The organism is Natranaeroarchaeum sulfidigenes, from assembly GCF_017094485.1.
GTDB lineage: Archaea > Halobacteriota > Halobacteria > Halobacteriales > Natronoarchaeaceae > Natranaeroarchaeum > Natranaeroarchaeum sulfidigenes.
In genome coordinates this window covers 2853138-3041127 of record NZ_CP064786.1, presented here as the reverse complement: position 1 = coordinate 3041127, position 187990 = coordinate 2853138, and the positions used below count along the sequence as shown (strand labels likewise).

The window sequence follows — 187990 nt, the reverse complement described above, 5'->3', positions numbered from 1 at the left end:
CAGGGAATCGAACCGATTCCACAACCCAGCAAGCACGGGAGAAGACTCCACTCGAAAGGAAGGGGTTCAGTGACACGGCGTCCGGACCCCCCCCCCACCCCTTCGTTTCAGGTGGAACCCGTTTATTAGGTGGGTGGGGTGAGAGATCAGGCGAAGTCTAGTGCTACGCAAAGTTTTATTACACACTGTGTTAAACAGTATCCGCACTGCAGTAGAAGGCGTATAGAACTGGAGTATTGTCTAGAGTATTTCTAGTACAGTCTAGAAGACAACGTCACACGGAGACATCTATCGCCAACTTACTCCCTCCCCCACCACGGGGGTGGGGTCTCTGAGGGGGGTTCCACTCGAAACGAAGGGGTGGGGGTGGTGGACAATACCACCAACAGCATCAACGACGTGCCGACTCCTGCAACGCGAGCTCACCGAGAACTCTCTACGTTCGTGTATCTTATACACTGAAGCCCGGCACCGCTTTTTCTCCACTAATATTGATCCTATAAATATTGATCCTATAAAATTCGGCTGTCCAACCGGTTTCTAACGCGTAATTTTCAACACATTAAAATTATGTAACTACAACTATGCTAATACTCGTCTGACCAAGGCTTAAGTATATACAGTGACGTTGTAGCGCCATACACCATAACCCACGCGTAAGCCCGCGACGAAAACGCATGGGTGCGGGGTGAACAACATGGGACTATTTACAGAACTCAGGGATAGCGTATCCCGCGTAACAGGCCGCCTCTTCTCCGAGGACGAACAGAAACGGATAGGTATCTATGGACCGCCGAACGCTGGCAAAACCACACTAGCCAATCGAATCGCACGGGACTGGACGGGCGATGCCATCGGCCCCGAAAGCCACGTTCCACACGAAACACGTCGAGCAAGACGCAAGGAAAACGTCGAGATAGAGCGTAACGGGAAGTCCGTATCGATCGATATCGTCGATACACCCGGCGTGACGACGAAGGTCGACTACGAGGAGTTCCTCGACTACGACATCGACGAGGACGACGCCGTCCGGCGCTCCCGTGAGGCAACCGAGGGGGTCGCCGAGGCGATGCACTGGCTGCGCGAGGACGTCGATGGCGTCATCTACGTTCTCGACTCCACGGAGGATCCGTTCACGCAGGTCAATACGATGCTCGTCGGGATTATCGAGAGCCAGAACCTCCCCGTACTGATCTTTGCGAACAAGATCGACCTCGAGGGATCGAACGTCCAGCAGATTGCGAACGCCTTCCCCCAACACGAGACGGTCGAACTCTCTGCGCTGGAAGGAGACAACATGGACGAAGTGTACGACAAAATCGCGGAGTACTTCGGATAATGCCAGAAGTAAAAGATCCCTCCGACGGCGTTCAGATCGACCTGATCAGCGGCGATCGGATGGACGGGATGACGGGCATGGAGAAGATCCGGATGATCCTCGATGGAGTCAGGGATGGCAATATCGTCATCCTCGAACAGGGGCTGACCCCCGACGAGGAGTCGAAACTGATCGAGGTGACGATGACCGAGATCACACCCGCCGACCCGGAGGACTTCAACGGGATCGAGATCGAGACGTATCCCCGCGGTGAGACGGATAGTGGGCTCTTCTCACGACTCATGGGGAAAGAGGAGACGTCGAAACTGACGGTAATCGGACCGGCGAATCAGATCGAGACGCTTCACAAGGACGAGACGCTCATCAGCGCTCTGGTCTCACGGAAATAATGCCACATCAGTGTACGAACTGTGGTCGGACGTTTCCGGACGGCTCCAAGGAGATGCTCTCTGGCTGTCCGGACTGTGGCGGCAACAAGTTCCAGTTCGAGCCTGCTGGTCGTTCTGATGAGTCTACTTCGAACATCCCGGACGACCACGAACCCCCGGATTCGTCATCAAGCGTTGCTAATACCGTATCACAGGCCACCCGAACGGTGCGTGACTGGGTGAGCAGTGACGAGTCGCCGACCTCTTCTGACCGAGCGGATAAAACAGGTACTCGTTCTAACGCTCCGGCGTCGAATACGTCCGAATCGTCTGATGCATCCGATCCTGAACCGGAACAGGCGGCCGATACCCGCCGCACCGACGCGCAACCCCCCACGTCGGCCAGTCGTGAAGCCGCTTCAAATACATCGACGGCGAACGATAGCCGCCCGGACCTCGGGCAAGAGAGTTCGACAGAATGGCCGGATCACGGCTTCGAAGATCCCTACAGGGACCGATCATCACCGGACCCCCCCGAATCAAAAGAGTGGCCGGATGTTGGCCAGCGACCCGACCACAATCAACCCGATAGATCCGATCGTGACGACGCGGCCGGCAAGACTCCCGTCGATACCGAAGACACGGCACAGGCGAGCGCGCGCTCGGATGTCGTCTCTCCTGATGAACTGCCCGACGATCCGCCCACACAGTCGGTCGAGGACAACCAGCAGCCTCAACACGACACCCCTGCCGGGCAGGGCGCGCCGGATGCGTCGGAGGGCAGAATCGCGGGCACCCCTGACAACGACAGCGACAACCCCGACCTCGAAGCACTTCGGGCCGAACTCAACCAGCAGTTCGAGAGCATCAAAATCGTCCGTCCGGGCGAGTACGAACTCAACCTGATGGAGCTGTACGACCGCGAGGAGTACATCGTCTCGCTGATGGAGGACGGCCGCTACGCGATCGAGGTACCCGATGCGTGGCGTGGGGACGAGGACCGGTAGTATCACCGTACACCAGGATTTTCGGCGTCCCGCGTCCGGATTTTGACTCTACTACGCTTCCACAGCCTCGATCAACAACTCTGCAAGGTCCACGATTTCTATATCCTCCTCGAAATCCCCCGTTTTCCGCCCGTCCTCGAACATCGTCGTACACATCGGGCAGGCGACGACAAACTTCTCGACCGCGTCACCGGCGTCGGTATCCTCTAACGCCTCCCGCAGCCGCTCCTCGCTCGGCTTCGGTTCCTCGTCGAACTCCATCCAGAGGCCCCCGCCCCCGCCGCCACAGCAGAATGAATCCTTGCGACTTCGGGGCATCTCGTAGAGATCCGCACCGGTGGCACGGATCAACTCTCGCGGCGCTTCGTACTCGTCGTTGTACCGACCGAGGTGACAGGGATCGTGGTAGGTAACAGTGTAGTCGAGTTCGTCGCCCGAAAGACCGAGCCGACCCGCCTCCACAAGTTCCTCAACGACCTGCGTCCAGTGTTTCACGTCGATTTCGCCATCCGAGTTCCACTGCTCGTCGTACTCGAAAGGCATCATCGGATCGTCGGCGAATTCCGCGAAATCCACCTCCGGATACTCGTTTTTGAACGTATTGTAGCTATGCGGATCGGTACAGACGATCTGCTCGAACTCGCAGTCCTCGAACGTCTCGACGTGATGTCCGGCCAGTTCGAGGTAGAGGAACTCCTCGCCGATCCGGCGGATGTCGTTACCATCGTACTTCTCGTCGTCGAAGAGGATCCCCCACTCGACGTCGGCTTCCTCAAAGATGCGGGCGAGTGATCTGGCGACTTTCTTGTTGCGCTCGTCGAAGCTCGGGTAATCGCCGACGTACCAGAGGTATTCGACGTCCTGCTCGCGCGCGTCCGTGGGATCGAACTCCAGGTCGTCGGCCCAGTCCGCACGATCACGCTGGGCTTCCCCGAACGTGTTGCCTTTCTGCATCACGTCCTGGAAGACGTCCTGCAAGTTCGAGTCGACCGCGCCCTCGTCGACGAGCTGACGGTTCATCCGGGTGAACGAGTTCAGATGCTCGATATCGACGGGACAGGCGTCCATACAGGCCATACAGGACATACACGACTCCATCGTCGAGCTGTCTATCACCGATGTCCCACCATCGGCGATAATCGGTTTCTCCCCCTCACCGCCATCACCCTCCAGGGATTCGCGGTACGCTTTCAGGTCGAGGATCACGTCGCGCGGATCGAGCGGTCGACCCGACGCCTTCGCCGGACAGACCGACGAACAGCGACCACACTTCGTGCAGGCGTCCTGGTCGAGAATCTCTTTCCAGCTGAAGTCCTCGATCGACTCGGCGTTGGTTGCATCGAGGTCGGCGGGGACGCCGGGAAGTCGTGTGCCCGCCTTCTCATCGCGGGTCACGACGTTTGCAAACGAGGAGAGCATATGGAACGGCTTTGTGTATGGGATTGCGGCGACGAAGGCAAGCGCGTGGATCGCGTGAAGCCACCAGACCACTGGATAGGCGGCCTGTGCCCCCTCGGGCGTCATCCCACCCGCACCGAGCACGACGGCGATGAAGTAGCCGACGAAGCTCACGGTCTCGTGACTGGGGAACCCACGTCCAAGAATACCGAGGGCCTCGAGCAGGAATCCACCGACCCCGAGGATAAAGAGCGTCCAGATGAACAGGTCGTCTTCGAGGCTCGTATGTTTCCCCCAGAGGCGAGCCTTTCGGACATCATACCGGCTGTACATCGCCATCCCGACGCCGACGACGAACAACAGTCCCATTGCGTCCATCATGAACTGGTAGGAGAGATAGAAGTCGCCGACCCAGAACGACTCGCCGGTCAGCGGGCGGTAGATATCCATGTCGATGGCGAGGATCGTCGTCCCCATCAGGAGCGTCAGGAATCCCCAGAGAATGAACGTGTGCATCACGCCGGCATACAGATCACGGTCGAACAGCGGTCGGTTCGATCCGACCAACTTTACTGCCGTAATAATCCGGCCGACAATGCCATCCAGTCTATCGAACCAGTCCTCGTCGCCGCGCGTGTACCGTTGTACACGACCGTACGCACCGTACAGGAAAATGATGATCGCGACGGCGGCGAGATAGTAGAAGATTACCTCGCCGACGAGGTCGATCTGGTAGAACGTCGGCCGGGTCGGTTCCCCACCGCTTTGCGCGATAAATGTCATGTATTATCACGCGCACACCGGACAGATAAATCTTCCCACGAACACCCGTCGTCCCGCTCTCGTCAATGGGTAATCTACAACTAATTCCTAGTTTATTCTCGTCGGAGTATCGGGGAGAACCACTCAACCAGGTGGTGACAAAAATAATCCGGCGGTGACAACAAAACCCAGCCTCAGAGCAGCGGTGATAACAAAAGTACACCACTCACCGCAACTACTGGGACGTCCAGCCGGGTTGCCGAAAGCGGCGGCAGGGTCGGGTTCCACGAGAAACATCGGGCCTGCATCGCGAGTGCCAGCCGATTTGCTCGCCGGAACGTCCGCGAGACGCCATGCACGCCGATCAGTTCGGCACGCCGCCGCAGACTCGCGTTCTCGCCACCGCGCGCGGCGATGGCGTCGCGGATGTTGCGCAGATCCGACTGTAACACCGGCAGGAATCGGAAGATCAGTGAGACGCCGATCCCGAGAACGACGCCCGGGCGTCCGGGCACCGCCCACTGGATTGCCGCCCGTGACTCTCTCGGTGCGGTCGTCACCACGTATGCGGTACTGACCAGTAGTATCAGGACGACCCGATAGCTCGCGAGGGCAGTCACGAGGCCGTCCCCGATGTCGACCCACGGCGGGCCGAGGGTGGCGGCGGCCAGCAGCGGTGCAAACGCCAGCAGTACGAGTGGCAGCCGGATCGACCACAGTGCCCGAAGCGGCGACACGCGGGCGGTAACCAGAACGGCAAGCGCCAGAACGGTCAGTACGACCATCCCCGACATGGTAGTGTGGGCGAACGCAGCGACGGCAAACGCGATCTGAAAGCCGAGCTTCGCACGCGGGTCCAGCCGGTGAGCGAGCGTCGTGCCCGGTGCGTAGGTCAACATCGTCGAGGACTCACCGCCTGTTTGACCCCGCTGGTATCCGAACACCGATGCCGTCGAGCGCTGCCTCCACCGAGTCAGGGGTGGTATCGACCGCGACCCGACCATCGACCAGCGCGATCACACGGTCGGCGAGGTCGAGAACGTCCCGCAAGTCGTGGGTGACCACGACGATGCCGGTTCCGCTCTCACCCAGCGCCGCTAGCTTCTCCAGTACGGACTGGCGCGCTGGCTCGTCGAGGCCGGTAAAGGGTTCGTCGAGCACCAGATGGTCGGGCTCCATTGCGAGCGCACCCGCGATGGCAACCCGCTCCTGTTCGCCACCGGAGAGCTGGTCGATCCGTTCGTCACCTCGACCAGTCATTCCGACCGCATCGAGCGCCTCGCTCACCCGGCGATCGATCTCGTCGCGATCTAGCCCGAGGTTCTCCGGGCCGAATGCGACGTCTGTCCCGACCGTCGTGGCCACGAACTGGTCGCGGGGCGACTGAAACACCATCCCGACGTGCTGGCGGGCACCGAGCAAATCGTCTTCGACGGGCGTTCCGTCCACTGTTACCTCACCCTGGTCCGGCGTCAACAGTCCGTTGAACTGACGAACCAGCGTCGTCTTCCCGGAACCGTTCGCCCCCGCCAGCACGACGAACTCGCCGTCGCCGATCCGGAGCGAAACCCGGTCGAGTACCCGAACGTCCCCGTACTCGAAGACGAGATCAGTAGTTTCTATCATTTACTTACTGCCCGACGCCCTGTGGCGGCCAGTCAAGGACGTGCCCGCTCCGGGCGATCGCGACCGCGGCGGCGATTTTGGCAGCCTCACCGGGGAAGAAGACGACGGCACCGCCGATTACGGCTTCGGCAAGGCTCAACTCCAGCACGATCATCAGCCCAGCGATTCCCATTGGGTAGATAATCGCCAGCCCGGCGATTAGTCCCAGAACCAGCCGTGGGACGCTAACATCGGCCGGTGAGTGGAGCCCGCTATCCCCGTACAGTACGTAGCCGATCGCAACGACGGCAACCGGGAACGAGAACAGGTAGCCTGCAGAATCGGAGAAGAGGTGGCCGATCCCTGCCTGTCCGTGTGCGAACACCGGTGCCCCGACTGCTCCGGCGACGAGATACAACACCATCGAGAGCCCGCCCCACTTCGCCCCGAGGAACAGTCCCACGAGGAAGACGCCGAGGATCTGCAGGGTGATCGGTGCAGGCGACCAGGGATACGGCAGCGCCAGATACGCCAGCACGCCAGTCAACGCCGCCATCAGTGCTGCACCGGCGATGCCAACGACGGTTTCGCCGTCGACGAGCTTAACCCGTTGCCCAGTATCGTTCATGTCCGAGCGGTTGTCGTCAACCGCCTTGAATATATTGGTTTACAAAACTCCAGCCGAACAAGCTTTTATACCTTCTCCTGTTGATACACTGCGTACTGATGGACGAGAAGACCGAAGAGCTCCGTGATATCTTCATCGACGTGACCGACGAGGAGACCGTCACGGAGTCACAGGAAGACACCCGCGGATCGATCACCGATGTCGATAACGAGGCCGTCCGTGAACGTATCGAAGCCGTCATCGAGAGCATGCAGGAGCGCTACGAGTTCGAGACGGACCTCTCCGACGAGCAGTACTGCGAGATCGTCGACGGCTTCTACGCCGACGAGTCGGACGCCAAAATCGCACGCGACATCGACGAATCGCGTACAACTGTGGTTCGCGCTCGACTCGATCTCCATCTGATCCACGAGCGCGATCTGGATGCGCCGTTCGACCTCGACGAATTCCGCCGCCACCTCACCGACGATCCGGCGACGGCGGACCTCGCTGAGGAGTTCGATGTCAGTGAATCCACAGTCCGACGGTATCGTCGAATCATCGCCGCACAGAACGAATCCCGGCATGCCAACGATCGGTACCGGGATGAATTTGACAGTATAATCGGCGAGGCCGATCTCTCGACACACATGACCGGTGACGTTCAGGAAGACGGCCTTGACGATGCCACGGAGGGAATGGAAACAGACGTCTCGTTCTAACGTCCCGCGGTCTTCTCGTATCGACCCCTGAACTCCGCGCCTCCAGTACCCGCCGCTGCAGATCAATACACCACGACAGTCCGACAGTTTATATTTGATTACGAGCCACCGCCGGTATGGCTCTGCACGCCTTCAGTGACCTCCGCTCTGCTGCGTTCTGCCCGCGACAGCTCTATTATGCCTGGCGGGAGGAGGACCGTTCGCCGCCGCCCGACGTGGAGCGTCGCCGCGCTCTCGCGTATCGCTACGACGAGCTGATCGGGGCCGACGATGGGACACTATCCGACCTCCCCATCGACATCTCGCCCCTCACCTTTCGCCGAAACCTCCAGCGAACCCGCGAGCGGATCGACCGCTTCGACGATCTCGTCGATCCTCCTTGCCGGGACGTCCTGCTGACCGGGCGGGAGTCCCGTGGGGTCGTCCACAAGTGCCTTGAGGACCCGCCAGTCCCCTCCCTCGTCGCCACGGGAACGCCACCGGAACAGGGTGTCTGGGAGCCACAGTCGGTCCACGCCGTCGCGGCCGCCAAAGCCCTCGCGTGGGAACGGGAACGCCCGGTCGAGCGCGCGTACGTCGAGTATCCGACACACGGCATCGTCCGATCGGTTTCGATCGACGGTCGCCGGAGGGCACAGTATCGTGATACGATCCGAACAGTTGAATCACTGGGTACTCCACCGCCCCGCTTGCAGAACGATACGAAGTGTTCCGCCTGCGAGTACAGCGAGCAGTGCGGCGTCGAGACGCGCACGCTCCGGTCGCTACTGGGATTCGGATAATACCAGAGAATCGTGCTCAGGCGGGATACGGGCGTCCGACTCAGTGCTCGGCCAGCCAATCCTCGATCTCGTCGCCCAGCGCGCCGCGGCGATGGATCTCTCCGCCTTCGACGTCGACGACAGTGCTTTCGACGCCACCCGTCTTCCCCCCGTCGAGGACGACGCTCGCGGCCTCGATGATCTCCGTGTCGACTTCCGAGACGCGGCAGGCGCTCGGTCGACCGCTCACGTTCGCGCTCGTCGCGGTGATCGGCCCGGTTCGCTCCAGTAGGGCCAGTGCCAGATCGTGATCCGGCACTCGAACGCCGACACGATCACTCCCTGCAGTGAGTACGTCCGGAACCATCTCACGACGCTCGCACAGGACCGTGACCGGACCGGGAAGAAACTCGTGCATGAACGCCCGTTCGCGCTCTGTCGCATCCACGTACTCCGCAACGGTGTCGACGTCCGGGACGCCCAGTGAGACCGGATTCGAGCGCTCGCGGCCTTTCGTTTCGAACACTCGCTCGACGGCGTTTGCATCCAGTGCGTCTGCAGCCAGGCCGTACACCGTCTCTGTGGGGTAGACGACGAGGTCCCCGTCCCGGATCGCCGTTGCTGCGCGGTCGAGATCGGTCATCAGCGTTCCTTGGATGGTCCGTCGAAAAAACGTACCGCCTCGCCGAGCTACTCGGCGGATTCGATGGTGCTTGCGATTTCCTGGTAGAAGTCCTCGCCTTGCTGCGGCGTCAGCAGTTCGTCGTTGACCACAACTGTCGGTGTCGAGCTAACCCCACGATCCTGCCCTGCGTCACTACTTGCTTCGATCACTGGCAGGTAGGTCAGGTCTTCCGCGGCGTCACGGATGGCATCACCGTCGGCACCGACTTCCTCGGCGACCGATTCAACGGTATCGAACGAGTACTCGTCCTGGTACGGATAGATCGCTTCTGCGAACGCGAAGAACGCCTCGTCGTCTTCGGTATCCTGCACCGCTCTGGCAGCGCTCGGGATCTGATACGACCAGGTTTCGTTAACCACCGGCAGATCATGGTGTTCGTATCTGATCCGGTCGGACTCGATGAATTCCGTTTTGATCTCCGGATAGACGGACAGTTTATACGTCTGGCAGCCAGGACAACTGAAGTCCTCGTAGACTGCTACTGTTACGTCCGAGTCCGGATCACCCTGTACCGGCGTCGGTAACTCGTCGACTGTTTCCCCATCCGCAGCCGGGCCGTCCTCCTCGCCCAGACAGCCCGCAACTGCACCGGCGACTCCTGTCGCTGTCAGTGCCATAAACCGTCGCCTCGACTGTTTCGTGCTCATATCCGGTGATTAGTAACCTGCGTTCATCAACCATTCGGGTTCAGGGGCACGCAACGCTGACGCTGTATCGCTATCGCGGTGCGGAACGGCTTTGAGTATTGCCCACGCACGTCCGGATGTATGGAAGTATTCGGGTCGAGCGGAACGCGGGGGATCGTCAACGAGTCGTTGACGCCTTCGTTTGCGATGGAGGTCGCACAGGCCGCCGGATCGGTCTGGGACGATGACCGGGTCGGAATTGCCCGCGATACACGGGTTACCGGCGAGATGATCGCCGACGCGGTCGCCAGCGGACTGGCAAGTGTCGGGACCGATATCGACCGACTCGGCGTCACGCCCACACCGGCGGCACAGGCCTACGCCGAGCGAGCCGGTATCCCGGTCGTCATCGTCACCGCGTCGCACAACCCGCCGGAGTTCAATGGTATCAAACTCGTCGGCTCCGACGGTGTTGGCCTCTCGGTCGACGAACTCGAACGTATCGAGGAGGTGTTCTTGGCGGACGCCTCGGACACGAGGGCATGGAACGAGGTCGGACGATCTAGACGTGTCGAGACCGCAAACGACGACTATCTCGACGAACTGCTCGATGTCGTCGATGTCGACCGGATCGCCGGGGCCAATCTAACTGTGGCGCTCGACCCTGGGCATGGTGCAGCCTCCCTCACGAGCCCCCAGTTCTTCCGTGCGCTCGGGTGTGACGTCGTGACAGTCAACGCCCAGCCAGATGGGCATTTCCCGGGCCGTGATGCCGAACCGATCCCCGAGAACCTCGACGATCTCGGGCGGCTGGTTCAGGCGACCGACGCCGACCTGGGGATTGCCCACGACGGCGATGGCGACCGCGCCGTCTTCTTCGACGAGACCGGCGAGTACATGGAGGGGGACGCCACGCTGGCCGCGCTCGTCGCTGCGGAGCTCGACCCGGGTGAGACGACGGTCTCCGCAGTTAACGTCTCCCAGCGGCTCGTCGATGCGGTCTCTGCGGCCGACGCCGAACTCGAACTGACGCCGATCGGCAGTACATATATTGTCAGCCGGATCCGCGAACTCCAGAAACAGGGCATCTCCGTTCCGATCGCGGGAGAGGGTAATGGTGGGCTCTTTTTCCCGCGATATCGGCTCGCCCGTGACGGCGCGTTCACCGCCGCGCGGTTTCTCGAACTCGTCGCCAGCCGCAACGCCAGCGAGATCGTCGCGCCGTATTCGGGCTATCACAACATCCGCGTCAACCTCACGTACGAGGACAGAACTGAGCGGGACGCGATGCTCGACGCCGCAGCCGAGTGGGCCAGAGATGTGGACGTCGAGCTTTCGACGCAGGACGGCATCAGACTCGATTACGGGGACGCATGGGTTCTCACCAGGCCAAGCGGAACGGAACCGTTAATCCGACTGTATGCGGAAGCAGGCAGCGAGCAACGAGCACAGGAGCTGGTCGACCACGTCCGGGAGGCCCTCGAACGCGGGCGGCAGTAAGGGATCGTCGGTCCGGATCAGCTCTCCGGTAGTGCGTCGAGTCGCTCCTGCAATGTCTCTTTTTCCGTCCGGAGCTGTTCGAGCTCTCGCTTGATTTCCCCCGATGCGAGTTGCTCACGGGTCCGCTCGTCGAGTTCGTGGACCGCGATCGCTGCGTTGCGCAGGCGCTCGAACTCCGCCTCCTCCCGCGTCAGTCGCTGAACCTCGCGGAGCGCAGCGATCGTCGACTCGGATGCGAACCGTCCGACAACACGGCGCAACTCGTCGACTCGCCAGCGAACGGTCCTGGCTGCCTCAGGCGGCCACGCCAGCGTCAACGGCTCGGCTTCGAGTCGATCCAGGTAGGTTCGCTGTGTGGCAATCTTCCGCTTGAGGGCGTCGGCATCGTCGGCGTAGTGGACGAGTTTAGAGTGTGAGTACTCGGCGTACTCCAGCAGCGTCGGTACCGATTCGATCCCGTCGGGACTGTTTCTGACATACTCCAGCAACTCCTCGGGCGGGCGCGGCAGCGGAACGAGCGGGAACTGCTTCGTTCGCTCGATAAACTCCAGGAACTCGCGGGCACTCGTCTCGCTTCGGTACTCCCGGAACGCCTCACGAACACCTTTGTTGTACTGCTCGATCGGCTCGCGGAGACGCTCGATCGGCGCGTCCAGATCCGCCTCCCCCAGTTCCAGTGTTCGCTCAACCTCTACGATCTCCTCCTCGATCTCCTCGATCCGATCGATTGCATCGAGACGTGCCTCGTGATACTCCTCTTTGGCTTCGTCCCGGTTCTCGAGCAACTCCACGAGATCGGCGACGCCGTCCAGCCGTTCCCGTGCACGGGTAAAATCTCCCTCGTTGAGCCGCCGCTTGTCGACGATATCGAGGGAGTCCTCGAATACGTCCCGACGCGGAAGCCACTCCGGAAGGCCCTCGACGAACGTGGAGTACTGCCCCCGGAACTGGACGTAGGAACCGAAGTCACCGGTACCGGTCGCGTCGTCGGCGTACCGATCGAGGATTCGATGGGCCTGATTGTACGCCTCGACTGCGCGTTCGACTTCCTGTTCTCCGATGTGGTCTAGCTCCTCGCTGACCTGGTTCAGCTCCTCGTATGCATCGTGGAGGGCTGTAATCGACTCGAATTCGTCGGTAGTGTCCTGGCTCATCTGTTCACCGGTCACTCGTAGACGCTCTCGGGATCGAACACCTTTTCGCCGATGATCTCGCCGTCGATGGTTCGGTGAAAACAGGAGTCAAAACCGGTGTGACACGCTCCACCCTCCTGTTCGATCCGGTAGACGATGGCGTCGCCATCGCAATCGACGAGGATCTCTTCGACGTGCTGGACGTGGCCACTCGACGCGCCTTTCTCCCAGAGTTCGTCGCGACTCCGCGAGTAGTAGTGTGCGCGGTCGGTCTCGCGGGTCCGATCGACGGCCTCGCGGGTTGCATAGGCGAGCATCAGGATCTCGCCGGTGTCGGCGTCCTGTGCCACCGCCGGGATCAGCCCGTCGTCGCCGAAATCCAGCTCGACGTCCGCACGTGTCTCGCTCATACCCGGGAGAAAGCGGCTCCCGGAAGTAGGCTTTTTGGTCGGCGGGACGTCGCCTGTGGGGTTCTCCGCTACCGGCTACACGAGTCCGAGCAGCTCCAGCACCCGGAAGAGTAGATCACCGTACACCAGTGCGACGAGAAGCCCGAGGAAGATGGGGACGATGAACGGAACGCCGGGCGACACCCATACCTGTTCGCGCTCGACCAGCGTGTCCAGCCCGTCGCGGAGCTTTCCGGGTGTGGTCCCGTACGCCGATCCCTCGATGCTGTCGAGGAATGCGGCCGCACCCCACGGGTCGTCGTAGGTCGTCGATTCTGCGTCCTCATCATCGGCAGCCCCCTCGGTCTCCGTAATCCGCTCGGCAGCTGCCGATTCGCCGGCAACAGGAACGGCTTCTCCATCCGCGGTTACCGCCCCATCGGTCGGCGGGTTTGGCTCCTCGGGGAGCGTTTCGGGATCCCGATACCGATCGGGATCCTCGCGCAGGTCCGCGAGCGTCAGTCCGCGCCAGCGCAGGTACATCCGCAAGACGTCGAGATCGAGCCCACTCCGGGTGAACCCCTCCTGGTTTTCCATCACCCGACCGTGAGCGGTCGACAGATCGGACCAGTGGCGGACTCGCCCGACGAGCATCGCCGGAGCGAATCGCCCCCGTACGGCGTTGTACGCGGCCAGGGCAACTGGGAACGCGACCGCGACGAGCACGGCGTTGGTGAGGATGGTAAACGAGAAGACGCCTACATCGGTCTGGACCGCCGGATAGACGCTCGTTTCGACGTAGTAGGTGGGAAAGGCCGGAAACAGGATCGCAATCGTCATCAGCGCCTTTGCGTCGGCCCCGCCGAACCCACCCATCCACCAGAACGCGTAGGACAGTGGGACGACGATACCGAGGCTGATCGCCGTGGTGACGAGGAACAACTGCCAGTCGTAGCCGCCGATTCCGACCGCGTGCCAGCCGTCCCAGACCAGCAACAACAGGCCGAGCGCGGCAAGCGGGAGCCACGTGACGTTCGGGACCCGTCGCGTCCGAATGTCGCGCCACGCGGCCCACGCGAACACGGGAACGGCGACGAGCCGCAGGAGATCGGTCGTCCCGGCAAAGACCGGACCGAGTTCGAGCATGTCCCGAACGGTGTGGGGCACCGAGTTATAAATTCCGGCTCCTGCTGCTCGGCCACTCCTGTGCGTCACCCGTCCCCACTCGGACCGCTCCGATAGACTGCGTAGAGAATAAGGATCGCAATCAGGAAGTCGAAGCCGTGTTCGACGAGGTGGTGTGCTGTCATCGGGACGATGCCGAGGACCGTGCCCAGCCCGACGACCGAGCGTGCGACGAGCAGACCGAGCACGACCGTGATGAGCAGATACCTCGGCGTCCCCCGACGCGAATAGGCGACGACACCTGCGAGAAAGAGCGCAGTCGTCCCTAACACTGCGAGAATAATGACGCCGACGAGCACCGGCGCGAGCTGTGGATCCACCCACGTGTCCCCTAACGATGCTGTCGCGGCAAGCCGGACCCACGATGCGGACCAACACCCTGAAACCATCTTTTTCTCTAGCTACCTCGCCACCCCGGTATGCTCTTCGGTCACTGTTCCCAGCCGCTGGGAAGAAACGAAACACCTTGTATTGGTGGGTCATTAAGAACGGTCGAATACCCTCGACAACAGATGACCCAGACACGACCCACGATCCGGGCGCACGTCCACGACGACGCCGGGGTCCATTTCAACGAACTCGTCCGCGATTCCGAGTACGCCCCTGGACAGGTTCAGTACCACATCCGGCGACTGATCGACGCTGGCGAGGTGGTTCGTGGCGAGTTCTATGGCCGAACACACTACTATCCGCCGTCGTATGACGAGTGGGAGCGAGGTGCGCTTGCACTCTTTCGCCGCGAGACGGCCAGATCGATCGTCATCCACTTGATCGAACACGAACCTGCGGCCCCGGCCGATGTCGCCGAGGCGCTGGGTATCGCCCGCAGTACGCTCGAACATCACGTCGGACATCTCGTCGAGCAAGATGTCGTCGAGAAGCACTACGACGAGCACAACCGGGTAACGCTGACACTGTCGAATCCTGGACGGACTGCGACGATGCTCTCGGACGTGACCCCGCGCGTTTCGGACCGGTTCGTCGACCGGTTCACCCGTCTCGTCGACGACCTACTGGAGCGCGCTACTGAAGAGTCGATCGACACCCAGGAGTGCTAAGCAGACCGAGTGTCTCCGGATCGATCTCGACGTCTTTCATGAAAGACAGGTACTTTTTCACGCCGCGGTACCGTGTGCAGAGATCAGATCGTCAGTCTGCAAAAATGGAGTCCGTTCGGCCGCCTGTCCCGGTTTAGATGACGCGGTTCTGCAGGTAATCGAGGTGTTTCGCGTTGTAGACGATCTTGACCTCGTCGGCGTCGGGACTACCGATGCAGGTCAGCCGGACGCCCTTCTCTTCGACTTCCTCGTCGCTGAGGATCTGCTGCATATCCATGTCGATGTCGCCCTCGTAGACGATGGCTGCGCAGTTCGCACAGGCACCGGCACGGCACGAGAAGGGCCAGTCGTAGCCCTGCGCCTCGGCTGCTTCGAGGATATACTCCCCTTCGTTAACTTCGAGGGAGCCGTAGTCCTCTTCGTCGAGACCAGCGTCGGCGGCCTGCTCGAAGAGGTCGTCGTCGTCCATGTCCCAGCCCTGATCGTCCAGCACTTCGTAATTGAGGTATTCTACAGTGGGCATCAACCTGATGTTCGCGGTCCTAACGGTTAGAAGTTATTGTTTTCCTCCGCTGTCTGAACGTCCGGAATTGGCGGCAAAGAAGCCTTTAACACCCTACATTCGATCCAGGGATTTTAAAAACCAAACACCGGGACGAACTGGAAGACGAGGTACGCGCCGATCGTCGATATTGCGGGAACGAGATTCTGCAGCAGGATCACTCGACCGGTGGTGGCTGGATCGAACAGATCGCCCGCGCTCGGAATGTCTTCGGGCTCTTCTTCGCCGATATCGGGCAGTTCTTCTCCCTCCTCATCCGCCGACAGCGCGCCAACGGAGACGGTCGCCTCTTTTTCGCCGCGCATTCCTTCCCGGACACCGACTGTCCGGGTTGCCCGTCCCCAGCCGAGGCCCACAATACCCATCGTCGCGATGACGACGAAGCTAGCAGGAATTCCAAGAGCCGATAGCGCCACGACGATGAAGGAACTGACAGTAGCGATGACGATCGCGGCGGTCAGTGGCAGGTGTGTAATATCGTTGCCAAGCGTTTCCATCGTGCGACGACCGATCGTAAACGCACCGATCCCGACGGCGACGCTCCCGATAATAATCCCTGCGTTCATCTCAAGATCACCGCTGCCGACCAGCGGTGCGATCGCGTTGGCGATGTTACTCGTCCCGGAGCTAAATGCCATCAGACAGCCGATCAGAATGACTATTATCGCCCCAACTAGTTCGCGCCGGGTCGCTTCGTCGCTGATTCCCACCCGCGGTATCCGCCCCGAGGTGTCGATGATAAATAGCTCGTTGTCGCTACGCTGGATGTTGATCCACGCGTTGATACGGGGGTAAAAGTACCGGCCGATCACGCCACAGACCCAGAAGCCGATCAACGGTGCGACCAGCCACCAGGTCACGATCTCGCCGAGCTGTGCCCAGTTCAGCGTCCCGCTCGCGTAGCCCAGCCCGCCGATCGCCCCGACGGTCGTCATCGACGTCGACGCGGGTACACCAAAGAAGTTCCCGATGAACAGCGCGAACCCGATAAAGAACAGCACGGTAATACTGGTTTCGAGGGTGAACACGCCCGGATCGATCAACCCCTCGCTCAGCGTGTCGACGACCTCGCGACCGATCGTGAACGCGCCGACGAAGAAGAATACGGACATAAAGGCCGCTGCCGCCGTCTTGGTAATGACGTCGGCACCGACTGCCGGTCCGAACGCCGGGCCGGTCGTCGCGCCACCGATGTTGTAGCCGACGAAGATCGCTACGATGAGTCCGATCAGTAGTAGCGGTTCGATCACGAATAGATAGAGAGTAACTGTTGACTTAATGCGTTGGATATCGACACGATCCACCGATAGTTCATCTGACCAGTACCACGGGAACCGTCGCCCGCTTTGACACCGTCTCGGCGATGTTCCCGACGAGGAACCGATGTGATACGCGGCTCCAGTCCGAGCCGTGCGCACCGAGCACGATCGTATCGTAGTTCTCGGCCCGATCGAGGATGTTCCGGGCGGGGTGACCGACTCCGACGACCGTGTCGATGTCGCGGTCCCGATCGGCGGCAATCCCCCTGGCCCGCTCGAAAACAGGTTCCGAGCGCTCCCCAGCGGCGGATTCGAGATTGTCTTCGAGTGACAGCGCCGTCGCCTCCCCCATCATCATCGACGGTACGCCAACGACGTGGAGCACGGTGATTTCGGCGTCGGGATAGTTATCGAACGCGTATTCGAGTGCGTCCTCTGCGTGCTCGGAGTCATCCATCGGAACGAGAACTCGTGAAACCATATGACGGAGTACGATGCCCATCTACCTAAGCGTCCGGATCACACGACTCCCGGGAAAAGCACAAAGAAACCATATGCCAGCCCGGTCGACATCGTCGGGCCGATGATCCACATCGAGATGTACTTGATAATCGCCCGGGGGTTGAACAGATTCTCGGCGTTGAGGACCTCGCTCGGTTCGGGTTCACCGATCGGTGCGGCTTCGTTGCTGTCTGTTGTCTCCGCGGTGATGGCACCGGTGACGATCTCGTGGCCGTTCGCATCGCGGGTCACTGCTTCACGGACGGTGATCGGTCGAGTTGCACGCCCCCAGCCGATACCGACGATCGTCATGACTGTCGACATCACGAGACTGATCGGGATCCCGATCCAGGAAAGCAATGTCGTGATCGTCGAGGCGGTCACCATCACGAACAATGCGGCAAGGAGTGGGATGTCGCTTAGCTCGCTTCCGACCGATTCCATCGTCCGTCGGGCGATCGTGAACCCTCCGAGACCGATCGCCAGTGTGGCGAGGATAATCGCGGTGTTTTCGGGGAGCCCGCCCGCAGCACTCACGAGTGGCGCAGCAGCGTTCGGAACGTTGCTCGCCCCCGCGCTAAATGCCATGTAACAGCCGATGACGAACACGATCGTCGTACTCACGACTTCCGACCACGTCGTGTTCGGCCCGAACGACGGCTTCGGCACACCCGAGGCCCGATCGATGACGAAAAGTGGCCCGTCGGTCTTTTTGATCTCCACACGTCGGTTGACTTCCGGATAAACGTATCGCCCGATGACGCCGCCGATCCAGAACCCGATGATCGGCGTCACGAACCACCACGAGATGATCTCGGCGATCATCGGATAGTTGAGCGTATCCGTCGCGAGACCCAGTCCGGCGATCGCGCCGACGGTCGTCATCGAGGTCGGGACGGGGACGCCAAAGACGTTCGCGACGAGAATCCCGAGGCCGATGAAAAAGAGGATTGCGACCCCGCCTGCGAGCGGAATGCCTCCCTCTAGGGTAATGATCCCCTCGCTCAGCGTCCCCATGACGTTTCGGCCGACTGTCCAGCCGCCGAGGAAGACAAATACCGTCATAAGCGCTGCGGCGGTCGTTTTCGTCACGACGCCAGCCCCGACCGGCGGTCCCCACGCGATGCCTGTCGAGGAGCCGCCGATGTTGAAGCCGACGAAGATCGACGCGACGACGCCGATAGCGAGCAGCGTTTCCATTGGGCAACAGTACGACAAATCCGATAAAATAAGTGACGTACTCGTCTCGACAGCTCCCTCCCTCGCCGCCCTGACGCCAGCGCCCGACCGGTTCGGTGGGTTTAGGCGCTCCCCGGTCTACCCCCCACGTATGAGTGCATTCCCCGAGTTCGAGATCGTGCCCGCGGTCGATCTGCAAGACGGTGAGGTCGTCCAGCTGGTACAGGGCGAGCGCGGTACTGAGAAACGCTACGGCGATCCGGTCGAGGCTGCCGAACGCTGGATCGATCAGGGCGCGGCGACGCTCCACCTCGTCGATCTGGACGGCGCGTTCGAGGGCGAGCGCGCGAACGCCGACGCTGTCGAGCGGATCGTCGAGGCCACGGACGTCTCGCTTCAGCTGGGCGGCGGGATCCGCACCGCTGCGGACGCCGCGGACTTACTCGAACGCGGCCTCGACCGGGTCATTATGGGCACTGCGGCGGTGAACGATCCCGATCTCGTCGCCGAGATCAGCGCGGAGTATCCCGAAAGCGTCGTCGTGAGCCTCGACGCGAAAGACGGCGAGGTCGTCGTCGAGGGGTGGACCGAGGGAACGGGGATCGATCCGGCGGAGGCCGCCACACGCTACGAGGAACTCGGTGCGGGCGCAATCCTCTTTACCGACGTCGATGTCGAGGGACAACTCGACGGCGTCCAGACCGATCCCGTCCGGCGGGTCGTCGAGGCGGTCGATATTCCAGTCATCGCCAGCGGCGGCGTCGCATCGATCGACGATATCCGTGATCTGCGCGCAGCGGGCGCGAGCGCGGTGGTCGTCGGGAGCGCGCTGTACGAGGGCGAGTTCACGCTCGAAGAGGCGCGGGCGGCGCTGCGGTAACGATACATCTGCTGCGCTCGCCACGACGCGAGACGCAGGAACCATAGTGCTCGGGTGCGTTGACGCCGATATGACCGACCGCGCCGCGGCAGTCTCCCGCGAGACCGCAGAGACCGATATCGACGTCACCGTCGAAATCGACGGGGACGGCGACGCCGCCGTCGACACCGGGATCGGCTTCTTCGACCACATGCTTGAATCGTTCGCCAAACACGGCCTGTTCGACCTCACGGTCGAGTGTGACGGCGATCTGGAGATCGACGACCACCACACGGTCGAGGACGTCGCGATCGTGCTGGGCGACGCCTTCGCGGAGGCGCTGGGCGACAAGCGCGGGATCGTCCGCTATGCTGACCGGAAGGTTCCCCTCGACGAGGCTGTCGCCGGTGTCGTCGTCGACGTGAGTGGCCGCCCCCTCTTCCGGTTCGACGGCGAGTTCTCACAGGCCGCAGTGGGTGGGATGACCAGCCACATGGCCAAACACTTCCTGCGCTCGCTGGCGATGAACGCCGGGCTCACCCTCCACGCGGAGGTCACGGGCGAGAACGCCCACCACGAAATCGAGGCGCTGTTCAAGGCCACGGCCCGCGCGCTCGACGACGCGACGCGGATCGACGAGCGACGAAGCGACACGCCGAGCACGAAAGGAGAGCTATAGCGGAACTACACATCAGATCGGGACTCGCCCGCACTCTCGCCGGAATCGAGCAGCGCAGTCTGCCGGTGTGGGACGGTCAGTGTGACGATACTCCCTCCATCCGGACGCTCGCCGAACTCCACCTCGCCGCCGACGGTCTGTGCCACCCAGACAACTAGCCACAGTCCGAGCCCGCTCCCGTGGCTGAGTGGCGTGATCTCCTGTTCGCCCGAGAGCACCGAGCGTTCCGTCTTCGGGATGCCCGTCCCGTCGTCTTCGACGCTGATCCGGAGGCGACCCTCCTCGTCGACCGCGGTCCTGAGCGTCACGGAGACCGGGCCGTCGTTGTGCTCGATCGCATTCTCGACGAGGTTATCGACGGCAATCCGTACACGACGATCGATCTCGAACGGCTCTTCGTGTCCGAACTCCGTGGTTATTGACAGCCCGTCGTACCCTTCGCCGTACTCACGGACGAGCCCGTCGAACAGCGACCGCGCTTGCTCGGCGTACACTTCCGTCTCGGGATCCAGAACTCGCTCGGTCTGTCTGGCCTTGTCCCCGAGATCGACGAGCGACCGGGCCTGTGAGACTAGCTCGTTCGCCTGCTCGACGCTTTCCGGATCGTCACTGTCGGCCGCGAGATGTTCGGCCAGCCCGATGACGACGTTGAGATCGTTCCGGAGATTGTGCCTGAGGATCCGGTTGAGAACCTGTAGCTGTTGTTCGTGGCGCTTTTGCTCGCTGATGTCGGTGTAGATACCGAAGCCCCACACGCCCTCCTCGCCAGTGTCGTAGGGGAGGCCACGAAAGAGGAACTCTCGGGGGCCATCGACTGTGAGTCGGCGAAGCTCCGCACGCTGTACGTTCCCCTCGATCGCTTCCTCGTCAAGCTCAGTCGCAGCCGTTTGCTGGCCCGGTAGAAGGATCAGCTCATTGAGCGAGCGCCCCTCGATGGCAGACTGCTCGTGGCCGAAGACATCGGTGAAGGCGCTGTTTGTCGACCGAACGATCGGCTCGCCGTCGGTGAACTCGACCTCGACGACTGGATCCGGTATATACTCGAAGAGGTACTGGAAGCGATCGCGCTGGTCCGCTAGCTCCTCTCTGGTGTCGGCTAATTCGGAGATATCCCGCACCGCACAGAGCGTCTGGTAGCCCCCTGCCTCGGTTTCGAGGACCGAAAACTCCAGCTCGACCGGTAGTACACCCCCGTCGGCGTCGATGATCTCAGTTTCCCATCGGCGCGTGGATCCGTGCGGCTCGTCGACCAGCTCCCGGCCGAGTTCGTAGCTCTCCTCGATGGTCGTGTCACCGGTGACAGCCGAGACGTGTGTGCCGATGAGCTCGTCGCGGTCGTAACCGAGCTTCTCCGCGAGCGATGGGGTCACGAGTGCGAACTCGTCGTTCTCGTCGAGCACGGCGATCATATCACTGACGTTCTCGAACACCCGCTCGTAGCGTTCGAGCTCCTGCTCGCGTTCTTTGCGCTCGGTAACGTCCTCGAAATAGACGGAGAGCCCGGTGTCGCCCGGATACGCACGAACCTGAAACCAGATCCCCAGCGGGGGGAAGTACTCCTCGAAATCGACCGGCTCCTGTGTCTCCATCGCGCGGTGATAGCGCTCGTAGAACGCCCGTGTAATCGCCTCGGGGAACTCCTCCCAGACGTTCCGTCCGATCAGTTCCTCGGCCTCGCGCTGCAGCAGCGATTCCGCGCGGGCGTTGAGATACGTGAACTGCCACTCGTCGTCGATCCCGAAAAAGCCGTCGTCGACACGCTCGAAGACCTCCCTGAGCTCGGAGTCTACGGTGTCACGCTCTTGCTCCCGCCGCTCGCGTTCGAGCTCGCGGCTGACCCAGGTCGCCAGCAGTTCGATGAAGGTCACTTCCCATTCGTCGAAGCCCGAGCGAGGCTCCCGATCAAACAGACAGAGGGTACCGTACGGCTCGCCGTCGACGACGACGGGCGTCCCCACGTAACACTCGATACCGAACTCCTCGGCAACCGGTCGCTCGGACAGATCGTATGGTGCATCGGCCAACTGGCCGAACTGGAGCGCGGCTTTGCCGGCGATCGTCCGCTCACAGAACGTCGCCGAGAGCGGTAGCGTCTCGCCTGCCTCGACGGCTCCGTCGAACCCCTGAACGTGTTCGATCGTGTACTCGCCGTTCTCGATTCGCGATAGTACGGCTCCACCCGTCTCGAATACGTCCATTGCGAGTGAGAGCAAATCGTCGATGGTCTCCGCTACCGACTCGTTCGGGGCAACTGTCGAGTACAGTCGTTCGAGCGCATCCTCTCGGGTTGCTATGGCGTCGGGGACGGTGTCCGCGTTCGTGTTCCCGGACACGACGGCACGCGCACGGTCAAGGAGCGTTTGCTCGTCCAGCGCTGCTTCGTACACGTACTCCGTGATCCCAACCTGACTGGCTCTGGCTGCGACTTCAGCGTCCGGCTGGGCAGTGTAGTAAACGATCGGGAGCTCCGGCCAGCGTTCGGTCACAGCACCCAGGACGTCGAGTCCCGTGCCGCCTGGGAGGTCGTGCTCGACTACTAGCACGTCGGGGCGGCGTGACTCGACTGCGCTCAGGGTTTGATCTACTGTGCCGACGGCGCGGACGGCGTGGGGATCACGCTGGTGAGTCTCTGTGACTGGTGGGTCCGTGGTCCCCACGTCGTCCTGGTGTCGTCCGACGTGGACCACATCGATCGTGGGTCCCATTGGCTGCTCAATACCGAGGTCCTCTGCTAACATAAATCTCATTGAAACATGTAGTCCAGTCGCACGCTCCGCCTGGCCGGTGGGCGACACATTCTATAAATACGGGCCGACCGTTCGCCCGGACAAGGATGTTCGACGAGATCATGGAAAAGTTCGAGGGCAGCCCGTCACAGCAGGCGGTCATCCGCCTGTTGCTGGAACGCGGCTTCTCCGTCAACGACGAGGGGCGGGTCGTCTCGGGCGGGATCGAGATCCCGAACACCGGCATTGCACGCGAGATCGATGTCGACCGGCGAGTAGTTGACTCGACGACCGACGCGATCCTCGACGACGAGGAGCTCACCCGCATCTTCCAGAATATCTCACAGGTCCCCAGCCTGATGGATCTCGCTCCCGTCCTCGATCTCACCGTCCTGTCGATCGAGGTTACTGACGCCGAACAGGAGGGAATCGTCGCAAGGGTCACGGGACTGCTCGCCGAGGAGGGCGTCTCGATCCGTCAGACGATCAGCGAGGATCCCGAATTCACCGATGAACCGCGCCTCTACATCGTCACCGATCAGGAGTTGCCGGGATCGCTGATCAACGAGCTATCCGATCTCTCCTTTGTCCGCTCGATCGAACTGAAGTGAGCGTCCGAGAAACCGACGGCCTATTGACGATCCCGAGACGAGTACGCATATGGACGACAGCGTACGGGGAACACTCGAGTTCGCTGCGGTACAGCTAGCAGCGGTCGTCGCCGGACTCCACCTGTACTGGGCCATTCCTCGGCTCATTACGGCGGCCCAGACCGACCAGCCGATCTACTGGGATCCCCGTCCACTGCTGTTTATCGTGTCCGGCGTTGCGATCATCGTTGCGCTTCTACTGGTCCGTCAGCAGCTCCTTTCACGGCTTCGCGCATACGTTCTCGGAATCGGTTTGATGCTGACCTACATCCTCGGGTGGGCCTACTGGCACCTCGGCGGCCACATGGCCGTGCTCCCGTGGGTCGAGGATACCCACGGCCACAGCCACGAGGGTAACCCGATCGTGATTCTCGCCGAGCACCTGGTGGGCTCTCCCATCGATGGCATCTCCAAGACTGCCGAGACCCTGTTACTCCTCACTCTCGTCCTCCTTGTGTACGCCGAGTACGCCCACAGTTCGGACGACGCCCCTTCCGTATCGTCAACCGATTCGTCAGACCCAGAGGACGGCTGATCGATGTCGGACGACGCCTATCTAACCGTCGCCGAGCGCGCCAGCGCGGCCTTCGAGGTACTGGGATCCGAGTTTATCGGCCATATCGCCCCGGTCGAGACGACCGGACAGGCAGAGGAATTCGTCGCGGCGATCGGGACCGAGTACGACGACGCGACGCACAACGTCCCTGCCTATCGAGTCCGGGCCGATCCGTTCCGCGAGTGGTCGAGCGACGACGGAGAACCGGCAGGGTCGGCGGGCAAGCCCGCTCTGAACGTGCTCCAGCAGGAAGCTGTAGAGAACGTCGCCGTCGTCGTGACGCGGTACTACGGCGGAACTAACCTCGGCGTCGGTGGACTCGCACGGGCGTACTCCCGTGCCGTCAAGGAAGCGCTCGACGAGGCTGGCGTCGTCGAGGAGCGCCCGCACGAGCGTGTCTCGGTTACCGTCGAGTACGATGACTCCGGGACGGTTCGGAGTGTCCTCGACAGCGCCAGCGTCGAGTTCGAGGCAGACTACGGGGAACGCGTTGCCTTCGACGTTCGCGTCCCAGTCGAGGATGCTGCTGGACTTCGTGATCGGCTTCGGAGCGCGACCAGCGGACGAGCCCATATCGAATAGCTCCGTTTCGTTAGCGGCGATCGGCAGTGCTACAGGTTCTCCCTCTCTCGGTTTCGATCCGAAGTGAAGGGGTTGGTGTTGTGGGTCTGTGGTGGTCAGCTGGGGGCGGTAGTGGTCAGTCGACAATAATCTCGTCGTCGGAGAGCGGGTCGTCGTCAGTTTCCATCTCCGCGCGGTAGCGACCGATCCAGTCGGCAAAACAGGGCGGGCAGAGCCGCTGGGTATCGACCTGCGATCGGTCGACTGTGAGTCGGACTGTCCGCGCGAGCGGATCGGAGACTGGTTCGCTACAGGAGTCACACGGAGCTGACATCTACTCGGATGTGAGTGCCTCTCCCACAAAATTCTAGTGGTCGTCTCTCCCTACCTCACTGCGTACGGAACGCCCGATCCCCGGCGTCGCCGAGGCCGGGAACGATGAAGCCGTCATCGTCGAGATGGTCGTCGATGGCGACGGTCAGCAGGTCGACCTCGTCGAACTCCTCGCCGACGCGCAGGAGGCCATCCGGGGCGCTCACAGCCGAGAGGACGATAAAGCGCTCGGGCTCGGGGGCATTCTCGAGGACGTGATCCAGCACAGTACACATCGTCGAACCGGTCGCGAGCATCGGGTCGGCGACGATGACGGTGTCATCCTCTGTGATCTCGGGTAGTTTCACGTAGTCGACGGTGATCGGGAACGAGCCGTCTTCCTTGCGGGCGCTCTCGTCCCGACTTGCGCTGATGACGCCCTGTCGCGCCCGCGGGAACGCCTTCAGGAGTCCCTCGACAAAAGGCGTCGCCGCGCGCAAAACGTTAATTATGACGACGTCGTCGAGTCCTTTCACGCGCTCGCCCATCGTCTCTTCGAGGGGCGTATCGATCGAGACGTACTCGGTCTCCATTCGACCGTCGATGATCTCGTACCCACAGATTCGGCCGAGTTTGACGAGCCCCTTCCGGAAGGCGACCTGCTCGGTTTCTACATCCCGAAGTCTGGAGAGCGTGTCCTTCGCGAGCGCGTGCGTGACGACGTGTGCTTCATCCCGGTCTTCGATGGTCATGCTCGCCAATCGAGCGTCCGACGAGTATAAGCTATCGATCCTCGCGTACCGCGCGAGCGTTCCGGCCCGCATACTGGGGGTGTGTGCGCCCGAACTACCGGAAACGCCATCGCTGATCACCGCGGCTTTGTGCCCGCGGTGAGTAGGGGCAACGATGACAGACGATCTGTTCTCCCCGCTCGAACTGCGTGGAACGGAGATCCCGAACCGCGTGATGGTTTCGCCGATGTGTCAGTACTCCTGTGAGGATCGGGATGGCCTCGCAACCGAGTGGCATCGGACACATCTGGGTGCGCGAGCGACCGGCCGCGCGGGAGTGGTGATGACCGAGGCGACTGCAGTCGAACCGCGGGGACGTATCTCGCCCGAAGATCTGGGTATCTGGAGTGGCGAGCACGCCGACGCGCTCGCGCCCATCACCGAGTTCATCCGATCGCAGGGGAGCGTTCCGGCGATCCAGCTGGCGCACGCCGGGCGAAAAGCGAGCACGCGCCGACCGTGGGAGGGTCGGGGACCGCTTCAGCCCGACGAGGGTGGCTGGAACGTCGTCGCGCCGAGCGCGATTCCCTATCCCGGCCACGAGTCACCGGTCGAGGTTGCCGCCCTGTCCCGCGAGGAAATCGCGCGACTTGTCGAGACGTTCGCCGACGCCGCCGGGTACGCCCTCGACGCCGGGTTCGAGATCGCTGAGATCCACGCGGCCCACGGCTACCTGCTCCACGAGTTCCTCTCGCCCGTCGCCAACGACCGTGACGACGAGTACGGCGGGAGCTTCGAGAACCGGATCCGGTTTCCCCTGGAGGTCACAGCAGCGGTCCGGGATATCTGGCCGGACGACCGTCCCCTGTTCGTTCGGCTCTCGGGCACTGACTGGCTCCCCGACCGGGAGTCCTGGACCGTCGAGCAGTCGGCCCGGCTCGCGGATCGGCTCGCTGACGCTGGCGTCGATCTGATCGACGTCTCCAGTGGGGGTATCCATCCCGACCAGCAACTCCCGCCCTCGGGCCCGAACTACCAGGTGCCACTCGCAGAGCACGTTCGTGAGCACACGAGCGAAGACGTCGGCATCGGTGCAGTCGGCGGGATCACGACGCCCGAGGGGGCGGACGCGCTGATCCGCAACGATCGGGCCGACCTCGCGATCGTTGGCCGTGAATTCCTGCGTGATCCGCAGTTCCCGCTCCGGGCCGCCCGCGAACTCGATGCGCTGGATCGGATCGACGTCCCACCGCAGTACGAACGGGCGTTCTGAATCCGCTTCCGAATAACGCCAGTGTGCGTGTGGATACGTGCCAGTCCGTTCCCGAACCGAACTACCTATGTCGGCGCTCTGCCTCGTATCCCGCATGGGTTTTGGTAGTTACGACGAGTCCGAACAACAGGATCAGAACGTCGAAACAGACGACGATGGAGCTGTCAACGTCCATGAGAACGATCACGACGGCGCGATTACCTTCGATACCGAGGAGTCAACCGAGGATCTGGTCGGACGACTCCAGCAGATGCGAGAGGACGACGAGGAGTAGACGGCGTCGGATTGTGGGTGCCGTACCATCGAACGCAGGGATAAAGCGTATATAGACGCCTGTTTTAGCGGATACCCACACGGCCATGGAAGAGAGCATCTCGGGATTCAAGATCCGGGGGACGTGGGGGGACATCGTGGAACACGGCGAGCGGATCTCGCGTGCGCTCCGTGACGTACAGGTCCATCGTGGCGACGAGTACGCTCGAGCGTTCGAAGAGTGGGATGAGTGGCGACCCAAATCACACGAGCGAATCGAGGAAGACGTCAGCGAGAAGACCGCTGAACAGGCAAGCGTCGCGGAGGGGAAGGGCGAACAGGCAGGTAAAAATCCCGACGAGGACATCAAAACGGCCGGCGAGAAACTCAGCGAGTCCTACGAGAAACTCGACGCTGACGATGCTGAGGGGGCGGTCGGCAAGTGGGGTGAGTCAATCGATTACGTCGCACGGGCAGCCGACTCGGCCGGTCGGAAAGCGCTTCGCAAGGTTGAAGACACCGTTTACCAGCGGGTGATGACACAGCTTGCACCCTACTATTTCGATAATCCACTGATCAGTGCGAACCTCCAGCAATCGACCAACGGGGACGAGGAGGAGTTCATTTTTGAGGTTAATGTCAACGACGATGGCCTGAAAGAGGAGGTGTCCGAACGGCTCGCGGAGTACGAGGATACGATCGACCGCTGGCATATCGACACCGAGAAAGACACGGAGATCGCCGAGGCGGTCGAGGGCGTCGAGCCGCCGGAAGACGATGTCGATGGGCGCTCCAAGTCGACGAAAAACTGAGCGCGCGCAAGCGTAACCAGTTCGTCTCGCACCGTACCTGAATTCTACAGAACTGTCTAAAGAGCCGTCTAACGCTCGATATTGGCATATTATGCGTTTCGACGTGTCCTCGCAGTGGTCGTCGGCCTGTGGCTGGGCAGTCGGGTCTGCTTTGAGTTGTGGTTTCCGTTCGTCCAGAAGTTATACAGCGTGTGCTGACTCCCGTGTGTTTCACAACCTTATATAGATATAACCAAACGAGATTTTTTCACTATTACAATTAGGGGCAGTGTATTTGCCAGTCTGTCAACGCCAATCCTTATATTGGGTTGATTCAATACGAACAACCGCAATGGCGCTCATAAACGTGCGGGATACACTGGAACCGTTGGACGAACATTCACTGAATTTCCGTAAACCCTCGATGGGCTCGAAGGTGGTCGTATGGTAGACCCGGTTATCATGGAGATCAGTGCGGCGGATCTAGACGAGCTCGCGACCGGTATCAACATGGTCTGGGCACTCACCGTCACCTTCCTGATCTTCTTCATGCACGCCGGCTTCGCGATGCTCGAATCCGGTCAGGTGCGCTCGAAGAACGTCGCGAATCAGCTGACCAAGAACATGCTCACCTGGGCGATCGGGATTGCGGTGTTTTTCGTCGTCGGTCTCGGGATATCGAATAATATCGGTTCGTTACTCGTCGGAGGTGGTACCGGGGAGCTGACGATGTTCGGTGCCGACCCCAGCGAGGGACTGATGAACGTCCTGTTTAGCGCGGTGTTCGCGATGACTGCCGCGACGATCGTCTCGGGCGCGGTCGCAGGACGAGCGAAACTCCGTGCGTACTTGGCGTACACCTTCGTTCTGGCGGCGTTCATCTACCCCGTTGCCGCCGGTCTGGTCTGGTACGCACCACACGCCGCCGATGGTGTCGCGCCGCTCCTTGCTGGCCTTGGGTTCGAGGACTTCGCGGGTGGGATGGTCGTCCACGGTCTCGGCGGCGTCGCCGGGCTCACCGCGGCATGGGTGCTCGGTAGCCGGATGGACAAGTACAACGAGGACGGCAGTGTCAACATCATCCCCGGTCACTCGATGACCTTCGCCGTCCTGGGGACGCTGATCCTTTGTTTCGGCTGGTTCGGCTTCAACGTCGGCACTGCCGCGACGCCGATCAACCCTGAACCCGGTGTGTTCGAGCTCGGTGCCTTCGAAGTCGTGGGCCGTGTTGCGATCGTGACGGCACTCGGTATGGGCGTTGGCGGGATCGGTGCGGCCGCCGCCGCGTTGTACATGACCGGAAAGGTCGATACGCTGTACGTCGCAAACGGCATGCTCGCTGGTCTGGTTGGTGTCACGGGCCCGACGAACCTGATCACGCCGATGGGTGCGATCGCGATCGGCTTCCTCGCCGGCGCACAGCTCCCCCTGGTGTTCAAGTTCGTCGAGCAGACGCTCAAGATCGACGATGTCTGTGCAGTCTTTCCGGTCCACGGGAGCGCCGGGATGCTCGGTCTGATCGTCTACCCGCTGTGGTCCGTCGAGGGCACGGCAATCGGCGGCGGGCTCATCGCTGGCGGAATTCTCTCGATCGAAGCGGGCGCGTTCGGTCCACAGATCATCGGTGTCGCAGTGTTGACGATCTGGACCGTCGTCACGACGGCCGCAGTCTGGGGCGCACTCAAGGCGATGGGTCAGGCCCGCGTCACCCCTGAACACGAGCGTGACGGCCTCGACGTCTCCGAACACGGCGTCGACACCTACCCCGAGTTCGGCGGTCCCGACGTCGCCACGGACGGCGGCGTCCCTGTGGAACATCACGAGATTCGCACTGACGGTGGCGAGGTCGGCGAGCGAGCCTCGTCGGAGCTACGGTCCGACGGTGGTGAGGACATCGAAAAGCCGATTAAGATGGTCACGGCGATCGTTCGTCCCGACCGACTCGGCGCGATCAAACAACAGCTCGCGGAAGTCGGTGCGCCGTCGCTGACGGTCACCAACGTCTCCGGCCGCGGTAGCCAGCCCGCAAAGAAGGGCCAGTGGCGTGGCGAAGAGTACACGGTCGACCTCCACCAGAAAGTAAAGATCGAAACGGTCGTCGCGGACGTGCCCGCCGGGGACGTCGTCGAGGCGATCCGGGAGGGTGCCAACACCGGCGAGCCCGGTGACGGCAAGATCTTCGTGATGGACGTCGAGGAGGCGGTACAGGTACGAACTGGTAAAACCGGACCCGACGCGGTGTAGGGGCAACTGCGGAGTACGGGACTACTGTGTGCATATCCATGGCGGACGCGGGTGGTTGACGCGTCGGCCCTCGGACGAGTGATCGTCCACCCCTCCGGGGTTCGCTGGCAGGTGGCTCCTGCCGCGGGCCCCTCTTTGCTTTCGAAGGAATATACGGCGCGTTTGCGCGGTTTACCTGCACTGTCCCGCGACTTCGAGGACTGTAGCTATACGCTTCGATTATTATAGCCATAAACTTCGAAAACTGTAGTACAATCAGACGGACAGGGCGACCGCTGGCAGTACGAACAGGGCACCGATCACGAGCACACCGAGGCCCACAGCGACCCGCCACAGCCCGCCTCGTGCGAATCGCCACGCAGTGGCGCGCTCGTCGGTGTCGGAGACGACGAACGTCGGAATGGCGTCTCCGTTGCCGATCACCGCATCGACGACCGTACTCCCCCAGCCCGCCGAGGGGCCGCGGGTAGCCTGACCGTAGACGTAGACCGTTTCGCCGACGTCGAGCCGACGCTCCGTAAAGCGCTGTTTGTTTCCCGTGTTCACCTCGGTAACGAGCAGGTTCACCGTTCCGTCCTGTTTGTCGACGCCCTCGGTCGCCTCGACGTATCGTTCCAGTCTATCAGGCAACTCCTTGCCGGGTTTGACGGTGATCGAGTCACCGTCGAGGCGGATATCCGCACCCTGCGGATCGACGCGTACGCGCCCTGTTCCATCGTCGACGAGGAAGTCGACGCCACCCTGTCCCTCGTCGAGGGTGTGCCAGCTGGAGTTCTTGCCCGAGGAACGTAGTTCCTCGACCTCGTAGGTGTAGGCGAGACATTCTGTCCCGGTAAAGGGGGCCGTGACAGTTCCGTGCTCGTCGTCCGGCACGGCCTGTCCCTCGACCTCGACCGGACCTCGATGGCCGTTGACCGACCGAACGTCGAGCGGGTCGTTCTGGAGAATGTGATACGTCGTCCGAAGTCTGCGGCCACCGCCGATCAGGAAGTACCCTGCAACGCCGGCGACCCCGAGCAGGAGGGCAAGTTCGACGAACATGATCGACTGTTCTCGGATCGGCGTCAAATTCTTTCCGCTGCGCGTGTATCTGCCGTCGTACGACGCGCTCGAGCGGGACGGCTCGACGCCGCGATGCCGGTACTAACTTTACCCGCGCGTTCCAACTCGCGGGCATGAATCACGATAGCTCCCGCGAACTCTACGACCGTGCACTGTCGTCGATCCCGGGCGGTGTCAACTCCTCGGTGCGCGCGATCCGACCGTATCCCTTTTTCATCGAGCGCGGCGACGGCGGCCACGTCATCGACGCCGACGGCAACCGGTATCTCGACTTCGTCAACGGCTACGGCCCGCTGCTGTACGGACACGACCTGCCACAGCCGGTCCAGAGCGCAGTCCAGTCGACGGTCAGCGAGGGGCCGATGTACGGCGCACCCACGGAGATCGAGGTCGACCTCGCCGAGTTCGTTTCCCGCCACGTCCCGAGCGTCGAGATGATCCGATTCGTAAACTCCGGCACCGAGGCGACCGTCTCCGCGATCCGGCTCGCCCGCGGCTACACCGGTCGGGACAAGATCGTCGTCATGCAGGGCGGCTACCACGGTGCACAGGAGTCGACGCTGGTCGAGGGCGAGGACGGCCACGTCCACCCGAGCAGCCCGGGGATCCCCGAGGAGTTCGCCCAGCACACGATCCCGGTGCCGTTCAACGATGTCGACGCCGTTCAGGACGTTTTCGCGGCCCACGGCGACGAGATCGCCGCGGTGCTCACCGAGCCGATCCTCGGCAACACGGGGATCGTCCACCCGGTCGAGGGCTACCACGAGACGCTCCGGGATCTCACGGAGGACCACGACGCCCTCCTGATCTTCGACGAGGTCATCACCGGCTTCCGCGTCGGCGGGCTCCAGTGCGCGCAGGGCAAGTTCGGCGTCACGCCCGACGTGACGACCTTCGGCAAGATCGTCGGCGGCGGCTTCCCGGTCGGCGCGATCGGCGGCAAGGCCGAGATCATCGAGCAGTTCACGCCCGCGGGCGAGGTGTTCCAGTCGGGCACCTTCTCGGGTCACCCCGTCACGATGGCGGCGGGCTACGAGTCCCTGAAATACGCCGCCGAGAACGACGTCTACGAGCACGTCAACGCGCTGGGCGAACAGCTCCGCGAGGGGCTGACCGAGATCGTCGCCGACCGCGCGCCCAGTTACACCGTCGCGGGCACGGACAGCATGTTCAAAGTCCTGTTCACCCGCGAGGGTCCCGACTCCACCGAGGGCCAGTGCGAGGCCGGCTGTCGCCAGCGTCCCGACTGCCCGCGCTACGATCACTGCCCGAAAAACGGCGCGGATGTCGCCGACTGCGAGGACGAGCGCTGGGAGCGACTGTTCTGGCCCGCGATGAAAGAGCAGGGTATCTTCCTCACGGTCAACCAGTACGAGTCCCAGTTCGTCAGCTACGCACATACCGAGGAGGACGTCGAGACGCTGCTTTCGGCGTACGAGGAGGCGCTCTGAGACGCCGAGGGACGATCGAACCGGCGTAGCCTATATTTTTGCGAAGACCCTCTCTCCGCTATGGGTCTGTTCAAACACGTCGCGAACGGCATCATCTCGGTCATCATCAGCGTCGGAATCACGGTCGCGCTCGCGGACGAAGAGGACGGACCGTGGGGGCTCGGCGAAGTCGCGCTGTCGGTCGCGATCACTGCCTTCCTCTCGGGCTTTTTCACGAGCTACTTCGCGAAGTAGCCCGTCCGACTCGATCCGGAGTGTCGTTTATACTCCTGTAGCACCTGATACGCCTGATGAGTAGCTCCGTCCTGATCTTCGACGGCGAGTGCCCGTACTGTTCGATCGCCGCGGTGGCGCTGAAACGGCTCGACGACGTCGTCGCCGTCTCGTGGTACGACGACGCGGTCGGCCCGTTCCTCGACGCGCAGTTCGGCGAGCGTCCGTTCGCGATGGTGCTGGTAGACCCCGACGAGCAACGGGTGTACGCGGGACGCTCGGCGGCCCAGGAGCTCGCGGATCGGGCGGGGACGCCCGGCATCGTCGGCTCGCTCGTCCGCGAGAACTACGAGCGGATCGCGGGCGTGGTCGGCGCGCTGTCGGGCCGTGGACGCGACCCCGACGACTACCACGAGACGTACCGCCTGCGTGGGGATGCCGCGGACGAACTCCCGGCGCTCCGGGCGGCCGGCGACGCCGACGCCGCGGACCTGGTCGGCGATGCGGCCGACGGACCGGGTGACGCCGACCCCAGTGCTGGCGCTTGACGGACACGCACAGCGGCAGAGCCAAAGAACGTGCTTTTCACCGTGGCAGATAGAGAGCAGGGTATGAGCAACCGCGATACGATTCGGCTGGCGACACGGAGCTCCGATCTCGCCCGCCGCCAGGCGGCGACGGTGAAGGAGGCCCTCGAAAGCCGTCGACAGGACGTCGAACTGGTCGAGGTGGAGACGACGGGCGATCGGATCCGCGACGAGCTGATCCATCGGCTCGGCAAGACCGGCGCGTTCGTCCGCAGCCTCGACGAGAAGGTTATCGATGGCGAGGTCGACGCCGCGGTCCACTCGATGAAGGACATGCCGACAGATCAGCCCGAGGAACTGATCGTCTCGGGCATCCCCGAGCGCGGCCCGCCGGGCGACGTGCTCGTTACGCCCGACGGGACGAGTCTGGACGACCTGCCCGAGGGCGCGACCGTGGGGACGTCGAGTCTGCGCCGACAGGCCCAGTTGCTCGACGCCCGCCCGGACCTCACCGTCGAGCCGCTCCGGGGCAACGTCGACACCCGGGTCGAGAAACTGCTCGCGCCGGGGCTGCAGGCCGAACACGAAGCCCGCACGGAAGCCGAGAAAGAGCGCAAGGGGAACGCGGGCAACGACGAGTACGAACACCCCTACGATCGGGACGTCGAGGAGTGGTTCTCGGATCTCGCCGAAATAGAGCGCCGCGCGATGGAGCGAGAGGTAGAAACGGAATACGATGCAATCGTCCTCGCGGAAGCCGGACTCGAACGGAGCGGCCTGCTCCACCGCATCGAGTACGAGCGCCTGCCGACGACTGACTTCGTCCCCTCGCCGGGCCAGGGCGCGCTCGCGGTGACGAGTCTGGACGACGCGGTCGGCGAACGGATCCATACCGCGCTCGACAACCCCCGCACCCGGGTCGAGACGACGGTCGAACGGACGATCCTCGCCGAACTGGGTGGGGGCTGTGTCGCGCCGATCGGCGTCTACGCCGTCGTGCAGGGCGAGCACGTCAACGCGGTCGTCCGGGTGTACAGCCGCGACGGCGGGGAGACCGTCGCGACGAGCCGCGATCTGTCGGTCGAACGCCACGTCCGCGACGCGCGGGCGTTCGCGCAGGATCTGGCCGAACAGGGTGCGGCCGAGCTGATCGAGGAAGCGAAGCGGGAGGAAGGGGAGGGCGAAGCCAAACGGGGGGAAGAATGAGTGGGGACGAGACGGTCGGTAAAGTCTACCTCGTCGGGAGCGGCCCCGGCGATCCGGACCTGCTCACCGTGAAAGCGAAGCGTCTGCTCGAGGAGGCGGACGTCGTCCTCCACGACAAGCTGCCGGGGCCGGACATCATCGACTCGATCCCCGAGGCGAAACGCGAGGACGTCGGAAAGCGTGCGGGCGGAGAGTGGACGCCACAGGAGTACACGAACCGCCGGCTGGTCGAGACCGCGGAGGCGGGCAACACCGTCGTGCGCCTGAAAGGCGGCGACCCGTTCGTCTTCGGCCGTGGCGGCGAGGAGATGGAACACCTCGCCGAGCACGGCATCCCCTTCGAGGTCGTCCCCGGCATCACGTCGGCGCTCGCGGGCGGCGCAGTCGCCGGGATCCCGGCGACACACCGCGAGTACACGTCCAGCGTCTCCTTCGTCACGGGCCACGAGGACCCAACCAAGGAGGAGTCGGCGATCGATTGGCAGGCGCTGGCCGACACCGGAGGCACGCTCGTCGTCCTGATGGGCGTTGGAAAACTACCGCTGTACACCGACGCGCTGCTGGAAGCGGGCAAAGCCCCGGACACGCCGGTCGCGCTGATCGAGCGCGCGACGTGGCCCGACCAGCGCGTCGTGACTGGCACTCTCTCGACCATCGTCGATGTCCGAGACGAACACGAGATCGAGCCGCCTGCGATCACCGTCATCGGCGAGGTCGCTGCGACACGCGAGCGGGTGATCGAGCATCTCGAAAACGAACCGGACCGCGAACGAGCGGTGGAGGGCAGCAACAATGGCGCGTGACACCACCGTTGCCGTCTTCCGGCCCGACGATGAGCGCCTCGACGAGGCCGTCGAACTGATCGAATCGCTCGGTGCGACGCCGATCCCCGACGCGATGCTGGCCGTTAACTCGACCGGCGCAACGCCACGGACCGACGCCGACCTCGTCGTCCTGACGAGCAAGACGGGCGTCGAGCTCGCCGCCGCGGCCGGCTGGGAGCCCGGTGACGCGACCGTCGCGGCGATCGGCGAGAGCACGGCCGATGCCATGCGCGCCACTGAGTACCCGGTCGATATCGTCCCCGAAGAGTACACCTCAACAGGACTGGTCGACGCGCTGACCGGGGACGTTGACGGCAAACGCGTCGAGGTCGCCCGGAGCGATCACGGCAGCGACGTGCTCACCGACGGACTCGAGGACGCCGGAGCCTACGTCCACGAGACGATTCTGTACCGGCTTGTGCGACCGGATGGCGCGGGCGAGTCGGCCGACCTCGCCGCCGAGGGCGACCTCGACGCGGCGGCGTTTACCTCCTCGCTGACGGTGGCTCACTTCGTTGAGGCCGCAGAAGAGCGCGGCATCAGGGAGGCGGCGATCGAGGGGCTGAACGACGCCGTCGTCGGCGTGATCGGCCCGCCGACTCGCAAGACTGCCGAGGAGTACGGGATCGACGTCGATGTCGTCCCCGACACTGCCGACTTCGAGGAACTGGCGTGTGACGTAGTCGAGGCTGCCGCCCCGACCTACCACGAGTAGTTACGAACCGTCGCTCTCGATCGATTCCACCACTTTGGCGATCTGTCGCTCGGTCACGAACGGTTCCAGCGCGGTTTCGACATCGACGGCGAGCCGGTAGGCAGGGTTCCCCTTGCCGACTGGCGACTGGTCGTCGATGCGGGTCTGGTCGACGTATTCGGTGTCGGCGAGCCGTTTGAGCCGCCGGACAACTGCTTTGTCGGTCGGATCTACCGAAGCGTCTACGAGTTGCGTTCGGCAGGTTGCAGAGACTTTTTCGGCGTGTGCGGGTGTCTCTCCCTGGTCGGCGAGACATACCAGCGCAAGCAGCGTGAGTCGCTCGGTTACGTCCGACATTGGCGCGGTTTCCCTGCCACGTTCGTGCATATTCCTACATGTTTATTCAGCAGAGATATAGCTGTCGGCGCGACGGACACGGTGAGGCTGTCATCGTGGGTCGGTGCGAGTGTGAACTGCTCCGGGGTCAAGCCCCGAGGCACTCGGCCTGCTCCGCCTGTAGACCCGCAACTTTAACCCTTATTCCGCACAACTCCCGTTCGACCAGATGGACGCTCCGATTCCTGACCTCGCCGAGCGCGCTGCTGAGTGTGCCGAGCGACTGCACGACGCCGACGGCGTGGTTCTCGCCTCGCACATCGACGCGGACGGCCTGACGAGTGCCGCGATCGCGGCGAGCGCGCTCGAACGCGGCAGAATTCCTTTCGAGACGGTATTCAGCAAACAGCTCGGCGAGGACGAGATTGCTGAGATCGCGAACATGGACCGGGACGTCGTCCTCTTCACCGACTTCGGGAGCGGACAGCTCGATATCATCACAGAGTACGAGCAGTCGGGAGATATCACCCCGGTCATCGCCGATCATCACCAACCGGCAGACGCCGAAACCGAGTATCACCTGAACCCGCTGTTGTTCGGGATCAACGGCGCGTCCGAGCTTTCGGGTGCCGGTGCGAGCTACGCACTTGCGAGAGCGCTCGAACCTGAAGACGGCGACAATCGGGATCTCGCGGCGCTCGCCATTGTCGGTGCGGTCGGCGATATGCAGGCAAGCGGCGGCGAACTCGTCGGCGCGAACCGGCGGATCGTCGAGGAAGGGGTTTCGGCAGGCGTCCTCGAAGAGGCTACCGATCTCTCCCTGTACGGCAAGCAGACCCGCCCCCTGCCGAAACTCCTCGAATACTCGACCGACGTCTACATCCCCGGCATCAGCAACGACGAGCGCGGCGCGATGGGTTTTCTCGACGACCTCGATCTGGATCTCAAAGCCGACGGCGACTGGCGGCGCTGGGTCGACCTGACCGACGACGAGCGACAGACGGTCGCCAGCGCGCTCGTCCAGCGCGCGGTATCGAGAGGCGTCCCGGCAGAGAAGATCGACGGTCTCGTGGGAACGACGTACTCGCTCACCGCCGAACCGGAAGGGACCGAACTGCGGGATGCAAGCGAGTTTTCGACATTACTGAACGCGACTGCACGCTATGAACGTGCGGATGTGGGCCTTGCGGTCTGTCTCGGGGACCGCGGAGACGCGCTCGACCGGGCCCGGCAACTCCTCCGGGACCACCGTCGAAACCTTTCTGATGGTATCGAGTGGGTCACCTCCGAAGGCGTCACACGTGAAGAGCACGTCCAGTGGTTCCACGCCGAGGATCGGATCAGAGAGACGATCGTCGGCATCGTCGCCGGAATGGCGGTCGGGGCCGACGGCGTCGACCGCGGGACGCCGATCATCGCCTTCGCGAACAAGACCGACGAGGAGGTGAAAGTCTCCTCTCGCGGAACGCACACGCTGGTCAGGGAGGGACTGGATCTCTCGGCGGTGATGGGCGAGGCCTCACGCGCAGTCGGCGGTGATGGGGGCGGTCACGACGTGGCAGCCGGAGCGACCGTCCCCGCAGGGACCGAGGCGGAGTTCATCGAGTTGGCAGACGAAATCGTCGCCGAACAGCTCTCCTGACCACTCCTGGTGGCGCTACTCCGCTGGACAGGTGTCGATTCCGAGCAGTTTGTTTACCGTGCACCGCTGTGTGAGCGCGCTCGCAAGGAGCCCTGCGCCGACGACCAGGGCGCCAAGTCCGTTCCGTTTCGATCTTCGGCCGAGTGTCACAACACCGACGAGTAACAGCGCGGCTCCGCCGACAAACCGGAGCGTACGATCGGTTCCACCGACGTTCTTTTCGAACATATCTGTCGTTAGGAGCGGGTCGGCTTGAGCATGACGACAAGCCTCCCAGCTTTTATATACGATAGGGCGGCCATGATCGCCATGCGATGACCTGCTGACACGGCGCTGGCCGGGGCTGGTGTGCGACACGCCGCGTCGTGGCGGATTCCGTCGCCTGTTCGCTACTGGCCTGCCTCTCGGGGTCAGCCGTAGAGTTGAAACTCAACGCTCACCTAGCCGGTCCCGATGGACGCGAGAGCGGTCCGTGATCGGGCGAGCGACCTCCCGACCGAGCCTGGCGTCTACCAGTTCCTCGCCGACGAGCAGGTGCTCTATGTCGGGAAGGCGGTCGACATCCGTGACCGGGTACGCTCGTACGCTGATCCGCGCAGTCGCCGGATCGAGCGGATGGTCGACCGTGCCGATGCCATCGACGTTGCGGTGACGGACACGGAGACGCAGGCGCTGTTGCTGGAGGCGAACATGATCAAGCGCCACCAGCCCCGGTACAACGTCCGACTGAAAGACGACAAGTCCTACCCGCTGGTCCAGCTAACTGACCACCCAGTTCCACGGATCGAGATCACCCGCGATCCGGACGAGGGTGCAACGGTGTACGGCCCGTATACCAGTCGGTCTCGCCTCGAAACGGTCGTCAAGGGGCTCCGGGAAATCTACGGAGTGCGGGGCTGCTCGGATCACAAGTACGCGAACCGGGATCGTCCCTGTCTCGACTACGAGGTCGGTATCTGTACCGCTCCCTGTACTGGCGAAATAAGCGAAGCGGCGTACGCGGAAGACGTCACGGCTACGCAGCGATTCTTCGAGGGTGAGATCGGTGTCCTCGCCACTCCCCTGCGTCGATCGATGGAGCAAGCAGCCGAGAGTCGGGAGTTCGAGCGTGCTGCCAACCTGCGCGATCGACTGCAGACCGTCGAGGCGTTCCACGGTGACAGCGGTGCCGCCGTCGCCAGCGAAGAATCCGGCGGCGAACGGCTACTGGACGTACTTGGTGTCGCCATCGAGGGCGAGGAGGCGACCGTCGCCCGGCTACACAGTGATGGCGGCCAGCTCGTCGACCGGGACCGGCATACGCTCGCTGCACCCGACAGCGGACCGGATCAGATCGCGCGCGTTCTGTCGGCGTTCGTCCCACAGTACTACGCCGAGCGGGAGCTTCCGGACGCGCTCGTACTCCCGGAGCATCTCGACGACCAGGAGCTTGCTGCATGGCTCGACGCGGAAGACGTCGCGGTTCGTGTTCCAGGTGCCGGTCGGGAGGCGACGCTCGTCGATCTGGCGCTCAAAAACGCCCGCCGCGGCACCGACGGCCGTGACGAGGTCGGTGCCCTCGCAGCGGCCCTGGATATCGATCGGCCGACGCGAATCGAGGGATTCGATGTCAGTCATGCTCAGGGAAACGAGGCGGTCGGAAGCAACGTTACGTTCGTCGATGGGTCCCGCGAGAGCAGCGACTACCGCCGCAAGCGGCTGAATGGCGGAAACGATGACTACGCGAACATGCGTTCGCTAGTCGAGTGGCGAGCCAGTCGTGCCGTGGAGGGGTGTGATGACCGACCTGATCCGGACCTGCTGGTAATCGACGGAGGTGAAGGACAGCTTTCGGCGGCGCGGGCGGCGCTCGATGCGATAGACTGGGACATCCCGACGATCGCCATCGCGAAAGACGAAGAGCTCGTGATCACGCCGGAGAGGACGCACGACTGGCCGGATGATGCGCCCCAGTTACATCTCGTACAGCGGGTTCGCGACGAGGCCCATCGCTTTGCCCTGCAGTACCATCAGACTCTGCGTGATGAGGTGTCGACGGCGCTCGACGGGATCGATGGCATCGGTCCAGAAACACGTAAGCGGCTGCTGGGTCGGTTCGGTAGCGTGAAGGGGGTCCGTGGTGCGTCTCGTGACGAACTCCTGTCGGTCGAGGGGGTTGGTGAGGGAACGGTTACGTTACTCGAAGAGCAGCTGTAAGCACGTAGTGTCGGTCCTTCTCCGGTGCGAACCGTTAACCCGCGTCAGTCCTACTAGTCGAACATGTCCCAATCAGGGGGAGACAGGATCCAGAGCGTGCATCGAACGCACGGACTCAGGCCACAGACGGTGCTGATCGGTGCTCTTGCACTGGCAGCGAGTGCCGTGCTTCTGACGAATTTCCTCGAGTTGACGCCGCTCTCTATCGTCGGCGCTCTCTTGCTGACGCTCGCAGTCGTGACGGTGGCGAGCGCGGTCGAGATCGTCAACGCCTACGAGAAACGCGCACTGACGGTGTTCGGCGAGTACCGACAACTGCTACAGCCCGGTATCAACTTCGTTCCACCGTTCGTCTCGAAGACGTACCTTTTCGATATGCGAACACAGACGATCGATGTCCCGCGCCAAGAGGCCATCACGCGTGATAACTCGCCGGTGACCGCCGACGCCGTCATCTACATCCGTGTCATGGACGCGAAGAAGGCGTTTCTGGAGGTTGATGACTACAAACGGGCTGTCTCGAACCTGGCTCAGACCACGCTTCGTGCCGTACTCGGCGATATGGAACTGGACGAGACGCTGAACAAACGCGAAAAGATCAACAGAAGGATCCACGATGAGGTCGATGAAGCGACCGATCGCTGGGGGATCCGGGTCGAAGCGGTGGAGGTCCGGGAGGTCAACCCGAGCAAAGATGTGCAGCGGGCGATGGAACAGCAGACGTCCGCCGAGCGCCGCCGTCGTGCCATGATTCTCGAAGCACAGGGTGAGCGGCGGAGTGCCGTCGAGAAGGCCGAAGGTGACAAGCAATCGAATATCATCCGGGCGCAGGGTGAAAAACAGAGTCAGATCCTCGAAGCACAGGGTGACTCGATATCGACAGTGCTTCGCGCGAAATCCGCGGAGTCGATGGGTGAGCGGGCGGTAATCGACAAGGGCATGGAGACGCTCGAAGAGATCGGGAAAGGCGAGTCGACGACATTCGTTATGCCCCAGGAGCTCACCTCCATGATCGGCCGCTACGGAAAACACCTCTCTGGAAGCGACGTGCAGGTGGGTGACGGCGCACTGGAAAGCCTCGACTTCGACGACGAGACGGCCGAACTGCTCGGACTGAACAACATCGAGGAACTGATCAGCGAATTCAACGACGAGACAGCTCCCGCCGAGCAGACAGAGGATATCGGTCGAGACTCGCGGGCCGAAATCGACGACGCCGAACTGATCGACGAGCTAGAAAAGTAACCTGTACTATGAGCTTACGTCGGAATATTTACCACTTGTAGGTCTGTAGTCCAACATATGATTACGTCGATCAGTTGGCAGGGTGAGTAACGGTATGCACGGGATCGTTCATAAGGCGTTCAAGGAGTTCGTCGAAACGGAGGTCGATGGGATCAACTGGGAAGCGGTCGTTGACGAAGCAGGTCTCGAGCCGACGCTCTATCTTCCCGTCACTGACTACCCTGACGAGGAGTTCACACGGGCGGCAACGGCGCTCTCCGAACTGAGTGGGCGGCCCGACGCCTCGCTCCACAAGTCGTTCGGCCGGTCGCTGGCACCGTCGTTACTCGATACGTTCAAAGCACACATTCGTGACGACTGGGACGCTCGGGAAGTATTACTCGCGCTAGATTCGATCTATGAGCAACTCGACTCCGATGATGAGCACAGTACGTCGTCGACCGTTTCGACGCGGACTGATGGGAACGAAGTCGTGCTGACGTATCGTTCAGACCGCCAGCTCTGCACGGTACTGCGTGGCATCGTGATCGGTATCGCTGACGAGTACGAACGGACGGCAGAAATCGTGGAACCAGCCTGTCTGCAGGCGGGTGCCGATCGGTGTGAGCTACACGTTACACTCGACTGACTGGCCCTGTATTCGACCTGTACCACAGCTCGTTCAGAGTGGTAACTACACACTGCAGAAATAACATTCATTATATACTTGATTACGAGATCATAGACTAGGGGCAAATACTAGTTGTAAATGTGGTATTATACATGATGAACTATTACCTCACTGTGTGTTGATGAGTCGCAGCCAAACCAGTCGCGGACGTGGGCAGCGGTTCGAACCGCAACACGGCTGTCCACGAACTGTCCGCGACCGTTATCCGTTTGCTACCACAGCGGTTTCGGATAACGTCGTTGGAGGAGGCGGTTTCCCGATGGTCTCCTGGTTCGCAGACACACGTTATTTAACAATATCATGAGTAACAACAACTCCCTCAACCCAGATATCAGACGCAGAACAGTACTCGGCGGAATGGCGGGTGCGGGTGCACTCTGGTTCACCCCGTTCTCTGCCGGCGCCGATTCGGTCGACAACTACGAACAGCGTCACGCTGACGGTCCCGACTCATATCACCCCGGACATCCGCGGTTCGTCGAAGTCGGCGAGATGATTTCGAACCCCGAAGATATTGGTGAGTGGTCGTTTGGCTCCCGTGACAACATTGCACCGCGTATTCCGGACTTCGAGGCGGATCCGGACAATTACGACAGCGACGACTTCGAGTGGTCGCTCGTCGAACAACCGGACGGTAGCGACGCCGAGTTGTTGTTCGAGCACACACACGACGAAGCGCCAGTGCCGCGCCACTCGACGGAGAAAGAACACGCCGTAGAGTTCGTCGCCGACGAACCTGGGCGATACGTGCTGGAACTGGACGCCCCGGACGGGACACATGAAATGACTATCCACGCGTTCCCGGAGGGCGACGGCCCACGTCCGACGGTCGAACTTGAGGGCGAGCACGACGGCGGCGAGTTCACCCTCAACGCGAATCCGGAACTCAACCCGGCGAGCAATGCATTGACGGACGATCTGGAGGTCGTCTTCCTCGCGGACGACCGTGACGCACTCGATACCGACGACATCGATACCGACGGATTCGAGGCAACCGTCCCCGAGAGCGCGCTGGACGGCGAGCGCGGACGCGTCCACGTCGCGGCGTACGACGGGAGCGCACGCAGTATGATCGACACTATCGAGCTCCACCCCGATGGGGAAACCCACCTTCCCAACCGCGCGCCCGAGTGGATGGAAGAGGGGATCATGTACCAGATCTTCCCACGCTCGTGGGCGGGTGAACGCGGCGCGACCACGTTCGACACGCTCATCAACGGCGACGACGAGACAGGCGCGCGTGGACTCGATTATCTCGAAGAGCTGGGCGTCGACGCGGTCTGGCTGACACCGGTCGTACCAGCCGAGAGCGTCGACAAGATGTTCCAAGAACAGAACCTCTCGAACTGGCCGGGCGACCAGCCAGCTGGCGGCGGTCCCCACGGCTACGATACGAACGACTACTTCGGAATCGCGGAGGATCTGGCTCCCGAAGGCAAAGAGCCGATCGAAGCCTACAAAGAGTTCGTCGACGAGTGTCACGAGCGAGATATCAAGGTCTGTTTCGACCTCGTCATCAATCACGCGGGACGTGGCCATCCGTACTTTCAGGACACGATCGCCGACCAGGATGAAGAGCGATCGCAGGCGCTGATCGACGCCGAGTTCGAGTATCCCTCGGTCAACGAGTGGGACGAGGACTCGAAGTACTTCGACTGGTGGGATCGCGTCGAGGCTGCCTCGACGGTCGACGGTCTACAGGAAGACCCAACCGCCGAAATCGCGGATCCCGCGCCGGCGAACACCGGTTTCTTCGGTCTGCGTGTGATGCCGAACTTCAACTTCGACAACGTCGCCGTCCGCGAGCATATGCTCGCGTTCGCTGACTTCTGGTCCGGCGAGGTCGGCGTCGACGGGTTCCGCTGTGATATCGCCTGGGGCGTTCCGATCAGTATGTGGAAAGACATCCGCGAGATCGTCCGCGAGAACGATGAGGAGTTCCTCATGCTCGACGAGACGATCCCGAAAGAGCCGGAGATGGCCGAGAACGCCTTCGATATGCATCTCGATACGGACGGGTTCACCGGCACCGCTGCGTCGGTTGCCGCCGGCGATACGGGCGCACAGTCGCTGATCGACTCGATCGAGGCCCGCACCGAGGATGGGTTCCCGGACCACTCGCTGATCCTCAACTACGTCGAGAACCACGACGAGGAACGGCTCCTCAACAGCATCGTTCGGAACCTCAACGACCCTGAAGACCGCGACGAGGTTCCCGACGAGGAGTGGGAAGCGGGCGCACGACGTGAGCGCGCCGCGTGGGCGGCCTGTATCGGTCTGCCCGGCGTTCCGAAGTTCTACTACGGACAGGAACGACAGATCAGTCGCTACGGGGAGAACCGCTGGCCGGCGACCGATATGGATGCGTTCGACGAGGATAACCGTGGCATCACCGATGGCGAACTCGATATCGGGGCTGACGTTCGTGAAGGCGGCAAACAACGCGCCTTCATGAACTGGGACGAGTACGACGAAGACCACCTCGAGTTCTTCAAGGAGGTCAACCAGGCCTACCAAGAACTGGACGCGCTCAAACCGAAAGCAGAGCTCCGTGGTGCGTACGCGTTCCCACTCGACGACCCCGACTTCGACAACCCGAACATGATCGTGTTCGGCCGTGATGCCTCGGAACTGGACGACATCGACGGGCCCGAGACCGTTATCTGTATCGTGAACTTCGAGGACGATCCCGTCGAACCGATCCTGCGCCCGGAAGTCGATACGGTCAATCTGGTCACCGGCGAAGATATTGCGACCGATGTCAGTGACACGGGAGTCACCGTCGAGGTCGACACGTTCGCCGTGCTGGAGACGCCGTCGCTGTTCTCGATCGGCGACATGATTATCGAGCTCTCGGCCGAAAGCGGCACCGACGCCGGACCGGGGACCTACGAGTATCCGACCGGCGACGACTTCGACGAGGGGGCCTTCGATCTAACCCGCTTTGACGTCCATCAGTCGAGAAACGACTACCAGTTCGCCGTCGAAGTGGACGGCGACCTGACCAATCCGTGGGACTACGAGCACGGATTCTCCCATCAACATCTGCAAGTATATATCCGCCATCCCGATGTCGACGGCGGCACAACTGATGCCCGGGAGGGAGTTAACGCGACGTTCGAGGAACCGTACCACTATCGATTCATCGCCGACGGTGAACACGGTGCCCGTCTCGAAAACTACGAGGGCGAGGAGCTCGCCTCGGGCGAGATCACGGTCAACAACGCGAACGAGGCCATGCTGTTCGAGTTCCCACAGAGTGCGATCGACGGCGGACTCGATCAGATGGAGATCGCCGCACTGATGCTCGGTTACGACAGTGACGCGCCCGGCAACGTCCGCCCGGTTGAGGCAGACGCCGGCGAGGACGTCTTCGGCGGTGCCGAAAACGAGTATGCGCCGAACGTAATCGACCGCGCCGGTGTGGAGAGCAACGAGGACGCCCTCGCGTACTCCGAAGGAGAACTCGCAGAGATCCCTTATGACTCGCTGATCGCCGAGTTCGAGGAGGTCGAACACTTCGAGACCGGCACCGACGGCGAACCGTACGGTCCCGATCAGTTCACCTACCCGACCGGCGACGACTACTACGAGGGTGCCTGGGATGTCGAGTCCGTGACCATCCACGAGTCGCCCGCCCGCGTCAAGTTCGAGTTCACCATGAACGAGGAGATCCAGAACCCGTGGGGACTGGATCCGGTCTCCCACCAGTTCGTCCAGATCTACATCAACTCGCCGGAGGCCGACGGCCCCGAGAGCACCGAGGGTCGTGCCGGAACGAACTTCGGCTTCGCGACGCCCCATCAAACGCGTGTGCTCGCACACGGTGAAGGAACGACGGATATTGAGGACGCCGAGGGCGAGCCCGTCTCCGGCGATGTAGAGTACCAGCAGGTCGACGATCACACGGTCGCTGTCGACTTCCCGAAGAGCGCGGTCGACTGGACCGACGATGTCTCCTTTGCCGCGATCATGACGCCGTTCGATGGCTTCGGCGATGGGGACATCCGGCCGATCAACCCCGATCCGGGCGAGCACGCGATCGGCGGTGGCGATCCGGATGCGGACGACCCGGCCGCGATGGACCTGCTCCTGCCAGAGGGCGAGAGCCGCGCGGACGTGCTCGCGTACGACGAGGATACGACCCCCGAGATCCCGTTCGTCGCGCTCGGAGACGAAGAGCCCGAGCCGGCAAACGGTGAGGAAGATGAGGAAGAAGACGACGACGAAGACGATGGCCTCCCCGGCTTCGGCGTCGCAGCGGGTGCGGCCGGCGTCGGTGCCGGTGCGCTCGCAGCCAAGCGCCTCTCCGAGAACGCCGACGAAGACACGGAAGAATAGACTACAGATCAGCTACTCCGGTTTTTCTCGACTCAACCGCGGAGTACCGGCTTTTGACTGGTACAATAACGCGAAGAGTACCCTGTGCTACTCGGCGGCTTCGGTCGTCGCGACAGGAGCGATCGTGATCTCCATCTCGACACCCTCGACGTCCCATGTCTTCTCGTATCCGTCCTCGACGTCTCCGATCTCGTCAGCACGCACTTCCTCAGCGATCAGCTCATCGTGCTCTCTGACGAGTTCCGCAATACGATCGTCAGCGATCTCGACGTCGAGGCGGATCCGCTCTTCGATGTCCAGATCCATTTCCTTGCGCATCTCCTGGACTCGCCGGATCACCTCGCGGGCGTAGCCCTCGCTTTCGATGTCCTCGGTGAGGGTGGTGTCGACGTAGACGACGCCGAGGTCGTCGCCGTTGCGGCTGAACGCGGTCCCCGTGACGCCCTCGGGCGTCTCGGTGACGAACTCGACCATCGCGTCAGTCAGTGACTCGCCCTCCAGGACGTCCGCGACGGCGGCTTCGAGTACATCGAGACTTGGCTCGTCGACGCGAGACTCGTTGAGGGCGTTCATAACCTCGCCCGCGCGGCCGCCGAAGGCCGGGCCGAGTTCGCTCATGTCCGCTTCGGCGCTGTAGGCGAGCTCGCCCCAGTCCTCGCCGACTCCGACGAGTTCGATCTCACGGGCGTTGAGCCGGTCGGCGAGCAGATCGCGGTGACGTTTGATGGCCTCCACGGCGCGGTCGTCATCCGCTGCGACGACCACACGGGTGACCGGCCAGCGGAGCTTTCGTTCCGCCTGTTGGCGGGCGTTCGACCCCGCCTCTTCGACGGCCCGCAGGAGCGCCACGTCGGTTTCTAACTGCTCGTCGGCCCAGTACTCGTCGGCCTCGGGCCAGTCGAGCGCGTGAACGGTGTCCTTGCCGGTGTCGCCGGTGAGGGTCCGGTAGATCTCTTCACTGACCAGCGGGGCGGCGGGCGCGAGCAGACGCACGACCGTCTCCAGAACCTCGTAAAACGTTGCGTAAGCGGCCTGCTTGCTCGCCGATCCCTGCTCGTCCCACATTCGCTCGCGGACGACCTGGATGTAAAAGCGCGAGACGTCCTCGACGACGAACTCCAGCAGTGCGTCGATCGCTCGGTCCTGTCGGTACTCGTCCCACGATTCGGTCATCTCCGTGACGACGCTCTGTAGCCGGGCGAGCACCCACTCGTCGACGAGATCGAGATCGTCATCGACGTCTTCGAGGGTCGTTTCTGCTGGATCGAACCCATCGAGACGCATATACTCCAGCGGGAACCGGAACACGTTCCAGAGGATGTTCAGGTTGCGCTGCATGCTCTCGGTCTCGTCCCACGAGAAGCGCATGTCCTCGCCCTGCGGGTTGACCGACAGGAGGAACAGGCGCATCGGGTCCGCGCCGTACTCCTCGATTACCTCGTCGGGCTCGACGGTGATGCCTTTGGACTTGGACATCCCGCGCCCGTCGGGCATGTTGGCGTAGCCGTGCATCACGACGTCGTTGTACGGAATCTCGCCCATCGCCGCGGTGGCCATGCCGAGCTGTGACCAGAACCAGCCACGGGTCTGGTCGTGGGCCTCGATGATGAGGTCGGCGGGCCAGAGCCGGTCGAAGTCAGTATCGTTGCTCGGGTAATCGAGGGTCCCCCACGTCGCGACCGAGGAGTCGAGCCAGACGTCGAAGACGTCGGGGACACGGCGATACGTCTCGCCGTCCTCCGTGATCGTCAACTCGTCGACGGTGCCCTTGTGCAAGTCGACGCTCTCGGGATCGATCTCCTGATCGACACGCTCGGCCAGTTCTTCCCGGTCGCCGATCACGATGGCGTCGTCCATGTCGCCGCTCCAGTTCTCCGGAAGCCAGATCGGCACCGGAATACCCCAGTAGCGCTGGCGCGAGACGTTCCAGTCCGGTGCGTCCTCGACGAAGTCACGGAAGCGGTTGTCCCGTGCCCACCCGGGATACCACTCGCTGTCCTCGATGTTGTCGAGCAGCTCGTCTTTGATGTCGGTGACTGTGATGAACCACTGGTCAGTGACGATCTGGATGATGCCGGTATCACAGCGCCAGCAGTGGCCGTAGCTGTGGTGGGTCTCACCGGAGTGCAACATTGCACCGCTGTCCTGAAGGTCGTCTATGATCTCCTCGTCGGCGTCCTTGACGAACTCGCCCGCGTATTTTCCTGCCGCAGCGGTGTAGACGCCATCTCCGCCGACTGGGCAGAAGATGTCGAGGCCGAGTTCGCGCCCGCGCTCGAAGTCCTCCTCACCGTGGCCGGGTGCGGAGTGGACGAGTCCCGTCCGGTCGGCCTCGACGTACTCAGCAGTGTACACCTGAAAAGCGCCATCGCCGCCGGGATGGTCGACGTTCTCGGCCAGTGGATGCTCGTACTCCCACCCGACCATCTCCTCGCCGGTGACCTCGTCGACGACCTCGTAATCCTCGTAGCCACCTTCCCGAAGGACGTCCTCCACGCAGGCCTCGGCGATGTAGAGTGTCTCTTCCTTTCCATCTCTCTCGGCGCGGACGCCCTGATAGGTCAGCTTCTCGTCGACCGCGACGAAGGTGTTCGCCGGGATCGTCCACGGCGTCGTCGTCCAGATGACGAGCTGGCCATCGCGATCTACGAGATCGAACTTCACGTAGAGCGAGGGATCGGTGACGTCCTCGTACTCGACCTCGTTGTTGGCGATCGCAGTTTCACACCGGGGACACTGTGAGATCGAGCGCTGGCCCTGCTCGACGAGCCCCTTCTGGTGGGCCTGCTCGAAGCCCCACCATGCCGCTTCCATGTACTCCGGGTTCACCGTCTTGTAGGGGTCGTCCCAGTCCATCCAGACGCCGAAGGACTTGAAGTCGGATTCGAGCCCCTCCAGCTGTTCGTCGGCGAACTCCTTGCACTCCTCGATGAAGGCTTCCTCGCCGAACTCCTGGATGTCCTTTTTGTTCTCGAAGCCCAGACGCTCCTCGACTTTCGTCTCGATCGGCAGGCCGTGCATATCGTAGCCCGGCCGGTCGGTGACGTCGTAGCCGGACATCCGGAGATAGCGAATGTAGGCGTCTTTCAGCGTCTTGTTCCACGTCGTGCCCATGTGGGCCGCACCGGAGGTGTACGGTGGCCCATCGACGAAAAAGAACTCTTCGGCCCCTTCACGCTCGGCTTTCGCTTTCTCGTAGGCGTCGACGTCCTCCCAGTACTCGAACGCGCGGTCTTCTACCGCGTCCGGATCGTACTGGTCGTCGACTTCCCGAAATCTATCCATACACGGCCTATCTCACTCCGAAAACAAAGGGCAATCGGTACGACCGGCGACGCTCGGGCCCTTCTCTCAGAGCTGTCGAACCGCGGGCATCAGCTTTCCGTAACCGAGCATGTACACGCCCGCGTACAGAAAGAGGATTCCCATTCCGGCGAGCCAGAGTGCTGCCATCGTCTCACCGCTCAGCAGATAGGAGAGGCTCTGTAGCTCCGCCAGCAGACCGAGGCCTGTGATCACGACCGCAAGCAGCAGGTACGCGACCAGTTCGACGAGTACATCCAATTGCATACCGCATCAAACTCCCCGATCCGATATGGGTCTTTCTGTCGGTGATGCTTTGTCCGATCGCTCCTTCCCGAACCATTATGCTCGAGTTCCCGGACTCCTGTAACGTCCTCGAACCGAACTGTCAGCGGTGTCCTGCCCTCGCCGACTCCCGGGAGTGCATCTCGTGGGGAACCGGCCCGCTCGACGCCAGCATCGTTGTCGTCGGCGAAGCGCCCGGCGCGGGGCTGTCGCCCGGAGAGGCCCCAACGAGCGATGGCGCGGCGGCAACTGGACGGGCAAGGCGTTCACGACGCGTCATTCCGGCCAGCGAATCAGACGACTGCTCGCCGATGCGGGCTACGGCAACGACGCCTATTACACCAACGCGGTCAAGTGCTTCCCGGAAGGCGATGACGGTTCGAACCGCGAACCGACAGACGAGGAGCGGGCGACCTGTCGCACTCATCTCGAAACCGAACTCGACGAGATCGATCCCGGCGTGATCGTGCCCGCCGGCAAACACGCCACGGCGTCGGTCTTTGCCCTCGCTGATCGGTCGCTCGATGGGTTTTTAGACTGTGTCCTCGACCCAGTCGACCCAGCGAGCATCGACCCCGCTGTCCTGCCGGTTCTGCATCCCTCATATCAGGACGTCTGGATCGCCCGGCTCGGTTACGAATCCGACGAGTACGTCACGACGGTCGCCGAGCGTCTGGACGAGTTCGTCGGGTGAGATCGAACACCTCGAAAGTTTTCGTCTTTAGCTACAAAAACTGTAGTGTAACGCTACATAATCAGTAGTTCCATACTTCGAAATCTGTAGCATACGGATACCGGAACTATTTCCACGTCGATGCTGGCCCCGTGGTTGTCGGATCGACAGGCAGCCCGCAGCCGGCTGGACAACGTTTTTGCTACCGGCCGCCGACATGTGGGATATGAGCGAGGACTGTATCTTCTGTGCGATCATCGACGGCGAGATCCCGAGCAGAACGGTCTACGAGGACGATGAGACGCTGGCGTTTCTGGACGCCAACCCGCTTTCGCCCGGCCATACGCTCGTGATCCCGAAAGCACACCACGAGACGCTGAACGACCTGCCAGAGGATCTGGGTGCGGAGGTGTTCGACACGCTTCATTACCTCGTCCCGGCCGTCGAGGACGCCGTCGGGGCCGACGCCTCCAATGTCGCCTTTAATAATGGCGCGGAAGCCGGACAGGAAGTCCCACACGTTCACGGTCACATCATCCCCCGGTTCGAGGATGACGGCGGCGCGCCGGTTCACGCTATCGCGGGACAGCGCCCTGATCTTTCAGAGGAGGACCTCGACGATATCGTCGAAGATATCAAAGCCCGCGCCTGATCCGCGGGCGGTCGCTGCCCCGAACGAAAACGCGTTTAACGTCGGCCGGAGTTCAATCGGGTATGATCCTCAGCGGACGCCACTCCCAGTCGCTCGCGGCCGAACTGGCCGAGCTACTCGACGAGCTGCTCGCCCCGGTCGCGTTCGACCGGTTTCCGGACGGCGAGGTGATGGCGAGCATCGGCGACGTGACACCGACCAGTACCGACCGCGCGATCGTCGTGGCCTCGACGCCGACCAGCGACGCACACCTCGAACTCCTCCAGTTGCAGGACGCCGCCCGTGAAGCCGGGTTCGACGACGTCGTTACTGTCCTCCCGTACATGGGCTACGCACGGCAGGATCGAGCGTTCAATCCGGGCGAACCTGTCTCCGCCCGCGCTGTCGCCCGCGCGATCAGCACTGGTGCCGACCGAGTGCTGACGATCGACCCACACGAGGAAGACGTCTGTGACTTCTTCGAGCCGACTGCTACCTCGGTCAGCGCGGCAGGACGACTGGCCGAACCGCTCCCCGATGATCTCGCTGATCCGCTCTTTCTCTCGCCCGACGCCGGTGCGATCGACCTCGCCGAGACGGTACAGGAGACCGCCGGAACGGGGGCAATCGATTACTTCGAGAAGACCCGGCATTCGGGGACCGAGGTCGAAATCTCGCCGAGCGATGCGAGTGTCGAGGGGCGGGACGTGGTGGTCGTCGACGATATAATTGCCACCGGTTCCACGATGAGCGAAGCCGTTGAGATCCTTCACGAGCGTGGCGCGAACCGGGTGTTCGTCACCTGCGTCCACCCTCTGCTCGCCGAAAACGCCGTGACGAAGCTCTCGCGTGCCGGGGTCGACGCGATCTACGGCACTGATACGATCGAGCGCCCCCATAGCGCGGTCAGCGCCGCCCCAGCGATCGCCGACGCGCTCGAAGAGCAGTTCTGAGGGCCGAGCGTTTATATGTGATCGGGCGGCCAGAGTCGCTGTGCTCTAGCTACGACAACACGACGGCGGTCTGCGCGGCTGTGCGACACGCCGCGTCGTGTCCTCGACGTGTCGCCTGTTTGCCCGCAACTCGCGACGCAACTCTCTACAGCTCGCCGAGCGCCGATTCGACCTCGTCGTAGTCGGGGAACTCGGGCCACTTCCCGGCGACCCACGCGTACTCGACAACCCGCTCCTCGTCGAGCAGAAAGACCGCAGGGCGAGGCTCGGAGACACCTGTCATCCCGTCCAGATCGTGCGGGACGCCGTACTCGACGGCGACGGTATTGTTCGGATCGCTGAACAGCTCGTAGTCGATCCCACGCTCCTCGATCAGCCGCCTGTGGGCGTACGGGTCGGAGATCGAACAGCCGACGATCCGCACGTCGTAAGTCTCGTCCCACGCCCGGTCTCGAAGCTCTTTCCAGATGTAGGTCGCGGGGAACGCGCCGTCCATCGGGTAGAAGACGAGGAGGACCGGTCCCCCGTCAGTCAGCTCCGAGAGCGACCGGTCCTCCCAGAACTCGTCGTTCACGAGCGGGCGCGTGAAATCCGGTGCGGTCTCACCCGTTTCGACGTGCTCGCGGTCTGGCAACTGGACGACGTCGAAATCGAGATCGACCATCAGGTATCACCCCCGTACATTCCTTCGAGATACTCGACGATGTTGGCGCTCTCGGACATCGTGACGCCCGTTCGCTCGTCGACGAGTGCAGGAACCGACCGCTTCCCGCTCACCCGTTTGACCACGTTCCGGTCGGAGTGCATCGGCTCGACGAACCGGGAGCGGTAGTCGAGGTCAAGGTCGTCAAGCGTCCGGATCACCCGCTCGCAGAACGGACAGGCCTGTAATCGATACACGGTAATCGAGGGGTCGCTCATACTGGGCGGTTCGGTCGCGGCAGGCAAAACGCTGGCGTCGGCATCACCGTGGTCAGCGCACAAGAGTTAATTCACCCGACAGTCAACGTATCCGAACATGGTGTTCCCTCTTTCGTCGATTCTCCAGTCATCTGTGCTCGCGTTCTCCCTGTTCGGTGTCGAGTTCACGGACTCGACGGTCACCCTCGTCGGTATCACGACGCTGGTCATACTGATGGGTCTGTCTGCCTTCTTCTCATCTTCGGAGATCGCAATGTTCGCTCTTCCGGAGTATCGGACCGACGTGTTGGTCGATGAGGGTCGACGTGGTGCCTCGACGCTCAAACAGCTCAAGGAGGACCCCCACCGGCTACTCGTAACCATTCTGGTCGGGAACAATCTAGTCAACATCGCGATGTCCTCGATCGCGACCGCCCTGCTGGCCCTGTATCTCAGTCAGGGGGCGGCGGTCGCGGCCGCGACGTTCGGGATCACTGCCGTCGTCTTGCTGTTCGGCGAGAGCGCCCCGAAGTCATACGCGGTCGAGAACACCGAGTCGTGGGCGTTACGGATCGCACGGCCGCTCAAATTCTCCGGTTATCTCCTCTTGCCCCTGGTGGTCACGTTCGACGTGCTCACGCGGCAGGTGAACAGGCTCACCGGCGGGCAGGCAGCCATCGAGTCCGGCTACGTTACTCGTTCGGAGATTCAGGAGATGATCGAGACCGGGGAACGGGAGGGGGTCATCAAGGAGGAAGAACACGAGATGCTCCAGCGGATCTTCCGGTTCAACAAGTCGATCGCCAAGGAAGTAATGACGCCGCGACTCGATATGACAGCGGTACCGGTCGACGCGGATGTCGACGAGGCGATCCAGACCGCCGTCCAGAGCGGCCACGCACGCGTACCGGTGTACGAGGGGAGCCTCGACAATGTCGTCGGTGTCGTCCACATCCGTGATCTCGTCCGCGACGTCAACTACGGCGAGGCAGACCTGAACGATCTCGACCTCGAAGATCTGATCAGCCCGACCCTGCACGTTCCTGAATCGAAAAACGTCGATGAGTTGCTGACCGAGATGCGCGAGGAACGAATGCACATGGTGATCGTGATCGACGAGTTCGGGACGACGGAAGGCCTGATCACGATGGAGGATATGGTCGAAGAGATCGTCGGTGAGATTCTCGAAGGCGGTGAAGACGAACCGATCGAGTACGTCGAGAGGGGCGCAGTCGTTCAGGGCGAGGTCAATATCCACGAGGTCAACGAAGCGCTGGAGATCGATCTACCTGAAGGGGAGGAGTTCGAGACCGTCGCCGGCTTCGTGTTCAACCGTGCGGGGCGACTCGTCGAGGAAGGAGAGCAGATCGAGTACGATGGGATCCGAATCACGGTCGAGGAAGTCGAGAACACACGAATCAAACAGGCTCGTCTGGAGGAGTTAAAAGCCGAGACCCACAATGACGATGGGGACAAAGACAACGACGAGTAGCTCACAGTAGGAGATCGACCACCGAGAACGCGCCAAAACCGATGACGATCGCTCCAACCAGCGAAGCAACCCAGGCGAACACCGTGTAGGCCATCTTGGACCGACTGACGCCGCCATCGCCGGCAGCGTAGCCGCTCCCGATGATCGAACTGACGATGATCTCGTTGAACGAGACTGGAATACCGAAGAGCACGGCGGTCTGTGCGATCGCAAAGGAGGGGATCAGCGCAGCGATCGATCGACGTGGTCCGAGCGAGGAGTAGTCCTGGGCGATCGCCTTGATCATCCGTGGTGCGCCGGTCCACGAGCCGATAAGAAGCCCGACTCCGCCGCCGACGAGGATTGCTGTGATCGAGATGCCCTGTGGCTCCAGTAGTGGGAGCAGTGGACCGATTGCCAGTCCCACCTGACTGCCGCCGGCCGAGAAGGCAACCAACCCACCCATGACCAGCAAGAACCGTCGCTCGCCCCGTTCGGCGCTTTCCTCCATCTCGCGGAACAACAGCCCGGCGGCGAGAAGGGCCAGCACGAACGAGACGAGGATCGACCCGGCAAGCGCTGGTCCGGGGACGTATTCGCCAAGCGTCGCAGCAAGCGTCGCACCCTCGCCGGATGGGCCAAGCACGACGAACTCGATGTTCGCGAGAATCAGTCCGACCAGTCCGGCGAGTGTGGAGACGGCGTATCGCTCCGATATCGACTCGTTCCGGAGGAGTTTCGCGGTTCCGTAGGCGATTCCCCCGCCCACAAAGGGTGTGAGTACCCACAGCGTGGTAATTTCTACGTACTTCGCCCACGCCGGATCGCCGCCCATCGCCAGTCCGACGCCGACGACCGCCCCAGTGACGGTAAACGCCGTCGCTATGGGGTAGCCGGTGAAAACCCCGATTGCCACGAGCGTCGCGGCGATGATCAGCGCGAGTGTCGCCGCAGTCGCGGACAGCGTCACGTCGCCGGCGATCAGCTCCCGACCGACCGCCTCGGAGACGTTTGCTCCCTGCAAGACAGCACCCGCAAACCCGAGCAAGCCGACGAAAAAGCCCGCCCGCATCACGGATACCGCGTTGGCACCGACTGCGGGTGCGAACGGGGTCGAACCACTCGAGCCGGCACCGATCGCCCAGGCCATAAAGAGGCTCGCCAGACACGCAATAACCAGCGTTGCCAGCGTCGCGGCGTCGACCATCTACTCCGGGCTTACCGGTGGGTGATATAAGTGTCTACCGTCATACGTACTGTGCTTCGACCAGCCACGGCAGAACCGTGTCTCGATGACACGCGCCTCGATCCAGGGCACGAGGACTTCTGCGAGTCTATCGTGAGCTTCATCATACGATAGTGGAGACATCGAATCGCCGCGCTGGCCGCGGTACGAGCCGAACTGCGTGTGGTTGACGTCCGGCAGCCGCTCGCTCGTGGTCGCAGGTGGCAGATCCGCGTTACTGGCACGATAGTCCTCCCAGTCGAGCACGGTATCCGCGCTTCCGGTGACACTGAGGACGGCGATATCACGATCGCTGATGTCGTCGTTGCAGTAGGAGGCAAACATGAGCAGCCCGTCGACGTCCGTCTCGGCGGCGTAGCTGCAAGCCGCGACACCCCCAAGCGAGTGGCCGCCGACGATCCACGTCTCGATCTGGGCTTCGTCTGCGCGAATATCGTCCGCGGCGTCGGCATCGAGCAGCGCGACGTTCAGCGGCATCTCGGCGATGTAGACCGTGGCGTTTGCCTCGGTAACGAGCGGTGCGAGCGATCGGTAGTACGCGTTCGGCGCAACCCGTGCGCCCGGATAAAAAACGACGCCGATCTCGGAGTCACCGTCGGCGGGGGAGAGCACGCTGACTCCATCGGCCGTCTCGACGTCGACGCGCGGGTCGTCCTGCACGGACTGGATAGACGCCTCCGACCCCTCGTATGGCGTCGAGAAGTAGAGGACGACACCGCCACCGACGAGCGCGACGACCAGCACGAGGATGACTGCGATCCGTTTCCACATACCGGATACGCGAGCGGTAGGAGTAAAAAGATCGCTGTCAGGTCAGTTCCGTAGTGCTGACGCGCCGAGTTTCACGAGCCGATAGCCGGCGTAGACGACCGAGGCAAAGACGGCGACGAACACGAGCAGTCCAGCCGCGATAACTGGACCGCTGGCTGGCTCTCCGTAGTCGGGATCGGAGTTACAGTCCCCACAGCCCCCTGACTCACACGATCCATGCGAGTGATCCTCGTCGTCGAGGAGGTCGATCGCCTCGCTGAGCTCCTGGCTGCCTTCGAGGGTGGCCTGCTCGTCGGGCTGGATGGGGCTCAGATCGACAGCCGCACCGTTCGCCCCTGGTTCTCCGGTATCCTCTTCGGTCGCCCTCCCATCGGGGCCGCCGATGTCGATGGTGACGCCGTCCCCCTCGAAGATCTCGGGTGCCTGCTCCCGAAGACTCTCCAGCCCCGCCTCGATCTGTGCCTGATCCTGATGGCCTTCGGCGTACTTGGCGAGTTCGTCGGCCAGCTCCTGTGCACGGTCCGCGCGGGCGGTCTCGACGTAGGCTCTCACCGCATCGAACATCCCCCGGCCGAGCCAGTGTTCGAAGATCGGGTTATCGTGTGCCGATTCCAGCGCTCTGAGCCGGTCGAGCTTGTCTTCGCCCGCCTCGATGTCGGCATCGAAAAACGACGCCCGGGCGGAATAAAACGTCGCGACGGCTGCCCAGGTTGCGCTCGTCGGTGTCTCCAGTCGATCGTGGTACTCCAGGGTCTTGCGGCCCCAGTGTTCGATCCGGCTGTAGTCGGCCTGTTCGAAGCTCGCACGGGTCGCGTTGGCTGCCGCGATCGGGAGCCAGCGAGCGATCTCCGCCTCGACCGCCGGATACTGTTCGGCGAGGGCTTCGATCCGCGCGATTCGGCGTTCGATCGCCTCGACGTCCTCGCTGGCGGCATCGACGTTGGTGTGCCCGGCAAGCACGCCCGCGAGACCGACCGCGACGTCCCGGTCGGGATGCGCACTGTAGAGATTCTCCGCCCGGGAGAGGTACTCGGCGTCGCCGAGATACCGCTCTGCGTGGGCGTAGCCGTGCATGACCGCGGCTGCGACCTCGGTCACCTCGTGGCGGTCGTAGATCGCTTCGAGTCGGTCGAGCAACGGCCCGATCCGTCCGGACTCCTCGGCTTTGCCGTACGCGTGGATCGTCTCCGCGGTCGCCTGCGCGAGCGGTCCGGCGATCGTCGGTTCCGACCGTGTCGCGTACAGTTCCTCGATGGCCTCCCGGTGGCTCTCGATTCGTTCCGGGTCGATTCCAGTCTCGTAGATGTCATCGCGTGCGTCCACCGCGGTCGCGTTTGCCCGTGCCGCCGCGAGGTGAATGTCGATGTCGGCGTTGGGGTGTTCTTCGTGGAGCCGTTCCAGTCGATCTAGCATCTTCGTTTCCTCGTCGAACTCGCCCCGACTGCCGTACGCGTCGGCCAGTGCGACGAGCGCGTCGACCAGCCGGCCACGTTCGTCCTCGTCCAGTGCCTCGGTTGGCGTCCCCTCGAAGGACCCCACCTCCGATTCGAGCTCGCCGACAGTCCGGGTGTCGCTGTCAAACATCGGTCTCTCCGGTCGAATTCGCGTCCCTCGCACCTAAATACACGTTTCTCGGTTCGTTCAGCCGGCACCCAATACTTTTTACTGGTAGTGGCAGTGGTTGCAGTCAAAAACTGCACGGTAGACTGAGATCGGTGGCGAAAACGCCCGAACCGCCGATAGTTCTTTTCCACGCTCGTCCGTAGGCCACCCGTATGGAGAAGGTGCGCATTGACGACGTCGAGAACGAGCTGAGTCCGCTGGGCGTCCACAGCGTCCGCAAACCCGTTTCCGACACGCTCGGGACGACCGATTTCGCGATGAACTACTTCGAGCTCGAATCCGGTGAGTCGTTCTCGGGCGGCCTGCACGCCCACCACGATCAGGAGGAGGTGTTCTACATCGAGGCGGGGGTCGCGACGTTCGACGTCGGTCTCGACCGCGAGCCAGTCGAGGTCGGGGCGGGCGAGTTGATCCGGTTCCCGCCGGGCGAGTTTCAGGAGGGGTACAACGACGGCGACGAGCGCGTGATCGGCTGGGCGCTTGGTGCGCCGGGTGCGACCCACGACTGGGATGCCCTGCAGTCCCGGCTTTACTGTCCAGCGTGTGAGGCCGAGACCACCCAGGAGACGCGGCTGGTCGACGACGAGTTTCAGTTCACCTGCACCGAGTGTGGGGCCGAGCTGCCCTAGAGGTGCTCCGCGATGTCCTCGGCGAAGTAGGTGAGGATCAGGTCCGCGCCGGCGCGTTTGATCGAGATCAGCGACTCCAGTGCGGTGGCTTCCAGATCGAGCCAGCCCCGGTCGGCGGCGGCCTGTAGCATAGCGTACTCGCCGCTGACATTATAGGCGGCGACGGGCCGGTCGAACTTCCGGTCGATATCCCGCACGATATCGAGATAGGGCAGTGCGGGCTTGACCATCAGGACGTCCGCGCCCTGCTCGACGTCTAAGGCGACCTCGCGGATCGCTTCCTCGGCGTTGGCCGGATCCATCTGGTAGTGTCGCCGGTTCCCGAACGCGGGTGCGCCGTCGGCGGCGTCCCGGAAGGGACCGTAGAAACTGGACTCGTATTTGGCCGCGTAGCTCATGATCGGCACGTCCTGGAAGTCTTCCCGATCCAACCCCTCGCGGATCGTTCCGACCATTCCGTCCATCATGCCACTCGGGGCGATCATATCCGCACCGGCCTCGGCCTGTGAGACGGCGATTTGCGAGAGCAGCTCCAGGGTCTCGTCGTTGTCGACGGTCAGCCGTGGCTCCTCGGCGGCGGCGTCTTCGAGCACGCCACAGTGGCCGTGGTCGGTGTACTCACACAGACAGAGGTCGGTGATGACGTAGGCGTCGGTTTCGGCCGTGATCCGCCGGGTCGCTTCCTGAATCACGCCGTCCTCGGCCCACGCCCGAGTGCCGCGGGCGTCTTTCGATTCCGGGATTCCAAAGAGAATGACGGCGCTGACACCCGTTTCGAGCACCTCCTCGACCCGGTCGACGGCTTCCTCAAGCGGGACGCGCTCGTGGCCCGGCATCGTCTCGATGGGGACGCGCTCGTCGGTCGTCGCGTCGACGAACACCGGCGCGATCAGATCGGCCGCCGCAAGCTCCGTTTCCCGAACGAGTTCGCGGATCCCGTCGCGGCGAAGTCGACGGGGGCGGTCTGTGAGGTCCATACCCGGGCTTGGTTCGGCGAGCGCAAAATCCCATCGGCTCCTGGCTGCAGGAGAGCCGAGATCAGCCCCGAGGGCCGGAACCTCACCCGCGGAACAGCCGGACGATCTCCGTTTCGACGTCCGACTCGGTTGCGACGACGTAGGACTGGCCGGGGTCGAGTCTCGTCCCGGCACCGGCAGTCGCGTTGCCGTCGGCCCCGGAGACGATGATACTTCCCTCCGGGAGCGTGATCTCGCCGAGCGTCCGGCCGGCGACGGGCGCCGATTCGGTCACTTCGATCACCAGGATTTCCAGGTCGCCGACCATGTCTTCGAGCGCCCGGACGCCGGAGTCAACGGCGTTCGCTGCGATCCGTGCCCCGGCCTGTTCGGGAAACACTGTCGAATCGACGAGATCCCCGTACTCGTCGCTATCGTCTTCCAGCCGTCGCATCACGGTCCGTATTGGCGAACCGTACTGCCTGGCGGTCAGACAGACGGCGAGGTTCGTCCCGAGGTCAGCGGTCAGGGCCGCAAGCACGTCCGCACTCTCCAGGTCCGCCTGCCTGAGTATCGAGGGACGCGTCGCATCACCGTTGATCACCGTGGCGATATACTCGTCGGCGATGCGATCGCTCCGTTCCGGGTCCTGCTCGATGACGGTGATATCGTGCCCGCGGTTGTCGAGTGTCTGTGCGGTGCGGAGGCCAACCCGGCCGCCGCCAACGATCACAACGTCGAGGTCTCGTGTGCTCATGGATTGTACTGTGTCTCAGTCATCGAGTGTCTGTGGGTCGGTCTGGGGCTCATCCGAGGTGATCTTTCCGCCGCCGAACCCGGTGCGTTTCAGCAGGAAGAACGCCCCGACACCGAGCGTGAGCCATCCCGCCGCAAGTACTCCGGTCACGGGATCCCTGACGACCAGGAACCCGGCGATGCCGATGTTGAAGACGATGCCGAGAATCGGCGGCACTGGATACAGCGGCATCTCGTAGGGCCGGTTCATGTTCGGGCGCTCGCGGCGGAGTTTGATCACCGCCGCGTTCACCGCGACGAACGCCAGCAGGAAGAACAGACTCGACAGGTTGCCGACCATCTGAATCGGGAGGAACACCACCGATAACAACATCACGGCGGCACTGATGACGACACCGAGTGCAGGGGTTCCGAACCGGTGGTGAATCTGTCCGACGCGGGACGGGAACAGCCGATCACGCCCCATCGCGAAGGCGACACGGCTGGAGGCGATCACGACCGCATTCAGTGCGGTAAGCGTCGAGAAGACCGCACCGAACCAGATGAGCGTCGAACCCGGTCCGAGAACCGGAATTTCGGGCATGAACTCCCCGGCGGCGCTGGCGATAGCCGTCTCCCCCTGCGCCCCGAGTCGATCGGCACTGAGGGTTCCGACCGCGACCACGACGACCGCGAGGTAGACGATAATGGTGCCTGCGAGTGCCAGAAAGATCGCCTTCGGGATGTTCTCGCGTGGGTTTTCGACTTCCTCGGTCACGGTCGAAATGAGATCGTATCCCTGGAACGCGATGAACGTCAGCCCCATGGCGGGGATAATCGCACCGACGCCCTCGGGGAACACCGGGGTGTACTCGCCGGTATCGATTGCGAACGCTCCGAACGCGGAGAACACGAGGAGAATACCGACCTTGATGATCGTCCCGACGGTTTCCGCCGCGCCGCTCGCAGCCGTCGAGAGGACGTTCAATACGATCAGCATGGCGACGACGCTGAACGCGTACAGCACGGTCCAGCTCGTAAGCCCGCCGAGTACCGAGCCAGCGGGGAAGCCGCTCCAGTAAATCTGGATCCACTCGATGAGGTTCGCAGCGAACCCAAGCGCGTACAGCGCACCCGCGATCATGTAGCCGAACCAGAGCATCCAGCCCATCTGGAAAGCAGCCACGTCGGAAAAGATCTCCTCGACGAAGGCGTATCCGCCCCCGCTCTTCGGGATCGCACTCGACAGTTCGGCGTAGGCCAACCCAGTGAACCCGGTGACGATTCCATTGAGGAAGAACACGAGGATCACCGCCGGACCGGTGATCTCCGCCGCGAGGCCGGTGAGCACGAACACTCCCGCACCGATCATCGCCCCCATCCCGATCATCGTCGCATCCAGCAGCCCCAGTTCGGCCTGCGGCTCCCGTGTCTGTTGCTCGGACATCGATTATAACACACTCGGAGCCATCGAGCGTAATCTATTGATATAATTGATCAAGCATAATAGTTTCCCCCATAGAATACGAAATAAATACCATACAAAGACGTATAAGGACGATACCTGCCACGTGCGTACTTTCTTTTGAATTGGCAAGAAAAGATAGGGCATGAGCTCCTTTCAACCTTCCAACGGGCCACTCCGTGTCGTCCTCGTGGGGAGTGGACGCACGGGACTCAGGACAGCCCGGATACTGGCCGAACACGACCACGATGTCGTCGTCGTCGAGCGCCGGGACGATCGAGTACAACTGCTCGAAAACGAGTACATCGCCACGGTGATCCACGGTGATGCGACGCGTCCCTCGGTACTCAGACAGGCGGATCTGGAGAGCGCGGACGTCATCGCGGGGCTGACTGATACCGAAGGGACGAATCTGGCCGCCTGTACGATAGCGAGGGAGACGAACCCGTCCATTCGAACGGTCATGCGGACCACTCACGACGGCTCGGAATACGGCGAGTTCGTGGATGCCACGTTCACCCCCGAAGAATCCGGAGCCGGTGCCGCGGCCAGCGCGATCGAGACGGGCGTCCGAACGCTCAAGGCGACGGTCGGTGACGTTCGGATCCTCGAAATAACGGCGGGATCGGCCGCACCTGTTGCCGGTCGAACACTGAGTGAGGTGTCGCTTCCGAGGGGGAGCCTCGTGATCTCGGAGAACGACTCCGACTCGATCGCGGGTCCCGACACGGAACTCGTTGCCGGGCGTCAGTACATTCTCGCTACCGAGCCGGCTGTCGCCGACGAGGTAGTCAACCTGTTCCGTGGGTGACGAGCGACGGCATCGTAGAGCGGGACGCGCTCGTCGGTCGTCGCGTCGACGAACACCGGCGCGATCAGATCGGCTGCCGAAAGCTCCGTCTCACGGACGAGTTCGCGGATCCCGTCGCGGCGAAGCCGACGGGGGCGGTCTGTGAGGTTCATACCCGGGCCTGGTTCGGCGGGCGCAAAATCCCATCGTTCGCTCGGCAACGGATTTATTGACTGAGAGAGGACGTATCTGAAAGCCTTTAAGCGACCGGCCCACCTCCCATCGAATATGAGTCAGGCTACCAAAATCGTCGTCGGAACGATCGGTGTCACGGGCGTGCTCGCTGTCGCATTGATCCTGCAGAACCTGCTCGCCTGATGTTCCAGGTACGTGATCTCCCAGACGATCTCGATGCTGTCCGCGACGCGCACGCCCCGGCGGCCATCGTCGTCGACGCCGCGTCGGATTTCAAGACGGTCCCGTCCGCACAGGCCGAGGATCTGGGCCTGATCGTCGACGCGCTCGACCCCTACACCGCTCCCGCCGAGTGGCTTCCCGAGGACGTGCCGACGGTGCTTCGCCGGTATGCCGGGTCGGACTTCACGATCGGGCTGCCCGGCGACGGGAGCGTCGCATGGACTCACCAGACCGACCCACCTGTCGTCATCGTCAAGCCCCGGGTACAGGGCTCTCCCGAGGACTTCATTGATTTCCTGATCGCTGAAGCGCTCGTCGAGGTTGGCCTCGACGCCCCCGAGGGTTTTCTGGGGTTCTTCGGTGAGGAGTATCGCGCGCTCGACGATGCTGTCGACCTCGGCCCGAACAGTACGTATCAGATCGCCGCCGCGCTGTACGACGGCTGGCTCGGACTGCAGACACGGGACGTCTTCGCGGAGTGGCTCGACGTCCACCCACGGCTGGGCGAGGCGTGGCAGGACGCCGGCGAGCGGATCGAGGGGCGGCTTTCTGGGCTCCCGAGTGCGATGGCCCACGGCGATACCGACTTCGCCGATGCGACCGAGCTCGCCTGCAGTTCGATCAAACACGCGCTGGAACTTCCAGCGCCGTACACGGCACTCGATACCGACGTGTACCGGGATCGGGGAGCCGAGTACGCGGTTGCGTGGGCAGAAAAGACGTTCGAGCAGCGCTGACTCCGCTCAGAACTCGACTGTCGTCTCGCCGTCCTCGTTCAGATCGATCACGCCAGCGAACTGCTCGCGGTAGCTCTCGAGCACTTTTTGCGGGTGGACCTCCTTGGAGAGGTGGAACAGGCCGACAGCGTCGTGATCGTCAAGTAATCCGAGGAGCCGCTCCACTGCTTCCTGTGCCGGTTCCTCACCTGCGTAGTATGCCAACTCGGTAATCGAGTCGAGCGTGATCCGGAGCTTGCCGTCGTGGGAGTCGAGGAACTCCTCGGCCTTCTCGATGATCCCGTCCAGATCGTCCGGTGCGCCGACGTAGTGGACCGACTCGCCGGTTCGGCGGGAGTAGCCTCGTTCGACACTGAGTGTGTCGAGGATTTCGGCACGCGTCTCGTCGACGTCGTAGTACTCCAGTTTCTGTTTGACCTCACGGGCAGTGGTTCGGGTGGAGATAACGAGGAAGTGATCGGTATCGGTCTTCAGAAAGTCGGTGTCGATCCGATCCGTTTCACCGGTGCTGGGATGAAGCAACAGTACGCCGGTGCCGCCGGGGATCGTCTCCGGCGCACCGTCAACTGCGAGCGCGTAATCCATGTATGTCGAAAACTGGTGAATCGTCTTAAGGTTGCGGGTAACGGCGGTTCGGTTGTCGTGTCCTTGTGGGATCTCGGCAGGTACTGTCCGTCCCGCTCACTGCTCTCTCGGCAGGACCTCCTCGTCTTCGAGGACGGTCTGTAGCTCCGCGAAGCTCTCCACGACGACCTCGCAGGACGGCTCGACGGCCGCTTTCGGCTCGAAGCCGACAGACAATCCGGCGACTTCGAGCATCGGGAGGTCGTTCGCGCCGTCGCCGACCGCGATCGTATCGTCCATCTCGACGTCCTGTCGCTCTGCAAGGGTTGCCAGCGCGTCATCCTTGGTTCCCTCGATCAGCGGCCCCTCGGCCGCGCCGGTGAGGACGTCGTCCTCGACCGGAAGCCGGTTGGCGACGATCTCGTCGACTGCGACGCCCTCCCGGGAAAGCGCTGCGGCGACACCGCGCTCGAAGCCGCCAGTGAGGATGGCGGTATAGATGCCCGCCTCGTTGAGTCGGCGGATCGTCTCGGCGGCGTCCTCGCGGAGACGAACCTCGTCGAAGGCGGCCTTGACCTTCTCGTCGGGGAGGTCTTCGAGTAGTGCGGCCCGGCTCCGGAGACTCTCTGCGTACTCGATCTCGTCGTTCATCGCCCGTTCGGTGATCTCGTCCATCTCGTCGGCGACGCCATATTGGTCCCCAAGCAATACCGTCATCTCCGAATCCGACAGGGTTCCATCGAAGTCGAACGCGACAATTGTCATTGATGGTCGTTCGCGTACCGGGACTGAAAAGGGACCGATTTCGATCGCGGCGATGAAGAAAGCGTTATCCCTACTCCGAGCAATCCCTCGGGCATGAAGGTACTCGTAACAGACCCCATCGCGGATGCCGGACTCGACCGGATCCGTGAATCGGGCCACGAGGTCGAAACGGCCTACGATGTCGAGGGTGAGGCCCTGCTCGAAGCGGTTGCCGACGCGAACGGGCTAATCGTCCGCTCGGGCACCGATGTCACCGAGGAGGTCTTCGCCGCAGCCGAGGACCTCGTCATCGTCGGTCGCGCCGGGATCGGCGTCGACAACATCGATATCGACGCGGCCACGGATCACGGCGTGATCGTCGCCAACGCCCCCGAGGGTAACGTCCGGGCGGCCTCTGAACACTCGGTCGCGATGGCATTTGCGACGGCTCGCTCGATCCCGCAGGCACACCAGCGCCTCAAGAACGGCGAGTGGGCCAAGGGTGACTACCTCGGCACCGAGGTCAACGGCAAGACGCTCGGCGTCGTCGGACTCGGCCGTGTCGGTCAGGAAGTCGCGAAGAAGCTCTCCTCGCTGGGGATGGATCTCGTCGCGTACGACCCGTATATCAGTCAGGAACGGGCCGAGCAGATCGGGGCGGAGTTGGCCGAACTCGAGGACTGTCTCGAACGCGCTGATCTATTGACGGTCCACGTCCCGTTGACCGACGAGACCGAAAACCTGTTAAGCGACGACGAACTCGCCAAACTCGAAGACGGCTACCTGATCAACTGTGCCCGTGGCGGCGTCGTCGACGAGGCCGCACTCGCCCGTGCAGTCGACGAGGGCGTCATGGCCGGGGCGGCAGTCGATGTCTTCGCGGAGGAGCCCGTCACTGCCGATAACCCGCTGCTCGACGTCGAGGACGTCATCGTGACGCCACATCTGGGTGCGAGCACCGAGGCTGCTCAGGAGAACGTCGCCGTCTCGACTGCGGATCAGGTCGTCGCCGCGTTCCACGGGGAACCCGTAATCAACGCGCTGAACGCACCGTCGATCGACGAGAGCGCCTTCCCGCGCGTCGAGCCGTATCTCGATCTGGCCGACACGGCTGGAAAGGTCGCCGCACAACTGCTCGGCGACCGAATTTCAGCGATCGAAGTCGCCTACGAAGGTGAGATCGCCGAGGAGGACGTCGATCTCGTGACCGCAAGCGCACTGAAAGGCGTCTTCGCGCCGCTGGAGTGGCGCGTCAACGCGGTCAATGCCCCCTCGATCGCCGAGGAGCGTGGCATCGACGTAACCGAATCCAAGAGCCGACAGACAGAGGACTTCCAGAGTCTCGTCGCGGTGACCGTCCGCGATGGTGACGAGGAGATCACTGTCGAGGGGACGCTGTTCGCAGGCGAGGACCCCCGAATCGTCCGGATCGACGGCTACCGCGTCGACGCAATCCCCTTCGGTCACATGCTGGTCGCCCGCAACGAGGATGCACCCGGCGTGATCGGCTACATCGGTAGCGTACTCGGCGATCACGACGTCAACATCGCCGGAATGTTCAACGCCCGCGAGACGATCGGCGGCGAGGCACTGTCGGTGTACAACCTTGATCAGGGAATCCCCGAGGAACTCCGACAGGAGCTCGAAGACGACCCACGCATCATCGAGATCCGCCAGATCACACTCGACGGCCGGGACGACTGAGCTCTGTCGTTTATTCCTCTCTTAATCCCGATTAATAAGGTCCGTCACTGTTTTTATGCTGGGCTATAAATCGGAAGGAGACGACACCTATGGCCCACGCCTTCGAGCCGATGACTGTGCTGCTCGTCGATCCGATCGACGAGCTTGGGCCGCTTTCGCGTGCACTCAGTGAGACTGATGAAACGATCACCGTCGAGACCGTTTCGTCCGTCGATGAACTCGACACGACCACCATCGAGCCCGACTGTCTGGTTGTTATCGATTATCGGACCAGGGGTGTCGACGGAATCGATCTCATGCATGCGGTTCACGAGGAACTTCCCTCGGTCCCAGTTGTTATCCACTCCATCGATCCAACTGCGTACTACGTCACCAACGCGCTGGCAGCAGGTGCGACCGACGTGATCTGTACTGGACCGGAAAACAGGATCGATACGGACCGTCCCGTCGTGACCGTGCGTCGGATTCGCCACGCAGCGGGCAAAGGAGAGTCGTTCCAGACCGACACCGAACTGCTCGATTCCGTGATGCAGCATCTCCCACATCAGGTGTTCATCAAGGACGATGTCGGCCGGATCGCCGCGATCAGCGATGTCTCCGTTCGTGAACACAAGCCCGATCGCGAGCAGCTAATCGGGATGACGGATTACGATCTGTTCGATCCGGAGACCGCACGTGCCCTGCGCGAGCAGGAAGACGAGATTATGGCGACCGAGGAGCCGATGATCAACAACGTCGAGCAGTTCGTCGACGACGAGGGGAGAGAGCGGTGGGTCAACACAACCAAGGCTCCACGATACGGCCCCAACGGAGAGGAAGTCGTCGGCATCATCGGCACTGCACGGGATATCACCGAACAGAAACGTAACGAGGAGATGATGAACGCCCTCCACGTTGCGAGCCGCGAACTCGTTTCCGCGACGACCGAGAACGGTGTCGCCACGACTGCCGTCGAGATCGCCAGAGACATCCCTGATCTTCCCGTTCTCGACGTGTTGTTCGCCGATTCGACCGATGGTTCCCTGCGGATCGCCGCGACCAGTCGCGCCGACGATACGCCGTCGATTTACGATCGTTACACCCAGTGGTTCGATCGCGCCTACGAGACCGACGAACTGCAGTTTATCGTTCAACTCTCCGGGGGGAGCGCCTCATCGGTCGTCGGGTACGCGGAATCGGAGGCGGCCAGGGGGGTCGACCCGATCGCCGTTACGCTTCCACTCGGTAATCACGGCGTCCTCGGATTCGGGTCGACGAATGACACCCTCAGCGAGTTTAGTATCGATCTCATGGAAGTGCTCGCGGCAAACGCCGAAGCCGCGCTGGACCGTATTGCTCGCGAAGACGCCATCCGACGGCGTGAGCGCGAGTTGGCCAGACAGAACGAGCGGCTACAGGAGTTCGCCAGCATCGTCAGCCACGACCTCCGCAACCCGCTGTCGGTCGCACAGGGGTACGCGGAGATGTTCGACACCACTGATGAGAGCGCCGAACAGGTCCAGTGGGCGCTCGGCCGCATGGAACAACTCACGGACGAACTGCTGACGCTCGCTCGCCAGGGCCAGATCATCGGTAATACGGAGCAGGTTTCGCTCCGGGCGGTTATCGAGGACGCATGGCAAAGCGTCGACACTGACGGCGCTGTACTCGACGTTCGCGAGAGTGTCAGCTTCGAGTCCGATCCCGCGAGAACGGCCGAACTGTTCGAGAACCTGATCAGAAACGCGATCGAGCACAACTCCACGACTTCCGACTCGTCCGTCCGGATCTCCGTCGGCGTGCTCGAAGACGGGTTTTATCTCGAAGATGATGGCGTTGGCATTCCGGACGAAAACAAACCCAGTGTTTTCGATCAGGGGTTTTCCGACGGTGGCGGTACCGGGCTTGGCCTGTATATCGTCGAGACGCTTGCCGAGGCCCACGGATGGACTGTCGAAGTGACCGACGCGAAACACGCCGAAACCGGTGCTCGGTTCGAGTTCGTGGGGATAACGGATGACTGATCGACCCCCACTCGACGTGCTCCTCGTGGGGGCCTCCGAGACACTCGACCAGGTCGAGCGTGCGTTAGACGGCGTCGACGATGCAGCGACTGTCCAATCTGTCCCGGCCCCCGACGGGATCGCGGATCACGATCCCGACATCGCTGTGGTGTGTCACGATGCTGACGCCGGTATCGAGGGCACGAGCCAGCTATCGATGGTCAGGCTGCGACTTCCCGATGTTCCGGTCGTCGTCATAGCCAACGATCCCGGAACCGACTTCGTTTCCGAAGCGTTCGATACCGGTGCCGCCGATGTCATGTCGCTCCCGCCGGAGGTCAGGATCGACGAGGACATGCCGGTTGCGGCCGACCGGCGGCTTCGCTATGCTGCTGGCAAAGGTGGCGAGTTCGCCAGCGACAGCGAGCTGCTCGACTCACTGATGGAGTATCTACCACATCAGGTCTTTATCAAGGACGACCGCGGCCGGATCGCAGAAGCCAGTTCCATTGCGGCCGAAGAGTACGGACTTACCCGCGAACAGATGATCGGTCTCACCGATCAGGAGCTGTTCTCACCGGAGTACGCCCGTGATCTCTGGGCCGAAGAATCGGAGATCATGGAGACGGAAGACCCGGTTATCAATCGGACGGAACATTATACCGACGAGGCCGGATCCGATCGCTGGATCAACGTCACCAAAGCGCCGCGCTACGACAGCGACGATACAGTCGTCGGAATTATCGGAACGGCGGTCGACGTGTCGGATCAGAAGCGCCAGGAGCAGATGGTCAATGCCCTCCACGCGGCGAGTCGCGATCTGATGAGTGCCCAGTCCCGCGAGGAGATCGCTGAGATCGTCGTCGATATCGCGGACGACATCCCTGACCTCCCCGTCGTACAGGTATTACTCGTCGCCGATGACGGTGTCGAACCGGTCTGCACCGGGGAGACCGCGAACAGCTCTGCGGTATTCGATGCACAGAGATCGTGGTGCCAGCACGCGTTCGAGACCGGGGACTCGCAGTTTATCCATCTCCCATCCAACGATGCTGCCCCCGTCGTTCGAACGGAAACTGAGATCGAGGACGTCTCCGAGTTTGAACCGCACGTGGTCACTATCCCGCTGGGGGACCATGGCGTCCTCGGCTTTGGTGCGACCGGCGACTCGCTTGATGAGTTCGGAATCGATCTGGCCGACGTGCTGGCGGCCAACGTCGAGACAGCACTCTCACGCATGACCCACGAGGAAGCACTGCGCGCCCGCGAGCAGGAACTCGCCAGACAGAACGAACGACTCGAAGAGTTCGCCGGGATCGTCTCCCACGACATCCGCAACCCCCTCTCGATAGCAAAGGGGTATCTTCCGCAGACCGAGGTCGACGACGAGAGTAAAGATGAGATCCGTCACTCGCTCGACCGGATGGAGCGACTCACTGACGAACTGCTGACACTCGCCAAGAAGGGACAGGTTGTCGGCGAAACGACCCCCGTCTCGCTCGATGCGGTGGCTCGTTCAGCCTGGCAGGAGGTTTCGACACCAGGGGTCTCACTCGAAGTCGTTTCGGGGGACGCTCAGATCGAGGCCGACCGTGATCGTCTCGTCGAGCTGCTGGCAAACCTGTTCACGAACAGTGTCGAGCACGGCTCAGGGCCCACGGACTCGCCCGTCGTCATAACTGTCGGGACGACGCCAACCGGCTTCTTTGTCGAGGATGACGGACCGGGAATCCCCGAGACGGAGCGAGCGAAAGTGTTCGAGCAAGGGTATACAAACAGTGATACTGGAACCGGCTTCGGCCTCTATATTGTTCGGACGCTTGCGGAGGCGCACGGCTGGTCGGTATCGGTCGACGACGCCGCACTCTCGGACACAGGTGCTCGGTTCGAGATTGACACGACCGATAGGTAGTTCCCGACTCCCATGGAGGATAGTAACACGACAGTTTTTTATCATTGAATTATAGACATTAACCAGATCACTGGGGGTGATACGATTTCAGCAACCGTCCTTGTAGCCGATCCAGCGGGGGTACTCACACAGGTCGATCATGCGCTTGAGGGGCTGAGCGATGACGTGACAATCCGGCACGTCGACTCGATATCCGTGCCGGAGTCGGCCGATCCGGACTGTATCGTCGTTCCGGACTGTTCGGACGTCGACGGCATCGAGGCAGTTCGTCGGGTCAGTGACAACGTTGGGTCGGCTACGGTGGTTGCGGTTGCAGTCGACGCCTCGGATGGGTTCGCCCGCACGGCAAAACGTTCCGGTGCGGACGATGTCATCTGTCTCCCATCGAAGGACTGGACTGATGACACCTTTGTCGATCTCGTCGCGGAACGCCTCCTCCATGCGGCCGGGGAGATCGAGCCCTTTGCCGATGAAGCGGTGCTGCTCGATGACCTCCTCGATAATATCCCGCATCGCGTATTTGTCAAAAACGAATACGGCCAGTTCGCGGCGGTAAGCGAGGCGAAATCGGATCACTACGGTCTTTCACGCGAGGAACTGATCGGGCTCACGGACTTCGAACTCGCTCCTGACATCGGGATGGACCTCCGCCAGGAGGAAGTGGCGATCATGGAAACGGGCGAGCCGATCGTCAACAAGGTTGAGGAGTACACCGATGACGATGGTCGAAGACGGTGGGTCAGTACGACGAAAGCGCCGCGCCGCGACGATGGCGGTGAGGTCGTCGGTATAGTGGGCTCGACGCGCGACGTAACCGAACAACGTCGCCACGAGAAGATGCTCAATACCGTTCATACTGCCAGTCGTCGGCTCGTTGCGTCGGAGAGCCGGGACGAAATCGTCGACGTGGCGACCGAGATCCCGACCGCTGTCCCCGATATGCCCACTGTCGTCCTTGCTATTTCGGATGCTGGTGGGGAACTTTCGTTCGAGACAGCTCCTGGGGCTGGAATCGACTCTTTCGCGCAGTGTACGTCGACGCTAGAGGCCTCCTCTGAGCTCCGAGAGGCGGTCGCCGTGGAAGCCACCGAGGAACCCCGTCCATACGACACAGTCGACGAGCTCGATACGCCGGCCTGCGTCGCGTTCCCGCTTGGCCACCACGGTGCGCTCGGCGTTGTCGATACTGGGGAGGGTATCGACGAATCCGCGGTAGAGCTGGCCGAAGTGTTCGCTGCAAACGTCCGAACAGCCCTCGATAGTGCTGCGCGGAAAGAACGGCTGTCGAACCAGAACGAGCGTCTAGAGGAGTTCGCTGGAATCGTCTCTCATGACCTCCGAAACCCGCTTTCGGTCGCACAGGGCTATCTCGAACTGCTGGATGCCGATCCCGAGATTGTCGGGGAAATCGAAGCGGCGCTCGACCGGATCGACCGGATGAGCGATGACCTGCTGACGCTCGCGCGGGACGGCGAGATCGTCGGTGAGGTCGGTCCGGAGTCGATTGCGGACGCTGCTGCACTCGCGTGGGACACACTCGACACTGCGGAGGCGACTCTCGTCGTCGAAGACGATGTCGGAAGCATCAACGCCGATCGTGACCGGCTGCTCGAACTCCTGGAGAACCTGTTTTCTAATGCCGTAGAGCACGGCTCTACGAACCCTGCTTCGCAAGCTCAGCAGGATGCCGTGGAGCACAGCTACGCGAACCCTGCTTCGCACGCTCAGCAGGACGCCGTGGAGCATGGCTCCACGAGCCCTGACTCGTACACACCTCAGGAGGCCGAAGCACGAGACGCTTCGAGTCCAGCTTCGCAAGCTCAGCAAGACGCCACTCAACACAACCTGGGCGATACCGAGCACGTCCGGATCACCGTCGGCGGTCTCGAGGACGGTTTTTACGTCGCTGACGATGGGATCGGCATCCCGGACGACGAGAAAGAGGACGTATTCGATCGTGGCTACACGACCCACGAAGACGGTACCGGGTTCGGACTTCGAATCGTTGAAGTGATAGCGAGCGCCCACGGGTGGGAGGTTGATCTCGTCGACAGCGAGTCCGGTGGTGCGCGTTTCGAGATCAGAACCCGGTAGGCTGCTGTCTTCGGTTCTATACGACATCTCTCTCCGAACCGATAACAGAGTTACCTACTGGCCGAAACCCGACCGAGTGGCGAGGACTGTTCTGACAGTCAGGAGCTCTCCCTGCGGGGAAAACGGTTCACGCGTGCTGCCGTTGGCAGCATGCTCCTGTGATGGGTTCACGACGTATGGTCCGATGTGATGGTGGCTTTCGTTCCGATGACAGGGACGGGACTACGGCGGACAACTCGCTCCGTGACGGATCCGAGAACCAGGCGTTCGACGCCTGTCAGCCCACGCGTTCCCATTGCGATGGTATCGATACCGTGCTGGTTGGCGTACTCACAGATCGACCGTCCGGGCGCACCCGTCAACACGGTCGATTCGATCGACGAGACGCCTGCGTCTTCCGCGCGCTCGACTGCCGTCCCGAGTGCCTCGTTGCTGCCTTCTCTTAATTTGTCGGCGACACCCTCGACGTTGTAGCTTCCCGCAACGGCACCGACATCAACGACGCTGATTATGTGGAGCGTTGCGCCGGTGGTAAGCGCGAGTTCGATACCGTGGTCCAGAGCGGATTCGGCGGCATCGCTGCCATCAGTTGGGACGAGCAGAGAGTCGAAATCGCCCGAGAATGCGGTATTCTCGTGGAGCGCCATCACGGGGACTGGCGACTCACGCAGCGTCTGTTCTGTGACACTTCCGAGCACGATTCTGCCGACACCAGTCCGACCGTGTGTCCCCATGACGATGAGATCAGTATCGCTGGAGTCGGCGTAATCGAGAATCGTTCGATAGATCGGATCAGACCCGTTTGCCTCGACGAGCGCGGTCGTACTCTCGACGGCAGCGTCGGCTGCTCGTTTCTCGATCTTCGCCAGGGCGTCCTGTCCCCGTCGATTCCGGGCCTCTGATTGAGCGTCAGGTGACGGTTCGGGCGAACCGTCCGTGGAGACGTACAGCGCCTCGATGGTCGCATCGAACCGAGCTGCCACGGCTATCGCCACCTCTCCGGCGATGGACGCGATGTCGCTGCCATCGGTCGGAACCAAGACGGTATCGTACATAGTCCGTTGTTGGTACTCTCTCCGGGTACGTCCTAAATCATTTTATCAGCCGACGGGAACGCAGACGGTCGCGAGCGTGGGTGGCCCAACCGCCGCGGGTAGTCACCATCCTCCCAGCGTATGATTCGTCTTCCAAATATGTTTATGTTCGGTCGACAACCACGGTAGCAATGACGGATCCGACGGATGGGGACTTGGAAAACTACGATATCCCTGACGAGATATCCGTTCGGGGGTCCCCACGCAGGGGACTCGTCGGTGCGACGTTCGGTTTCTTTATCGGCTTCGCTGGCGTCGTGATGTACGGTCCAGCCGCCGAACAGTTCGAACAGGCACTGGGTCTGTCGGGGGTACTCCTCGGCCTACTGGTCGGTGCGCCAAACCTGATCGGCTCTCTCATCCGAATTCCGGCCGGAGCGTGGGCCGACGATGTCGGTCCACGGAAGCCGTTTCTTACGTTGCTCGGTCTGTCCGCGATCGGGATGATCGGCTTTTCGGCGATGCTGCATTTCGTCGGGATCGAGGGGCTTAGTGCGCGTCACTATCCGCTCATATTCGTTCTGGGTGCGTTGAGCGGCTGCGGTATTGGTACCTTTTCGGTGGGGCTTACACAGGCCTCCTACTGGCATCAGAGCGAAGAACAGGGTAGTGCCTTGGCTATCTACGCTGGACTCGGCAACAGCTCGCCGGGAATCTTCACGATACTGTTGCCGATACTCATCGGCGTCCTCGGCCTCACAACCACCTACTTCGTCTGGATCTTCTTCCTTGTCGGTGGGATACTCGTGTATGCGGCGACCGCGGCCGACCCGTACTATTTCCAGCTGAAAAGACAGGGCCTCGATCCACAGAGGGCCCGAGAGGTGAGCAGGGAACTCGGCGAGGAGATATTCCCGAGCGAGGACGCATGGGGATCGATCCGCGAGGCAGCGACCATGTCACGGACGTGGATGCTGGTCACCCTGTATTTTACATCTCTCGGCGGATTTCTCGCCCTGACGGTATGGTACCCGTCCTACTGGGTTTCGTTTCACGGTGTCGATCCTCGTACCGCTGGTGTCCTCACCGCGCTCGGGTTCACACTGCTGGCGACGTTCATACGTATCCCCGGTGGGTTCCTGAGCGACAGAGTCGGTGGCGAACGTGTCTCGGCCGTCAGCTTCTCAGTGATTGGGGCTGCTGGAGTGCTGGTGATGATTGCGGACGGGTTCCGTGTGTCGATAGCAGCCATGCTGTTTCTGGCGACCGGTGTCGGCATCGCGAACGCCGCAGCAACACAGCTGGTACCGATGTACGTCCCCGAAGCAGTCGGGGGTGCCTCAGGCATCGTCGGGGGGATCGGGGCGTTCGGCGGCTTTCTCATCCCACCAGTACTGGGACTGTTCGTCGACTACTACGGCGTTTCGGGGTACGCGACTGGCTTCGTCGTCATCGCGGCTCTGGGGGTGCTGTGCGCCGTCCTCTCTGTCTTCATGTACACGAAATTCAGTTATCACGCGGTCGGTGCCTGACCGATACCGGTCGGTTTCCCGTCCTACTGGCCGTCGCCGTCACTCCAGATGATCGAGGACACCCTCGGTATCGCCCGGGACCGGCTCCGGATCGCTCCCGGCGGCGGCGGCCTCCTCGGGATCTTTCAGCAGATGCCCGGTCGTCAGGCAGACGACGTTTTCGTCGCTCCCGACCACGCCCTGATCGCGGAGTTTGCGGAGGCCAGCAATCGAGGCCGCACTGGCTGGTTCGACGCCGACGCCCTCCTCGGCGAGCGAGCGCTGCGCGTCAGTGATCTCGTCGTCGGAGACGGCGACGGCCGTGCCGCCGGTCTCGCGGATTCCGGGGAGCGCCTTCGGCGCGTTGACCGGGTTACCGATCCGGATCGCCGTCGCACGGGTCTCGACGTGGTCCCAGCGTCGAATCTCGTCGTTGCCCTCCTCGACGGCTTCGACCATCGGGGCGGCTCCCTCGGCTTGCACGCCGGTGAGTTTTGGGACCTCGCTCTCGTCGAGCGCGCCCGACTGGACGAGCTCGCGGAAGGCCTTGTACAGCGCACTCGTATTGCCCGCGTTGCCGACCGGGAGGACGATCCGGTCGGGGTACGCGCCCGTTCGGTCCTGACACTGTTCGAGGATTTCGAGGCCGATGGTCTTCTGACCCTCCAGCCGGAAGGGGTTCAACGAGTTCAGCAGGTAGACGTGTCCGCTCATCGCCAGGTCCTGCACGATGTCCAGACAGGTGTCGAAGTTGCCGTCGACTTCGAGGATGCGCGCGCCGTGGAGGCTGGCCTGGGCGACCTTCCCCGCGGCGACTTTTCCTGCAGGGAGGAGTACGAGCGTCTCCAGTTCGGAGCGCGCACCGTAGGCCGACAGCGCGGCGCTGGTGTTGCCGGTCGACGCGCAAGCGAGCCGGTCGACGCCGAGGCGACTGGCGACCTGCACGCCCACGGTCATCCCACGGTCTTTGAAACTGCCCGTCGGGTTCATCCCCTCGTGTTTCACGTGGAGATGCTCGACGCCGGTTTCGGCTTCCAGTTCAGGTACCTCGTACAGGGGCGTGTTGCCCTCCTGAATCGTCACGCCCATCTCGACTGGCAGGGCGTCGTCGTAGCGCCAGACGCCGGTGCCCTCGAAGTCCTCGAAGGTGGGGAGATCGGCGTAGCGCACTTCGAGAAGCCCGTCGCATTCGGGACAGGTAAAGACGACGTCGTCGAAGGGTGCGAGGGTGTGATCGCAGGCGATGCAGGACAGCCAGACGCCGTCCTCGGCCTCCGGCGGCACGTCCTCTGCCGGCGCGTCGAGTTTCATGCTCATTACCCGTGTGATAGCACCGCAATGGGAAAAACGGCGCGGGTTCACGGCTGTGGCCTCCGGGGATACCCCGGTTGCGTCCTGCTGGACGCCCCGGCCCAGGACGACGAGATCGATCAGATCCCAGAACCGGTTGGTGAGACCGTGACCGATAATGGGACAGAGATGTTTCGGCGGCGAACTCCCCGCGGTGCCCGTCGGCGTCCGCGAGCGCGGCCAGCGGGTCCGCAAACCCCTCGACCGCCGTCTCCAGGTTGTCGACGGTCCGTGTGTCACTCGTAAACATGTCTTTCCCACAGCCCTGGAGAGCGACCCTCCTAATCGCCATGTTTCGGCCGGTATGGTCGTTCCACGACCAACTGAGCACCGCCACCCGAACGTTTATAAAACTGAAATTTCAACTGTATTGTACTTACTGGTGAGCATCACGTGTCCGAATTCGACCGCCGCCGATTCCTCTACTCGACCGGCACAATCGCAACGGTCGGGCTAGCCGGGTGTACGAGCGCTGACGACGATCCCGACAGTTCGAACGAAACAATTCCGAGCGACGATGGCGGCAACACGACCGACCAGTCGCAGGAAGCCGAAAACGAGGATGCAGACGATGATTGGGACGCCGCCGAAGAATTCCTAGAACACTACAAAGAAACCGAAATACCGGGAGAAAACACAAGCCTAGCCGAAAGAGTAGACGGCAGAACAAATAAGAGTAGCATAAATTCCGGACTGGATGGAAATGAAACTACCTACGAAATAGTACGAGAAGCAGTACCTCGTTACGCACAAACCATACAATTCCCACGAGACCAAGACGCAGTCGAGGACGGAATGAACTTTATCGATGCAGCAAGGCACGGAATACACAACCAATACGAAATAGATCCAGAAGAAGTATTCATCCTAGAAAGAGATGCAGTAGGGAACGCAACACTCGGAGAAGCATTCTTAAACACAGGAACAGAAGAACAACCAGAATGGGTAAAAGAGGTATTCTTAAGTCCTCCAAGCGACGCTGAAGATGAAAGTGACTACTACTTAATTCATGGAGAAGTTGATAAAGACAGTACGGAAAACATGGTTAGCGGTAGAAGAAACCTGAAAGGAATGTACAACCCCAGCACCAGCAACAATATCTCCGCACTAGACTGGAGAGTACTAGAACCTGAGTCAGAAATAAGCGACGAAGCATGGGAAAATTTTAGCGAACTAAACGATACGTATCTCCCAGCAGGGATCGATGAAGTCGGGTTCACCCGAGATGCATTAGAACTGATAGCGGAACAAGAAGACTTCTACCGCGAAAACGGACACAACGAGACTGTCGAGGCGATGATGGAGGCGACGGGGTTCTATCTCAACGAGGTCGGGGAGGACCACTACATGGCGCTGGACGTGGAACAGGGCGAGCTGACACCCGTCGAAATCGACGAGGAGGTCCGCGAAGGGTTAATCTACGACCCGGATTACCCACTCACTTGATCTCATCCACTCGCTCGTTTTCGGCGCTGAATACGGCGATGCAGACACGGTGATCGCGTGTATCCCGGCTCTGGCCTGCTGATCGGATGTTCGGGGTCGGCCAGCAGTCTTTCACTGTGTAGGTGCTACAACGTCGATGCTGTATTGTCCTTCTGCGTCGAGCCCAAACAGTGGGGCCGACAGTACGCCGCGCAACTGCGGAACGTATATTTCTCCGGCTGATGTTGGTTGCGTGCCCTGAGGAGTCCGGGCGTTCCCCGGCGGGGCTGGGAACGAGTTGGTAGTGTTTTTACGGGGTCCGGCAAAACGGTACTGTATGACCTACGACCCGCAGACAGTCGAAGCGCGATGGCGGGAGCGCTGGGCCGAGCAGGGCCAGTACGAGTCCGATCCCGCGGCCGACGAGGAAGCGACGTTCATCACCGTCCCCTATCCCTATCCGAGCGGCGGGATGCACGTCGGCCACGTCCGAACCTACACCGTCCCTGACGTCTACGCGCGCTATCGGAGACAGCAGGGCGACAACGTGCTCTTCCCGATCGCGTGGCACGTCACCGGCACGCCGATCGTCGGCGCTGTCGAACGCCTGAAAAAGGGCGAGGCCGACCAGCTTGACGTCCTGACGAACACGTACAACGTCCCTGAAGACGAACTGCAGAACCTGGAGACGCCGATGGGCTTTGCCCGGTACTTCATCGACAACTTCTACAAGTCGAACATGAAGGAGCTCGGGCTCTCGATCGACTGGCGACGGGAGTTTACCACCAACGATGAGCGCTACTCGAAGTTCATCACCTGGCAGTACGAGACGCTAAAGGAGCGCGGGCTGCTGGAGAAGGGTTTGCACCCGGTCAAGTACTGCACCGAACAGGAGAACCCGGTGACGACTCACGACCTGCTCGAAGGCGAGGACGTCGAGTATCAGGAGTATACACTGGTGAACTTCACCGCGACCGACGACGGAACGACGATTCCGATGGCGACGCTCCGGCCCGAGACCGTTCGGGGCGTCACCAACGCCTTCGTCAACCCCGCCGAAACGTACGCCACTGCGACCGTCGACGGCGAGGAGTGGATCGTCTCCGTCGAGGCGACAGAGAAGCTCGCCCTGCAGGACCGCGAGGTCGAAGTTCACGAGGAGTTCACGGGTGATGAGCTGGTGGGCCGCACCGTCGAGAACCCCGTGACTGGCGATGATCTGCTCATTCTGCCAGCCGACTTCGTCGATCCCGACAGCGCGAGCGGCGTCGTGATGTCCGTTCCGGCCCACAGCCCGGACGACTACGTTGCGCTGCAGGAAGTCAAAGCGCGGGCCGACGAGCTCGGCGAGTACGGGATCGATCCCGACGCGGTCCGGGGGATCGAACCGGTCCCAATCCTCGATGTGGAGGGGTACGGTGAGATCCCGGCAAAGGACGCCGTCGAATCGGCGGGGATCGAGTCCAGTGACGATCCCGGACTGTCCGAGGTCACCAAAGAGCTGTACAACAGGGAGTTCCACACCGGTGAGCTCCACGAGGAGTACGGCGAGTTTGCGGGCCGTGTCATCGAGGACGTCCGCGAGGAGCTGGCGGCGGCGTTCCGCGAGCGTGGCGCGTTCGGACAGCTCTATGACTTCCCCGAGCCGGTCGTCTCCCGTGCTGGCGGGAAAGTCGTCGTCGCGTATCAGGACACCTGGTTCCTGCGGTACAACGATGCCGACTGGAAGGCCAAAGCCCACGAGGCGATTGCCGGGCTGGACGCCATCCCCGAGAACACTCGCGAGCAGTACGACCACACGGTCGACTGGCTGAACGAGTGGCCCTGCATCAGAAACTACGGGCTGGGGACGAAACTCCCGTGGGACGACGACTTCGTTATCGAGCCGCTCTCGGACTCGACGATCTACATGGCCTACTACACTATCGCTCACCGGCTCGACGACGTCCCGCCGGAGGAGATGGACCGGGAGTTCTTCGATACGCTGTTTTACGGTGCCGACGCGGTTGACAGCCCCAACGACACCGCGCTCGACCTGCGCGAGGAGTGGGACTACTGGTATCCAGTCGATTACCGCTGCTCGGGCAACGATCTGATCTCGAACCACCTGAGCTTCTATCTGTTCCACCACGCCGAGCTATTCGACGAGCCGGAGTGGCCTCAGGGGATTACCTCGATGGGGATGGGCCTGCTTGAGGGCAAAAAGATGTCCTCCTCGAGCGGCCACGTCGTTCTGCCCTCGAACGCAATCGAAAAATACGGCGCGGATACCGTGCGCTTTTTCCTGCTCAACTCCGCCGAGCCGTGGCAGGACTACGACTGGCGTGCCGAACAGGTCGAGAGCACGCGCGACCAGCTCGATCGGTTCTGGCAGCGCGCTCAGGAGCTGATCGATGCCGACGCCCCTGCGGATGAGCCAGACCTCGAACACATTGACCGCTGGCTACTGGCCCGGCTCCAGGAGACGGTCGAAACGACGACCGACGCGATGGAACGTTTCGAGACCAGAACGGCGAGCCAGACCGCGTTCTACGGCTTCGAGGAACATCTCAAGTGGTACCGCCGCCGGACTGACCTCGACCGACCGGGGGCACAGTGGACGCTCCAGCACGTCCTCGAAACGCGGCTGCGACTGCTCGCACCGTTCACGCCCTTCCTGGCGAACGAACTCCACGAACAGCTCACCGGGACGCCTGCCGAGGAGGCCCCGTGGCCGCAGGTCGACGAGGACTACCGGAACGAGCGCACCCTCGCGGAGGAGCGACTGATCGAGACGCTGTACGACGACGTCGCCGACATCGTCGACGTCACCGGCACCGATCCCGATCGGATCCGCGTCTACGCCCCCGCCGACTGGAAACGCGACGTCCTTGAACAGGTCATCGAGACCGGTCCGGATGTCGGAGCGGTGATGGGCGAGGTTATGCAAGAGCCCGAACTCCGTGAGAAGGGCAACGACGTCAACGACCTCGTCGGCGATCTGGTCGAGTTCGTCCGCGAGCGCGACGAGGAGACGCTGGCCGCCCTCCGTGAGATCGACGAACTGGCGGTCTATGGGGAAGCCGCCCCGTTCCTCGCCGATGAGTTCGACGCCGACGTGACGGTCTACGCCGAGAACGGCGACGATATCGAGGACCCCGACGACAAGGCCTCGGCTGCGGTGCCCTTCCGACCGGCGATCCATCTCGAATAGCGCGACACGGATCCGATCCGCCCGTCCCGTTTATCAGCGCTCGAACGGATACTATCCTATGAGTACCGACGACCCAGAGGACGAACTGTCAGTCCCCGAAAAAGCGATCCGAACCGTCACGCCCGGCGTGAAGGGCAAACGCGACCCCGACATGGACGTGATCGGCTGGGGGTTGTTGCTCGGCATGCTCGTACTACTAGTGCCACTGTTGCCTTTCATCATCATCGTCTGGTTGTTCACCAAACTACTCGATCTGTTCTCCCGGATTCGGGGCGAGTGATCAGACCAGCTCGAACCCGTAGCCATCGCCGCTCTCACGTGCGTTCTCGTAGGTGACGTGAGCCGCCGCAACGTCCTGGATCGCCAGCCCGGTCGAGTCAAAGACCGTCACGCCGTCCCCTGCGTTGCGCCCCTCGTGGTCCCCGATTACGATGTTGCCAAGTTCGGCGTGGATGTCATCGTCCCCGAGCACGCCAGCGCTCCAGGGCACGTTGATCTCGCCAGAGTGGGTACACTGCTCGTAGTCGTCGATGACGAGTTTCGAGGCCAGTAACACCTCATCGTCGATCTCGTGCTTGCCCGCCGCATCCGCCCCGATGGCGTTGACGTGGGTGTGCTCGCCGAGGTCGTCTGGGCCGACTACTGGCTCTTCGACCGGCGTCACCGTCGAGAGCACGTCACAGTGACCGGCCTCGCTGATCGACCCGCCGCGGATGTCGAATCGGCCCTCGAAGGTCTCGACGAGCGCCTCGACGCGTTCGTCGTCGACGTCGCTGACGACGACCTCCTCGATCGGGCGAACCTGTGCGATGGCCTCTAGCTGGGTGTACGACTGGACGCCTGCACCCACGAGGCCGAGACTCGTCGCGTCCTCGATTGCGAGATAATCGGTTGCGACCGCGGCCGCTGCACCGGTGCGCTTTTCGGTGATGACGGTGCCGTCCATGATCGAGAGCGGATACGCGCTCTCGGGGTCCGAGTACACGATGGTCCCGAGTACTGTTGGAAGGCCGTGGTCGTCGGGGTTGTCGGGATGGACGTTGACCCACTTGATCGCGGCGGCGTCCCACTCTCCAGCGTCCATGTAGGCGGGCATCGAGCGGAAGTCACCGTTGTACTGTGGGAGGTCGATGTAGGATTTGGCGGGCATCTGGACGTCGCCACGAGCGTAGGCCGCAAACGCCTCTTCGACGGCGGTGATGACTGCAGCCAGTTCGGCACTGGTCTCCACGTCCTCGCGGTTCAGCAGTAACGTCTCCATGACGAGAGGTTTCGGATGACGGGACTTAGTTGCTGTTGCAGTCGCGGGGATCTATATCGGTCGCGCTCGTCGACTCGGATATGTCGTTCACGTTCGCCGACGAGGACAGACTCGCCCGGACGCCTGCACACGAACTCGCGCTCTCGTGTCTTACCGCAGGTATCGAGGCGGCGACCCCTCGGACGGCGGTCGATCGGACCGTCTCCCTTGAGGGGGGACAGCTGGTCGTTCTGCCGACTGGGCGTTCGCCCGGCCAGCGGTACGATCTGGACGCGTACGACGACGTCTACGTACTCGGCGGCGGCAACGCGGCCGCCCACCTCGCGAGCGCGCTCGAAGACGTCCTTGGCGAGCGGATCTCCGGTGGCGTGGTCGTCACCGACGATCCCACTCCGACCGAGCACGTCGACGTACTCCCCGGCGACCATCCGGTCCCCAGCGAGCGCGGCGTCGAGAGTACGCGACGTCTCCTCGATACTGCCGCGCACGCCGAAGAGAACGATCTCGTGCTCGCCGGGTTCACTGGTGGCGGCAGCGCCCTGCTTCCCGCGCCTGCTGGCGACCTGATGCTCTCGGACCTGCAGGAGACGACCGATGTGTTACTGGCGAGCGGCGCGACGATCGACGAGATCAACGCCGTCAGGAAGCACTGTTCGGCGATCAAGGGCGGTCGGCTCGCCCGCCGTGTTGCTCCCGCTACCGTCGTCGGTCTCGTCATCAGTGACGTGATCGGCGACGACCTCTCGGTTATCGCCAGTGGGCCGCTCGCGCCCGACCCGACGAGCTACGGCGATGCGCTCGCCGTGCTCGATCGATACGATGTCGACGTCCCGGCGGCGGTCCGGAGCCATTTGCAACGCGGCAGGGACGGCGAGTTCGCGGAGACGCCCCGGAGCGACGATCCGGCGTTTGAGCGCGTCGACACGCACGTTCTCGCAAGCGGAACCGATGCGCTGGACGCGGCCCGCGACGTTGCCGAGGAGCGAGGCTACAACGGGGTGATTCTCTCCGCACGTGTCCGTGGGGAAGCAAGCGAAGCCGCCAAGACGCACGTCGCAATCGCCGAGGAGTGTCGGGCGACCGGAAATCCAATCTCGCCGCCTGCTGTGTTCCTTTCGGGCGGCGAGACGACCGTCACGCTGGGCGACGATCACGGCGCGGGCGGCCCCAACCAGGAGTTCGCGCTGAGTGCCGCCTGCGAACTCGATGAGTCGGGCATCGTCGTCGCAAGTGTCGATACCGACGGAATCGATGGGACAACCGACGCCGCGGGGGCGATCGTCGACGCGGAGACAGTCGATCCAGGGAAGGGCTTGGCAGCACTCGACAGGAACGACGCCTCCCCGCTGCTCGACGAAGCTGGCGCGCTGATTCGCACGGGTGCGAGCGGGACGAACGTCAATGATCTTCGAGTGCTCGTGGTCGAGGAGCGCTCGTAGCTGATCGTTGCAATAGTTCGGCCTTCCGGCATCTATCAGTGGTCGCTCCGCTAGCGAGTGGCGTGTCCGAAAGAAAGCGTGGTCGTGTTCTGAAAGACGAGTCGGCGGAGGTAAGGGCTGGGCCCTATTTTACACCGCCTTCGTCGAGCGAAGCTCAGCGGCCAATGTGAAATCAGATACCGCCTGATTTCACATTGCGCCGCCCATGCCACCCATGCCGCCCATGCCACCCATGCCGCCGGGTGCGCCGCCGGGGCCGCCTGCTGGCTCGTCGTCGTCATCGTCCGTGCCGCCGCCCTTGAGGTCGCCTGCGGCGATCACGTCGTCGATACGGAGGATCATCACGGCCGCCTCGGTGGCGGACTCGATGGCCTGGGTCTTGACGCGCAGCGGTTCGACGACGCCTTCGGCTTCCATGTCGATGACGTCACCGGTGTAGGCGTCCAGCCCGGCCGTGCTGTTACCGCTGTCGTGCTCGCTACGGAGATTGACGAGCGAGTCGATGGGGTCGAGACCGGCGTTCTCGGCGAGGGTGCGCGGGCCGACTTCCAGCGCATCGGCGAACGCTTCGACGGCGAGCTGCTCGCGGCCGCCGACGGAGTCGGCGAACTGGCGCAGTTCGAGGGCGAGCTCGGTCTCGGGAGCGCCGCCGCCGGGCAGGACCTTGCCGTCCTCCAGCGTGACGCTCACGACGCCGAGGCTGTCCTCGATGGCGCGCTCGACCTCGTCGACGACGTGTTCGGTGCCCCCGCGCAGCAGCAGCGTGACGGACTTTGCGTCCTCGACGTCCTCGACGAGGATCTGCTGGCTGCCGGCGACCTCCTGCTGGGAGACGCTGCCAGCGAAGCCGAGATCGTCGGCCTCGATGTCGGAGACGTTCGAGATGACGCGGGCTCCCGTCGAGCGGGCGAGCTTCTCGGCGTCGGAGGATTTGACGCGGCGTACGGCCAGAATACCCTCCTGGGCGAGGTAGTGCTGGGCCATGTCGTCGATGCCGTCCTCGACGAACGCGACGTCCGTGCCAGCCTCGACGAGATCGTCGACCATCTCGCGGAGCTGGGCTTCCTCCTGATCGAGGAACTCCTGAAGCTGGTCGGGATCGGTGACGTTGACCTCAGCGTCGATCTCGGTCTCTTTGACCTCCAGCGCGTCGTCGATGACGGCGACGTTGGCGTCCTCGACGAAGTACGGCATGTTCTCGTGGACACGGTCCTTGTCGATGAGGACGCCCTCGATGAGTTCGGACTCGTCGACGGCGCTGCCGACGACTTTCTCGACCTTGATGTTGTCCGTGTCGACCTCGTCGCCGTCTGCGACGGCGCTAACAGCTTGCACAACGAGCTTGGCGAGGTGGTCTTTTGCGTTCTCCGCGCCCTTACCGGTCATCGCCGTCGCGGCGATAGATTCGAGCGTCTCAGTGTCGTCGGCGCTGACGTCGATCGCGATGTCCTTGACGATCTCTTTTGCCTTCTCTGCGGCCTGACGGTATCCCTGTGCGAGCGTGGTCGCGTGGATGTCCTGATCGAGGAGATCCTCGGCCTCCTTGAGCAGTTCGCCGGAGACGACGACCGCGGAGGTGGTGCCGTCACCGACCTCGTCCTCCTGGGTCTCGGCGACCTCGACGATCATGTTCGCCGCCGGATGCTCGATGTCCATCTCCTTGAGGATGGTTACGCCGTCGTTCGTCACGACGACGTTCCCCGTGGAGTCGACGAGCATCTTGTCCATTCCTTTCGGGCCGAGCGTCGTCCGGACGGATTCGGCGACGGCCTTGCCGGCTGTGATGTTCATCGACTGTGCGTCCTTTCCGGAGGTGCGCTGGCTGTCCTCGGAAAGTACAATCATCGGCTGGTTGCCCATCTGCTGTGCCATAATCAACAAAGAGTTGATTGCCATTCTATATAAATGCTTTGCAACAGAGGCAGGGATCCGCAGACAGTGGCGCCCCGGTCCGTGTTAGACCTTATCAATGAAGTGTGTTTATATATTGGGTCTTCTCTCCCTCACGCCCACGTCTCGCCCGAAATTCACTCCCCTTCGGGCGCTGGTTCCTCGGGAGCCTCCAGATCGGCCGCCGAGACGAGTTGCTGGACGGTATCCAGTTCCAGTGCTGCGATCAGCTCCTCGGCGTCGCCGTCGGCACGAACCGCTCCGGTGAAGGGGAACTCCTCGCCGATTTCGATCGAGAACTCACCCTCGATCTCGGTTCGCATTGCGTCGATCTCCCCTTCGATAAACTCGATTATCTCGTCTTCACGCTCCTGGAACCGGACCTGAATCTCCTGCTGTGCGTCTTCTTCGTCGAGTTCACCGTCTTCGACTTCCTGCTCGACCTCTTGTTGAACCTCCTCTTGAATACTGGCTTGAATCTCCTGAAGTTCCTGTTCATCGATGCTGGCGACGATACCGACACCACCCTCGCTGACCGCTTCGTCATCGTCATCCAGCCCTAACTGTTCAGTGCAGCCTGCAAGCAGTGCTGTGCCACCGATACCCGCACCCTGAAGGAACCGTCGACGGCCCGCCTCGATATTGTCCACCATTCACCGAAGCTACTTGCTGGAGAAGATTAACCCCATTGAAAGCGATTTCTTGTGGCCCGAAATCGTTCCGTACGCTCGGGACGACCGTCAGCCGCTGTACTGGTGGTATTCCATCCCCTGACGCTTGAGCTCGTTGTGCTTGCGCTCCAGGAAGGAGTACACCGAGCCGTGTGGTGCACCGTCGATAATCATCTCCGCGGCGTCCCGAACCGTTTCGACCTCTTGTGGGGTACCGATCGTCGCGAGCGTCGACCCGTAGATGACGACTGTCGCACCGGTGAGCTCTTCCATCAGCTCGCGTGTTCGGCCGTTCTCGCCGATCAGGCGACCTTTCTGACGCTTGAGGTCGTTTTTGTTGCGCGTAGCTGCGCCGATATCGATGATATCGAGCATCATCATCTCGTCGTCGAGCAGGGACATCGCATCCTCGGGTGCGAATCCGCGACCGATCGCGCGGACGATCTCCGGTCCCTTGAGTGCGGTCACTGGGTCACCGGTCTTTTCGATGCCCACCGAGCCGTTTTCGGAGTCGACGTCGAGTCGCACCTCCGCCCGCCGCTCGATCTCGCGGAGCGTCTCACCCCCTTCGCCGATCAGCGCACCGATCCGGTCCTGCGGAATCTTCACGTGTTGCATGGGTAGCGGTAGTAGGTCGATCTGTAAAAGCTTTCTCCGGGACGCCGTACCGTGCGTGGTCGAAACGTCCAAATCCGTCTCGGACGAACGTAACAACGTGGAGCTCGATCTCCGACCCGCTCGGTACGATGACGCCCTTGCAGTCCGATCTCTCCTCGATGCCGCCGTACTCGCTGTCGACGGGGTCGAAGACAGGATCAGGGCTGGCGACGTACTCGTCGCAACCGCGGACGACCGGATCGTGGGCGTCGTCGTCCTCGACTCACGAGCTGACCTGACTCGCATCGTTGGAATCGCCGTTCGGCGTCGTCGTCGCGCCAGCGGGATCGGCACGGCGCTGGTCGAGGCGGCGAGCCAGAGGGGTACGCTCACCGCAGAGTTCAACGAGCGCGTCAGGCCGTTCTACGAATCGCTCGGCTTCAAGATCGAACCGGCCGACGATCCCGACCGGTGTCGGGGTGTTCTCGGCCGGACCTGATCGACTGGCGGTGCGGAACTCACAGCGGCGGCTCGAAACGGCTTGCCTTTTACCCCTGACTTCTTCAGATCCAGGTAATGACACAGATCGTCGCTGTCCCCGGCAGTCTCCGTTCGGAGAGCTACACCCGGACCGCACTCCGCTATGCCCTCGACAGCGCCGAACGGGCCGGTGCAGAGACGGAACTCCTCGACCTCCGCGAGTACGATCTCCCGCTCTACAACCCGGACCTCGATTCACCGGGAGATAGTGAACTGGTCAAGCGCCGGATCCGCGAGGCCGACGGCGTCCTGATCGGCTCGCCCAACTACCACGGGAGCTACTCCGCCGCCTTCCGCAATTTTCATGATTACTGCAGCTACGACGACTTCGAGGACACGGTCGTCGGGTTGCTCGCCGTCGCGGGCGGTGACGCGTACGCCAGCACACTGGACCATCTGCGGGTCACGATGCGTGGTGTCCACGCCTGGGTACTCCCAAAACAGGTTGGTATCCCGAACGTCTATGACCAGTTCGAGATGGACGCTGAAGGTATCGACGGACGTACGTTCGTCGATCCAGAGCTCCACCAGCGGGTCGACGAACTCGGGCGGTTAATCGTCGAGCACGCCGAGCGGCTGGGACGGCCTGCAGATCCTCGTATCAACGCCGACGGCTAGCGCTCGGTCAACTGCTCTTTCTCCGCTCTTGTCAGCTGTTTGATCTCGTACTCGCGGGCCATTGCAGCGGACTTGGTGTCGTAAGATTCTGAATGAATCAGATCGACCGGTGTCCTGCCGCGAGTGTACTTCGCGCCCACACCGCTATCGTGCTCGTCAAGGCGACGCTCGACGTCGGTGGTGTAGCCGGTGTAGAGCGTCCCGTCGGCACACTCCAGCATGTATACGTAGTGTGTACCCATTGGTGGTGAGTTGGATAGGGCACAGGTAAAGGCTCCGCGTGGTGATCACCGCGCTGGACTTCCCGGAACGGATTTACGCTTGCTGGGCACGAAGGCGTGCTGCCTCCGCGATACCGGCGTTGGCCGAACAGCTCGGACACGCAAAGATCCGTCCGTATTCGTCAGCGAAGACGCGCTCGAAACGCTCTGAGACGTGCGCGTTACAGTGGTCACACGTGGGCATTGGGCACAACCGGCACAGGTAATGCCGGCACCGAATCTTATGTTCTGTCGCACTATATACTTTTCTAAATCGCCATCGATATCTCCCACAACGGAAAGTTTGTTTTCAGAGTTGTAAAGTCCGATGTCGTGTTGGGCCAGCTCAGAACAACTGATGCCCCCGGTAATCGGAGGGGTATGGGTGCGTCCGTGCAATCGCGCGGACTACTCAGAGTCGAGGATCTAGTAGTGGATCTCTCCTGTTTGTGTTTATATCATGGAATAGTAGGAGTATGTATGGCTGTGACCAGTGCTGGACAACCGTGAGAGGCCCGCTCAGCGGTCGATTTGGGAACGCTTATAAAGTGTGATTTTCAATCTGAGTCCGTATGGCAGATCTAATTGTCAAAGCCGCCGTGAAGGAAGCGCTCGACGACAAGAACGTTGCATCGGACTTCTACGAAGCACTCGACGAGGAAGTCGACGAGCTCCTCGAAGACGCCGCCGCACGCGCCGAGGCCAACGACCGGAAGACGGTCCAGCCTCGCGACCTGTAATTCGGTTCAAACGGTTCCGATTTTTTGTGTCACTCGCGATCGACAGCGTCGGCTACAGCCGCTCGACCGTCACGCCCTCTGCGGTTCCGATATGAATCTCGTCAGCGAGGTTCACGAACAGTCCGTGCTCGACGACGCCCGGCAGCATCGATAGTTGCTCTGCGAGCGTGTCCGGTGTCTCGATCGGTCCGAACTCACAGTCGAGGACGACGTTACCGTTGTCCGTGATGACTGGTCCGTCCTTCCGTTCCGCGCGCCGGAGCGACGGCTCCCCGCCCAGCGCCCGTATCTCGTGTTCCACGACGGGTCGGGCTGCTGGCAGCGTTTCAACCGGAACGGCGCCGTCGAGCGTTTCGGCGCGCTTGCTCGGATCGGCAACCACGAGGAATCGATCGGCTGCGGCGTCTACGACCTTCTCGCGAGCGTGAGCACCTCCACCGCCTTTGATCAACTGTCCGTCAGAAATCTGGTCTGCACCGTCGATCGCGAGGTCGACGCCCGGAACCTCGTCGAGGTCGACGACCGGGATCCCCTCCTCGATCGCTAGCTGTCGGGCCTGGAACGAGGTCGGCACCCCCTCCACATCCAGACCATCTCTGATCTGGTCTCCGATCGCTCTGATCGCGTGGGCTGCGGTGCTTCCGGTCCCGAGCCCGACGACCATCCCGTCCTCGACTGCAGTCGCGGCGTGCTCTCCGGCCCGACGTTTCGCCCCTCTCGATCCGCCTGTGTTTTTCATACCCGTCACTGCACAGGCAGACGGCAAAAACGTTTGAGGTCCTGCCGGTTCGTCTGGCGAACTGGCGACACCGACTACGTCCGGCGGGGTGTGTCGCGCGACGGCCATCCCCGCCGGAGCCACATTCAGCGCATGGTCGGACGTCGCCGCTTTCTCGGATATAAACTCCCGCCAGTGATCAGCGGGCGTCGAGCGCTCCGCGGATGTCCCCAACCAGCTGCTTTGCCTCCTCGACGTGTCCGTCCGCCGACGGGTCGCCCGTCCCGTCGACTTCCGAGAGCAGCCTGTCGACGTGACTGATCCGTTCTTCGAGCACGTCGGGGGAGACGTCGGTTCCAGCGATATCTCCGGCGACAGCGTCGGCTTCGCCGATCCAGCGGCTGGCCTCGCGTTCGACCGGTCGCTCGGCGGTCGCTTCGAGTTCCCGGGCCAGTTCCTCGACAAGCCCGTAAACGTCTTCGTCAGTCATTGAGCCGGTCCAGTACTTCGTCGGACTCGTACGCGAGCGAGAGTGCACGCGAACGTCCACGTCCCTCGATCTCGGCGTACTCGGTCTCGACGATACCGAGCTTTTCCAGTTTGTTGACGATCTCCGAGTATCGGGTGTAGCCCAGATCGGTGCGGTCGTTGAAGACGCTGTAGACCTCGCCTGCCTGCTCGCCGTCGTGCCCGGCAATGACCTCTACGAGCGTCTGTTCGTTGTCGGTGAGATTGTTGAGGTTTCGCGAGAGGTGGATGTATTTGGACTTCTCGTAGGCGTCTTCGGCGTCCTGGACGCTGATGGTCCGACTGGCGCGCATCTCTGCGTTCAGGCCAGCCCGCCGGAGCAGGTCGATTCCCACCCGGAGATCGCCGCTGTTGGCAGTGAGTTCGGCGACACGTTCGAGCACGTTCGTAGTAACGACGCCCTCGTGAAAGCCCCGTTTCGCGCGCTCGCGGAGGATGTCGAGGATCTCGCCCTCCCCGTACCGGTTGAAATACACTTCCTCGGGTCGGAAGACGCTCTGGACCCGGCTATCGAGTTCGTCGATAACCTCCAGATCGGGATCCGAGGAGATGACGATCACACCGATCTTCGCTCCGGTATGTTCCTCGTGGGCACGGAGCAGCGAGTAGAGGGTATCCGACGCCTCGTTCTCGTAGAACAGGTAGTTCACGTCGTCGAGCGCGACGACGAGTACCTCCTCGTCCTCCACGAGCCTATCAGTGATCTGGGTGAACAGTTTCTTGAACGAGATCCCGCTGGTCGGTGGCTCGTAGTCGAACACGCCCTCGAACAGCCGGGAGAACACCGAGTATCGCGTCCCGTTGACCTGACAGTTCACCCGGACCGTCTTGATATCAGTCTGGGCGCGGAGTTCACTGAACAGTTTCTGGACTGCGGTCGTCTTCCCAGTCCCCGGTGGACCACGCACCATCGCGTTGAGCGGGCGCGAGCCACGTACTGCGGGTCGAAGCGCGTACTTGAGGCTCTCCATCTGGCCCCCTCGGTGTTTGAACGTCTCCGGAACGTAGTCGATCTCGAAGACGTGCTCGTCCCGAAAGACAGTCTCGTCCCAGCCGAGCATATCGTCTTCGGGATCGTCACTCATCACTTTCACCACGCTTGCGAATCCACTTAACCCTTCGGCAGTCAGGCGTCAGACGGCGGAGAACGGCTGTCCTGGCGCGGATCGGTCCGGCGCGTCTATTACACTCCACGGGAGCTCCTCGTGTCACTCGAACTTCTCTAGCAGTGCCGTGTAGAACTCGGTATCGTGCTCCCCGGCGAGTTTCTCGACGATCAACTCCGGTGTCGAGCGCGCCAGGTGGTCCTTGACCGGCGAGCGGTTCACCTGCAACTCGCCGTCGACCAGCCCCTCGGCCTCGATACCGTCGACCGCCACGTCGAAGGTGGCCGTCTCGCGGATTTCGCCCGCGAGGTGGGAGACGAAGACGGCTGTCGCGCCGTTCTCGTCGAGCGCTTCGAGGATGCCAGCGATGATCTTCGCGCTCGCGCCCGGTTCGGTGATGCTTTCGAGTTCGTCGACGAGAACGAGACTTCCCGCACCGCCAGTAGCCAGCCCTGCGAACTCCCGGACCGTGCTCTCGAACGCCCCGGCGTCGAGGGTTCCCTGAGTCTTCGCGTGGTAGTGCAGGTCCTCGAAGCGGTCGACGCGGGCCGCGTCGGCGGGCACGGGCAGGCCCATGTGCGCGAGGATCGTCACTGCGGCGACCAGATCGAGTGTCGACGTCTTGCCCCCCGAGTTCACGCCCGACAGGAGGGCGACGCCGCCGATCTCGTAGTCGACGGGATCGACGTCCTCGATCGGGACATCCAGCAGGGGCGAGCGTCCTCCGTCGATGGCGACACGCCCCTCGTCGCCACCGAAGTCGGGCATCGTACAGTCGAAGTCGTCAGCGAAACGGGCAACGGCGAGTTCGACGTCCAGTTCGAGCGCCGCCCGGACCAGTGCCTCGGCATCCGCGCGCTCGTCGGCTAGCTCGCTCGCGAGGTCGCGTTTGAGCCGGGTGGCACGTCGATCCCGTGTGGTCTTCAGCTCCTCGCGCAGTCGTGAGATCGCTTCCTCGTTGCGCTCGACCGGGAAATGCGGATCGTCGCCGAACGTCCGGCGGGCGATGTCTGCCTCACCGCTGTCGAGGTCGAGCGAGCCGATCAGCTCCTCGCGGGCGTCGTCGACCGCCTCCGCGTACTCGTCGGCCAGTTCGCGGGAGAGCAACGAATCGACGCCCGCGCCCTGTTCGACCAGCGAGAGCAGGTCGGCCCCCTCAACCGTGACGTCCTGCTCGCGGATCGACTGGCGGAGGTGATCGTTCGCCACGCTCTCGGCGGTCGAGACAGCGGCGTCCAGATCATCGACGGCGGTCGAGAGTCGGTCGAGTTCGTCGTCGCCCGCGACAGTTCCGTCGGTGTCGAGGCGGTCGAGTGCCGTCTCCAGCGCGTCCAGATCGCAGGGCGGCTCCAGATCGGTCAGTCGGTGGACGCGGATCGCCGCCCGTAACCGGTCGCGGTTCGCTGCGAAGAAGGCCAGCGGACGCTCGGGGACGATGTCGACCGGCTCGTCGAGTGCCGACGGGTTCACCCGCACGTCCCCCTCGACGTCGACGCCGGCGAATGCCTCGTCGATGGCGATAACCGTTGAGTAGCCCCGGGCGAGTTCGGCCAGCCCGCGGGCGTCCTCGACGACCTCGACGCTCAACTCGGGGATCGCCTCCGTGGCTTCCTGATACCGCTCGGCGTCGGTCGTCGCCAGACATCGGTCCCGGACCCGCACGTCGCTTGGCTCGTCGAGCGGCTTGACGGCTTCGAGCGCGTCGAGTGCCTCGGCGTCGGCCTCTCGTTCTATTGCTGCCTCGACGAAGGTCCGGACCTCCTTGACCCGACTCTCCGCACTCGTGGGGAAGAACGTCTCCAGCCGTCGCTCGGCGTAGGTCGTCACCGTTCGCTCCTGGAGCAGCGAAAGCAGCTCGCGATAGATCTCCCCGGCCCGGTTCGTCGCGAGAAACTCCCCGTTTGCGCCGTGTTCCTGCCGGATCGCGCCGCGAGCGATCCGGGCCGCGCGTCCCTGAGTGATTCCCGGTGCCTGCGAGAGCGCCGCGACATCGCCGGTCTCCAGCGCCCGCTCGGGGTCGTCTAGCTCGGCCAGCGCCGTCGCTGTCTTCTTGCCGACGCCCGGGATCGCCTCGAACTCCATCACTCGCCACATTCGATGCGACCGAGAAAAAGGTCCCGGCGTTGGAGGTTCGAGTAGCAGGGTGTTTCGACCCGCTTCGAAAGTTGTAGTGCTTTACTTTGAAATCTGTAGTTTTATACTATAACTCTCGAAGTGTAGCCCGCTCGACGGGATCTGTCCATCGACACGGGGTTTTTGTCGTTCGGACCCCGACGTACCGGTCGTGCCCCCCGAACAGAACGCACTCGGCGGCGATCTGGAACCATGTAGTGAGGATCCGATGACTGGCTACCTGCGGGACGGTTGCTGTCGGGATGTCGACGGCGACCCCGGCCGTCACGAGCTGTGTGCGGTGATGACCGAGGAGTTTCTCACCTACTCGAAGGCGCAGGGCAACGACCTGATCACGCCCCGCCCCGAGTTCGAGTTCCCCGGACTGGAACCGGGCGACCACTGGTGTCTCTGTATCGATCGATGGGTCGAGGCGAAGGAGGCCGGCGTCGCGCCGCCGGCCGTCCTCGAAGCGACAAACGAGTCCGTGCTCGATACGGTACTGTTCTCGACGCTGCTCGAACACGAGTACGAAGAATAGCGAGCCGGTGTCGATGATGTGTACCGAACGCACGACAGCCGCTCACTCATACGTTTTCAGGCGGGCCAACGTATCGATGCGCACTCGGACGGACTGATCACTCACGTCCGGACGCGCTCGACGGTGTAGGTCAACGCGATCTCGTTGGTGTTCTGTTCGTCCGCGTACCGTTTCGCTTCCGTTCGCGTCTCGAAGGGGCCCGCGACCTGATCGCCGTCGAGCGTCACGTAGTACTCGCTCATTGGGTCGACTGGGTGAGGGAGTGGCAAAACAATTGTGGCCCGATCGTGGTGGCAGACTGCCGGTCAGTCCTCCACAAAGCCGATGTCACACTCCCGCCCCAGCGTCACCTCGTCACCGTCGACCTCGATCTCGGTCACCGCGCAGTTCCCGACGTCGATGTCTCTGATCGTCTCGACGATGTCCAGCCCGTGTATCTTGCCGAGGATGACGTGGATCGGGCCGCCGTGGGTCACGACGACAATGGTCTCGTCGCCCACGCTCTTCCGGAGTTCGCCCCAGGCATCGCGCACGCGACCATCGAAGTCCAGCCAGCTCTCGCCGCTCTCGGGCGTCGCGCTGGCTCCTTCATACCCCGATTCGAGCACCGAGAACTCGGGATAGCCCTGAAAGAGTTCGGCGTACCCGAGCCCCTGCAGGACGCCGAAGTCCCGCTCGCGCCACGCCCGGTCGGTCGTCACGTCATCGGTATCGACTGCACGGCGGATCTCTCGGAGGGTTTCGACCGTGCGCCGGAGATCCGAGGCGATGAGTCGGTCGATATCGTACTCGGCTGCCAGATGTCGACCGAGCGTGGTCCCCTGTTCGCGGCCGCGGTCGTTCAGACCGACCGGTGCCCAGCCCTGTACCCGATGCTCGTCGTTCCACGCCGTCTCGCCGTGGCGTACCAGCACGACAGTTCCCATCGCCGCTTCGTTCGGACGCCCCCGGAAAGTACCTTCGCGTCGCGGCGAACTGGTGCCCCGACGCTCTGGACCGGTTCTGTTGAACGATCGATCAGTTCCTCCGCGATATGCCGACCGAATCAGATGTCCGTACGGAACTGCTGGACGTGCGGGCGAATATTGGGTGATTCTATACACTCCTTATCCTCGCTGTGTTTCACTCTACCAATGGAAGACGCGGAGCTACCTGCCGAGTGGCACCGGGACGAGCGGTACGATCGACTTGCACGCCGATCCGGAAACGATCCGAAGTACGTGGGCTACGTTCACGACTCGGGTGACGCACGGGTTCACATTGCCTTCCCCGAGGCCGAAAGCGGCGACGACGGTGCGTACACCGTTTTTGTGACGCTGTTTCCGTACACCAGGCTTTCTGAGGCAGCGACGGTGCGTGCCGTGACGACCAGAAATCGCTCCGAGGAAATCGCCCGCCAGTTCATGAAACTCTTCGACGGCGTCTACGACGGGCCCAGCACCATCGAGGACGCTATCGAGTACGCGCTCGAACGAACGCGCCCGCCGGACATCGCCGACACGTCGTTGTTAAACGACGAGGGACAGCGGTAGCCTACCGGCCGGTCCACTTGACCAGCAGGAGCGTCCCCTCGAACAGGCCGACCATCGTGATCGCGACGATCAGTGGGGCCATCCCGGTCGGATCGGGGCTGAAGAGGAACGCGATGCCGAGGAAGGCCCCCCAGAAGTAGAGCCGGTGCTCGGTAAGCCACTCGCGGGAGGTGATTCCCATCATGATCGCCAGCATGACACAGAGCGGGATCTGGAACACGACGGCCATCAGCCCGAGCATGGTGATGATGAGACCGAAAGTATCCCGCAGCCCGAAGGCGACGTGCATCTCTTCAGCTCCATCCGAGTAGTACAGAAAGTACTCGAAGAGGCCGGGGAGGATCAGGTAGTACGCGAAGGCCATCCCGACGATGGCGAGCACGAGACTCGTGGGTACTGCCGCGAGGTAGTACCGGCGCTCGTGGGGGTAGAGTCCGGGGCGCATGAACAGGTACGTCTGATAGACGGCGATCGGAAGTGCGAGTGCGAGTCCAGCGATACTCGCGAGTTTCAGCTCCGTGAGCTTGTGTTCGAGCGGCCCGTAGACGTGGGGTGCTGCGATATCGGTCTGTGGCAAGATGTCGTACCACATGTGAATGATGACGTCCGATGCAAACGGGAACACCGCCAGTGTCACTATCGCGGCGGCAAAGAGGACGACGGCAAGCCGCTGAACCATCTCCTCGATATGCTCCGTCAGCGGCATCTCCTGGTCGTCCGGTGGCGTTGTGGGCTCGTAGCTCCCCGACTCCTCCGACTCCGGCACAGTCATCTCCGATGTCGCGTGACTACCGTCCGTCCGGGCCTGCCCGGACATGTCGGCGTCCGGATCGTGGGCAGTTGCCGGACTCGTCTCCTCGTCGCTCTCTGGATCCTCGGAGACACTGTTATCGGCGTCTTTCTCGTCGACCTCGATGTCGTCCGGCTCTTCATCGCTTTCGCCGTTCACGTCCTCGTCGTCGTCAGCATCCGCTGGCCCTTCCGAGCCGATTGCCGATTCCGTCTCGGATTTCGCCACTCTGGCACGATCCCGGGCGGGCTTCGATCGATTACCCCAGTTCGTCGCTGCGGCGTTTTCGTCGTCGGGCTCGGAATCCATACGCCCGTCTGTCGATCCTTCGTCGATATCGGGCCCGTCGCCGCCCCAGTCGTCGGCATCCGCGTCGCTGTCCGACGACTCGTCGGGTGCGTCCCGGTGCTCGTCGTCGGGGAGGTCCTCGCCGCCCTCCTCGGTCGGATCCTCACCCATCTGATCGAATGTAGGGCCACGGTCCGTTATAGGCCTTTTTACTGCATCCCCGAGGAAGAAGATTGATAACGGCCAGCGGTTAAGACCCGGTAGTCCATGAGTTCGGCCGTCGACGAAGACACGGCCCAGACGATCGCCGAAGGGCGCGAGACGATCGGTGGGATCCTCACTGGCGCACAGAAGCATCTCCAGAAGGCGTTTATGGCCTTCGTGATCGGGATGATGGCGACGATCTGGGCGATGCGGATCTACGTCTGGGACTTCCTCGAAGCAAACACGACCTCCCGGATGAGCGAGGCGGTCGCCGCTAACACCGACATCGTCGTCAGGACGCCCTTCGACGTCATTCTCCTGCAGATCAAGATCGGGCTGGTCGTCGGCGCACTCTGTACGATTCCGGTGCTCGTCTACTACGGTCGCGACGCGATCCTCGAACGCGCAGAGGAGTCGATCCCGATCAACCAGCGACGCATCGCCGGGTTCGTGATCGCCATCCTCGGGCTGTTCGTCGGCGGGATCGTCTACGCCTACGCCTTCTTTTTCCCCTTCATGTTCGATTTCCTCGCGACCAACGCGACGAACGCGGGGATCAAACCCAGCTACGGGATCGTCAGATACACCGAGTTCATCATCCTGCTAACACTCTCTTTTGGTCTCGCTGCACAGCTTCCGCTCGCGATGGCTGTGCTTTCCTATACTGAAATCGTCTCCTACGAGACGTTCCGCGACAAGTGGAAGTACGCCGTGCTCGGGATCTTCGTCTTCGGGATGATCTTCTCGCCGCCGGACCCGTTCACCCAGATCATGTGGGGTGTCCCGCTGGTGACGCTGTACGCCGCAAGTCTCGGTCTGGCGAAGGTAATCACGAACATCAAACGGGCCGGGCAGGCCCCCGATCCGGTCGAGTCCGGGAAGTTCCGCCGAAAAGCAGGGGTGGTTGGCGTCGCCACGATCAGCGTCTTCGTGTCGACACTAGCGTTCCTCGCGCTGGGCGGTATCGAACTCCTCAACGCCCAGTTGCTTCCGCGGCTTCCCGACTTACTCCATCCCGGCAGCGATATCGCTGTCGGCGGGACACTCGCTCAGACGATCACCGCCCTGCAGGCAGGGATTCTCACGGGGCTGCTCGGGATTGCCTATTACACTCTCGAAATCCTCAAAGCCCCTGTCCAGCCGAAGTACTCCGAGCGTGGGGTCGGCGGCCCGGCTCCGGCGAGCGCGGGCGACCCGGCCGAGATCGACCTGGGTGAGCTCGACGCCGCGGGTATCCGGTCGGCACCCCCAGAAGCGTTCGCCGAGTTAAGTGAAAACGAGGCGCTGGGCCACGCACAGACGGCGATGGAGGCCGACAACCCCGAGAAGGCACAGGCGATCCTCGACCGGTTCGATGAGGCTGAGGAGGCCCGCGAAGCGGCCGAGGACGCCGACGCGGCGACGGCAGATACCGATGGAACGCCTGACGAAGAAGACGACTCGGATATCGTCACCGACACTGCAACCGGAATGCTCAACCCGTTCTTTTCGGAGGAGAAGGACGAGGACGACATCGGCGGCTACTTCTACGATATCCGCTTTATCGTCGAGAGTCTGACCTCGAAGATGTTCCGCATCTTCGGCGTCTTCACCGTCGTCTTCGTCGGTCTGTTCATGTGGCTGTACTCCGGTGGAATCGGCCTCATCCGCGAACAGTTCCTCGCCCGGGTCCCACCGGAGCTTCGGACCGAGGTTCAGGAGGCGACGGGTGAGGGCGTCGCACGTCCGACCTATCTCCCCGGCGTCGAGATCAACGAGACGTTCGCAGCGACCGACGAGGTCATCGCGCTCCATCCCGTAGAGGTGCTGATCTTCGAGGTGCAGGTCAGCGGTATCATCGCTTTCATGGCGGTGCTCCCGATGATCCTCTATTACGCGTGGCCTGCCCTCGAGGAACGAGGACTCGTCAGCGACAACGCCGGATCTCGCAGCGTCTTCTACACCTGGGGGGCGTATCTCTTCGCTAGCCTGATCGGCGGGAGCCTGCTCGGCTTCTTCTTCATCGCCCCCGCGATCATCTCCTGGCTGGTCGCCGACGCGGTCGACGCCGGGATGATCGTCGCCTTCCGGCTCAGGAACTTCTTCTGGATGGTCTTTTTCCTGACCGCCGGGATCGGCCTGCTCGCGAACATCCCGATGACGATGTGGCTCTTTGCCCGGAACAACATCATCTCCTTCGAGGCGATGTACTCTCGCTGGCGGATCGTCACGATCACGATCTTCGCGCTCTCGGCGGCGTTCTCGCCCGGCGGCCTCTTCACAATGCTGTTGCTCGCCATCCCGATCGCGCTCGCCTATCTGATCGGGCTGGCGATCCTGTGGATGCTCACGCTGCCCCGTCGGAAACTCCGGCGAGGTGGCACACCGTCGTAGCGCCGCCGAGCAGTGGCCCGGTTCCTTTGGCTCCGGCGGTCGGCATTCTTAGTATCCCCGGGTCGTATCCTTACGTATGCCAAAGATCAGCGTCGAGATTCCACAGGAACTGCTCGAAGATCTCGATGACCACGTCGGTGATGAGGGAAAGTACGTCAACCGCAGCGACGCGATCCGCGCGTCGATCAGAAAGAACCTGGATATCCTGGACGAGATCGACGCTCGCCACGGTCGCCTCGAATCTGAGAACTGATCGATCCGCTCCGACGAACTAGTCGGTGCGTTCGGCGAAGCCAAACTGCGGCTTGATGTCCTCGATCCGTACGTCGACGGTCTCGCCGATTTCCGTGTCGGGGACGAACAGTCGAAACCCCTCGACGCTGGCGATGCCGTCTCCCTTGCTCCCGATGTCCTCGATGGTGACCGTCACCTCGTCACCCACGCGGACCGGCGCTGTCAGGCGGTCTTTGGCGACGAGATAGATCTCGGAGGACTCATCCCGGGAGGCGTCCGGCGTCATCGTCCGAACGTATTTGAACTCCGCTTCCATGTCCTCTCGGAGCGGGTCGACGTCCTGCCCCTGGAAGATCTTCACGGCGAAGTCGCCGCCGCTGTCGAGCACTTCCAGGGCAGTCTCGAACGCCATCCGTGCGAGGTGTGCCGACCGTGCCGCGTCGAGGTTGTACTCGCCGGTCATGTTCGGAGCCATATCCGAGATGACGACGTCGACATCGCCTGCGACCTCCCGGACCTGTTCGCGGCTGTCCTCGTCGGTCATGTCACCGCGAATCGTCTCGACTGTCGCGTCGGTCTCGATGTCGTCGATTCGCTGGCGGTCGACGCCGATGACGGTGCCATCAGCACCCACTTCTTCGGCCGCGACTTCCATCCATCCGCCCGGGGCTGCCCCGAGGTCGACGACCACGTCGCCCTGTCCGAGGAGGTTCTCCTCGCGGTCTAGCTGTTTGAGCTTGAACGCCGATCGTGACCGATAGCCCTGCTGTTTCGCTCGATTGTAGTATTTGTCTTTCCGTGGCATCTGATTGGGCGTATTTGACCGTCCGAGCGTTTACGCGCTTCGCTTGGTGGCTCTGCGACATCAAGTGGGCCTCACGCGCGAGCGCGAACGCGTGGGTTTTTATGGTGCGGGGGCACAAACTGATGGTATATGTTCAAGGCGATCGTTAGCGCGGAGACGCTCAAAACGGCTCTGGACTCCGTGAGCGTGCTGGTCGACGAGTGCAAGATTCATCTCAACGAGGACGGCATCTCGATTCGAGCGGTCGATCCAGCCAACGTCGGGATGGTCGATCTCTCGCTGGACGCGACTGCATTCGAGTCCTACGAGGCCGATGGCGGGCTCATCGGTGTGAACCTCACCCGGCTCGAAGACATCGCCGGGATGGCCGACTCGGGCCAGCTCATCGAACTCGAACTCGACGAGGAGACGCGGAAGCTTCACATCCAGATCGACGGGCTGGAGTACACCCTCGCACTGATCGACCCGGACTCGATCCGACAGGAACCCGACATTCCGGATCTCGATCTCCCGGCGGAGGTCGTCATCGAGGGGAAAGATATCGACCGCGCAGTGAAAGCCGCCGATATGGTCTCCGATCACATCGCGCTGGGCGTCGATGCCACCGACGATCAGTTCTACGTGCAGGCGGCGGGCGACACCGACGATGTCCACCTCGAACTCGACGATGGCGATCTGATCGATCTCCAGTCCGGCGATGCCGAGTCGCTCTTTAGCCTCGACTATCTCAAGGACATGAACAAGGCAATCGCCAACGACGGCGAAGTAACCATGGAACTCGGTGAGGAGTTCCCAGTGAAGCTTCACTTCGAAATCGCCGAGGGTAGTGGTAACGTGACCTTCATGCTCGCGCCACGGATCCAGTCCGACTGATACGTCCGACAGTTCTCAGCTGTTGAGTAGGAAGGTACCTTTTATTAGTCTTCACCCCTCATACCAGAATGCGTCAAACGGCACAGACGCCGTTCTCACGACGTTAAAACACCATCTTCCGTTAACAATCTATGACCAAAACTATCGCCGTCAGCAACACGCCGTTTATTAAAGAGGACGTAGTCAGCGAACAGCTCTCCGCCATCGATCACGAACTCGTACCGATCGAAACCGGTGACACCGACGCGATCGTCGAGGCAGATCCCAACGCGGTGATTCTCGACGTGAACACCGGCGTTACGGCCGAACTCGTTTCCCAGCTCGATAACCTCGAGATCGTCGCTCGCGCCGGGACGGGCTTTGATAACGTCGACGTCGAAGCCTGCCAGGAGGCGGGTATTCCGGTCGTCAACGTCCCGGGCTACTCGACGAACGAGGTCTCGACCCACGCCTTCTCGCTGCTACTCGCGTGCCGACGGACGCTCGTCGAGTACGACCGAGACGTCAAACAAGAAGAGTGGAACTGGATGCCAAACCGGACGTTCCCCCGGTTTTACGGCTCGACGCTCGGGATCGTCTCCTTTGGGACCATCGCCCGGCGGATCGCCGAGCTCACCGAGGGCTTCGATCTGGATCTGGTCGTCTACGATCCATACGTCGACGAGGAGGTCGCCGACGAGTACGACGCCGAGATCGTCGAGTTCGACGAACTGCTCGAACGCTCGGACGCCGTGACGATCCACGCACCGTTGACCGACGAGACCCATCACATGTTCGATGCCGATGCCTTCGAGAAACTGGCCGACCACGCAATCGTCGTCAACGTCGGCCGCGGTGGGATCATCGACGAGGACGCTCTGTACGACGCGCTTGTCGAGCGCGAGATCTTCGGTGCGGGCCTTGACGTGATGGAAGAAGAGCCACCGATCGGCTCGAAGCTACTGGAGCGTGATGACGTCGTGCTCACGCCCCACGCAGCGTGGTACTCTGCCGACTCCCACCTCGATCTCAACGAGACCGTCTCGCAAGACGTGCTGCGTGCGTTGCAGGGTGAGGAACCCGAGAACACGGTCGAGCCGAAAGGCTGGTAGACAGACTTTCGAGCGGTTTTGGGGCTCAGTGCCCGTCGATCACGCGTTTTGCGGCCACCGCTTTTTCCTTCCAGCCGTAGCCCTCCTCGTGGACGTGTCGCTTCGAGTCGACGAGCTCCTCGGGTGAGGACTCCTCGAACCCGCCCCGGGCCCAGGTGCCGCTCTCGTGGAGCCACTCGATGACGTTTTCCCGGGTTTCTGGCCAGTCTAGCCCCACCATCTCGAACCAGGCGATCAGCGCGAAAACGCTGTTGTCGTGACAGCCCGGCACCGACCCCTCCTCGTAGATCGTCTTGACCGGGTCGTGGGTCGGCGTGCTGACGCGTTCCTTGCGCTCCTCGGGCGTCAGTAGCTCCAGCACGCCGTCGGCCTCGCGCACGCGATGCTCTCGCTGGAGCTGTTCGAGTGCCGCGGCGTGCAGCCCGCTCCAGCGGCCGTCGACGGCCTCCCGGAGCGTCGACTCGGCACATGGCTCGGCCGATAGCACCGACAGAATAGCCGTGTACGCATACTCGATCTCGTGCCATTCGGTTCCCGAGAACCGACAGTCCGGCTCGTGGAGGTTGTTCGTCGTCCGGCAGCCGGGACACGGGTACGCGAAATACGACGTCACACCCGTTCATACGTGGTCGATCCCAAAAACGCCCCGGTTGTCGGATCGGTCGTTTTATCCTGCCGCGAACGCAATTCCGGAGCGATGAAGCGCCTCTATGCCCGGTACCCGTTCCTCGACGACGCCCGCAAAGCCGTCGAAGCGGCGGAGGTCGACCTCGTCGAACTCGTGAACCGCGACGGTGCGGCCGCCGTCGACCGGGCCGTAGAGCGCGTCGACGCCGCGCTGCGAGAGGGTACGATCGGCCAGCCCCATCGACGCACCCGTGTCGAGTTGCTCTCCTATCCGATCGCTCGTGTCCTCGTCTCGCTTGTCGACGAGCACGTTCTGATCCGCAAGTACGCTCACGCCGAGGCGGCCGCCGCCCGCGAGCGGTTCGAGGCGGATCTCTCTTCCGATACCCAACTCAAAAGCACCAGCGACGAGCGGCTTACCGTCGACCACTTGCTCGCCGAGTTCGACCTCACCGGCGACGTTCGCCCAGCGCCCGAAGGCTACCGCATCGCCGTCGGGTCGTATCTTCGGCTCTCTGCGGACCTCGACGGTGAGGAGTGGCGACTGGTCAATCGGGCGCTCTCGAACGGATCAGTGCCCGTTGAGGAGGCGGAGCTCCACGACCTGCTCCAGCAGGCTATCCGGGACCGAATCACGGAGGGGCTTCCGCTCTCGGTTCCCGACCCGATCGCAGCGGGTCTCGACGATGCGGTCGACAGTCTCGACGAGTCGCTTGCCGACCGGCAGCTCAGTACCGACTTTGACGCTGTCCGGCCCGATCTGTTCCCGCCATGCGTCAAGGCACTCCTCGACCGTGTCGAGGCGGGCGACGAGCTCAACCACACCGGCCGGTTCACGCTGACTGCCTTCCTCACGAGCGTGGGCATGTCTCCCGGCGAGGTCGCCGAGCTCTCGGCTGGCGACGAGTTCAACGACGAGACAATCCAGTATCAGGCTGCGCATCTGGGAGAAAACGGGACAGGCGAGTACCCTCCACCGAGCTGTGCAACGATGGATACGTTCGGACTCTGTGTCGACAAGGACGAGCTCTGTTCGGAGATCGATCATCCGCTTACCTATTACGACGAACGGCTGGACGCGTCCGCCGAGTAGCCGACGAAATCAGTCAAAACCGTGGTCTTCGTCCTCGTCGTTGTCTTCCGCACTTACAGTGTACGCCAGCACGACGCCCACCGCGGCCATCAGCAGAATAAAGAAGATCACGCTCCCGACGAGCAGCATCCCGCCATCATCTGTCAGCGCTCCGTCGGTCGCGTAGGTTGATCCGACCCACATCATCGTGGCGATCATGACTACGACAGCGCCGACGGCTGCGACAATTTCGATCACTCGTTCCCGCTCGAGGTCCATACCTGATCGAACCCACGGGCCGATCAAAAGCGCTTCGATGAGAGTGTCTTGGATGCTACAGACGATCGGCACCTTGACCAGCGACCAGTGGATCTGTCTCGAAGTGCAAACCTGATCAGCCAATCGGTTGGTTTTGTTGAAGTTCGGTCCGGGAATTCTCAGGGTTAATACAGGATCTGGAGAAGCCTTAGGCCGATCCAGCACCTACCTGCTAGTATGACGCATTCCGCACACACACCCGCGTCAGCCGCTCCACCTGACCGTTCGCTGGGTGACCTCGACGACCGCTCGCGACGTGCCCTGACCGAGCGGATGGCGGTCACAGCGCTCGGCCGCGGGAGCTACGAGGTCGTCGGGGAGTCCGATGACGCCTATCTCGTAGACCTGCCGGCCGGTCGCTGTACCTGTCCCGACCACCGATTCCGCGACGAGCGATGCAAACACGTCCGACGCGTGGCCATCGAGATCACGGCCGGCCGGGTGCCCGCGCCGGATCAGATTGCCGTCGACTGTGAACGCTGTGGCGAGACGATGTTCACCGAGCACACAGCTTTCGAGCCGTACCTTTGTCCTTCCCACGAGCTATCCGTAGGAGACATGGTCTACGACCGCGAGACAGGCCAGCGACTCCTCGTCGTCGGGCTATCGGACCGCCGCGCTGACGAGGTGTCCATCTCCGCGGCCCGGGGTACCGTCGCCGACCACTACTCGAACCGCGAGTACGATGCCGACGATCCCGTGGTCTCGGTTGTCTATCCGGACTCGTTTGAGTTGACCCAACACGGTCCCGCCCCCGACTCGTTGACCGTCTACTCCTTCCCGCGTCCCCGACTGACAGTGACGCCGTCCTGATCTTTTCTCACCGCCGCTCGATCCGCATCTCCATCCCGTCGGCGGGATGCATTGTCAGCGATCCGCGCAGGTCGAGCGGGCCGTCGTCGACGCGGTCGAGCGAGAACCGCTTTGCGACCGCCGCCAGTACCATTGTCGCCTCGACGAGCGAGAACCGCTTGCCGATACAGCTTCGGGGGCCAGCGCCAAAAGGGAAGTACGAAAACTGCGGGTTCGACGGTGACTCCCAGCGCTCAGGCCGGAACGCTTCTGGATCCTCGAAGTTCGCCGGATCGCGATGGATGGCCCACTGGGGTAACATTACCAGCGCATCTTCGGGGACCGTGTAGCCGCCGAGCTCGACGTCCTCGGTCGCCTGTCGGAACATCGTGTACACTGGCGGATACAGCCGCATCGCCTCGTCTAACACCCAGCGGGTGTAGCTCAGGCGCGGGATATCCGCCATCCCCGGTTTCCCGTCGATCACGTCGTCGATCTCCGCGTGCAGCCGGGCCTCAGCCTCGGGGTTCTCCGAGAGGAGATAGAACGCGTACGTAAGCGTCAGTGCCGTGGTGTCGTGTCCCGCCAGCAGCATCGTCATCGCCTCGTCGCGCACCTGCGTGTCGTCTATTCGCCCCTCATCGCGAGCACGCAGCAGGATCGAGAGCAGGTCGTCGCCGTCGAGTCCCTCGTCCGTCCGCTCTGCCACTACGTCGTCGATGACGCCTTCGAGCGTCTCGATCGCCGCCCGATACTGTCGGTTCTCCTCGGTCGGTAGCCAGTCCGGCACGATAGCCCGACGGGGATCCGGCTCGAACCGGCGCCCCAGCGGCTCCAGGTTCTCCTGAACGATACGGGTTCGATCCGGGCCGATCTCGGTGCCGAACATCGCGTCGACGATGATCTCGACGGTTACGGTCGCCATTTCGACTTCAATATCGCGCACGTCACCATCGTTCCAGTCGTTGACCAGGCTCTCGGCCCGAGTGGCCATCATCTCCGTAAGTTCGTCGATCCGGTCGGGCGCGAACGCCGGCTGGGCGAGCTGGCGCATCTCCCGCCAGAACTCGCCCTCGCTCAACAGGAGCCCGTTACCGAGCAGCTCCTCCATCGCGTCGCTCTGGAACTTCGGTTTGCGAAAGCGCTCGGGATCGCTCACGAGAACCTGCTGGACCAGCTCCGGTGAGGAGATCATGTACGTCTCGTTGGGTCCGAGATCGAACGTCGCCACGTCCCCGTAGGCGTCCCGGACTGCCTCCATGAACCGGAAGGGATCCCGGGAGTAGTACGGAGTGGTCCCGACGATCGGGAAGTTGTTCGGGCCAGGGGGCTTGGGATGCATTTGTCCGGATCTTAGCCCACAGAAGTATGAACCGCACGCAGATAGGTTAGTTGACAGATCAACTATCCACGTCGTCGAGTCGGGCCTGACTGGAGTGGCCGGTCAGTTCGTCGAAATCCGTCCCGTCGGCGAGTGCGGTCTCCTTTTTGACCCGATAGTTGCCGCCGTCAGTCGTGTACAGATCGGCAGGGTGGAAAAAGTACCAGTCCTCCCGATCGAAGCGGACGCCGATCCGTGGCTTTGCCCCGAAGTTCTGGGAGAAATACACCAGCGCCTCGACTTCCTCGCCGGTCAGATAGATCGGGTCACCGGCGCTCGATTTCGCCTCGATCGCGTAGAAAGAGTCGCCGTCCCCCGCGAGCACGTCCGGTAGCTCCCGGTCGGTGGCGCTCCCGCTCGCCGGTGCACGCATCACGGCGAATCCGGCCCCGTCGAGTTCGTTTACGAGTTCTCGCTCTCGCCTGTCGCCCTTCGCGTTCGACATCGGCTAAACGCTGGGTCGGCGCTCCCTTAACGCTCGCGGTCAGCGATTCTCCTCGAACTCTTCGATGACACTGTGAACCTGCTCGGCCCACGCGTCGAGTCCCTCCTTCAGCATCTCCTTTGCCTCTGGTAGCGGGACGGCCATGTACTGGTAGACGTACCCCCCCGAGTCCAGCAATCGTCGCTCACGGGTCGCCAGCCCCAGATCGAGCAGCGTCGTCAGCGCCCGGTTGACGTTACTCCGGTCCCGATCCAGTGCGTCGGCGAGCTCCTCGACGGTGCTTCCGGGCTGGTCGAGGAGCTGGATGTACGTCCGCGTCACGTGCTCGTTGACGCCGAATACACAGGACATCACGACGGTAAAGTCAGGATCCGCAGCTTCCATCAGTTGCCGCATATCCGGGTCGCGGGTATCGCTCATACGATTCCATTGGCCGACAGAAGGATAAAACCGGTCGATCCCGTCAGAACGTGCCGATCCGGAACAGGTTTATCAACGATAGCGGGGCGATTCCGGAGTATTCCGAGAAGACTGCCACGGTGCAGGACGAGGCGGGTGTGCGACACGCCGCACCGTGGTCCGTAGTGTCGCCTGCTTGCCCTTCAGTGAGCCCCACTGCCGATCACTCGCTGCTGTATCCGAACTGCTGGATACACTCGCGCATCTCGGCTTCGTCATCGTGTTTGTGCAGCGTCGTGGGCGTGTCGCAGTAATAGGTGCCGCCGTCGAAGCGTAACGTTACGTTGTGGGTCGAGCCGAGCAGCTCCGTCTCGACGATCACACGTCGACCCTCGTTGAGCGTCGCAACCAGTTCGTCGACACCGAGTTCACCGGACACGACACGGAGCGGTTCGGTCATCACTTGTTCTGTTGGTCCAGCCAGACCATCAATCCTTTCTGGGCGTGCAGGCGGTTCTCCGCCTGATCCCACACCACCGAGGAATCACTCTCGATCACGTCGCCGGTGATCTCCTCGCCGCGGTGGGCGGGCAGACAGTGCATGACGATCGGGTCGTTGCCCGTGGTTAGCAGCTTCTCGTTCACCTGAAACCCCTCGAAGTCGTTCATCCGGACGTCGCGTTCGTCCTCCTGGCCCATGCTGATCCAGACGTCAGTATAGACCACGTCCGCATCCTCGACCGCCGTAGCAGGATCCGTCGTGACCGTGGGCTTACCGCCCAGGTCGGCGGCCCGCTCGACGACATCGTCGTCGATACCGTACCCCTCCGGAGTTGCGACCGTCAGGTCGACATCGGCGAGCGCACAGCCGAGAGCGAACGACTGGGCGACGTTGTTGCCGTCGCCGACCCACGCTGCGGTAACGTCGTCCAGCTCGCCGCGGTGCTCCCGGATCGTCAGCAGGTCCGCGAGCGTCTGACAGGGGTGCGCATCGTCGGTCAGCCCGTTGATCACCGGCACGTCGGCATAGCGGGCCAGCTCCTCGATGTTGGCGTGTTTGAACACACGAGCCATCAGCACGTCGACGTATCGAGAGAGCGCCCGCGAGGTGTCCTTGAGCGGCTCGCCACGACCGAGCTGGATGTCGCTCTCGCCGAGGAAGACCGCGTGGCCGCCGAGCTGGGTCATGCCGGTCTCGAAGGAGACTCGCGTCCGCGTGCTCGGCTTCTGGAACAGCATACCCAGGGTCCGCTGATCGAAGTCGTCGTGGTGGAGGCCATCTTTGTACTCGGCCTTGTACTCGCTGGCGACGTCGAGGACGGTCTCCAGTTCAGTGCGTGTCAGGTCGTCTACGTCGAGGAAGTGTCGTGTACTCATTCGTTCTCACCCGTGAGGCGTTCGGTTACCGATTCGAGGACGTCGATTGAGCGATCGTACTCCGCAAGCGAGAGATGCTCGTTCGGCGCGTGATCGAGATCGGAATCGCCGGGACCGTATGTGACGATTGGACAGTCCCAGTGGTCGGCGAATACGTTCATGTCGCTCGTGCCGGTCTTTCGGAGCAGGCGCGGATCGCCGCCAGCGTTCCGGATCGAAACGCGGAACGCCCGTGCGATCTCCGTCCGTGGACTTTCCATCACCGGCTCGACCTTGTCCTTCCAGTGAACCGAGCCCATCCCGTCGAGATAGCCGTCGGCGATCTCGCGGACCTCTTCGACGGAGAGCTCCGGCGGAATCCGAAGCTGTACGTCCATCGTTGCCTCGACCGAGAGGCCGTCATCGGTCAGTCCGCCGTCCATCTCGGTCGGCTTCGGCGTCACCCGCTCGAACACCGGCTCCCACTCGTCGGCCTCGAACTCGTCTTCGATGTTCGACCACCAGGCGATCGCGTCCTGAATGGCGTTGTTCTCGGGGCGGGAACTGTGGCCTGACTCGCTGGTCGCGACGTAGGTTCCGGCGAGCAGGCCGCGGTAGCCGAGCGTGACGCCGTCCCAGCCGCTTGGCTCGCCGTTGATCACGGCGTCCGGAACGGTGTCCCGATCATCGATCGCGAACCGCGAGCCGCGGGAGTCGACCTCTTCGCCGACGACGCCAAGAAAGCTGACGCCGGTGTCGACTGCAGCGACGGCCATCGCGGCGAGTGCACCGGTGGCGTCGACGCTCCCGCGGCCCCACAGCACCTCGCCATCCTCACCGTCTTCGACTCGTACCGGGATGTCCCCCGGCACGGTGTCGATGTGAGAGGTCAACAGTACGGAGTCGTTGGCAGGTGCGCGGACATTGCCGATCTCGTCGATCCAGACCTTGCGGTCGTGGGCCTCGAAGAAGGCAGCGAGCCGCTCTGCGGCCTCTCGCTCTTCGCCGGTCGGTGATGGGATGCGTACGAGATCGATGAGCAGTTCGCGAGCCTCCTCGCTCGCGCTGGATTCGACGGCTGCAGTCATCCGTCTTCACCCAGGATATCGACCAGCGCGTCGACGACTTCGTCAACATGCTCGCGCTCGATGGTCAGCGGCGGGAGCAGTCGCAGCACCGAGCGCCCGGCGGGAAGCGCGAGGATGCCGTGGTTCAGCGCGAGCTGTTTCAGCAGCCGGTTCGATCCCCGTTTGACCTCGATGCCGATCATCAGTCCTTCGCCACGGACGTCGCGAACTGTGTCACCGAGTTCGGCCTCAATTTCCTCGCGGAGATCGCCCCCGATCTCGTCTGCATGAGCCGGAACTCCCTCGTCGACGATAGTCGAGACGGTCGCCTCGGCGGCGGCACTGATGACGGGGCCGCCGCTGAACGTCGAGGCGTGCGAGCCGTAGTTTTCCGCGATCCAGTCGCGACACAGCGTCGCGCCGATCGGGAGGCCGTTGCCCAGTCCTTTCGCGCTGGTGATCATGTCGGGGACGACGCCCGAGTCGTCGGCCGCCCACAGCGAACCGGTCCGGCCCATCCCCGTCTGGACCTCGTCGAAGATCAGTGCGGCATCCGACTTGGTTGTCGCCTCGCGTGCTGTTTCGAGGAACGAGGTCTCGGCGGGGTTGATACCGCCTTCGCCCTGGATCGGTTCGACGATCACTGCCGCGGTCTCGTCGTCGACCGCCTCGGCGAGCGCGTCGTCGTCGTTGTAGGGGACGAACTCCACGTCGCCGATCAGCGGCTCGTATGGCTTTTTGTACTTGTTCTTCCAGGTCGTCGCCAGCGAGCCCATCGTTCGGCCGTGAAAGCCCTGCATCGTGGCGACGATCTTCGAGCTCTCGGTTGCCGAGCGGGCGAACTTCAGTGCCGCCTCGTTAGCCTCGGTGCCGGAGTTACAGAGCCAGACCTTGTCGATTCCTTCTGGTGCGGTCTCGGCCAGCAGTTCGTACAGGTCCGTCCGGCTCTGGACCGGATAGGATGCCTGCACGTAGGTCAGATCGTCGAACTGCTCTCGGACGGCGGTGTCGACGGCAGGATGGTTGTGACCGAGCGGGACGCAGGCGTAGCTCGCGCCCATGTCCAGATACTCGTTCCCGCTGTCGTCGTAGAGATAGGCCCCCTCGCCACGCTCGATCTGGATTGGCTTTTCGTTGAAGACGAATCCGCTCATACCTCTCCCTCCGGGGCTTCGGTGAGTGCGTCGGCCGTGATATGGGTGCCTCCGCCGTCGACGGCGTCGGTGATCGGCATCTCGGCGTTGGCGTCGGCGACGACGACTGCCGGAGAACCGCCCGAGAGCGCTTCCTTCGCGGCCATGACCTTCTTCATCATGAACCCTTCCGCGGCGTCCTCGATCCGTTCGAGCCCCGAGGGGTCGTCGGCGCGCTCGATCAGGGTTGACTCATCGTCGGGGTCGTCGAGGATGCCCGGCACGTCCGTAAGAACGACCAGGGTCGCGTCGAGCGCTCCCGCGACTGCTGCTGCAGCGCGATCGGCGTCGGCGTTGACCGGGGTCACGTCGCCCGACTTCTCTTCGCCAAGCATCGGCACCGTCACGACGGGGGTGTAGCCGTCGCCGAGTAACGTCTCCAGCAGATCGCCGTTGACGTCGGTGATCTTGCCCGAGTGGTCACCGCGTTTGATCTTCTTTTTGCCGTCCTCGACGACTCGCACGGCCGACTTCCGGCGGCCGGTGATGAGCCCGCCATCGACGCCCGAGAGCCCGATCGCGTCGACACCCTGGTTCTGTAGCCCAGCGGTGAGATCGGTGTTGAGCTTGCCCGGTAGCACCATCTCGAACACCTCCATCGTCCGTTCGTCGGTAAAGCGTCCGACGACGCCGCCCGGCGTCTCGACGTACGTCGGCTCCTCGCCCAGTTCCTCGAGCGTGTCGTCGACGGCGGTCGACCCGCCGTGAACGACGACTACCTGTTCGCCCTGTTCGACCAGTCTTGCCACGTCGGCGAGTGCACCTGCCGGGTCGACGGCACGCGCCCCCCCGATCTTGACGACCGTTGTCATGAGAAGTTCTTGAATGTATGCAGCATCTGTCGGTATCAAAAGTTGACGGTTCCGGGCCGCTACGGCGATCCCACGGGGTGGAGCCCCTGGAACTCGAGCCCGGCGGTCTCCTCCAGGCCGAGCGCGACGTTGGCCGCATGGACGGCCTGCCCCGCCGAGCCTTTCATCATGTTGTCGATCGCCGAGAAGACGACGACCCGCTTGTTCGAGGGATCGAGCTCGAAACCGACTTCGCCGTAGTTCGTCCCGGCGACGGCTTTCGGTTCGGGGTAGCGGTAGACGCCGCTCCCACCCGCTGCCATGCGCATGAACGGTTCGTCCTCGTAGGCGCCACGATACGCCTTCCAGAGGTCTCCCTTCGAGACGGGGCCGTTCGGAAAGACGTGCGCGGTCGCCGACGCCCCGCGGATCATATCGACCGCGTGGCAGGTAAAGGAGACGTCCAGCCCGAGGAACGACTCGATCTCGGCTTCGTGGCGATGACCCGTGGGCGCGTAGGGGCGGACCACACCCGAGCGCTCGGGATGCGAGGAGGCGTCACCGCCACCCGCCCCGCCCTCCGAGGAGCCGACCTTCACGTCGACGACGACCTGCTCGGAGCCGTCGAGGACGCCTGCCTCGATCAGCGGGTGCAGGCCGAGGATCGTCGCGGTGGCGTTACAGCCGCCGGAGGCGATCAGGTCCGCACCCGGCAGTGCCTCGCGGTTGATCTCGGGCAGTGCGTAGACCGACTCGTCGAGCAACTCGGGGCGGCTGTGCCCGTCGTACCACTCCTCGTACTCGGCTTCGGTGTCGAGCCGGAAATCCGCCGAGAGATCGACGACGGTGTCTGCCGCATCCTGAAACCGGTCGATCTGCTCCATCGAAACGCCGTGTGGCGTCGCAGTAAAGAGCACGTCGACGCTCGCCAGTTCTTCTGGATCCGAAAAGCGCAGGTCGGGATGGGTGCCCCGAAGGTTCGGGTGGACCGATCCTACCGACTTGCCGTCGTAGCTCCGGCTGGTCGCCTGCTCGATCTCGAACTCGGGGTGGCCCGCCAGTAGACGTAGCAGTTCGCCGCCGGTGAAACCGCTCGCGCCCACGACGCTCGCGGTCAGATCAGTCATCAGACCGTCACCTCCGCTTCGACCTGCGCTTCGAGCCAGTCGACGACCTCGCCGGTCACGTCGACGTCGGTCGCGTCGTTCAGCGCCTTGAACTCGACGGTGTGGTTGACCTCGTGGACCGTGTATCCCTCGGGATCGCCGTTCTCGTCGACGCCGGTCTCCATCAGATCGACGCCGAGCAATCCGCCGCCCACGGCGTCACTGGCCTGCTCGACGAGCGATGTCGCTTCCTCGTCCAGCTCGAAGGAATCGGTCTCGGCACCTTTCGCGGCGTTGGTCAGCCAGTGGTCCGAGGAACGGACCATCGCGCCGACCGGATCGCCGTCGACCGCAAGTACGCGAATGTCACGGCCCGGCTTCTCGACGAACTCCTGGACGTAGAACACCTTGTGCTCGTAGTGACCGAGCGTCGCCTTGTGTTCGAGGATCGCTTCGGCGGCGCTTTTCGAGTCGATCTTGGCCATCAGCCGTCCCCACGAGCCGATCACCGGCTTGAGGACGCAGGGGTAGCCAAAGGATTCGATGATCTGCATGGCCGCGTCCTTGGTAAAGGCGACTTCGGTGTTGGGAGTGGGGATGCCCGCCTTCTCCAGTGCGAGGCTGTTCTTTACCTTGTCCGCACAGATCTCTGCGGTCTCGGCGCTGTTGACGATCGGGATGTCGTAGGCCTCACAGAACTGCGTGGCGTACCGGCTCCGACTGGTCGCCAGACAGCGATCGAGCACCACGTCGACGCCCTCGAACGCCTCCGGCGGCTCCCGGATGGAGAAGCGCTGTTTGCGAACGTCGATCTTGACAACATCGTGATCGCGCTCGCGAAGCTCTTCGAGCAACAGTTTCTCGTCTTTCCTGATCCGGGAGTAGAGTAGTCCGACTTTCATTGTATCCTCGCGACCGCTCCGATCGTCATTACTCGCCCCAGTCCTCTTCGAGCTCGGGGGCCTTGTCGAGCTCCGGCGGCTCGACGTCGATCACTTCGAGCTCCGCGCCGCAGGTGGTACAGTCGATAATCTCTCCGACTTCGAGGTTGTCGTGCAGCGAGACCTCCGCCCCGCATTCGACACAGTCTGTCATTGTACTCTCCTCTCGTCGCTATATCTACTTAAATCCTGCGAACTTATCAGAGAAAAGAAATACGCACACTGCTAGCTAACGGGACAAAACAAACTGTTTCGCAACTTTCACAGATCCAGTATCAATTTCTATATGTTTGGTCCCCGGACGGGGATCGCCGTCTCCGGGGTGGCTGTGACGCCGGGAGCTCACGCATACGAACTCACCTCGTCGTCGAGCAGGGCCGCCCCGGTCGCGAGCGCGTCGCGGCGGTCGGCGAGAACGTCCTGATCAGCGGCAAGTTGGTCGTTTGCATCCCCGAGGGACGCCTCGACCGCCGCCGGTGCGGGGCCACCAACCGAGTCACGTGAGGCGACGCTCTCGGCGGGGTCGAGTGCCGCCTCTACTGCGTCCGGATCGACGTACTCTGCGAGCGGGGCATCGAGCACCTCGCGTGCCGCGGCGTCGATGGCGTCGAAATCACCTCCGTCCTCAGAAGCGACTGCGACGACCTCGTGGGCGGTCCTGAACGGGAGCCCGTTCGCCGCGAGCAGGTCGGCGACACCGGTCGCCGTCGAGAAGCCCTCGCCCGCCGCATCGGCGAGCGCGTCTTCGGGCCACTCAGCAGTAGCAACTGCCCCGCCGACCACGTCGGTCGCGTCGAGCACGGCGTCGACCGTCTCCCACGCGTACGGCGTCGCGGACTGGAGATCGCGGTTGTACGCACGCGGCAGTCCCTTGAGCGTCGTCAGCAGGCCATTGACTCCCGCTGCCGCCTCGCCCGCCGTCGCGCGAACCAGTTCGAGCGTGTCCGGATTCTTCTTCTGGGGCATGATCGAGGACGTCGAGGCGTAGTCGTCGGACAGCTCGACGAACCCGCGGTTGGCGAAAACGACGATGTCCTCTGCGATCCCGGACAGCGTCGTGGCGTGGGCTGCCAGCGCGCTCACGCTTTCGAGCAGGAAATCGCGGGTCGAGGAGGCGTCCATCGAGTTTTCGACGATCGACTCGAAGCCGAGCAGTTCCGCAGTGCGCTCGCGGTCGATATCAAAGGTAGTTCCGGCAAAGGCCGCCGCACCGAGCGGCGAGCGGTTCACCCGCCCGTAGGCGTCGAGCAGGCGCTCGGTGTCGCGCGCGATGGCCTGCTCGTACGAACAGAGCCAGTGGGCGACGGTCGTCGGCTGGGCGGGCTGGAGATGCGTATAGCCGGGCATCACGGTGTCGGTGTGCTCGCTTGCGGTCTCCAGCAGCTGTTCGCGCAGGGCGATCGTCGCCTCGATGGCGTCGAGCAGGTCCTCGCGCAGCCGGTAGCGAATACAGGTCGCCACCTCGTCGTTGCGCGAGCGCGCGGTGTGCATTTTTCCGCCATCCTCGCCGACGCGCTCGATTACGGCGGTCTCGATCGCCGCGTGGACGTCCTCGCCCTCGGGGAGGGTCTCGTGGCCCGCCGCCTCGATCTCGTCGAGTGCGGCGAGGATTTCGCCAGCCACGTCCTCGCTGACGATCCCCTGCTCGGCCAGCATGACGACGTGGGCGCGATCGACCGCGATATCCGCCGCGAAGATACGCCGGTCGGCGTCCATCGAGGAGAGAAACTCCCGGGCGGGACCGCCAGTAAAGCGATCCCGGCGCACCACGTCGGAACTGGGGGTTTCCTCCTCGGTCATGTTACTCGTCCCCGTCGACCGATTTCGTCACGGCGTTGGCCAGACGACCCTGATAGCCGTGGTACTTGGCAACGCCAGTGGCGTCCTTCTGGGTGATGCCCTGCCCTTCGACTGTCTCGGTGTTGAACGAGGCGGCCTCCTCTGAGTAGGCGGCGTACTCGCTCTCGCGGCCGACCGGGCGGGCGCTCCCGCCTTCGAGTTTAATCGTTGCTACACCGGTGACTCGTTTCTGAGTCTCCTCGATGAAGCCTTCGAGTGCGCCGACGAGCGGGGCATCTATCAGGCCCTGATACGCTTTCTTTGCCCACTGCTGGTCGACCTGGGCCTTGAACTCGCGTTCCTCCTGCGTGAGGACGAGCCCCTCCAGCGCCTCGTGAGCGTTGAGCAGCACAGTTGCGGCGGGGTGCTCGTAGTTTTCACGGACCTTCAGTCCCAGCATACGGTCTTCCATCATGTCCGTGCGGCCGACGCCGTGCGCGCCTGCGCGCTCGTTGAGATGCTCGATCAGTTCGACTGGGCCGTACGCTTCGCCGTCGACGGCAACGGGTTCGCCCTGCTCGAACTCGATCTCGACGAGATCGGTTTCCTGCTTGTTGCCCGGCGCATCCGTCCAGTCGTAGATCTCCTCGGGTGGGACGTAGTTGGGCTGTTCGAGATTTGCACCCTCGACAGAGCGGCTCCAGAGGTTGGTGTCGATCGACCAGTCACCCTCGTTACCGCTCTCGACGGGCAGGCCGCGCTCCTCTGCGTATTCGATCTCCCACTCGCGGGTGAGTTCGAGTTCGCGCACGGGTGCGATGACCTCCAGATCGGAGTCGCGCCAGATGGCCTCGAACCGGAGCTGGTCGTTCCCCTTCCCGGTACAGCCGTGTGCGACCGCATCACAGTCTTCCTCGATTGCAGTTTCGAGGATCGCGTTGGCGATGACGGGACGCGCCAGCGCGGTCCCGAGCGGATAACCCTGGTAGGTCGCGTTCGCCTTCAGCGAATCCAGACAGAGCTGTGCGAACTCTTCTCGGGCGTCGACGACGTGCGTTTCGACGCCGAGCGCCTCTGCAGTCTCCTCGGCCTCCTCGAACTCTTCGGCTGGCTGTCCAACGTCGACCGTGACGCCGATCACTTCGTCGTATCCGTACTCCTCTTCGAGCAGCCCGACACAGACCGTCGTATCGAGCCCGCCCGAAAACGCGAGAGCCACACGTTCCATTTGTACTCGAATCCAGCTTTCGGAAGGTATTAAATCCTTTTCTTTCAATTTTTGAATAAAATGCTCAGAGATGTCTATAGAGGGAACAAACGCTTCTTAGCTGTTCGTTAAGATTCGGATGGTCGAGGATTGGAATAGTAGTGGGCCTAGAAACGGCCCCGCCGCCGCCGACCGGTAGAAACGAGCGGAGACACGTCGCTCTCGGGTGCATCGAACGCCATTCCCGAACGAGTTGTCTCCATGTTGGCTGTAGCTACTCCGCTCGCGGTATTAAAAACTTCTGAGTCACCGCCGGAAACCGGCTTTCAGCGCCGTCGAGCGATCATCGTCGCTCCGATCAACGCCACGAGCGTGACACCAACGCCGAAGCCGGGGAGGCTATCGTCGTCGCTCTCGCCCGCATCGTCCGCGCCTGTCGTCGCCTCGCCATCGCTGGTCAGGACGGCCTCGAAGCCGTCCAGATCAGTTCCGCCGACCCAGGTCGCTGTGCCGTCAGCCTCGTCGTCCGGCGTCGGGGCTGCGTCGCTCACGTGGTGGCCGTCCGGCGCGACGACGGTCAGCGAGTGATCAGTCTCGTAGCCGCTGGCGAACGGCTCGGTGACGACGAGGTCCTCGCCCTCGACGGCGGCGAGGTTCGTCCATTCGACCGTCATCGACAGGACACCAATGTCTCCGTCTCGCTCGGCGGAGACGCTCTCTGCTGTTACTGCCATCGACCGATCCGTTCGGTCACTCGCCGTGTCGGCAACTGACTGCATGTTGCCCTCGTACCGGTCGAGTGCGTCGGTCTGTGCCTCCTCGTCACCCTCTAGCGACTCGAAGGCGTCTGTCTCCTCGTCGCTGTCGAGATCGTAGGTCATCGTCAGCGTGACCATCGCGTCGCCCTCGTCGTCGACTTCGACGATCGTCGACGGTTCAGGTTCACTTTCCTGGGCTCCTGCAACCGGTGCTACGGCGATGCTACACACCACGAGTCCCGCAAGTACCGTCGCTATCGCACGATTGGAAATCATCGATAATTGAACGCGTTGTTAGTAGTCCGCTCCGGCTTCGGTCTCGCTTTCGCCCTCGACGGTCGTTCCGTCGTCGTCGCTGTCTGCCTCTACTTCGGTCTCGGAGTCGGCCTCGGCTTCGCCGTCGTCGGTGTCCGCGTCAGCATCGGCGTCCGCCCCGGCCTCGGCGTCCGAGTCGCTGTCCTCTTCGTCACTCTCACCGTTCAGTCCAGGGATGTCGACGCCGACATTACCGTCGGCTCCGACGCCGATCTCGATGCTGGGTCCGGCGTCGTCAGCGGCTGCGGCACTCCCGCCAGCGATCAGCTGTGCGGCCGCAGCGACTTCGGGCCCGCCGAGTTCGTTCGCGCGGTCCTGCAGCGTCTTGATGGCCTCGACGTCGATCTCGTTGTCCTCGAGGATCTGCTCATCAAGGCCCTCGGTGCTCGCCTCGCTCTGTGCTGCGAGGTTGGCGGCAGTCTGGCGCTCAGAGGCCACTACGGCCATCTCGGCCTGGTACTGGCCTTCGGTGATCTCGCCGTTATCGCGTTTCTCTTCGAGTTCGTCGGCGCGCTCTTCAAGCTCGTCGAGTCGCTGCTCGACGTCGTCCAGCTGTTCGCCGACGACCTCACCCTGTGCCTCGGCGCTCGCGGACTGAGCGACCGAGATGCCGAAGGTCCGCTCGTCCATCTCACCCTCGAACTCCGATTCGTGTACGGCCACGACGCCGGCGAACTGCTCGCCCGGCTCGACGTCGCTGTTGTCGTCCGATTCGTCGTCATCCTCTAGCGCCTGTGCCTGCCCCGCGACGGCCATGGGCGCTGCGGCGACCATGGACACCACGACGGCAAGCGCCACAAGTGCGGTTAGGGTGCGTCTCATTGCAATCATCCGTTGGAGCGGGAGGAGTTTATAAAATAGGGTCCGTGAGCCCGAATCACCGACGATTAAGCCCGATTAAGACGGATTACAAACGGCTGCCGTCCACCGATTATTCTGAACATGTTTGTTCGATAACTGTAAAACGACGAATGATTTATATGGTGTCTTCGCCGTCAACCTCGGGAAGCCTGACCACGTTCTCGCGGCCGATCCGGAACGTCTCGACAGTTCCCTCCTCGCGCAGGTCGCTGATCACCTGGCTCGTCTTCGCGTCAGTCCAGTCCAGCTCCTGCACGACCTGCTGTTGTTTTAGCCGCCCATCATGTTGTTCCAGCAGGCGAACGACGCGTTCCTCGTTGCTGAGGAGCTCCGACGGTGGGCCGCTGTCAGATTCATCAATGGCTTCGCCGCTGAGGTCCGTCGAGGCCTCATCTCCGCCAGTCGACACACCACCTGCGACGGCCGCTGTCTGCGTACCGTCCCTGTCTTGGGCGACAGTATCCCCGTCTTCTGCACCTTCGTCGGAGAGTCCACGGCTGTAGAGCCACCAGAGCATAAAGAGCAGGAAGACCCCGGTAACGCCACCGCCAACCGGTATCAGCGGAATACCACTGCTGTCCTCACCATCAACTGTTCCATCATCGAGGCCGTCAGCGTCGTCCGGTTCGGTACTCACGACAACCCGGGGCTCGTCCCCGACAAACGTGGTCTCCGAACCCCGCCAGAGCACGGAGTCGCTTCGGGTCTCGTTCGGTTCCGGGCGAACGTCGACGAGGCCATACTCGCCCGGCCAGCCGATGACCAGTCGCGTCTGATCGTCGAGGTAGAACCCGGAGATCGCGTCGCCGATCTCCATCCGGTCGCCGTCGACGGCGGCGAAGCCGCTCCACTCGAACTGGTACGTGAGAACGCCGTACTCCTGTGGGATCGACTCAGTTCTCGTGCTCACCGTGTACCCGCTTGCGGACATCTCCCTGTCCGTGTCGTCCGCGGCCGACGCCACCGTATCGTTCATCGACTCGGCGAATCCGTCGACGTACTCCTCGGGATTCTCCTCGACATCGGACTCGATTGATGCGAAGGCCTCTTCACTCTCATCGTCGTCGAGCCGTTTCCAGTACTCGACTGTCCAGGTCGCCGTCCCGTCGCTGTCGACGGTTACGGTTAGCCGTGCGTCGTCGGCGTCGAACGACTCCTGTGCCGTGGGACTCTCTGGACCGGCTTCTTGCAGCGAGTGACTCCCGCCGTCGACCGCACCAGCGACTCCCACCATTGTGAGAACTGCTACGATCCCCACGGCGATACAGAGGGCGAGTCCCAACCGTTCCCTCGAATTCATCGTTGGCAACATTCTCACCCTGATCGCTAAAGCCTTGTTGCTCTCACCTGGTCGGCCGGTGTCTTTTTCACCGCTCCGTGACAACGCTGCCGGTATGATGGACTCCCGTGCAGATGTCGAGGTCGAGACCCTCCTCCGTATCGCGCTCGTGCTGGTAATCGTCGTTCTCGTGCTCGAACTGCTCTCGATGCTAATCAGCGGGCTGGCATCCCTGCTTGGCTTTCTTCAGCCGCTAATCCTGCTTGCTGTTGCGGTCCTGATCGTGCTCTGGTTGTTCGACCGACTGTAGGCCGACAGTCTCATTTCGCTGGCCCGGATAGCCATCGCCAGTGTACAGTCTCAACGCTCCCGTTCCCGGTCGTGTCGCCGCCCTCGCAGGCGATCTATTCCCCGAACTCGTCGGCTTCGAGTCGGTCCGCCAGGAGCACTCGGTGCTGCTCAAACGCCTTGGAGACGACGAATTTTCGCACCTCGCCGAGCAGGTGCGTCAGGAACTGCAGGGTGCACCAGCCGTCGAAGCCCGCGTGACCGGCATCGACTACTTCGCGGAGCCTCCCCGGGGGTCCCAGCCCGTCGTCTACCTCAGTGTCGCGTCGCCGGGACTACAACAGCTCCACGAGCAACTCGTCGACGCCTTCGGCGCGATCGACGGACTCGAAGGGGAGGACTACGTGATGCACGTTACGCTCGCGCGCGGTGGCGGGGATATTGAGGCGGCCCGGGCGCTCGCCGAACGGGAGATTGAGCCGATCACGTGGACGATTACGGAGCTTCGGCTCTGGGATGCGAAACACGGCGAAGCGGCGAGAACGATCCCGCTCCCGGCCTGACTACGCGAGTAGCCGGGGGCCGAAGATGACCAGCAACAGACAGAGCAACATCGTCAGCCCGACCGTTGTCGTAACCGTCTTTGTCAGCTGATACGAGCCCTCGATCGGCAGCCGCGAGACGATGGCCTCTGTGCTGGTTCGCAGGATGTGCCCGCCATCGAGCGGGAACGCGGGAATGCAGTTGAAAAAGCCAAGCTGGATGTTGATCCAGCCGACCCAGAACAGGATGTTCGCCAGCACGAAGGTCCCGGCTCCAAGCGCCGCCAGCGGGCCATCGACGACGTAGAAGTTCATGATTTCGCTCGTGAAGCCGGCGAAGCTCTCGGGGAACGTGTCACCGCCGATGATCCCGGCGAGTGGGAGGAACAACACGAGTAGCGTCTTGCCGATGAACGAATCAGTGACGGCGGGATCGATCGCGGCTTCCTCGTCGTTCTCCCCGCCGAGGATTTCGAGGTACGTGCCTGCGGGGTAGTACTGTAGCCCCCACTCGCTGGTCGTGATACCGTTCACGCCGGGTGCAACCGAAGCCGCCCCGACGAGTGCTCCCCCGTCATCGGCTTCCGCGAACGTCACTTCGTGGGTAGTACGGTCGGTCCCTTCGTACACCACGATCTCGGCGGTTTCACCGGGTGATTGCTCGTCCATCACCTCGCTGAGATCGTCGCCCGTCAGGACCCGTTCCCCGGCGATTTCCGTAATAACGACGCTCGATCCCGGTTCGAGACCTGCATCGGTGGCGAGGGGTCCGTCCTCGGCTACGACGACGAGCGCTCCGGTAGCGAAGGTCTCGTCCACGGCCTCACCGTTCCGATCCATGTCCACAGTGACGACCTCCTCAGCACCAAGCGCAGTCTGCAGTTCGTCCCGTGTATCGACCGTCTCGCCGTCGACAGCGGTGATCCGGTCACCCATCTCGACGTTGTCGGGGCCGCCCTGCGTGACGCCCTGAACGACGAGTCGTTGTTCGATCGTCGTCTCTTCGTCGTCGTTGAGTTCGACGGTCACCGCTTCCTGGTCAGTATCAGCGAGCGCCCCTTCGAGGTCGCTGTTCGTCTCGATCGGCTCGCCATCCAGTGCGGTGATGCGGTCGCCCCGATCGACACCGGCCGCTTCTGCCCCCGAGTTGGGAACGGGCCCGGCGATCGACGCGCCGGGTGCGACGGCGATTGCACCGGCGACCGGGCCAAAGAGCAGCGCGAACACGAGCACCGAGAGCACGAAGTTGTTCGTCACGCCCGCCGCGAACATCCGGCTACTTCCACCACGGCTCGCATTGCGCTGGCTCTCCTGTTCGGGTTCGACGAACGCGCCGATCGGGATGATTGCCAGCATCGCGACGCCCATCGAGTTGATGTCGATGTCCTCGACGCGACAGAGCAGGCCGTGGCCCCCCTCGTGGACGACGAGGCCGACGAGCAGGGCAAACACGATCTCGGGAGCCATCGACAGTGGGAGAAAGTCGTTGACACCGGGGATCGCCAGCACGTTCCGTGGCTGTGTGACCTGACTCGGCTGTGGCGAGGAGAGCGCCAGTGCCGCCGAGAGCACGAGCATCAGGAAGGCCCCGACCATCACGACGAGAGCGATACCGAGCCCCACGTTCGCCCAGGCCCGCCAGAACCGATCCCACTGGGAGAGCCAGTCGAGGAACTCCCGACCGCGTTTCGTGTGGATCGTCGTAATCGGGCCCTGGGTCTTGACGTATTCAGGCAGCCAGCCGCGCTGGTTCGCCGTCCGTACGAGGGCCCAGTAGGCGAGGATCCCGCCCACGACCCAAACCAGCGTACTCATTGGCCTATCCTCGGGGAGGCGGTTTGATATGGGTTTGGTTTGGAAGGACAGCTAGCGCTCACGTCGGAGCCGGGCCAGCACGAACGCCTCATCGAGTTTCGCGAGGAAGGTTCCCAGCTTCGGCCCCTGTTCCTGATCGAAGAAGAGTCGGTAGCCAGCGGCGAAGAAGTCGCCGACCTCGACATCGTGGCGTCGAGCGATCTCGTAGATCTCGCTCTGGATCGCCTCGGGATCGTCGTGGGTCTCGATGAAGTCAGCGAGTTCGTCGAGCGCCGCCTTGGTGTCGGCGTCGAACTCGATGTCGGGTATCGACTCGCGTTTGAGTTCGTAGTTGTAGGCGTTGTCCGTCCGACGTGCCCACCGCCGCGCCCGTTCGACCCGCGCCAGGGCGTTTTCGACTACTTCGTCGCTCGCGTCCTCTGGAATGTGGCCTTCGCGCTTTGCGATCTCCTCGCGGAGTTCGGGATCTTCGGTCATGCCAAGCACCGCGGCAAAGCGGAACGGAATCCGGACCGGTCGCTCGGTCTCCCTCGGATCGGCCCCCGGTTCAAGATCGTCAACGAGGAAGGGGTAAACTCGCTTGGCGAACGCCGTCTCCGACTCCTCGCCGGGATCAATATCCCCGTAGTAGATCGCTTCGAGGCGGTCGAACTCGTCGACGAGCTGGTCGAGGCGTGGAATCGAGAAATCCCGCGAGCGCGTGGGGTCCTTCGCGAAAAAGTACCGGAGCACTTCGGGTTCGATCAGCTCCAGCACTTCGGGCACCATCACGACGTTGCCCGCAGAGGAGGAGAACGGCTCGCCGTCGAGGGTAAACCACTCGTAGACCATCGGTACCGGCGGCTCGACATCGAAGACGGAACGCGCGATATCGACGCCGCTTGGCCAGGACCCCTCGGCGTGGTCCTTGCCGAAAGGCTCGAAGTCGACGCCGAGCTCGCGCCACTGGGTTACCCACTCGAAGCGCCAGGGGAGCTTGCCGTCCCGGAGCGTCGCGGTTCCCTCGTGGCCACAGCCCTCGATCGTCTGGTCGCCCGCCTCCATGTCGGTGCAGCGATAGTCGACGGTGCCAGCGTCGGGGTCAACGCCGGTCACGGTCTCTGTTACCGTCCCGCACTCCCCACAGATCGGGTTGAACGGGACGTACTCCTCGTCGACCTTGTCCTGATAGTCCGCGAGGACGTTCCGCGCAGTTTCCCGGTTCTCCAGCAGGAACTCGGTCGCATCCTCGAACCGACCGTCCTCGTAGCAGGCGGTGTTCGAGACGAGTTCGATCGGGATGTCGAGATCTTCGGCGATTCCGGCGATCAGCGTCGAGAAGTGGTCGCCATAGGAGTCACAGCACCCGAAGGGGTCGGGTATCGCGGTGTAGGGCTTGCCCAGATTTCGGCCGAGGGCACTGGCGTCGACCTCACCGAGCCCGACGATCTCGCCGTCCAGATCAGCGAGTTTGCGTGGGAGCCCGCGCAGGGGATCGCGATCGTCGGTCGTGAAGATCTGTTCGACCTCGTGACCCCGCTCGCGGAGCGATTCGGCGACGAAGTAGCCCAGCACGATCTCGTTTGCGTTGCCAAGATGTGGGATACCCGACGGAGAAATACCGCCCTTGATCACGATCGGTTCGTCTGGCTCGCGTGCCTCGACCTGATCGGCGACGCGATCGGCCCAGAACGCGTGGTGGTCGCCCTCGTTCTCTTCTCGCAAGAGGTACGGGTCGTACTCCGGCGGGACACCGTGATCGGGACGCTCCGGATCGGAGTCCACGCTGGCGTCTGATTCCTCGCTCATCGCTCCTCGTCGGCCCAGTAGGTCGGTTCATCGCCTGCGCCCTCTGGGATCACGTCGGTCCCCTCATGATCGCCGTAGCGGACCGCTCCCGAGATGCGTTCGGGCTTCGTACCGTCCAGAACGATGGTTCGCATCCCGGACCGTTGGATCACCTTCGCGGCGAGCAGGTCGACCGGTGCCGAACTCCCTGCGTTCATCTCGATCCCGGCGATCACGTCGACGAGTTCCGCCGCCGAAAGCCGCTCGTGTTTCGTCGCGTCATCGGTTTCGTTCGGATCGGCGCTGTAGACGCCGGGAACGCTGGTGGCGTAGACCAGCAGGTCGGCGTCGACGTACTCCGCGAGAGCCGCGCTGACGGCATCGGTCGTCTGTGCCGGAGCAACGCCACCCATCACACAGATGTCACCGCGCCGGATCGCTTCGCCCGCCTCCTCGTAGGTTTTGGCGGGCGAGGGTACGGCTTCTTGTCCCAATGCGGAGATCAGGAGACGTGCGTTCAGACGTGTGACATCGATCCCGATCTCGTCGAGTCTCATCTCGTTCGCGCCCAGATCCCGTGCAGTACCGATATACTCGCGCGCGACGGTGCCGCCGCCGACAACTGCACCGACGGTACAGCCGTCCTCGACCAGTCCCTCGATGACGGCGGCGTGCTCGCGGATCCGTTCGGCCCCCAGATCCGGCGCGAGTACGCTCCCGCCGATAGAAACGACCACTTTCATACTACTCCACGATACCCCTGTTGCAGTCTTAAGGGTTGCCAAGTCCGGCGTTCCGTGGGTGTTACTGTTCGTCACTCTCGTCCGGGACTTGCTCCTTCGGAAGCTCGACCCGAACCTCCAGAATTCGGTTGTTCTCCGCGGTCTGGACGACCAGTTTCACCCCGTCGTGTGTAACCGTCTCGCCCTCCTCGACGAGGCGTCCCGCCCGGTCGAACACGAAACCAGCAATCGACTCGAACTCGCCGCCCTCCGGTAGCTCGATATCGAGCGCCTCGTTGACTTCGTGGACGTTCACCTCCCCCCGGACGAGTACGACGTTCTCGGCGAGCCACCGGATCGGCACCTGTTCGGTCTTGCCGAGCACCTCGCCGATGATCTCCTCGACGATATCCTCCATGGTGACGATTCCGGCGGTCGTGCCGAACTCGTCGACGACGATCGCCAGTCTGCGTCGATCCTCCCGGAGCTCGGTCAGGATCTCGTCGACGTCTTTCGATTCCGGGACGATGTAGGGATCGATTGCGACATCACGTGCGGTCAGGTTTTCGCCGTTACCGCTCGCATCGACAAGGTCGTTCACTTCCACGACGCCGACCACGTCGTCGAGCGTCCCCTCGTACACCGGAAGCCGGGAGTAGCCGCTTTCGATTGCGACGTCGACTGCCTCCTCGACACTCGCCTCGGCGGGGACGCCGACGACATCGAGACGGGGCACCATCACCTCCTTGGCGATCCGGTTGCGAAACCGGAGAATCCGCTGGAGCATCTCGTGTTCGTCGGCCTCCAGGACGCCCTCGCGCTCGCCCGTCTCGATCATGTCCTGAATCTCCGAGCGCGTGACGTAGGCGTTCTCGAAGTTCCCCTCGCTTCCCATGAGCCGGTTGATGATCCGCGTCAACCTGTCGAAGATAACGATCAGCGGAAAGAGCAGATATTCGGACAGTTTCAGGGGCCTTGATATCCGCAGGGCCCACGATTCGCTGTTTTCGACGGCATAGGATTTGGGTGCGCTCTCGCCGAACAGCAGGACGATCGACGTGATCCCGAACGTGGCGATGAGGACGGCCTGTCCGCCGTCGAAATACATGCCGAGCAGACCAGTCGCGATCGAGGACATCGCGATATTGGCGATGTTGTTTCCGACCAGAATCGTCACCAGCAGTCGTCTCGGCTTCGATTTCAGGGCTTCGAGTGTCCTCGCTCCGCGAGCACCCTCCTCGACGAGCGCGCTGACGCGGTGGTTCCCGAGAGAGAAGATAGCGATCTCCGAGGAGGCAAAGAAGGCCGAGAGGCCGATCAGTACGACAATTGCGAGGATTCCACCCGCTGTCACTGCTTCACGTGACAACACGTCGACTGCACCGTCGACCGGTGGCGCTCCCCCGGCGAGCACCGTCGACAGTAGATCGAGTACGACCGGATCGGATACGAACGGCATCATTGCGGAAACGTTCCGGTTCCAGCCGTATAGTTTCACTCGATGGTCGGCGCATGCTCCAGAACGTACAAACCCCGGGCAACCGTGGGGTGACGTATGCAACTACTTGGTGTCGTCGGTCCCTCGGACTCGGGAAAGACAACGCTCGTCGAACGGATCGTCGACCGACTGAGCGAGCGTGGTCGGGTCGCGACGATCAAACGCATGACCCACGCCCCAGAGATAGATACTGACGGAAAGGACACACACCGCCACCGGAACGCCGGTGCAGAGACAACCTACGGAGTGACCGATGACGATGGCTGGTTCGCTACCGGCGAAGAACGGACGCTTGACGGGACGCTCGCAGAACTGTCGATAGCCCACGACTACACAGTTGTCGAAGGGTATAGCGAGGCGGATCTCCCGCAAGTGGTACTCGCAGGTCGAGAGCATACGGGCACTGCCATTGCCCGTGGCGAAGACGCCGCCGCTATCGATATCTCCTCCGTTGTCGAGCGGATCGAGGAACTCGAACCGTTCGAGTCGCTCGAATCGCTCGTAGCGAGCGCAAAACGCGCGCCGGAAGCCGAACGCGCGGGCGCGATCGCCACGTTCACCGGGCGCGTCAGAGCGAAAGACGCCGACGATGACGCCCCGACGGAGTACCTGCAGTTCGAGAAGTACGACGGCGTTGCCGACGATCGGATGGCGACGATCCGTGAGGAACTGGAGGCCCGCGAGGGCGTCCAGCGTGTGCTATTGCATCACCGGACCGGCGTCATCGAGTACGGCGAGGACATCGTCTTCGTCGTCGTCCTCGCTGGGCATCGCGAGGAGGCGTTCCGCACCGTCGAAGATGGGATCAACCGCCTCAAGGACGAAGTGCCGCTGTTCAAAAAAGAGGTCACGGTTGACGAGGAGTTCTGGGTCCATCAGCGGGAGTAGGAGTTCGCGGCCGCGGTGCCAGCCCGGGCCAGAAGCTAGCCGGGAGCCTTCGATCTCGTCGTTATCCTCTCGTGTCAGTTAGTAATTGACTATCGCATAGAAATACACTATTACTGACTTAGAGGTGGTTTTAAAACGTCTTAGCTGCTTTGAGGGAGTTATGAAATATCGCGTCGGGCGATAAAACGTCTGCTATTGTTGGCAAAATCGGCAAATCGGGCCGAAACAGGTCGAAGTAACCTTCCTTTATAACATATCCCGGATGGTTAGATGGAATCAGGTGGTATCAATGAGCGCAACTCCACAGCCCTCCACGAACGACGATCCGCAAAATAACCGCACCAAAGAAGAGCGCCTTCGCGAGTACCTTGCGGAGAAAGCTAACGATGGCGAACTCTACTTCAAGGGCAAGTTCATCGCGGACGAGGTCGGCCTCTCGCCTAAGGAGATCGGTGCCCTGATGGTCAAGCTTCGGGATTCCTGTCCAGACCTGGAAGTCGAAAAATGGTCGTACACGAGCGCGACGACGTGGCGTGTCGAACCCGCGTGACCCTGTTGCCCGTCCCCGCGCCGTGGACTCTTTAACCGTGGCGAGCATTATGATCGAATAGATGCACGCGACGGAGTCGCCCGATGCTGGCCCGCCACTATCGGCTCTTACTGGTCGCTTTCACGTCCACGAAGTACGTACCGAGGACGACCGAATCGAGTACTACGGAGTACCGCTTGTATCCTACGAGCATCTGCTTCGCGAACTGTGGCCGGTGTTCAACGACGCCGGATACAGGATTAGCTTCAGTAGACGTGGGCGGACCGACGTCATCGTCGCGGAACCGATCGATACCGGGATGGATGGAATCCCGTGGACGAACGTCGTACTGTTGCTCGCGACGATCATCTCGACGCTGATCGCGGGCGCGCTCTGGTTTCACATCGATCCGTCAGATGGCGTCTTTGCCATACTAGATGCCTGGCCGTTTACCGTCGCGTTGCTCACTGTGCTCGGAATCCACGAACTGGGGCACTACGTAATGAGTCGATACCACGGCGTCAACGCGACCCTGCCGTATTTTATTCCGATTCCTTCGATCATTGGAACGGCAGGAGCAGTTATCAAAATGAGCGGACCGATCCCGGATCGACGTGCTCAGTTCGATATCGGCGTTGCCGGGCCGCTTGCGGGCCTCGTTGCGACCGTGATCGTTACCGCGATCGGACTGACGCTCGACCCGATGACGGTTCCAGCGGAGTTCGCCGAAAGCGACGACGGGATTACAGTCATGCTCGGACACCCGCCACTGCTGGAGCTCCTCGCCAGTGCACTCGGCGAGTCACTATACGCCGACGATCCGATGCGGAGCGTCCATCCGGTCGTCATCGGTGGGTGGGTCGGCATGTTCATCACCTTCCTGAACATGATCCCGGTTGGCCAGCTCGACGGTGGCCACATCTCCCGAGCTATGTTCGGCCGGAAGATGGAAGCGGCGGCCGCTCTGGTACCGTGGGCGCTGTTCGGCCTCGCCGGATACCTCTACTACGGCGCCGGTGTGAGCTTCGCTGGCTCCTTCATCTGGCTGTTCTGGGGGCTGATAGCGCTGTTTTTTGTCGCTGCCGGACCGGCACAACCCCTTTCGGAAGCGTCACTCGGCCCGAAACGCATGGCTGTCGGTATGGTTACGTTCTTCCTTGCAGCGCTGTGTTTCACGCCGGTCCCGTTCGAGGTTATCGGCTGACTGGCGATTCAGCCGTGTGTGTAGCCCCGGTCCGGCAGTGAATCCCCGTCGAGCAGCACGTTCTGCTCTGTCACCCGACCGATCCGACTGATCGGTGCCGGTGATCGCTCGGCGAGACTGTCGATGGCATCCTCGGGCACCGTGAACACGAGCTCGAAGTCCTCGCCAAAAAAGAGGGCTGCTTCGCGGCGCTCGTCCTCACTGTCCACTACCTCCTCAACGGCGTCTGCAACCGGGACGGCGTCGAACTCGATCTCGAACCCACAGTCGCTTTTCTCGGCCATCTGGTGGAGCGAGCGTGCAAGCCCGTCGCTCGAATCCATCATGGCCGTTGCGTCCGGCGCGAGCGCTCTCCCTGCGGCTATCCTGGGAGTGAACTGGAAGAGCTCGTTCCCGCGCTCTACATCTCCCACCCGAAACAGCTCCAGTCCGGCGGCGCTCCGGCCAAACGCTCCTGTCACACAGACTGCATCACCCGGCTCTGCACCGCTCCGCAGTACCGGATCGTCGGTTCGGCCGATCGCGGTCGTCGCAACAGTAAACTCGACGTGGGTGTCGAGATCGCCCCCAACGTAGGCCCCGCCGACCGCCTCGCAGACGTGCCGGGCTCCCTCGACGAACTCGGTGAGTTCAGCCCGATCGAACTCGGGTGTGGCGTAGACGGCGACCGCGGCCGTCGCCGTTGCCCCCATCGCGGCGACGTCCGACAGCGACGCACCGACCGCGCGCCAGCCTGCTGTGTACCGGCTCGTGCCGTCGGGGAAGTCGGACCGCTCGTGGAGCATGTCGGTCGTGATGACCTGCTCGCCGACGACGGCGGCGTCGTCTCCGGCGGCTTCTAGTTCGGTTTCGAGCATCGACAGCGCGGCGCGCTCGTCCATGTCGAGTACTTTCCGGGGCGGTACAAAAAGCGACGCGATCGATGTCGGTTCGCTGCTAGCCGTCCGTCACGCAGACCGAACGTAGCGGCTACCGGTCCGTTCGCTGTCAGGTAGGTCCACCAAAGCGTTTAGCTGACGTAGTCCATACGGGCTCGAAATGTCAGCGGCGGATCAATGGACGATAGAGAACATGCCGAATCAGTCCGGGAGACGGATCGTCATCACTGGCGCGAACAGCGGGCTCGGTTTCGAGGCGACGAAAGCGTTCGCACGCAAGGGCGGCGAGGTCGTGATGGCCTGTCGGGACCGCGGACGTGGAGAACGGGCCCGGGACGAGATCCTGACGGAGGTTCCGGACGCCGACCTGGTCGTCGAACGCTGTGATCTCGCCGATCTCGATTCGATCGAGGCGTTCGCCGATCGCCTCCAGGAAGCCTACAACGAACTCGACGTTCTCTGTAACAACGCCGGCGTGATGGCGATTCCGTACCGCGAAACGGCGGACGGGTTCGAGCGCCAGTTCGGCGTCAACCACCTCGGGCACTTCGCACTCACGGAACAGTTGCTCGATCTGCTCGCCGCCCCTGACGCCGAAAGCCGTGTTGTCACACACGCCAGTGAGATCCACGAACGCGGGGAGATCGATCCGGAGCGTCTCGTCTCCCGTATTGCGGGCGAAGACGCAAAGCACTCGTACGACAAGTGGGACGCGTACGGCCGGAGCAAACTCGCGAACGTCCTCTTCGCGTACGAGCTGAACCGGCGGCTCGACGACGCCGGGATGAACGTGACGAGTCTCACCTGCCATCCCGGCTACGCCGATACGAACCTCCAGCGGCGCGGGCCGAAGCTGTCGGGGTCGGCCATCAGAGAACGGCTCGCCTCGCTGGCAAATCGGCTGTTCGCTCAGCCATCCGAGCGAGGCTCGCTACCACTGTTGTACGCCGCTACCGCCGCCGATATCGAGGGGGGCGAGTACATCGGGCCCGGCGGTCTCCTTAATATGCGTGGGTACCCCGAGCGACAGCGCTCAAGTGAGGCCTCGTACGATCGCGAACTCGCCCGTAAACTCTGGAGGATCTCTGTGGAGCTAACCGGTGTCTCCTACGAGTTCGATTCCCACACCACGAGCGCCTGAACGCCGGCACGACCACGATACGATGGTCTTAAATGGCGCGGCAGGGAAGAAATCCCTATGACAACGCTGTACGACGTACCTGCGGACGCGCTCATCGAGGCGCTCGCCGAGGAGATCGAGATCGAAGAACCCGACTGGGCCGAGTTCGCCACGACCGGCGTCGACGCCGAACTGCCGCCAGAACAGGAGGACTTCTGGGCCACCCGCGCCGCCAGCCTTCTCCGCAAGGTCGCGATCAGCGGCCCCGTCGGTGTCGAGCGTCTTTCCACCGAATACGGTGGTTCGAAGAACGGCTCGAACCGCTACCGCGTCGCCCCCGACAAGCGCGTCGACGGCAGCCAGAACGTTATCCGAACGATCCTCCAGCAGCTCGAAGACGAGGACCTCGTCACCACGGCTGACGGCGAAGGTCGACGCATCACACCCGAGGGCGAGAGCCTCCTCACCGATACCGCCGACGCCGTACTCGAGGATCTCGATCGCCCCGAACTCGAAAAGTACGCGTAAACGTCCCGTAGTTTCGTTCTGTCACCCTCCGCTTTCGCCTAGTCGCTTCACCGTCGAGCGGTCCGCCCGCCCTTTTCCTGACGCGTCCGTAATGATTTTGCCGCCAGCGAAGCATCGTCTAGACAGACATGAGTGGCAACCCCGACGAGGACCGACTCGACGAGATCCGTCAGAAGAAGATGGAACAGCTCAAAGAACAACAACAGAGTGGCGGCGACGCCGCGGAGGCCCAGCAGGCGCGACAGGAGCAGGCCGACGCCCAGAAACAGGCGATGCTTCGTCAGCATCTCACTGATGGCGCACGAAAGCGACTCAACACTGTCAAGATGTCCAAGCCGGACTTCGGCGAGCAGGTCGAACGGCAGGTCGTCGCGCTCGCCCAGAGCGGTCGCGTACAGGGACAGATCGACGAGGACCAGATGAAAGACCTGCTCGAAGAGCTCAAACCTGACTCCCAGAGCTTCAACATCCGGCGGCGGTAGGATGCGACTCGGCCTCCTCTTTAGCGGTGGAAAAGATTCCACGCTCGCCGCCCTGTTGCTCGACGAGTTTTACGACCTGACGCTGGTCACCGCCCATTTCGGCGTCACCGACGACTGGCAACACGCTCGCGACACCGCCGAAACGCTTGCGTATTCCTTCGAGCGCGTCGAACTCGACGAGTCAGTTGCCCACGAGGCTGTCGAGCAGATGCGCGAGGATGGCTATCCACGAAACGCCATTCAGGACGTCCACGTTCACGCCCTCGAATCCGTCGCCGAGATGGATTTTGACGCCGTCGCTGATGGAACACGCCGTGACGACCGTGTCCCTTCGGTGTCGCGTGCACAGGCCCAGAGCCTCGAAGACCGTCATGGGATCGACTACATCGCGCCGCTTTCAGGCTTCGGACGGGGCGCGGTCGACCGCATCGTCGACGCGACGCTCGACGTCACGGTCGGGCCGAGCGAGCAGATTTCCCGTTCGGACTACGAGGCGGAACTGCGTGCGCTACTGGGGGACGAATATGGCTCCGATGCGATCGGCGAGGTATTCCCTGATCACGAGCAGACGCACGTGACCGACGTACGAGCGGCTGGGGACGAGTGAGTCGGTGATTGCGTCGCGGACACACCTGTGTTACACAGCCGTATCGTCGGGTTCCCGAAACTACACGTTCACAATTGACACCTACCGGGATCGCACTGGTCAAAAGGACCTTCCCGTCGGCCGTCGATCCGCACGTATGGTCGAAGAGTTGCTCGCCAAAGAGTTGATCCCCGACGTTACGCCAGCGGCGTCCGCTCGACCACTGTCCCATTCACGGTTGGGTACTGCTCGACTATCTCGCCATCCGACACGTCACCTTCATCAACCATCTCTTCGAGAAGCCACCACGCGATCTCGACGTGGTCGGATTTGACCGTGTAGAACTCCTCGGGAACGCCCAGTTCGTCGAGTCGCTGTTCGGTGACCCACGTCTTTCCGTAGACGATAGTGCCGTCGTCGGTGATCTCGTCGAACTCGCGGCGGATGTTCCGGGCCATCCGCTTCAGGCGGCGACGGTGCTGGGCGGCGTCTTTGAAGACGCTGGTACAGAAGTAGACCTTCTCGTGATCGCCCATGATGTCAAGGATCTCCTCACGGTCCCCGTCGACCGCGCTCATGTGGCCGTCTTTGAGTTCGTAGCCCTGCTCTTGCATCCGGCGGTAGTTGCCGTCGCTCATCTCGAACTCGTTTACGTTACAGAACTCGGCTGCGCCCTCGTCCAGAAAGTCGAGGAACTCGGTCTCGGCGCGGATGCCGGGAATCTCGAAGGCGGGTGTCATCCCCTCCTCGCGAGCGATGTAGAGGATCTCCTCCCACTCGGTACCGTGGAGATCGCCCCACTGATCGTACGGTGGGTGAAACCGGATCTCGTCGAGGCCCGCCTCCGAGAGCCGGTGCATGTTCTCACGGCCGCCCGTGATCCCGGTGTACAGATGCGTATGATGGTCCTCGCCGAACTCCGATTTCAGGAGTTCGAGATAGTGGCAGGTCCGGTCCATCGCCTCCTGGGGCTCCCCGCCGGTAATCGAGGTACCAAGCGCGTCCATCCGGTGGGCTTCCTCCAGGACATCCTCGTCGGACTCGACAAGTCGTTCGTTGGCGTAGACGTCCGTGACGTTCTTTCTGTTCTCGCCGAGCGGGCAGTAAAAGCAGTCGCGCTGGTCACAGTAGCCGTAGACGAACATGACCATCTTCCCCCCTTTTGCGCACTGCTCGCACCCCTTCGAGATCATTCGTTGTTCCCCGTATGTTTCGGGTCCTGAAAAAGCGTCCGGATCAGTGCTCCGGCCCAAACGCGGTGTTTGTGCCCGGTTATCACAGTGCTATCGGGCCACAGAGTATTCATACGTCGGGGACCACCATCCCGCCGATGAACTCGCAACGACGGCGTCTACTTGCTGTCTCCGGTGGGGCGCTCACCGGCGGCCTCGCGGGCTGTCTAGGCTTTATAAACCGCAACGAGGACTTGGAGTTCTCGTCATCGCCGGGAAGCGTCTCGCAGGACGCACTCGATAGCACCGGCTACGGCGAACACGAGATCGAGGAGGCTCCAGTCGAGGAGACGTTCGAGGTCGCCGGACAGAGTCGTACAGTTCGACTCACCAACTGGCACGCCCAGTACGACCGCGCGGTCGATCTCCAACTCCTCGACCGGTTTCAGGGTGCAGTCTTCAGCGTCTTCTCGACGCCGAAGTTCGAGATAGCGGGCCGATCGATCAACCCGATCGATCGCTGGGATACCGACCGGATCGTCGGGATGGTGCAGGACCGCTACGAGGGGCTGGCTGACCTCCGCCGGACCGGGGAGTATACGACACCGATGCTCGGCGCGGAACCGACGATCACCGAGTACGAGGGCCGTGCGGACATCACTGGCACCGGCGTGACGATCGATCTCCAGCTGCACGTCTCCGGGGCTGTCGACCACGGCGACGACTTCCTGCTCGGCCTCGCAGTCTATCCCGATGACCTGCCGGGCGAGGACGATGCCGTTCGGACGCTGTACGACGGCATCGAGCACGAGGGGTGAGGACCAAACACGTAAATCACGGGCCGTTCTACCTCCGATCGGATGCTGCTCGTCCTCTGTGTCGACCTCGACGACGACCTCGGCCGGAAGACCGGCGTCACGACGCCCGTGATCGGTCGAGAGGCCATCCGCGATGCGGCCGTCGAACTCGCGACCGCCGATCCCGAGGACAGCGACGTCAACGTCCTGTTCAAGGGGCTCAATATCGCCCAGTCTATCACTGACGAGACGGTCGAGGTCGCCGCGGTGACGGGGACGAACGGGAGCGACGTCGCGGCGAACCGGAAGGTCGGCGAGGAGGTCGATACCGTCCTCGCGAGCCTCTCGACGCGCGAGGAGGTTCGGGCACTCATCGTCACCGACGGCGCACAGGACGAGAGCGTCGTCCCGGTGATTCGCTCGCGGGTTACCGTCGACGGCGTCTCGCGGGTCGTCGTTCGACAGGCGCAAGACCTCGAATCGATCTACTACACGATCAAGCAGGTCCTGGACGACCCCGAGACACGGGGGACGTTGTTGATGCCGCTTGGTATTCTCCTCCTTATGTATCCGCTGGCGGTGCTTGCGAGCTATTTTGATCTCCCCGGGCTCGTGCTTGGCGTCACTTCGGGTCTGCTCGGTCTCTATCTGCTCTCTCGGGGGCTGGGGCTCGGTGAGCACCTCGATGCCACAGCCGAGCGCGCCCGTCGGAGCCTCTACGCAGGGCGAGTAACGCTGATAACCTATCTCGTCGCTGCCGTGTTGCTCGTTATCGGCGGGGTCAGCGGCGTTGACCAGCTCGAAGCCGTACAGGCCGGTGAGCCGGGTGCTCTCGGCGCGCTGGAGACGTTGTCCGCGCTCGTCTACGGTGCCGTCCAGTGGTTCGCAGCGGCGGGCGTCACAACGAGTCTGGGACAGATTACCGACGAGTATCTGGCGGATGGGCTGGAGTGGCGCTATCTCAACGCCCCGTTTTACGTCCTCGCTATCGCGGTCGTACTCCATGGCGTCAGCGCGTACGTACTCGGGATCGAGGGGCTGTCCTACCTCGCTGCGGCGCTCACGAGTGGAACACTTCTGGGGATCGGCAGTACGCTCGCGTTCGCCATCGCCGAAGACCGGTATCCGACTGCCGACGAATCGGCGTCGTAGCTCCGGACCGCAGCCGCTCAGTGCTCTCGAACGACGACGAACTCCGCGAGGTCGCGGAGGTACTCGCCCGGGTCGGTGTCTGCCGTCCCCGTCCGTTCGAGGGCGTCGATCGCCCTGTCCGCTTCTTTGCGTGCGAGCGCGTTCGCCTCGTCGGGAGTTAGCTCCGTCACCTGTACGACCGAGGGGCGCTCCATCTCGGCGTCCTGATTCGTCGGCTTGCCGAGTTTCTCTGCGTCCGCAGTCGCATCGAGCACGTCGTCACGGATCTGAAAGGCAACCCCCATTCGTTCGGCGTACTCGCCGAAGGCTTCGACGGTGAACGGGTCGGCGTCGGCCGCGATCGCGCCCAGTTCTGCTGCAGCGCGAAACAGTGCGCCGGTTTTTCGGCGGGCGAGTTGCATATACTCGGCTTCGTTTGTCGGCTGAGCGACGAGTTCTGTCGCCTCGCCTTCACCCAGTTCTATCATCGATTCCGTCGCGGCCTGCATCGCTCGTGGTTCGTCGGAAAAGAGTTCGAACGCCTCGCCGAGCAGGCCATCGCTCGCGATGATCGCGGGACCGAAGCCGTGGGCGGTCCAGGCACTTTCGACGCCCCGGCGCATCTCCGACTGATCGATCACGTCGTCGATCACTAGCGAGGCGTTGTGGACCAGTTCGATGCCGACGCCGAAGTCGACGGCGTCCTCGGCATCCCCATCGGCGGCCTCACACGCGAGGATCGTGACGAGCGGTCGGACGCGTTTTCCGCCCGAGAGCGCGACGTGTTCGAGCTCCTCGGACAGCTCCGTGGGTTCGACCTCGTCGAGCACCGCCTCCAGTCGATTTTCGACCAGTCCCCGTCGGCGCTCCAGAAACTTCATCGAAGCAAGGTTAGGGTCCCGTGGGCAAGTAGGTGACGAATCCGTGGACGCCGTGGACAGTTCGGTTGCCAGTATGCTTTGTTTACGCGTCGAGTATGTATATCATACCGACAGGTAAGCTAATCCAACTGGAAGGAAAGGACTCAAGACGTTCAACGCCGTCATAGGGTATATGTCCGAGGCACAGAGCGTCAGTCTCTCTTACGAGGACGGGGCGCGGGCGGTCGAACTGGCACGGGAGGCCGTCGAGGCGTACGTCCAGAACGGACAGCGTGAACAGCCTGGAAGTATGCGTGAGTCGTTTTACGCGCGCACTGGGGCCTATGTTCGGCTGGAATCGACCCGCGGGAGGGGGAGTCTGCGTGGGTGTGCCGGTGCACATCAGGAGAACGACCAGCTGGGCCACGTCATCGTCGACGCCGCCATCCAGGCTGCAAGCGGTGATTCCTGTGGCTCCGAAGTCCGTCCGGCCGAACTATCGAACATCACCGTCTCCGTCTGTGCGGTGACGAACCTGCTTCTCACTGACGATCCGCTCGAAGACATGGAACTCGGCGCACATGGCGTCGTCGTCGATGCCGGGGGATCGAGCGCGTGGCTCTACCCCACTGTTCCGGTCGAGAACGGCTGGTCAGCAGAGGAGTACCTCGGTCGGACCTGCCGCAAGGCCGGTCTGGCACCGGGGGCGTGGCAACGCGAGGACGTGATGGTGACGCTGTTCGAGGGCGAAATCTACCGCGAGCGCGATCCGGGCGGCAGCGTCGAACACCTCTCCTGACCTACTCGAAGCCGACGAGTTTTGCGTCCGCCGCGGCCCGTTCAGCGGCATCGTCCAGATCGAACTCCCGCACGACCTCCCCATCTCGAATCAGCGGTTCAAGCAGTGGCTCACCGTCCTCCGGCCCGTCCCGATGAGCCAGTCCGACGTGGTGGCCGCCGTCGGCTGTCCGGTACACGTCTTTGACGCCCGAGAGTTTCCCGCGTTTCGAGATAGCCTCGCCGTCGATGGAGACAATATCGAGCGCGAAATCCAGCGGATCGGCGTCGGTGACGTAGCTCCCGACACCGAAGCCATCGGCCACGTCTTGTAACTCCCACATCGCGTCGGGAGTGATCCCGCCGCTGACGAACAGGTCCACATCCTCGCGTCCGATGGCGTCCAGTTCCCAGCGCAACTCCTTGAGGATGTGCCGGAAGTCGCCGCGACGTGAACTCGTCGTGTCGATCCGGACGCTGTCGAGGTTCTCGCCGAGCGCCGCGGCGGCCCGGAGCGTCTCATCGACCTCGTCGGTAAAGGTATCGCAGAGTGCGACCCGTGGCACTTCTTCGTCGACTGCTTCATCGAACGCGAGCCACGCGGCCTCCTGATTTCCCGTGCCGAAACACAGCATCAGGGCGTGGGGCATCGTTCCCCCTGCCTCCCGGCCCAGAACGTCCCCGGCGGCGACGTGGGAGATGCCGTCCATCCCCGCGAGCAGCCCGGCACGCTCGACGAGCGGCGTGATCGACGGGTGAACGTGTCGTGCGCCAAAGGAGAGCACCTGCGAGTCGGGGGCGGCCCGACGCGCCCGGAGCGCGTTCGTCGCGTAGCCACTGGCCTGCGAGAGAAAGCCCAGTATCGAGGTCTCGAATCTGGCGAACTCCAGATATGGTCCCTCGATGCGCATCACGGGGCCGCCGTCGAACAGTCGCCCCTCGCGGAGCGCGTCGACGTCGATGTCCCGGCCTTCGAGCAGGCGTGCGACGTCCTCGATCCCGGTAACGAGCTCGAACTGGCCCGTCGGGAACTGGTCCACGGTCACTTCCGCGACGACGTGTGGATTCTTTCCGGCGTGTTTCAGGGTCCGCTCGGTCCGGTCAAAATACGCGTCGGTCGCGGTTCCCTCGATGATAGCCTCGGCGGAAACCGTCCCGAACTGATCGCTCATGCGTGTACCCTTCCGGGAGCGGTGGCAAAAAACGTCCGTTCGCGCGCGGTCAGGATACCGCAGTGGCGGTGACTGCCGAATCACCGGGTACCGTGGCGCTCATCGACGCTGGAACCGGTTCCTCGACAGCGTGAACCTCGCCCAGTTCCTCGACCGTCGGTGCGTGGACGACGGTCACCGTTGCTCCGTCCTGTACGACGCGGTACGCCCCGGCGAACGGCTCGTCCTCGCTGACCTGGTAGGTCCGTTCGTCGACCGACTCCGCGGCGTTTGCGGTCAGCAGCTCCTCGTATGCTGCGGCGAACTCTTCGGCATCGTCCGCGCCCGACCACTCGGACTCGAAGACGTGGGCGTACTCGTCGTCATTCTCGTAGACGACGAGGCTGTCACCGTTCCAGCCGTTCGTTATCGGATGGGCGTAGTTGTAGCGGGCGTACTCGCCGCTTGCCGCGGCGATGTGTTGTTGATCGATCACGCCGTTGTACCAGAGTGCGGCAAAGAGCCCAGCCTCGCCAACAGTTTCGACTCGCGGTTCGTCCTCACCGAGTCGTTCCCAGGACCCGTCGCTGCGATCGTCGATGTCCACGTCTTCACCGGGGTCGTCCGGGTATCTGTCAGGGTCGATCACCTGTGCCGTACTGGCCGGGTACTCCTCGTATGCGTCGTTTACTCCTTCCCACCCTTCGCGCTCGCGCAGTTCGTGGACGAACTGGGGGCCGTCAGAGTACGGGTGGAAAATCGTCAGGAAGAGCCCCTCGTTGAACGACTGCTGACCGCCGCCACCGCCGCTCGTCGCTGAGTCGATACACTCCCATTCCGCCTCACAGCGCTCCTCGTAGATGTCCATCATGTAGTTGGCTTCACCTTCGAGCAGCCCGAGCCAGCCGAGCCGTTCGTCACGGGTCGTCGTGTCCCGCGAGATGCCAAAGTGCTGGTCCTGAAGTGCGTGGGTCAGTTCGTGAACGAGCGTCCCCCGGTCCACTTCGACTGCGTCCGGATCGTCGGCGACGAGGACGACCCGCCCGTCGTCGGCGCTCGTGTAGTAGCCCTGGACTGACGCGCCGTACAGCGCGTCGAACTCCTCGCCGACGCTGCTGTCGTCACCGACGACGAACGTCGAGCGCCAGAGCTGTTCGTCGAACGCACCGTACTCTCCGCTTGCGGTGTCGCTTTGCTGGAACTCCTCGCGGCTGATGACTTCGACCGGGACGGTTCGCTCGAAGTTCAGCCCCCGCTCGTGTTCGATCCGTGCCATCGCCCGTTTCGTGACGGCGTCGAGTTCGTCCTCGCTCAGCCCATCGCTCGTATCGATGTCGAGCGAGTCGTTGTACCAGTAGCCGTCCACGTAGCCGAGTTCGTCGTCATCGAGCGGCTGTGGCCCATCGTCGACGTCGGCCGCTGGGACGGTACAGCCAGCGAGCAACACGAGCACGCCGACGACGAGCGCGGTCACGAACCTTCGATTCACGTCCCTATACAGCAACTATCGACTGTTAAACCGTTCGCTCCGCAGGGGGTGTGCTCTCTGGGTTCGACCACCCCACACGATGTGCGGGTACTGTAGAATGCGTGAACATTGTAGAATGTGTAAGAATTGTAGCGTCTATAGATATCGTAGTATCCGTTTTACTCCCAGCGGAAATTCCGCACCTCGTCATTGGCTTCACGCGGCCCAACGTCGGACGACCAACAGCGTTCCCAGAATGCCGACGACTGCCACTCCGATGCCGAAGCCGGGGATCTCGTCGCCGTCGTCGGCGTCGTTACTGGGAGTCGACTGTGGAAGCTCCCACTCCGTCGTCGATTCGGCGTCCGGTTCAAGCTCGCCGAGCTGCTCGATCGTCGGGGCGTGGACGATCGATACCCGGTCGCCCTCACGGTCGACGTAGTACGCCCCGGCGAATGCGTCGTCGGACTCGTAGGTCCCCGCCTGTCCGTCGACGCGCTCCATCCCCCACACGTTGTCGAGTAGCCGATCGTAGCCGACTCTGAACGTCTGGGCGTCCGCCTCGGTTTCCCACTCTGTCGTCCAGACGTAGCTCGTCTCACCCGCGTCGTTCTCGTAGGGCTGGAGTCGGTCACCGTTCCAGCCGGTCACGTACTCGTGTCGATACTCGAACGTACTGAAGGCTGTCCCGTCGTCCTGAAACTCGCTCTGATCGATTACCGATTCGTCGACGTCCGGCGCGAACGTGGGATACGCGAACATCGCCGATAGTCCGGCTTTGCCCACGGTCTCATAGTCGGGACGGTCCTCGACGGTCAGTTGCTCCCACTCGTCCGTGCTGTTGTCAGAAGCTGTCACGTTCGTGGACTCGTAGTTCGGATACCGATCCGGACTGATGATCTCCGCGGACGTTCCCGGGGGATCATCGTACAGCTCGTCTACCGGTTCCCAGTCTCCTGCCGCGCGCTCGCCCGGCTCGTACTCGTAGATGTCGTCGACGAACGCGGGGCCGTCGCTGTAGGGCTGGAACGATAGCAGATAGAGTCCGATGTTCGCGAGGTCGTCCGGCGTCGGCTGTTCGGGATCAGCCACCTCGACACACGTCCCTTCCCAGGCACCGTCCTCACAGGCGTGCTCGTACAGCTGTTCGACGTAGACGACGTCACCCTCGATCAGTCCCTCGTCGGCGAGGGAGCCGTCGATGGTTTGCTCGTCGAAGCGGCCAAGATCGAAGTGCTGGTCCTGCAGGGCGTGTCCCAGTTCGTGGGCGAGCAGTGTCTCGTCGAACTCCAGGGATTCTTCATCCTCGGCGATTACCACGATCTGTTCTGTCGCCGGATCGTAGTAGCCACCAACTCCCGTCCCGAGATTCTCCTGCTGGACTTCCTGTGGGTCTTCTTCGTCGACGAGCAACATCGCCCGGTAGACAACATCCTCGAAGCGCTGAACGTCTTCGGGGCTATCCCACGCCTCCGTTTCCTCCTCGAACTCTTCGCGCGTAATCACGTCCACGTCGGTTTCGTTCTCGAAGGGGAGACACCGGATCGCCTCGATGCGCGCTTCCGTCCGTGCGACCAGCGCGTCGAGTTCGTCCTCGTCGAGACCGTCGGTCGTGTTGATATCGAGCTGTTCGTCGTACCAGTAGCCGTTCGACCAGCCCAGCACGTCCTCCTCGGGATCCGCGTGGTCTTCGGGCGGCTCCGCGGCGCATTCGTGAATCACGCTCTCGTCAGGTTGAAGCGTGTCAGCGACGCCAGCCGTCGTATCGTCTCCTGGGACTCCGCCGGTGACGGGAACCGCCACCAGTGAGCAAGCAAACAGAAGCACAATGCATACGGCCAGTCGCTGACGCATGGTCACAGTATCGTGACAGGCGCATAAAAACTATTTGTGATGGTTTTTTGTGAAGGTAGTGGGCCATCGCTCACGGGCGGGTGTCTGACGATCGTCTGACTGAATTTTATGGTTCCCGGAAAGATATGTTCTCCCATGCCACGCCAGTACTCCGTGGTCTGTGACGACGAAGTCGGTGAACGCGTGGAGCGACTCGCCAGGGAGTACGAACTGACCGAGCAGGAGGTGCTCCGCCAGTTGATCCAGCAGGGACTCGAAGACTCGGTCTAGGCGTTCGAGGGGTTCTTTCTGGAGAGCGGGCTACCACAGATCGGACAGCGCTCTTTGTTCTCGTCGAACTCGCGCCCACAGCCCTGACACTGGAACTTCCAGTCGCGCTGTTCGGCGATGCCGTCACGGGCGATCACCTCGACGTCAACGTTTAGCTTGTCGGCGACGTTTTGCATTGCGTAGTCGTCGGTCACCAGTCGACCGTCCAGTTCGAAGGTCGCGGCGATCAGTCGGATGTCAGTCTCGGATAGTTCGTCGAGATCTCCGCTCTCTCTGGCGGCGCGTTCGATCTTTTCGACGGTCTCGCCGCCGGGAATGTGGATGTGCATCCCCGAGCCTTCCATCGCATCATACCGGTAGGCGCTCTCGTCTTCGAGCTCTTCCCGGACGAGTGGGATGCTGGCGGTTTTGCTGTTCGTGTGATACTCGTTGATAAACGCTGAGGAGTCGAGAACGTACATTACCGCTTTACGACGATGTAGTCTTTGACTGCCTGAACCGCCTGTACGGGAACGCGATAGCGACCGTTCTCGTCGGTCTGCATGTCGCTGCCGCGGAACGACGTTTCATCGTCCGGTTCGATGACGACGTCGTGGAGCTCGCCGCTTTTGAGGTCCATCGTGATGTTGTACAGCATGCCGAGCTCGGTTCCGTCAGTACCCATGACGGCTTTCCCCGAGAGGTTCTCCGCGAGTATGTCGGACATATGGCTTCGTTTTACCTACTGTAGTATAAACTCCACGGGCAATCGGCGGTCTGCCGACCAGTGTCGCCGGGACGGGCCGTTTTCCGGACCACGACGGGCCAAGCCGGGCGAACACTGAAGGCGTGTGCATGTGTATCATAAGACATGGAGGTGTGGCAGTGGGTCCTCGTGTACGCACTCGTGCTCGTGGTCGTACAGGTGTTCGTCTACCTGTATCTGCGTGGCGACGATGGGGAGCGATCGTTAGACCTGTCCGATGAGGGCGAGCGAGGACGGGGAACCCCGCCGAGCGCCGCCCCCAGCCAGCCGTTCGCGCCCCACTCACAGAACTCGAGCAACACTGACCTGCCCGGCTCTCGACCGGAGCCCCACCACGCCGTATCGCCCGAGGAGGAAGCGATCGTCTGTCGACACTGCGGCGCACGAAACGAACGGGAGGGGATTTACACCTTCTGCCGGAGCTGTACGTCGCAATTGGAGATCTAGTAACCTCTCGTAGTAGCTATTTTGGGTGTCCGTCCCCTCTCACCTGCTGTGCCCCGAGCAGTTGCAATCAACGTCGGCGCGAACACCAATCTCCCGGGCGTCCGCGGACCGATCTATCCCGATGGCAGGTTCGAGTATCTCCCGATTCCGGAGCGTGAACCAGTCAGTGAGCCTGTCCCGACGTACGCCGATCTCGATCTCGATACCGCACTCCCCGAGGACATCCTCGACAAACCGGTTCATCTCGACCCGACGTTCGCGGAGTATTCCTGCTGTGATCGCTATACCTACGGCGACGACTACGGCGTCAAGGCCCGGCCGCTGCTCGACCTTGCGGCTGGCGACTACGTGTTCTTCTATGCGACGCTCTCGACAACCCGCCGAGATGTGGATACGCAGGGTGCTGGAGACGACCCTGCCTCGTGGATCGCCCCCGAGTGGGGCGCGTACGTGATCGGACAGTTTCGGCTCGCCAGTGATCCGCTTTCGGGCGAGGAGTATGGAGCGCTATCGCCCACAGACCGGGCCTGGTTCGATGCGAACGCACACGTCCGCCGCGAGCGCTTCGACGCGGAGGTCATGCTCGCCGGAGATCACGAAGAATCGATGCTGTACGATCAGGCTTTTCCACTGAGTACCGCCGAGGCGGGGAGCGAAGCGAATCGGATCGTAACCGAGCTGTCCAGCGACTCCGGCAAGGGGCCGTGGTGGCGTCGCCCGATGCGATTCGAGCCGTCGGCGGTCGAGGAGCTACTGGAAATCTGGGAAAATGAGGGATTCGAGCGCTGTTTCAGCTGACGGTAGTAGGTGCCTTCCACGAGGTGTTCTCCCCGACGGGTTGTAATGACCAACTTATAATTGTCTGGTGGCTCAACACCGAGGTATGGCCGACAGTACGACGTTCGCATTCAAAAGTGCACTCGGCATCGGTGTTGCACTGGTTGTCCTCGGCGTCGGGTCGTGGACGCTCACCGACTTCGCGCATATGACGGCCCTCATTCCGGCTTTCTTCGGCGTCGTTGCCGTCGGATTGGCATCTATCGGTCGGGAAACAAACCGTGAACAGCTTGCAGTCTACGGGATTGCTGCACTGGGGGCGGTAGGTGTTCTGGGGTCTCTACGTGCGGTACCCGATATAATCGCGCTTGCGACCGGCGAAGCGGTTGACTCCACTGTCGGCGTGGCTTCTCAAGCGATCATGATCGCTCTCGGTCTCGCACTGGTGGTCATCGCCGGTCGTGCAGTGTTGGCAGATCGTTGACAGACGTGGCTGAAACAGCCACTATCGACTGATATTCAGTCCTCGTCGAGGCGCACGACCAGTACCGGTTGTTCGGCCCGCCGGATCACGTTCTCGGTGACACTGCCGAGCAAAAACTTGTTCACTCCCGTGCGGGCGTGCGTTCCCATCACGATGGCATCGATTCCGTTCTCGCTCGCGTAGTCGGTAATCGCCTCGTCCGCACGCCCCTCGCCGACATGGGTAATAGCTTCGACCCCTGCCGCAGTCGCTTCACTTTCGACGCCCGCCAGGACGTCTCGGGCCTCCGAGCGGAGCGCCTCCCGGATGGTCTCCCAGCGGCCATCGGAGAGTCCCTTTCGGGAATCGTCCTCGACGACGTAGAGGATATGCAGTCGGGCACCGGTGAGTTCGGCAAGGTCGATCGCTTCGGCGACGGCGCGCTCGCCACCGGGGCTACCGATCGTCGGAAGCAGGATATCGTCGTACATACTGTGACTCTGTGTTTCTACCGGGGTGCTGAAAATACCAGCGGTAGTTCAGCCCGACAGCGCCTGTTTGACTCCGTCAAGGCTTTCGGTCTCGACGATGACCGCGACCTGATCGCCGACCTCCAGTGTCGTGCCGGGAAGCGGGATCGTTAGTGATTCGTCTTCACGGCCGTGGGCGTAGATCCGTGCGCTTTCGGGAAGGCCGACATCGTGGATTTGCTTGCCGACTGCGCTAGCACCCTCGCCGATCCGGAACACCGATAGCTGAAGCTTTTCAGTCAGATCGGAGACGACGTTAAAGTCGCCACCGAGTAGCGCGGTCTTTGCGCCCGCTGCGCCGAGACGCTCCGGGTAGACCACTTCGTCGACATCGTCGGCGTACTTCCGGTAGATGTCCTGGCGGTAGTCCTCGTCGATCCGGAGAACCGTCCGACAGCCGTGATGTTTGCCGATCATGCAGGCGGCGAAGTTGGCGTTGAGATCGCCTGTCAGGCCGCCGACCGCGTCGACCGTTTCGAGGGCCGCCTGCTCCAGCGTGCTGTCCTCGCTTCCGTCGCCCTCGATCGTCTCGAACCCGTCCGACTGGGCACGACGGATCTTCTCGGGGTCGCTGTCGACGACAATCACTTCGTGGCCCTCCTCGCTGAGGATGCGTGCGGTCCGGATGCCCACACGACCGTAGCCTACGATAACGAACTTCATGCGCGAGAGATACGCAACCGGGGCATAAAAAGGGTGGCGGCGATCAGGCTATCGGCTGGCGATCTCCACGCGCTGAGAGGGCGACCGGAAACGCCAGTACGCCGCTGTCGATCACTGCCGTCCCGAGATACGGCCCCACAGGCGATCCAACGAGTACGCCGAGGCCGACGCCCAGTCCGATGATGCCAGCCAGCCCACAGACGGCAAGTGTGACATCAGCGACGCTACCTGCAAGCGGCGCTGGAGCTTCGATGAGCTGCCAGGCCAGTAGTCCACCGATAGCTGCTCCGGTCGCGTTCGCGGCAGCAGTATCGCCTGTAACGACGACTGCGAGTGCTCCCAGCACCACCGCACTCCCGAGCAGTGGGGTCGCCGGATCGTCGAGGCGTCGACACGCGGGTAGCGCAATGGCGAGGATAGCGACGCCCAGGAGGGCTCCGGCAAGCACGTCGATCGGGTAGTGGACACCGAGGACGATCCGGGATAGTCCCACCAAGACGACTGCCACGCTGGCCATCACGAAGCGGCGCTCGGTGGACCACACATCCAGCAACGCGGCGAGCGCGCCCCACGTCACCGTTGCTCCGAGGGTGTGCCCGCTCGGCAGTCCCGGTAGCCGTGCTGTCGTTTCGTGCTCGTAAAACGGCTGTGCGATCGACGCGACCGCCTCGACGGGGACGGCTGGACCAGTGGCCGGCCGAGGGAGGCCGAACAGCAGCTTCAGAACCAGTCCGGCAGAGAGCGCCGTCAGCACGACGCCGAACAGCGCAGCGATCTCACTGCGCCCAGTGAACCAGTATGCCAGCGTCAGCGCCACGACGAAGACCCAGATATCTCCCAGCAGCGTCACGCCTGCAAACGGGAGCGCGGCCCATTCGGGTGTCGCCCCCTGTACCGTCTCGACTCCCGAAAACCACGGCGTCATCTAGGAGCGCCAGTCGCCGATCGCGTTCCGGAGCCGACCGGGAATCCCGAGCACGTTTAGCGTGGTCGTCACCAGCATCATGAGCACGTAGAGTCCGAGCGTCGACAGCCAGAGGACGAGCATCGCCAGGATCGCCCACCCGCCATCCAGATAGACGAACGCGCCGATCGTCATCGCTGTCCCATAGAGCAAGACGAGATACGGACCCCACCCCCGCGCGTGACCCCGGCGGATCCGCCGCCGAACGTAACGCTTGAGGTCGTTTTCGACCGAGTCCCGGTCGACTGTCCGGTCTTCGATATCGTCTTCGAACTCGTCGAGCTGTTCGCGGAGCTCTGCCAGTTCGCGGTTGAGTCGCTGCACCTCGCTTCTGGGAGCCGTCCCGGTCGTCACGTCCTCGTCGCTATCAGCGTCGATGCCGGCCTCTTCGGGTCCGGGGCCAGCCATTCCGACGCCACGATCCTCCTCGTCATCTTCGGTGGGTTCGTCGTCGGTCATCGCTTCCAATTGTGTGTCACGTCGAACCCCATCACGTTGTAATTGCCGGTCCTGTCCGGTAGCTGTTTCCTCTCGATTGTCGGGCTGGCGCTTGTCCGGTCCGACCAGTTCCTCGACGACGTCCTCCGCCATCACTGCGTTGATGACTGCACCGACCATTACGATCAGTGCGCCGAAGTACAGCCAGGTGAGCAAGAGTAAAACGCCCCCCAGAATACCGTACGCCGCGAAATCGGCGGCGTACGCCGTGTATAGCTGGAACCCCTGCCCCAACAGCATCCAGCCGATTGCAGCGACGACCGTCCCGGGCACCGCCTCCTGGGGTGCGATCGTCATGCCCGGCATGACGAAGTAGAGTGGAAAAAAGACCACCAGCAACGTCACGAGCAGTAGGGCCGTCGCGATCTCGGCCCCGAAGGGTCCGAGTGGAAGTCGGCCGATCGCCGTCCCTACGATAGTCACTGCAGCGACACCGATAACGATCGAGGCGAGTACCGCCGCGCCGGTCAGTAGCTCGCTTACGAGCGAGGAGTAGCTGGTTCCATACACCTGCGAGAACGCCCGGTCGAGTCCGCGGAAGAGTCGCAATGCACTCCAGAACAGTACGAGGGACCCGACGACGGTCGCCCCGCCACGTCCCGCCTGGGCCGTCAGCGCCTCGACCAGCGTCTCCTGGGCCTCCGGTGTCAGGAACTCGCCGACGAACTCGATGATCTGACCCTCGAATACTTCCCCGCCCATCACGGAGCCGATCGCCAGCGTGAGTATCGTTAGCGGGATCAGCGAGACGAACGCGTAGTAGGCGACGCCCGCAGCCAGAAACGTGATTCCGGCCGACTGGGCGGTCTCGACGATCGTTCGGAGTCTGTCGAGTGTAGGTGCTAACTGTCCCACAGATAGACTGTCGGGGGAACCGTACAAAAATTGGTTGCGTGTCGGTAGTCCGAGCCCGTTCCTCGTCGGTCACGTCCGCTGGTCATAGAGTCACCCGTCGTCGAGCGCCGCCGCCCGGATCTCCGCAACGCTCGCCTCTGTCTTGAACGTCGTGCCGCCGAAATGGGTGCGAGAGGCCCCGTAGCCCGCCGCTCGAAGTCGATCGAGGAAGTCGTCCATTCCGATCGCCGTCACGCCCCACTGCCTGCAGAGGCGGTGCTGATCGTAGTGGGTGGGTCGGTCGAGTTCGGCCGCGATCGTTGCGGTCAGTTCGCGGGCCGTCTCGGCGGTTCCCATGTCATCGGTGACGTGGTCGCCGACGCGCACGACGAACGCCGACTCGCTCGTCGCGCCGAGCCAGATCGGGCCCGCCGTCAGGACCCGGTTGCCCTCACAGGCGGGACACGTCTCGGGTGGGTGCGCGATCAGGCCGTGTTCGTGCTCGCGGTGCAGACAGTCCTCACAGTGGTGGATGTGACCGATCTCCTCGATCGTTTCGTTGGCGTCGGTCGCCCGGTGGTCGAGTTCGAGGTAGGTCCGGACGTAGTGGTTCGTCGCGTGGGAAAACAGCGGCGTCACGCCCACGTCGTACCGGGCCGCGGTGCGGGCGAGCGCCGACAGCAGGATCCGCATGCCGATCTCGCCATGGTACTCGGTGTTGCGCGGGATCGCAGAGTACTTCCGGACGCCGCTGTGGAAGTGCGCACCACATAGCGGTGCGGTGTCGGTTGCGGTCACGCAGACCAGATTCCGCACGTTGGCGAAGGCGGCGTCGGCGAAGGGGATCGGCGTCCCGAACGGGTCGATATCGACGACGTCGTACAGCTCCTCGTGTAACAGCGCGTTGACGTCGCGCTGGGCCGTCTCGCCGTCGAGGTCGTTGCGTGCGAGGTTGCGCTTACAGAGCGCAACTGCGTCGGGGTCGGTGTCACAGAGCGTTGCCTCCCAGCCGTCGGCCGCGGCGCGGACCCCGCGGATCCCGCTTGCGGCCATCGCATCCAGATACGAACTCGCACGTGGTTCCCGGTCCCGGTAGGCCCGGAGCGTTGCGACCGTCAGATCCCGGTTCAACTCCTGGACCGGGTTGAAAAAGACCGCGTCGTCGACGCCCTCGGATTCCTGCTCGGGCACCTCGATTTCGACTGCACCCTCCCGAATCTCCATACAGGTTCTCGCCGCCCACGCGCGAAAAGCCCCACGATGCCGCCGCGTAGTCGGAGACACTCCACATATCCGAACCTGTTTTGACAGGCCCGTTCCAATGACAGACCTGTGTCCCGCCCCGCTCCCGCGCCATCGCCGACTGCAGGTGGTCAGTCGTGACCGACGACTGGCAGGCTATCCTCTCGGAAGCGGGCGAGTTGACGCCCGACGCGGTCGAGCGAATCACCGCCGTCCACGGCGACCGTGGCGCGCGCGCCATCGAAGCCGTCGCCGAGGAGCGGGTCAAACAGTACCGTGATTTCACCGTCGTTGTCGGCTACACCGAGGAGTACGTCATCGAGGGACGGGGCTGTACCTGCAAGGACAGCCTCTACAATCTCGACGAGAGCGACCCGACCGATCTCTGCTGGCACGCCCTCGCGGTGATGATCGCGCGCCGGATCGACGCCGTCGACCACCACGATATGTGGTACTCGGACGTCCGGGAGTTCCTGTGACGTCGTACTCGGACGGTCGAGGGGTCTGATAGAGTAGCCACTATCTACTCAGCGATACCAGCGGGTAAGCTCTGTATAGATTCAGTATACAGCTACTTCTATTTCGATATAGTGTGTATACCTTTCACCTACTCCCCTGCCTGTTCAGTTGATGCGACGGAGAACGTTCATCGGCACGTGTGGTATCGCAAGTATGGCCGCCATCGGGGGCTGTCTCGGTGACGACGATGACGAGGAAAACGGCGAAGCAGCCAACGGCGACGAGAACGGTGATGAAAACGGCGACGAGAACGGAGACGAAGACAACGGCGAGGAAGAAAACGGTGATGAAAACGGCGACGAGGAGAACGGAGACGAAGACAACGGCGAGGAAGACGACTCGCCCGCGATAGCGGAGTTCACCGGAACCGGCCCGGAGACCACCGACAGCTTCGAGCTCGAAGACGGCTTTGCCGCGCTCCGGATCGATCCAATCGAGAATATCGGTGTCGACGTCGTCACGATGGACGGCAACGTGCCCCGTTCCGCCGAATGGGACATCCGGAACTACCAGGGATTCCTGCCGCTGAGTATGGGCGCTGGCGAGTACGAACTCGACATCGACGTCGACGAGGACGTCGAGTGGTCCATCACAGTGTACAACGACCCCGCCGACGGCGCAACGGCGCTCGACCTGCCGACGACAGTCGAGGGGTCAGAGCCCGAGTACACCGGCCCGATCGACTTCGAGGAGGGCGTGACAGCCTCGGTCGAGTACGAGGGTGAGGGCGAGTTCTTCCTCAAGCTGTACGCACTCGACGGCGAGTACATCGAAGAGCTTCACCACGAGGACGGAGCGTTCGAGGAGGAACTCGAGATCGACTACGAGGAGTGGGGCTGGGTCCTGATCACGGCCAGTGAGGAGTACGAGATCACGTTCGACGCCAGCGAGGAGTAGTTTAGACGCCGGTCGAGTACCGCAGGATTCCGGCGAATCCGCCGAAGGCGTTGAGAAGCTGGTCGCCCTTCTCGAAATCGGTGGAGACGAATTTCGTTTCGGTCCCGCGTTGCTCTGCGATCTCGATGAGATGGTCGATGGCGTCCTCGCGTTCGCCTTCGTCGGCATCGATCTCTTCGCCACACTCCGTGCAGGTGTGATCTGGCGTCGCGGCCCGGCTGTCGACGACCTCGCGTTCCTCGTGGCCCGCCGAGCACTCGTAGGTAATGACGTCCCGCCGGAGGTCCTCGCTGATCAGGAGCGTCTCGACCGATCCCATGATGAGGTTCTTGCGGGTCTGCTCGAAACCGTAGGTCGCTTTCTCGCCGTCGTGAAGCTCCTTGAAAAAGGTGTCCATGAGATCTTTGCCCTCCATGAGCTCGGCGTCGGCGAGCGCCTCTTGCCCTGCGTCGACGAGGTCATGCAGGCCGGACTCGTCGGTATAAGAGACGTCGAACTTCCCGAGGACTTTGTCCTGAATCTCGTGGTGGAGATAGTCGCCGTCGAGGAACTCGTCTTTGGTCGGCGATGGACCGCCGACGAGCACGCCGTCGAGTTCGTGGCGTTTGGCGACGAACAGGTCGTTTGCCATCTCGGCGACCTCCTGATAGAAGTTGTCGATCGCCTCGAGGCGCAGGCGGGCGAATCGCTGGGCGGACTGGCCACCTTTGCGCTGCTTGCCGGGGACCAGCGAGGAGGCGGACTTGACCGGCTCGACGCGTTTGCCTTTCAGCCACCCGACGTTGGCTTCGCGGCGGTCGAGCACGATGAGGCCGTAGAGGCCTTTGTCCGCCAGCATGTGCTCTAACGGCTCGGTGAGGAAATCCGAGTCGCAGTGATAGCGGAACGACTGGATCGGCTGGGGCGGGTTCTCCAGCGCCTCGGTCACCATTTCGCTGCGTCCGCCGCTGGTGTTGACCGCGCCCGAAAACAGGACGAGCCCATTGTCAGGCGGATAGGTGTCGTAGTATTTCAGACGCGCCTTGATGCTCGAGAGGGCGTCCTGGACGTTCGTTCTGGTCTGTTTTGACTTGATGTTGGCCGCCTCGCTGTGTTCCTGGGTGACGTGGGCGACGACGTCGCTGATCTGCTTGTCCGGGGGCACGTAGATCGTGACGAGCTGGGTCCCCGATCCCTCGTACTCTTTGAGGTCCTCGATGACCTTCCGGAACTCGTATTTTTTCCGGTCGGAGTGGTCCTCTTCCTGCTGGCTCATTGTCTGTACTAACCGCTGGCCCGCCTAAGTATGCTTTGACCTGCAGGGACGTCGAGCCGCGGCGGAGTCGTCCCCCTGCCCGATCATCACTCTCTCGAACCTTCCGATTCCCTTCGCACGATGTTTTATTACGCACGGGTGTTTGCCATATACCAACCAATGTCTTCGACAACAGTCTATGCTATCGCAAGCGGCAAAGGTGGGGTCGGAAAGACCACGACTACGGTCAACCTTGGGACCACGCTGGCGGGGGCGGGCCACCGGGTTGCAATAGTCGACACCGACCTCGGGATGGCCAATCTCGCCGGATTCGTCAACCTCTCGCCCGACGGGCCGACGCTACACGACGTACTCGCCGGTGAGGCGACGATCGCCGAGGCGACGTACGAGGTCGCAGCGGGGATCTGTGCGATTCCCAGCGGAACCGAACTCGCCGGATTCGCAGACACCGAGGCGACCGGACTGCGCGACGTGATCGACCGACTGCGCGAGGAGTTCGACTACGTTTTGCTCGATGTCGGCGCAGGGATCAGCCACGAGTCCGTGTTGCCCCTCGGCATCGCCGACGAGACGATCCTCGTCTCGACGCCCGAACCGGCGTCCGTCCAGGACGTAAAGAAGACGATCGATCTCACCGAACGCTCGGGGGGAGATGTGGCAGGACTGGTACTCACCCGAACCAGAGCCGGGGACAGCGTCTCTTACGACGAAATTGCGGCCCGACTCGATATCCCACTGTTCGGGACGATCCCGGAGGACGATGCGGTCCGGGACAGTGTGTACGCGCGAACGCCGCTGGTCGTCAACACGCCCGAATCACCCGCCGCGACAGCCTACCGTGACCTCGCTGCTGCATTTGCTGGGGATGCTGTCGACTCCGACGCGACCACGGCATCCTCCGAAGGGACGGACGACTCCGGAGACGGGGCCGATGCCGAGCAACCAGCCTCGGCGACCGATGTCTCGGACGCTCTTTCGGACGTCGACGACGCGGCTGATGAGACCGAGACTGACGACGCGGACGACCTGCCCGACGAAGATCTCGACCTCTCGCTGGACGAGGACGACGGAGAGGCGGTGTCAGACCTCGCGGCGGACGACGCGGACGACGACGCCGTTGTCGAGGCTGAAACCGACGCTGTCGAAGCGGCCACCGCGGGAGTCGACGATCCCTCGGAGAGCTTCGACCGTGGCGCGTCGAGCGACGACGAGGGGGTGACGATCCCCGACGCCGAAGACGATGCGGAAGAGACCGACTCATCGGCCGAACTGGACGACGAGGCGATACCGTTCCGGGGCGGCGATTCCGGGGCCGGGGCGGCTGCTGGGGACGACGATGGTACAGACGACGACACCGAGGAGAGTGACGAAGCGGAACTGCCCGAGGATGAGACAAACGACGATGACGCGGATGGGAAAGACGACGAAAAAGAGGGGAAGGGGTTCCTCGGCGGTCTGTTCTAGTTACATCGATTCCGGCGCTTCGACCCCGAGCACGTCCAGTGCGTTGGCGACCGCGTGTTTTGCGGCGGCAACCAGCGCGAGACGGGCGTCGCGCACCTCGGGGTCGACGTCCTCGCCGAGCACCTGACACTCGCGGTAGAAGACGTTGAACCGTTCGGCGATGTCGCGGGTGTACGTTGCGACCACGTGGGGGTGGAGTTCGTCGGCGGATTCTTCGATTACCGCCGGGAAACGGGCGATCGTCCGGAGGAGATCGCGCTCCGCATTGGTCTCAAGCAGATCGGGATCGACGTCAGTGGCCGGTTCAGCAGCTGCCTCGCTGATGATACCACAACAGCGCGCATGGACGTACTGGACGTAGGGAGCGGATTGCGCCTCGAAATCGAGGGCGCGCTCCCACTCGAACGTAATCGATTTGGTCGGCTGCTTGGCGACGATATCGTACCGCACTGCACCGATACCGACCTGACGGGCGATCCGATCGACATCGTTTTCGTCCAGATCGTCGTCGCGGATGCGGTCGTCCAGCCGGTCTTCGACCTCTTCGCGGGCGCGGTCGACCGCCTCGTCGAGCAGGTCGTCGAGGTCGACCCCGGTCCCCTCGCGGGTGCTCATCCCCTCGCCGCCGGGGAGGTTGACCCACGAGTAAAAGAGCTGGTCGAGCTGGTCGGTGTCGTTGCCCAGGAGATCGAGCGCGGCGTCGAGTTGCTCGAAGGCGAGGCGGTGGTCCTCGCCGATCACGGTAACCGCGCGGTCGTAGTTGTCAAACTTCCACTCGTGGTGGGCCAGATCGCGCGTGGGGTAGAGGCTGGTGCCGTCCGAGCGGAGGAATACGAGGTTCTTCTCGATGCCGTACCCGTCGAGCTCCAGCTGCCAGGCCTCCTCGTCGTAGACCGCCTGATCGAGTTGCTTGAGCCGCTCGACGAGGTCGTCGGTCGAGCCGTCGCGCATGAACCGCGTTTCCTTGACGAACTCGTCGAACTCGGCTGGCAGGCGACCGAGCGTTTCCTGCATCCCCGAAAGGACGCTGTCGACGACCTCGCTTACTCGCTCGTAGGTCGCCTCGTCGCCCGCCTCCAGGCCCTGCATGATCGCCTCGATTTCGGCTTCGGCGGCCTCGGTCTCGTCTTCGGGTGCGTCGTCGAGATAGGCGTTGCCCTTGCGGTAGTAGCGGACGAACTCGTAATCGGGCTTTTCACGCTCCGGTTCGGGCAGGTCGGCCTCGTCGAAGCGCTCGTAGGCCCACGTGAAGACGGCGATCTGTCGTCCAGCGTCGTTGACGTAGTAGTGCCGGTCGACGTCGTAGCCCGCATAATCGAGGACGCGACAGAGCGCATCACCGATGATCGGGTTACGCGCCCGGCCGACGTGGACCGGGCCGGTCGGATTGGCACTGGTATGTTCGACCACGACGCTCGTCTCGCGGTCGTCGAGACGGCCGAACTCGTCGGACTGGGCTGCGTCGAGCGTGTCGGCAAAGTACCGATCACTCGGCAGGACGTTGACGTACGGTCCCTGCGTCGTGACGGCGGCGATATACTCGTACTCCTCGGCGTCGATCTCGTCTGCGATGTCGGCGGCCACTTTCGGTGGCGGTGCGCCGACCTCGCCCGCCAGCCGGTAGGCGACGCTCGACGCCAGTACGGCGTCGACGTCCTCGGGCGGCTCCTCGATACCCAGATCGTCGTCGGGCAGGTCGAGTGTGTCGAGCGCGCTCGCCAGCGCGTCGGCCACTTCGTCGCGGATAGAGAGGAACATGTGCCCACCTATTCGAGCGCCGGATATAGGACTGACGAGTTCTCCCGCTCAGACCGGCGTCGGATCGGGCCTGACGCCCGGAACGTCCTCGACCGCCCGTCCGTTTTCGAGTGCCCGCACACACTCCATGACCGGGTGGGTCGTTTCGGCGTCATCACAGGGGTACACCCCGCGCAACCGGTCGCCCTCGCGGAGGACGAGACAGAGTACAGGCAGGAACATCACCGTCCGACCGGCGGCCCCTCGCCGTACTCGAAAGAATCGATCGACGGACTGGTCGGTCCCGTCCATCGCACGCTGTAACTCCCTGTACAGCGCCACCTCTTCGGGGAGCCCCCCACGACTCCCCTGTCGAAAGCAGACTTTCCGGCTCCAGTGGGTGACCGTCACCTCGTCGACGATCCCGGCCTCCTGTAGCCCGTGGAGTCGATCCAGTATCGCCTCCTGCTGGCGCTGTGTGGCGTCCGGCGTGAACCCGCGCATATACACCTCGACTCGAAGCTGTTCGTTGTCCATATTTTCCCCCTGCACATCACTACCACAGGTCCCTGTAAAGTCCTTTCCCGACCTCTATTTTTCTCGACCGGTCGGTGAAACGAACTGTTCGATTATGGACAGTGTCTTGCCTCTCGATAGCTCCGGCTCTCGCGTCACGTTGAAAACGATGGCCCGCTAACGAAGTCGTATGCATTTCAACCAGCGCACACAGGACGCACTGCGCGAGGCCGGTCTCGACGTTGACGACCTCAAGCGGACCTCCGAGGCGGTCGTCGACTCTACCCGCCAGACAGCCGACGAACTGGAGTCTTTCTTCGCCGACGCCGACACCGTCTACTCCGATATGGAGATGGCCCACAGCACCGCCGAGTTCCCCGAACACTCCGTGGAATACCTCGACCTGACGACCCACGCCGCCGAGATGCGCGGCTGGCTCCGCTTCGACACCTGGGGCGCGTACGTCGAGGACGGTCGGATCCTCGACGATGGTCTGGTCGAACTCACGCTCGGTCCGACGGTCCACGACCGCGTTCGCTTCGCTCGCTCGCGAGAGCGGCTATGACGCGGGTTCGGATCCGGGGAATCTACACGACTGGGCTTACGCGGCGACTACTCGACGCGGGACACGAGGTCGTGCAGGCGTCACCGCCGATTCGCGAGCGCTTCGACGTCCCCCTCGACGCGGCCCCGCGGGACGTGTGGATCACGGATACCGACGACCGGCAGGGGATCGGTGTGTCGGGGCCCATCGACGCGGTCGCGACCGTCCTCGACGATCTGCGGCCCGCCCGCGACACGTTCATCTGGGCCGACCCAGCACCCGCTGGCGCGGTTTTTGACGCCTACGTCACTGACGCGCTCGGCAGCGGCGCGGTCGTCGCGCTCGACGAGCCAGCCACCCCCCGACTCGATAGCGTTCCGTTCCACGGTATCAACGCCGAGGGATTTCTCCCATACGACGACGCAGATGGCTACGTCGACGACGGTGATCAGGTTCGCGTACAGGTCCACGAGGCTGCTCCACCGTGGGCCGACCGCCGCCCGCAGGTGAGCACAGCCATCGAGATCGGCGGCGGCCTCGTCTCGCTTGCACGCGACCGCAGCGACGTCCGGGCGGACGTACGCGGCGAGCGCGGCACCGAACTCGTCCGTACCACGGAGATGCTACCGGTCGATCCGCCCGATGGGTGGGGGATCCGCTGGGAGCGCGCCGCCGCTGACGCCGAGATCAGCACGCTCGGCGACGCGCTCGACCGGACCGCCGACCGTGCAAAGCGGCTGGAGGACACGCTCGTCGATGCTCCCGATACGCCGGAGGCCGACACCCGGATCGCGGCGCCGAACGCGACCGCGTGGTGCTGGTTCGGCCGGGAGTCACGCAGCGAACTCGACGTGATTCGCCGGGACGTCACGACGACCATGTCCGGACATCACCGGATCAAGGCGGGCGACCGCTCAGCGAGCGACGCGGTCGATTTCGTCGAGGCCGTCTGCGAGCCGACTGGCGAGTTTCCCTTCACCGCGGTCGCCGACCAGTTCGGTCCACGGGAGGGCGATCGGATCGGTCTCGGTCACGGCAAGCCCGACGGCAGACTCATCCAGCTCGGCCGCGGCGAGGTCACCGCGATCGACGGCGACCGGGTGACCCTCCGCCGGAAGATGCGGAGTCCGGGAACCTACGACGCGCTCGGGACCGAGCGAGTGCGCGGCGATGTCGCCATCACGAAACTCGTCGAGGGACGGTGGTGGTACCCCACGATCTACCGCGGCGAGGACGGCGAGCGAAAGGGAACGTACGTCAACATCTGCACGCCGGTCGAACTGTTTCCGGAGAGTGCACGATATGTCGACCTGCACGTCGACGTGATCAAACGCCCCGACGGATCGGTCGAGCGCGTCGACGAGGACGAACTCGCCGCCGCCGTGGAGGCTGGCCACGTCACCGAAGCGCTCGCTGACAAGGCTCGCAGCGTCGCCGCTGCCGTGGAGAACGCCCTGTAAATGAGTGACAGCTCCGGTCCCACGCCGCCCGAGGACCGCATCGTCGCGCTCGACGCCTTACGCGGCTTCGCCCTGCTCGGCATCCTGCTGATCAACATCTGGGTCTTTTCGATGCCCGAGGACGTCCTGCTTAACCCTACTATCTACGGCGATTTCACCGGCACGAACTACTACGCGTGGCTTCTCACCCACGTCTTCGCGGAGGGGAAGTTCATCGCGCTGTTTACCATGCTCTTTGGCGCAGGGATCGTCCTATTCACCACGAGTAAGGAGCGCAAGGGACAGAACGCCCGGACGCTGTACTACCGTCGGACGTTCTGGCTGATCGTCATCGGGCTGGCCCACGCTTACCTGCTGTGGTTCGGCGACATCCTTGTCGCGTACGGGCTGAGCGCGCTGTGGGTCGTCACGCTGCGGCACTGGGAGGCGACCAAGCAGCTGCTGGCTGGGGTGGCGCTCTTTGCCGTTCCATCCGCTCTCGAACTACTCGTTGCACTCCAGCCCGGGGCCGACATCGCGGCCCAGTGGAACCCCGCAAGGAGCACCATTCAGGCGGAAGTCGAGACGTATCGGAGCGGCTGGCGCGAGCAGCTCGACCACCGCGTTTCCGCCGCCCTCCAGCGACAGACATCCGGGTTTTTCAGCTATTCGTTCTGGCGGGTCAGTGGACTGATGCTCGTCGGGATGGGGCTGTTCCGGCTCGACGTCCTTACCGGCGGGCGATCGACCGGGTTCTATCGGCGACTCGTGGTCGTCGGGGCAGTCGCTGGACTCTCCCTGATCCTCGCGGGTGTCGCATTCATCACCGCAACGGACTGGTCGGCGGACGCGGCGCTGTACTGGCGGCAGTTCAACTACTGGGGCGCACCGCTGCTTGCGTGTGCCTACCTCGGACTCGTGTTCCTCTATGCGGGCTGGCGTCCCGACGGGCCGGTGACGCGGGGGCTCGCCGCGGTCGGTCGCACCGCCTTCTCGAACTACCTGTTCCAGACGGCCGCGGCGACCTTCATTTTCTACGGTCACGGTCTCGGACTCTTCGGCCACGTCGAACGGGTCGAGCTGCTGGGAATCGTCCTGGTCATCTGGACAGTGCAGGTGGTACTCTCCGTGCTCTGGCTCCGCTACTTCCGGTTCGGCCCAGTCGAGTGGGTCTGGCGCACTCTCACCTACCGGACGCGTGAACCACTCAGAAAATAACCACTCACCGGGTGCCGTTGCTCAGGCCTCGAAATCGTGGTCTGGATCGTCCTCGACCTGCCGCTTCATCGACTCCCGGCGGGATTTGGCGTCCCGGCCGGTGGCTTCGAGCAGGAATTCGTTTTTCGCGTCGACGGCGTCGGCGGCCGCGTCGGCGTTGCCCTCCGCGATGACCTCCTCGGCGGGTCGCTCCTCGAAATGGACTGCGAGCTTGTCTTTCTTGCTGCCGTACTCGGCGGTTCCGGCGACGACTCGTTCGAACACGGGATTATCAGGATCACTGACGACATAGAGGTCGTTCCCTTTGAACTCCTCCGTCCCGTCGACCGTACCGAAGTACTCCTCGACGGTGGCTTCCATATCCGGTACACGTTCTTCGAGATACTCGCCGCGGCGCATCTTGTACTCTTTCATGCTTGATGGAATCGGTCGGCGTTGATTTACCCGTTACGTTTATCGCTCCGCGAGGTAGCCGCTGCGACACTCGGGACAGATGTCTCCTGCCCGAAGCGAACTCCCCGAACCCGGTGCTGTAAAGCCACACTCCGGGCAGACGTACTGTGATCCGTCGCCGCTACCGGTTGACTCGACCGGCGTCGGCGCACTGTCGACGCTTGTAAAGGTCGTTTCGGTAGTGCCCTCGGGTCGTTCAACGACGGTTTCGCCCTCCTCCCCCGATCCCCCCGATTCGGGACGCAGCCCGCCCCCGAACTCGACGTCTTCGGGCTCGCCGCTTCCGCCCTCCGCGTCGAACCCCTCGTCTTCGCCGTCGACCGACGGCCAGTCTTCGCCGCCCGGTTCGTCGGCCCGGACGTCGTCCGAGTCGGGCCACTCGCCGTGTCCGCGATCACGCTCCTGCTCGTCGTCGGATTCGTCGTCCGCATCCAGGATCACGGCATCGTCTTCTACCGGATCGATCTCCTCACTCTCGTCGTCCGTCGTGGTTCCGGCCTCCCGCGTCGCGGCCGGCACCTCGCCGGTGTCGTCGGGCCCCTCCTCGACGAACTCGGCGTCGTGGCCGTCTTCCCCGGCCTCGACCGCTTCAGTGGCGGAGTCAGCGATATCTTCAGGTTCGTCCCCGTCGGCGTCGACGGAGACGCCCTTGTCGGCCGTCCCTGCAGCTGACTTTTGATCTTCCGACTCGTCGGCGGGTTCCCTGATCGCCGTTACCTCTTTGTTCTCGCTGACGAGTCTGGTTTTGCCACAGCGGGCACACGTCTGTTCCTCCCGGATCGTTACCACGACCTCGTTCCCCTGTTCCTCGCGCTCACGCTCGACTTCGCTGTCGCCGTAGGCGTGTCCGAGGAGCGAACACCTGAGAGCCATTGTCCACGCTTACCCAACCGGACCGTAAAAAGTTGCCGCCAACGAGTGGTTCTCGCGCCGAGCGCTGAAGGTAAGGATAAAAGCGGGTGGGGTGTATGTATCGGGTATGAAGGCACGGCCGGAGTTCCGCGACAGACCCGCAGTCGAGGTCGCGGTGCTCGATGCGCTGGTCGACCGAAACGAGGATGGGATGACCGTATTCGAGCTACGGTCCCACGCCGAGGTCAGCATCCACGACCTCGAAGACGCGCTCGAATCGCTGAAAGCCGACGGACTCATCGAGGTCGAGGAGTCCGGCAATCGCACGGTGATCAGGGCCGACGAGCGCGTCATTCCGGAGACGACAGCCGACACGGACGAAACGTCGTTTTTCGAGGAGTTACGCGAACGTCTGCCGTTCTGAGCTTCTTCGTACCGTCCCCGTGCCAGAACCGCTGATCTTTTTCGATCACAGGCCCGAGTACGGACAATGACCGTCATCCGTTCCGTTCACGAGGACCACGGCGCTACCTTCGGCGATCGTGGCGGACGCCAGGTCGTCCGTCACTTCGGCCGCCCTGCTCGAACCCACCGCGCGGTCCGCAACGGCGTCGGCCTGATCGAGATGGCATACGGCGTCCTCACGATCGAGGGCGACGATCGTGTGAGCTACGTCGACAACGTCGTCTCGAACACCGTCCCGACCGAGAACGGCGAGGGAACCTACGCGCTCGTACTCGATCCACAGGGCGGCATCGAGACCGATATGTACGTCTATAACGCGGGCGAACGCTTGCTGCTCTTTCTCCCACCGCAGCGCGCCGAACCGCTCGCCGAGGAGTGGCGCGGAAAGACGTTCATCGAGGACGTCGAGATCGACGTGGCGACCGACGAGTTCGCCGTCTTCGGCCTCCACGGCCCGAAATCGACTGAAAAGGTCGCAAGCGTCCTCAACAAGACTGGAGCGCCGGATCAGACCCTCTCCTTTGTCCGGGGTTCGATGGGCGATGCGGGTGTTACGGTGATCCGTACCGACGCGCTGGCCGGTGAGGACGGCTACGAGGTCGTCTGTGCCGCCAGCGAGGCCGAACACGTCTACGATACCCTGCTGAACCACGGGCTCAACGCTGCCCCCTTCGGCTACGACAGCTGGGAGACGCTGACGCTCGAAGCCGGGACGCCGCTGTTCGAAACCGAACTCGCGGGGACCGTTCCGAACGTGCTCGGACTTCGCAACGCCGTCGACTTCGAGAAGGGCTGTTTCGTCGGCCAGGAGGTCGTCTCCCGCGTCGAGAACCGCGGTCGGCCGAGCAAGCGACTCGTCGGCCTGACCTGCGAGGCTCTGCCCGCGACCGGTGCGGCGGTGTTCGACGGTGACGCCTCGGCCGGCGAAGTGACCCGTGCCGCCGAGACCGAGCTGATCGACCAGCCCATCGCGCTCGCGCTGGTCGGGGTCGACGCCGCCGAGGCCGAGGAGTTCACGGTGCGAGTCGATGGCGAGGACGTCTCGGCGACGATCACTGAGCTTCCGTTCGTCGAGGGGAGCGACCGGTCAGCGCGGCTACCGAGCTACGAGTAGTCGGTCCGTAGTCTTCCCTACCGCCCGAGATCCTCGTGCGCGCTCGACAGGTGCCGGGACGCCAGCGCCGCGAGCAAGGAGAGCTCTCCGGCGAGTGCGCCGACCGCGATGATCTCGGCGAGCTCGTCGGCGTTCGAACCGGCGGGATCGCCGCCGCCGCGGACCCCCAGCACGTCCAGCGCCTCGGCCTGCGTGGGGAGTTTCGTTCCCCCGCCCACAGTCCCGACTTCGAGACTGGCGATGCTGACGCTGGCGTAGAGGCTGTCGCCGCGCTCCTCGATCGTCGTGATTGCGTTCGAGCCCTCGACGACCTGTGCGGCGTCCTGGCCGGTCGCGAGGAAGGCGGCGGCGACGACGTTCGCGGCGTGGGCGTTGAAGCCGAGACTGCCCGCCTTGGCGCTGCCGACGAGGTTCTTTCTGGTGTTTGCCTCCTCGATGGCCTCGGGCGTCGTGCCGAGTCGCTCCTCGACGAGCTCACGATCCAGCTCCACGTCGGCGGTGACGCTCCGGCCACGGCCCTGAACTGCGTTGATCGCGGCGGGCTTTTTATCCGAACAGAGGTTGCCCGAGAGCGCAACGAGATCAGCCGGGGTTTCGTCTTCGACGAGTTCGCAGGCCTCGCCCGTGGCGATCGTCGCCATGTTCATCCCCATCGCGTCTTTCGTGTCGTAGGCAAACCGGAGGTAGACCGAATCGCCGACGACGTACGGTTCGACGTCCAGTAGTTCGCCGTGGTTCGTCGTCGACTCGGCGGCCTCGCGCAGGCGGTCGACGTTCTCTTCGACCCACTCGACGACTGCCTTCGCCTCGACGATACCCTGCACACGGAAGACCGGCGCGCGGGTCATCCCGTTTTTCGTGACGCGGGCCTGCGCGCCGCCCGCCGAGCGGATCGCCGAGAGGCCACGGTTGACGCTCGCCAGCAGCGCGCCCTCGGTCGTCGCGAGCGGGAGATAATACTCGCCCGCGGCGGCCCCGCCGTCTACCTCGACCGGGCCGACGACGCCCATCGGGAGCTGTGCGCCGCCGATGGCGTTCTCGATGTTCGCGTCGGCGTCGGCGGCGTCGAAGGCGTACTGGCCGACGGCCGACAGATCGGCTCCGGTCTCGCGCTCGACCAGCAGCCGGCGGGCGGTCGCGGCGGTCTCGTGATCCGCGTGCTCTTCGAGTTCGTACAGGCGCAGGTCGCCGTCCTGAACGCGGTCGGCGAGGTCGGCAGCGTCGGTCATAGTTCGGGAGAGTGTCGCCCGGCCCCTAACAGTTGCTCTTTGTGGGCGGTTATGTCGGCAAGTCCATCCCGTCAAAACAAACTACAGAATTCGAAGTGTATTACTTATAAATTCGAAGTAAAGACGGTCCCACTGTGATCGAACACACCGGTCGCCGGTACGTTCTGTCGCGTCTCGGGCCGGCAGTTAAACCAATCCACCGACCATCGCCTAATATCGTGATCGGTCGGTGTCCTTTTGGCCGCGCCTCGCCTACGCCGATACAATGAAACTGGGGTTTTTCGAGTCGCTGACGATGGTCGGCGCGCTCGCGGTCGCTATCCCGATGGTCTATGCGGGAACCAACATCTATCTCGCAGGAAATACGATTGGACTGTTCTTCGTCGCCCTCGGCGTGGTAATGGTGCTCGCCGAGCGGTTCATCACGACTCCCTTCGATATTCCCTCGATCGTCGCGAAAAAGACCGTCGGGCGCTTCATGAGGGATCCCGAGGAGACCGAGCCGGACGCCGCCGACGGCAAGTAACGCTCAACTCCCCGGCTCCATCGACAGCGGATACTCGACCAGCCTTCGAACGCCGTCTTCCTCGACGACGATAACGTCACCCAGCGCCACGTAGCCCTGCTGGGCGTCGGCGAGTCCGGGCCGAACTGCGAGTATCGTCCCGGCCGAGAGCTCCGTCGTACCGTCCACGGCTGGGGGCTCCCGTGGATCGAGCCCGACGCCGTGGCCGAGGTTCGCGATGACGTCACCAGATTCCGGCGACGGATCGAAGCCGTACGCGCCGAGTTCGGCGACCAGTTCGCGGTGCAGTTCGCCGGTCGTGACGCCCGCCCCGGCGTCGAGCGTCGCCAGCGCTGCGGAACGGGCGTTGGTGACCGCGACGTGGGCGCGCCGCTCCCAACCGCCGTCGCCGTCCACGACCAGCGTCCGGGTGAGATGGCCGTGATAGCCCTCCGGCTCTCGGGGGGCGACCGACACTGCGATAGTTGTCGCTGGTGGGATCGCCACGTCTGTCCGTGTCGATTCTGGCGGCCCACCGACGCCGATCCGCGTCCCGTTACAGGGGACGCCGCCAGCGGTCGCTATTTCGGTGTTGATCGCATCCCGCAAGCGCCCGGTCGTTAACACGTCACCTTCCCACAGCAGTCGGTCGCCGGATCGGTCGGCTGCCGCAAGCACCTCGCGGGCCCGGTCCAGTCCGGTCGCGGCGACGCCCTGTGCGACCGCAATCCGGGTTCGCTCGCTCTCGGCTTTCTCCCGGCGGGCGCGTTCGATGGCGTCCGTCGATGCGAGTTCGTACTCCGCAGACAGATAGAGGGCGGCGTCGTGTGGGATGGTTGGCGGTGTCAGAACGGTCTCGACGCGGGACTCCAGCAGTTCGTCGAGCACGTCGACGGCTACCTGTCCTGGGTGCTTTTGTCGCGCGTCGAACCGCCTGACCCGTTCGGGACTATCGGGAACTGACTCGACGGTCTGCGGGACACAGAGCACTGTCGCATCGGGTGTGTATACGAATACGGTAGTCGCGTGGCCCTCGTAGCCGGTGAGATATCGCAGCATCGACCCACTTCCGACGTGGACGAACGCGGTGGCGTCGCGCTCTCGTAGCTCGGCGTCGAGCCAGTCCGGGTGCGCGGGTGGAATCGATAGCGGGGGGTCGCCGTGCATCCGGTTACTGCGCTTCCATCGGTTCGAGCGCGTCCGTCAGTAACTCGTCGACCGGTCGCTCGTCGGGCTCGTTGTGAAGCAAGACGTCGATCGGCAGCGTCGGCGCGCCGCTGACCAGATTCTCCATGATGACCAGCCGCTCGCGAGCGCGGCTCATCCCGACGTAGAAGACGCGGCGTTCGTTGTCGGTCAGGGTCGGCACGGGGCTGGTCGTTTTTGTGAACTCCTCACAGCCCGGCACGTCGGTCGGGTCCTCGACCGTCGCTGCCATCTGCTCGACGACCTTCTCGGTCAGGTCGGTCGCGACGAAGACGTGATCCGCTTCGCGACCTTTCGCGCTGTGGATCGTCCCCAGCCGGACGCGCTCGGTGTCCATACCGAGATACTCGCCGACCGCGAAGTAGGCGGTGACGCTCTTTTTCTGGAAGCTCGTCACCTTGCGGGACATATCCGCGGCCGACTTCGGACCGGGCATGAACGGGACGTGTTCGCCGATCAGTTCGGGTTCGATCGTCAGGTTCACGATGTCGTCGACACCGGCCTCCTCCTCGCGTTCCTCGATCGCGTCGAACAGTTCATCGCGATCGTTCGAGCCGAACGCGGAGTCGGCGAGCATATCGGCCAGACGTCGGGCTTCGAGCCCGTTAATCGGCTCGTCGGCATCGAGCGCCTCGATCGCACGGACGAACTGGGTGAGCCGATCGGTCCACATCCGCTGGTCGGTGAGGACGCTGAACGGGATCCCCTCGGTGATGAACTCGTCGATGAACTGGAACATCTGATAGCGCGCCCGGAAGAGCAACATCACCGTCTCGTCGTCGGTCTCCTCGACCGTCGCCCGGACCTCACGGACGATATCGAGCATCGACGGACTCTCCTCGGCCTGCACTATCCCGCCTTCCTTGCGTGGGTTGAGATCCTTGTCCTGACGCTGGTCGATGTGGCGGATCTCCCGGTTGACGACGTTCAGGACGTTCGAAGGCAGCCGGTAGGAGTTCGGCAGGATGACGTCCTCGTCGACCTCTTCGTCGAGCAACAGGGCGGGATCGGCCCCCTGCCAGGAGTAGACGACCTGGTCGTCGTCCCCGGCGAGGAGTACTTTCTTCATGTACGGCTTCCACTCCTCGTAGACGTCGTACTGGAGTTTCGTTATGTCCTGAAACTCGTCGATCACCAGATGGTCGACGTTCGGGAGCAGCGAACGTTGCTTGACGCGTTCGAGCATGTCGGCGAAGCCGACGATGCCCTGATCTCCCTTGTAGTTGCGCCACGCCCGGATCACCTCGGGGACGTCAACGCGGTCGTCGTCGCTGGGCCACGTCGGCGTGTACTTGTTACCCTCCTGTGCGTTCGGGTCGACGTCGGGGGGTAGCCGAACTTCCTCTACGTCCCATTGGAAGGGGACGTCGTACCAGTCGGCGACGTCACGGCGGGTGCGCTGGAGCCACTGGCTCGTCGCGATAATCTTGTTGCCAAGCGTCGTCGAGCGGGCGGTGCGGCGGCCCGCGCCACCGTACTCGTCCTCGAACTCGATGCCGTACTCGTCACAGAACTCCTCCTTGTCGGACTCGCCGACGACATCGTTCCGGGAGAGATCGAGCAGCTCGTAGGCTTTCGCGTGCATCGTACAGACGTTGCCCTTGAGCGCCCGCGGGTTCTCATCGAGACGTTCGGCCAGCCGCTCACGGATCTCGGCGGCGGCAGCACGGGTGTAGGAGACGACCAGCACGTCACGCTGGCTCACCGTCCCGTCCTCGAGCAGATCTTCGACCCGGTCGAGAAGCGCCGTCGTCTTCCCGCTTCCGGGACCACCGAACAGACGGGTGACGTGCGTTTCGGCTGCAGTCATTACACAGTTACACGATTCGAACGATTATAAGCCCCGTGGCTTCTATCGGGGTCAGTTCCCCCGTGAGGAGCGCGCTTTACGGACGTCGTTGCCCTCCCGGATCAGATCGTCACACTGGGGACAGACTCGCGGCTCGTCGACACCGCGCGGTGTGAATACTCGGGCATAGTCTACCGTGACAAACGAATCGCAGTTCTGACAGTGTGGCATAGTTCTCCCAGACTAACGTGAGGAACACACCTATATAATTTTGCTGGCGATCTGTTTTTAAGAATTAACGTCACGCCTTACGGATCGAAAGCCCTCTGGGGCGCGTTCCAGACGCTCCAGGGGTCTCGTCAGGTTCGAAAAATATTCTGTTGTATACGTCGCTACCTCCGGCCCGGCGTCCAGTCACAGACGGTGCAACTGGACGCCTCTTGATCGTGGAGACCGCCACATTCGGGGCACTGTAACTTGTTATAGTTCCGCTCCCATCCTACGGGTTCTGTCTCGTGACCGTTTCGCGAAAGGAAGTTGTCGATCAGGTCGTCACCGGCATCGTTGGGTGCGGACGCCATACACGACATGTGTTCACACACCACGCTAATAAAGGTTGGTGGCGCTGCAGGTCTTGCCAACTCTTCTCGCAAATGAAGTCATCAGTGGATGAACGTGCAACTATCCGTATATTGGCGGCGATTTCTCAACCTCTTTCTGTCTTCTATCCGCAGGAAGGCCGGTGGGCAAACCAGATACGGCGATATAGAATAGCGATCAGGCCTCTTCGAGCACTCCATCCCAGTCCCGGTATCCGCCTTCGAGATTGAGTACGCGTGCGTCCTCGTCGACGCCCTCGTAGGATTCGAGCATTCGGGCGGCCTGCTGGGAGCTCTGCCCGATCGGGCAGACGACGACGATCTCGTCGCCCCAGTCGTGCTCGTCGACGCGCTGGGGGAGTTCGGGAAACGGGATGTTCTCCGCGCCGGGGATGTGTCCCTGTGCGAACTGTGGCGGCTGTCGGATGTCGATGACCTGCAGGTCGTCGCCGTTTTCGAGCTTCTCGGAGACCGTTTCGGGCGCGATATCCTCGACCATTGGAAGGGAGTTCGCTGTGATTCGAGTAAAGGGCTTCGACAGGGTCCCAGCTACTGGCTCGACCGTCCCGTTTATTCGGCTCGTTCTCGTACCCTCTGGTATGACCGATCTGAACCTCGATCCGGTCCAGCTGGACCGGTACTCCCGACACGTCATCATGGACGACGTGGGGCCGGGGGGCCAGAAACGCCTGCTCGACGCCTCGGTGCTCGTGATCGGTGCTGGCGGGCTAGGAGCGCCGATTATCCAGTATCTCGCCGCGGCGGGTGTCGGCCGAATCGGTATTGCTGATGACGATGTCGTCGAGCGGTCCAACCTCCAGCGGCAGGTGATTCACGCCGATGCGGACGTCGGACGGCCGAAAGTCGACAGCGCCGCGGAGTTCGTCGAGGCACTGAACCCCGATGTCGATGTCGTCAAACACGATCTCCGTGTCACCGCCGAGAACGTCGACGGGCTGATCGCCGACTACGATCTGGTAGTCGACGGCAGCGACAACTTCCAGACGCGCTATCTGGTTAACGACGCCTGCACGCTCGCGGGCGTCCCCTTCACGCACGGTGCGATCTTCCAGTTCGAGGGACAGATCACCACGTTCCCCGCCGACGAGGAGTCGCCGTGTTACCGCTGTGTGTTCCCCGAAGCGCCGCCCGAGGGGATGGTGCCCAACTGTGCGACTGCGGGCGTACTCGGCGTACTGCCCGGCACCGTCGGCTGCATTCAGGCGACAGAGGCCGTGAAGATGATCCTCGGAGACGGCGATCTGCTGGATGGCCGACTCCTGTTCTACGACGCGATGGCCATGGAGTTTGACGAAATCGAGATCCGGAAGAACCCCGACTGTCCGGTCTGTGGGGAGAACCCCGAGATCGAAACCGTCCACGACGTCGAGTACGTCGAGACGTGCTCGATCGGCGCGGAGTGAGTCGGCAGGGGTCGGTGTACCGGGCCGAAGGTCTATTGTCGCGCTCACAAAGGATCAGGTATGGACGACAGTCCCGGGCACACGACCGAGCGCGTGACGCTGGCCCGGCTTCCCTCGGGCACCGAGATCTCGACAACGGTCCACCGGTACGAGGGCGTCGAGTCGGGGCCGATGGTCTACGTGCAGGCCGCCCAGCACGGCCGCGAGATCAACGGTACCGAGGTACTTCGTCGGGTCCACGACCGACTCACCGCCGACGTACAGGCTGGCACGGTGATCGCAGTCCCGGTCGCGAATCCCCTCACGTTCGATCGGGTGTCCTACACGACGCCCGAGCAACTGGACAGCGTCAACCCGAATATGAACCGGGTCTGGCCGGGTCGCGAAGCAGGGACACTTCATCAGCGGATGGCCGCTCGACTCTGGGCGTACGCGGCGGATGCGGATCTCGTCGTGGACCTGCACACCGGCAGTCCAGAGATGTTACCGCACGTCGTCTACACCGCAGGTGACGAGCGATCCCGGGAGCTGGCCGAAGCATTCGGTACCGACCTTCTACTGGCGGAACCGGCCGGTGAGGACACGCCCGACGAGTGGCAACAGCGCGGCTTTGGTGGGAAGCTACGGGTCGCCGCGGCCGAGGAAGGGATTCCGGCGATCACGCCCGAGCTGGCGCATAACAAACAGTTCGTCGAGTCGGCGATCGACACCGGCGTGACGGGGCTGTTCAACGTCTTCCGTGCGCTCGACATCCTGTCCGGGTCACCGGTCGGAAACGGTGACACGAGAGAGGCGCGGAACCACCTCGGCAACGTCGACGCCACTGCATCGGGGCTGTTTCGCGTGACTTCGGAGTACGAACTCGGGGAGCGGCTCCCGGATGGTGCGACGCTCGGAACGGTGTACGACCCGACGACGTACGAACGGCTCCAGACCGTTCGTACTGACCGTGCAGGTGTACTCTACGCGCTCACACGGGAAGCAACAGTTACCGTCGGGGATCGACTCGCCGGAATCGCCGTCGTCGACTAGAAGATGTTGGCCTGCCGGTAGACGTTGATCCCCTCGCTGGTGATCTCGTACGGTTTGGTTTCTCGCGAATGGTTTGCGTCCCTGATCTTCTGGATCTCGATCGCCATCTGTGTCTCCCGGAAGTCCGAGGGCCGGATATACCGGAGCACGAACACGGCGTCGGTCAGATACTCGACGATACCGTGCCGGGAGGCGTAGGCCGTTTCCTCGCTGGCTTCGCTTGTCATCAGTGTCGTGACGCCGGACTTCTTCAGGCTCTTGGTGAAATTGTAGATCTGGTTCCGTCGCGTCGCCCGTTCGTCGTACATCATCTCCAGGAGAGAGACCGAATCGAGCACGAGCCGGGAGGCACCGAACTCGTCGACCAGCCGTGGGAGTTCGCTCCGGATGCTCCCGAGGCTGTTTGCCATCTCGACGGGGTCGATGTCGACGACGGCGAGGTCGCCCGCGTCGGCATACTCGTCGAAGGCAAACCCCTTCTCGGTCGCGCTCCGGATGACGCGTTGCCGTGATTCCTCCAGCGTGATGTAGACGCCCCGCTCGCCGTTGCGAAGCCCCTCGTCGAGGAACTGCAGGCCGAGCGTGGTCTTGCCGGTTCCGGCGCTCCCGATTGCGACCATTAGCGACTGGGCGGGGACGCCCCCCTGAATCATCGCATCGAGGCCCTCGATGCCGAGCACGATCCGGTCGATATCGGAGTCGGGATCCTCATCGAACCCTCCGCTGTCGAGGGTCTCGAAGTCGTCCGTTCCCATGTCGAACTCCCCGCCGAAGTCGAACTCCTCACCGAGGTCGTCGTCGATGTCGTCGGTCGTGTCAGTCGGCAGGTCGGGAGCGCTCTCGAGGGCTTCGCCAAAGCCCCGATCGAAGAGTCCCTCGCCGGTGTCGTCGCCAGGTGACTCGTCGCTCTCCAGTTCGGGCACCGTCTCTGCGGGCGGTATCAACCCGTACTCCTCGCCGGTATCGTCCTGGTCCGCGATGTCCTCGAATGCCGCATCGAGGTCGGCGGCGGCTTCGTCGAACGGTGTTGAGGCGTCTGATTCGGCGGCTTCGGTGGACTCCGTCGAGGCGTCCGATTCGGCGGTGCCTTCGGCGTCGCTCTCCTCTGTTGTTCCCTCCCCGTCAGCTCCATCCGTGTCGTCCTCGGCTTCGACAGCCCATTCCCCCACGAACAGGTCGTCTGTCTGGTCGTCGGCGTCCTGTTCGAACCAGTCTTCCGCCGGTTCGTCGTCACCCATCGTGATCACCGGCCGGTCCCGACCCGAACAGCATGGCCGTCGCTGCACGACATTCGTCGTGGACGTGGGACGGACGGTCCTGCTCGGGCTTGATCAGGTAACTCATTCTCGGAGACGACGCTGGTAACCGGCACTCGGTGCGGTACTATCCCCATCCAGACACCGATACCTGATTAACTTTGCTCCGATCGACGGGTTGTACGGCGAGTTCCCGGAACGCATCGGCGGGTTTACGGGGGACGGGTGTGTGAACATCACACATGAACTATCTTCTCGGCACGGACTCGGTCCATACCACCGCGAGCGCCTGTGATTATCTGGAGGCGCGTGTTGACGCCGCCGATACCGTGGTCGCGGTTCACGTCCAGTCGGCGGAGGACGACACGCGGGACGGCCGTGAGGCGCTCAACGTCGCGACCGTTCGGCTCGGCGCCATCGCCGATGTCGTGACCGAACAGCGCACTGGCGATCCGGCCGAGGAGTTGCTCGCCAGTGCCACCGATCACGATGTCGACGAACTGATTATCGGTCCCCGGAGCGGCGAACCCGGCAGCGATAGCAGGGCTGGCTCCGTCGCTACCGAACTCCTCTCGCAGTCCTCGATACCGGTCGTCGTGGTTCCGCTGGAGGCACTCTAGACCGATTTCACGCCTGCCCTGCCGACACATCCGGCAGATATGCATACCGCTTCTGTTGCTGCTCGCTTCGGAGACTGTAGCATATGACTTCACATACTGTAGTGTATTACTTCGAATACTGTAGCAGTGGGCTCATGCCCGGAGATACCACGAAATCGCTACCCGACCAACACGTCGGCTTCATCCTGATACCGGCTGCAGGTCTCGGCGACCCACGCCCGCAGCTCCGGCGCGCGACTCACGACCAGTGCGGTCGGCTCGCCTGCCGTGTCGAACTCCACACAGACGGCGGTCTCGTCCAGCAAGACGAGTCCGGCCGGTGAGTCCCCGTCGTGGCTATAGAGGGTGACCGACGTATCTGTCAGGCGGGACTCGACGACCGCGAGCGCTGGGCCGTCGAGGCGTTCGCGGGCCGCGCCCGTGAGGACGACCGAGGCACGCAGGCCGTCGATACCACCCGCGGAATCAAGCAGGGATGTGGGAAGCGTGGGCAGGACGCCGACCGCGGCGTCGGCGTCGACGACGAGCGAGCGCAACTGCTCGGCGGGTGTCGGCTCCGGTCCCGTGATCGTCGTCGTGGCCTCCAGTTTGTCGAGACTGGTGTCGAGCGTGTGTTCGAGAAAACCGACGAGGGCTGTTTTCGGAGGCATCTATCGGGACTAGTACTCCCACACTGTTGAAACCTTGTTGGCGAGTGTGGGCTGCCGGGGTGGGAAATCACTTCGTGAGAGCCTTGCCGAGAAACGAGACGACCGTCTCGGCAATCGTCCCGTGCTGGCCGACGAAAAAGTGGTCGGCGGCGAGGTCGTCGGTGCAGTGGCCCAGTTCCCGGGCGCGCTCGACGACTGGCTCCCACTCGACTGTCGAGTCCCGCGCGCCGTAAACGACCTGTACCGGCGAACCGATCGCTTCGAGTGCAGCGGTGGCGTCCAGTTCCGGGCCGAGTGCAGCGGTCGGGGCGAGCGCCGAGACGGCGTCGACCCGGACCTCGGCGCCCGCGAGCAGCGCTATCGTCGCGCCGAAGCTGTACCCAAAGATCCCGACCCGATCGTACCGGTCGCTGGCCCACGTGACCGCGTTCTCGGCGTCGACGCGCTCGCCGCGCCCTTCATCCCACGGGCCGTAATCGAAGCGCAGACAGTCGACCCCGCTCCCGACGAGCGCGTCCGAGACGGCGGTCAGTCTGGCGTCGTGACGGCTCCCGCCGTGTTCGGGATGGGGTGGACAGGCGACCACAACTGCGTCGCTCGCACCACCGTCCTGATCGAGCGATGCCCGAACGTCGCGCCCGCCGGGCACGAGCACCGATTCCGACATACGTTCCGGTTACGTCGATGATGTTTTTAATCACGCGGTACACACAAGAGGTATGGGAGTACTCTCGCGCGCCAGCTACGTTATCCGGTCGAAGGTAAACGCCCTCCTCAACCGGGCCGAAGACCCGAGTGAGACGCTCGATTACTCGTACGAACAGCTCCGCGACGAGCTCCAGGACGTCAAGAAGGGAATCGCCGACCTGACGACCCAGAAGAAACGTCTGGAGATGCAAAAGCGCAAACTCGAGGACAACGTCGAGAAACACAACGAGCAGGCCCGACAGGCGGTCAAACAGGACCGCGAGGATCTGGCCCGCCGCGCCCTCGAGAAAAAGAAGACGAAGATGACCCAGATCGAGGAGCTGGAGGGGCAGATCGCCGACCTCCAGAACACACAGGACGGGCTCGTCGAACAGAAAGAGACCCTCCAGCAGCGCATCGAGGAGTTCCGCACCAAAAAGGAGACGATCAAGGCCCGCCACGAGGCCGCCGAGGCGAGCGCGCGCGTTTCAGAAGCCGTCACGGGAGCTGGCGACCAGTTCGGCGACGTGAGCCGGGCGATCGAGCGCGCCGAGGAGAACACCGAGGAACTGGAGGCTCGCTCCGCAGCACTTGACGAACTACAGGAGGAAGGCGTCCTCGAAGACCAGCTCTCGGACAAGAGCGACCTCGAACGCGAACTCGAAGACGTCCACACACAGGGGACTGTCGAGGCCGAACTCGATACGCTGAAAGCAGATATGGGAAAAGAGACCGAGAGTGACTCCACGTCCGATGATGCCCAGTCGATCGCGGAGCCGGACCTCGATACGGAACTCGACGACGATGTCGATGTCGAGGCCGAACTCGCCGACCCGGAGATCGACGAGGAGCTCGAAGAGCTCCGGGACGACGAGAATTGATCAACCGGGGTATTTCCGGCTTCGGACCCCAGTAGCCATATGGTTCGACTCTCGACGATACTGATCGGCCTCGGCGTCCTGATCGCGCTCGTGCCAATCCCACTGCCGATTCCCGGAATCGGGCTCATCGGGGGAATCCTGTTGCTCCTGTTCGGAGTGGCCCTTCGGCTGTTCGGTCTCTAGACTGGCTGTTTTTGTGCTGTCAGATCGACAGTATACAGGAGATGGAAGAGCGCGATCCTGGCTCACTCGGTGGGAGTCGCGACGAAAACGGGCTCCGCAGTAGCGTTTTACTGACGACTGATCGGTGGCTCCTGACCGCCTGTGTGCTGGGTGCGGTGTTCGCGACGCTCGTCGCCGCGAGCCTGCTCGAACTCGCGCCGCTGGCCCGGATCGTCGACGAGCAGGGTGGCGTCCAGTTTCTCTTCACCGCCTTTATCGGTGCGATCATCACGGGGACCTCGATCGTCGTCACGATCAGCCAGCTCGTGCTCGCTCAGGAGCTAGGTGCAGTCGGCGACCAGCGCGAACGCATGGAGGAGTCGATGGCGTTCCGCGAGGACGTCGAGCGCGCTGTCGGGGTCGGGATCAGCTCACCCGAGCCAGCCGCGTTTCTCGCCGAGCTGCTGGACGGGATCGAGCGTCAGGCACGGACACTCGACGAGACGACGCCGTCGGGGACCGAGATCGACGAGTACGTCCAGCGGCTGGTCGATCGAACCGGGGCGGTGACCGGGGCTCTCGACGACGCCCAGTTCGGGACGTTCGACGTCATCCGGGCAGCGCTGCGGTTCGACTACTCGCTGCAGCTATACCACGCACGGCGGCTCCGCGAGGCCCACAGGGAGATGCTGGATGAGCACTCCCACGACGCACTCGACGAGTTAATTGAGGACCTGACGCTCTTTGGTCCGGCGCGGGAACACTTCAAGACGCTGTATTTCCAGTGGGAGCTGATCGAGCTGTCCCGCGCGATGCTGTACGTCTCGATCCCCGCGCTGGTCGTGATGGGCGGGTTGATCATGTACGTCGACGCGGCGGCAGTCCCCGGCGCGACGCTCGGCGTCGATCACCTCGTCTGGCTCACGAGCGCGGGTTTTGCCGTCGGAATCGCTCCGTTCGTCGTCTTCATCGTCTACGTCTTGCGAATCCTGAGTGTCGCCAGGCGAACGCTGGCGATGGGACCGTTCGTGCTCCGGGAGACAGATCGGGAGACGACGTAGTCGGATCGTTTTTGCTCGGCCACGCTCTACTGTCGCCCGTGTCACCCACGTATCCGGACGAGCTGGACGACCGACTCGACGACGACGCCCCGTTCGTCCTCGACATTCGGCCCCGAACTGCCTACCAGTCGGGGGCGATCGATGGGAGCCATAACATCCCCGTCTACGACGAACTCCGCGGCGGCGACGAGTCGTCGTTCCGCGCGGCGCTCGAGGAGTTGCCCGATAACGAGGAGATCGTCGTCGTGTGCAAGATGGGCGTCGTCGCGAAGCGAGCAACGCGAATCCTGACCGATGAGGGCTACGACGCGACCACGCTCGCGGGCGGGATGAGCGGCTGGAACGGCTACCAGTCGGGCTCGCTCGGATACAAACTGCGATCCCTGATCTGGAGTTTGCGCCGGTAGCGCCACGCTTTTTTCACCGACCGCCGGAGCTATCGGTATGCGATTGCTCGCCGTTCACGCCGACGCGCTGTCCTGTGAGCCGGTCCACTCACGGGGGGACGTAGAGCCGGAGGAGTATCCCGATCCGGTGTCTGCTGACGGATGTATCGGCGCGTTCGTCGGCGTCGAAACGGGCGACGGCGGCCGACTGGGGCCGGTCGCCACAGCGGCGGCCGCCGAACTCCGCGGGGCGAGCGACCAGCTCAACACCGACACGGTGGTACTCGTTCCGACGCCCCACCTCGTCGACGACCCGGCCGGGCGGGGCGTCGTGACGGACGTGCTCGACGGGATACGCGTCGGGCTCTCCGATCGAGACGTCCGATCGGTTCCGGCGGGCTGGCATCTCGAATGTGAGCTGCGGACGAAGGGCCACCCACACGCGGTTCGCTCCAGACGACTCACCGGCGAGGACCACGTGGACGAAGCGGCGGGCGAGACCAGGTGGTTCCTGGCGGGCGATACGAGTGCAGACGGCCGGGAAACCGACGACCTGCTGGTACCGATCGAGAACGCCACCGCGGTTCCGGCTGTGCTCGACGGGATCGTACGCGGGGAGCGACGCCCCGCCCGACTCGACGAGATCCTCATAGCCCACGGGATCACAACGAGTGACGAAGGGGCGACAGGAGGCGGACTACGATGGACGCCCCGGGGCCTGACGATGCGTGCGTGCATCCGGGCGCTGCTTGACGAGCGGTTTGTGGACGCGACGCCGGTCCGGACGCCGGTGCGACTGGATCCGGCGACTGCGGCGATCCGCAAGCACGTCGCGGCCGCGGGCTGGGCCGTGGAGGGGGCGTCGGTGACCCGTCGGGCACTCTGTCCCGGCCATCTCTCGGCTTTCGCGGACGCCGATCTCGACGCCGACGCGCTTCCGGCGGCGCTGTGGGAGGTCGGCGAGTGTGAGCGACCGGACTCGGTCCCCCAGAAGGTGACGCTCCCGGAGGCTCACACCGCGACGACCGATCTCGACGCCGCGCTGACGGTCGTCGAGGAGCGGCTGGCGCTGCTCGACGACCTCGATTCGACGCTCGGGATCGATCGCGTGCCGGTCGTGCGCGTCACCGACGAGTTCTATGCGGCCCACGAGCAGTGGATCGAGGGGGTCGTTGGGCGCTTCGAGGGGCCGGTCGCCGTCGAGCGCGGCGCGGTCGAGCATCCCTTCTCGGTGACGTTCTTCGCGTCGGTCGGCGACGACATCGTCGAGCTGGGCTGGCTCCGGGTCGATGTCGACGGCCCGGAGCGGTTCGGCGTCGAGTACGCCGATGGAACACGCCGCTCGACGCCGGTCATCGTTCACACCGCCCCTGTCGGGTCCATCGAGGCGCTGGCCGCGACGGTGCTCGACCGGGGGGTTCCGACGTGGATCGCCCCCACGCAGGTCCGACTGCTTCCGATCGATCAGGGCCAGATTGAGCGCTGTCGGTCGGTTGCGGCGACGCTGTCGGGGGCAGGAGTTCGTGTGGATATCGACGACAGAGCGCGGGCAGTCGGGGAGCGCATCGCGGCTGTGGTGGATCGGGTGCCGTACTACGTAGTGGTCAGTGATCGGGGGGATGAAGACACGGTGCGCGTTACCGACAGCGACACCGGAAGGACGGAGGAGGCGACAATCGAGGCGCTCGCCGATCGAATCGGGGCGTCGGTGCCGCTGGATCGCCCCGTGTCGCGCCGCGGGCCGCTGTGTCTGAGCGATCGACTGGTTGTCGGCAGGTCGGAGTAGAACGACTCGGCCTACCAGCGGTGGTGAACGTGCTCGTGGATGGACGCCTCGTAGATGTCCCGGACCGCACCGTGTGTTGCGTGTGAGAGCGAGCCTGCCTCGGAGACGGCGGCGTTCTGGCGGACGTGCTCGGGCGATGTCGAACCGGGTATCACGGTCGAGACGGCCTCGTGGTCGAGGATCCAGCGGAGCGTGAACTGGGCCATCGTGAGCTCCTCGGGGACGAGCGGGCGGAGCTCCTCGGCGGCGTCGAGGCCGGTCTCGTATGGGACGCCCGCGAACGTCTCGCCGACATCGAAGGCGTCGCCGTCGCGGTTGTAGTTGCGGTGGTCGTCCTCGGGGAACTCCGTCTCGCGGTCGAGTTTGCCGGTCAACAGGCCCGACGCGAGGGGGACGCGGACGATGACGCCGACGTTTCGCCGTTTCGCCTCGCGGAAGAACAGTTCGGCGGGACGCTGGCGGAACGGGTTGAAGATGATCTGAACGGTCTCGACGCCGGGGTACTCGATGGCCTTGAGCGCCTCCTCGACGCGCTCGACGCTGACGCCGAAGCTGTCGATTTTCTCCGCGTCGGCGAGGGCGGCCAGCGCGTCCCACGGCTCGGCCCGGTAGTACGCGTCGGTCGGCGGGCAGTGCAGCTGCAGGAGATCAAGCGTGTCCTCGCCGAGGTTCTCCCGGGACCGATCGACGAACGCTTCGAGATGTTCGCGGTCGTAATCCTCCGCGACGTGCGGGTCGAGTCGTCGCCCGGCCTTCGTCGCGACCGTGACCTCGTCGTGAGCGTCGCGCTCGTCGAGCACCTCACGGATCAGGCGTTCGCTGCGCCCGTCGCCGTAGACGTCGGCGGTGTCGATGAAGTCGATCCCGGCGTCGAGGGCGGTCCGGATAGCCTCGCGGCCCTCCGCTTCCGATACCTCGCCCCAGTCCGAACCGATGTTCCAGGTCCCGAGGCCGATTTCCGAGACGTCAAAGCCAGTGTCGCCGAGTCGTCGGTGTTGCATACCCCTCCTTTCGTCGCCAGCCACCTAACGGTTCGTCCGGCGGCAGGCTGTGTACGCGATATCGTCCGGAACACCGGACCACCCGCGGGATAAGATTCACGTACGATAGTGAAGAATATCTCGGGAGAGATGTACGACGACATACTGGTGCCGACCGACGGGAGCGAGGGGACCGCACAGACGCTCGATCACGCGATCGAGATCGCCGGAAACCACGACGCAATTCTGCACGCAGTCTCGGTGATTGACCAGCGTGTCTATCTCGCGGCCGAGGACGATGAGCGCGAGGAGATCGTCGACCGGCTCCGTCGGGACGCAGAGGCGGCGATCGAGGACATCGCCGAGCGAGTCGCCGAGACGGATCTCGACCTCGAAACGTCGGTGGTCGATGGGACGCCGTACAAGGAGATTCTGGGGTACGCCGACGAACACGATATCGATCTGGTCACGATCGGTACCCATGGCCGGACGGGCCGCGATCGACTGGAGAACCTCGGGAGCGTCACCGAACGGGTCGTGCGGGAGGCCGAACGGACCGTGCTGGTCGTGAACATCGGCGACTGATCGGAGAAACGTTTTCTTCGGGGGCGTCCGTAGCGGGACCATGACCGGGACGCTGTACGACCGACTCGGCGGTGAGGAGGCCATTGCCGCTGTCGTCGATGAGTTCTACGACCGTGTGCTCGCAGACGACCAGCTAGCACCGTTTTTCGAGGACGTCGACATGGAGCGCCAGCGAGCTCATCAGACCGCGTTCATCACGAGCGTGACGGGTGGGCCAGACCTGTACGACGGCGTGGACATGCGACGGGCACACGCACATCTCGATCTGCAGGCGGAGGATTTCGCGGCCGTCGCGGACCACCTTGACGACGCGCTCGCCGAGTTCGAGGTCGATGACGAGGACCGCGCAGCGGTAATGAGCGCGGTCGCGGAGCTAGAAGACGATGTCCTGAATCGATAGGTCACTCGTTGGCGGAGCCCAGCGCCGACTGGAGTCCCGTCTCGGCGACGTTCGCGCCGTACTCGGCGATCCGCTCGATGCTGTCGAGGACGCTTGCCAGGAGCTGTGGTTCCGGTACGTCCTCGTCGTACAGCGACCGGTCGAGCGCGCGGACATCCGCAACGACGCTGTCCCGATCGACGAAGACGGTCTGCAGGTCGCTGACCGATCCGTCGTCGAGCCCGGCCTCCAGCGCCGCCCGGAGCACCCCGCGAGCGCGTTCGCCCAGCGTCAGCAGCTCCTCGTGGAACCGTTCGGGCGGAGCCTCGTGCTGGCGGGTCGCCACGGTTGCCGTCTTCTCGGCGTGGTCAGCGACCCGTTCCAGTTGTCGCGCCATCCGATAGTACGCGAAGGCAGTCGGGCGGTCGACATCGAGCTGGGCAATCTCGCGGAACTCCGCGAGGCCGCGGTGGAACTGGCGGCTCACAAGGGCAAACAGCCGGTCGACGTCGTCGTCCTGATCGATCACGCGACGGGCGAGCTCGTCGTCGTTTTCGAGGATCGCACGGATCGCATCCTCGTGCATCGACAGCGCCGTCAGCTGCATCTGGACGACGGTCTGGCGGAGCGATACTTCCGTCCCGTCGAGCAGGCTATGCACCAGCAATGAATCCTCGGTAACGTCCTGTATCTCGACGCCGACGAGGCCGTTGACTGCCGAGCGGGCGGCCCGGCGCTGTTCGGCCGTCAGCCCGGTCGGTGATTCGAGCGTGATCTCGTCGTAGCCGGTGACGTAGGCAGTTTCGAGTGTCTTTTTGAGCGCCTCGGGGTCGACGTCGCGCACGTCAATCGCGATCCAGTTGTCGCTGTTGCGTGCTGACCGCTTGAGCGCCACGAGCCGTTCCTCACTCGGATAGAGGACCAGTGGCGTCCCGGTCTCGACGTCGTTCGTCGTCGCCCACTCCTTGGGCAGCGAGATCGTATACGTCGATCCGCCGGTGAGCTGGACCTTTCGTTCGACCGGTTCGGGGCTCCCGTTCATACGCATCGATCAGTGCCTGTTGTTCCGTCGGGCATGCTCAGTAGATCAACTCGTCGTCGCTTTCGACCATGTACAGCGTCCGGGCGGCGATGTTGACCGCGTGGTCGCCGACGCGTTCGAGGTCCCGGATCGCCAGCAGGTGTATCGAGACCTCGTCGAGGATCGCTTCGGTCGTGTCCGCCGCCGAGCGTTCGAGCAGGTCCCGGACGATCCGTTCGCTGGCTTGCTCGCAGCGCTCGTCGACCGCATCATCTCGATCGGCAACGTCGTAGGTCGTGTCGGCGTCGTCGCGGGCGTACGCGCTCATCGCCGCCTCGACCATCTCGATCGTCGTCTCGCCGATCGATCGAAGCCCCGCGATCGCGTCCGGATCGACGTCGATCCGGCGGGCATACCCTGCAAGGTTGGTCGCCAGATCCGCGATCCGCTCCAGATCCGTGATGATCTTGAACGAGGCGGCGATGAATCGGAGATCTCCGGCGACGGGCTGCTGGAGCGCCAGGATGTCGACGCAGTCCTGTTCGAGATCCAGATACAGCTGGTTGATCTCGTCGTCACCGCTCACAACTCGCTCGATGACCTCCTCGTCGCCGGTCTCCAGCGCGTCAAGCGCCAGTTCGAGCCGCTCGACGACGAGCTCGCTCATGTCGAGGACGTTCCCGCGGAGCCGTTCGAGCTGTCGTTGGTAGTCGTGTCGTGGCATGGTTATCCGAACTTCCCGGTGATGTAATCCTCGACCCGGTCGTGTTCCGGGTTCTCGAAGATCTTGTTCGTGTTGTCGAACTCGACGAGCTCGCCGCCGGTGAGGAACACGGCGGTCTTGTCGGAGATCCGGGCGGCCTGTTGCATGTTGTGGGTGACGATGAGGACGGTGTACTCCTCGACCAGATCGGCGATCAGATCCTCGATCTTCGAGGCGGCGACCGGATCGAGCGCGGAAGTCGGCTCGTCCATCAGGATTACTTCGGGATCGGTTGCGATCGCGCGAGCAATACAGAGGCGCTGTTGCTGCCCGCCGGAGAGGTCCAGCCCCGACGAATCGAGCTGATCCTTCACTTCGTCCCACAGCGCCGCGCCACGGAGCGCCTCCTCGACAGCATCGTCGAGGTCGACATCGTCGGCTTTCCCCTGCACGCGCAGGCCGTAGGCGACGTTGTCGTAGATCGATTTGGGGAAGGGGTTCGGTTTCTGGAACACCATGCCGATCTTCCGCCGGAGCGCGACCGGATCGACGTCGTCGTCGTAGACGTCTTTCCCGTGGAAGCGAAGATCCCCCTCGATCCGACACGCGTCGATCTGGTCGTTCATGCGGTTGACACACCGCAGGAAGGTGGATTTCCCACAGCCCGATGGCCCGATGATCGCGGTGACTTTGTGTTCGGGGATCTCCATCGAGACGTCATCGAGGGCCTGCTCGTCGCCGTAGTAGACATCGAGGTGTCGTGAAGCGACAACTGTCTCGTCCGGCCGCTCGACCCGTCCTGTGCTACTCGTCTGCACGTCGGTCGTGATGAGTTTATCTCCTTCTGTTGCCATGTTAGACCTCCGTCTCGTACCTGTTTCGCAGGTAGATCGCGATTCCGTTCATCGCGAACATAAACGCAAGCAGGACGACGATACCGGTTGCCGCCAGATGGATGAAATGCTGGCTCGGTTCGTTCGCCCAGTTGTAGATCTGGGTCGGCATCGCGCTGAACCGATCGAGCGGGCCAAACGGCATCCGGTTGGTAAACAGCGCGCCGACCATGATCAGCGGGGCCGTCTCGCCGATCGCCCGGGCCAGCGCGAGGATGGTCCCGGTCATGATACCGGGCATCGCAGCGGGCAACACGACCTTCCGAATCGTCTGCCACTTCGTCGCACCGGTCGCGTAGGAACCGTTCCTGACGCCGTCCGGAACGGCCCGGAGCGCCTCCTGGGTCGAGACGATGATGATCGGCATCACGAGCAGGGCGAGCGCGATCGCCCCGGCGAGCAGGATCGGCCCCATACCGATCCCGTTGACGAACGCGGCGAGCGCGAGCAGTCCGTAGACGATCGAGGGGACGCCAGCGAGGTTCGCGAGGTTCGCCTCGATAAGCCGCGTGACCCGGTTGTCCGGCGCGTACTCTTCGAGGTAGATCGCCGACCCGACGCCGACGAAAAACGAAAGGATCGCCGTCAGGACCATCAGCATGATCGAGGCAACGATCGCACCGCGGAACCCGGAGAGCTCCTCGCGGCGGGAGCCGTCCCGCGTAAGGAAGTCACCCATACTGATGTTGAACTCCGTCATCCCGACGTAGAAGTCGGTAATGATGTCAAACAACAGGAGCGCAAGCATGACGACGCCGAACATCGACGCCGCGAAGATGATCCCGAGGAAGATCCGGTTTTTCAGGTGCTCCCAACCGAGATCGATCTCAGTGAACAGCGCTTCGTCGTCGGCCTCCCCACTAGTCTCCGTGTCGAGGCTCATCGGTACTCCTCCTGGAAGCGGCGTTTGAACCGGTCGTTGAGCAGATTCATCGTCAGCGTCATTACGAACAGGAACAGTCCGACCGCGAACAGGCTCTGGTACTCGATAGTCCCGACCGCGGACGTTCCGCGGGCCATCGAGACCATGTAGGCGGTCATCGTCATGATCTCGTCGAACGGATTCGCGGTGATGTTGGCGTTGAACCCGGCCGCCAGTGTCACTGCCATCGTCTCGCCGATCGCGCGCGAGACCGCGAGAATGTAGGATGCGAACACGCCCGAGATCGACGCCGGAAGGACGATTTTCGTCGACACGTCGAACTTCGTCGCGCCGAGGGCGTACGCGCCGTTTCGCAGGTCGTCGGGCACCGCGGACATGGCGTCCTCGCTGATCGAGGAGACCATCGGGATCGTCATGATACCGACCACGAGCATCCCCGAGAGCATGCTGTACCGGCCGATGTTGATGCCGAACAGCGAGTCGGCGATCGGACCGAGCAACACCGGGTTGATGAAGGCGATCGCGAAGTAGCCGTAGACGATCGTCGGGATCCCGGCCAGCACTTCCAGCGTCGGTTTGAGCTTCGCTCGGACGCCGGGCGAGGCGTACTCCGAGAGGTAGATCGCGGTCGCCGTCCCGATCGGGATCGAGACGAACGCCGCGCCGACGGTGATCACGATCGTTCCGAAGACGATCGGCAGGACACCGTGAGCGGGCGTCGCGTGGGTCGGTGCCCACCGCGTACCAGTGAAGAACTCGGTGAACGTGATTACTTGCTCGGTACTCGCGCCGAGCAGCATCTGGGTGAGTCGCGATCCGAAGAAGTAACTCGCAGCATTATCCAGCAACACGAAAAAGATCGCGAGCGTCGTGAGGACCGTGATGGCGGCACAGCCAAAGAGTACACGTCGTGCGCGTCGATTGGCTGCCAGATCGCTCTGGGCGGTGCCACCGGTGATCCCCGGCCCGTGGTCAGTGTCAGTGCTCATCGTGTCCCTCGTGATTACTCACGCTGGACGGTGAGCTCGTCCGGGTCCATGCCGACCTCATCGAGCCAGCTGTCGATCTTGTCGTGGTTCTCCTCGGTGACCTCGTCGGGTGCCGCGAAGAACCCCTCGTCGCGGGCGAACTCCTGGGCGTTGTTCGTGTAGAAACGAGCGAACGAGCCGATGAGGTCCGGTTCTTCTTCGAGACTCGCAAGATTGACAAACGCAAACAGCGGTCGGGCAAGCGGGGAATACAGCCCCTCCTCGATGTTTTCCTCGGTGGGCAGATAGAAATCGCCATCGGCGTCACTCTCGACGGGGACCGCCTCGATCGGCTCATCATCACGAATGTCGACCAGATAGCCGAGTCCGCCCCAGCCAAAGCCGTGTACGTTACCGGCGACGGCGTTCATGATCTCGTTGGTCGCACTGGTCGCGGAGTAGTCGTCTCGAATGTCACCGACCTCGCTGTTGATATTTTCGGTGAAGTAATCGAACGTCCCGGACGCGGTGTCGCGAGCGTGGAGCTGCATCTCTTCGTCGGGCCACTCGTCTCGGACATCGCTCCACTGCGTGATCTCGTCGGTCGCCTCGAACTCCCAGATCAACTGGAGTTCCTCAAGTGTAATGTTGTCGACCCAGTCGTTCTCGGAGTTCTTCACGACCGACAGCCCGTCGAGACCGACCTCGAGGAAGCGGTACTCGACGTCGTTTTCGTTACAGAGGTCGATTTCGTCCTCAGAAATCTGGCGGCTCGCACTCTGGACCGCTGAGTTCCCCTGACAGAACTCCTGGAACCCCGCACCGGTCCCCTCCGGCGCGACATCGACGAGCACGTCAGGATACTCGTTGGCGAACTGCTCGCCCGCCCAGTCCGTGATCGGTGCGACGGTGTTCGATCCCGACGCGTCGATCGTCCCCGAAATATCGCCGTCAGCGCCGCCGAGACAGCCCGCGAGTGCCAGCCCGCCGACCACACCCGCGGAGGCGAGGAAGGTTCGTCGCGTGCTGTCAGTTCGTCCGGTGCTGTCGCCCGTGTCCGATGGGTTCTGTGCCATCGAGTACGGATATGGGAAGTTCCAATAAGTAGGCTGCTATGAGATATATAGTTTGTACAGTATCTATATATCGCTCGCTGTATCACTATGTTCTAGTACGTAGATCGTCCCCGGACCGGGACTGTGAGACAGGTTTATACTTCCTACACCACGACCTACGAGCGACGTGGGGACCAGCACGCCAACAGGACCGATCGATGCCGCGAGACGCGCGCTGGAGCGTGAGCGTCGTCAGTTGCGCGAGGAGGTCGATGCGTTCACGGCCTTCGGCGAGCGGGTGGTCGAACTCGAAGCTACACAGCCGAGGGCGGGACGGAGACAGACACGAATCGCTGCGTCGAGTTCTACAGCTCTGGAGTCGGTCCGCGACGCCTACGCCGAGACGGTGATGGATGTCTCTCACTACGAACTCGCCTACGACGAGTCGCTTGGCGACCATATGGCCGGCGAACTGGGCGAGGAAGTCGCCGCGGCAGTGACCAGCAGCCAGTCGCTCCATCCACCTCTGAAACGAAGTCTCATCACGACGATTAACGAGGCGATCAGGACCAGAAAGCGGGTGCTTGCCCTGATCGACGGCGAGGAAGAACGCCTCGATGAGGCCGAACGGACGGTGGTCGACACCATCGAGCGGATCGACTCGATTCTCGACCAGCCGATCGACCGGATGGAGTTCAATAGCCTCCGGCTCACCCGCGAACGACTCCTCGATCTGCGTGCGGAGTGTGACGACCTGGTCGACGAACGACAGGACTTTCTCGAACAGCAGCGCCGCGAACTTCCCGATCCGATGACCGGCCTCGCGGAGTATCTCTATCAGTACTGCGAGACGACGTTCCCGCTGCTCGCCGTGTATGCGCGGCTGGCTGACGTTATCGACCGCTCGATCGAGCGCACCGAGCGCCGCCTCAGTGAAGCGTCGTAGCTCATTCGACGCCGGTGATCTCGAAGCGTGCGCCGCCCTCCGTTCCGTCAGTAACCGAGATCGTCCAGCCATGTGCCTCGACGATATCCGCGACGATGGAGAGACCAACCCCGGAGCCGTTGTCCGCGATGGTGTAGTTCGTCTCGAACACCCGATCGCGCTCATCAGGCGGGATTCCGGGTCCATCGTCCTCGACCGCGAATCCAGTTACCGTGCCGTCCGATTCGATCGCTTCGACCTCGATCGAAACGTCGGACGCGGCGTGCTTGACGGCGTTTCTGAACAGGTTTTCGAGGACTCTGGATAGCTGTGACCGATCCGCCTCCACGAGGATGTCGCGCTCCGGCAGCGACAGTGAGGCATCGATCGTGCTGACACTCCGCCAGGCATCCTGACAGACATCCGATACTGTCACTGTCGTGGCGTCAAGATTGATTTCCTCAGCCTGTGAGAGTGCAATGACATCGTCGATGATCTCGTTCGCACGATCGAGCGACGTGACGAGTTCTTCGAGGTGTGATTGATCGTCGGTCTCCATGGCGAGTTCGGCGTGTCCTCTGGCGATATTCAGCGGGTTCCTGATGTCGTGTGTAAGCGTCTCCGTGAACTCCTCTAACCGCTCAGTCCGGCGCTGGAGCTCCTGCTCTGTCAGTTTCCGGTCTGTAATCCGCTGTGTGATCCCGACCAGTCCGACCACCTCACCGTCGACACGGAGCGGCTGTTTCGACGTCCGGTTCCACTGTTCGATCCCCCGCAGATACTCTTCCTTGTCGATGATCGAGACGCCTTCCTCGATCACCCGCATGTCATCGGCGTAGCTCCCCTCGACGTGTTCGTCCGCGATCCCCTCGACGTCTAGATCCGTCTTTCCCACGACGTTCTCTGCGAACTCGAGATGCTTGCTCACCCGCACGTGACGGCCATCACGATCCTTGACGTACACGTGGGCCGGGATTGACTCGAAGATCGCCTCGAGCCGATCGATCTCCGCTTCGAGTTCACGTCGCTCCTGCATCGACGACGTAACATCGACGACGAATCCCTCGATCCGCTCGTCCGAGACTGCTCGAAATCGGTCACGGACCCACCGTTCGTCCCCACAGTCGGTCTCGATCCGGTAGGTACTCGTTTCGACGCCGTCCTGTGGGGGATCGCTCATGGCTTCGAGGAGATCCGGTCGATCGTCTTCGACGACGATATCGAGCCAGCCCCGCTCGTCACCATCGAGCGCGGACGCTTCGAGGCCCGCAAGCTCTTGCAGACCGGGCGTCGCTCGCTCGATCGGTTGTGGCCGGGAACTGGACCGTCGGTACACGGTTCCTGGTATCCCATCAACGACGGCTTTGAGCGGTGAATCGAACATGCTCGAATCTGACGTACCTCGACCGTACCGTGGCCCGATGCGTTTACTGTACGGACCGGATGGTGTCTACTAAATGTTCCGGATCCAACACGAGCTACCGATCGGCTGCTCGTCGCTTGACGCCGGTAACCTCGACCCGCGCGCCGCCGCTCTCGGCGCTCGTGAGGTGGATCTGCCAGCCGTGGGCCTCGACGATTTCGGCGACGATCGGCAGGCCAAAGCCCGTCCCGTCTGGGTGTGTCGTGTACGATTCCTCGAACACTCGCTCGCGATCGTCCGGTGGAATACCGGGGCC

196 protein-coding genes and 2 pseudogenes (1 of these 198 running past the window's edge) are annotated in these 187990 nt (G+C 62.8%); 91 read left to right on the top strand and 107 right to left on the bottom strand.

The window, feature by feature from the left end; translation table 11 throughout:
* The first annotated feature begins 697 nt into the window (after positions 1-697).
* The 3 genes from dipA to AArcS_RS15805 are packed head-to-tail and all read left to right on the top strand — an operon-like array spanning position 698 to position 2714.
* On the top strand, positions 698-1339 hold the full coding sequence (dipA, locus tag AArcS_RS15815; protein WP_238478382.1) for a divisome-positioning GTPase DipA: 642 nt from the start codon (positions 698-700) through the stop codon (positions 1337-1339).
* Positions 1339-1728, top strand: coding sequence for a divisome-positioning protein B (dipB, locus tag AArcS_RS15810; RefSeq protein ID WP_238478381.1), 390 nt, complete (start codon positions 1339-1341; stop codon positions 1726-1728). Before dipA ends, dipB begins: the two co-directional genes overlap by 1 nt.
* Positions 1728-2714 (top strand): OapC/ArvC family zinc-ribbon domain-containing protein, encoded by a 987-nt coding sequence (locus AArcS_RS15805; protein ID WP_238478380.1) that lies wholly within the window; start codon positions 1728-1730, stop codon positions 2712-2714. Before dipB ends, AArcS_RS15805 begins: the two co-directional genes overlap by 1 nt.
* 51 nt (positions 2715-2765) lie before the next feature.
* Here AArcS_RS15805 and AArcS_RS15800 read toward each other — a convergent pair whose 3' ends face one another.
* The 4 genes from AArcS_RS15800 to AArcS_RS15785 all read right to left on the bottom strand — a co-directional run bounded on the left by AArcS_RS15800 (position 2766) and on the right by AArcS_RS15785 (position 7107).
* The gene (locus tag AArcS_RS15800; RefSeq protein WP_238478379.1) at positions 2766-4895 is read right to left on the bottom strand and encodes a heterodisulfide reductase-related iron-sulfur binding cluster; all 2130 of its coding nucleotides are present in this window, start codon (positions 4893-4895) and stop codon (positions 2766-2768) included.
* Between the two features lie 173 nt (positions 4896-5068).
* The gene (locus tag AArcS_RS15795; RefSeq protein WP_238480025.1) at positions 5069-5773 is read right to left on the bottom strand and encodes an energy-coupling factor transporter transmembrane component T family protein; all 705 of its coding nucleotides are present in this window, start codon (positions 5771-5773) and stop codon (positions 5069-5071) included.
* 10 nt (positions 5774-5783) lie between these two features.
* A complete protein-coding gene (locus tag AArcS_RS15790; RefSeq protein WP_238478378.1) occupies positions 5784-6500 on the bottom strand; it encodes an energy-coupling factor ABC transporter ATP-binding protein in 717 nt (238 codons plus the stop codon).
* Positions 6501-6504: 4 nt separating this feature from the next.
* Entirely contained in the window at positions 6505-7107 is a 603-nt protein-coding gene (locus AArcS_RS15785) for a biotin transporter BioY (protein WP_238478377.1), read from the bottom strand.
* A gap of 98 nt (positions 7108-7205) precedes the next feature.
* Here AArcS_RS15785 and AArcS_RS15780 point away from each other — a divergent pair, with 98 nt between their 5' ends.
* Together AArcS_RS15780 and AArcS_RS15775 are read left to right on the top strand one after the other, a co-directional pair.
* Entirely contained in the window at positions 7206-7808 is a 603-nt protein-coding gene (locus tag AArcS_RS15780; RefSeq protein ID WP_238478376.1) for a conditioned medium-induced protein 4, read from the top strand.
* A gap of 116 nt (positions 7809-7924) precedes the next feature.
* Positions 7925-8590: a CRISPR-associated protein Cas4 gene (locus tag AArcS_RS15775; protein ID WP_238478375.1), complete on the top strand. Its 666-nt coding sequence runs from the start codon at positions 7925-7927 to the stop codon at positions 8588-8590.
* A 40-nt stretch (positions 8591-8630) separates the two neighbouring features.
* Here AArcS_RS15775 and AArcS_RS15770 read toward each other — a convergent pair whose 3' ends face one another.
* Together AArcS_RS15770 and AArcS_RS15765 are read right to left on the bottom strand one after the other, a co-directional pair.
* A complete protein-coding gene (locus AArcS_RS15770) occupies positions 8631-9212 on the bottom strand; it encodes an L-threonylcarbamoyladenylate synthase (protein ID WP_238478374.1) in 582 nt (193 codons plus the stop codon).
* A 47-nt stretch (positions 9213-9259) separates the two neighbouring features.
* Entirely contained in the window at positions 9260-9901 is a 642-nt protein-coding gene (locus AArcS_RS15765; protein WP_238478373.1) for a DsbA family protein, read from the bottom strand.
* 120 nt (positions 9902-10021) lie between these two features.
* Between AArcS_RS15765 and glmM the strand changes: the two genes are divergently transcribed.
* Positions 10022-11380, top strand: coding sequence for a phosphoglucosamine mutase (glmM, locus tag AArcS_RS15760; protein WP_238478372.1), 1359 nt, complete (start codon positions 10022-10024; stop codon positions 11378-11380).
* A 17-nt stretch (positions 11381-11397) separates the two neighbouring features.
* Here glmM and AArcS_RS15755 read toward each other — a convergent pair whose 3' ends face one another.
* From AArcS_RS15755 to AArcS_RS15740, 4 genes are all read right to left on the bottom strand, one after another.
* Positions 11398-12534: a DUF7118 family protein gene (locus AArcS_RS15755; protein ID WP_238478371.1), complete on the bottom strand. Its 1137-nt coding sequence runs from the start codon at positions 12532-12534 to the stop codon at positions 11398-11400.
* 11 nt (positions 12535-12545) lie between these two features.
* Positions 12546-12923, bottom strand: a complete 378-nt coding sequence (gene hisI, locus AArcS_RS15750; RefSeq protein WP_238478370.1) for a phosphoribosyl-AMP cyclohydrolase — start codon at positions 12921-12923, stop codon at positions 12546-12548.
* 75 nt (positions 12924-12998) lie between these two features.
* Positions 12999-14048 (bottom strand): A24 family peptidase, encoded by a 1050-nt coding sequence (locus AArcS_RS15745; RefSeq protein ID WP_238478369.1) that lies wholly within the window; start codon positions 14046-14048, stop codon positions 12999-13001.
* A gap of 65 nt (positions 14049-14113) precedes the next feature.
* Entirely contained in the window at positions 14114-14476 is a 363-nt protein-coding gene (locus tag AArcS_RS15740) for a DUF7471 family protein (RefSeq protein WP_310736976.1), read from the bottom strand.
* A gap of 123 nt (positions 14477-14599) precedes the next feature.
* Here AArcS_RS15740 and AArcS_RS15735 point away from each other — a divergent pair, with 123 nt between their 5' ends.
* Positions 14600-15145: a winged helix-turn-helix transcriptional regulator gene (locus AArcS_RS15735; protein WP_238478368.1), complete on the top strand. Its 546-nt coding sequence runs from the start codon at positions 14600-14602 to the stop codon at positions 15143-15145.
* 133 nt (positions 15146-15278) lie between these two features.
* Here the strand turns inward: AArcS_RS15735 and fer are convergent, their stop codons facing one another.
* From fer to AArcS_RS15715, 4 genes are all read right to left on the bottom strand, one after another.
* Positions 15279-15668, bottom strand: a complete 390-nt coding sequence (gene fer, locus AArcS_RS15730; RefSeq protein ID WP_238478367.1) for a ferredoxin Fer — start codon at positions 15666-15668, stop codon at positions 15279-15281.
* Positions 15669-15781: 113 nt separating this feature from the next.
* Positions 15782-16957, bottom strand: a complete 1176-nt coding sequence (locus AArcS_RS15725) for an inorganic phosphate transporter (RefSeq protein WP_238478366.1) — start codon at positions 16955-16957, stop codon at positions 15782-15784.
* Between the two features lie 61 nt (positions 16958-17018).
* Complete coding sequence (locus tag AArcS_RS15720; protein ID WP_238478365.1) at positions 17019-17447, bottom strand: universal stress protein; 429 nt, start codon at positions 17445-17447, stop codon at positions 17019-17021.
* Between the two features lie 38 nt (positions 17448-17485).
* Positions 17486-18667, bottom strand: a complete 1182-nt coding sequence (locus tag AArcS_RS15715) for an inorganic phosphate transporter (protein WP_238478364.1) — start codon at positions 18665-18667, stop codon at positions 17486-17488.
* Between the two features lie 130 nt (positions 18668-18797).
* Here AArcS_RS15715 and hisA point away from each other — a divergent pair, with 130 nt between their 5' ends.
* Both hisA and hisB read left to right on the top strand, forming a co-directional pair.
* Entirely contained in the window at positions 18798-19526 is a 729-nt protein-coding gene (hisA, locus tag AArcS_RS15710; protein ID WP_238478363.1) for a 1-(5-phosphoribosyl)-5-[(5-phosphoribosylamino)methylideneamino]imidazole-4-carboxamide isomerase, read from the top strand.
* A 70-nt stretch (positions 19527-19596) separates the two neighbouring features.
* Complete coding sequence (hisB, locus tag AArcS_RS15705; RefSeq protein WP_238478362.1) at positions 19597-20184, top strand: imidazoleglycerol-phosphate dehydratase HisB; 588 nt, start codon at positions 19597-19599, stop codon at positions 20182-20184.
* Positions 20185-20189: 5 nt separating this feature from the next.
* On the opposite strand, the gene AArcS_RS15700 is transcribed toward hisB, so the two are convergent.
* Positions 20190-22889, bottom strand: coding sequence for a PAS domain S-box protein (locus AArcS_RS15700; protein WP_238478361.1), 2700 nt, complete (start codon positions 22887-22889; stop codon positions 20190-20192).
* A gap of 128 nt (positions 22890-23017) precedes the next feature.
* Here AArcS_RS15700 and trpY point away from each other — a divergent pair, with 128 nt between their 5' ends.
* Genes trpY through AArcS_RS15685 form a run of 3 tightly spaced genes read left to right on the top strand, consistent with a single transcriptional unit; the run spans position 23018 to position 24698 of the window.
* Positions 23018-23521, top strand: coding sequence for a TrpY family transcription regulator (trpY, locus tag AArcS_RS15695; RefSeq protein WP_238478360.1), 504 nt, complete (start codon positions 23018-23020; stop codon positions 23519-23521).
* A gap of 49 nt (positions 23522-23570) precedes the next feature.
* Positions 23571-24095, top strand: coding sequence for a hypothetical protein (locus tag AArcS_RS15690; RefSeq protein ID WP_238478359.1), 525 nt, complete (start codon positions 23571-23573; stop codon positions 24093-24095).
* A 3-nt stretch (positions 24096-24098) separates the two neighbouring features.
* The gene (locus AArcS_RS15685; RefSeq protein ID WP_238478358.1) at positions 24099-24698 is read left to right on the top strand and encodes an IMPACT family protein; all 600 of its coding nucleotides are present in this window, start codon (positions 24099-24101) and stop codon (positions 24696-24698) included.
* A gap of 115 nt (positions 24699-24813) precedes the next feature.
* On the opposite strand, the gene AArcS_RS15680 is transcribed toward AArcS_RS15685, so the two are convergent.
* Both AArcS_RS15680 and upp read right to left on the bottom strand, forming a co-directional pair.
* Positions 24814-25011: a DUF7569 family protein gene (locus AArcS_RS15680; protein ID WP_238478357.1), complete on the bottom strand. Its 198-nt coding sequence runs from the start codon at positions 25009-25011 to the stop codon at positions 24814-24816.
* A gap of 55 nt (positions 25012-25066) precedes the next feature.
* The gene (gene upp, locus AArcS_RS15675; protein ID WP_238478356.1) at positions 25067-25741 is read right to left on the bottom strand and encodes a uracil phosphoribosyltransferase; all 675 of its coding nucleotides are present in this window, start codon (positions 25739-25741) and stop codon (positions 25067-25069) included.
* Between the two features lie 154 nt (positions 25742-25895).
* On the opposite strand from upp, the gene AArcS_RS15670 reads away from it, so the two are divergent.
* The 4 genes from AArcS_RS15670 (at position 25896) to AArcS_RS15655 (ending at position 30280) form a co-directional block, all read left to right on the top strand.
* Entirely contained in the window at positions 25896-26993 is a 1098-nt protein-coding gene (locus AArcS_RS15670; protein WP_238478355.1) for an NADH:flavin oxidoreductase/NADH oxidase, read from the top strand.
* A gap of 94 nt (positions 26994-27087) precedes the next feature.
* Complete coding sequence (locus AArcS_RS15665) at positions 27088-27267, top strand: DUF5786 family protein (RefSeq protein WP_238478354.1); 180 nt, start codon at positions 27088-27090, stop codon at positions 27265-27267.
* Positions 27268-27352: 85 nt separating this feature from the next.
* A complete protein-coding gene (locus tag AArcS_RS15660) occupies positions 27353-28057 on the top strand; it encodes a DUF5828 family protein (RefSeq protein WP_238478353.1) in 705 nt (234 codons plus the stop codon).
* Positions 28058-28480: 423 nt separating this feature from the next.
* Positions 28481-30280: an ammonium transporter gene (locus AArcS_RS15655; protein WP_238478352.1), complete on the top strand. Its 1800-nt coding sequence runs from the start codon at positions 28481-28483 to the stop codon at positions 30278-30280.
* A 255-nt stretch (positions 30281-30535) separates the two neighbouring features.
* Here AArcS_RS15655 and AArcS_RS15650 read toward each other — a convergent pair whose 3' ends face one another.
* Positions 30536-31321: a GIDE domain-containing protein gene (locus tag AArcS_RS15650; protein ID WP_238478351.1), complete on the bottom strand. Its 786-nt coding sequence runs from the start codon at positions 31319-31321 to the stop codon at positions 30536-30538.
* 134 nt (positions 31322-31455) lie between these two features.
* Here AArcS_RS15650 and hemL point away from each other — a divergent pair, with 134 nt between their 5' ends.
* The 6 genes from hemL (at position 31456) to AArcS_RS15620 (ending at position 36278) form a co-directional block, all read left to right on the top strand.
* Positions 31456-32793 (top strand): glutamate-1-semialdehyde 2,1-aminomutase, encoded by a 1338-nt coding sequence (gene hemL / locus AArcS_RS15645; RefSeq protein ID WP_238478350.1) that lies wholly within the window; start codon positions 31456-31458, stop codon positions 32791-32793.
* Between the two features lie 60 nt (positions 32794-32853).
* Positions 32854-33027: a hypothetical protein gene (locus AArcS_RS15640; protein WP_238478349.1), complete on the top strand. Its 174-nt coding sequence runs from the start codon at positions 32854-32856 to the stop codon at positions 33025-33027.
* A 56-nt stretch (positions 33028-33083) separates the two neighbouring features.
* Entirely contained in the window at positions 33084-33554 is a 471-nt protein-coding gene (locus tag AArcS_RS15635; protein WP_238478348.1) for a thioredoxin domain-containing protein, read from the top strand.
* A gap of 63 nt (positions 33555-33617) precedes the next feature.
* On the top strand, positions 33618-34739 hold the full coding sequence (hemC, locus tag AArcS_RS15630; protein WP_238478347.1) for a hydroxymethylbilane synthase: 1122 nt from the start codon (positions 33618-33620) through the stop codon (positions 34737-34739).
* The gene (gene cobA / locus AArcS_RS15625; RefSeq protein WP_238478346.1) at positions 34736-35542 is read left to right on the top strand and encodes a uroporphyrinogen-III C-methyltransferase; all 807 of its coding nucleotides are present in this window, start codon (positions 34736-34738) and stop codon (positions 35540-35542) included. The genes hemC and cobA overlap by 4 nt, the downstream gene beginning before the upstream one ends.
* Positions 35532-36278 carry a uroporphyrinogen-III synthase gene (locus AArcS_RS15620; protein ID WP_238478345.1) on the top strand — a complete coding sequence of 249 codons (747 nt, stop codon included), beginning with the start codon at positions 35532-35534 and terminating at the stop codon, positions 36276-36278. The genes cobA and AArcS_RS15620 overlap by 11 nt, the downstream gene beginning before the upstream one ends.
* Here the strand turns inward: AArcS_RS15620 and AArcS_RS15615 are convergent, their stop codons facing one another.
* On the bottom strand, positions 36279-36614 hold the full coding sequence (locus tag AArcS_RS15615) for a hypothetical protein (protein ID WP_238478344.1): 336 nt from the start codon (positions 36612-36614) through the stop codon (positions 36279-36281).
* A gap of 208 nt (positions 36615-36822) precedes the next feature.
* Between AArcS_RS15615 and recJ the strand changes: the two genes are divergently transcribed.
* A complete protein-coding gene (recJ, locus tag AArcS_RS15610; RefSeq protein WP_238478343.1) occupies positions 36823-38235 on the top strand; it encodes a RecJ family nuclease in 1413 nt (470 codons plus the stop codon).
* A gap of 15 nt (positions 38236-38250) precedes the next feature.
* Here recJ and AArcS_RS15605 read toward each other — a convergent pair whose 3' ends face one another.
* Positions 38251-38463 (bottom strand): YgaP family membrane protein, encoded by a 213-nt coding sequence (locus tag AArcS_RS15605; protein WP_238478342.1) that lies wholly within the window; start codon positions 38461-38463, stop codon positions 38251-38253.
* Positions 38464-38688: 225 nt separating this feature from the next.
* On the opposite strand from AArcS_RS15605, the gene AArcS_RS15600 reads away from it, so the two are divergent.
* The 4 genes from AArcS_RS15600 (at position 38689) to AArcS_RS15585 (ending at position 46687) form a co-directional block, all read left to right on the top strand.
* Entirely contained in the window at positions 38689-40431 is a 1743-nt protein-coding gene (locus AArcS_RS15600) for an excinuclease ABC subunit C (protein WP_238478341.1), read from the top strand.
* A gap of 63 nt (positions 40432-40494) precedes the next feature.
* Positions 40495-41676 (top strand): SPFH domain-containing protein, encoded by a 1182-nt coding sequence (locus AArcS_RS15595; RefSeq protein ID WP_238478340.1) that lies wholly within the window; start codon positions 40495-40497, stop codon positions 41674-41676.
* Between the two features lie 94 nt (positions 41677-41770).
* The gene (locus AArcS_RS15590; protein ID WP_238478339.1) at positions 41771-42304 is read left to right on the top strand and encodes a heme NO-binding domain-containing protein; all 534 of its coding nucleotides are present in this window, start codon (positions 41771-41773) and stop codon (positions 42302-42304) included.
* Between the two features lie 342 nt (positions 42305-42646).
* On the top strand, positions 42647-46687 hold the full coding sequence (locus tag AArcS_RS15585) for a glucodextranase DOMON-like domain-containing protein (RefSeq protein WP_238478338.1): 4041 nt from the start codon (positions 42647-42649) through the stop codon (positions 46685-46687).
* Between the two features lie 87 nt (positions 46688-46774).
* Here AArcS_RS15585 and ileS read toward each other — a convergent pair whose 3' ends face one another.
* Entirely contained in the window at positions 46775-49972 is a 3198-nt protein-coding gene (gene ileS, locus AArcS_RS15580; RefSeq protein ID WP_238478337.1) for an isoleucine--tRNA ligase, read from the bottom strand.
* A gap of 66 nt (positions 49973-50038) precedes the next feature.
* Positions 50039-50257 (bottom strand): DUF8151 family protein, encoded by a 219-nt coding sequence (locus tag AArcS_RS15575; protein ID WP_238478336.1) that lies wholly within the window; start codon positions 50255-50257, stop codon positions 50039-50041.
* Positions 50258-50420: 163 nt separating this feature from the next.
* Here AArcS_RS15575 and AArcS_RS15570 point away from each other — a divergent pair, with 163 nt between their 5' ends.
* The 3 genes from AArcS_RS15570 (at position 50421) to AArcS_RS15560 (ending at position 52532) form a co-directional block, all read left to right on the top strand.
* On the top strand, positions 50421-50969 hold the full coding sequence (locus tag AArcS_RS15570; protein ID WP_310736975.1) for a uracil-DNA glycosylase family protein: 549 nt from the start codon (positions 50421-50423) through the stop codon (positions 50967-50969).
* A gap of 205 nt (positions 50970-51174) precedes the next feature.
* Entirely contained in the window at positions 51175-51600 is a 426-nt protein-coding gene (locus AArcS_RS15565; protein WP_238478335.1) for an HIT family protein, read from the top strand.
* Positions 51601-51662: 62 nt separating this feature from the next.
* On the top strand, positions 51663-52532 hold the full coding sequence (locus AArcS_RS15560; RefSeq protein WP_238478334.1) for a ribose-phosphate diphosphokinase: 870 nt from the start codon (positions 51663-51665) through the stop codon (positions 52530-52532).
* A 145-nt stretch (positions 52533-52677) separates the two neighbouring features.
* Here the strand turns inward: AArcS_RS15560 and AArcS_RS15555 are convergent, their stop codons facing one another.
* Both AArcS_RS15555 and AArcS_RS15550 read right to left on the bottom strand, forming a co-directional pair.
* Complete coding sequence (locus AArcS_RS15555; protein WP_238478333.1) at positions 52678-53196, bottom strand: redoxin domain-containing protein; 519 nt, start codon at positions 53194-53196, stop codon at positions 52678-52680.
* Positions 53196-53453 (bottom strand): glutathione S-transferase N-terminal domain-containing protein, encoded by a 258-nt coding sequence (locus AArcS_RS15550; protein WP_238478332.1) that lies wholly within the window; start codon positions 53451-53453, stop codon positions 53196-53198. The genes AArcS_RS15555 and AArcS_RS15550 overlap by 1 nt, the downstream gene beginning before the upstream one ends.
* A 97-nt stretch (positions 53454-53550) precedes the next feature.
* Between AArcS_RS15550 and AArcS_RS15545 the strand changes: the two genes are divergently transcribed.
* Entirely contained in the window at positions 53551-54924 is a 1374-nt protein-coding gene (locus tag AArcS_RS15545; protein ID WP_238478331.1) for a hemolysin family protein, read from the top strand.
* A gap of 1 nt (position 54925) precedes the next feature.
* Here the strand turns inward: AArcS_RS15545 and AArcS_RS15540 are convergent, their stop codons facing one another.
* Genes AArcS_RS15540 through AArcS_RS15530 form a run of 3 tightly spaced genes read right to left on the bottom strand, consistent with a single transcriptional unit; the run spans position 54926 to position 58504 of the window.
* Positions 54926-56110 (bottom strand): inorganic phosphate transporter, encoded by a 1185-nt coding sequence (locus tag AArcS_RS15540; RefSeq protein ID WP_238478330.1) that lies wholly within the window; start codon positions 56108-56110, stop codon positions 54926-54928.
* Positions 56111-56920: an alpha/beta hydrolase gene (locus AArcS_RS15535; protein WP_238478329.1), complete on the bottom strand. Its 810-nt coding sequence runs from the start codon at positions 56918-56920 to the stop codon at positions 56111-56113.
* A gap of 42 nt (positions 56921-56962) precedes the next feature.
* Positions 56963-58504, bottom strand: coding sequence for a DUF885 domain-containing protein (locus tag AArcS_RS15530; protein ID WP_238478328.1), 1542 nt, complete (start codon positions 58502-58504; stop codon positions 56963-56965).
* A gap of 191 nt (positions 58505-58695) precedes the next feature.
* Here AArcS_RS15530 and AArcS_RS15525 point away from each other — a divergent pair, with 191 nt between their 5' ends.
* A complete protein-coding gene (locus AArcS_RS15525) occupies positions 58696-59172 on the top strand; it encodes a cupin domain-containing protein (protein WP_238478327.1) in 477 nt (158 codons plus the stop codon).
* Here the strand turns inward: AArcS_RS15525 and hemB are convergent.
* From hemB to AArcS_RS15510, 3 genes are all read right to left on the bottom strand, one after another.
* A complete protein-coding gene (gene hemB, locus AArcS_RS15520; RefSeq protein ID WP_238478326.1) occupies positions 59169-60149 on the bottom strand; it encodes a porphobilinogen synthase in 981 nt (326 codons plus the stop codon). The genes AArcS_RS15525 and hemB overlap by 4 nt on opposite strands.
* Before the next feature lie 82 nt (positions 60150-60231).
* On the bottom strand, positions 60232-60885 hold the full coding sequence (locus tag AArcS_RS15515; RefSeq protein ID WP_238478325.1) for a potassium channel family protein: 654 nt from the start codon (positions 60883-60885) through the stop codon (positions 60232-60234).
* A gap of 15 nt (positions 60886-60900) precedes the next feature.
* The gene (locus tag AArcS_RS15510) at positions 60901-62310 is read right to left on the bottom strand and encodes an APC family permease (RefSeq protein WP_238478324.1); all 1410 of its coding nucleotides are present in this window, start codon (positions 62308-62310) and stop codon (positions 60901-60903) included.
* A 163-nt stretch (positions 62311-62473) separates the two neighbouring features.
* Between AArcS_RS15510 and AArcS_RS15505 the strand changes: the two genes are divergently transcribed.
* Positions 62474-63139, top strand: a complete 666-nt coding sequence (locus AArcS_RS15505; protein WP_238478323.1) for a potassium channel family protein — start codon at positions 62474-62476, stop codon at positions 63137-63139.
* 17 nt (positions 63140-63156) lie between these two features.
* On the opposite strand, the pseudogene AArcS_RS15500 reads toward AArcS_RS15505, so the two are convergent.
* Positions 63157-63291 (bottom strand): annotated as a pseudogene (locus tag AArcS_RS15500) (porphobilinogen synthase); the annotation flags it as partial.
* Positions 63292-63406: 115 nt separating this feature from the next.
* On the opposite strand from AArcS_RS15500, the gene AArcS_RS16025 reads away from it, so the two are divergent.
* Together AArcS_RS16025 and AArcS_RS15495 are read left to right on the top strand one after the other, a co-directional pair.
* Positions 63407-63496 (top strand): hypothetical protein, encoded by a 90-nt coding sequence (locus AArcS_RS16025; protein ID WP_434803487.1) that lies wholly within the window; start codon positions 63407-63409, stop codon positions 63494-63496.
* Positions 63496-64272: a DUF7089 family protein gene (locus AArcS_RS15495; RefSeq protein WP_238478322.1), complete on the top strand. Its 777-nt coding sequence runs from the start codon at positions 63496-63498 to the stop codon at positions 64270-64272. Before AArcS_RS16025 ends, AArcS_RS15495 begins: the two co-directional genes overlap by 1 nt.
* A 6-nt stretch (positions 64273-64278) precedes the next feature.
* Here the strand turns inward: AArcS_RS15495 and AArcS_RS15490 are convergent, their stop codons facing one another.
* Together AArcS_RS15490 and serB are read right to left on the bottom strand one after the other, a co-directional pair.
* Positions 64279-64857 (bottom strand): DUF7090 family protein, encoded by a 579-nt coding sequence (locus AArcS_RS15490; protein WP_238478321.1) that lies wholly within the window; start codon positions 64855-64857, stop codon positions 64279-64281.
* 96 nt (positions 64858-64953) lie between these two features.
* Entirely contained in the window at positions 64954-65601 is a 648-nt protein-coding gene (gene serB, locus AArcS_RS15485) for a phosphoserine phosphatase SerB (RefSeq protein ID WP_238478320.1), read from the bottom strand.
* Positions 65602-65694: 93 nt separating this feature from the next.
* On the opposite strand from serB, the gene serA reads away from it, so the two are divergent.
* The 4 genes from serA (at position 65695) to AArcS_RS15465 (ending at position 73272) form a co-directional block, all read left to right on the top strand.
* Positions 65695-67284 carry a phosphoglycerate dehydrogenase gene (gene serA, locus AArcS_RS15480; RefSeq protein ID WP_238478319.1) on the top strand — a complete coding sequence of 530 codons (1590 nt, stop codon included), beginning with the start codon at positions 65695-65697 and terminating at the stop codon, positions 67282-67284.
* A gap of 89 nt (positions 67285-67373) precedes the next feature.
* Entirely contained in the window at positions 67374-69287 is a 1914-nt protein-coding gene (locus AArcS_RS15475; protein WP_238478318.1) for an ATP-binding protein, read from the top strand.
* Complete coding sequence (locus tag AArcS_RS15470) at positions 69280-71178, top strand: sensor histidine kinase (protein WP_238478317.1); 1899 nt, start codon at positions 69280-69282, stop codon at positions 71176-71178. The genes AArcS_RS15475 and AArcS_RS15470 overlap by 8 nt, the downstream gene beginning before the upstream one ends.
* A 165-nt stretch (positions 71179-71343) precedes the next feature.
* Positions 71344-73272, top strand: coding sequence for a PAS domain-containing sensor histidine kinase (locus AArcS_RS15465; protein ID WP_238478316.1), 1929 nt, complete (start codon positions 71344-71346; stop codon positions 73270-73272).
* Between the two features lie 167 nt (positions 73273-73439).
* Here the strand turns inward: AArcS_RS15465 and AArcS_RS15460 are convergent, their stop codons facing one another.
* Positions 73440-74327 carry a universal stress protein gene (locus tag AArcS_RS15460; RefSeq protein ID WP_238478315.1) on the bottom strand — a complete coding sequence of 296 codons (888 nt, stop codon included), beginning with the start codon at positions 74325-74327 and terminating at the stop codon, positions 73440-73442.
* 170 nt (positions 74328-74497) lie between these two features.
* Here AArcS_RS15460 and AArcS_RS15455 point away from each other — a divergent pair, with 170 nt between their 5' ends.
* The gene (locus tag AArcS_RS15455) at positions 74498-75838 is read left to right on the top strand and encodes an MFS transporter (RefSeq protein WP_238478314.1); all 1341 of its coding nucleotides are present in this window, start codon (positions 74498-74500) and stop codon (positions 75836-75838) included.
* Between the two features lie 39 nt (positions 75839-75877).
* On the opposite strand, the gene thrC is transcribed toward AArcS_RS15455, so the two are convergent.
* Entirely contained in the window at positions 75878-77134 is a 1257-nt protein-coding gene (thrC, locus tag AArcS_RS15450) for a threonine synthase (protein WP_238478313.1), read from the bottom strand.
* Between the two features lie 426 nt (positions 77135-77560).
* Here thrC and AArcS_RS15445 point away from each other — a divergent pair, with 426 nt between their 5' ends.
* From AArcS_RS15445 to AArcS_RS15435, 3 genes are all read left to right on the top strand, one after another.
* Positions 77561-78613, top strand: coding sequence for a hypothetical protein (locus AArcS_RS15445; protein WP_238478312.1), 1053 nt, complete (start codon positions 77561-77563; stop codon positions 78611-78613).
* A 316-nt stretch (positions 78614-78929) separates the two neighbouring features.
* Positions 78930-81785 (top strand): leucine--tRNA ligase, encoded by a 2856-nt coding sequence (gene leuS / locus AArcS_RS15440; RefSeq protein ID WP_238478311.1) that lies wholly within the window; start codon positions 78930-78932, stop codon positions 81783-81785.
* A gap of 58 nt (positions 81786-81843) precedes the next feature.
* Positions 81844-82065 carry a DUF7535 family protein gene (locus AArcS_RS15435; protein ID WP_238478310.1) on the top strand — a complete coding sequence of 74 codons (222 nt, stop codon included), beginning with the start codon at positions 81844-81846 and terminating at the stop codon, positions 82063-82065.
* Here the strand turns inward: AArcS_RS15435 and AArcS_RS15430 are convergent, their stop codons facing one another.
* The gene (locus AArcS_RS15430) at positions 82066-83046 is read right to left on the bottom strand and encodes an ornithine cyclodeaminase family protein (protein WP_238478309.1); all 981 of its coding nucleotides are present in this window, start codon (positions 83044-83046) and stop codon (positions 82066-82068) included. It lies immediately after the preceding gene.
* 80 nt (positions 83047-83126) lie between these two features.
* On the opposite strand from AArcS_RS15430, the gene AArcS_RS15425 reads away from it, so the two are divergent.
* Positions 83127-84485 carry a glycerate kinase type-2 family protein gene (locus AArcS_RS15425; protein ID WP_238478308.1) on the top strand — a complete coding sequence of 453 codons (1359 nt, stop codon included), beginning with the start codon at positions 83127-83129 and terminating at the stop codon, positions 84483-84485.
* A gap of 189 nt (positions 84486-84674) precedes the next feature.
* On the opposite strand, the gene thsA is transcribed toward AArcS_RS15425, so the two are convergent.
* The 3 genes from thsA to AArcS_RS15410 form a co-directional block, all read right to left on the bottom strand.
* Positions 84675-86345 carry a thermosome subunit alpha gene (gene thsA, locus AArcS_RS15420; protein ID WP_238480023.1) on the bottom strand — a complete coding sequence of 557 codons (1671 nt, stop codon included), beginning with the start codon at positions 86343-86345 and terminating at the stop codon, positions 84675-84677.
* A gap of 167 nt (positions 86346-86512) precedes the next feature.
* The gene (locus tag AArcS_RS15415; protein ID WP_238478307.1) at positions 86513-87028 is read right to left on the bottom strand and encodes a hypothetical protein; all 516 of its coding nucleotides are present in this window, start codon (positions 87026-87028) and stop codon (positions 86513-86515) included.
* Positions 87029-87115: 87 nt separating this feature from the next.
* The gene (locus AArcS_RS15410; protein WP_238478306.1) at positions 87116-87664 is read right to left on the bottom strand and encodes a 16S rRNA 3'-interacting factor aDim2p; all 549 of its coding nucleotides are present in this window, start codon (positions 87662-87664) and stop codon (positions 87116-87118) included.
* A gap of 97 nt (positions 87665-87761) precedes the next feature.
* Here AArcS_RS15410 and AArcS_RS15405 point away from each other — a divergent pair, with 97 nt between their 5' ends.
* Both AArcS_RS15405 and AArcS_RS15400 read left to right on the top strand, forming a co-directional pair.
* Positions 87762-88142: a GNAT family N-acetyltransferase gene (locus AArcS_RS15405; RefSeq protein WP_238478305.1), complete on the top strand. Its 381-nt coding sequence runs from the start codon at positions 87762-87764 to the stop codon at positions 88140-88142.
* A 77-nt stretch (positions 88143-88219) separates the two neighbouring features.
* Positions 88220-88801, top strand: coding sequence for an NADPH-dependent FMN reductase (locus AArcS_RS15400; protein WP_238478304.1), 582 nt, complete (start codon positions 88220-88222; stop codon positions 88799-88801).
* Here AArcS_RS15400 and AArcS_RS15395 read toward each other — a convergent pair.
* Together AArcS_RS15395 and AArcS_RS15390 are read right to left on the bottom strand one after the other, a co-directional pair.
* Positions 88798-89043 carry a GIY-YIG nuclease family protein gene (locus AArcS_RS15395; RefSeq protein ID WP_238478303.1) on the bottom strand — a complete coding sequence of 82 codons (246 nt, stop codon included), beginning with the start codon at positions 89041-89043 and terminating at the stop codon, positions 88798-88800. The genes AArcS_RS15400 and AArcS_RS15395 overlap by 4 nt on opposite strands.
* A gap of 73 nt (positions 89044-89116) precedes the next feature.
* A complete protein-coding gene (locus AArcS_RS15390) occupies positions 89117-89266 on the bottom strand; it encodes a DUF7563 family protein (protein ID WP_238478302.1) in 150 nt (49 codons plus the stop codon).
* A 367-nt stretch (positions 89267-89633) separates the two neighbouring features.
* On the opposite strand from AArcS_RS15390, the gene AArcS_RS15385 reads away from it, so the two are divergent.
* Positions 89634-89801, top strand: coding sequence for a DUF1931 family protein (locus AArcS_RS15385; protein ID WP_238478301.1), 168 nt, complete (start codon positions 89634-89636; stop codon positions 89799-89801).
* Positions 89802-89853: 52 nt separating this feature from the next.
* On the opposite strand, the gene rpiA is transcribed toward AArcS_RS15385, so the two are convergent.
* From rpiA to AArcS_RS15365, 4 genes are all read right to left on the bottom strand, one after another.
* Complete coding sequence (gene rpiA / locus AArcS_RS15380) at positions 89854-90540, bottom strand: ribose-5-phosphate isomerase RpiA (RefSeq protein ID WP_238478300.1); 687 nt, start codon at positions 90538-90540, stop codon at positions 89854-89856.
* A 178-nt stretch (positions 90541-90718) separates the two neighbouring features.
* Positions 90719-91009 (bottom strand): DUF8152 family protein, encoded by a 291-nt coding sequence (locus AArcS_RS15375; RefSeq protein ID WP_238478299.1) that lies wholly within the window; start codon positions 91007-91009, stop codon positions 90719-90721.
* Positions 91002-92132, bottom strand: coding sequence for an ORC1-type DNA replication protein (locus tag AArcS_RS15370; RefSeq protein WP_238478298.1), 1131 nt, complete (start codon positions 92130-92132; stop codon positions 91002-91004). The genes AArcS_RS15375 and AArcS_RS15370 overlap by 8 nt, the downstream gene beginning before the upstream one ends.
* A gap of 123 nt (positions 92133-92255) precedes the next feature.
* On the bottom strand, positions 92256-94235 hold the full coding sequence (locus tag AArcS_RS15365; RefSeq protein ID WP_238478297.1) for a MutS-related protein: 1980 nt from the start codon (positions 94233-94235) through the stop codon (positions 92256-92258).
* A 202-nt stretch (positions 94236-94437) separates the two neighbouring features.
* Between AArcS_RS15365 and AArcS_RS15360 the strand changes: the two genes are divergently transcribed.
* Positions 94438-94806, top strand: a complete 369-nt coding sequence (locus AArcS_RS15360; protein ID WP_238478296.1) for a DUF2237 family protein — start codon at positions 94438-94440, stop codon at positions 94804-94806.
* A gap of 101 nt (positions 94807-94907) precedes the next feature.
* Here AArcS_RS15360 and AArcS_RS15355 read toward each other — a convergent pair whose 3' ends face one another.
* Entirely contained in the window at positions 94908-95048 is a 141-nt protein-coding gene (locus AArcS_RS15355) for a hypothetical protein (protein WP_238478295.1), read from the bottom strand.
* Between the two features lie 63 nt (positions 95049-95111).
* On the bottom strand, positions 95112-95732 hold the full coding sequence (locus AArcS_RS15350) for a histidine phosphatase family protein (RefSeq protein WP_238478294.1): 621 nt from the start codon (positions 95730-95732) through the stop codon (positions 95112-95114).
* A gap of 207 nt (positions 95733-95939) precedes the next feature.
* Between AArcS_RS15350 and AArcS_RS15345 the strand changes: the two genes are divergently transcribed.
* Complete coding sequence (locus tag AArcS_RS15345) at positions 95940-96338, top strand: hypothetical protein (protein WP_238478293.1); 399 nt, start codon at positions 95940-95942, stop codon at positions 96336-96338.
* Position 96339: 1 nt separating this feature from the next.
* Here the strand turns inward: AArcS_RS15345 and tatC are convergent, their stop codons facing one another.
* Positions 96340-97587 carry a twin-arginine translocase subunit TatC gene (gene tatC, locus AArcS_RS15340; RefSeq protein WP_238478292.1) on the bottom strand — a complete coding sequence of 416 codons (1248 nt, stop codon included), beginning with the start codon at positions 97585-97587 and terminating at the stop codon, positions 96340-96342.
* Positions 97588-97683: 96 nt separating this feature from the next.
* On the opposite strand from tatC, the gene AArcS_RS15335 reads away from it, so the two are divergent.
* Complete coding sequence (locus AArcS_RS15335; RefSeq protein WP_238478291.1) at positions 97684-99993, top strand: twin-arginine translocase subunit TatC; 2310 nt, start codon at positions 97684-97686, stop codon at positions 99991-99993.
* Positions 99994-100069: 76 nt separating this feature from the next.
* Complete coding sequence (locus tag AArcS_RS15330) at positions 100070-100246, top strand: ribbon-helix-helix domain-containing protein (protein ID WP_238478290.1); 177 nt, start codon at positions 100070-100072, stop codon at positions 100244-100246.
* An 18-nt stretch (positions 100247-100264) separates the two neighbouring features.
* Here AArcS_RS15330 and AArcS_RS15325 read toward each other — a convergent pair whose 3' ends face one another.
* Complete coding sequence (locus AArcS_RS15325) at positions 100265-101032, bottom strand: RlmE family RNA methyltransferase (protein ID WP_238478289.1); 768 nt, start codon at positions 101030-101032, stop codon at positions 100265-100267.
* Between the two features lie 129 nt (positions 101033-101161).
* Between AArcS_RS15325 and AArcS_RS15320 the strand changes: the two genes are divergently transcribed.
* Together AArcS_RS15320 and AArcS_RS15315 are read left to right on the top strand one after the other, a co-directional pair.
* Complete coding sequence (locus AArcS_RS15320; protein WP_238478288.1) at positions 101162-101905, top strand: DNA polymerase sliding clamp; 744 nt, start codon at positions 101162-101164, stop codon at positions 101903-101905.
* A 131-nt stretch (positions 101906-102036) separates the two neighbouring features.
* Positions 102037-102996 carry a C-terminal binding protein gene (locus AArcS_RS15315; protein WP_238478287.1) on the top strand — a complete coding sequence of 320 codons (960 nt, stop codon included), beginning with the start codon at positions 102037-102039 and terminating at the stop codon, positions 102994-102996.
* Between the two features lie 25 nt (positions 102997-103021).
* Here the strand turns inward: AArcS_RS15315 and AArcS_RS15310 are convergent, their stop codons facing one another.
* Positions 103022-103609 (bottom strand): DUF7474 family protein, encoded by a 588-nt coding sequence (locus AArcS_RS15310; protein WP_238478286.1) that lies wholly within the window; start codon positions 103607-103609, stop codon positions 103022-103024.
* 84 nt (positions 103610-103693) lie between these two features.
* Between AArcS_RS15310 and priL the strand changes: the two genes are divergently transcribed.
* Positions 103694-104716, top strand: coding sequence for a DNA primase regulatory subunit PriL (gene priL / locus AArcS_RS15305; protein ID WP_238478285.1), 1023 nt, complete (start codon positions 103694-103696; stop codon positions 104714-104716).
* A 9-nt stretch (positions 104717-104725) separates the two neighbouring features.
* Here priL and AArcS_RS15300 read toward each other — a convergent pair whose 3' ends face one another.
* Positions 104726-104974 (bottom strand): DUF7472 family protein, encoded by a 249-nt coding sequence (locus AArcS_RS15300; RefSeq protein ID WP_238478284.1) that lies wholly within the window; start codon positions 104972-104974, stop codon positions 104726-104728.
* 216 nt (positions 104975-105190) lie between these two features.
* Between AArcS_RS15300 and AArcS_RS15295 the strand changes: the two genes are divergently transcribed.
* Entirely contained in the window at positions 105191-105826 is a 636-nt protein-coding gene (locus AArcS_RS15295; RefSeq protein ID WP_238478283.1) for an SWIM zinc finger family protein, read from the top strand.
* Positions 105827-105833: 7 nt separating this feature from the next.
* Here the strand turns inward: AArcS_RS15295 and AArcS_RS15290 are convergent, their stop codons facing one another.
* The 16 genes from AArcS_RS15290 to AArcS_RS15215 all read right to left on the bottom strand — a co-directional run bounded on the left by AArcS_RS15290 (position 105834) and on the right by AArcS_RS15215 (position 120704).
* Entirely contained in the window at positions 105834-107147 is a 1314-nt protein-coding gene (locus tag AArcS_RS15290) for a cytochrome P450 (protein ID WP_238478282.1), read from the bottom strand.
* Between the two features lie 58 nt (positions 107148-107205).
* Positions 107206-107631: a Holliday junction resolvase Hjc gene (gene hjc, locus AArcS_RS15285; RefSeq protein WP_238478281.1), complete on the bottom strand. Its 426-nt coding sequence runs from the start codon at positions 107629-107631 to the stop codon at positions 107206-107208.
* Positions 107632-107670: 39 nt separating this feature from the next.
* Positions 107671-108051, bottom strand: a complete 381-nt coding sequence (locus AArcS_RS15280; protein WP_238478280.1) for a helix-turn-helix domain-containing protein — start codon at positions 108049-108051, stop codon at positions 107671-107673.
* Positions 108052-108253: 202 nt separating this feature from the next.
* Positions 108254-108490: a DUF8001 family protein gene (locus AArcS_RS15275; RefSeq protein ID WP_238478279.1), complete on the bottom strand. Its 237-nt coding sequence runs from the start codon at positions 108488-108490 to the stop codon at positions 108254-108256.
* On the bottom strand, positions 108490-109407 hold the full coding sequence (argF, locus tag AArcS_RS15270) for an ornithine carbamoyltransferase (RefSeq protein WP_238478278.1): 918 nt from the start codon (positions 109405-109407) through the stop codon (positions 108490-108492). Before argF ends, AArcS_RS15275 begins: the two co-directional genes overlap by 1 nt.
* Positions 109404-110474: a [LysW]-lysine hydrolase gene (locus AArcS_RS15265; RefSeq protein WP_238478277.1), complete on the bottom strand. Its 1071-nt coding sequence runs from the start codon at positions 110472-110474 to the stop codon at positions 109404-109406. The genes argF and AArcS_RS15265 overlap by 4 nt, the downstream gene beginning before the upstream one ends.
* Entirely contained in the window at positions 110471-111607 is a 1137-nt protein-coding gene (locus AArcS_RS15260) for an aspartate aminotransferase family protein (RefSeq protein WP_238478276.1), read from the bottom strand. The genes AArcS_RS15265 and AArcS_RS15260 overlap by 4 nt, the downstream gene beginning before the upstream one ends.
* Entirely contained in the window at positions 111604-112458 is an 855-nt protein-coding gene (locus tag AArcS_RS15255; RefSeq protein WP_238478275.1) for an acetylglutamate/acetylaminoadipate kinase, read from the bottom strand. The genes AArcS_RS15260 and AArcS_RS15255 overlap by 4 nt, the downstream gene beginning before the upstream one ends.
* A 59-nt stretch (positions 112459-112517) precedes the next feature.
* Positions 112518-113564 carry an N-acetyl-gamma-glutamyl-phosphate reductase gene (argC, locus tag AArcS_RS15250; RefSeq protein WP_238478274.1) on the bottom strand — a complete coding sequence of 349 codons (1047 nt, stop codon included), beginning with the start codon at positions 113562-113564 and terminating at the stop codon, positions 112518-112520.
* Positions 113564-114445, bottom strand: a complete 882-nt coding sequence (lysX, locus tag AArcS_RS15245; protein ID WP_238478273.1) for a lysine biosynthesis protein LysX — start codon at positions 114443-114445, stop codon at positions 113564-113566. Before lysX ends, argC begins: the two co-directional genes overlap by 1 nt.
* 28 nt (positions 114446-114473) lie before the next feature.
* Positions 114474-114638 (bottom strand): lysine biosynthesis protein LysW, encoded by a 165-nt coding sequence (gene lysW, locus AArcS_RS15240; protein ID WP_238478272.1) that lies wholly within the window; start codon positions 114636-114638, stop codon positions 114474-114476.
* A 188-nt stretch (positions 114639-114826) separates the two neighbouring features.
* On the bottom strand, positions 114827-116284 hold the full coding sequence (gene argH, locus AArcS_RS15235; protein ID WP_238478271.1) for an argininosuccinate lyase: 1458 nt from the start codon (positions 116282-116284) through the stop codon (positions 114827-114829).
* A 1-nt stretch (position 116285) separates the two neighbouring features.
* Positions 116286-117491 carry an argininosuccinate synthase gene (locus AArcS_RS15230; RefSeq protein WP_238478270.1) on the bottom strand — a complete coding sequence of 402 codons (1206 nt, stop codon included), beginning with the start codon at positions 117489-117491 and terminating at the stop codon, positions 116286-116288.
* A 305-nt stretch (positions 117492-117796) separates the two neighbouring features.
* Complete coding sequence (locus AArcS_RS15225) at positions 117797-118504, bottom strand: DUF7345 domain-containing protein (protein ID WP_238478269.1); 708 nt, start codon at positions 118502-118504, stop codon at positions 117797-117799.
* An 18-nt stretch (positions 118505-118522) separates the two neighbouring features.
* Complete coding sequence (locus tag AArcS_RS15220) at positions 118523-119365, bottom strand: hypothetical protein (RefSeq protein ID WP_238478268.1); 843 nt, start codon at positions 119363-119365, stop codon at positions 118523-118525.
* Positions 119366-119519: 154 nt separating this feature from the next.
* Complete coding sequence (locus AArcS_RS15215; RefSeq protein ID WP_238478267.1) at positions 119520-120704, bottom strand: DUF7343 domain-containing protein; 1185 nt, start codon at positions 120702-120704, stop codon at positions 119520-119522.
* Between the two features lie 94 nt (positions 120705-120798).
* Between AArcS_RS15215 and AArcS_RS15210 the strand changes: the two genes are divergently transcribed.
* Both AArcS_RS15210 and AArcS_RS15205 read left to right on the top strand, forming a co-directional pair.
* Complete coding sequence (locus tag AArcS_RS15210; RefSeq protein ID WP_238478266.1) at positions 120799-120993, top strand: DUF7554 family protein; 195 nt, start codon at positions 120799-120801, stop codon at positions 120991-120993.
* A gap of 40 nt (positions 120994-121033) precedes the next feature.
* Positions 121034-121534: a 2'-5' RNA ligase family protein gene (locus tag AArcS_RS15205; RefSeq protein WP_238478265.1), complete on the top strand. Its 501-nt coding sequence runs from the start codon at positions 121034-121036 to the stop codon at positions 121532-121534.
* Here the strand turns inward: AArcS_RS15205 and AArcS_RS15200 are convergent, their stop codons facing one another.
* The 4 genes from AArcS_RS15200 to AArcS_RS15185 all read right to left on the bottom strand — a co-directional run bounded on the left by AArcS_RS15200 (position 121535) and on the right by AArcS_RS15185 (position 127279).
* A complete protein-coding gene (locus AArcS_RS15200) occupies positions 121535-123328 on the bottom strand; it encodes a site-2 protease family protein (protein WP_238478264.1) in 1794 nt (597 codons plus the stop codon).
* 51 nt (positions 123329-123379) lie between these two features.
* Positions 123380-125116: a lysine--tRNA ligase gene (lysS, locus tag AArcS_RS15195; RefSeq protein WP_238478263.1), complete on the bottom strand. Its 1737-nt coding sequence runs from the start codon at positions 125114-125116 to the stop codon at positions 123380-123382.
* Positions 125113-125838 carry a UMP kinase gene (gene pyrH / locus AArcS_RS15190; protein ID WP_238478262.1) on the bottom strand — a complete coding sequence of 242 codons (726 nt, stop codon included), beginning with the start codon at positions 125836-125838 and terminating at the stop codon, positions 125113-125115. Before pyrH ends, lysS begins: the two co-directional genes overlap by 4 nt.
* A 61-nt stretch (positions 125839-125899) precedes the next feature.
* Positions 125900-127279, bottom strand: a complete 1380-nt coding sequence (locus AArcS_RS15185; protein WP_238478261.1) for a hemolysin family protein — start codon at positions 127277-127279, stop codon at positions 125900-125902.
* 93 nt (positions 127280-127372) lie between these two features.
* Here AArcS_RS15185 and AArcS_RS15180 point away from each other — a divergent pair, with 93 nt between their 5' ends.
* From AArcS_RS15180 to AArcS_RS15170, 3 genes are all read left to right on the top strand, one after another.
* Complete coding sequence (locus AArcS_RS15180; protein ID WP_238478260.1) at positions 127373-128203, top strand: molybdopterin synthase; 831 nt, start codon at positions 127373-127375, stop codon at positions 128201-128203.
* Positions 128204-128492: 289 nt separating this feature from the next.
* Positions 128493-128753: a DUF7123 family protein gene (locus AArcS_RS15175; RefSeq protein WP_238478259.1), complete on the top strand. Its 261-nt coding sequence runs from the start codon at positions 128493-128495 to the stop codon at positions 128751-128753.
* 61 nt (positions 128754-128814) lie between these two features.
* Positions 128815-129936, top strand: coding sequence for a site-2 protease family protein (locus tag AArcS_RS15170; RefSeq protein ID WP_238478258.1), 1122 nt, complete (start codon positions 128815-128817; stop codon positions 129934-129936).
* A gap of 8 nt (positions 129937-129944) precedes the next feature.
* Here the strand turns inward: AArcS_RS15170 and thiL are convergent, their stop codons facing one another.
* The gene (thiL, locus tag AArcS_RS15165; RefSeq protein WP_238478257.1) at positions 129945-130817 is read right to left on the bottom strand and encodes a thiamine-phosphate kinase; all 873 of its coding nucleotides are present in this window, start codon (positions 130815-130817) and stop codon (positions 129945-129947) included.
* 157 nt (positions 130818-130974) lie between these two features.
* Between thiL and AArcS_RS15160 the strand changes: the two genes are divergently transcribed.
* The 4 genes from AArcS_RS15160 to AArcS_RS15145 all read left to right on the top strand — a co-directional run bounded on the left by AArcS_RS15160 (position 130975) and on the right by AArcS_RS15145 (position 133551).
* Positions 130975-131955, top strand: a complete 981-nt coding sequence (locus tag AArcS_RS15160) for an oxidoreductase (RefSeq protein WP_238478256.1) — start codon at positions 130975-130977, stop codon at positions 131953-131955.
* A gap of 57 nt (positions 131956-132012) precedes the next feature.
* The gene (locus AArcS_RS15155) at positions 132013-132462 is read left to right on the top strand and encodes a 30S ribosomal protein S19e (protein ID WP_238478255.1); all 450 of its coding nucleotides are present in this window, start codon (positions 132013-132015) and stop codon (positions 132460-132462) included.
* Between the two features lie 128 nt (positions 132463-132590).
* Positions 132591-132944, top strand: a complete 354-nt coding sequence (locus AArcS_RS15150; protein ID WP_238478254.1) for a DNA-binding protein — start codon at positions 132591-132593, stop codon at positions 132942-132944.
* Position 132945: 1 nt separating this feature from the next.
* Positions 132946-133551 carry a DUF7411 family protein gene (locus AArcS_RS15145; RefSeq protein ID WP_238478253.1) on the top strand — a complete coding sequence of 202 codons (606 nt, stop codon included), beginning with the start codon at positions 132946-132948 and terminating at the stop codon, positions 133549-133551.
* A gap of 176 nt (positions 133552-133727) precedes the next feature.
* Here AArcS_RS15145 and AArcS_RS15140 read toward each other — a convergent pair whose 3' ends face one another.
* On the bottom strand, positions 133728-134723 hold the full coding sequence (locus tag AArcS_RS15140; RefSeq protein ID WP_238478252.1) for a radical SAM protein: 996 nt from the start codon (positions 134721-134723) through the stop codon (positions 133728-133730).
* Positions 134724-134860: 137 nt separating this feature from the next.
* On the opposite strand from AArcS_RS15140, the gene AArcS_RS15135 reads away from it, so the two are divergent.
* Together AArcS_RS15135 and AArcS_RS15130 are read left to right on the top strand one after the other, a co-directional pair.
* On the top strand, positions 134861-135520 hold the full coding sequence (locus AArcS_RS15135) for a DUF6517 family protein (RefSeq protein WP_238478251.1): 660 nt from the start codon (positions 134861-134863) through the stop codon (positions 135518-135520).
* Positions 135521-135562: 42 nt separating this feature from the next.
* Positions 135563-136651 carry a DUF373 family protein gene (locus AArcS_RS15130; protein WP_238478250.1) on the top strand — a complete coding sequence of 363 codons (1089 nt, stop codon included), beginning with the start codon at positions 135563-135565 and terminating at the stop codon, positions 136649-136651.
* A gap of 17 nt (positions 136652-136668) precedes the next feature.
* Here AArcS_RS15130 and AArcS_RS15125 read toward each other — a convergent pair whose 3' ends face one another.
* On the bottom strand, positions 136669-137511 hold the full coding sequence (locus tag AArcS_RS15125) for a polyprenyl synthetase family protein (protein WP_238478249.1): 843 nt from the start codon (positions 137509-137511) through the stop codon (positions 136669-136671).
* Between the two features lie 172 nt (positions 137512-137683).
* On the opposite strand from AArcS_RS15125, the gene AArcS_RS15120 reads away from it, so the two are divergent.
* Positions 137684-138289: a TIGR00296 family protein gene (locus tag AArcS_RS15120; RefSeq protein WP_238478248.1), complete on the top strand. Its 606-nt coding sequence runs from the start codon at positions 137684-137686 to the stop codon at positions 138287-138289.
* 1 nt (position 138290) lies between these two features.
* Here the strand turns inward: AArcS_RS15120 and AArcS_RS15115 are convergent, their stop codons facing one another.
* From AArcS_RS15115 to AArcS_RS15105, 3 genes are all read right to left on the bottom strand, one after another.
* A complete protein-coding gene (locus tag AArcS_RS15115; RefSeq protein ID WP_238478247.1) occupies positions 138291-139439 on the bottom strand; it encodes a nicotinate phosphoribosyltransferase in 1149 nt (382 codons plus the stop codon).
* A 49-nt stretch (positions 139440-139488) separates the two neighbouring features.
* On the bottom strand, positions 139489-140907 hold the full coding sequence (locus tag AArcS_RS15110; protein WP_238478246.1) for an Hvo_1808 family surface protein: 1419 nt from the start codon (positions 140905-140907) through the stop codon (positions 139489-139491).
* Positions 140908-141102: 195 nt separating this feature from the next.
* Entirely contained in the window at positions 141103-142689 is a 1587-nt protein-coding gene (locus AArcS_RS15105) for an Hvo_1808 family surface protein (RefSeq protein WP_238478245.1), read from the bottom strand.
* A gap of 186 nt (positions 142690-142875) precedes the next feature.
* Between AArcS_RS15105 and AArcS_RS15100 the strand changes: the two genes are divergently transcribed.
* A complete protein-coding gene (locus tag AArcS_RS15100) occupies positions 142876-143010 on the top strand; it encodes a CopG family transcriptional regulator (protein ID WP_238478244.1) in 135 nt (44 codons plus the stop codon).
* Here AArcS_RS15100 and AArcS_RS15095 read toward each other — a convergent pair.
* Both AArcS_RS15095 and AArcS_RS15090 read right to left on the bottom strand, forming a co-directional pair.
* Entirely contained in the window at positions 143007-143471 is a 465-nt protein-coding gene (locus tag AArcS_RS15095; RefSeq protein WP_238478243.1) for an NOB1 family endonuclease, read from the bottom strand. The two genes, AArcS_RS15100 and AArcS_RS15095, sit on opposite strands and share 4 nt — an antisense overlap.
* Positions 143471-143716, bottom strand: coding sequence for a PRC-barrel domain-containing protein (locus AArcS_RS15090; protein ID WP_238478242.1), 246 nt, complete (start codon positions 143714-143716; stop codon positions 143471-143473). Before AArcS_RS15090 ends, AArcS_RS15095 begins: the two co-directional genes overlap by 1 nt.
* Positions 143717-143860: 144 nt before the next feature.
* Here AArcS_RS15090 and AArcS_RS15085 point away from each other — a divergent pair, with 144 nt between their 5' ends.
* The 3 genes from AArcS_RS15085 to AArcS_RS15075 all read left to right on the top strand — a co-directional run bounded on the left by AArcS_RS15085 (position 143861) and on the right by AArcS_RS15075 (position 145463).
* Complete coding sequence (locus AArcS_RS15085; RefSeq protein WP_238478241.1) at positions 143861-144202, top strand: DUF7577 domain-containing protein; 342 nt, start codon at positions 143861-143863, stop codon at positions 144200-144202.
* A 48-nt stretch (positions 144203-144250) separates the two neighbouring features.
* Positions 144251-145000: an Nmad3 family putative nucleotide modification protein gene (locus AArcS_RS15080; RefSeq protein ID WP_238478240.1), complete on the top strand. Its 750-nt coding sequence runs from the start codon at positions 144251-144253 to the stop codon at positions 144998-145000.
* Positions 145001-145085: 85 nt separating this feature from the next.
* Complete coding sequence (locus tag AArcS_RS15075; protein ID WP_238478239.1) at positions 145086-145463, top strand: hypothetical protein; 378 nt, start codon at positions 145086-145088, stop codon at positions 145461-145463.
* 35 nt (positions 145464-145498) lie between these two features.
* Here AArcS_RS15075 and AArcS_RS15070 read toward each other — a convergent pair whose 3' ends face one another.
* The 5 genes from AArcS_RS15070 to AArcS_RS15050 form a co-directional block, all read right to left on the bottom strand.
* A complete protein-coding gene (locus AArcS_RS15070) occupies positions 145499-145933 on the bottom strand; it encodes a universal stress protein (RefSeq protein WP_238478238.1) in 435 nt (144 codons plus the stop codon).
* 48 nt (positions 145934-145981) lie between these two features.
* Positions 145982-146635, bottom strand: coding sequence for a potassium channel family protein (locus AArcS_RS15065; RefSeq protein WP_238478237.1), 654 nt, complete (start codon positions 146633-146635; stop codon positions 145982-145984).
* Between the two features lie 43 nt (positions 146636-146678).
* Positions 146679-147560, bottom strand: a complete 882-nt coding sequence (locus AArcS_RS15060; protein ID WP_238478236.1) for a phosphatase PAP2 family protein — start codon at positions 147558-147560, stop codon at positions 146679-146681.
* Positions 147561-148952 carry a YihY/virulence factor BrkB family protein gene (locus AArcS_RS15055; protein ID WP_238478235.1) on the bottom strand — a complete coding sequence of 464 codons (1392 nt, stop codon included), beginning with the start codon at positions 148950-148952 and terminating at the stop codon, positions 147561-147563.
* 90 nt (positions 148953-149042) lie between these two features.
* Positions 149043-150155: a tRNA (guanine(26)-N(2))-dimethyltransferase gene (locus tag AArcS_RS15050; protein ID WP_238478234.1), complete on the bottom strand. Its 1113-nt coding sequence runs from the start codon at positions 150153-150155 to the stop codon at positions 149043-149045.
* Positions 150156-150310: 155 nt separating this feature from the next.
* Between AArcS_RS15050 and AArcS_RS15045 the strand changes: the two genes are divergently transcribed.
* The gene (locus tag AArcS_RS15045; protein WP_238478233.1) at positions 150311-150652 is read left to right on the top strand and encodes a hypothetical protein; all 342 of its coding nucleotides are present in this window, start codon (positions 150311-150313) and stop codon (positions 150650-150652) included.
* 151 nt (positions 150653-150803) lie between these two features.
* Positions 150804-151589, top strand: a complete 786-nt coding sequence (locus tag AArcS_RS15040; RefSeq protein ID WP_238478232.1) for a DNA polymerase V family protein — start codon at positions 150804-150806, stop codon at positions 151587-151589.
* Position 151590: 1 nt separating this feature from the next.
* On the opposite strand, the gene prf1 is transcribed toward AArcS_RS15040, so the two are convergent.
* Positions 151591-152844, bottom strand: a complete 1254-nt coding sequence (gene prf1, locus AArcS_RS15035) for a peptide chain release factor aRF-1 (RefSeq protein WP_238478231.1) — start codon at positions 152842-152844, stop codon at positions 151591-151593.
* 159 nt (positions 152845-153003) lie between these two features.
* Between prf1 and minD the strand changes: the two are divergent.
* Positions 153004-153858, top strand: a pseudogene (gene minD / locus AArcS_RS15030) (cell division ATPase MinD); the annotation flags it as partial.
* 450 nt (positions 153859-154308) lie between these two features.
* Here the strand turns inward: minD and argS are convergent.
* Positions 154309-156066 carry an arginine--tRNA ligase gene (argS, locus tag AArcS_RS15025; RefSeq protein WP_238478229.1) on the bottom strand — a complete coding sequence of 586 codons (1758 nt, stop codon included), beginning with the start codon at positions 156064-156066 and terminating at the stop codon, positions 154309-154311.
* 48 nt (positions 156067-156114) lie between these two features.
* Positions 156115-156582 carry an HTH domain-containing protein gene (locus tag AArcS_RS15020; protein WP_238478228.1) on the bottom strand — a complete coding sequence of 156 codons (468 nt, stop codon included), beginning with the start codon at positions 156580-156582 and terminating at the stop codon, positions 156115-156117.
* A gap of 169 nt (positions 156583-156751) precedes the next feature.
* On the opposite strand from AArcS_RS15020, the gene AArcS_RS15015 reads away from it, so the two are divergent.
* The 3 genes from AArcS_RS15015 to AArcS_RS15005 are packed head-to-tail and all read left to right on the top strand — an operon-like array spanning position 156752 to position 159762.
* Entirely contained in the window at positions 156752-157126 is a 375-nt protein-coding gene (locus AArcS_RS15015; protein WP_238478227.1) for a DUF7532 family protein, read from the top strand.
* Complete coding sequence (locus AArcS_RS15010) at positions 157123-158565, top strand: ribonuclease FAU-1 family protein (RefSeq protein WP_238478226.1); 1443 nt, start codon at positions 157123-157125, stop codon at positions 158563-158565. The genes AArcS_RS15015 and AArcS_RS15010 overlap by 4 nt, the downstream gene beginning before the upstream one ends.
* Complete coding sequence (locus tag AArcS_RS15005; protein WP_238478225.1) at positions 158566-159762, top strand: DUF418 domain-containing protein; 1197 nt, start codon at positions 158566-158568, stop codon at positions 159760-159762.
* A gap of 21 nt (positions 159763-159783) precedes the next feature.
* Here the strand turns inward: AArcS_RS15005 and AArcS_RS15000 are convergent, their stop codons facing one another.
* Together AArcS_RS15000 and AArcS_RS14995 are read right to left on the bottom strand one after the other, a co-directional pair.
* Positions 159784-160176 (bottom strand): DUF5611 family protein, encoded by a 393-nt coding sequence (locus AArcS_RS15000; protein WP_238478224.1) that lies wholly within the window; start codon positions 160174-160176, stop codon positions 159784-159786.
* Positions 160177-160215: 39 nt separating this feature from the next.
* Positions 160216-161088: a DUF7093 family protein gene (locus tag AArcS_RS14995; protein WP_238478223.1), complete on the bottom strand. Its 873-nt coding sequence runs from the start codon at positions 161086-161088 to the stop codon at positions 160216-160218.
* Positions 161089-161194: 106 nt separating this feature from the next.
* On the opposite strand from AArcS_RS14995, the gene AArcS_RS14990 reads away from it, so the two are divergent.
* A complete protein-coding gene (locus AArcS_RS14990; RefSeq protein ID WP_238478222.1) occupies positions 161195-161491 on the top strand; it encodes a DUF6432 family protein in 297 nt (98 codons plus the stop codon).
* A 66-nt stretch (positions 161492-161557) separates the two neighbouring features.
* Positions 161558-162646 carry a CAF17-like 4Fe-4S cluster assembly/insertion protein YgfZ gene (gene ygfZ, locus AArcS_RS14985; RefSeq protein WP_238478221.1) on the top strand — a complete coding sequence of 363 codons (1089 nt, stop codon included), beginning with the start codon at positions 161558-161560 and terminating at the stop codon, positions 162644-162646.
* A gap of 17 nt (positions 162647-162663) precedes the next feature.
* On the opposite strand, the gene hmgA is transcribed toward ygfZ, so the two are convergent.
* A complete protein-coding gene (hmgA, locus tag AArcS_RS14980) occupies positions 162664-163875 on the bottom strand; it encodes a hydroxymethylglutaryl-CoA reductase (NADPH) (RefSeq protein ID WP_238478220.1) in 1212 nt (403 codons plus the stop codon).
* 265 nt (positions 163876-164140) lie between these two features.
* Between hmgA and AArcS_RS14975 the strand changes: the two genes are divergently transcribed.
* Positions 164141-164401 carry a DUF7533 family protein gene (locus tag AArcS_RS14975; protein ID WP_238478219.1) on the top strand — a complete coding sequence of 87 codons (261 nt, stop codon included), beginning with the start codon at positions 164141-164143 and terminating at the stop codon, positions 164399-164401.
* A 3-nt stretch (positions 164402-164404) separates the two neighbouring features.
* On the opposite strand, the gene AArcS_RS14970 is transcribed toward AArcS_RS14975, so the two are convergent.
* From AArcS_RS14970 to AArcS_RS14955, 5 genes are all read right to left on the bottom strand, one after another.
* Positions 164405-165547, bottom strand: a complete 1143-nt coding sequence (locus AArcS_RS14970) for a M24 family metallopeptidase (protein ID WP_238478218.1) — start codon at positions 165545-165547, stop codon at positions 164405-164407.
* A 4-nt stretch (positions 165548-165551) separates the two neighbouring features.
* Positions 165552-167396 (bottom strand): UvrD-helicase domain-containing protein, encoded by a 1845-nt coding sequence (locus tag AArcS_RS14965; protein ID WP_238478217.1) that lies wholly within the window; start codon positions 167394-167396, stop codon positions 165552-165554.
* 51 nt (positions 167397-167447) lie between these two features.
* A complete protein-coding gene (locus AArcS_RS16020) occupies positions 167448-167606 on the bottom strand; it encodes a DUF7563 family protein (RefSeq protein WP_445668770.1) in 159 nt (52 codons plus the stop codon).
* A gap of 161 nt (positions 167607-167767) precedes the next feature.
* Positions 167768-167956, bottom strand: a complete 189-nt coding sequence (locus tag AArcS_RS14960) for an HVO_0416 family zinc finger protein (RefSeq protein WP_238478216.1) — start codon at positions 167954-167956, stop codon at positions 167768-167770.
* A 196-nt stretch (positions 167957-168152) separates the two neighbouring features.
* On the bottom strand, positions 168153-168473 hold the full coding sequence (locus tag AArcS_RS14955) for a rhodanese-like domain-containing protein (protein ID WP_238478215.1): 321 nt from the start codon (positions 168471-168473) through the stop codon (positions 168153-168155).
* Positions 168474-168573: 100 nt separating this feature from the next.
* Between AArcS_RS14955 and ubaA the strand changes: the two genes are divergently transcribed.
* Positions 168574-169398 carry an SAMP-activating enzyme E1 gene (gene ubaA, locus AArcS_RS14950; RefSeq protein WP_238478214.1) on the top strand — a complete coding sequence of 275 codons (825 nt, stop codon included), beginning with the start codon at positions 168574-168576 and terminating at the stop codon, positions 169396-169398.
* Between the two features lie 60 nt (positions 169399-169458).
* Positions 169459-170430 carry a succinylglutamate desuccinylase/aspartoacylase family protein gene (locus AArcS_RS14945; RefSeq protein ID WP_238478213.1) on the top strand — a complete coding sequence of 324 codons (972 nt, stop codon included), beginning with the start codon at positions 169459-169461 and terminating at the stop codon, positions 170428-170430.
* Here AArcS_RS14945 and AArcS_RS14940 read toward each other — a convergent pair.
* On the bottom strand, positions 170427-171668 hold the full coding sequence (locus AArcS_RS14940; RefSeq protein WP_238478212.1) for a KaiC domain-containing protein: 1242 nt from the start codon (positions 171666-171668) through the stop codon (positions 170427-170429). The two genes, AArcS_RS14945 and AArcS_RS14940, sit on opposite strands and share 4 nt — an antisense overlap.
* Positions 171669-171928: 260 nt before the next feature.
* Between AArcS_RS14940 and AArcS_RS14935 the strand changes: the two genes are divergently transcribed.
* On the top strand, positions 171929-172306 hold the full coding sequence (locus AArcS_RS14935) for a universal stress protein (RefSeq protein WP_238478211.1): 378 nt from the start codon (positions 171929-171931) through the stop codon (positions 172304-172306).
* Between the two features lie 158 nt (positions 172307-172464).
* On the opposite strand, the gene AArcS_RS14930 is transcribed toward AArcS_RS14935, so the two are convergent.
* Positions 172465-172956: a transcriptional regulator FilR1 domain-containing protein gene (locus AArcS_RS14930; RefSeq protein WP_238478210.1), complete on the bottom strand. Its 492-nt coding sequence runs from the start codon at positions 172954-172956 to the stop codon at positions 172465-172467.
* Between the two features lie 67 nt (positions 172957-173023).
* Positions 173024-173623 carry an alpha/beta hydrolase gene (locus AArcS_RS14925; RefSeq protein WP_238478209.1) on the bottom strand — a complete coding sequence of 200 codons (600 nt, stop codon included), beginning with the start codon at positions 173621-173623 and terminating at the stop codon, positions 173024-173026.
* Between the two features lie 52 nt (positions 173624-173675).
* On the opposite strand from AArcS_RS14925, the gene AArcS_RS14920 reads away from it, so the two are divergent.
* From AArcS_RS14920 to AArcS_RS14900, 5 genes are read left to right on the top strand one after another with little or no spacing between them, the layout of a single operon-like run.
* On the top strand, positions 173676-174524 hold the full coding sequence (locus AArcS_RS14920) for a PspA/IM30 family protein (RefSeq protein ID WP_238478208.1): 849 nt from the start codon (positions 173676-173678) through the stop codon (positions 174522-174524).
* 39 nt (positions 174525-174563) lie between these two features.
* Entirely contained in the window at positions 174564-174707 is a 144-nt protein-coding gene (locus AArcS_RS14915; RefSeq protein WP_238478207.1) for a transporter, read from the top strand.
* Positions 174708-174748: 41 nt separating this feature from the next.
* Entirely contained in the window at positions 174749-175747 is a 999-nt protein-coding gene (locus tag AArcS_RS14910) for a DUF7972 family membrane protein (RefSeq protein ID WP_238478206.1), read from the top strand.
* Between the two features lie 38 nt (positions 175748-175785).
* Entirely contained in the window at positions 175786-176154 is a 369-nt protein-coding gene (locus AArcS_RS14905; protein ID WP_238478205.1) for a rhodanese-like domain-containing protein, read from the top strand.
* A gap of 37 nt (positions 176155-176191) precedes the next feature.
* On the top strand, positions 176192-177919 hold the full coding sequence (locus tag AArcS_RS14900; protein WP_238478204.1) for a threonyl-tRNA synthetase editing domain-containing protein: 1728 nt from the start codon (positions 176192-176194) through the stop codon (positions 177917-177919).
* 11 nt (positions 177920-177930) lie between these two features.
* Here the strand turns inward: AArcS_RS14900 and AArcS_RS14895 are convergent, their stop codons facing one another.
* Complete coding sequence (locus AArcS_RS14895; RefSeq protein WP_238478203.1) at positions 177931-178920, bottom strand: aldo/keto reductase; 990 nt, start codon at positions 178918-178920, stop codon at positions 177931-177933.
* A gap of 129 nt (positions 178921-179049) precedes the next feature.
* Here AArcS_RS14895 and AArcS_RS14890 point away from each other — a divergent pair, with 129 nt between their 5' ends.
* Together AArcS_RS14890 and AArcS_RS14885 are read left to right on the top strand one after the other, a co-directional pair.
* Positions 179050-179484: a universal stress protein gene (locus AArcS_RS14890; protein WP_238478202.1), complete on the top strand. Its 435-nt coding sequence runs from the start codon at positions 179050-179052 to the stop codon at positions 179482-179484.
* A gap of 40 nt (positions 179485-179524) precedes the next feature.
* The gene (locus AArcS_RS14885; protein ID WP_238478201.1) at positions 179525-179884 is read left to right on the top strand and encodes a group I truncated hemoglobin; all 360 of its coding nucleotides are present in this window, start codon (positions 179525-179527) and stop codon (positions 179882-179884) included.
* Position 179885: 1 nt separating this feature from the next.
* Here the strand turns inward: AArcS_RS14885 and AArcS_RS14880 are convergent, their stop codons facing one another.
* From AArcS_RS14880 to AArcS_RS14855, 6 genes are read right to left on the bottom strand one after another with little or no spacing between them, the layout of a single operon-like run.
* On the bottom strand, positions 179886-180905 hold the full coding sequence (locus tag AArcS_RS14880) for a phosphate uptake regulator PhoU (RefSeq protein WP_238478200.1): 1020 nt from the start codon (positions 180903-180905) through the stop codon (positions 179886-179888).
* A gap of 37 nt (positions 180906-180942) precedes the next feature.
* Positions 180943-181608, bottom strand: coding sequence for a phosphate signaling complex protein PhoU (gene phoU, locus AArcS_RS14875; RefSeq protein WP_238478199.1), 666 nt, complete (start codon positions 181606-181608; stop codon positions 180943-180945).
* A gap of 2 nt (positions 181609-181610) precedes the next feature.
* Positions 181611-182441 (bottom strand): phosphate ABC transporter ATP-binding protein PstB, encoded by an 831-nt coding sequence (gene pstB / locus AArcS_RS14870; RefSeq protein ID WP_238478198.1) that lies wholly within the window; start codon positions 182439-182441, stop codon positions 181611-181613.
* A 1-nt stretch (position 182442) separates the two neighbouring features.
* Entirely contained in the window at positions 182443-183363 is a 921-nt protein-coding gene (gene pstA / locus AArcS_RS14865) for a phosphate ABC transporter permease PstA (RefSeq protein WP_238478197.1), read from the bottom strand.
* Entirely contained in the window at positions 183360-184352 is a 993-nt protein-coding gene (gene pstC, locus AArcS_RS14860) for a phosphate ABC transporter permease subunit PstC (RefSeq protein WP_238478196.1), read from the bottom strand. The genes pstA and pstC overlap by 4 nt, the downstream gene beginning before the upstream one ends.
* A gap of 14 nt (positions 184353-184366) precedes the next feature.
* Positions 184367-185407, bottom strand: a complete 1041-nt coding sequence (locus AArcS_RS14855) for a PstS family phosphate ABC transporter substrate-binding protein (RefSeq protein WP_238478195.1) — start codon at positions 185405-185407, stop codon at positions 184367-184369.
* 166 nt (positions 185408-185573) lie between these two features.
* Between AArcS_RS14855 and AArcS_RS14850 the strand changes: the two genes are divergently transcribed.
* Positions 185574-186332 carry a DUF7260 family protein gene (locus tag AArcS_RS14850; protein WP_238478194.1) on the top strand — a complete coding sequence of 253 codons (759 nt, stop codon included), beginning with the start codon at positions 185574-185576 and terminating at the stop codon, positions 186330-186332.
* Between the two features lies 1 nt (position 186333).
* Here AArcS_RS14850 and AArcS_RS14845 read toward each other — a convergent pair whose 3' ends face one another.
* Both AArcS_RS14845 and AArcS_RS14840 read right to left on the bottom strand, forming a co-directional pair.
* A complete protein-coding gene (locus AArcS_RS14845; protein ID WP_238478193.1) occupies positions 186334-187695 on the bottom strand; it encodes a PAS domain-containing sensor histidine kinase in 1362 nt (453 codons plus the stop codon).
* Between the two features lie 94 nt (positions 187696-187789).
* Positions 187790-187990 carry the 3' portion of an ATP-binding protein gene (locus AArcS_RS14840; RefSeq protein ID WP_238478192.1) on the bottom strand. Its footprint extends 1155 nt past the window's final position, so only the last 201 of its 1356 coding nucleotides appear in the window; its start codon lies off the right edge, out of view — the gene reads right to left on this strand; the stop codon is at positions 187790-187792.

Bases quoted from the DNA above. Each gene is read 5' to 3' on its own strand.
- dipA (WP_238478382.1), top strand. From the start codon at position 698: ATGGGACTATTTACAGAACTCAGGGATAGCGTATCCCGCGTAACAGGC.
- dipB (WP_238478381.1), top strand. From the start codon at position 1,339: ATGCCAGAAGTAAAAGATCCCTCCGACGGCGTTCAGATCGACCTGATC.
- AArcS_RS15805 (WP_238478380.1), top strand. From the start codon at position 1,728: ATGCCACATCAGTGTACGAACTGTGGTCGGACGTTTCCGGACGGCTCC.
- AArcS_RS15800 (WP_238478379.1), bottom strand. From the start codon at position 4,895: ATGACATTTATCGCGCAAAGCGGTGGGGAACCGACCCGGCCGACGTTC.
- AArcS_RS15795 (WP_238480025.1), bottom strand. From the start codon at position 5,773: ATGTTGACCTACGCACCGGGCACGACGCTCGCTCACCGGCTGGACCCG.
- AArcS_RS15790 (WP_238478378.1), bottom strand. From the start codon at position 6,500: ATGATAGAAACTACTGATCTCGTCTTCGAGTACGGGGACGTTCGGGTA.
- AArcS_RS15785 (WP_238478377.1), bottom strand. From the start codon at position 7,107: ATGAACGATACTGGGCAACGGGTTAAGCTCGTCGACGGCGAAACCGTC.
- AArcS_RS15780 (WP_238478376.1), top strand. From the start codon at position 7,206: ATGGACGAGAAGACCGAAGAGCTCCGTGATATCTTCATCGACGTGACC.
- AArcS_RS15775 (WP_238478375.1), top strand. From the start codon at position 7,925: ATGGCTCTGCACGCCTTCAGTGACCTCCGCTCTGCTGCGTTCTGCCCG.
- AArcS_RS15770 (WP_238478374.1), bottom strand. From the start codon at position 9,212: ATGACCGATCTCGACCGCGCAGCAACGGCGATCCGGGACGGGGACCTC.
- AArcS_RS15765 (WP_238478373.1), bottom strand. From the start codon at position 9,901: ATGAGCACGAAACAGTCGAGGCGACGGTTTATGGCACTGACAGCGACA.
- glmM (WP_238478372.1), top strand. From the start codon at position 10,022: ATGGAAGTATTCGGGTCGAGCGGAACGCGGGGGATCGTCAACGAGTCG.
- AArcS_RS15755 (WP_238478371.1), bottom strand. From the start codon at position 12,534: ATGAGCCAGGACACTACCGACGAATTCGAGTCGATTACAGCCCTCCAC.
- hisI (WP_238478370.1), bottom strand. From the start codon at position 12,923: ATGAGCGAGACACGTGCGGACGTCGAGCTGGATTTCGGCGACGACGGG.
- AArcS_RS15745 (WP_238478369.1), bottom strand. From the start codon at position 14,048: ATGCTCGAACTCGGTCCGGTCTTTGCCGGGACGACCGATCTCCTGCGG.
- AArcS_RS15740 (WP_310736976.1), bottom strand. From the start codon at position 14,476: ATGGTTTCAGGGTGTTGGTCCGCATCGTGGGTCCGGCTTGCCGCGACA.
- AArcS_RS15735 (WP_238478368.1), top strand. From the start codon at position 14,600: ATGACCCAGACACGACCCACGATCCGGGCGCACGTCCACGACGACGCC.
- fer (WP_238478367.1), bottom strand. From the start codon at position 15,668: ATGCCCACTGTAGAATACCTCAATTACGAAGTGCTGGACGATCAGGGC.
- AArcS_RS15720 (WP_238478365.1), bottom strand. From the start codon at position 17,447: ATGGTTTCACGAGTTCTCGTTCCGATGGATGACTCCGAGCACGCAGAG.
- AArcS_RS15715 (WP_238478364.1), bottom strand. From the start codon at position 18,667: ATGGAAACGCTGCTCGCTATCGGCGTCGTCGCGTCGATCTTCGTCGGC.
- hisA (WP_238478363.1), top strand. From the start codon at position 18,798: ATGAGTGCATTCCCCGAGTTCGAGATCGTGCCCGCGGTCGATCTGCAA.
- hisB (WP_238478362.1), top strand. From the start codon at position 19,597: ATGACCGACCGCGCCGCGGCAGTCTCCCGCGAGACCGCAGAGACCGAT.
- AArcS_RS15700 (WP_238478361.1), bottom strand. From the start codon at position 22,889: ATGGGACCCACGATCGATGTGGTCCACGTCGGACGACACCAGGACGAC.
- trpY (WP_238478360.1), top strand. From the start codon at position 23,018: ATGTTCGACGAGATCATGGAAAAGTTCGAGGGCAGCCCGTCACAGCAG.
- AArcS_RS15690 (WP_238478359.1), top strand. From the start codon at position 23,571: ATGGACGACAGCGTACGGGGAACACTCGAGTTCGCTGCGGTACAGCTA.
- AArcS_RS15685 (WP_238478358.1), top strand. From the start codon at position 24,099: ATGTCGGACGACGCCTATCTAACCGTCGCCGAGCGCGCCAGCGCGGCC.
- AArcS_RS15680 (WP_238478357.1), bottom strand. From the start codon at position 25,011: ATGTCAGCTCCGTGTGACTCCTGTAGCGAACCAGTCTCCGATCCGCTC.
- upp (WP_238478356.1), bottom strand. From the start codon at position 25,741: ATGACCATCGAAGACCGGGATGAAGCACACGTCGTCACGCACGCGCTC.
- AArcS_RS15670 (WP_238478355.1), top strand. From the start codon at position 25,896: ATGACAGACGATCTGTTCTCCCCGCTCGAACTGCGTGGAACGGAGATC.
- AArcS_RS15665 (WP_238478354.1), top strand. From the start codon at position 27,088: ATGGGTTTTGGTAGTTACGACGAGTCCGAACAACAGGATCAGAACGTC.
- AArcS_RS15660 (WP_238478353.1), top strand. From the start codon at position 27,353: ATGGAAGAGAGCATCTCGGGATTCAAGATCCGGGGGACGTGGGGGGAC.
- AArcS_RS15655 (WP_238478352.1), top strand. From the start codon at position 28,481: ATGGTAGACCCGGTTATCATGGAGATCAGTGCGGCGGATCTAGACGAG.
- AArcS_RS15650 (WP_238478351.1), bottom strand. From the start codon at position 31,321: ATGTTCGTCGAACTTGCCCTCCTGCTCGGGGTCGCCGGCGTTGCAGGG.
- hemL (WP_238478350.1), top strand. From the start codon at position 31,456: ATGAATCACGATAGCTCCCGCGAACTCTACGACCGTGCACTGTCGTCG.
- AArcS_RS15640 (WP_238478349.1), top strand. From the start codon at position 32,854: ATGGGTCTGTTCAAACACGTCGCGAACGGCATCATCTCGGTCATCATC.
- AArcS_RS15635 (WP_238478348.1), top strand. From the start codon at position 33,084: ATGAGTAGCTCCGTCCTGATCTTCGACGGCGAGTGCCCGTACTGTTCG.
- hemC (WP_238478347.1), top strand. From the start codon at position 33,618: ATGAGCAACCGCGATACGATTCGGCTGGCGACACGGAGCTCCGATCTC.
- cobA (WP_238478346.1), top strand. From the start codon at position 34,736: ATGAGTGGGGACGAGACGGTCGGTAAAGTCTACCTCGTCGGGAGCGGC.
- AArcS_RS15620 (WP_238478345.1), top strand. From the start codon at position 35,532: ATGGCGCGTGACACCACCGTTGCCGTCTTCCGGCCCGACGATGAGCGC.
- AArcS_RS15615 (WP_238478344.1), bottom strand. From the start codon at position 36,614: ATGTCGGACGTAACCGAGCGACTCACGCTGCTTGCGCTGGTATGTCTC.
- recJ (WP_238478343.1), top strand. From the start codon at position 36,823: ATGGACGCTCCGATTCCTGACCTCGCCGAGCGCGCTGCTGAGTGTGCC.
- AArcS_RS15605 (WP_238478342.1), bottom strand. From the start codon at position 38,463: ATGTTCGAAAAGAACGTCGGTGGAACCGATCGTACGCTCCGGTTTGTC.
- AArcS_RS15600 (WP_238478341.1), top strand. From the start codon at position 38,689: ATGGACGCGAGAGCGGTCCGTGATCGGGCGAGCGACCTCCCGACCGAG.
- AArcS_RS15595 (WP_238478340.1), top strand. From the start codon at position 40,495: ATGTCCCAATCAGGGGGAGACAGGATCCAGAGCGTGCATCGAACGCAC.
- AArcS_RS15590 (WP_238478339.1), top strand. From the start codon at position 41,771: ATGCACGGGATCGTTCATAAGGCGTTCAAGGAGTTCGTCGAAACGGAG.
- AArcS_RS15585 (WP_238478338.1), top strand. From the start codon at position 42,647: ATGAGTAACAACAACTCCCTCAACCCAGATATCAGACGCAGAACAGTA.
- ileS (WP_238478337.1), bottom strand. From the start codon at position 49,972: ATGGATAGATTTCGGGAAGTCGACGACCAGTACGATCCGGACGCGGTA.
- AArcS_RS15575 (WP_238478336.1), bottom strand. From the start codon at position 50,257: ATGCAATTGGATGTACTCGTCGAACTGGTCGCGTACCTGCTGCTTGCG.
- AArcS_RS15565 (WP_238478335.1), top strand. From the start codon at position 51,175: ATGAGCGAGGACTGTATCTTCTGTGCGATCATCGACGGCGAGATCCCG.
- AArcS_RS15560 (WP_238478334.1), top strand. From the start codon at position 51,663: ATGATCCTCAGCGGACGCCACTCCCAGTCGCTCGCGGCCGAACTGGCC.
- AArcS_RS15555 (WP_238478333.1), bottom strand. From the start codon at position 53,196: ATGGTCGATCTCGATTTCGACGTCGTCCAGTTGCCAGACCGCGAGCAC.
- AArcS_RS15550 (WP_238478332.1), bottom strand. From the start codon at position 53,453: ATGAGCGACCCCTCGATTACCGTGTATCGATTACAGGCCTGTCCGTTC.
- AArcS_RS15545 (WP_238478331.1), top strand. From the start codon at position 53,551: ATGGTGTTCCCTCTTTCGTCGATTCTCCAGTCATCTGTGCTCGCGTTC.
- AArcS_RS15540 (WP_238478330.1), bottom strand. From the start codon at position 56,110: ATGGTCGACGCCGCGACGCTGGCAACGCTGGTTATTGCGTGTCTGGCG.
- AArcS_RS15535 (WP_238478329.1), bottom strand. From the start codon at position 56,920: ATGTGGAAACGGATCGCAGTCATCCTCGTGCTGGTCGTCGCGCTCGTC.
- AArcS_RS15530 (WP_238478328.1), bottom strand. From the start codon at position 58,504: ATGTTTGACAGCGACACCCGGACTGTCGGCGAGCTCGAATCGGAGGTG.
- AArcS_RS15525 (WP_238478327.1), top strand. From the start codon at position 58,696: ATGGAGAAGGTGCGCATTGACGACGTCGAGAACGAGCTGAGTCCGCTG.
- hemB (WP_238478326.1), bottom strand. From the start codon at position 60,149: ATGGACCTCACAGACCGCCCCCGTCGACTTCGCCGCGACGGGATCCGC.
- AArcS_RS15515 (WP_238478325.1), bottom strand. From the start codon at position 60,885: ATGAGCACACGAGACCTCGACGTTGTGATCGTTGGCGGCGGCCGGGTT.
- AArcS_RS15510 (WP_238478324.1), bottom strand. From the start codon at position 62,310: ATGTCCGAGCAACAGACACGGGAGCCGCAGGCCGAACTGGGGCTGCTG.
- AArcS_RS15505 (WP_238478323.1), top strand. From the start codon at position 62,474: ATGAGCTCCTTTCAACCTTCCAACGGGCCACTCCGTGTCGTCCTCGTG.
- AArcS_RS16025 (WP_434803487.1), top strand. From the start codon at position 63,407: ATGAGTCAGGCTACCAAAATCGTCGTCGGAACGATCGGTGTCACGGGC.
- AArcS_RS15495 (WP_238478322.1), top strand. From the start codon at position 63,496: ATGTTCCAGGTACGTGATCTCCCAGACGATCTCGATGCTGTCCGCGAC.
- AArcS_RS15490 (WP_238478321.1), bottom strand. From the start codon at position 64,857: ATGGATTACGCGCTCGCAGTTGACGGTGCGCCGGAGACGATCCCCGGC.
- serB (WP_238478320.1), bottom strand. From the start codon at position 65,601: ATGACAATTGTCGCGTTCGACTTCGATGGAACCCTGTCGGATTCGGAG.
- serA (WP_238478319.1), top strand. From the start codon at position 65,695: ATGAAGGTACTCGTAACAGACCCCATCGCGGATGCCGGACTCGACCGG.
- AArcS_RS15475 (WP_238478318.1), top strand. From the start codon at position 67,374: ATGGCCCACGCCTTCGAGCCGATGACTGTGCTGCTCGTCGATCCGATC.
- AArcS_RS15470 (WP_238478317.1), top strand. From the start codon at position 69,280: ATGACTGATCGACCCCCACTCGACGTGCTCCTCGTGGGGGCCTCCGAG.
- AArcS_RS15460 (WP_238478315.1), bottom strand. From the start codon at position 74,327: ATGTACGATACCGTCTTGGTTCCGACCGATGGCAGCGACATCGCGTCC.
- AArcS_RS15455 (WP_238478314.1), top strand. From the start codon at position 74,498: ATGACGGATCCGACGGATGGGGACTTGGAAAACTACGATATCCCTGAC.
- thrC (WP_238478313.1), bottom strand. From the start codon at position 77,134: ATGAGCATGAAACTCGACGCGCCGGCAGAGGACGTGCCGCCGGAGGCC.
- leuS (WP_238478311.1), top strand. From the start codon at position 78,930: ATGACCTACGACCCGCAGACAGTCGAAGCGCGATGGCGGGAGCGCTGG.
- AArcS_RS15435 (WP_238478310.1), top strand. From the start codon at position 81,844: ATGAGTACCGACGACCCAGAGGACGAACTGTCAGTCCCCGAAAAAGCG.
- AArcS_RS15430 (WP_238478309.1), bottom strand. From the start codon at position 83,046: ATGGAGACGTTACTGCTGAACCGCGAGGACGTGGAGACCAGTGCCGAA.
- AArcS_RS15425 (WP_238478308.1), top strand. From the start codon at position 83,127: ATGTCGTTCACGTTCGCCGACGAGGACAGACTCGCCCGGACGCCTGCA.
- thsA (WP_238480023.1), bottom strand. From the start codon at position 86,345: ATGGGCAACCAGCCGATGATTGTACTTTCCGAGGACAGCCAGCGCACC.
- AArcS_RS15415 (WP_238478307.1), bottom strand. From the start codon at position 87,028: ATGGTGGACAATATCGAGGCGGGCCGTCGACGGTTCCTTCAGGGTGCG.
- AArcS_RS15410 (WP_238478306.1), bottom strand. From the start codon at position 87,664: ATGCAACACGTGAAGATTCCGCAGGACCGGATCGGTGCGCTGATCGGC.
- AArcS_RS15400 (WP_238478304.1), top strand. From the start codon at position 88,220: ATGACACAGATCGTCGCTGTCCCCGGCAGTCTCCGTTCGGAGAGCTAC.
- AArcS_RS15395 (WP_238478303.1), bottom strand. From the start codon at position 89,043: ATGGGTACACACTACGTATACATGCTGGAGTGTGCCGACGGGACGCTC.
- AArcS_RS15390 (WP_238478302.1), bottom strand. From the start codon at position 89,266: ATGCCCACGTGTGACCACTGTAACGCGCACGTCTCAGAGCGTTTCGAG.
- AArcS_RS15385 (WP_238478301.1), top strand. From the start codon at position 89,634: ATGGCAGATCTAATTGTCAAAGCCGCCGTGAAGGAAGCGCTCGACGAC.
- rpiA (WP_238478300.1), bottom strand. From the start codon at position 90,540: ATGAAAAACACAGGCGGATCGAGAGGGGCGAAACGTCGGGCCGGAGAG.
- AArcS_RS15375 (WP_238478299.1), bottom strand. From the start codon at position 91,009: ATGACTGACGAAGACGTTTACGGGCTTGTCGAGGAACTGGCCCGGGAA.
- AArcS_RS15370 (WP_238478298.1), bottom strand. From the start codon at position 92,132: ATGAGTGACGATCCCGAAGACGATATGCTCGGCTGGGACGAGACTGTC.
- AArcS_RS15365 (WP_238478297.1), bottom strand. From the start codon at position 94,235: ATGGAGTTCGAGGCGATCCCGGGCGTCGGCAAGAAGACAGCGACGGCG.
- AArcS_RS15355 (WP_238478295.1), bottom strand. From the start codon at position 95,048: ATGAGCGAGTACTACGTGACGCTCGACGGCGATCAGGTCGCGGGCCCC.
- AArcS_RS15350 (WP_238478294.1), bottom strand. From the start codon at position 95,732: ATGGGAACTGTCGTGCTGGTACGCCACGGCGAGACGGCGTGGAACGAC.
- AArcS_RS15345 (WP_238478293.1), top strand. From the start codon at position 95,940: ATGGAAGACGCGGAGCTACCTGCCGAGTGGCACCGGGACGAGCGGTAC.
- tatC (WP_238478292.1), bottom strand. From the start codon at position 97,587: ATGGGTGAGGATCCGACCGAGGAGGGCGGCGAGGACCTCCCCGACGAC.
- AArcS_RS15335 (WP_238478291.1), top strand. From the start codon at position 97,684: ATGAGTTCGGCCGTCGACGAAGACACGGCCCAGACGATCGCCGAAGGG.
- AArcS_RS15330 (WP_238478290.1), top strand. From the start codon at position 100,070: ATGCCAAAGATCAGCGTCGAGATTCCACAGGAACTGCTCGAAGATCTC.
- AArcS_RS15325 (WP_238478289.1), bottom strand. From the start codon at position 101,032: ATGCCACGGAAAGACAAATACTACAATCGAGCGAAACAGCAGGGCTAT.
- AArcS_RS15320 (WP_238478288.1), top strand. From the start codon at position 101,162: ATGTTCAAGGCGATCGTTAGCGCGGAGACGCTCAAAACGGCTCTGGAC.
- AArcS_RS15315 (WP_238478287.1), top strand. From the start codon at position 102,037: ATGACCAAAACTATCGCCGTCAGCAACACGCCGTTTATTAAAGAGGAC.
- priL (WP_238478285.1), top strand. From the start codon at position 103,694: ATGAAGCGCCTCTATGCCCGGTACCCGTTCCTCGACGACGCCCGCAAA.
- AArcS_RS15300 (WP_238478284.1), bottom strand. From the start codon at position 104,974: ATGGACCTCGAGCGGGAACGAGTGATCGAAATTGTCGCAGCCGTCGGC.
- AArcS_RS15295 (WP_238478283.1), top strand. From the start codon at position 105,191: ATGACGCATTCCGCACACACACCCGCGTCAGCCGCTCCACCTGACCGT.
- AArcS_RS15290 (WP_238478282.1), bottom strand. From the start codon at position 107,147: ATGCATCCCAAGCCCCCTGGCCCGAACAACTTCCCGATCGTCGGGACC.
- hjc (WP_238478281.1), bottom strand. From the start codon at position 107,631: ATGTCGAACGCGAAGGGCGACAGGCGAGAGCGAGAACTCGTAAACGAA.
- AArcS_RS15280 (WP_238478280.1), bottom strand. From the start codon at position 108,051: ATGAGCGATACCCGCGACCCGGATATGCGGCAACTGATGGAAGCTGCG.
- AArcS_RS15275 (WP_238478279.1), bottom strand. From the start codon at position 108,490: ATGACCGAACCGCTCCGTGTCGTGTCCGGTGAACTCGGTGTCGACGAA.
- argF (WP_238478278.1), bottom strand. From the start codon at position 109,407: ATGAGTACACGACACTTCCTCGACGTAGACGACCTGACACGCACTGAA.
- AArcS_RS15265 (WP_238478277.1), bottom strand. From the start codon at position 110,474: ATGACTGCAGCCGTCGAATCCAGCGCGAGCGAGGAGGCTCGCGAACTG.
- AArcS_RS15260 (WP_238478276.1), bottom strand. From the start codon at position 111,607: ATGAGCGGATTCGTCTTCAACGAAAAGCCAATCCAGATCGAGCGTGGC.
- AArcS_RS15255 (WP_238478275.1), bottom strand. From the start codon at position 112,458: ATGACAACGGTCGTCAAGATCGGGGGGGCGCGTGCCGTCGACCCGGCA.
- argC (WP_238478274.1), bottom strand. From the start codon at position 113,564: ATGACTGATCTGACCGCGAGCGTCGTGGGCGCGAGCGGTTTCACCGGC.
- lysX (WP_238478273.1), bottom strand. From the start codon at position 114,445: ATGAAAGTCGGACTACTCTACTCCCGGATCAGGAAAGACGAGAAACTG.
- lysW (WP_238478272.1), bottom strand. From the start codon at position 114,638: ATGACAGACTGTGTCGAATGCGGGGCGGAGGTCTCGCTGCACGACAAC.
- argH (WP_238478271.1), bottom strand. From the start codon at position 116,284: ATGACCGAGGAGGAAACCCCCAGTTCCGACGTGGTGCGCCGGGATCGC.
- AArcS_RS15230 (WP_238478270.1), bottom strand. From the start codon at position 117,491: ATGGAACGTGTGGCTCTCGCGTTTTCGGGCGGGCTCGATACGACGGTC.
- AArcS_RS15225 (WP_238478269.1), bottom strand. From the start codon at position 118,504: ATGATTTCCAATCGTGCGATAGCGACGGTACTTGCGGGACTCGTGGTG.
- AArcS_RS15220 (WP_238478268.1), bottom strand. From the start codon at position 119,365: ATGAGACGCACCCTAACCGCACTTGTGGCGCTTGCCGTCGTGGTGTCC.
- AArcS_RS15215 (WP_238478267.1), bottom strand. From the start codon at position 120,704: ATGAATTCGAGGGAACGGTTGGGACTCGCCCTCTGTATCGCCGTGGGG.
- AArcS_RS15210 (WP_238478266.1), top strand. From the start codon at position 120,799: ATGATGGACTCCCGTGCAGATGTCGAGGTCGAGACCCTCCTCCGTATC.
- AArcS_RS15200 (WP_238478264.1), bottom strand. From the start codon at position 123,328: ATGAGTACGCTGGTTTGGGTCGTGGGCGGGATCCTCGCCTACTGGGCC.
- lysS (WP_238478263.1), bottom strand. From the start codon at position 125,116: ATGAGCGAGGAATCAGACGCCAGCGTGGACTCCGATCCGGAGCGTCCC.
- pyrH (WP_238478262.1), bottom strand. From the start codon at position 125,838: ATGAAAGTGGTCGTTTCTATCGGCGGGAGCGTACTCGCGCCGGATCTG.
- AArcS_RS15185 (WP_238478261.1), bottom strand. From the start codon at position 127,279: ATGATGCCGTTCGTATCCGATCCGGTCGTACTCGATCTACTGTCGACG.
- AArcS_RS15180 (WP_238478260.1), top strand. From the start codon at position 127,373: ATGCAACTACTTGGTGTCGTCGGTCCCTCGGACTCGGGAAAGACAACG.
- AArcS_RS15175 (WP_238478259.1), top strand. From the start codon at position 128,493: ATGAGCGCAACTCCACAGCCCTCCACGAACGACGATCCGCAAAATAAC.
- AArcS_RS15170 (WP_238478258.1), top strand. From the start codon at position 128,815: ATGCACGCGACGGAGTCGCCCGATGCTGGCCCGCCACTATCGGCTCTT.
- thiL (WP_238478257.1), bottom strand. From the start codon at position 130,817: ATGGACGAGCGCGCCGCGCTGTCGATGCTCGAAACCGAACTAGAAGCC.
- AArcS_RS15160 (WP_238478256.1), top strand. From the start codon at position 130,975: ATGTCAGCGGCGGATCAATGGACGATAGAGAACATGCCGAATCAGTCC.
- AArcS_RS15155 (WP_238478255.1), top strand. From the start codon at position 132,013: ATGACAACGCTGTACGACGTACCTGCGGACGCGCTCATCGAGGCGCTC.
- AArcS_RS15150 (WP_238478254.1), top strand. From the start codon at position 132,591: ATGAGTGGCAACCCCGACGAGGACCGACTCGACGAGATCCGTCAGAAG.
- AArcS_RS15145 (WP_238478253.1), top strand. From the start codon at position 132,946: ATGCGACTCGGCCTCCTCTTTAGCGGTGGAAAAGATTCCACGCTCGCC.
- AArcS_RS15140 (WP_238478252.1), bottom strand. From the start codon at position 134,723: ATGATCTCGAAGGGGTGCGAGCAGTGCGCAAAAGGGGGGAAGATGGTC.
- AArcS_RS15135 (WP_238478251.1), top strand. From the start codon at position 134,861: ATGAACTCGCAACGACGGCGTCTACTTGCTGTCTCCGGTGGGGCGCTC.
- AArcS_RS15130 (WP_238478250.1), top strand. From the start codon at position 135,563: ATGCTGCTCGTCCTCTGTGTCGACCTCGACGACGACCTCGGCCGGAAG.
- AArcS_RS15125 (WP_238478249.1), bottom strand. From the start codon at position 137,511: ATGAAGTTTCTGGAGCGCCGACGGGGACTGGTCGAAAATCGACTGGAG.
- AArcS_RS15120 (WP_238478248.1), top strand. From the start codon at position 137,684: ATGTCCGAGGCACAGAGCGTCAGTCTCTCTTACGAGGACGGGGCGCGG.
- AArcS_RS15115 (WP_238478247.1), bottom strand. From the start codon at position 139,439: ATGAGCGATCAGTTCGGGACGGTTTCCGCCGAGGCTATCATCGAGGGA.
- AArcS_RS15100 (WP_238478244.1), top strand. From the start codon at position 142,876: ATGCCACGCCAGTACTCCGTGGTCTGTGACGACGAAGTCGGTGAACGC.
- AArcS_RS15095 (WP_238478243.1), bottom strand. From the start codon at position 143,471: ATGTACGTTCTCGACTCCTCAGCGTTTATCAACGAGTATCACACGAAC.
- AArcS_RS15090 (WP_238478242.1), bottom strand. From the start codon at position 143,716: ATGTCCGACATACTCGCGGAGAACCTCTCGGGGAAAGCCGTCATGGGT.
- AArcS_RS15085 (WP_238478241.1), top strand. From the start codon at position 143,861: ATGGAGGTGTGGCAGTGGGTCCTCGTGTACGCACTCGTGCTCGTGGTC.
- AArcS_RS15075 (WP_238478239.1), top strand. From the start codon at position 145,086: ATGGCCGACAGTACGACGTTCGCATTCAAAAGTGCACTCGGCATCGGT.
- AArcS_RS15070 (WP_238478238.1), bottom strand. From the start codon at position 145,933: ATGTACGACGATATCCTGCTTCCGACGATCGGTAGCCCCGGTGGCGAG.
- AArcS_RS15065 (WP_238478237.1), bottom strand. From the start codon at position 146,635: ATGAAGTTCGTTATCGTAGGCTACGGTCGTGTGGGCATCCGGACCGCA.
- AArcS_RS15060 (WP_238478236.1), bottom strand. From the start codon at position 147,560: ATGACGCCGTGGTTTTCGGGAGTCGAGACGGTACAGGGGGCGACACCC.
- AArcS_RS15050 (WP_238478234.1), bottom strand. From the start codon at position 150,155: ATGGAGATTCGGGAGGGTGCAGTCGAAATCGAGGTGCCCGAGCAGGAA.
- AArcS_RS15040 (WP_238478232.1), top strand. From the start codon at position 150,804: ATGCGACGGAGAACGTTCATCGGCACGTGTGGTATCGCAAGTATGGCC.
- prf1 (WP_238478231.1), bottom strand. From the start codon at position 152,844: ATGAGCCAGCAGGAAGAGGACCACTCCGACCGGAAAAAATACGAGTTC.
- argS (WP_238478229.1), bottom strand. From the start codon at position 156,066: ATGTTCCTCTCTATCCGCGACGAAGTGGCCGACGCGCTGGCGAGCGCG.
- AArcS_RS15020 (WP_238478228.1), bottom strand. From the start codon at position 156,582: ATGGACAACGAACAGCTTCGAGTCGAGGTGTATATGCGCGGGTTCACG.
- AArcS_RS15015 (WP_238478227.1), top strand. From the start codon at position 156,752: ATGCATTTCAACCAGCGCACACAGGACGCACTGCGCGAGGCCGGTCTC.
- AArcS_RS15010 (WP_238478226.1), top strand. From the start codon at position 157,123: ATGACGCGGGTTCGGATCCGGGGAATCTACACGACTGGGCTTACGCGG.
- AArcS_RS15005 (WP_238478225.1), top strand. From the start codon at position 158,566: ATGAGTGACAGCTCCGGTCCCACGCCGCCCGAGGACCGCATCGTCGCG.
- AArcS_RS15000 (WP_238478224.1), bottom strand. From the start codon at position 160,176: ATGAAAGAGTACAAGATGCGCCGCGGCGAGTATCTCGAAGAACGTGTA.
- AArcS_RS14995 (WP_238478223.1), bottom strand. From the start codon at position 161,088: ATGGCTCTCAGGTGTTCGCTCCTCGGACACGCCTACGGCGACAGCGAA.
- AArcS_RS14990 (WP_238478222.1), top strand. From the start codon at position 161,195: ATGAAGGCACGGCCGGAGTTCCGCGACAGACCCGCAGTCGAGGTCGCG.
- ygfZ (WP_238478221.1), top strand. From the start codon at position 161,558: ATGACCGTCATCCGTTCCGTTCACGAGGACCACGGCGCTACCTTCGGC.
- hmgA (WP_238478220.1), bottom strand. From the start codon at position 163,875: ATGACCGACGCTGCCGACCTCGCCGACCGCGTTCAGGACGGCGACCTG.
- AArcS_RS14975 (WP_238478219.1), top strand. From the start codon at position 164,141: ATGAAACTGGGGTTTTTCGAGTCGCTGACGATGGTCGGCGCGCTCGCG.
- AArcS_RS14970 (WP_238478218.1), bottom strand. From the start codon at position 165,547: ATGCACGGCGACCCCCCGCTATCGATTCCACCCGCGCACCCGGACTGG.
- AArcS_RS14965 (WP_238478217.1), bottom strand. From the start codon at position 167,396: ATGACTGCAGCCGAAACGCACGTCACCCGTCTGTTCGGTGGTCCCGGA.
- AArcS_RS16020 (WP_445668770.1), bottom strand. From the start codon at position 167,606: ATGCCACACTGTCAGAACTGCGATTCGTTTGTCACGGTAGACTATGCC.
- AArcS_RS14960 (WP_238478216.1), bottom strand. From the start codon at position 167,956: ATGGCGTCCGCACCCAACGATGCCGGTGACGACCTGATCGACAACTTC.
- AArcS_RS14955 (WP_238478215.1), bottom strand. From the start codon at position 168,473: ATGGTCGAGGATATCGCGCCCGAAACGGTCTCCGAGAAGCTCGAAAAC.
- ubaA (WP_238478214.1), top strand. From the start codon at position 168,574: ATGACCGATCTGAACCTCGATCCGGTCCAGCTGGACCGGTACTCCCGA.
- AArcS_RS14945 (WP_238478213.1), top strand. From the start codon at position 169,459: ATGGACGACAGTCCCGGGCACACGACCGAGCGCGTGACGCTGGCCCGG.
- AArcS_RS14940 (WP_238478212.1), bottom strand. From the start codon at position 171,668: ATGGGTGACGACGAACCGGCGGAAGACTGGTTCGAACAGGACGCCGAC.
- AArcS_RS14935 (WP_238478211.1), top strand. From the start codon at position 171,929: ATGAACTATCTTCTCGGCACGGACTCGGTCCATACCACCGCGAGCGCC.
- AArcS_RS14930 (WP_238478210.1), bottom strand. From the start codon at position 172,956: ATGCCTCCGAAAACAGCCCTCGTCGGTTTTCTCGAACACACGCTCGAC.
- AArcS_RS14925 (WP_238478209.1), bottom strand. From the start codon at position 173,623: ATGTCGGAATCGGTGCTCGTGCCCGGCGGGCGCGACGTTCGGGCATCG.
- AArcS_RS14920 (WP_238478208.1), top strand. From the start codon at position 173,676: ATGGGAGTACTCTCGCGCGCCAGCTACGTTATCCGGTCGAAGGTAAAC.
- AArcS_RS14915 (WP_238478207.1), top strand. From the start codon at position 174,564: ATGGTTCGACTCTCGACGATACTGATCGGCCTCGGCGTCCTGATCGCG.
- AArcS_RS14910 (WP_238478206.1), top strand. From the start codon at position 174,749: ATGGAAGAGCGCGATCCTGGCTCACTCGGTGGGAGTCGCGACGAAAAC.
- AArcS_RS14900 (WP_238478204.1), top strand. From the start codon at position 176,192: ATGCGATTGCTCGCCGTTCACGCCGACGCGCTGTCCTGTGAGCCGGTC.
- AArcS_RS14895 (WP_238478203.1), bottom strand. From the start codon at position 178,920: ATGCAACACCGACGACTCGGCGACACTGGCTTTGACGTCTCGGAAATC.
- AArcS_RS14890 (WP_238478202.1), top strand. From the start codon at position 179,050: ATGTACGACGACATACTGGTGCCGACCGACGGGAGCGAGGGGACCGCA.
- AArcS_RS14885 (WP_238478201.1), top strand. From the start codon at position 179,525: ATGACCGGGACGCTGTACGACCGACTCGGCGGTGAGGAGGCCATTGCC.
- AArcS_RS14880 (WP_238478200.1), bottom strand. From the start codon at position 180,905: ATGAACGGGAGCCCCGAACCGGTCGAACGAAAGGTCCAGCTCACCGGC.
- phoU (WP_238478199.1), bottom strand. From the start codon at position 181,608: ATGCCACGACACGACTACCAACGACAGCTCGAACGGCTCCGCGGGAAC.
- pstB (WP_238478198.1), bottom strand. From the start codon at position 182,441: ATGGCAACAGAAGGAGATAAACTCATCACGACCGACGTGCAGACGAGT.
- pstA (WP_238478197.1), bottom strand. From the start codon at position 183,363: ATGAGCCTCGACACGGAGACTAGTGGGGAGGCCGACGACGAAGCGCTG.
- pstC (WP_238478196.1), bottom strand. From the start codon at position 184,352: ATGAGCACTGACACTGACCACGGGCCGGGGATCACCGGTGGCACCGCC.
- AArcS_RS14855 (WP_238478195.1), bottom strand. From the start codon at position 185,407: ATGGCACAGAACCCATCGGACACGGGCGACAGCACCGGACGAACTGAC.
- AArcS_RS14845 (WP_238478193.1), bottom strand. From the start codon at position 187,695: ATGTTCGATTCACCGCTCAAAGCCGTCGTTGATGGGATACCAGGAACC.